This is a genomic window from uncultured Thalassolituus sp., from assembly GCF_950066645.1.
In the GTDB taxonomy this organism is placed as follows: domain Bacteria; phylum Pseudomonadota; class Gammaproteobacteria; order Pseudomonadales; family Oceanobacteraceae; genus Thalassolituus.
In genome coordinates, this window is the sequence record NZ_CATMFB010000001.1 from 115,344 (window position 1) to 346,029 (window position 230,686).

The 230,686-nt window shown below is 54.3% G+C and carries 211 protein-coding genes and 2 riboswitches (2 of these 213 only partly in view); of the genes, 117 read left to right on the forward strand and 94 right to left on the reverse strand.

Translation table 11 applies throughout. The features are described 5' to 3' along the window. From parC to Q1L85_RS00550, 7 genes are all read right to left on the reverse strand, one after another. Positions 1-1,567, reverse strand: the 5' portion of a protein-coding gene (gene parC / locus Q1L85_RS00520; protein WP_300428063.1) for a DNA topoisomerase IV subunit A. Its footprint begins 692 nt before the window's first position; only the first 1,567 of its 2,259 coding nucleotides appear in the window; it begins with the start codon at positions 1,565-1,567; its stop codon lies beyond the left edge, outside the window. Between the two features lie 10 nt (positions 1,568-1,577). Next, positions 1,578-3,485, reverse strand: a complete 1,908-nt coding sequence (locus Q1L85_RS00525) for a bifunctional diguanylate cyclase/phosphodiesterase (protein WP_300431969.1) — start codon at positions 3,483-3,485, stop codon at positions 1,578-1,580. After that, entirely contained in the window at positions 3,482-5,371 is a 1,890-nt protein-coding gene (parE, locus tag Q1L85_RS00530; RefSeq protein WP_300425830.1) for a DNA topoisomerase IV subunit B, read from the reverse strand. The genes Q1L85_RS00525 and parE overlap by 4 nt, the downstream gene beginning before the upstream one ends. Positions 5,372-5,458: 87 nt before the next feature. Beyond that, positions 5,459-6,067, reverse strand: coding sequence for a YqiA/YcfP family alpha/beta fold hydrolase (locus tag Q1L85_RS00535; RefSeq protein ID WP_300425832.1), 609 nt, complete (start codon positions 6,065-6,067; stop codon positions 5,459-5,461). A 1-nt stretch (position 6,068) separates the two neighbouring features. Next, a complete protein-coding gene (gene cpdA, locus Q1L85_RS00540; RefSeq protein WP_300425833.1) occupies positions 6,069-6,875 on the reverse strand; it encodes a 3',5'-cyclic-AMP phosphodiesterase in 807 nt (268 codons plus the stop codon). A gap of 106 nt (positions 6,876-6,981) precedes the next feature. Next, a complete protein-coding gene (locus Q1L85_RS00545; protein WP_300425835.1) occupies positions 6,982-7,437 on the reverse strand; it encodes a DUF1249 domain-containing protein in 456 nt (151 codons plus the stop codon). A gap of 101 nt (positions 7,438-7,538) precedes the next feature. Beyond that, positions 7,539-8,132 carry an NUDIX domain-containing protein gene (locus tag Q1L85_RS00550; protein ID WP_300425836.1) on the reverse strand — a complete coding sequence of 198 codons (594 nt, stop codon included), beginning with the start codon at positions 8,130-8,132 and terminating at the stop codon, positions 7,539-7,541. A gap of 179 nt (positions 8,133-8,311) precedes the next feature. Here Q1L85_RS00550 and Q1L85_RS00555 point away from each other — a divergent pair, with 179 nt between their 5' ends. Next, entirely contained in the window at positions 8,312-9,616 is a 1,305-nt protein-coding gene (locus Q1L85_RS00555) for a TolC family outer membrane protein (RefSeq protein WP_300425838.1), read from the forward strand. 54 nt (positions 9,617-9,670) lie between these two features. Here Q1L85_RS00555 and waaA read toward each other — a convergent pair whose 3' ends face one another. Next, the gene (waaA, locus tag Q1L85_RS00560; protein ID WP_300425840.1) at positions 9,671-10,972 is read right to left on the reverse strand and encodes a lipid IV(A) 3-deoxy-D-manno-octulosonic acid transferase; all 1,302 of its coding nucleotides are present in this window, start codon (positions 10,970-10,972) and stop codon (positions 9,671-9,673) included. A 66-nt stretch (positions 10,973-11,038) separates the two neighbouring features. Between waaA and hldE the strand changes: the two genes are divergently transcribed. The 8 genes from hldE (at position 11,039) to Q1L85_RS00600 (ending at position 19,080) form a co-directional block, all read left to right on the forward strand. Then, positions 11,039-12,469, forward strand: coding sequence for a bifunctional D-glycero-beta-D-manno-heptose-7-phosphate kinase/D-glycero-beta-D-manno-heptose 1-phosphate adenylyltransferase HldE (gene hldE / locus Q1L85_RS00565; protein WP_300425872.1), 1,431 nt, complete (start codon positions 11,039-11,041; stop codon positions 12,467-12,469). Beyond that, positions 12,466-13,437 (forward strand): ADP-glyceromanno-heptose 6-epimerase, encoded by a 972-nt coding sequence (gene rfaD, locus Q1L85_RS00570; protein ID WP_300425842.1) that lies wholly within the window; start codon positions 12,466-12,468, stop codon positions 13,435-13,437. The genes hldE and rfaD overlap by 4 nt, the downstream gene beginning before the upstream one ends. After that, positions 13,430-14,341: an LpxL/LpxP family Kdo(2)-lipid IV(A) lauroyl/palmitoleoyl acyltransferase gene (gene lpxL / locus Q1L85_RS00575; protein ID WP_300425844.1), complete on the forward strand. Its 912-nt coding sequence runs from the start codon at positions 13,430-13,432 to the stop codon at positions 14,339-14,341. Before rfaD ends, lpxL begins: the two co-directional genes overlap by 8 nt. Before the next feature lie 102 nt (positions 14,342-14,443). Further along, entirely contained in the window at positions 14,444-15,664 is a 1,221-nt protein-coding gene (locus Q1L85_RS00580) for an acyl-CoA dehydrogenase family protein (RefSeq protein WP_300425845.1), read from the forward strand. Between the two features lie 16 nt (positions 15,665-15,680). Beyond that, on the forward strand, positions 15,681-16,502 hold the full coding sequence (locus Q1L85_RS00585; RefSeq protein ID WP_300431974.1) for an SDR family oxidoreductase: 822 nt from the start codon (positions 15,681-15,683) through the stop codon (positions 16,500-16,502). Next, positions 16,499-17,593 (forward strand): phosphotransferase family protein, encoded by a 1,095-nt coding sequence (locus Q1L85_RS00590; protein WP_300425848.1) that lies wholly within the window; start codon positions 16,499-16,501, stop codon positions 17,591-17,593. Before Q1L85_RS00585 ends, Q1L85_RS00590 begins: the two co-directional genes overlap by 4 nt. After that, entirely contained in the window at positions 17,593-18,285 is a 693-nt protein-coding gene (locus tag Q1L85_RS00595; protein ID WP_300425850.1) for a histidine phosphatase family protein, read from the forward strand. Before Q1L85_RS00590 ends, Q1L85_RS00595 begins: the two co-directional genes overlap by 1 nt. A 24-nt stretch (positions 18,286-18,309) precedes the next feature. After that, positions 18,310-19,080: an SDR family oxidoreductase gene (locus Q1L85_RS00600; protein ID WP_300425852.1), complete on the forward strand. Its 771-nt coding sequence runs from the start codon at positions 18,310-18,312 to the stop codon at positions 19,078-19,080. Positions 19,081-19,126: 46 nt separating this feature from the next. Here Q1L85_RS00600 and Q1L85_RS00605 read toward each other — a convergent pair whose 3' ends face one another. Next, the gene (locus Q1L85_RS00605; protein WP_300425854.1) at positions 19,127-21,922 is read right to left on the reverse strand and encodes a S8 family serine peptidase; all 2,796 of its coding nucleotides are present in this window, start codon (positions 21,920-21,922) and stop codon (positions 19,127-19,129) included. Between the two features lie 158 nt (positions 21,923-22,080). Between Q1L85_RS00605 and Q1L85_RS00610 the strand changes: the two genes are divergently transcribed. Both Q1L85_RS00610 and Q1L85_RS00615 read left to right on the forward strand, forming a co-directional pair. Further along, positions 22,081-23,595, forward strand: a complete 1,515-nt coding sequence (locus tag Q1L85_RS00610) for a YifB family Mg chelatase-like AAA ATPase (protein WP_300425856.1) — start codon at positions 22,081-22,083, stop codon at positions 23,593-23,595. 59 nt (positions 23,596-23,654) lie between these two features. Further along, positions 23,655-23,834, forward strand: a complete 180-nt coding sequence (locus Q1L85_RS00615) for a hypothetical protein (protein ID WP_300425857.1) — start codon at positions 23,655-23,657, stop codon at positions 23,832-23,834. Between the two features lie 123 nt (positions 23,835-23,957). Here Q1L85_RS00615 and Q1L85_RS00620 read toward each other — a convergent pair whose 3' ends face one another. Beyond that, positions 23,958-25,577, reverse strand: a complete 1,620-nt coding sequence (locus Q1L85_RS00620) for an EAL domain-containing protein (protein WP_300425859.1) — start codon at positions 25,575-25,577, stop codon at positions 23,958-23,960. A 209-nt stretch (positions 25,578-25,786) separates the two neighbouring features. Here Q1L85_RS00620 and rep point away from each other — a divergent pair, with 209 nt between their 5' ends. From rep to Q1L85_RS00635, 3 genes are all read left to right on the forward strand, one after another. Then, a complete protein-coding gene (gene rep / locus Q1L85_RS00625) occupies positions 25,787-27,814 on the forward strand; it encodes a DNA helicase Rep (protein ID WP_300425861.1) in 2,028 nt (675 codons plus the stop codon). A gap of 120 nt (positions 27,815-27,934) precedes the next feature. Next, on the forward strand, positions 27,935-28,264 hold the full coding sequence (locus Q1L85_RS00630) for a hypothetical protein (protein WP_300425863.1): 330 nt from the start codon (positions 27,935-27,937) through the stop codon (positions 28,262-28,264). 20 nt (positions 28,265-28,284) lie between these two features. Next, positions 28,285-29,664 carry a class II fumarate hydratase gene (locus tag Q1L85_RS00635; protein WP_300425865.1) on the forward strand — a complete coding sequence of 460 codons (1,380 nt, stop codon included), beginning with the start codon at positions 28,285-28,287 and terminating at the stop codon, positions 29,662-29,664. A gap of 204 nt (positions 29,665-29,868) precedes the next feature. Here Q1L85_RS00635 and Q1L85_RS00640 read toward each other — a convergent pair whose 3' ends face one another. The 5 genes from Q1L85_RS00640 to Q1L85_RS00660 all read right to left on the reverse strand — a co-directional run bounded on the left by Q1L85_RS00640 (position 29,869) and on the right by Q1L85_RS00660 (position 38,282). Next, positions 29,869-32,178 (reverse strand): hypothetical protein, encoded by a 2,310-nt coding sequence (locus Q1L85_RS00640; protein WP_300425867.1) that lies wholly within the window; start codon positions 32,176-32,178, stop codon positions 29,869-29,871. Positions 32,179-32,311: 133 nt separating this feature from the next. Then, complete coding sequence (locus Q1L85_RS00645; RefSeq protein WP_300425868.1) at positions 32,312-33,427, reverse strand: ABC transporter permease; 1,116 nt, start codon at positions 33,425-33,427, stop codon at positions 32,312-32,314. 4 nt (positions 33,428-33,431) lie between these two features. After that, positions 33,432-36,158: a ribosome-associated ATPase/putative transporter RbbA gene (gene rbbA, locus Q1L85_RS00650; RefSeq protein WP_300425869.1), complete on the reverse strand. Its 2,727-nt coding sequence runs from the start codon at positions 36,156-36,158 to the stop codon at positions 33,432-33,434. Continuing rightward, positions 36,151-37,236, reverse strand: coding sequence for an HlyD family secretion protein (locus Q1L85_RS00655; RefSeq protein WP_300431980.1), 1,086 nt, complete (start codon positions 37,234-37,236; stop codon positions 36,151-36,153). Before Q1L85_RS00655 ends, rbbA begins: the two co-directional genes overlap by 8 nt. A 146-nt stretch (positions 37,237-37,382) precedes the next feature. Then, entirely contained in the window at positions 37,383-38,282 is a 900-nt protein-coding gene (locus tag Q1L85_RS00660; RefSeq protein ID WP_300427568.1) for a hypothetical protein, read from the reverse strand. A gap of 146 nt (positions 38,283-38,428) precedes the next feature. Here Q1L85_RS00660 and Q1L85_RS00665 point away from each other — a divergent pair, with 146 nt between their 5' ends. From Q1L85_RS00665 to Q1L85_RS00675, 3 genes are read left to right on the forward strand one after another with little or no spacing between them, the layout of a single operon-like run. Continuing rightward, the gene (locus Q1L85_RS00665; protein WP_300427570.1) at positions 38,429-38,743 is read left to right on the forward strand and encodes a hypothetical protein; all 315 of its coding nucleotides are present in this window, start codon (positions 38,429-38,431) and stop codon (positions 38,741-38,743) included. Beyond that, complete coding sequence (locus Q1L85_RS00670; RefSeq protein ID WP_300431983.1) at positions 38,740-40,320, forward strand: PepSY-associated TM helix domain-containing protein; 1,581 nt, start codon at positions 38,740-38,742, stop codon at positions 40,318-40,320. Before Q1L85_RS00665 ends, Q1L85_RS00670 begins: the two co-directional genes overlap by 4 nt. Continuing rightward, the gene (locus Q1L85_RS00675) at positions 40,313-40,585 is read left to right on the forward strand and encodes a hypothetical protein (RefSeq protein WP_300427572.1); all 273 of its coding nucleotides are present in this window, start codon (positions 40,313-40,315) and stop codon (positions 40,583-40,585) included. Before Q1L85_RS00670 ends, Q1L85_RS00675 begins: the two co-directional genes overlap by 8 nt. Position 40,586: 1 nt before the next feature. On the opposite strand, the gene dmeF is transcribed toward Q1L85_RS00675, so the two are convergent. After that, positions 40,587-41,546 (reverse strand): CDF family Co(II)/Ni(II) efflux transporter DmeF, encoded by a 960-nt coding sequence (dmeF, locus tag Q1L85_RS00680; RefSeq protein ID WP_300427573.1) that lies wholly within the window; start codon positions 41,544-41,546, stop codon positions 40,587-40,589. Between the two features lie 65 nt (positions 41,547-41,611). Here dmeF and Q1L85_RS00685 point away from each other — a divergent pair, with 65 nt between their 5' ends. Continuing rightward, positions 41,612-41,887, forward strand: a complete 276-nt coding sequence (locus Q1L85_RS00685) for a metal/formaldehyde-sensitive transcriptional repressor (RefSeq protein ID WP_300427575.1) — start codon at positions 41,612-41,614, stop codon at positions 41,885-41,887. A gap of 4 nt (positions 41,888-41,891) precedes the next feature. On the opposite strand, the gene Q1L85_RS00690 is transcribed toward Q1L85_RS00685, so the two are convergent. After that, positions 41,892-42,518 (reverse strand): hypothetical protein, encoded by a 627-nt coding sequence (locus Q1L85_RS00690; protein ID WP_300427576.1) that lies wholly within the window; start codon positions 42,516-42,518, stop codon positions 41,892-41,894. 15 nt (positions 42,519-42,533) lie between these two features. Further along, a complete protein-coding gene (locus Q1L85_RS00695) occupies positions 42,534-43,022 on the reverse strand; it encodes an RNA polymerase sigma factor (protein ID WP_300427578.1) in 489 nt (162 codons plus the stop codon). A 102-nt stretch (positions 43,023-43,124) separates the two neighbouring features. On the opposite strand from Q1L85_RS00695, the gene Q1L85_RS00700 reads away from it, so the two are divergent. From Q1L85_RS00700 to Q1L85_RS00710, 3 genes are all read left to right on the forward strand, one after another. After that, positions 43,125-44,519, forward strand: coding sequence for a S8 family serine peptidase (locus tag Q1L85_RS00700; RefSeq protein WP_300427580.1), 1,395 nt, complete (start codon positions 43,125-43,127; stop codon positions 44,517-44,519). A 74-nt stretch (positions 44,520-44,593) separates the two neighbouring features. Next, positions 44,594-45,976: a DUF5666 domain-containing protein gene (locus Q1L85_RS00705; RefSeq protein ID WP_300427581.1), complete on the forward strand. Its 1,383-nt coding sequence runs from the start codon at positions 44,594-44,596 to the stop codon at positions 45,974-45,976. Between the two features lie 30 nt (positions 45,977-46,006). Beyond that, positions 46,007-46,894, forward strand: a complete 888-nt coding sequence (locus tag Q1L85_RS00710) for a hypothetical protein (protein WP_300427582.1) — start codon at positions 46,007-46,009, stop codon at positions 46,892-46,894. 1 nt (position 46,895) lies between these two features. On the opposite strand, the gene Q1L85_RS00715 is transcribed toward Q1L85_RS00710, so the two are convergent. After that, positions 46,896-48,206 (reverse strand): MFS transporter, encoded by a 1,311-nt coding sequence (locus tag Q1L85_RS00715; RefSeq protein WP_300427584.1) that lies wholly within the window; start codon positions 48,204-48,206, stop codon positions 46,896-46,898. A 94-nt stretch (positions 48,207-48,300) separates the two neighbouring features. Here Q1L85_RS00715 and Q1L85_RS00720 point away from each other — a divergent pair, with 94 nt between their 5' ends. From Q1L85_RS00720 to Q1L85_RS00755, 8 genes are read left to right on the forward strand one after another with little or no spacing between them, the layout of a single operon-like run. After that, complete coding sequence (locus Q1L85_RS00720; RefSeq protein WP_300427585.1) at positions 48,301-48,690, forward strand: BlaI/MecI/CopY family transcriptional regulator; 390 nt, start codon at positions 48,301-48,303, stop codon at positions 48,688-48,690. Then, entirely contained in the window at positions 48,687-49,646 is a 960-nt protein-coding gene (locus Q1L85_RS00725; protein ID WP_300427587.1) for a M56 family metallopeptidase, read from the forward strand. Before Q1L85_RS00720 ends, Q1L85_RS00725 begins: the two co-directional genes overlap by 4 nt. A gap of 27 nt (positions 49,647-49,673) precedes the next feature. Further along, the gene (locus tag Q1L85_RS00730) at positions 49,674-50,942 is read left to right on the forward strand and encodes a TolC family protein (RefSeq protein ID WP_300427588.1); all 1,269 of its coding nucleotides are present in this window, start codon (positions 49,674-49,676) and stop codon (positions 50,940-50,942) included. A gap of 10 nt (positions 50,943-50,952) precedes the next feature. Next, positions 50,953-52,242 (forward strand): efflux RND transporter periplasmic adaptor subunit, encoded by a 1,290-nt coding sequence (locus Q1L85_RS00735; RefSeq protein ID WP_300427589.1) that lies wholly within the window; start codon positions 50,953-50,955, stop codon positions 52,240-52,242. A gap of 14 nt (positions 52,243-52,256) precedes the next feature. Beyond that, complete coding sequence (locus Q1L85_RS00740) at positions 52,257-55,385, forward strand: efflux RND transporter permease subunit (protein WP_300431988.1); 3,129 nt, start codon at positions 52,257-52,259, stop codon at positions 55,383-55,385. Positions 55,386-55,393: 8 nt separating this feature from the next. Further along, on the forward strand, positions 55,394-56,080 hold the full coding sequence (locus Q1L85_RS00745) for a HupE/UreJ family protein (protein ID WP_300432102.1): 687 nt from the start codon (positions 55,394-55,396) through the stop codon (positions 56,078-56,080). 12 nt (positions 56,081-56,092) lie between these two features. After that, complete coding sequence (locus Q1L85_RS00750) at positions 56,093-56,632, forward strand: hypothetical protein (RefSeq protein ID WP_300427048.1); 540 nt, start codon at positions 56,093-56,095, stop codon at positions 56,630-56,632. Between the two features lie 28 nt (positions 56,633-56,660). Continuing rightward, entirely contained in the window at positions 56,661-56,993 is a 333-nt protein-coding gene (locus tag Q1L85_RS00755) for a DUF6488 family protein (RefSeq protein ID WP_300427049.1), read from the forward strand. A 60-nt stretch (positions 56,994-57,053) separates the two neighbouring features. Here the strand turns inward: Q1L85_RS00755 and chrA are convergent, their stop codons facing one another. The 7 genes from chrA to Q1L85_RS00790 all read right to left on the reverse strand — a co-directional run bounded on the left by chrA (position 57,054) and on the right by Q1L85_RS00790 (position 64,680). Then, positions 57,054-58,418, reverse strand: coding sequence for a chromate efflux transporter (gene chrA, locus Q1L85_RS00760; protein ID WP_373914356.1), 1,365 nt, complete (start codon positions 58,416-58,418; stop codon positions 57,054-57,056). 72 nt (positions 58,419-58,490) lie between these two features. Further along, complete coding sequence (gene glmS, locus Q1L85_RS00765; protein WP_300427051.1) at positions 58,491-60,311, reverse strand: glutamine--fructose-6-phosphate transaminase (isomerizing); 1,821 nt, start codon at positions 60,309-60,311, stop codon at positions 58,491-58,493. A 94-nt stretch (positions 60,312-60,405) separates the two neighbouring features. Beyond that, complete coding sequence (locus Q1L85_RS00770) at positions 60,406-62,100, reverse strand: GGDEF domain-containing protein (RefSeq protein ID WP_300427052.1); 1,695 nt, start codon at positions 62,098-62,100, stop codon at positions 60,406-60,408. Between the two features lie 73 nt (positions 62,101-62,173). Then, complete coding sequence (locus tag Q1L85_RS00775; RefSeq protein ID WP_300427053.1) at positions 62,174-62,953, reverse strand: endonuclease/exonuclease/phosphatase family protein; 780 nt, start codon at positions 62,951-62,953, stop codon at positions 62,174-62,176. Positions 62,954-62,957: 4 nt separating this feature from the next. Next, complete coding sequence (locus Q1L85_RS00780; RefSeq protein ID WP_300427055.1) at positions 62,958-63,593, reverse strand: thiol:disulfide interchange protein DsbA/DsbL; 636 nt, start codon at positions 63,591-63,593, stop codon at positions 62,958-62,960. Between the two features lie 146 nt (positions 63,594-63,739). Continuing rightward, entirely contained in the window at positions 63,740-64,351 is a 612-nt protein-coding gene (locus Q1L85_RS00785; RefSeq protein WP_300431993.1) for a cytochrome c, read from the reverse strand. Between the two features lie 32 nt (positions 64,352-64,383). Next, a complete protein-coding gene (locus Q1L85_RS00790) occupies positions 64,384-64,680 on the reverse strand; it encodes a cytochrome c5 family protein (protein WP_300427059.1) in 297 nt (98 codons plus the stop codon). A 144-nt stretch (positions 64,681-64,824) separates the two neighbouring features. Between Q1L85_RS00790 and yihA the strand changes: the two genes are divergently transcribed. Continuing rightward, positions 64,825-65,478 carry a ribosome biogenesis GTP-binding protein YihA/YsxC gene (gene yihA / locus Q1L85_RS00795; protein ID WP_300427060.1) on the forward strand — a complete coding sequence of 218 codons (654 nt, stop codon included), beginning with the start codon at positions 64,825-64,827 and terminating at the stop codon, positions 65,476-65,478. Positions 65,479-65,540: 62 nt separating this feature from the next. On the opposite strand, the gene Q1L85_RS00800 is transcribed toward yihA, so the two are convergent. After that, positions 65,541-67,400, reverse strand: coding sequence for a hypothetical protein (locus tag Q1L85_RS00800; RefSeq protein WP_300427062.1), 1,860 nt, complete (start codon positions 67,398-67,400; stop codon positions 65,541-65,543). A 513-nt stretch (positions 67,401-67,913) separates the two neighbouring features. Here Q1L85_RS00800 and Q1L85_RS00805 point away from each other — a divergent pair. Beyond that, positions 67,914-69,461 carry a GMC oxidoreductase gene (locus Q1L85_RS00805; protein ID WP_300427064.1) on the forward strand — a complete coding sequence of 516 codons (1,548 nt, stop codon included), beginning with the start codon at positions 67,914-67,916 and terminating at the stop codon, positions 69,459-69,461. 79 nt (positions 69,462-69,540) lie between these two features. Here Q1L85_RS00805 and Q1L85_RS16710 read toward each other — a convergent pair whose 3' ends face one another. After that, positions 69,541-69,843: a type II toxin-antitoxin system RelE/ParE family toxin gene (locus Q1L85_RS16710; protein WP_373914289.1), complete on the reverse strand. Its 303-nt coding sequence runs from the start codon at positions 69,841-69,843 to the stop codon at positions 69,541-69,543. Positions 69,844-69,859: 16 nt separating this feature from the next. After that, entirely contained in the window at positions 69,860-70,114 is a 255-nt protein-coding gene (locus Q1L85_RS00810; protein ID WP_300427065.1) for a type II toxin-antitoxin system Phd/YefM family antitoxin, read from the reverse strand. 117 nt (positions 70,115-70,231) lie between these two features. Between Q1L85_RS00810 and Q1L85_RS00815 the strand changes: the two genes are divergently transcribed. From Q1L85_RS00815 to Q1L85_RS00825, 3 genes are read left to right on the forward strand one after another with little or no spacing between them, the layout of a single operon-like run. Next, on the forward strand, positions 70,232-70,528 hold the full coding sequence (locus tag Q1L85_RS00815) for a type II toxin-antitoxin system ParD family antitoxin (protein WP_300427067.1): 297 nt from the start codon (positions 70,232-70,234) through the stop codon (positions 70,526-70,528). Continuing rightward, complete coding sequence (locus tag Q1L85_RS00820) at positions 70,461-70,820, forward strand: type II toxin-antitoxin system RelE/ParE family toxin (protein ID WP_300427069.1); 360 nt, start codon at positions 70,461-70,463, stop codon at positions 70,818-70,820. The genes Q1L85_RS00815 and Q1L85_RS00820 overlap by 68 nt, the downstream gene beginning before the upstream one ends. A gap of 39 nt (positions 70,821-70,859) precedes the next feature. Then, a complete protein-coding gene (locus tag Q1L85_RS00825; protein WP_300427070.1) occupies positions 70,860-71,102 on the forward strand; it encodes a type II toxin-antitoxin system Phd/YefM family antitoxin in 243 nt (80 codons plus the stop codon). 46 nt (positions 71,103-71,148) lie between these two features. Here the strand turns inward: Q1L85_RS00825 and Q1L85_RS00830 are convergent, their stop codons facing one another. From Q1L85_RS00830 to polA, 3 genes are all read right to left on the reverse strand, one after another. After that, entirely contained in the window at positions 71,149-71,721 is a 573-nt protein-coding gene (locus Q1L85_RS00830; RefSeq protein WP_300427073.1) for a hypothetical protein, read from the reverse strand. A gap of 2 nt (positions 71,722-71,723) precedes the next feature. Next, positions 71,724-72,587: a hypothetical protein gene (locus tag Q1L85_RS00835; protein ID WP_300427075.1), complete on the reverse strand. Its 864-nt coding sequence runs from the start codon at positions 72,585-72,587 to the stop codon at positions 71,724-71,726. A 73-nt stretch (positions 72,588-72,660) separates the two neighbouring features. Beyond that, complete coding sequence (polA, locus tag Q1L85_RS00840; RefSeq protein WP_300431998.1) at positions 72,661-75,474, reverse strand: DNA polymerase I; 2,814 nt, start codon at positions 75,472-75,474, stop codon at positions 72,661-72,663. Between the two features lie 109 nt (positions 75,475-75,583). Here polA and Q1L85_RS00845 point away from each other — a divergent pair, with 109 nt between their 5' ends. Then, the gene (locus Q1L85_RS00845) at positions 75,584-75,862 is read left to right on the forward strand and encodes a DUF2782 domain-containing protein (RefSeq protein ID WP_300432000.1); all 279 of its coding nucleotides are present in this window, start codon (positions 75,584-75,586) and stop codon (positions 75,860-75,862) included. A gap of 15 nt (positions 75,863-75,877) precedes the next feature. Further along, positions 75,878-76,816, forward strand: a complete 939-nt coding sequence (locus Q1L85_RS00850) for a homoserine kinase (RefSeq protein WP_300432002.1) — start codon at positions 75,878-75,880, stop codon at positions 76,814-76,816. 5 nt (positions 76,817-76,821) lie between these two features. Here Q1L85_RS00850 and Q1L85_RS00855 read toward each other — a convergent pair whose 3' ends face one another. From Q1L85_RS00855 to Q1L85_RS00875, 5 genes are all read right to left on the reverse strand, one after another. Next, a complete protein-coding gene (locus Q1L85_RS00855) occupies positions 76,822-77,274 on the reverse strand; it encodes a hypothetical protein (protein ID WP_300432004.1) in 453 nt (150 codons plus the stop codon). Positions 77,275-77,381: 107 nt separating this feature from the next. Continuing rightward, positions 77,382-78,149 carry a choline/ethanolamine kinase family protein gene (locus tag Q1L85_RS00860; protein ID WP_300432006.1) on the reverse strand — a complete coding sequence of 256 codons (768 nt, stop codon included), beginning with the start codon at positions 78,147-78,149 and terminating at the stop codon, positions 77,382-77,384. After that, a complete protein-coding gene (gene pnuC, locus Q1L85_RS00865; protein WP_300426341.1) occupies positions 78,146-78,775 on the reverse strand; it encodes a nicotinamide riboside transporter PnuC in 630 nt (209 codons plus the stop codon). Before pnuC ends, Q1L85_RS00860 begins: the two co-directional genes overlap by 4 nt. An 87-nt stretch (positions 78,776-78,862) precedes the next feature. Then, positions 78,863-79,129, reverse strand: coding sequence for a YkoF family thiamine/hydroxymethylpyrimidine-binding protein (locus tag Q1L85_RS00870; protein ID WP_300426342.1), 267 nt, complete (start codon positions 79,127-79,129; stop codon positions 78,863-78,865). 94 nt (positions 79,130-79,223) lie between these two features. Beyond that, a complete protein-coding gene (locus tag Q1L85_RS00875) occupies positions 79,224-81,302 on the reverse strand; it encodes a TonB-dependent receptor (RefSeq protein ID WP_300426343.1) in 2,079 nt (692 codons plus the stop codon). Positions 81,303-81,399: 97 nt separating this feature from the next. Then, a riboswitch (TPP riboswitch) is annotated at positions 81,400-81,509 on the reverse strand. Between the two features lie 123 nt (positions 81,510-81,632). Between Q1L85_RS00875 and htpX the strand changes: the two genes are divergently transcribed. Continuing rightward, complete coding sequence (gene htpX, locus Q1L85_RS00880; protein WP_300426344.1) at positions 81,633-82,520, forward strand: protease HtpX; 888 nt, start codon at positions 81,633-81,635, stop codon at positions 82,518-82,520. A 30-nt stretch (positions 82,521-82,550) separates the two neighbouring features. Here the strand turns inward: htpX and Q1L85_RS00885 are convergent, their stop codons facing one another. Both Q1L85_RS00885 and Q1L85_RS00890 read right to left on the reverse strand, forming a co-directional pair. Next, complete coding sequence (locus tag Q1L85_RS00885; protein WP_300432009.1) at positions 82,551-83,558, reverse strand: hypothetical protein; 1,008 nt, start codon at positions 83,556-83,558, stop codon at positions 82,551-82,553. Between the two features lie 141 nt (positions 83,559-83,699). Continuing rightward, positions 83,700-84,674, reverse strand: coding sequence for a hypothetical protein (locus tag Q1L85_RS00890; RefSeq protein WP_300426348.1), 975 nt, complete (start codon positions 84,672-84,674; stop codon positions 83,700-83,702). A 205-nt stretch (positions 84,675-84,879) separates the two neighbouring features. Here Q1L85_RS00890 and Q1L85_RS00895 point away from each other — a divergent pair, with 205 nt between their 5' ends. Together Q1L85_RS00895 and Q1L85_RS00900 are read left to right on the forward strand one after the other, a co-directional pair. Beyond that, the gene (locus tag Q1L85_RS00895; RefSeq protein WP_300426349.1) at positions 84,880-87,594 is read left to right on the forward strand and encodes a CHASE domain-containing protein; all 2,715 of its coding nucleotides are present in this window, start codon (positions 84,880-84,882) and stop codon (positions 87,592-87,594) included. Positions 87,595-87,603: 9 nt separating this feature from the next. Then, positions 87,604-88,125 carry a hypothetical protein gene (locus tag Q1L85_RS00900; RefSeq protein ID WP_307726787.1) on the forward strand — a complete coding sequence of 174 codons (522 nt, stop codon included), beginning with the start codon at positions 87,604-87,606 and terminating at the stop codon, positions 88,123-88,125. 1 nt (position 88,126) lies between these two features. Here the strand turns inward: Q1L85_RS00900 and Q1L85_RS00905 are convergent, their stop codons facing one another. From Q1L85_RS00905 to Q1L85_RS00915, 3 genes are all read right to left on the reverse strand, one after another. After that, a complete protein-coding gene (locus Q1L85_RS00905) occupies positions 88,127-89,188 on the reverse strand; it encodes an LPP20 family lipoprotein (protein ID WP_300426351.1) in 1,062 nt (353 codons plus the stop codon). A 159-nt stretch (positions 89,189-89,347) separates the two neighbouring features. After that, the gene (locus Q1L85_RS00910) at positions 89,348-89,950 is read right to left on the reverse strand and encodes a penicillin-binding protein activator LpoB (RefSeq protein ID WP_300426353.1); all 603 of its coding nucleotides are present in this window, start codon (positions 89,948-89,950) and stop codon (positions 89,348-89,350) included. A gap of 3 nt (positions 89,951-89,953) precedes the next feature. Beyond that, entirely contained in the window at positions 89,954-91,717 is a 1,764-nt protein-coding gene (locus Q1L85_RS00915; RefSeq protein WP_300426354.1) for a hypothetical protein, read from the reverse strand. Between the two features lie 255 nt (positions 91,718-91,972). On the opposite strand from Q1L85_RS00915, the gene Q1L85_RS00920 reads away from it, so the two are divergent. Then, complete coding sequence (locus Q1L85_RS00920) at positions 91,973-92,746, forward strand: alpha/beta hydrolase (RefSeq protein ID WP_300426356.1); 774 nt, start codon at positions 91,973-91,975, stop codon at positions 92,744-92,746. 162 nt (positions 92,747-92,908) lie between these two features. Here the strand turns inward: Q1L85_RS00920 and Q1L85_RS00925 are convergent, their stop codons facing one another. From Q1L85_RS00925 to prlC, 4 genes are all read right to left on the reverse strand, one after another. After that, entirely contained in the window at positions 92,909-93,721 is an 813-nt protein-coding gene (locus tag Q1L85_RS00925) for a hypothetical protein (RefSeq protein WP_300426357.1), read from the reverse strand. A 10-nt stretch (positions 93,722-93,731) separates the two neighbouring features. Continuing rightward, positions 93,732-94,622 (reverse strand): hypothetical protein, encoded by an 891-nt coding sequence (locus Q1L85_RS00930; protein WP_300426359.1) that lies wholly within the window; start codon positions 94,620-94,622, stop codon positions 93,732-93,734. 104 nt (positions 94,623-94,726) lie between these two features. Further along, positions 94,727-95,026 carry a YheV family putative zinc ribbon protein gene (locus tag Q1L85_RS00935; protein ID WP_300426360.1) on the reverse strand — a complete coding sequence of 100 codons (300 nt, stop codon included), beginning with the start codon at positions 95,024-95,026 and terminating at the stop codon, positions 94,727-94,729. Then, positions 95,023-97,083, reverse strand: coding sequence for an oligopeptidase A (gene prlC, locus Q1L85_RS00940; RefSeq protein WP_300426361.1), 2,061 nt, complete (start codon positions 97,081-97,083; stop codon positions 95,023-95,025). The genes Q1L85_RS00935 and prlC overlap by 4 nt, the downstream gene beginning before the upstream one ends. Before the next feature lie 167 nt (positions 97,084-97,250). On the opposite strand from prlC, the gene Q1L85_RS00945 reads away from it, so the two are divergent. From Q1L85_RS00945 to Q1L85_RS00955, 3 genes are read left to right on the forward strand one after another with little or no spacing between them, the layout of a single operon-like run. Beyond that, positions 97,251-97,532, forward strand: a complete 282-nt coding sequence (locus Q1L85_RS00945; protein WP_300426362.1) for a type II toxin-antitoxin system ParD family antitoxin — start codon at positions 97,251-97,253, stop codon at positions 97,530-97,532. Next, positions 97,495-97,779 carry a type II toxin-antitoxin system RelE/ParE family toxin gene (locus Q1L85_RS00950; RefSeq protein ID WP_300426363.1) on the forward strand — a complete coding sequence of 95 codons (285 nt, stop codon included), beginning with the start codon at positions 97,495-97,497 and terminating at the stop codon, positions 97,777-97,779. Before Q1L85_RS00945 ends, Q1L85_RS00950 begins: the two co-directional genes overlap by 38 nt. A 25-nt stretch (positions 97,780-97,804) precedes the next feature. Continuing rightward, positions 97,805-98,365 carry a gamma carbonic anhydrase family protein gene (locus Q1L85_RS00955; RefSeq protein ID WP_300426364.1) on the forward strand — a complete coding sequence of 187 codons (561 nt, stop codon included), beginning with the start codon at positions 97,805-97,807 and terminating at the stop codon, positions 98,363-98,365. An 8-nt stretch (positions 98,366-98,373) separates the two neighbouring features. Here the strand turns inward: Q1L85_RS00955 and Q1L85_RS00960 are convergent, their stop codons facing one another. Next, positions 98,374-98,718 carry an EF-hand domain-containing protein gene (locus Q1L85_RS00960; protein WP_300426366.1) on the reverse strand — a complete coding sequence of 115 codons (345 nt, stop codon included), beginning with the start codon at positions 98,716-98,718 and terminating at the stop codon, positions 98,374-98,376. Positions 98,719-98,880: 162 nt separating this feature from the next. Next, a complete protein-coding gene (locus Q1L85_RS00965) occupies positions 98,881-99,606 on the reverse strand; it encodes an ion transporter (protein ID WP_300426367.1) in 726 nt (241 codons plus the stop codon). A 380-nt stretch (positions 99,607-99,986) separates the two neighbouring features. Between Q1L85_RS00965 and Q1L85_RS00970 the strand changes: the two genes are divergently transcribed. Continuing rightward, positions 99,987-101,501: a vanadium-dependent haloperoxidase gene (locus Q1L85_RS00970; RefSeq protein WP_300426369.1), complete on the forward strand. Its 1,515-nt coding sequence runs from the start codon at positions 99,987-99,989 to the stop codon at positions 101,499-101,501. An 87-nt stretch (positions 101,502-101,588) separates the two neighbouring features. Here the strand turns inward: Q1L85_RS00970 and Q1L85_RS00975 are convergent, their stop codons facing one another. Together Q1L85_RS00975 and Q1L85_RS00980 are read right to left on the reverse strand one after the other, a co-directional pair. Then, positions 101,589-106,187 (reverse strand): hypothetical protein, encoded by a 4,599-nt coding sequence (locus Q1L85_RS00975; RefSeq protein ID WP_300432015.1) that lies wholly within the window; start codon positions 106,185-106,187, stop codon positions 101,589-101,591. Then, positions 106,145-108,262, reverse strand: a complete 2,118-nt coding sequence (locus tag Q1L85_RS00980) for an ATP-binding protein (RefSeq protein ID WP_300432017.1) — start codon at positions 108,260-108,262, stop codon at positions 106,145-106,147. The genes Q1L85_RS00975 and Q1L85_RS00980 overlap by 43 nt, the downstream gene beginning before the upstream one ends. Before the next feature lie 125 nt (positions 108,263-108,387). Here Q1L85_RS00980 and Q1L85_RS00985 point away from each other — a divergent pair, with 125 nt between their 5' ends. From Q1L85_RS00985 to Q1L85_RS01005, 5 genes are all read left to right on the forward strand, one after another. Beyond that, complete coding sequence (locus Q1L85_RS00985) at positions 108,388-109,041, forward strand: response regulator transcription factor (protein WP_300432019.1); 654 nt, start codon at positions 108,388-108,390, stop codon at positions 109,039-109,041. 73 nt (positions 109,042-109,114) lie between these two features. Beyond that, positions 109,115-110,128: a hypothetical protein gene (locus Q1L85_RS00990; protein WP_300432021.1), complete on the forward strand. Its 1,014-nt coding sequence runs from the start codon at positions 109,115-109,117 to the stop codon at positions 110,126-110,128. A 61-nt stretch (positions 110,129-110,189) separates the two neighbouring features. Further along, a complete protein-coding gene (locus tag Q1L85_RS00995) occupies positions 110,190-110,909 on the forward strand; it encodes a tRNA-uridine aminocarboxypropyltransferase (RefSeq protein ID WP_300432023.1) in 720 nt (239 codons plus the stop codon). 60 nt (positions 110,910-110,969) lie between these two features. Beyond that, the gene (locus Q1L85_RS01000; RefSeq protein ID WP_300428279.1) at positions 110,970-111,689 is read left to right on the forward strand and encodes a YebC/PmpR family DNA-binding transcriptional regulator; all 720 of its coding nucleotides are present in this window, start codon (positions 110,970-110,972) and stop codon (positions 111,687-111,689) included. Between the two features lie 141 nt (positions 111,690-111,830). Further along, positions 111,831-113,660: a choice-of-anchor I family protein gene (locus Q1L85_RS01005; RefSeq protein ID WP_300428280.1), complete on the forward strand. Its 1,830-nt coding sequence runs from the start codon at positions 111,831-111,833 to the stop codon at positions 113,658-113,660. Between the two features lie 52 nt (positions 113,661-113,712). Here the strand turns inward: Q1L85_RS01005 and Q1L85_RS01010 are convergent, their stop codons facing one another. The 6 genes from Q1L85_RS01010 to Q1L85_RS01035 are packed head-to-tail and all read right to left on the reverse strand — an operon-like array spanning position 113,713 to position 118,686. Further along, positions 113,713-115,092: an ATP-binding protein gene (locus Q1L85_RS01010; protein ID WP_300428281.1), complete on the reverse strand. Its 1,380-nt coding sequence runs from the start codon at positions 115,090-115,092 to the stop codon at positions 113,713-113,715. After that, positions 115,089-115,760 carry a response regulator transcription factor gene (locus tag Q1L85_RS01015; RefSeq protein WP_300428282.1) on the reverse strand — a complete coding sequence of 224 codons (672 nt, stop codon included), beginning with the start codon at positions 115,758-115,760 and terminating at the stop codon, positions 115,089-115,091. The genes Q1L85_RS01010 and Q1L85_RS01015 overlap by 4 nt, the downstream gene beginning before the upstream one ends. Continuing rightward, complete coding sequence (locus Q1L85_RS01020; protein WP_300428283.1) at positions 115,760-116,647, reverse strand: FAD:protein FMN transferase; 888 nt, start codon at positions 116,645-116,647, stop codon at positions 115,760-115,762. The genes Q1L85_RS01015 and Q1L85_RS01020 overlap by 1 nt, the downstream gene beginning before the upstream one ends. Positions 116,648-116,666: 19 nt before the next feature. Continuing rightward, positions 116,667-118,052: a DUF3570 domain-containing protein gene (locus Q1L85_RS01025; protein ID WP_300428284.1), complete on the reverse strand. Its 1,386-nt coding sequence runs from the start codon at positions 118,050-118,052 to the stop codon at positions 116,667-116,669. After that, entirely contained in the window at positions 118,043-118,255 is a 213-nt protein-coding gene (locus Q1L85_RS01030) for a DUF4266 domain-containing protein (RefSeq protein WP_300428285.1), read from the reverse strand. Before Q1L85_RS01030 ends, Q1L85_RS01025 begins: the two co-directional genes overlap by 10 nt. After that, a complete protein-coding gene (locus tag Q1L85_RS01035; RefSeq protein WP_300428286.1) occupies positions 118,252-118,686 on the reverse strand; it encodes a TlpA disulfide reductase family protein in 435 nt (144 codons plus the stop codon). Before Q1L85_RS01035 ends, Q1L85_RS01030 begins: the two co-directional genes overlap by 4 nt. A gap of 131 nt (positions 118,687-118,817) precedes the next feature. On the opposite strand from Q1L85_RS01035, the gene dsbD reads away from it, so the two are divergent. Continuing rightward, the gene (gene dsbD, locus Q1L85_RS01040) at positions 118,818-120,539 is read left to right on the forward strand and encodes a protein-disulfide reductase DsbD (protein ID WP_300432028.1); all 1,722 of its coding nucleotides are present in this window, start codon (positions 118,818-118,820) and stop codon (positions 120,537-120,539) included. A 9-nt stretch (positions 120,540-120,548) separates the two neighbouring features. Here dsbD and aroE read toward each other — a convergent pair whose 3' ends face one another. Genes aroE through Q1L85_RS01055 form a run of 3 tightly spaced genes read right to left on the reverse strand, consistent with a single transcriptional unit; the run spans position 120,549 to position 122,889 of the window. Further along, positions 120,549-121,373: a shikimate dehydrogenase gene (aroE, locus tag Q1L85_RS01045; RefSeq protein ID WP_300427565.1), complete on the reverse strand. Its 825-nt coding sequence runs from the start codon at positions 121,371-121,373 to the stop codon at positions 120,549-120,551. A 9-nt stretch (positions 121,374-121,382) separates the two neighbouring features. Then, a complete protein-coding gene (hemF, locus tag Q1L85_RS01050) occupies positions 121,383-122,324 on the reverse strand; it encodes an oxygen-dependent coproporphyrinogen oxidase (RefSeq protein ID WP_300427563.1) in 942 nt (313 codons plus the stop codon). A gap of 19 nt (positions 122,325-122,343) precedes the next feature. Continuing rightward, on the reverse strand, positions 122,344-122,889 hold the full coding sequence (locus Q1L85_RS01055; RefSeq protein ID WP_300427561.1) for an L-threonylcarbamoyladenylate synthase: 546 nt from the start codon (positions 122,887-122,889) through the stop codon (positions 122,344-122,346). A 106-nt stretch (positions 122,890-122,995) separates the two neighbouring features. On the opposite strand from Q1L85_RS01055, the gene Q1L85_RS01060 reads away from it, so the two are divergent. Beyond that, the gene (locus Q1L85_RS01060) at positions 122,996-123,277 is read left to right on the forward strand and encodes a hypothetical protein (RefSeq protein WP_300427559.1); all 282 of its coding nucleotides are present in this window, start codon (positions 122,996-122,998) and stop codon (positions 123,275-123,277) included. On the opposite strand, the gene Q1L85_RS01065 is transcribed toward Q1L85_RS01060, so the two are convergent. After that, positions 123,272-123,673 carry a BLUF domain-containing protein gene (locus tag Q1L85_RS01065; RefSeq protein WP_300427557.1) on the reverse strand — a complete coding sequence of 134 codons (402 nt, stop codon included), beginning with the start codon at positions 123,671-123,673 and terminating at the stop codon, positions 123,272-123,274. The two genes, Q1L85_RS01060 and Q1L85_RS01065, sit on opposite strands and share 6 nt — an antisense overlap. Before the next feature lie 106 nt (positions 123,674-123,779). On the opposite strand from Q1L85_RS01065, the gene Q1L85_RS01070 reads away from it, so the two are divergent. Beyond that, positions 123,780-125,549, forward strand: a complete 1,770-nt coding sequence (locus tag Q1L85_RS01070; protein WP_300432031.1) for a sensor histidine kinase — start codon at positions 123,780-123,782, stop codon at positions 125,547-125,549. Here the strand turns inward: Q1L85_RS01070 and Q1L85_RS01075 are convergent. The 3 genes from Q1L85_RS01075 to Q1L85_RS01085 are packed head-to-tail and all read right to left on the reverse strand — an operon-like array spanning position 125,491 to position 128,549. Further along, positions 125,491-126,327: a CZB domain-containing protein gene (locus Q1L85_RS01075; protein ID WP_300427552.1), complete on the reverse strand. Its 837-nt coding sequence runs from the start codon at positions 126,325-126,327 to the stop codon at positions 125,491-125,493. The genes Q1L85_RS01070 and Q1L85_RS01075 overlap by 59 nt on opposite strands. A 55-nt stretch (positions 126,328-126,382) precedes the next feature. Beyond that, positions 126,383-127,471, reverse strand: coding sequence for a DNA-processing protein DprA (gene dprA / locus Q1L85_RS01080; RefSeq protein ID WP_300427551.1), 1,089 nt, complete (start codon positions 127,469-127,471; stop codon positions 126,383-126,385). Between the two features lie 16 nt (positions 127,472-127,487). Next, positions 127,488-128,549 carry a LysM peptidoglycan-binding domain-containing protein gene (locus tag Q1L85_RS01085; protein ID WP_300427550.1) on the reverse strand — a complete coding sequence of 354 codons (1,062 nt, stop codon included), beginning with the start codon at positions 128,547-128,549 and terminating at the stop codon, positions 127,488-127,490. A 107-nt stretch (positions 128,550-128,656) separates the two neighbouring features. On the opposite strand from Q1L85_RS01085, the gene def reads away from it, so the two are divergent. The 21 genes from def to Q1L85_RS01180 all read left to right on the forward strand — a co-directional run bounded on the left by def (position 128,657) and on the right by Q1L85_RS01180 (position 147,834). Continuing rightward, positions 128,657-129,178: a peptide deformylase gene (def, locus tag Q1L85_RS01090; protein WP_300427549.1), complete on the forward strand. Its 522-nt coding sequence runs from the start codon at positions 128,657-128,659 to the stop codon at positions 129,176-129,178. Positions 129,179-129,181: 3 nt separating this feature from the next. Beyond that, complete coding sequence (gene fmt, locus Q1L85_RS01095) at positions 129,182-130,132, forward strand: methionyl-tRNA formyltransferase (protein WP_300427548.1); 951 nt, start codon at positions 129,182-129,184, stop codon at positions 130,130-130,132. 2 nt (positions 130,133-130,134) lie between these two features. Continuing rightward, positions 130,135-131,463, forward strand: coding sequence for a 16S rRNA (cytosine(967)-C(5))-methyltransferase RsmB (gene rsmB, locus Q1L85_RS01100; protein WP_300427547.1), 1,329 nt, complete (start codon positions 130,135-130,137; stop codon positions 131,461-131,463). Between the two features lie 34 nt (positions 131,464-131,497). Beyond that, positions 131,498-132,871 (forward strand): Trk system potassium transporter TrkA, encoded by a 1,374-nt coding sequence (gene trkA, locus Q1L85_RS01105; protein ID WP_300427545.1) that lies wholly within the window; start codon positions 131,498-131,500, stop codon positions 132,869-132,871. A gap of 1 nt (position 132,872) precedes the next feature. Further along, complete coding sequence (locus tag Q1L85_RS01110; RefSeq protein ID WP_300427543.1) at positions 132,873-134,321, forward strand: TrkH family potassium uptake protein; 1,449 nt, start codon at positions 132,873-132,875, stop codon at positions 134,319-134,321. A 211-nt stretch (positions 134,322-134,532) separates the two neighbouring features. Then, positions 134,533-134,760: a hypothetical protein gene (locus Q1L85_RS01115; protein WP_300427541.1), complete on the forward strand. Its 228-nt coding sequence runs from the start codon at positions 134,533-134,535 to the stop codon at positions 134,758-134,760. Between the two features lie 68 nt (positions 134,761-134,828). After that, the gene (locus tag Q1L85_RS01120; RefSeq protein ID WP_300427540.1) at positions 134,829-135,719 is read left to right on the forward strand and encodes a hypothetical protein; all 891 of its coding nucleotides are present in this window, start codon (positions 134,829-134,831) and stop codon (positions 135,717-135,719) included. Between the two features lie 147 nt (positions 135,720-135,866). Next, entirely contained in the window at positions 135,867-136,862 is a 996-nt protein-coding gene (locus Q1L85_RS01125) for a transposase (RefSeq protein WP_300432037.1), read from the forward strand. 550 nt (positions 136,863-137,412) lie between these two features. Next, positions 137,413-138,234, forward strand: a complete 822-nt coding sequence (locus Q1L85_RS01130; protein ID WP_300432039.1) for a hypothetical protein — start codon at positions 137,413-137,415, stop codon at positions 138,232-138,234. A gap of 85 nt (positions 138,235-138,319) precedes the next feature. Further along, positions 138,320-139,819 carry an AAA family ATPase gene (locus tag Q1L85_RS01135; protein ID WP_300432041.1) on the forward strand — a complete coding sequence of 500 codons (1,500 nt, stop codon included), beginning with the start codon at positions 138,320-138,322 and terminating at the stop codon, positions 139,817-139,819. A 64-nt stretch (positions 139,820-139,883) separates the two neighbouring features. Next, the gene (locus Q1L85_RS01140) at positions 139,884-140,144 is read left to right on the forward strand and encodes a transposase (RefSeq protein ID WP_300432043.1); all 261 of its coding nucleotides are present in this window, start codon (positions 139,884-139,886) and stop codon (positions 140,142-140,144) included. Positions 140,145-140,285: 141 nt separating this feature from the next. After that, positions 140,286-140,906, forward strand: coding sequence for an IS3 family transposase (locus Q1L85_RS16715; RefSeq protein ID WP_373914358.1), 621 nt, complete (start codon positions 140,286-140,288; stop codon positions 140,904-140,906). Between the two features lie 26 nt (positions 140,907-140,932). Beyond that, positions 140,933-141,142: an IS3 family transposase gene (locus Q1L85_RS16720; protein ID WP_373914360.1), complete on the forward strand. Its 210-nt coding sequence runs from the start codon at positions 140,933-140,935 to the stop codon at positions 141,140-141,142. After that, entirely contained in the window at positions 141,105-142,070 is a 966-nt protein-coding gene (locus Q1L85_RS01145) for a bacteriophage abortive infection AbiH family protein (RefSeq protein WP_300432045.1), read from the forward strand. Before Q1L85_RS16720 ends, Q1L85_RS01145 begins: the two co-directional genes overlap by 38 nt. A 412-nt stretch (positions 142,071-142,482) precedes the next feature. Beyond that, positions 142,483-142,704, forward strand: a complete 222-nt coding sequence (locus Q1L85_RS01150; RefSeq protein WP_300432047.1) for a hypothetical protein — start codon at positions 142,483-142,485, stop codon at positions 142,702-142,704. Between the two features lie 282 nt (positions 142,705-142,986). After that, positions 142,987-143,826 (forward strand): DUF6160 family protein, encoded by an 840-nt coding sequence (locus Q1L85_RS01155; RefSeq protein WP_300432049.1) that lies wholly within the window; start codon positions 142,987-142,989, stop codon positions 143,824-143,826. 141 nt (positions 143,827-143,967) lie between these two features. Next, positions 143,968-145,455 carry a SulP family inorganic anion transporter gene (locus tag Q1L85_RS01160; RefSeq protein WP_300432051.1) on the forward strand — a complete coding sequence of 496 codons (1,488 nt, stop codon included), beginning with the start codon at positions 143,968-143,970 and terminating at the stop codon, positions 145,453-145,455. Positions 145,456-145,469: 14 nt separating this feature from the next. Beyond that, on the forward strand, positions 145,470-146,321 hold the full coding sequence (locus tag Q1L85_RS01165) for a universal stress protein (RefSeq protein ID WP_300427910.1): 852 nt from the start codon (positions 145,470-145,472) through the stop codon (positions 146,319-146,321). A 51-nt stretch (positions 146,322-146,372) separates the two neighbouring features. After that, complete coding sequence (locus tag Q1L85_RS01170; protein WP_300427912.1) at positions 146,373-146,954, forward strand: sigma-70 family RNA polymerase sigma factor; 582 nt, start codon at positions 146,373-146,375, stop codon at positions 146,952-146,954. Then, positions 146,951-147,145, forward strand: a complete 195-nt coding sequence (locus Q1L85_RS01175) for a zf-HC2 domain-containing protein (protein ID WP_300427913.1) — start codon at positions 146,951-146,953, stop codon at positions 147,143-147,145. The genes Q1L85_RS01170 and Q1L85_RS01175 overlap by 4 nt, the downstream gene beginning before the upstream one ends. 80 nt (positions 147,146-147,225) lie before the next feature. Further along, entirely contained in the window at positions 147,226-147,834 is a 609-nt protein-coding gene (locus Q1L85_RS01180) for a DoxX family protein (RefSeq protein WP_300427914.1), read from the forward strand. Here Q1L85_RS01180 and Q1L85_RS01185 read toward each other — a convergent pair. Continuing rightward, entirely contained in the window at positions 147,810-148,715 is a 906-nt protein-coding gene (locus tag Q1L85_RS01185) for a lysophospholipid acyltransferase family protein (protein ID WP_300427916.1), read from the reverse strand. The genes Q1L85_RS01180 and Q1L85_RS01185 overlap by 25 nt on opposite strands. 123 nt (positions 148,716-148,838) lie before the next feature. Between Q1L85_RS01185 and Q1L85_RS01190 the strand changes: the two genes are divergently transcribed. Both Q1L85_RS01190 and Q1L85_RS01195 read left to right on the forward strand, forming a co-directional pair. Continuing rightward, positions 148,839-150,473, forward strand: coding sequence for a tetratricopeptide repeat-containing response regulator (locus Q1L85_RS01190; protein ID WP_300427918.1), 1,635 nt, complete (start codon positions 148,839-148,841; stop codon positions 150,471-150,473). Positions 150,474-150,492: 19 nt separating this feature from the next. After that, positions 150,493-151,122 carry a HAMP domain-containing sensor histidine kinase gene (locus Q1L85_RS01195; protein WP_300427920.1) on the forward strand — a complete coding sequence of 210 codons (630 nt, stop codon included), beginning with the start codon at positions 150,493-150,495 and terminating at the stop codon, positions 151,120-151,122. On the opposite strand, the gene rsmD is transcribed toward Q1L85_RS01195, so the two are convergent. Continuing rightward, complete coding sequence (rsmD, locus tag Q1L85_RS01200) at positions 151,103-151,675, reverse strand: 16S rRNA (guanine(966)-N(2))-methyltransferase RsmD (protein WP_300427921.1); 573 nt, start codon at positions 151,673-151,675, stop codon at positions 151,103-151,105. The genes Q1L85_RS01195 and rsmD overlap by 20 nt on opposite strands. After that, on the reverse strand, positions 151,672-152,421 hold the full coding sequence (locus Q1L85_RS01205; protein WP_300427922.1) for a hypothetical protein: 750 nt from the start codon (positions 152,419-152,421) through the stop codon (positions 151,672-151,674). Before Q1L85_RS01205 ends, rsmD begins: the two co-directional genes overlap by 4 nt. 123 nt (positions 152,422-152,544) lie before the next feature. Between Q1L85_RS01205 and ftsY the strand changes: the two genes are divergently transcribed. From ftsY to ppk1, 6 genes are all read left to right on the forward strand, one after another. Then, positions 152,545-153,858: a signal recognition particle-docking protein FtsY gene (gene ftsY / locus Q1L85_RS01210; protein WP_300427924.1), complete on the forward strand. Its 1,314-nt coding sequence runs from the start codon at positions 152,545-152,547 to the stop codon at positions 153,856-153,858. Between the two features lie 11 nt (positions 153,859-153,869). Continuing rightward, complete coding sequence (gene ftsE, locus Q1L85_RS01215; RefSeq protein ID WP_300427925.1) at positions 153,870-154,547, forward strand: cell division ATP-binding protein FtsE; 678 nt, start codon at positions 153,870-153,872, stop codon at positions 154,545-154,547. After that, a complete protein-coding gene (ftsX, locus tag Q1L85_RS01220) occupies positions 154,522-155,502 on the forward strand; it encodes a permease-like cell division protein FtsX (protein WP_300427926.1) in 981 nt (326 codons plus the stop codon). Before ftsE ends, ftsX begins: the two co-directional genes overlap by 26 nt. A 178-nt stretch (positions 155,503-155,680) precedes the next feature. After that, positions 155,681-156,550, forward strand: coding sequence for an RNA polymerase sigma factor RpoH (rpoH, locus tag Q1L85_RS01225; RefSeq protein WP_300427927.1), 870 nt, complete (start codon positions 155,681-155,683; stop codon positions 156,548-156,550). Between the two features lie 201 nt (positions 156,551-156,751). Further along, positions 156,752-157,762, forward strand: a complete 1,011-nt coding sequence (gene hemB, locus Q1L85_RS01230; protein ID WP_300427928.1) for a porphobilinogen synthase — start codon at positions 156,752-156,754, stop codon at positions 157,760-157,762. A gap of 38 nt (positions 157,763-157,800) precedes the next feature. Beyond that, entirely contained in the window at positions 157,801-159,915 is a 2,115-nt protein-coding gene (gene ppk1, locus Q1L85_RS01235) for a polyphosphate kinase 1 (protein ID WP_300432057.1), read from the forward strand. Here the strand turns inward: ppk1 and ppx are convergent, their stop codons facing one another. Beyond that, positions 159,916-161,424 carry an exopolyphosphatase gene (ppx, locus tag Q1L85_RS01240; RefSeq protein ID WP_300428380.1) on the reverse strand — a complete coding sequence of 503 codons (1,509 nt, stop codon included), beginning with the start codon at positions 161,422-161,424 and terminating at the stop codon, positions 159,916-159,918. A gap of 149 nt (positions 161,425-161,573) precedes the next feature. On the opposite strand from ppx, the gene trxA reads away from it, so the two are divergent. Together trxA and rho are read left to right on the forward strand one after the other, a co-directional pair. Further along, complete coding sequence (gene trxA / locus Q1L85_RS01245) at positions 161,574-161,900, forward strand: thioredoxin TrxA (protein WP_300428381.1); 327 nt, start codon at positions 161,574-161,576, stop codon at positions 161,898-161,900. A 219-nt stretch (positions 161,901-162,119) separates the two neighbouring features. Next, positions 162,120-163,382 carry a transcription termination factor Rho gene (gene rho / locus Q1L85_RS01250; RefSeq protein WP_300428382.1) on the forward strand — a complete coding sequence of 421 codons (1,263 nt, stop codon included), beginning with the start codon at positions 162,120-162,122 and terminating at the stop codon, positions 163,380-163,382. 72 nt (positions 163,383-163,454) lie between these two features. On the opposite strand, the gene Q1L85_RS01255 is transcribed toward rho, so the two are convergent. After that, positions 163,455-166,154 (reverse strand): YdbH domain-containing protein, encoded by a 2,700-nt coding sequence (locus tag Q1L85_RS01255; protein WP_300432060.1) that lies wholly within the window; start codon positions 166,152-166,154, stop codon positions 163,455-163,457. Between the two features lie 2 nt (positions 166,155-166,156). Beyond that, a complete protein-coding gene (rpiA, locus tag Q1L85_RS01260) occupies positions 166,157-166,828 on the reverse strand; it encodes a ribose-5-phosphate isomerase RpiA (RefSeq protein ID WP_300432062.1) in 672 nt (223 codons plus the stop codon). A gap of 120 nt (positions 166,829-166,948) precedes the next feature. On the opposite strand from rpiA, the gene ilvA reads away from it, so the two are divergent. Continuing rightward, positions 166,949-168,466 carry a threonine ammonia-lyase, biosynthetic gene (gene ilvA / locus Q1L85_RS01265; RefSeq protein WP_300428052.1) on the forward strand — a complete coding sequence of 506 codons (1,518 nt, stop codon included), beginning with the start codon at positions 166,949-166,951 and terminating at the stop codon, positions 168,464-168,466. Positions 168,467-168,547: 81 nt separating this feature from the next. Beyond that, positions 168,548-169,255: a 1-acyl-sn-glycerol-3-phosphate acyltransferase gene (locus tag Q1L85_RS01270; RefSeq protein ID WP_300428051.1), complete on the forward strand. Its 708-nt coding sequence runs from the start codon at positions 168,548-168,550 to the stop codon at positions 169,253-169,255. On the opposite strand, the gene smrA is transcribed toward Q1L85_RS01270, so the two are convergent. Beyond that, on the reverse strand, positions 169,252-169,833 hold the full coding sequence (smrA, locus tag Q1L85_RS01275) for a DNA endonuclease SmrA (protein ID WP_300428050.1): 582 nt from the start codon (positions 169,831-169,833) through the stop codon (positions 169,252-169,254). The two genes, Q1L85_RS01270 and smrA, sit on opposite strands and share 4 nt — an antisense overlap. Positions 169,834-169,956: 123 nt before the next feature. On the opposite strand from smrA, the gene Q1L85_RS01280 reads away from it, so the two are divergent. After that, positions 169,957-170,634: a hypothetical protein gene (locus tag Q1L85_RS01280; protein ID WP_300428049.1), complete on the forward strand. Its 678-nt coding sequence runs from the start codon at positions 169,957-169,959 to the stop codon at positions 170,632-170,634. A gap of 17 nt (positions 170,635-170,651) precedes the next feature. Here the strand turns inward: Q1L85_RS01280 and Q1L85_RS01285 are convergent, their stop codons facing one another. The 3 genes from Q1L85_RS01285 to Q1L85_RS01295 form a co-directional block, all read right to left on the reverse strand. Beyond that, the gene (locus tag Q1L85_RS01285; protein ID WP_300428048.1) at positions 170,652-171,365 is read right to left on the reverse strand and encodes a DUF481 domain-containing protein; all 714 of its coding nucleotides are present in this window, start codon (positions 171,363-171,365) and stop codon (positions 170,652-170,654) included. A 92-nt stretch (positions 171,366-171,457) separates the two neighbouring features. Then, positions 171,458-172,267, reverse strand: coding sequence for an ABC transporter substrate-binding protein (locus Q1L85_RS01290; protein ID WP_300428047.1), 810 nt, complete (start codon positions 172,265-172,267; stop codon positions 171,458-171,460). Positions 172,268-172,349: 82 nt separating this feature from the next. After that, positions 172,350-172,691 (reverse strand): DUF962 domain-containing protein, encoded by a 342-nt coding sequence (locus Q1L85_RS01295; RefSeq protein ID WP_300428046.1) that lies wholly within the window; start codon positions 172,689-172,691, stop codon positions 172,350-172,352. A 319-nt stretch (positions 172,692-173,010) separates the two neighbouring features. Between Q1L85_RS01295 and Q1L85_RS01300 the strand changes: the two genes are divergently transcribed. Both Q1L85_RS01300 and Q1L85_RS01305 read left to right on the forward strand, forming a co-directional pair. Next, complete coding sequence (locus tag Q1L85_RS01300) at positions 173,011-174,231, forward strand: polyhydroxyalkanoate depolymerase (protein ID WP_300428045.1); 1,221 nt, start codon at positions 173,011-173,013, stop codon at positions 174,229-174,231. A 71-nt stretch (positions 174,232-174,302) separates the two neighbouring features. Continuing rightward, positions 174,303-175,619, forward strand: coding sequence for an MFS transporter (locus tag Q1L85_RS01305; RefSeq protein ID WP_300428044.1), 1,317 nt, complete (start codon positions 174,303-174,305; stop codon positions 175,617-175,619). 1 nt (position 175,620) lies between these two features. On the opposite strand, the gene Q1L85_RS01310 is transcribed toward Q1L85_RS01305, so the two are convergent. Further along, a complete protein-coding gene (locus tag Q1L85_RS01310) occupies positions 175,621-177,273 on the reverse strand; it encodes a long-chain-fatty-acid--CoA ligase (RefSeq protein WP_300428043.1) in 1,653 nt (550 codons plus the stop codon). Between the two features lie 203 nt (positions 177,274-177,476). Here Q1L85_RS01310 and Q1L85_RS01315 point away from each other — a divergent pair, with 203 nt between their 5' ends. Beyond that, positions 177,477-178,043 (forward strand): NnrU family protein, encoded by a 567-nt coding sequence (locus tag Q1L85_RS01315; RefSeq protein ID WP_300428042.1) that lies wholly within the window; start codon positions 177,477-177,479, stop codon positions 178,041-178,043. 121 nt (positions 178,044-178,164) lie between these two features. Beyond that, on the forward strand, positions 178,165-178,683 hold the full coding sequence (locus tag Q1L85_RS01320) for a cysteine peptidase family C39 domain-containing protein (protein ID WP_300432066.1): 519 nt from the start codon (positions 178,165-178,167) through the stop codon (positions 178,681-178,683). Between the two features lie 5 nt (positions 178,684-178,688). On the opposite strand, the gene Q1L85_RS01325 is transcribed toward Q1L85_RS01320, so the two are convergent. Further along, positions 178,689-179,867 carry an acetyl-CoA C-acetyltransferase gene (locus tag Q1L85_RS01325; protein ID WP_300424359.1) on the reverse strand — a complete coding sequence of 393 codons (1,179 nt, stop codon included), beginning with the start codon at positions 179,865-179,867 and terminating at the stop codon, positions 178,689-178,691. 53 nt (positions 179,868-179,920) lie between these two features. Next, positions 179,921-180,412, reverse strand: a complete 492-nt coding sequence (locus Q1L85_RS01330; protein ID WP_307726788.1) for a MarR family winged helix-turn-helix transcriptional regulator — start codon at positions 180,410-180,412, stop codon at positions 179,921-179,923. 343 nt (positions 180,413-180,755) lie between these two features. On the opposite strand from Q1L85_RS01330, the gene ectA reads away from it, so the two are divergent. The 6 genes from ectA to Q1L85_RS01360 all read left to right on the forward strand — a co-directional run bounded on the left by ectA (position 180,756) and on the right by Q1L85_RS01360 (position 186,474). Further along, positions 180,756-181,283, forward strand: coding sequence for a diaminobutyrate acetyltransferase (ectA, locus tag Q1L85_RS01335; protein ID WP_300424361.1), 528 nt, complete (start codon positions 180,756-180,758; stop codon positions 181,281-181,283). A 64-nt stretch (positions 181,284-181,347) separates the two neighbouring features. Further along, positions 181,348-182,613: a diaminobutyrate--2-oxoglutarate transaminase gene (gene ectB / locus Q1L85_RS01340; RefSeq protein ID WP_300424362.1), complete on the forward strand. Its 1,266-nt coding sequence runs from the start codon at positions 181,348-181,350 to the stop codon at positions 182,611-182,613. Positions 182,614-182,659: 46 nt separating this feature from the next. After that, positions 182,660-183,058: an ectoine synthase gene (locus Q1L85_RS01345; protein ID WP_300424363.1), complete on the forward strand. Its 399-nt coding sequence runs from the start codon at positions 182,660-182,662 to the stop codon at positions 183,056-183,058. 47 nt (positions 183,059-183,105) lie between these two features. After that, positions 183,106-184,563, forward strand: a complete 1,458-nt coding sequence (locus tag Q1L85_RS01350) for an aspartate kinase (RefSeq protein ID WP_300424364.1) — start codon at positions 183,106-183,108, stop codon at positions 184,561-184,563. After that, positions 184,560-185,453, forward strand: a complete 894-nt coding sequence (locus tag Q1L85_RS01355) for a hypothetical protein (protein ID WP_300432069.1) — start codon at positions 184,560-184,562, stop codon at positions 185,451-185,453. The genes Q1L85_RS01350 and Q1L85_RS01355 overlap by 4 nt, the downstream gene beginning before the upstream one ends. A gap of 172 nt (positions 185,454-185,625) precedes the next feature. Beyond that, positions 185,626-186,474, forward strand: a complete 849-nt coding sequence (locus Q1L85_RS01360) for a patatin family protein (protein ID WP_300424367.1) — start codon at positions 185,626-185,628, stop codon at positions 186,472-186,474. On the opposite strand, the gene hemW is transcribed toward Q1L85_RS01360, so the two are convergent. From hemW to Q1L85_RS01405, 9 genes are all read right to left on the reverse strand, one after another. Then, complete coding sequence (hemW, locus tag Q1L85_RS01365) at positions 186,475-187,629, reverse strand: radical SAM family heme chaperone HemW (protein ID WP_300424369.1); 1,155 nt, start codon at positions 187,627-187,629, stop codon at positions 186,475-186,477. A 7-nt stretch (positions 187,630-187,636) separates the two neighbouring features. Further along, positions 187,637-187,921, reverse strand: coding sequence for a hypothetical protein (locus tag Q1L85_RS01370; protein ID WP_300424371.1), 285 nt, complete (start codon positions 187,919-187,921; stop codon positions 187,637-187,639). Positions 187,922-187,940: 19 nt separating this feature from the next. Then, on the reverse strand, positions 187,941-188,537 hold the full coding sequence (gene rdgB / locus Q1L85_RS01375) for an RdgB/HAM1 family non-canonical purine NTP pyrophosphatase (RefSeq protein WP_300424372.1): 597 nt from the start codon (positions 188,535-188,537) through the stop codon (positions 187,941-187,943). A 2-nt stretch (positions 188,538-188,539) separates the two neighbouring features. Then, a complete protein-coding gene (locus tag Q1L85_RS01380) occupies positions 188,540-189,007 on the reverse strand; it encodes a DUF4426 domain-containing protein (protein ID WP_300424373.1) in 468 nt (155 codons plus the stop codon). Positions 189,008-189,009: 2 nt separating this feature from the next. Then, positions 189,010-189,603, reverse strand: a complete 594-nt coding sequence (gene metW / locus Q1L85_RS01385; RefSeq protein ID WP_300424454.1) for a methionine biosynthesis protein MetW — start codon at positions 189,601-189,603, stop codon at positions 189,010-189,012. A gap of 8 nt (positions 189,604-189,611) precedes the next feature. Continuing rightward, entirely contained in the window at positions 189,612-190,775 is a 1,164-nt protein-coding gene (locus Q1L85_RS01390; protein ID WP_300424375.1) for a homoserine O-acetyltransferase, read from the reverse strand. Positions 190,776-190,869: 94 nt separating this feature from the next. Then, complete coding sequence (locus Q1L85_RS01395; protein ID WP_300424376.1) at positions 190,870-191,463, reverse strand: YggT family protein; 594 nt, start codon at positions 191,461-191,463, stop codon at positions 190,870-190,872. Between the two features lie 90 nt (positions 191,464-191,553). Beyond that, positions 191,554-192,375 carry a pyrroline-5-carboxylate reductase gene (gene proC, locus Q1L85_RS01400; protein WP_300424378.1) on the reverse strand — a complete coding sequence of 274 codons (822 nt, stop codon included), beginning with the start codon at positions 192,373-192,375 and terminating at the stop codon, positions 191,554-191,556. A 21-nt stretch (positions 192,376-192,396) separates the two neighbouring features. Next, a complete protein-coding gene (locus Q1L85_RS01405) occupies positions 192,397-193,083 on the reverse strand; it encodes a YggS family pyridoxal phosphate-dependent enzyme (RefSeq protein ID WP_300424379.1) in 687 nt (228 codons plus the stop codon). A gap of 161 nt (positions 193,084-193,244) precedes the next feature. On the opposite strand from Q1L85_RS01405, the gene Q1L85_RS01410 reads away from it, so the two are divergent. Together Q1L85_RS01410 and Q1L85_RS01415 are read left to right on the forward strand one after the other, a co-directional pair. Continuing rightward, positions 193,245-194,279, forward strand: coding sequence for a type IV pilus twitching motility protein PilT (locus tag Q1L85_RS01410; protein WP_300424456.1), 1,035 nt, complete (start codon positions 193,245-193,247; stop codon positions 194,277-194,279). 11 nt (positions 194,280-194,290) lie between these two features. Further along, positions 194,291-195,406: a PilT/PilU family type 4a pilus ATPase gene (locus tag Q1L85_RS01415; RefSeq protein ID WP_300424381.1), complete on the forward strand. Its 1,116-nt coding sequence runs from the start codon at positions 194,291-194,293 to the stop codon at positions 195,404-195,406. Here Q1L85_RS01415 and moaE read toward each other — a convergent pair. The 7 genes from moaE to Q1L85_RS01450 form a co-directional block, all read right to left on the reverse strand. Continuing rightward, positions 195,403-195,903 (reverse strand): molybdopterin synthase catalytic subunit MoaE, encoded by a 501-nt coding sequence (moaE, locus tag Q1L85_RS01420; RefSeq protein ID WP_300424383.1) that lies wholly within the window; start codon positions 195,901-195,903, stop codon positions 195,403-195,405. The genes Q1L85_RS01415 and moaE overlap by 4 nt on opposite strands. Continuing rightward, entirely contained in the window at positions 195,904-196,152 is a 249-nt protein-coding gene (locus Q1L85_RS01425) for a MoaD/ThiS family protein (protein ID WP_300424385.1), read from the reverse strand. It abuts the gene before it with no gap. A 1-nt stretch (position 196,153) separates the two neighbouring features. Beyond that, positions 196,154-196,627 carry a cyclic pyranopterin monophosphate synthase MoaC gene (gene moaC / locus Q1L85_RS01430; RefSeq protein ID WP_300424386.1) on the reverse strand — a complete coding sequence of 158 codons (474 nt, stop codon included), beginning with the start codon at positions 196,625-196,627 and terminating at the stop codon, positions 196,154-196,156. After that, positions 196,620-197,153 (reverse strand): molybdenum cofactor biosynthesis protein B, encoded by a 534-nt coding sequence (gene moaB, locus Q1L85_RS01435; RefSeq protein WP_300424387.1) that lies wholly within the window; start codon positions 197,151-197,153, stop codon positions 196,620-196,622. The genes moaC and moaB overlap by 8 nt, the downstream gene beginning before the upstream one ends. Before the next feature lie 27 nt (positions 197,154-197,180). Then, positions 197,181-197,738: a molybdenum cofactor guanylyltransferase gene (locus Q1L85_RS01440; protein WP_300424388.1), complete on the reverse strand. Its 558-nt coding sequence runs from the start codon at positions 197,736-197,738 to the stop codon at positions 197,181-197,183. A 1-nt stretch (position 197,739) separates the two neighbouring features. After that, positions 197,740-198,714: a GTP 3',8-cyclase MoaA gene (gene moaA, locus Q1L85_RS01445; RefSeq protein WP_300424389.1), complete on the reverse strand. Its 975-nt coding sequence runs from the start codon at positions 198,712-198,714 to the stop codon at positions 197,740-197,742. Further along, positions 198,704-198,858: riboswitch (molybdenum cofactor riboswitch) on the reverse strand. It overlaps the preceding gene by 11 nt. Positions 198,859-198,899: 41 nt before the next feature. Next, positions 198,900-199,667 carry a CLCA_X family protein gene (locus tag Q1L85_RS01450; RefSeq protein ID WP_300424391.1) on the reverse strand — a complete coding sequence of 256 codons (768 nt, stop codon included), beginning with the start codon at positions 199,665-199,667 and terminating at the stop codon, positions 198,900-198,902. A 169-nt stretch (positions 199,668-199,836) separates the two neighbouring features. Here Q1L85_RS01450 and Q1L85_RS01455 point away from each other — a divergent pair, with 169 nt between their 5' ends. Together Q1L85_RS01455 and Q1L85_RS01460 are read left to right on the forward strand one after the other, a co-directional pair. Further along, on the forward strand, positions 199,837-202,395 hold the full coding sequence (locus Q1L85_RS01455; protein ID WP_300424392.1) for an EAL domain-containing protein: 2,559 nt from the start codon (positions 199,837-199,839) through the stop codon (positions 202,393-202,395). A gap of 53 nt (positions 202,396-202,448) precedes the next feature. Then, positions 202,449-205,511 (forward strand): chemotaxis protein CheB, encoded by a 3,063-nt coding sequence (locus Q1L85_RS01460; protein WP_300424393.1) that lies wholly within the window; start codon positions 202,449-202,451, stop codon positions 205,509-205,511. Here Q1L85_RS01460 and Q1L85_RS01465 read toward each other — a convergent pair whose 3' ends face one another. Continuing rightward, on the reverse strand, positions 205,512-207,062 hold the full coding sequence (locus Q1L85_RS01465; RefSeq protein WP_300424395.1) for a PAS domain-containing protein: 1,551 nt from the start codon (positions 207,060-207,062) through the stop codon (positions 205,512-205,514). 116 nt (positions 207,063-207,178) lie between these two features. Between Q1L85_RS01465 and Q1L85_RS01470 the strand changes: the two genes are divergently transcribed. The 3 genes from Q1L85_RS01470 to Q1L85_RS01480 all read left to right on the forward strand — a co-directional run bounded on the left by Q1L85_RS01470 (position 207,179) and on the right by Q1L85_RS01480 (position 208,654). Beyond that, entirely contained in the window at positions 207,179-207,595 is a 417-nt protein-coding gene (locus Q1L85_RS01470; RefSeq protein ID WP_300424396.1) for a response regulator, read from the forward strand. A 124-nt stretch (positions 207,596-207,719) separates the two neighbouring features. Then, positions 207,720-208,388 carry an endonuclease gene (locus Q1L85_RS01475; protein ID WP_300424397.1) on the forward strand — a complete coding sequence of 223 codons (669 nt, stop codon included), beginning with the start codon at positions 207,720-207,722 and terminating at the stop codon, positions 208,386-208,388. A gap of 14 nt (positions 208,389-208,402) precedes the next feature. Beyond that, positions 208,403-208,654 carry a TIGR03643 family protein gene (locus Q1L85_RS01480; RefSeq protein WP_300424398.1) on the forward strand — a complete coding sequence of 84 codons (252 nt, stop codon included), beginning with the start codon at positions 208,403-208,405 and terminating at the stop codon, positions 208,652-208,654. Between the two features lie 3 nt (positions 208,655-208,657). Here Q1L85_RS01480 and Q1L85_RS01485 read toward each other — a convergent pair whose 3' ends face one another. Beyond that, positions 208,658-211,201, reverse strand: a complete 2,544-nt coding sequence (locus Q1L85_RS01485) for a protein kinase (RefSeq protein ID WP_300424400.1) — start codon at positions 211,199-211,201, stop codon at positions 208,658-208,660. Between the two features lie 254 nt (positions 211,202-211,455). Here Q1L85_RS01485 and tagH point away from each other — a divergent pair, with 254 nt between their 5' ends. The 14 genes from tagH to tssH form a co-directional block, all read left to right on the forward strand. After that, positions 211,456-213,045 carry a type VI secretion system-associated FHA domain protein TagH gene (gene tagH / locus Q1L85_RS01490; protein ID WP_300424402.1) on the forward strand — a complete coding sequence of 530 codons (1,590 nt, stop codon included), beginning with the start codon at positions 211,456-211,458 and terminating at the stop codon, positions 213,043-213,045. Positions 213,046-213,069: 24 nt separating this feature from the next. After that, on the forward strand, positions 213,070-213,609 hold the full coding sequence (tssJ, locus tag Q1L85_RS01495) for a type VI secretion system lipoprotein TssJ (RefSeq protein ID WP_300424403.1): 540 nt from the start codon (positions 213,070-213,072) through the stop codon (positions 213,607-213,609). A 51-nt stretch (positions 213,610-213,660) separates the two neighbouring features. Then, complete coding sequence (gene tssK / locus Q1L85_RS01500) at positions 213,661-214,995, forward strand: type VI secretion system baseplate subunit TssK (protein WP_300424404.1); 1,335 nt, start codon at positions 213,661-213,663, stop codon at positions 214,993-214,995. 4 nt (positions 214,996-214,999) lie between these two features. Continuing rightward, positions 215,000-215,911 carry a type IVB secretion system protein IcmH/DotU gene (gene icmH, locus Q1L85_RS01505; protein WP_300424406.1) on the forward strand — a complete coding sequence of 304 codons (912 nt, stop codon included), beginning with the start codon at positions 215,000-215,002 and terminating at the stop codon, positions 215,909-215,911. A gap of 69 nt (positions 215,912-215,980) precedes the next feature. Further along, positions 215,981-219,484, forward strand: coding sequence for a type VI secretion system membrane subunit TssM (gene tssM / locus Q1L85_RS01510; protein ID WP_300424408.1), 3,504 nt, complete (start codon positions 215,981-215,983; stop codon positions 219,482-219,484). Between the two features lie 12 nt (positions 219,485-219,496). Beyond that, positions 219,497-220,156, forward strand: coding sequence for a type VI secretion system-associated protein TagF (gene tagF, locus Q1L85_RS01515; RefSeq protein WP_300424410.1), 660 nt, complete (start codon positions 219,497-219,499; stop codon positions 220,154-220,156). 111 nt (positions 220,157-220,267) lie between these two features. Continuing rightward, positions 220,268-221,551, forward strand: coding sequence for a type VI secretion system protein TssA (gene tssA / locus Q1L85_RS01520; RefSeq protein ID WP_300424411.1), 1,284 nt, complete (start codon positions 220,268-220,270; stop codon positions 221,549-221,551). A 59-nt stretch (positions 221,552-221,610) separates the two neighbouring features. Beyond that, the gene (tssB, locus tag Q1L85_RS01525; RefSeq protein ID WP_300424412.1) at positions 221,611-222,129 is read left to right on the forward strand and encodes a type VI secretion system contractile sheath small subunit; all 519 of its coding nucleotides are present in this window, start codon (positions 221,611-221,613) and stop codon (positions 222,127-222,129) included. Continuing rightward, the gene (gene tssC, locus Q1L85_RS01530; RefSeq protein ID WP_300424414.1) at positions 222,129-223,613 is read left to right on the forward strand and encodes a type VI secretion system contractile sheath large subunit; all 1,485 of its coding nucleotides are present in this window, start codon (positions 222,129-222,131) and stop codon (positions 223,611-223,613) included. Before tssB ends, tssC (Q1L85_RS01530) begins: the two co-directional genes overlap by 1 nt. Positions 223,614-223,669: 56 nt before the next feature. Then, positions 223,670-225,184, forward strand: a complete 1,515-nt coding sequence (tssC, locus tag Q1L85_RS01535; RefSeq protein ID WP_300432081.1) for a type VI secretion system contractile sheath large subunit — start codon at positions 223,670-223,672, stop codon at positions 225,182-225,184. Position 225,185: 1 nt separating this feature from the next. Continuing rightward, positions 225,186-225,665: a type VI secretion system baseplate subunit TssE gene (gene tssE, locus Q1L85_RS01540; RefSeq protein WP_300424418.1), complete on the forward strand. Its 480-nt coding sequence runs from the start codon at positions 225,186-225,188 to the stop codon at positions 225,663-225,665. Positions 225,666-225,667: 2 nt separating this feature from the next. Further along, positions 225,668-227,497 carry a type VI secretion system baseplate subunit TssF gene (gene tssF, locus Q1L85_RS01545; protein ID WP_300424420.1) on the forward strand — a complete coding sequence of 610 codons (1,830 nt, stop codon included), beginning with the start codon at positions 225,668-225,670 and terminating at the stop codon, positions 227,495-227,497. Then, positions 227,461-228,603: a type VI secretion system baseplate subunit TssG gene (gene tssG / locus Q1L85_RS01550; protein ID WP_300424423.1), complete on the forward strand. Its 1,143-nt coding sequence runs from the start codon at positions 227,461-227,463 to the stop codon at positions 228,601-228,603. The genes tssF and tssG overlap by 37 nt, the downstream gene beginning before the upstream one ends. A 52-nt stretch (positions 228,604-228,655) precedes the next feature. After that, positions 228,656-230,686: the 5' portion of a type VI secretion system ATPase TssH gene (tssH, locus tag Q1L85_RS01555; protein ID WP_300424426.1), read on the forward strand. 630 nt of this gene lie beyond the right edge of the window; 2,031 of the gene's 2,661 nt are visible here — the first part of the coding sequence; its start codon is at positions 228,656-228,658; its stop codon lies off the right edge, out of view.

Genomic DNA, 230,686 nt, shown 5'->3' on the forward strand with positions numbered 1-230,686 from the left:
GGCCTTTGGCGGCACGCACCCAGCCTTTATCAGACAGCACAATCGTAACGGCTTCTGCTGAGACCAGCTCGGTTTCGCTGAATGCTTTCGCCTCGCCACGTACCACCACTGGAGAACGGCGGTCATCACCGTATTTTTCGGCATCGGCAGTGAGTTCTTTCTTGATCAGGGTCTTCATGCGGCGCTCCGAGCCGAGCGTCTTCTCCAGCATGTCGCGCTCTTTCTCCAGCTCATCCTGCTCGCCACGGATCTTCATTTCTTCCAGCTTGGCAAGGTGGCGGAGTTTCAGCTCAAGGATCGCCTCGGCCTGGATGTCAGAAATGCCGAACCGTTCCATCAGCACCTCTTTAGGCTGATCTTCTGTCCGGATAATTTCGATGACTTCATCAATATTGAGGAAAGCAACCAACAGGCCTTCGAGGATATGCAGGCGCGCCAGCACTTTGTCGAGACGGAACTGCAGGCGACGACGGACGGTTTCGGTGCGGTAGGTCAGCCATTCGGTGAGCATGGTTTTCAGGTCTTTGACCTGTGGCCGACCATCAAGGCCGATCACGTTCATGTTCACGCGGTAGTTTTTCTCGAGGTCTGTTGTGGCAAACAGGTGAGCCATTACGGCCTCGGTGTCGACCCGGTTCGACTTAGGCACAATCACCAGGCGGGTCGGGTTTTCATGGTCTGATTCGTCGCGCAGATCGGTCACCAGTGGCAGCTTCTTGGCGTTCATCTGGGCTGCGATCTGTTCAAGAATTTTGGCACCGGAGACCTGATGCGGCAGGGCAGTGATGACGATTTCACTGTCTTCCACCGAATACACCGCGCGCATTTTTACTGAGCCGCGGCCATCACGATAGATCTTACGCAGTTCGGCACGGGGGGTGATGATTTCGGCATCGGTCGGGAAGTCCGGGGCGATCACATGCTCGCAAAGGGCGTCGATATCCGCGCCGGGCTCGTCGAGTAACCGGATACAGGCACTGGTCACTTCGCGGGCGTTGTGCGGTGGAATATCGGTCGCCATACCGACGGCAATCCCGGTGGTGCCGTTCAGCAGTACGTTTGGCAGTCGCGCTGGCAGCGTGCACGGCTCGTCCAGGGTGCCATCGAAGTTTGGCTGCCATTCGACGGTGCCCTGACCGAGTTCACTCAGCAGGACATCAGCAAACGGCGACAGCTTGGCTTCGGTGTATCGCATAGCGGCGAAAGACTTCGGGTCATCCGGTGCCCCCCAGTTCCCCTGACCATCGATCAGTGGGTAACGATAGGAGAAGGGCTGAGCCATCAGCACCATGGCCTCGTAACAGGCGCTGTCGCCGTGCGGGTGGTATTTACCCAGTACGTCACCCACGGTACGGGCAGACTTCTTGTACTTAGCGGTGGACTTAAGGCCCAGCTCGCTCATGGCGTAAACAATGCGGCGCTGAACGGGTTTGAGGCCGTCACCCACGTGAGGCAGGGCGCGGTCGAGAATGACGTACATGGAGTAATTCAGGTACGCGCTCTCGGTGTACTGTTTCAGTGACTGGCGTTCCACGCCGTCGTCGGTATAGCTGATCTGATCCGTCATAGTCTCAGGTTCATTCTGGAGAAGATTCCGGTGCTGAACGTCCGCCACAGTCACGGAGGAAGTCATCACCACTCATCGGGCTGCCGTAAAAATACCCCTGCAACCAGTCGCAGCCAAGGTTCTGCAGGGTTTGTTCCTGTTCTTTGTTCTCAACGCCTTCGGCGACCACCGCCAGATTAAGGCTTCGCGCCATCATAATAATGGCGCGGGCAATTTCGTAGTCGTTTGCCTGTTCGTGAATATTACGCACGAAAGACTGGTCGATTTTAAGCACGCTGACGGGCATAGATTTCAGCTTGCTCAGTGACGAGTAGCCCGTGCCGAAATCATCAATGGAGAACTCAACACCCATCTCCCGCAGCGTGTGAATCTGCTGGTTCACCTCTGTCATGCCGGACATCATCAGAGACTCTGTCACTTCCAGCTCAAGCCAGTGTGGGTCACATCCGAGTTCGTCGAGGATGTCAGCTACCGTGGCAGCAAAGCGGGCATTGATCTGCATGGCGGAAACGTTGACGGCAATTTTTTCAATCGGAAGCCCCGCGGCACGCCATTCGAGCAACTGAGAACAGGCGGTACGCAACACCCAGAGCCCCAGCTCCATAATCAGACCGCTGGTTTCAGCCAGAGGAATAAATTCATGTGGAGACACCAGCCCACGGAACTCATGTGGCCAGCGCAGCAGAGCTTCCGCTCTGAACACTGCGCCATCCGTGCTGCGACGCTGCGGCTGATACACCAGCTGGAACTGCTGTTCGGCCAGGGCTCTGCGCAGGTCCTGTTCGAGTGATAACTGGTTGTGCTGATTGATGGTCAGCTCGGGGGTATACACGCAGCTGCAGTTACGCCCCTGGGCCTTTGCCCGGTGCAATGCCGCATCAGCATGCACCAGAAGAATATCAGTATTGTCACCATGCCCTGGCGCAATAGCGATGCCGGCACTGGCATAAATGGTCAGCAGGTGTCCCTGCAGTTGATAAGGCCGGGCGATCTCGGCGAGCAGCTGATCACACTTATCCTGAATATGTTCAGCATCCGTCTGAGTCAGCACCACGACAAACTCATCGCCGCTGAGGCGGGCGCAGATATCGCTGTCGCGCAGATTTGAGCGCAACCGGTGGGCAACATCGCGCAGTAGCAGATCGCCGATGTTGTGGCCGATGGTGTCGTTGATGTCTTTAAAGCGGTCGAGGTCGATAAAAATAACCGCAACGGGTTCTTCGTTGCGTTTTGCCATCTGCAGGGCGAAGGTCAGCTGCTCCTGCAGTAGATAGCGGTTGGCCAGCCCTGTCAGGGTGTCGTGGCGGGCCAGATATTCGAGGTCCTGCTGGGCCTGCTTACTCTCGGTAATGTCCCGGCACACGATCAGAACACCACTGCAGTCGCCCTGTTCGTTGAATACTGGCTGGCGTCGGGTATCCAGCAGCACGGCTTTGCCGGTGGCGTCTGTCAGCCACTCTTCATGCTGTGTCCGTGTCGCGCGGCGGATCGCCTCGGCGTCATGTTGAGACAGCAGTGACGCGGTATTGTGATCAAAGATTTCTTTGTCCGTCCGGCCCTGAATATCTTCCAGATCGCGGCCGAGAAAACGACTGCCGAGATCATTACACAGCCGGTAGATACCGCGTCTGTCTTTGAAGAAAACCATCTCGGGCAATGACGATACGACGTTGGCGAGCAGGTCTGCATTCTCGTGCGCCTGCTGGTCGCTGAGGTGACGGAGTTTTCGTTGTTGTATCAGCAGAGCGACGCTGAGCAGTGACAGCAGGGCGAGCAGGATGAGCGGCAGAACCAGTTCGCCGTAGGCATCGTTGTTACCGTTGGCACTGGCTGCGGCAACCGGACCTGTCAGGCTGAAAGCCGCGCCAGACTGCAGAAAGCGCCACAGGCGCTTTCTCAGCGCATCCGCTGATCTCAAAGAATCTCGACCTCGTTACCTTTGTTTTCGAGCCAGGACTTACGGTCACTGGCGCGTTTCTTCGCCAGCAACATGTCCATCATCTCATTAGTGCCGTCACCCGGCTCCAGAGTCAGCTGCACCAGTCGGCGGGTGTTCGGGTCCATGGTGGTTTCACGCAATTGCATCGGGTTCATTTCACCCAGACCTTTAAAGCGCTGCACGTTGATTTTGCCGCGTTTCTTTTCGGCTTCGATCCGTTCAAGCACCCCCTGTTTTTCCGCCTCATCGAGGGCGTAAAACACGTCTTTGCCAATATCGATGCGGTACAGCGGTGGCATGGCGACGTACACGTGCCCCTCACTGACCAGCTTACGGAAGTGACGAACGAACAGTGCACAGAGCAGAGTCGCAATGTGGAGACCATCGGAGTCCGCATCGGCGAGAATGCAGATCTTGCCGTAGCGGAGGCCGCTGAGGTCATCAACGCCGGGGTCAATCCCCAGAGCAACGGCAATGTTGTGGACTTCTTCGGAACTCAGAACCTCGCCGGATTCGACTTCCCAGGTATTCAGAATCTTACCGCGCAGCGGCATGATCGCCTGAAACTCCCGGTCGCGAGCCTGTTTCGCAGAGCCTCCGGCTGAGTCACCTTCTACCAGAAAGAGTTCAGTCCGTTCGCTGTCCTGACCGGTACAGTCGGCCAGCTTGCCCGGGAGTGCGGGGCCTTGAGTGATTTTTTTTCGGGCGACTTTTTTGGCTTTGCGCAGACGGCTCTGGGCACTCGAAATGGCCATCTCGGCGAGGCGCTCGGCTTCGGCGGTGTTTTCGTTCAGCCACAGAGCAAACGCGTCTTTCACCACGCCGGAAATGAATGCTGAAGCCTCGCGTGAGGAGAGGCGTTCTTTGGTCTGACCAGCAAACTGAGGATCGGCGAGCTTGGCAGAGAGGACGTAAGAGCAGCGCTCCCAGAGGTCATCCGGTGTCAGCTTGATGCCACGAGGCAACAGGTTGCGGAACTCACAGAACTCACGCAAAGCGTCGAGCAGGCCGGAGCGGAAGCCATTTACATGGGTACCGCCCTGAGCCGTCGGAATCAGGTTGACGTAGCTTTCCTGCAGCAGCTCGCCACCTTCAGGGAGCCAGTGAACAGCCCAGTCGACACCTTCGGTTGTGCCCGTCATCGAGCCCGTAAAAGGATCGGCAGGGATCGGCTCCCAGCCTGTTGCGCTGACCTTCAGATAATCTTTGAGGCCATCTTCGTAATACCATTCGGCGCTGTCAGCGGCATCCGGGGCGGTAAACTTTATACGCAGACCGGGGCACAGAACGGCCTTGGCACGCAGCAGGTGTTTAAGGCGTGCGACGGAAAATTTCGGGCTGTCGAAATACTGTGGGTCGGGCAGGAAGCGGACGCTCGTGCCGGTTTTCTTTTTTCCACAGGTATCGACGACCTGCAGTTCGATGGCTTTGTAGCCATCCTTAAAGCCGATGCGCTGAACTTCGCCGCCCCGCCAGATGGTCACTTCCAGTACTTTCGACAGTGCGTTAACGACCGAGACGCCAACACCGTGCAGACCGCCGGAGAACTGGTAGTTGTCATTCGAGAACTTACCCCCCGCGTGAAGCTGCGTCAGGATCAGCTCGACCCCTGAGATACCGTGTTCCGGGTGAATATCAGTCGGCATACCGCGGCCGTCATCGAGCACGGTCATGGAGCCGTCCCCGTGAAGGGTAACGTCAATGGTGGTGGCGTGGCCTGCGAGGGCTTCATCCACGGAGTTATCGATTACTTCCTGCGCCAGATGGTTCGGACGGGTGGTGTCGGTGTACATGCCCGGACGTTTACGTACCGGGTCCAGTCCGCTGAGAACTTCGATGGAGGCGGCGGTGTATTGCTTAGACATTCATTCCCCTGTCATAGCAGATGTGGCAATGAACCGGAGTATACCCACGCGCGGTGTGAAGTACACTCCGGGGCCATGATAACGGCCTCAGAGGTTGCGACTGACGTGTCCCAGTATCTGAGGCATACGCTCAATAAAATGGTCAAAGCTGTGGGTGCCGCCACCTTCCAGCCAGCCAGGGCTGTGGCGGTACAGCTCCGCTGCATGGCGATAGTCGAGGGTCTCATCGCCGGTCTGCAGGAGCAGCAGCAGTTTTTCTGGCGCTTTGATCGTGTCGCAGGTCAGTGTGGTCAGTTGCTCCAGGTGCCAGGACTCCAACAGAAACGTCTCGCCGGTATGGTAGTGCGTGTGCTCGCCCAGGTAATGCCGGAACAGTTCGCCCGGTCGGACGGCAGGGTTAATGAGTGCGGCGGGAACGCCAGCCTGCTCTGCCAGCCAGGTGGCGTAAAATCCACCCAGTGAACTGCCGATGATCCAGACATGCTCATGCTTGTTCTGCAGCCGGGTCAATTCGTTGCGGGCAATGTCGATGGCCTCAGCGGGAGCAAAATGCAGAAACGGCGCACTGAGGCTGCCCAGCTGTGGATGGTCTCTGAAGAACTGCATCACCTGCTGTGCTTTCTCCGACGCGGGAGAGCTGAGAAATCCGTGAAGGTAAAGGCAGCCGCTGTCGCGCAGGCTCGCCGGGATGTGCATATCAGTATCCTGTCTGGGTCCGGTCAACCTCAAAGGATACATGGTGCAGGCGTTCGATGCCTGTGTCGATACGACCGTTAGGGTGCAGCTCCAGCCAACGGAAACCCGGAGCGGCCGTGTCCAGACTGAAATCGCTGGTCTGAGGTTCAAACTGAATGCAGGTCGAAGGCGTTGCCATCAGACGGATGCCGTTTATGAATCCGTCGCAGCTCTGGTGCACATGCCCCCAGATGACACCCCGCGCATTGTCATGGCGGGACAGTATCTGCATAAATTCATGGCGGTTTTTCAGGCCGATGTTGTCCATCCAGTCACTGTTCATCGGAATTGGATGATGGTGCATGCATATCAGTGTGTGATGGTCCGGCGCGTCGGCGAGCGTTTTATCGAGAAACGCCAGCTCATCTTCATCGAGCCGTCCGAACACGGCGCCTTCCACCTGTGAGTCGAGCATGATGATCTGCCAGTGCTCTGAGCGGATCACTTTGTGGAGGTGGTCGCACTCGCGACCGACCCGGGCCAGATTCCGCGGTTCATCGTGATTGCCAGGCAACCAGAACACAGGTTGGTTAAAGGGGGACAGAGCCTCGTGAAGCAGCCGGTACGACTGCTCCGAACCATCCTGACTCAGGTCGCCAGTCACCAGAATCGCATCGCTCGGAAAGTTAAAATCATGTAACTGATTCAGTACAGCCTGCATGCTTTCACAGGTAGGCACCCTGAGCAGTTTCCCGCCCGGGTCAGCGAACAGGTGAGTGTCTGTCACCTGAACGATTCTGAGTGTGTCTGCACTGGTTAACTGAAACACGTCCTGCTCCGACGCTGACTGTAAGTTAATCAATAGTAGCAGCGCCTCAGAAGTCCGACCGGAATAGCATCACAGTTTGGTCGTCAGGGCAGGTGTGGCGGCAATGTCAGAAGGTCGGGATAAAGCTGAATGGCATTTCTGTGTGGCCATGTTTCAGGCAGTGTTCAAGCCAGTCGGCCAGAAAGCGGTTGAGCTGAACTTTTTCGTCGGGCAGACGCATCTGTGGGTTCGGATACTGATAGCGCCCCTCAAACCTGTGCTGGTTCTGGTAGCTGAGTACTTCAGCCATGCTGGCATCGTGATACAGGCGTACCTGCATCGAGGGCGGCTGAATCCATTCCGGGCACAGGCCTTCCTGCGTTACGGTGAGCATAGTGGTATAAGGATGAACTTCTTCAACCCGCATTCTGACCCGCGCATTCTGCTCGGGTGAGCCGCTGATGGCGAACACGCGCTCCGTCCCGGCACTGGCGTCGGGCAACAGCTTCAGAAAGCGCAGGTAGTTTGACTCGGCGAGCGATGCCATCTCCTGCAGGTCAGGTACATAGCGTTTAGGACGCAACCTTTTCTCCTGTGATGATGAATCAGACGCAACACCTTAGCAGGCGTTGCCGGGGTTTTCCCAGAGATGCCGGCCGGGATCTGCCTGTCAGGCCTGCCGGGTCAGCGCTGGAAAACTTCCTTCTGATGAATTGTAAGCCATTGCAGCGCAATGATGGTGGCCGCATTGTTAATCACGCCGGACTCAAGTGCTTTCAGAGCATCGCTGAAGGGAAGGGTAATGACGCGGATGTCTTCATGTTCTTCTTCCAGGCCATGAATCCCGCCCATGTCAGCGCTGTTGACGCTGGCGCAGTAAATGGCGACCCGCTCATTAGTGCCACCGGGGGACACCCAGTATGTGGTGATATGGCGCAGCGCGGCGGGGGTGCAGCCAGCTTCTTCCTGGCACTCGCGAACGGCCACCTCTTCATAGGTCTCACCAGGCTCGACCATGCCGGCGACCAGCTCAAGCAGCCAGGGCGAGCGCTCATCTTCAAGGGCACCGATGCGGAACTGTTCGGTAAGCACAATCGCTTCGCGCACGGGATCAACCAGCAGGACACAAACGGCCTCGCCCCGTTCAAACAGCTCCCTGTGGAAGGGGCCGATCCACTCGCCGTTAAAACGGCGGTGACGCAGAGTCACTTTGTTCATCCGGAAGAAACCCTGATACACAGTTTCGCGGGACTCTTCGACCACATCATCCTTTGACATAGGCTCTGGAATACCTGGCATGCTTGACCTATCTATATTGCTATATGAGAATATTTGGATTATCTGGGCAGCACGAAGTGTTCGCGTTTCCGCAACAATTCAGCCCCAGACAGGCTGATTTTTTCTGATAGACTTCAGGAACATCTGATTCTGACCCTTCTGCTGAGAAAGGCAACTTTATGAAGAAATTGCTCACCCTGACCTCTGCATTGCTGCTTCCGGGCGCTGTATTTGCTGCAGACCTCAGCTCTATTTACAACATGGCAGCGTCCAGCGACCCTGAAATTGAAGCGGCGCGGGCGGCACGTGAAGCCAGTTCGTACAATGTCATGATCGCGCGGGGTGCGCTCCTGCCACAGGCACAGGTCAGTTACACCCATACGCATCTCGAGTATGAGATCAAAGACTCGGCTCTGGACATTCCCGAATACGATCTGGGCTCACTCGAAGTGTCGGCGGGCATGTCGATCTTTGATCTGAATAAGTGGTACAGCTACAAAGCGGCGCGTTCAGGTAATGATAATGGTAACTTCGAACTGCAGATGTCTGAACAACAGCTGCTTATGCGTACCGCCGAGGCATACTTCAACGCGCTGCGCGCAGAAGATAATCTGTCGACCGCGAATGCCGAGCTTAAAGCCGTGCAGCGCGCGCTTGAGCAGACCAAGCAGCGCTATGACGTGGGTCTGATTGCGATCACAGAGGTGCATGAGGCTCAGGCTGCATATGACCTCAGTTACGCCAGTCTGCTGGGCCAGAGAGCTAACCGTGAAGTGCAGTATGAGATTCTTGCTCAACTCACCGGCGAGAAAATTTCCGGAGTCAGTGCCCTGAAATCTTCGGTCGCTATGAGTGACCCGCAGCCTCAGGACGCCGAAGAGTGGGTGGCCTCGGGTCTGGAGAAATTTCCTGGACTCCTGATGGTTCAGTCGCAGGTAGAAGCGGCGCGTCTGCAACGCAACGCTACCCGCTCACAGCACATGCCGACGGTAGAATTGTTTGCTTCATATACCGACGGTGACCAGGCGTATGGCTTTGAAGACCCGCTGGATGCAAGTGCGACCAGTTATGGCGTCAAAGTGACTGTGCCACTGCTGGCGGGTGGTTCTCTGTATGCAGCCAGTAAGCAGGCCGCGCTGAACTATGCATCTGCGGATTATCAGTTGGAAAAAACCCGTCGCGATGTAAAACAGAACATCCGTAGTCTGTATCTTCAGGTACGTACCGATGTGCTGAATATCAATGCCCGCTCACAGGCGATTCGCTCTGCGCGCAGTGCACTGGACGCGACCCAGACGGGCTACAAAGTCGGTACCCGAAACATTGTGGAAGTACTGGATGCCCAGAAGAAGGTGTATCAGGCAGAGCGTGACTATGCCAATGCGCGTTATGACTACATTCTCAACCTGCTGAGCCTGAAATTCTACGCAGGGACACTGAATGAAGCGGACATTGAGATGCTTAACGGTTGGCTGGAAAGCTGAGTGTTTGAATAAGTAAAAAAGGGGCCGACAGCCCCTTTTTTATTGGCAGATATTTCAGTGCTTGAGCAGAGGATCTATCAGATCAACGAGCCGCTGCACTGCACCGCGGTTATTATCAACCGTGGCTTGTGCCCGTTCACCCATGAGCTGACGGGCTTCAGTATCATTCAGAAAATACGCCAGACGGGTAGCCAACTGGTTCAGATCAGAGACGACCTCAAGCGCGTGGTCTTCTGCCATCGCATCGACAATGGCGGCGAAATTCACGTAGTTCGGGCCTATCAGCGTCGCCTTCCCCAGAGCCGCGGGTTCAATCGGATTGTGGCCTCCGAGTTCGACCAGGCTGCCACCCATCAGTACAACATCGGCTGCAGCGAGAAGCGTCAGCATTTCACCCATGGTATCTGCCACATAGACCTGAGTAGCTTCTGAAGCCTGGCCCTGCGAGCGACGCTGTATCTTCAGCTGACGACTGCGAGCGGCGTTACCAACCGCTTCAAAACGTTCAGGATGGCGAGGGATAAGCAGCAACAGCAGTTCGGGTACTGCTTTGTGAAGTTCTGGCCAGAGGTCGAGAACCTGTTCATCCTCGCCCGGATGACTTGATGCCAGCGCCAGGACAGGACGTTCGCGGCCCCACTGCTGACGCAGTTCTGCACCTTTATCGTTGAGGCCCTCTGCGACCGTCAGATCAAACTTCACGCTGCCTGTCACCGCGAGACGCTCAGGGGGCAGACCCAGTGCCAGAAAGCGGTCGGCATCACTCTGGTGCTGAGCGGCGACCACGCTCAGGCGCTGCAACATCGGTTGAGTCAGTGCGCTGAATTTTGCGTAGCCGCGCGCGGATTTCTCAGACAGACGGGCGTTTGCCAGGATTACCGGGATATGACGCTGTTCGCAGCAGGCCATGAGGTTAGGCCAGAGTTCGGTTTCCATAACCACGAGCGCGGCGGGGCGGATGGTACGGAGAAAACGATGAATAAAAACCGGCAGGTCGTAGGGCAGGTACATGTGAAATACCCGGCCGCCAAAGAGGCGCTTTACCTGTTCGGAACCCGTAGGCGTGGTGGTGGTGATGATCAGTGGCGTGTCCGGGTTCTGCTCAAGGAAACGCTTTACCAGTGGTGCGGCCGCCAGAGTCTCCCCGACAGACACAGCATGAACCCACAGACCGCCAGCGCGAGGGTGGTGTGGCAGGTAGCCAAACCGCTCGGCAATGCGCTGCCGGTAAGCAGGGTTAGCGCGTCCGCGCCACCACAGGCGGGCGACGATTAACGGCATCAGCAGCGTGTACAGCAGGGTATAAGCAAAGCGGGCCACAGAGTTCCAGACCTGAGTCACATAACGGTCGCGCATAGTAGCACAACTGCAGCGGCCATTATGCTAGACTGCGCGCTTTCTGAACCGCATGCGAACAAGCTGATGGACGTTACCATTCCTGATTTTCACAAAGCCCGTGTACTGGTCTTTGGCGATGTGATGCTCGACCGCTACTGGGGCGGTCCGACCTCCCGTATATCACCCGAAGCACCGGTGCCTGTAGTGAAAATTCAGGATACCGAAAACCGTGCTGGCGGCGCGGGTAACGTCGCACTGAATATCGCGACTCTGGGTAGCCAGGTGGATCTGCTGGGCATTACCGGTAATGACGATAATGCCTCGATTCTTGAGCAGCTGCTTGATGAGTCGGGCGTTGGTTGTGCCTTCCAGAAACATCCACTGAATCCAACCATCACTAAATTACGCATCATCAGTCGTCAGCAGCAGTTGATTCGTCTGGATTTCGAAGAAGCGTTTGACGCAACGGATCTGACCACGCTTTATCAGACCTTCGAAGAGCGTGTCGCACAGGCGGGTGTGGTGATTCTGTCGGACTACGGCAAAGGTGCGCTGGCGAACCCTCAGCATCTGATTCAGGCGGCACGTCGTCAGAACGTTCCCGTGATGATCGATCCGAAGGGCACAGACTTTGAAAAATACCGTGGGGCCACGCTGATCACACCGAATCTGAGTGAGTTTGAAGCCGTGGTCGGACGCAGTGACACCGATGAGGTACTGGTCGCGAAAGCCCGGACCCTGATTCAGGATTACGATCTCGATGCGGTGCTGGTGACGCGCAGTGAAAAAGGTATGACCCTGGTGCAGAAGAATGCTGAGCCATTCCATCTGCCGACCCGGGCCCGGGAAGTGTATGACGTGACCGGCGCCGGCGATACCGTGATCAGTGTGCTGGCCACATCGCTGGCCGCGGGCTGCAGCATGGAGCAGGCAACGTTTCTGGCTAACACTGCTGCAGGTATCGTTGTCGGTAAGCTGGGCACTGCAACCGCGTCAACAGAGGAGCTGCGTCGTGAACTGCGCCTCGAAAGCCAGCAGGGGGCAGGCCTGTTCGACGAAGAATCGCTGATGTTGCTGGTCGAAGAGGCGCGTAGCCGGGGCGAAACGCTGGTGATGACTAACGGGTGTTTCGACATCATTCATCCCGGCCACGTTCAGTATCTGAAAGAAGCGAAAGCATTGGGCGATCGTCTGCTGGTGGCGGTGAACTCAGACGATTCAGTCTCGCGCCTGAAAGGTCCGACCCGCCCGGTGAACCCACTGGATCATCGGATGGCAGTGTTGTCCGGCCTTGAGAGTGTCGACTGGGTCGTCCCGTTCCAGGAAGACACGCCCGAACGTTTAATCTGTCGGGTTTTACCAGACGTTCTGGTGAAAGGCGGAGATTATCGGGTCGAAGATATTGCCGGTGGGCAGTGTGTACAGAACAACGGCGGTGAAGTGATTGTCCTGAGCTTTAAGGACAACTGCTCTACCTCTGCAATTGTGAAAAGAATTCAGGAGACTGAAGCATGATTATTGTCACTGGTGGTGCCGGCTTTATCGGCAGCAATATCGTAAAAACACTGAATGGCATGGGACGTACCGACATTATCGTTGTCGATGATCTGACCGACGGCCGTCAGTTTTACAATATCAGTGACTGTGACATCACTGACTATCTGGATAAAAATGATTTTATTCAGCGCGTACAGTTGGACGATGGTCTGCTGGATGATGTTGAAGTAATTTTTCATGAAGGCGCCTGCTCATCCACAACGGAGTGGGACGGCAAATTTATGATGGAGAATAATTACGAATATTCGAAAATTATTCTTCATGCCTGCCTCGAAAAAGGCATTCCATTTCTGTACGCATCCAGTGCTTCTGTATACGGTGGCAGTGACGTGTTTAAAGAAGAGCGTCGTCATGAAAAGCCGCTGAATGTATACGGCTATTCAAAGTGGCAGTTCGATCAGTATGTTCGCCAGCTGCAGCATACCTATCCGAATGATACCTTCCCGAGCCAGGTTGTGGGCTTCCGTTACTTTAATGTGTATGGCCCCCGTGAGCAGCATAAAGGCTCGATGTCGTCGGTCGCTTTCCATTTTAATAACCAGATAAAAGATCAGGGACTGTGCAAACTGTTTGGTGAAACCGAGGGGTATGCCGCTGGAGAACAGCGTCGTGATTTTGTCTACGTTGGTGACGTTGTTAAGGTCAATCTCTGGTTCTGGAAACATTCTGATAAAAGCGGAATTTTTAATCTGGGTACCGGTCAATGTCAGAGCTTTAATGACGTCGCTGATGCCGTCATTGCCTGGCACTCTGCTCGCGGCACGGAAGGTAAAAAAGAATACATCCCTTTCCCTGAACATCTGAAAGGTGCGTATCAGAGCTTCACTGAAGCTGATATCTCGGCGCTTCGCGCTGCTGGCTATGCTGATGCCTTCGCGACCGTCGAGGAGGGTGTGACGGAATACATGGACTGGCTGAATGGCTGACCGCTCACTGGCTCACCCGAAATACTGGCCGTCCTGGCTGGGGGTGGGGCTGTTGATTGGTCTGACCCGGCTGCCTTATTCGTGGCAAATTTCTATCGGCCGTTCGATGGGGCTGCTTCTGCATAAAGTAGCGCGTAGCCGCCGCCATATTGCAGAGGTCAACGTCAGACTCTGTTATCCGGAGCTGTCCGCTCGGGATCAGGCGGCGCTTGTCCGCCAGATATTTATAGATAATGGGATCGGGCTGACCGAAACCTTTATCGCCTGGTTCCGCGACCCCTCCTGGTTACAGGACCGCACTGAATACCGGGGCTTCGATAAAGTCCGCGAGGCGACGGCTGGTGGACAGGGGGTGATGCTGCTGGGAGCGCATTATTCAATGCTGGATCTGGCAGGAGCCCTGATTACCAATGAGCTACGGGTAAGCGTCAGCTACCGGCCACAGGACAATCCTGTGATGAATTATATTATGGAGCGTAACCGCGCCCGCCTGTATGACGAATGTCTGACCCGTAAAGATATCCGTGCCTTTATCCGGACACTGAAGAAAGGCAATGTGCTCTGGTATGCGCAGGACCAGGATTTCGGTCGTAAAAACAGTGTTTTTGTGAACTTCTTTGGCCACCCAGCGGCCACTATCACGGCCACATCACGTATCGCCAAAGCCGGGAATGCCCTGGTGTTACCCATCACGTATTTCCGCAAAGACGATAACAGTGGGTATGTCATTGAAGTGCATGATCCGCTGCCGATTCCAAGCGGAGATGACGTTCAGGACGCCCAGGTCGCCAATGATTTCCTCGAAGTGCAGTTACGGGAACATCCTTCCCAGTACCTCTGGCTGCATAAGCGTTTTAAAACTCCTGCCGACAGCTCACAGAAGAAAGGGCTGTTGTATAAATAATAATATTAATTCGGTGAATGTTTCTGGATTCTTATTATTCATTTTATAGATTCTTAGGGTGCCGGTTAGACTGAGAGCAACTCAGATCAACCGGAGCCTGTTATGGACTTCCAACACTCGGCCAAAGCCCAGGAATACATCCGCAAAGTCACCGCCTTTATGAGGGAGGAGATTGAGCCTGTCGAAGAGGCGTACCTGCGAGAACTTCACAGCCTGGATAATAAGTGGGTCGTACTGCCCGTAATCAACGAGCTGAAGGCTAAAGCGAAGGCCGCTGGGCTGTGGAATCTTTTCTTCCCGGATGATGAGCACGGCGTCGGTCTGTCGAACGTTGAGTATGCCCCCCTTGCTGAGATTATGGGGCGCTCATTCATTGCTCCAGAAATTTTCAACTGTAATGCGCCCGATACCGGCAACATGGAAGTGCTGGAGAAATACGGTACGGAAGCGCAGAAAGAGCGTTGGCTGAAACCACTGATGGCAGGGGATATCCGTTCTGTGTTCTGTATGACAGAGCCGGATGTGGCCTCCTCCGACGCAACCAATATGGAAGCGACCGCCATTGTTGAGGGTGACGAGGTCGTGCTGAATGGCCGTAAATGGTGGAGCACAGGAATTGGGCACCCTGACTGTAAAGTCGGGATTTTTATGGCCCTGACGGATCCTCAGGCGCACCGTCATCAACAGCACTCGATGGTCCTGTTCGACCTGGATACACCGGGAGTAAAGATCGAACGTATGCTGCCGGTATTCGGTCATTACGATGAACCCTACGGGCATGGTGAAGTCAGCTTCAACAATGTCCGGGTGCCTGTGAGTAATATCATTGCCGGCCCAGGCCGGGGTTTTGAAATCGCTCAGGGGCGTCTTGGCCCCGGGCGTATTCATCACTGTATGAGACTGATCGGCAGTGCCGAGCGCGCGCTGGAATTAATGTGCCATCGAGCGGTCACCCGTGAGGCGTTCGGTAAACCACTCGCGAATCTGGGCGGCAACCGCGACATCATTGCCAATGCGCGTATGAGTATTGAGCAGGCACGGCTGTTGGTTCTTAAAGCCGCATGGATGATTGATAAAGTCGGCGCCGCAGGCGCCATGAGTGAAATTTCGCAGATTAAAGTCATTGCGCCGAATGTTGCACAGCAGGTCTGCGATGCAGCTATGCAGATGTACGGTGGTGCCGGATTGTCCGATGACTTCCCGCTTACAGGCATTTATGCTGCTGCACGGGCATTGCGACTGGCGGACGGTCCGGATGAAGTTCACCGCGGGCTGATCGCTAAGTTCGAGCTCCTGAAATACAAAAAATTCATGAAGTCATAAGAATAAAAGGCAGAGTATGAAACGGGTACTTATCACCGGCGCAGCCAGCGGTCTGGGTCGTGCACTGGCGTTACGGTTTGCGCAGGACGGTGCAGACATCTGTATCGCAGATATAAATCGCGAAGGGTCGGAAGAAACGCTGAAACTCATCGGTGAGGCCGGCGGTAGCGGCTGGATTGCTCACCTTGATGTGCGCGTACCCGAACAATGGGAAGCGTTGCGCAACGATGTTGAAGAGCGCTGGCAGGGGCTGGATGTTCTGGTAAACAACGCCGGTGTGGCCACCGGTGACCGTGTCGACGCCGGTGAGTGGGACTGGTGGGAATGGATTATCGACATCAACCTGAAAGGCGTAGCGCTGGGCTGTCGTACTTTTACGCCGCTGATGAAAAAGCAGAACAGCGGCTACATCATGAATACCGCATCACTGGCGGGTCTGATGATTCTGCCTTCTATGGCGTCGTATAACGTCACAAAAGCCGGTGTAATTGCGCTGTCTGAAACCATGTATTACGAATTGCATGCGTACAACATTAAAGTGACGGCACTGTGTCCGGGCTTCTTCCGCACCAACCTGAATAAGACGATGAAAACCTCCGATCCATCGATGCTTAAGTTCGTTGATAAAGTATTCGAAAAATCGGAACTGGATGCCAGTGAAGTTGCAGACGCGGCGTATAAATCGCTGATGAAAGGCGAGATGATCTGTAACCCTCATCCTATCGGGCGTAAGGCCGTATTTGTTAAGAAATATCTTGGCTGGTTGTTCCGCTGGAAAGTGAAGCAGGCGTCGTTTGATCTGCGTCGTCGAGAGGAAGAGGCGAAAAAACGCGCATGAGCAAAGAATATATCGATCAGGCAAAAGACCTGCGCGACAGCGACAGCTTTGATATTGGTTCTCTGAATTCCTGGTTACAACAGGCCGTGCCCGGTTTACAGGGCGTGCCTGATGTAAAACAGTTCTCGGGCGGGGCATCGAATCTTACCTATCTGCTCAGCTATCCTGCGCAGGCTGATGGTCAGCCGGTCGAATATATTCTGCGTCGCCCACCTCCAGGGCATAAAGCGGCCAGTGCGCATGATATGAAACGCGAATACCATGTAATGAAATCTTTGCGTCCGGTCTTTCCATACGTACCGGAAATGATTGCGATCTGTGATGATGCTGCGGTCATTGGTGGAGATTTTTACGTTATGGAGCGTCTCACGGGCATTATTCCCCGTGGTAATCTGCCGCGGGGGATGTCGTTGAGTCGCTCACAGGCCCGCGATCTGTGCCTGTCGACGTTTGATAAACTGATTGACTTACATAAGGTCGATTATCAGGCCGCCGGCTTAAGCGATCTGGGAAAAGGGCAGGGGTACGTCCGTCGTCAGGTCGAAGGCTGGAGCAGCCGCTATGAAAAATCCCATACCTGGAATGTGCCTAAATTTAAAAAAGTTATTAAATGGCTGAAAGAAAATCAGCCAGAAGATATTGCTACCTGCATTATTCATAATGATTTCCGTCTCGATAATGTCGTACTGAATGCCGAAAACCCAGGCGAAATTATTGGCGTTCTTGATTGGGAAATGTGCACGCTAGGCGATCCGCTGATGGATCTTGGCGGTGCTCTCGCTTACTGGGTGGAGGCGCGGGACGACTTTCTGATGCGCGCAGTGCGGCGCCAGCCAAGTCATCTTCCCGGCATGCTGACACGCAAACAGATCGTCAGTTATTACTGTGACAAAATGGGCTTTGATAAATCTCAATGGCCGTTCTACGAAGTCTTTGGGCTGTTCCGTCTCGCGGTGATTGCGCAACAGATTTATTACCGTTACCACCATAAGCAGACGGATAATCCAGCATTTAAAAATTTCTGGATTATTGTGAATTATCTGAATCTGCGTTGCCGGCGGATTATCCGTCAGCAGAAGAAACATCACTGATGGCCGCCATTTATCTGGTCCGTCATGGACAGGCTGGGTTCGGGAAACTCAACTACGATCAGCTGTCGGATCTGGGAAAACAACAGGGCGAACTGGTCGGGCAGGCACTGCATGCCCGCCGCACTGAGGCCCGTCAGGTCGTCTGCGGAGCGATGCGCCGTCATCGGGAAACCATGCAGGCCGCACAGCAGCACTGGCATAGCTGGGGGCCGGTGACTGAAATGGCGGGTTTTAATGAATTCGATAGCGATGAAGTGATTGCCCGTGCACATCCGCAGTTCAGTAATAAACTGGCACTGGGTGCCTGGCTGATGACGCAGGATAACCGTGCACGTGCTTTTCAGACGTTATTCTCTGGTGCAGTGAATCGTTGGATTTCTGGTGAATATGATGGTGATTATCAGGAATCCTGGCCGGCCTTTACTGCACGTATTGAATCCGCCTTAGCGCAGGTTATTCATCAGAGTAGTGGAGGCGATATCGTTATTTTTACTTCTGGTGGGCCGGTGACGGCGATCGCCCGTCAGTGCCTCGGGCTGAGTAACGCGCACGCGTTTGAGCTTAACTGGACGCTATTCAATGGTGGAATTACCCAATTACTTTATAACCGCAGCGGCAAAGTCAGCCTGGCTGCGGTGAATGAACATCAACATCTGGCGGCTGCCGGAAAACAGTTTCTGACGTATCGCTGAGCGTCAGATAATCAGGAGATAAAAATGAATCCATCCAGTCTGTTTGATCTGTCCGGTCGTGTTGCTCTGGTGACGGGAGCAAGCCGGGGTATTGGTGAAGCGGTTGCAAAGCTGCTGGCGTCAGCCGGAGCGCACGTCATTGTCTCCAGCCGGAAAATTGAAGGCTGTCAGGCGGTTGCAGATGCGATTAACAATGACGGTGGCAGTGCCGAAGCGATGGCGTGTCATATCGGCGAAATGGAGCAGATTTCTGCGACGTTTGCACAGATCGAAGCCAGTCACGGTAAGCTGGATATTCTGGTTAATAATGCCGCCACCAACCCTTATTTCGGCCACATTCTGGATACAGACCCAGCCGCCTTCAGTAAAACGGTTGATGTGAATGTCCGTGGATATTTCTTCATGTGTAGCCTGGGCGGCAAACTTATGAAAAAAAATGGTGGGGGCAGCATCATCAATGTGGCATCGGTGAATGGTGTGGTGCCGGGTGATTTTCAGGGCATTTATTCCATCACCAAATCATCGGTCATTGCGATGACCAAGGCCTTTGCCAAAGAGTGCGCGCAGATGGGTATTCGCGTAAATGCGCTCCTGCCGGGTCTGACTGATACAAAATTCGCCAGTGCGCTGACCAGCAATCAGGCCATCCTGAAGCAGGCGATGATGCATATCCCGATGAAACGCGTGGCGATGCCGGAAGAAATGGCGGGTACCGTGTTGTACCTAGCGTCAGATGCGTCCAGCTACACCACAGGTACCTGCATTAATGTCGATGGCGGTTATCTGTTGGTCTGATCGCTAACACGGGCTCCTGTGGTCAGCAGGTGCCCGTATCGCTCCGTTATTCGACGGTAGAGCGTTTAACCGGGGTGGTTGATGTGTCTGAGCTTTCTGGCTCCTGCTTTACCACAGGCACGCTGCGTTGCGCCTGAATGGAAGCGGCACCGCTGCCCAGGCCAGAAACGATACTGACGATAAAATCGATGCCCGTTACGTCCGCTGAGACTGCAATGACCTCTTCTGAGATGGAATCAGGGTAACCGCCACAGGTCTCGCCGTTCTGGCAGATGTAGTAATCCACATCAATATCTGAACCACCGGTTACGCGATAGCTGCCTGCCGGTACGCCTTCCACCGTGTAGGTGCCATCGGCATTTACCAGCGCTTCTGCCGCGACTTCGCCCGTAATGTCGTCAATCACCAGAACGTACTGCGGTGCAGAATCTCCCAGGTCAACGATTTCACCAACCAACATAGAAACACGGACTTCGAGCGGATTGCCATCGTCCGGCGTGAACAGAATCAGCCCTTCATAAATACCATCAAGAAGGTCTGTGCGGTCAATGTTCAGAGTGTACTCACCCAGTCCGTCAGTAGTGAGGCTGGCATCGAGTGACATCCAGTCTTCACTGACTTCTGCCGTGACGGCGGGGTCGTCGGCATTGTCGTTGATATTGCTCAGCGTAAATGAAATAGCGCTGCTGCTGCCCATGGAGAGGGCGTCCGGGTCCGCTTCCAGGACTGGAACCGGCGTAATAGCGCCGCCGCCTGCCAGATCATTTGCTGCATTCACGGCTTTATAAGCATTGATCAGTCCGTGTCCGAAGTCGTTATCGCGGCCTGTGCTGCCGATATCGTCGGTCAGGCTGCCATTGGCGAGCAGATCATCTACATTCTGTGGCGTCAGTTCTGGATACACCGCCTTCATCAAAGCAATCACACCGGCGACATGAGGTGACGCCATGGATGTGCCCTGCTGCAGGTTATAGTCCTCGGCGCGGGTGCCTGTGCTGTCATCGACGGAGGTACTGACGACACCATCGCTCTGAAGGTCGCCGTTGGTGTCATATCGCAGGTCGCCACCCGGTGCTGCGACATCAATTTTACTGCCGTAGTTTGAATAATAGGCGCGGGAGTTGTTGGGGGCGGTGGCACTGACTGAAATAACCCCATCGTAAGACGCAGGGTAAAACGCTTGGGAAGAGTCTTCATTACCCGCCGCGGCGACAATAATCACGCCCTGGTTCCGGGCCGCGGTGATGGCTTCCTGTTCGGCGTCACTACTGAACTCGCTACCCAGAGAGAGATTGATAATGTCGGCTTTTTTCGTAGGCAATGTATTGCTGTCGTTACTGAGACGGGCGGCAAAACGAATGCACTGAATAATATCGTACGACGTGCCTTCACCGTTCAGGCCAAGTGCTCTGAGAGGCATCACCTTAGTATCGCCGCCCACACCGGCACCGCCGCGGTTATTGCCAGTAATCGCAGCCACTGTGCCACTGACGTGGGTCCCATGCCAACTGCTGGCCCCCTGCTGATTGCTGTCGCCAGGGTCGTCCGGGTTATTGTCTATGCCATTGCCATCACGGCTGACTGCCGCATTAGAGATAAAGTCATAACCGCTCACCAGCTTGCCGGAGAGGTCCGGATGATTGAGAAATACCCCGGTATCAATAACTGCGACGGTGACATCTGATGAACCACTGGTCAGATCCCAGGCCTGCGGCAGTTTGATATCGTTGTAGTGATATTGATAGCGGTACAGCGGATCGTTTGGTGTGAGAACGGCCTTCCGCACATAGTTAGGTTCGGCATATTCAACATCATCACGTGCATTCAGCGCTTTGATCGTGTTGAGCGTCTCTCGGTGATTGAATGCCCCGGGCATTTTCTGTGCAAACTTTGACTTCTGTTGCTGGGTCTGGAGTGTCAGAGGCGCACTGATAGTCGCTCTTACAGGATAATCACTGGCGCTGCTCAGTGCGGTGACCTGATGCCCATAGGCCATAACGCTGTTGCCTGTCGCTTTGATCGAGCTCGCACTGTCTTTCCAGCGGATCAGAGCTTCACCGGGAACAAAGTCAGTAGATAGCGGGGACGTGTTACCAGTACTGACGATGCTGGTTTCGGCAGCGGTAAGCTGCAGAACATATTTTGAAATTCCTGAATACGCACTGACCAGCAGCAGATACTCACCATCTGCCGGAACAGTAATTTCTTCTGTCGCCTCGGTACCGTTAGATGTGCTGATCGGCAGGCCCGTCAGGGAATCGGGATCATAAAGGTAGAGATCAAGGTCGCCCTGGTATATTCCTTCCGTTGTATTGCCATCATCATCAACAACGTTCAGCGTGATGACCTGACCGCGCTGCAGAGAGACGCTGTAAAAATCGTCCTCATCGTAGTTGCTCGCGAAACGCTCCAACGATCCATTCTGACTGGCCTGTGCACCGGTGCCGGTTTTCGAGGCAAAGCCCTGAACGGTAACAATGTTGGGAAGGGGTTGAGGGTTATCAGGATCATTATTGCTGATAAACGACGCGTTAATATCGTTCAGATCTGAGTCGATGACCAGGTTAGACGAGGTATACAGCTGGCCACTGACGTTATAGGTCGGTTCACTGCCTCCACCACCTCCGGTGCAGGCGCTTATGACAGATGTCGCCAGAAGGGTGCTTGCGAGGCGGCTGGCTGTTGAATAACTCTGAGTGCTGTTGCAGTTATCTGGGTTAGGACGCGGCATAGATGGGATCTCGTTTTCCTCAATCTCAGATGTAGAGCCACTGCTCTGAAGCAGGCAGCCTGACATCATCATAACGGATGTGATCATGGCCGGCAGAAACAGGATTCTCATATCTTCCCTGAAAGTAATGGTCAATCATGCCCAGAGTATCAGGCACGGCGCGCCAGGGCCAATGGGGTTCCTCGCATATCGCCCCATGATTCTGACTGATAGGCCCAGACCTATGCCTGAGGTACTCTGCGGATTCAGTCGACAGGCATGGAGGCCATATGTCACTCGCACGGATTTATACGCGGGCTCAGCTGGGAATAGAAGCCCCTTTGGTACAGGTGGAAGTGCATCTTTCCGGTGGTCTGCCGTCGCTCAGTCTGGTCGGGATGCCAGAAACTGCGGTCAAAGAATCGAAAGATCGGGTCCGCAGTGCCATTCTCAACAGCCATTTTGAGTTTCCAGCGAAACGTATCACGATCAATCTTTCCCCGGCCGACCTGCCGAAAGAGGGTGGGCGTTATGATCTGGCAATTGCGCTTGGCATTCTGGCGGCGTCAGAGCAGATACCCGCTCAGCGCCTGGAGGAGTTTGAGTTTGTCGGAGAACTCGCGCTCAGCGGTGCGTTGCAGCCAGTATCCGGGATTCTGCCAACGACCCTGCGGGCGAGCCGCCAGGGACACGGATTGGTGATTCCACAGGCCAATGCAGAAGAGGCGTCGTTATGCCGCGATGCCCGCTGCCTGGCAGCATCAAGTCTCAGTGAAGTGACAGCCTGGCTGCATGGCCAGGATGCTCTGGCGCTGGTCGAGCCCTTTGCCGGACAAGCCCGTGAGCAGGTCCGGCAGGGCGACCTGACCGATGTGAAGGGACAGCCTGGCGCACGCCGGGCATTGGAAATAGCGGCAGCAGGCAAGCATAACCTGTTGTTTATCGGCCCACCGGGCACGGGCAAAACCATGCTGGCCAGCCGTCTGCCGGGGATACTCCCGCCAATGAGTGAAGACGAAGCACTTGAATCAGCCTCGGTGTCGTCAGTCAGCCATCAATCCGGAGACTGGCGCCAGCGCTGGGGGCAGCGACCTTTTCGCGCGCCGCATCACACGGCGTCTGGCGTCGCGCTGGTTGGCGGGGGAGGAAACCCTAAGCCCGGGGAGATATCGCTGGCACACGGCGGTGTACTGTTTCTGGATGAACTACCGGAGTACAGCCGGAAAGTGCTGGATGTACTGCGTGAACCCCTCGAAAGTGGTGAGATTGTCATCAGCCGCGCCAACCGCTCGGTGACTTACCCCAGTCGTTTTCAGCTGATAGCTGCAATGAATCCGTGCCCCTGCGGTTATTTTGGCGACAGCTCAGGGCGTTGTCAGTGTTCACCGGATCAGGTGCGTCGCTATCAGGGGCAGACATCGGGGCCGCTCCTTGACCGGATTGACCTGCACGTTGATGTTCCGCCGGTCTCACCGGGGCTATTACAGCAGGCGCCGCCGTCGGAGGCTTCGATACAGGTGCAGAACCGGGTTGTGGCTGCGCGGGAGCGGCAGCTGACACGGCAGGGCTGCGCTAATGGAGAGCTTGCCGGCAGCCTGCGCGACCGGGTCTGCAGGCTCAGTAACGAAGATCAGGTGTGGTTTCTCGACATGATTGAGCGGCTGAACCTTTCGGCACGTTCATTTCATCGATTGCTGACGGTAGCACGTACGATTGCTGATCTGGCAGCGCAGGACGACATCGGCCGGATGCACCTGATGGAGGCTGTTGGCTTCCGCGCACTGGATCGCTATCGCAGTCACTGAGTGGCAACTCAGTGATAATCAGCCACACTGAAGAAAAGCGCCGGGCATAAGGAGTGACGGTGGAACGTCGTCTGATCGTTTTTCTGCTGTGGATAGCTGTCGCTGTTGCTCTGCTGACCTGGTATCACGTTAAGAGAGTGAGCCCCTTCGAAAAGTCGGCGGTGTTTGCGCCTTATATCGATGAACAACAGGAGTCGCAGTCGCCGGATGGCAGGCCGGAGGCAAAAGTGCGGAAGTAGCGTATGAAGCACAAAGATCTTTTTGTATTTCTGGCGGTGATCGGACTGATTATCGGTGGACTGACCTGGTACCACCTGGCGACGCCCAGCCCTTACACCAGTGAAGTTTTTTTCGGACAATAGTCAGAACAGGCTTTGCTGACCTGAGTAATCGCACAGCACCGCTTCGTGCACACTGGCGCGTTCAACCAGCTTGTCCATAGACATCGGCTGGGCATAGAAATACCCCTGCACCCGATCACACCCAAGTGAATTGATCACATCCAGACAACGCTGATCTTCCACCCCTTCGGCGGTAGTCTCCAGTCCCAGACGCCGCGCGAGATCCAGCATTGCCGAGACAATATGAAGTTGCGGTAATGACTCATCGCTGCCGGACAGCGGAGTAACAAACGCGCGGTCCAGCTTGATGCCTGTGATCGGCAGGTCGCTGAGATGTGAGAGCGAAGAAAAGCCAGTGCCGAAATCGTCGAGCACAATATGAACGCCTGCCTGTTTCAGTGTCTGAAGGTTATACAGAGACACACTGGCATCCAGCATCATCGCGGTTTCTGTCAGTTCAAGTTCCAGGCAGCGGGCCGGGACACGATATTCTTCAAGCAGACTGAGAACTTTTTCAGCGTAGTCCGGATCTGCCACCTCCGGAAAGGATACGTTCACTGACATGCGCAGGGTCACGCCCTGTTCGCTCAGCCGGTGCCAGGCCTGCAGCGTCTCGCGCATAGCCCAGGTGCCCAGTGTCCGGATCAGTCCGGCCATTTCTGCATCGCGGATAAAAGTAGTGGGAGGCACGACGCCCAGATTCGGGTGCAGCCAGCGCAGCAGAGCCTCTGCGCCAGTCATGCGCCCAGTGTGGGTATCGAACTGCGGCTGAAACTCGAGATAAAACTCTTTGCTGCGCATCGCGCGGATCAGGTCATGAACGACCAGCGATTCGGTGGTGCTGAGTGCGCGTGATCCGAGGCCGCTCTGTAACATGCGGATGCGCTCGACCTGACGGACACACTTCTGCAGGGCACCGCCCAGATCATCGTAGTTGCTGATCGGCGCGGGACCGCTGAGAAAGGCGGTCCAAAGGTAATTGATGTCGTCTTCGAAGGACTTCATCCACTTCTTGGACAGGGCTTCAGCATCCCGGCTTATAACAACAAACTGGTCATCGAGAAGTTTGCCCAGCAGGGCATCGTCCGGGGCCTGAGCGCGCAGCTGATGTTCAAACGATTGCTGTGTAGCAAGGCGAAGTTCTGCACTGTCACCGGCGGCCGCAGGGCGCCACCGACAGCTTACCAGCTGAATAAAAAGGCCGTCTTCGCATTCTGTGCGGGCACGGAACTGGCGAATCCAGGTGTGTCGGGGAAGAAGCGGCCGGAGCTGTCCCTGAACGCAGGCGAACAGATCGTGCAGTCCATGGCGTAAGGCCTGGGGCGACATCTGGTGCTCATCCAGCCAGGTGCAGGCGTCGGGGTAATAGGCGCGTTCTTCCGGGCGACCGATGATCAGGGTGGGAATATGCAGACTCAGCTCCTGTACGCGGTCCCGCAGGCCCGGGTCCCGGTGTGGAGCAACCACAATAGCCATATGTCCACTGGGGACCGGCAGAAATGCATCCAGCATGCCGGTGCGCATGGTTATTTCTGATTCTTCTGCCTCACGGTCAAGCCAGTTAATCAGCAGATCCGGGAGAGCTCTCTCCGTGCCCAGTACCAGCAGCGGTGGTAGACGATTTGCCGTCTGTTGGTTCATTCCCTGTGTGTCCCCATAAAAGTCGGAAGCCCCAGATACATATAGGCGACATTTGCAGAATTTGCGAAAAATTGACGTAAATAGCTCCTTCGGGCGCAACCCACCGCTCAACCTGACTCATAGCGAAATCTCAGTGACAGAAGTTACCGGGGGCGATTTCATATGCGGGCAATGCTGGTAGAATCTGCGCTCGAAACAGAGGTGTTCAAGTGGTCGATTTAAGTCAGCTCAATCCACGTCAGCGTGAAGCTGCCAAGTATATTGATGGTCCCCTGCTGGTACTGGCTGGTGCTGGCTCAGGGAAGACCAGTGTGATCACCCGTAAAATCGCCTACCTGATTGATGCATGCGGCATCAAACCGCACCATATCGCAGCCGTGACCTTTACCAATAAGGCCGCGCGGGAGATGAAAGAGCGTGTGATGCAACTGGTTGGCCGGGGTGGTGCGCGCGGGCTGACGGTCTCTACGTTCCACAACCTCGGGCTGAATATTGTCCGTCACGAGTTGCAGGCCGCTGGTTACAAACAGGGGTTCTCTATCCTCGATCAGGATGACTGCAAGGGCATCATCCGCGATGTGATGCACCGTGAACACGGTGATGATGGCGATATGATCGATATGATTCAGAACACCATTTCCAACCTGAAAAATGACCTTATCTCTCCCGAAGACGCAATCCGCACCGCGGCAAGCCCACAGGAGCAGCTGATTGCCCAGACATACAGCGTTTATCAACGCATGCTCAGGGCGTACAACGCCGTCGACTTTGACGATCTGATTATGGTGCCCACGGTGCTCTTCCGGGATAACCCAGAGGTACTGACGCGCTGGCAGAAGAAAATCCGCTACCTGCTGGTGGATGAGTATCAGGACACCAACACCTCTCAGTACGAGCTGGTAAAACTATTGGTGGGTCACCGCAATGGTCTGACTGTGGTAGGGGATGATGACCAGTCGATCTATGCCTGGCGGGGCGCTAAGCCCGAAAACCTGGCATTGCTGAAGAAGGACTTCCCGTCGCTGAAACTGGTGAAGCTTGAGCAGAACTACCGTTCTACCGGATTGATTCTGAACGCCGCCAACGTCGTGATTGATAACAACCCGCACGAATTCGATAAGAAGCTCTGGTCTGATAAGGGGTACGGCGACCCGATCAAGATTCTTAAATGTAAAAACGATGAGGTGGAAGCGGAGCGCATCGCGACAGAGATTGTTGAACGGCGCCTGCGCTATGGCTGTGGTTACCGCGATTTCGCCGTGCTTTACCGGGGCAATCACCAGTCGCGTATGATTGAAATGAAGCTGCAGGCGTATCAGGTGCCTTACAAGCTCAGCGGTGGTCAGTCTTTCTTCGGTCGTAACGAAATCAAAGACATCATGGCGTATCTGCGTCTGCTGATTAACCCGACCGACGATGCCGCGTTTCTGCGGGTCGTGAATACCCCTCGCCGTGAGATCGGCCCAAGCACGATTGAGAAGCTCAGTGAATACGCTGCGATGCGGAACACCAGCATGATTGCAGCCACGACCGAAATGGGGCTGGAGCAGTTCCTGATGCCAAAAGCTCTGGATCGACTGCGGCGTTTCGGACACTGGCTCGAGCGCATCACCCGCAATGCCTATACCGACGACGCTGTAGCTGCGATTAAAGAAATGATCGCTGACATTGATTATGAAGGCTATCTGTTTCAGAACTCAGGGACACCTCATCAGGCCGAACGGCGTATGAAAAACGTCTGGTTTCTGGTCGATCAGATCCAGAAAATGATCGATAAGGCTGATGAGATGGGCGACGAATGCACCATTGAAGACGCAGTTGGCAAGCTGATCCTGCGCGATATGCTGGAGCAACAGGGCGATGAGGATGATGCCGATCAGGTTCAGCTGATGACCTTGCACGCCTCTAAGGGTCTGGAGTATCCCCATGTGTATATCATGGGGATGGAAGAAGAGCTGATGCCGCATCGCAACAGCATTGAAGCCGACACCATCGAAGAAGAGCGGCGACTGATGTACGTGGGGATCACGCGGGCGAAACGTACGCTGACTCTTACGTACGCAGGCAAGCGTCGGCAGTTTGGTGAAGCCATGGACACAACACACTCACGTTTTCTGGATGAATTACCCCCGGACGACATCGTCTGGGAGGGTCGCACCGAAGTATCTGCTGAAGAAGCCAAACAGCGTGGCCAGGAAACGCTGAGTAGCCTGAAGAACATGTTGGCTGATTTCTGATCTTCTTCAAATAATAATGATTCGCACTTGTATCTAATCCGGATGTGCGTATCTTAGATGCGTCCGCGGTGGCGAGCACCCCGTCATCGCGGACACTCTGAGATTCACGAAGGAACAGGTATGTCTCCCCGCGAACAGCAGCGACGGATTTTTGAGCGAAAGATCCGCTGGGCCGAAGCGCCTGACACCCCTCAGCTTATCCACGACTGGCTGCTACTGTGCGGTCAGGATTCCTGGCAGTCTAACGAAGATCAGTTCTGCCTGCTTATGGAGACCGCCTTCGATGAGTTGCTTCCCCGTCAGTGGCGTATCGCTTGTCTCGACAATATCTGCTGGCCATTGAGGGAACTCAGTCGTCTGGCACGAACCGAACCTCAGAAGCGCCGTTTGCGCGCACTCACCTATGAATTGTCTGTTGGCGGACAATATTTTACCGCTGGCCTCAGATAGCCTGAACAGGAGAAAACCGCATGAGCCGTACCCGCATTGAAAAAGACAGCATGGGCGAACTCAACGTACCGGAAGATGCACTTTATGGAGCCCAGACTCAGCGGGCGATAAAAAATTTTCCGGTCAGTGGGCAACCCATGCCAGAAGCATTTATCCGTGCTCTGATCAGCCTTAAGAAAGCGGCGGCGGTAGCCAACCAGCAGCTGCAGCAGATCGATGCAGATACAGGCGCAGCAATCGTACAGGCGGCGGACGAACTGCTCGGAAGCCCGGAGTTGATGCAGCATTTTCCGGTAGATATCTTCCAGACGGGCTCTGGTACCAGCACTAACATGAATGCCAACGAAGTTCTGGCGACCCTGGCAAGTCGTTACGCGGGAGTAAGTGTCAGCCCAAATGATCATATTAATTATGGGCAAAGTAGTAACGATGTAATTCCTTCGGTTATCCACATCAGTGCTGCCGCTGAAATCCGTCATTCACTGTTGCCTGCGTTGCAGCATCTTGCCGGCACGATACGTAAAAAAGCAGAAGAGGTTGATGGTTTCGTTAAAACGGGCCGTACGCATCTGATGGACGCCATGCCCGTGCGTATGAGTCAGTCTCTGGGGAGCTGGGCGACGCAGACAGAAGAAAATATTCAGAGGCTGGAACAGCAGCTTCCGGCATTACAGGCGCTGGCTCTTGGAGGTACGGCTGTGGGTACCGGTATTAATGCTCACCCTGATTTTTCTACACTATGTTGTCGCGTATTAAGTGAAGAGCAAGGCATTGATTTTCGTCCTGCAGATGATTATTTCTCACGTATTGCCGCGCAGGATACAGCAGTGGCTATTTCGGGCACATTGAAGACCCAGGCGGTTGCGATGATGAAGATTGCCAACGATCTTCGTTGGATGAATTCAGGCCCGTTAGCGGGGCTTGGAGAAATCGAGTTGGAAGCGCTTCAGCCCGGTTCGTCGATCATGCCCGGAAAAGTGAACCCAGTAATTCCGGAAGCTGCAGCGATGGTTGCTGCACAGGTTATGGGAAATGACGCATGTATCGCTGTTGCGGGTCAGTCCGGTAATTTCGAGCTGAACGTGATGCTCCCTGTGGTGGCACAGAATCTCTTGCACAGTATCTCTCTGTTAGCGAATGTCTCACTTCTTCTGGCAGATAAAGCCATTGCGGGATTCACCGTAAAAGAAGAAAAGCTGCAGGAGGCATTGGGGCGCAATCCGGTTCTGGTTACTGCCTTGAACCCTGTGATCGGATATCTGAAAGCCGCGGAAATAGCGAAGCAGGCGTACCGGGAAGGACGTCCGATTATTGATGTGGCTGATGAACAGACAGATCACGGAAAAGCAGAGCTGGAACGTCTGCTGAATCCCGAGAAGCTGACACATGGTGGTCTGTAAAGTACCGGGGTAAGTGCAACATTCATCCGAGCCAGTGTAAGCCTGAGCGGGGACTGATCTTCAGAATAACTTTTCTTGATATCTGTCCCCTGTCCAGGATGCCGATTGCAGTCTCGGGGGTGCTGACAGAGACATTATCATTAAAGAGTCAGCCGGGTTTTGCAAAAAAAGGCCCCGGAAGGGGCCTTTCGCAGGGGAGTTAACTCAGCGGAATTCCCAGTGCTCCGCCCGGAGTTCACCGGAGGCACCTTCGGCATCAAGTGCGGCTGAGCTGGATTCTTCCTGAGAGAAGGTGACCAGGCTGAGCGCCCTTGCATTGCCTTGAACCAGGCCAACGGTCAGTCGCAGGAAAAGCGCTGCGCCGGCGTCATCCGTGGTCTGTGCATTAATGACCAGTGCGTTGCTTTCTGCAGGGTTAGACCAGCTGAAGCTCAGGGTGCCATAGCTGTCGTTTACCCGTCCTGTGTATTCACCTGCACCACCCGAAGAGAAGGAGAAGACACCGTCTTCAATTTTCAGCTTCTTATCAATGAGGTCGAGTGCGCCCATCGTCTCTTCTGTGCCGCAGTTGCTCATTGCAGTAGTAAAGTCGGTCAGCGTAGCCTCTTCATTGTCAGCACTTTCACACAGGCCCAGTGGATACTGCAGTGATTCATCAAAGGCATTTTTAATGGCAGTAGCCGCCGCATCGTTGAATACCCACTGGTCATCATTGGCTGCACCAGCCATCAGTACTTCACCGCCACGGACGTACCCATCAACGACCGCAAGCAGGAAAGCCGCATCGTCGCGATCGATGTCACCCTGACCACGCAGATCCTGTGGAATTTCTGCCCGGATTACGGTCACACCGCCGATCTCACGATAGCTCCAGGTGGATACCGAAGCGCGCTCTACCACTGTTGTGCCCAGGTCATTGTTGTAGTCTTCTTTCCAGTAGCTGACGATTCCGCCACTGACCAGTTCAGCGCGGAAGCGGCTATCGTGGCCGTAGACATCGAAGCCAATAATGTCATTCACGCTGGCAGGCTCACTGGCGGCGGATGACGTAACCAGCTGTGCAAGAGACGTCGCGGCCATACCGTGGCTTTCTGACCCCTGATCCCAGCTCATAAAGACGTTGTTACACCAGGCGTCGGTATTGGTCCATGGTTCAGTCGTGCTGAAGGCCGATTCGCCGCAATAGGTTTCTGCGTTCTCTTTCCACAGGCGATACTGTTCATTCGTGCGGGTGAATGTGAGTTTATAGCCTTTGGCACCTTCACCGAACACGGCGCCGGGGGTCAGTGCCAGAGGGTACGCAGAATCGCGCAGGTACGCCGATACGCTGCGGCCGTTCAGGTTTGCCTCGACACCAGAGATAAATTCTTCCGTGACCGCCAGATCACTGCGCAGAATGCGGATGCGATTTCCATCGACGGTAATTGTCTCAGCGTCCTCACTGACACAGACCCAGTTGCTTCCGGTCAGGTAGCAGTCCTGCTCTGTTGATTCAGAATCGTCGAGTACCCATGAGCCGCCGCCAAGACCGTTCTCCCACATGTAATTGTCGACACCGATATTACCGCTTTCGGAATCGACAGATACGTGGCCGTAGAAAAACTCGGCAACGTCGCTGTATTCATCGCTTTCAAAGAAGTACAGGCCATCGCCACCTGTGATCAGTGCGCCCAGATTGGCTGCAACGGCTTCGCGATTATCACGGCGTTGCTGAATATCGTTCTCTACTTCGGACGGATCGAGACGGGTGCCGGCCAGCTCGTCGCTGCCTGCCAGATCATCCGCATCAAACCCATCGCCCGCGCCGTCTACTGCGTTTTTGATATCATCCAGCGCGTCCAGTACCTGATTAATAATCAACGCCATCAGGTCGTCTTCAGTGACACCTGTTTCGCCGACTACTTCGTTCACCAGCTCGCGGTTCTGCTGCATCACCGCGCGCGTTACCTGAGCCACCTTGTGGAGGCGCGCATACTCATCGGCGTTTGCTTCGTCGCTGGCTCCCGCGACATAGTCTGCCGATGGGTCTACGTCTGTGCCCAGGCGTGCCTTAATACTGGCTTTCGCTTCGTCAGGTGACATGCCTTTTTCTTTGATTTCATTCTGAACCATGGTGGTCAGGGGGCTGACGAACGCAGATCCGGCCGGAGCTGACAGAGTGTAGGTTTTGCTGATCGCTACTCCGGGCTCGTCCTCGTCGACGGTCTCACCGACAATGATTTCCACCACAATCGGAGATGACTCCAGTTGCTCCTGTGTGACACCTTCCAGAGTAAATGCACCACCCGAGGCCGAGACTGTGCTTGGTTCGCCGTCATCACAGGCATTGTTGCTGTTCAGATCCAGACACACACGGGCGCCGGCAAGATAACCGTCAGCGACTTTCCCGGAAAACTCTGTCCCGGTTGTCGACGAACCGGAATCGTCGTCGCGTGAGTCTGAATTAGAAGAGCAGCCGGTGGCTGCGAGAATGGCGGCCAGCAGGGCCGTCTTGGTGCTGTAATGACGTTGCATAGGATCATGTCTCATAACGGGGAAGGTCTGATCAGTAAAGCAGCGTCGTCGGGTATTTCCGCCCAGAGGGAGCTGACAGAAGTGACTCTGATTCCACTCAGGCCAGAGTGGCTGGATAAGTGTGATCTGTGTCTCAGGCCATGTTGACGATAGCCTGACGGAACCTGCGCAGCGATAACAGAAAAAGAACACTACCGATGATGATCAGTGCCAGAAACTGTGGCCAGACAATCCCGAGTCCGGCACCGCGGAACAGAATTGCTTGCCCGAGTTCAACAAAGTGCGTCGTTGGTGCCAGCAGCATAATGTCTGCGACGGCCGAAGGCATGCTTTCACGCGGGGTCATACCGCCAGACAGCATCTGCAGAGGCAGCATGGTCAGAACGATCAGCAGTCCGAACTGAGGCATGCTACGCGCCAGAGTTGCCAGATAAATCCCCATTGAGGTGGTCGCAAACAGGTGGATGGCGGTGCCGGCGAAGAAGAGCGTCAGTGAGCCTTCAATCGGCACCTGCAATGCGCCCTGAACGATAAATTTCATCGACAGAAAGGCGGCGCCCAGTACCACCAGGCCCATTGACCAGATTTTGGCCACCATAATCTGTCCGGGAGTCACCGGCATCACTAACAGGTGTTCGACAGTGCCGTGTTCGCGCTCTCGTATCAGTGCTGCCCCGGTGAGAATAATCGACAGCAGAGTGATCTGCGTGATGAGTTCGGTCAGTGCGCCAAACCAGCCTTTGTCGAGCGCAGGGTTAAAGCGTGCACGGACAACCAGCGATACCGGTAATGTTGTTTCAGCACGATAGCCGCGCAGAAACTCGGCGACTTCATACTGGATGATCTGCTCGACGTAGCCGGTGCCGGAAAATGCCTGGCTCATGCGCGTTGCATCGACATTCAGTTGGATCGACGCTTCACGTCCTGCTAACAGGTCGGCTTGCAGGCCGGGGGGAATGTTGACCACAAACGTATAACGCCCGGTGTCCATTCCGGGGTCGATGTCGCTCAGGCTGATACGCTCCGGGTGCTGAAACTGCGGGGGGGAGAAAGCACTGCGTATACGCAACGACAGCGGTGAATCATCTTCGTCGACGATGGCTATCGCGGCGTGGTTCAGTGCTTCGGGAATGGCGCTGGCGGCGCTGTAAATGGCAACGCTGAAGGTGAAAATAATCAGCACCAGCATCATGGGGTCGCGCCATAAACTCCAGAGTTCTTTAATACCAAGTCGGAAGATATTCATCATGGTTTCAGCGCTCCTGCTTCCGTAACAGAAGGACGGCGACCAGCATGATCACTAACGCCGCGATAATCATCGGCATAAAGGACCCCTGGAGATCTGTGAAGGTCAGTGCTTTGTTGAAAACGCCACGACTGATCATGACCATGTGGGTGGCCGGGTAAACATCACCGATATATCGGGCCGTCCCTTCCAGTGAGCTGACTGGATTGGTCAGCCCGGAATACTGCACCGCCGGAATCAGAGTGCCGATCATGGCGAAAAATATGGCAGCGATCTGGCTTTTCGTGACGGCGGAGACCAGCAGTCCCATGCCCGTTGCGACCAGACAGTAGATCAGCGAGGCCAGTGACAGGGTCAGAAAATCTCCGGTTACAGGCACTCCAAACAGGGTCACGGCCAGCAGGCACATTAAGAGAAAATTCAGCATCGCCAGTGCCACATAAGGTAGCTGTTTCCCGACCAGAAACTCGGTACGGGTGACAGGCGTGACGTATAGGTTGACGATCGATCCCAGCTCTTTTTCACGCACGACTGATAAGGCTGTCAGCATGGCAGGCATCATCAGCAGCAGAATGGGGATAATGGCCGGCACGATAGCGGGCAGACTTTTTACCTCTGGGTTATAGCGATAGCGGGTTTCGACGGTAACGGCCTGAGTGAGCAGGTCTCCCATGCCGCTGGCACGGGCGGTATCGGCAAGCCATTGATAATGGATGCCTTGCATATATCCCATCACCATTTCTCCGCGGGTCGGCATCGCGCCATTGACCCAGGCACCGATTTCAACCTGATTTCCTGCTTTCAGATCCCGGCCAAACCCAGGGGGGATTTCTATCGCTGCGGTCAGCTCTCCGGATTGCAGACGTTGTTCCATATCCCGTCCACTGATCAGTGGTGCCGCACCGTAAAAGTAAGGCGAGCCTTCGAGGCTGAGCTGGTAGCTCTCGCTGACCGACGTCTGGTCGTAATCAAGTACCGCATAGCTGAGATCGTTAACGTCGAGGCTGATGCCATAGCCCATCACCAGCATCAGGATGAGCGATCCGACCAGCGCCAGAGTGGCACGGATCGGGTCTCGTTGTAGTTCCAGGCTTTCCCGCCAGAGGTAGCTCCAGAGGCGCAGCGGTGAAAATACAGCGGGGCGGGCATGCGTTCTGTGCTCGGTGGAGGGTGAAGTTTCAGCTGGCTGCGCAGACTGAGCCGTCCCTGTAGCTTCGACCAGATAACGGATAAAAGCCTCTTCGAGTGTCTGTGCGCCACGTTTTTCTGTCAGCGCCTGAGGCGTGTCACTGTCGAGAATCCGTCCGGCATGCATCATCGACATGCGGTCACAGCGCTCGGCTTCGTTCATAAAGTGCGTGGAGATAAAAATAGTCACCCGATCCCGGCGCGATAATTCGCCAAGTAGCTGCCAGAACTGGTCTCGGGCCACCGGGTCTACGCCGGAGGTGGGCTCATCGAGGATCAGCAACTCGGGCTTGTGCACCATCGCCACCGCCAGCGACAGGCGCTGACGCAGACCCATGGGCAGATTGCCCGGCAGACTGTGGCGCACCCCGGTAAGACCAAATCGTTGCAGCATTTCTTCACAGCGGGCCTCGACCTGCGTTTCCGGTACACTGAACAGCCGGGCATGCAGTGCCAGATTCTGCGCGACGCTTAATTCGCTATAAAGCGAAAAGGATTGCGACATATACCCCACGCGGCGGCGGGTGGCGATGTCGCGGGCTTCGACTTTGTGCCCGAACAGTTTTGCTTCGCCGCTGGTCGCGGGCAGAAGCCCTGTGAGCATTTTCATGGTCGTGGTTTTTCCGCAGCCATTGGAGCCGAGAAAACCGAAGATTTCGCCCCGGCGGATTCGCAGGCTGACCTTATCGACCGCAGTAAAGTCACCGAAGCGCATGGTCAGTTCTTCGGCTTCAATCGCGTAGTCCGCATCGTCAGACACCTGCAGCGGTGGTATCTCTACGGTCTGATGGCCCCGTTTCTGATCGTCAGGGAGCAGGCGGATAAAGGCTTGTTCGAGTGTGCTGGCTCCGGTCTGATGTAACAGCTCTTGGGGTGTTCCGGTGGCGAGAACCTGACCGTCATTCATCACCACCAGATCGTCAAAGCGCCGGGCTTCATCCATATACGCCGTTGCCACCACCACGCTCATGTCTGGTCGCTGCTGTCGGATGCTGGCGATCAATTGCCAGAACTGCGCCCGGGCAAGCGGATCAACCCCGGTGGTAGGCTCATCGAGAATCAGCAGTTCAGGGTCATGGATCAGCGCGCAGCATAACCCGAGCTTCTGCTTCATTCCACCGGAAAGCTTACCGGCGGGGCGTTGCAGAAAGTCGTGCAGCCCGGTCTGACGGGTAAGGCTATCGATCCGCCGGCGGCGTTCGGCTTTGTTGTGCCCGAACAGCCGCGCGAAAAACTGCAGGTTTTCCTCGACGGATAATGTCGGGTAGAGATTCCGGCCGAGCCCCTGAGGCATATAGGCGATACCCGGGCAGATCTGGTTGCGATGGCTGCGGCTCGCCATATCGCCGCCCAGTACGTCTATTTTTCCTGTCTGCAGGGCTCGGGCACCCGACAGCAGGGATAGCAGGCTGCTTTTGCCGACACCGTCCGGGCCGATCAGTCCGACCATCTTCCCCGCCGGAATCTCCAGAGAAATATCCCGCAACGCGTCGGTCTTGCCGTAACTGAGGCTGACGCCCTTGAGCGATGCCGCGATATTACTCACCGGCGTTGTCCGCGCGGACGTTTACCTGCAACGACGGAGGCCAGGTGGCATCGGCTTCTGTTTTCAGCCAGGCGACGCCGGGCAATCCGGTTTTCACCTGAGTGATATGGGCTTTCAGTAGTTCAGGAGCAATGCGTGCACGAACGCGGAACATCAGCTTCTGGCGTTCGCTCTCGGTTTCCACTGTTTTAGGCGTGAACTGCGCGGTAGAGGCGACAAAGGATACTTCCGCCGGGATGACGTATCCGGGAGCCGCATCGAGCACCAGCCGCACGTCGCTGCCGAGTGCAATCCGCCCGGCAACGGTTTCAGGCAGAAAGAAGGTCATATACACGTCGGTCAGGTCGACCATGTTCAGCACCTTGCCCCCGGCACCCAGGACCTCGCCCGGTTGCGTCACCATAAACTGCACCCGGCCATCACGCGGCGCGATCAGCTGGCTGTCGGCAATTTCGTGGTCGATACGATCGAGGGTCGCAGACAGGGCGGAGACTGCGGCCTCCGCGCCTTTTACCTGCGCCAGCGCTGCGGTGATGGCGGCATCGCCGGCGCGGATCTGTGCGAGGGCGGCTTTTAACGCGGCTTCTGCACTGCGAACGGCGGCCTGACTGTCTTCAAGGAGTTGGTGTGAAAGCGAGCCTTCATTGGCGAGTTTTTCGGAACGGCGCAGGCGGTTGCGGGCGGTGTCGAGATCGGTCTGACGTTGTACTTTTACTGCGTTCAGCGTGGCGACATCGCTCCTGCGCATGGCGACCTGGGCTTCTGCACTGGCAACCGCGGCCTGCGCCTGCGCCTGTTGTGCCAGAACTTCATTACGCTGTGCTTCGAGGGTTGATATCTGCATCCTGGCCAGTGGCTGGCCACGGGTGACGAAGTCTCCTTCTTTCACCAGCACGTCATCCAGACGTCCAGCCAGCTTAGTCGCAATATCGATTTCCGTGGCTTCGATACGTCCGTTGCCGGATATCAGCCCCTGCGTTGCCGGGTCTTCGCGGCCATCGTGCCATTGGTAAACCGCCGCAGCAGCTGCCAGGGCGACAATGACAGGGAGGGCAAGGGTGCGCGCAGAAAGATTCATAGGCCGGGTCCGTCAGGAGGTGAGCTGAGCGCTCAGTGTAGGGGGCGCCTGAACGGACAATCAATCACTCTGTCAGTAGAAATCAGTGAACACTGACAGAGGTCAATTTTGCGGCCTGAATTGTTACATTTTGAGTTGGGGAAGCGTCAGTGCCATTTCGGCAGCCAGACTTTATTACTCAGCCCTGTCAGCTCATCGTTCATGATGACTGTCGTGGCTGGTAACTGTTTATCGCCTACGGCATAACGGGCGGTTACTGTATAGTTGAAGCGCTGGCTCTCACCGGGGGCGAGCGCGTCGATGTTTGCCTGCCATACCAGTTCAATATCGTCTTCGCTTGCAGCGAAGCGGCTGAAGGCCTCCCCTTCGCCGCCGAAATCTGAGTTGCTCAGTGCATCTCTTAAAGTCAGGTTCTGCGCTGTTTCGCTGCCGTTATTAGTGACTTCAATGCTGATTTCAACGGGGCCGGATTCCACCGGGATCGGATAGACGGTTTTACGCACCGTCAGATTAACTGGTCCCGGGTTGTAGGTCAGCGTCAGCGGCTGGGTCTGTTGCCCCAGTGCGTAATACTCATACTGCGCCTGATTGTCCCGTCCGTTATCCATCACCGGAGGTTCCGCCCGGACAAGGGGGTAGGCTGCAGCGGGGATAATGATATCGATGTCGGTTTTGGCGACGGCGGGCGCCTCCATACCATCGATCTCAAGGGCCAGATCAATTTCTGTTTTCTGTAACAGGTCTGTTTTGCCAGCATGGCGCACAGAAGGACTGAGGCTCAGAGTTGTCGATTCACCGCCTGCCAGGCTGACATCCAGTTCATCACCGTCATGAAAGCGGACCTTCCCCTGATAGAGCGCTTCAGAGGGGTTGCTGACGCTCAGCTCCAGAAGAGTGAGTGGCGCTTCACCGTTACGCAGTTCTATGTTTCCTGTCAGCGCATCGAAGCTGAGGGTCGGCTCAGTAGCGACTGAGGACTCTTCACTGTGTACGGAAGCGGTGAACAGGGGAATAAACAGCAGCGGTAAAAGACGGAATCGGATCATGAACAATTTCCTTATTTTGTGAGCATTGTTACCTGATGACTGGCGGATAACAACCACAATCCCCACCACCTGCAATCTCTTGTATTGATAATGATTTGCATTTATGTGTAAGATCCGCAGCCAGTCGTCCGAGGAGTGATCAGGCTATGGCAGTATCCCACCGAAAAGTGACGGGCAACCGGTTCCGTTACCTGTACTCACTCAGATTCTGGCTGGCGACGTTCGTAACACTGCTTCTCTCAGTCACGCTGATGGCATCGATGTCGTTATGGCTTCCTCCGGGTGCCGCAGGCATCAATCATCTGGTCATTCCGCTGGTTATTTTTCCTCTGATCTGGGCAGTGTGCTTTTTCTACGCTGTGCTGGAGACCCATGTGATCAGAGCATTGTGCGTCATGCTGAGCTTATTGCTGTTAAACGGTGGACTGGTCGCTGCCTCCGTGATGGGAGCCCTCTCATGATTCGGGTATCAAAGTCTGCGACCGGGCGCCTGATTGATATCCATGGCTGGACGGCAGTACTGTTCGGGCTCGCGCTCTATGTCGTGGTTCTGACTGGTGCGCTTGCCGTATTTTCACACGAGATCGGCGCCTGGTCGGTTGGCGGCCATGGAATTGATGACGCTCTGGCTGGCCCTCTTGACCACCGACTCTCAGAGCTTACCCGTGAGGTTCCGGAGAAATATCATGAGGAGCTGACGGTGTCTCAGAATGCCGCAGGCTACCTGGTGGCGTTCTTCCATACCCATGAGGCTCAGGCGGGAGGTGGTCTGCCTGAAGACGTAGGTGTGCGGTTTGTGATTGATCCTGCAAATATGCAGGTCGTCAGCCGGGAGGAGGGGTTTGCCGATGATCTGCCGGATGTCTCCAGCAGTTTTCTGCATGATTTTCTCGTCGATCTTCACGTACGGTTATATACCCCTGATCCTGTAGGTCTGTATCTGACGGGCTTGCTGGGTCTGATACTGCTGGTTTCTGCGGTCTCCGGTTTTATTCTGCACCGCCATCTGATTATGGACATGTTTCTTTCTCCACGTCAGAAGCTACGGGAACTTCGGGCTCGTGACCGCCATACTCTTGCGGGCACCTGGAGCCTGCTATTTGCCGTTATCGTCGCGTTCACTGGGGCTTTCTTCAGCTTCGCCACGACACTGGGGCTTCCGGTTATTGCAATGACGGCGTTTGAGGGGGATCAGCAGAAAGCGATTGAGGTCGTGATCGGAGTACCGGAGGAAGAGGACCCGACTCCGGCATCGTTCATCGGGCTGGAGCCTGTTATCCGGCATGTACAGACATCTGAGGCTGCGGGCAGCCTGCCGGTATTTGTGCTGGTGGAGCATATGGGGCGTGCAGATGCCCGGATTACCACATTTCACGACCCTTCCGACGGCGCATTATTTACGGGCAGTCACGTCTATAGCGGTGTTGACGGAAGTTATCGCGGAGAAAAGCCAGCGCTGGGAAAATCGCCCTCACTGGGCAGTGATCTTGTCAGCCTGATGGGAGTGCTTCACTTCGGGCTGTTTGCTGGTTTTATGTCCAAAGTTATCTGGCTGGCTCTGGGGCTGGCTACCTGCTACCTGACTTACAGCGGGCTGAACCTCTGGTGTATCCGTCGGGAAAAATCGACGGGCTGGCGATTGATGAGTCGCCTGAATGATGCGACAGCATACGGCACTGCCTTCGCCCTGACTGTGGCGTCGGCCGGATTCTTACTGAGTTATGGCCGGGTGCCTGAAAAGGTAGTCGCCTGGACGCTCAATGGATTTGTATCGGGTGTGATTGTCAGTCTGGTTTTAGCGCTGCTCCTGCCGTCAGGATGGCGCACGCAGCAGATGTTTCAACGAGTGCTGGGCCTGAGTCTGATTGCTTTGCCTGTGCTACGTCTGGCGATGAGCCCCGGGCCATTTGCAGTTCACGGCCTGGATCTCACGCTGCTGATCAGTGGTTTGCTGTCACTGATTGCAGCCCGGCGTAGCGGTGCCGACCGCCTCCGGGCCACAGAGAGAGTGATCCGCCAGGAGGTCCGACATGGTTGAGTGGCTGGCGTCCGCAGCACTCCTGATGAGTCTGGTCGGTTTTTCTTATCTGAAGTTTACTGATCCACGCACTCGTCGCGTGGCGCGATTGCCTGCATTTACAGGCTCCCGTCGTGCCGGTCTGGCATGGGGGCTGGCCCTGCTTCCCGGGCCAGTGCTTCTGATGACAGGTCAGGGCGCTGCCTTTGTCATCTGGCTGGGTGGGGCTCCAATGCTTGGCTGGTGTATCGCGGCATTGCCGCCAGTGGCTTATCGCAGCAAGTGAGTCAGACTGGCTGGGGGTTTAATTCCACCGACACGTGAACCAGCTGGTGGAAGTCATGTAGCCAATGTTTTACATCGTCTGCCTGAATACCGGGGCCTGCATCTGCGGCAATGACACATGAATAGTGTTGTTTGCCTACGCGCCAGATGTGCAGATCAGTCAGGATGATCTCTGAACGGGATTCCAGGCAGCTGCGCACTTTATCCACCAAAGGGGTATCCATTTCTGCATCCAGCAGCACACTGCTGGTTTCACGGATCAGGCCGACGGCCCATACCGCAACGACAACCGAGCCCACGATTCCCATGACGGGGTCCAGCCAGGCGGCTCCCCAGATTTTGCCGCTGACCAGTGCCACAATCGCAAACAGTGACGTCATCGCGTCGGTCAGAACGTGCAGATACGCTGCGCGCAGGTTCAGGTCGTGGTGGTGCTCGTGATGGTCATGACTGTGATCATGGTCGTCATGATGATGATCGTGGTGATGATGCGAATGGCCGTGGTGATGGTGATGATGGTCGTCTTTCAGTAACCAGGCACAGGCCAGGTTAACGAGCAGCCCCAGTACAGCAACGAGTATTGCCTGGTCGTACTGTATATCCTCTGGCGAGATCAGGCGCTCCACCGATTGAACCAGCATCAGGCCCGCGATAGCGATCAGAAAAATCGCACTGGTGTAGCCACCTAATACTTCAATCTTCCAGGTGCCGAAGGCAAATCGGGGATGATCCGACAGTCGTCGCGCCGCGGCATATGCGGCGACTGCCAGGCCAAGAGCCAGCGCATGTGAACTCATATGCCAGCCATCGGCGAGCAGGGCCATCGAGTTGTAAATGAGGCCACCTGCAATTTCTGCGACCATCATGACGACAGTCAGTAATACCGCCCAGCGGGTGTTCCGCTCTGCCAGTGGATTACCTTCATCAAAAACGTGGGAATGCTTTCTGTCTGCGCTGCTCATGGGCTAGTGTCCGGGGGCGTGTTTATATACTATACCCCAGTATACTTTATTGATTGGAGCTGGCAATGGCACACGTTGCAAATCAACGGGACAAACTCCTGCTGCGGATCAGAAAAATCCGTGGTCAGGCAGATGGACTGGAAAAACTACTGAACAGCGATACCGATTGCATGAAGGTACTGCAGCAGATTGCTGCATTACGAGGGGCAGTGAACGGACTGATGGGCGAGGTGCTCGAAGGGCACATCCGTGATCACCTGGGAGCCGATGACCTCAGCCCGGAAGACCGGGCCGAAGAGGTCGACGACGTGGTTAAGCTGCTGCGTTCCTACATGAAGTAGGTATTCAGTGACCGTTGAGCCACTGACGTTCCTCCTCTGGCAGAAGCTGGCGATTGGCCTCTTCCGGACCGGAAGCCGTGTGGTAAGCGTTATCACTGTTGTTGATCTGCCAGTGCCAGTCACCAGGGCTGCCACAGGCACGTAAGGTGATGCTTTCCTCAGGCGTGTGCTGAATAATTTCACGACAACGTTCGCTTTGGGCGTTTTCATAGCTGCTGGCAATTTCTGCGCGCCAGCCATCCCCTTCAAGGATTTCACCGGTGCGGGCAGTATCGGCAAACTGCTGAATCTGGGGTGAGACAGGTTCAGGCTGCTGCATATAAAGGGTAATTCCGAGTACCACGCTGGCGGCCAGCCCCCATGCTGGCAGAGGAATTCTGCGCGGGAGCGGTACCACTCTGGCTGGCTCCATCGGTTTATCCAGAATGAGTTGTTCCAGCCCGGCAGGGAGTGGCTCATCGTCACCTTGGGTAAACCAGCTTCTGGCAGCACTGTCGACGCTTTGTAGTTGTTGCAGGCGTTGCTGAAGTTCCGGATCAGTGGCCAGAGCTGCCGCGACCGCGTGCGCCTCATCCGTTGGCAGCTCGCCATCGGAGTATGCTGACAGCGTAGTGTCGTCGATTGGTTTCATCGTCATCTCCTTCATTCAATCCGCTGCAATCAGTTGGGCGCGTGCCCGCGCCAGGCGACTCATCACTGTGCCCGTCGGAATTTCAAGAATATCTGCGGCTTCCTGATAGCTGCATCCCTCAACCGCCACCAGATATAACACCATACGCAGACCTTCACTGAGAGAGGATATTTTAGCCTGCACCTGTTGCAGAGCCATTTGTGAAATCACCTGCTGTTCCGTATCGGAAGCGTTTATCTGACTCATCGTTTCCTCCTCGAATTCCTCGTTATCGGCCTGTGTCCGGATGGTGTCGATCCAGTGGTTGCGGCACAAGCGGTACATCCAGCGTTCGAAATGGGTTCCGGGCTGGTACTGTTGCCAGCGGGCGAGCGCTTTCTCTACCGAAGCCTGAAGCAGGTCATCGGCGTTGTGGCTGTCATTGGTCAGTGCTCTGCAATAGCGCCGCAAAGCGGGCAGCATATCGATCAGAGCCTGCCGGAATACCTGTTGCTGAGTGTTCATATTGCCTTTAACGATCCGCGGTGGGATTTATTCCCTCAGATGAAATAAAAAATCAGAATCTTCGTTATAGTGAAGACAGCACTTTATAAAGGTACAAGTTAAATGGCACCGCGTTTTCTTCTGATGTTACTGCTGAGCGGAGCGCTTTCCACGTCGCTGGTGGTACAGGCCAGCTCGGATGACGACGATGATTTCGAGTTGCCTCAAGTATCTGAGCGTGACGAAGACGATATCGAAGATGAGCTCGAAGATGAGCTCGAAGACCGCCTGGAAGAGCGCCTCGAAGCGGCAGAAGAGCGCGAAGAAGAGCTGGAAGACCGCATTGAGGAGATGCTCGAAGCACGTGAGGATCTGGAAGACGAACTCGAGGATGAGTTGGAAGAGCGTCTGGAAAAGAATCTGGAACGCCTGGAGCGTATCAGTGACGAGCGCATCGAGCGTGAGACGGAGCGTTATCATCAGTTGTGGGAAATCGAAGCCCGCGTAGAAGATCTCGAAGCATTTTCTGTGGCTGACGAATACATAGCGTTGTTGTCTGAAGAGGAGTTGGAAGCCGCACTGGCTAAAGGAACTCAAATAAAAACCACGGAGCGCCTTGAGGGGTTGGGTGGCTATCTTGTTACTTTCCCCGATGAGGTTGAACTTGAGCAAACGGAACGGAACCATATTTATACGTTGGATTCCGCAACCGTAAGTATCGGTGGTGACAGCGTTATCGCGCTTGCCTCAATGGCAGGGTTAACCGTGCCAGAGTCTACGTCAGCCGTGATCGGCATGATGGACTCATCCATTGATGAGACGCACCCCTGTCTTGGCTCTGTGACACTTGAGCAACAGGCGTTTTACCCTGCGGGCGCGCAGCCTGATACCCAGCACGGCACCGCCATCGCGTCGGTCATTGGTGGAGCCTGCGGTGTGTTATCCGAGGTTCGTCTGGCCAATGCCGCGGTCTTCGGGCGCGGACCGGAAGGACTGGTGGTTGCCTCGGCGAAGTCGCTGATTGAAGGCTTGAACTGGCTGGTAGAAAAGCAGGCCAGCGTGATCAACCTTTCGTTATCTGGCCCTCGCAACCGGGTACTGGAGCAAGCGGTCCGCCAGGTGGCTGCACGCAATATCCTCCTGGTTGCTTCCAGTGGAAACGAAGGTGCGGCTGCGTTCCCCCGCTATCCTGCGGCCAGCCCGGAAGTGATTGCCGTGACCGCGGTTGATCACTCCATGCAGGTCTATCCCCGAGCTGTTCGAGGCCCTCATATTGAATTCGCTGCGCCCGGTGTCGGAGTGCAGGTGGCCGGGCCACACCACGGCAAAATGACGATGGATGGGACGTCAGTGGCCGCGGCATTCGCGACATCTCTTCTCGTTATCGCGATCAGCTCGGGAGACTCTGTCGATAGCCTTGCTAAACAAGCAAAAGACCTTGGGGAACCTGGTCGGGACAATACCTACGGCTATGGCTTACTGACTGTTGACAAAAAAAAGGCATCTCCCGCGGAATAAAATCTGCTGGCCCTCGTTTAACCGGATAACAGGACGCGAAGCTCCTGATCCTATGTCAGAACGAGGTGATCATTATGCACAACACAATCAGAACGACTCTCGCAGCACTTTCTTCCGCCATCCTGCTGGCAGGATGCAGTGCGGATTCATCAGAATCCTCATCGTCAGAAGCCGAAGCGCGCACTGTTCAGGGGACAGTGGATGGTTTCGGCAGTGTTATTGTTAATGGCGTCCATTACGTCAGCTCAGGCGCAGAATTTAATATCGATGATCGCGCGGGCGTAGAAAGTGACCTGCGTGTGGGTCAGGTAGTGACTATTACCGGCTCTGACGATGGTGCAGAAGGTACTGCCACCCGCATTGTGTACGATGTGGGTGTGGAAGGTCCGGCAAGTTCTGTAGATGTCGCGGCAGGAACCTTCGTGGTTTTGGGTCAGGCCATAATTACCGATGCCATGACGGTGTTTGAAGGTGTGACACTTGAAACCATGATGGATGGACAGGGCATTGAGGTCAGCGGCTATGTCGACAGTAACGGTCAGCTACATGCAACTTATGTGGCGGCGGATGATAGCGGCGAAGCAGAAGTGCGTGGTCGTATCATGGCATTGGATGAAGGGGCGATGACGTTTGAAATCCGTGGGCAACTGGTCAGTTATGCCACGGTTGAAACGCTGGAGCTGGATGATGGTGCACTGACCAATGGCTTGCTGGTGGAAGTGGAAGGCGCTATGGATAGCGGCGTACTGGTGGCTTCTAAGATTGAGCAGGAAGACGGCCATGACTTCAGCAGCCATGACGGACTGGTAAAACTCTATGGTTATGTCACTGAAGTGACGGATACCACGATTACGATTGGTGAGAACGAAATTCTGATTACTGCCTCAACTGAGATTGAGCACGGTGGTACTGTCGATCTGACGCTCAATGCATTCGTTAAGGTTGAAGCAACCGTTAATGAAGATGGCGTACTGGTGGCAACAGAAATTGAGTTTGAAGCGCAGGTGAAAGTCGAGCTTGAAGGCCCGGTGACCGCCGTATCTGAGAACAGCGTGACCGTGATGGGAGTGACCGCGCTGGTGGATACCCGTACCCGGATTCGTGATGAGCGCGATGACATCAACTACTTCAGTCTGGCGAATCTGAGTGCCGGTGATTACGTTGAATTGCGCCTGGCGGAACAGGCTGACGGCAGTTTCCGTGCGCTTCGTCTTGAACGCGATGATGCTGAGGCACGTATTAAGATTACAGCGCCTGTCAGCAGTGTTGATACCGCCGCTTCCAGCATCACTATGCTGGGTATTACGGTGGACATGTCGGCGATAGTATCAATCAACCTGTCTACACTAGTGACAGGGGGTTACCTGGAAGTCAAAGGAACCTTCAATGGTAGTGTTGTGACCGCTATCGAGGTTGAAGACGATGATCGGTATGAAGATCATGATGATGAACACTAAGATGATTGATCAGAACTGGGAGATACTCTGTTGAAGAGAACCCTGTCAGTGCTCAAGGCTGCCGCGTTTGCGGCGGCCTTTTCTGCTTCTGCGGCCGCCGCGGAATTTCAGGCGGGGGTGTCCCTGTTGGCGGAGTATGACAGCAATGTCTTACCCGACCCAGATTCCGAAACAGATTCTGTCGCCGCCTGGGGAGCGCGCCAGTCTGCCTATTTCGGACTAGAGGGTCACTGGCCACAGCGTGTCGAATGGCAGGGGCGATACGACGTCAGCCAGTCCGTTTGGCAGGATGTTGAGGGATTTAACAGCCTGATGCAGAGTGGTTATCTGCGTGTCAGCAGAGATGCTGCATTCAGTCCGGAGCTGGCCATACTGGCGGCAGATGTCAGCGTCGATAATGTCGATTTTATGCAGTTGATGCGGATAACACCGGCGCTCAGTACCTTGGTCGGATCGACATGGTATTTTCGTGGGCAGCTTGATCTTAGCCAGAAAACATTCGTGGACTACCCCGAGCGCGATGCTCAGCAGGTATATGGGCGTGTTCTCGCCTACTGGCTGTTCGATAAAACCCGTCGTTATCTCAGTATGCAACTGGGGGCTAAGCGGGAAGAGGCAGAGCAGGACCTTTATAGCTACTGGGGTTCGGTCGCCGGGCTTAAGTGGCGGCAAAAAATGAAGTCGCTGCAGTGGACGCTGGTGCTGAAGAGCGAGCAGCGGGACTATGACGAAATTCGCAGTAGTCTCGGAGAGCCGCGACAGGACAGACGTGTGCGTATAAGTAGCGGTCTCGAATGGACGCTGGGAGCTGGGTTCTCCGTTGCCGCTGAAATCGGCTATGATCATTATCAATCCAACCTCGACGTCGCAGACTATGCGCAGAATCGGGCCGAGATTGGACTGAGTTGGGATTACTGACTTACCTCGGCCACTTCGAATGCAACGCATCGAGCACATGGGGATGACTGTGCTGATCGCCATGACCATAGTGTTTCAGGTGCTCGTGGTCATCAGCCAGATCATCATGCCGATGGGACTTGGGCGCTTCGTCACTGGCTGGCCAGAGTATCGACGTGAGTATGACGCCGGTTGTGGATACAACGGCGAGCACAATAAACGCACTGTACGCATCCATCGCCGTCATTAACCAACCTGCTACCGGGTAGGCCAGCATCCATCCTGCATGAGACAGCGAAAAGTGCGCAGCGAATAAGGCTGGGCGTTCACTCGCGGTAGCTGAGCGCACAAGAATTTTGCTGGTTGGGGTCTGTACCAGAGAATATCCCGCGCCCATCACCAGCCATATCAGCAGAAGCGCGTAATAGCCTTGGGCAAACATGGCACCAGTGATTTGCCCCACGATAAGAACGACCAATCCGCTGAGCATGACCCGGCGCTCACTGAAGTGCTCAAGTATTTGAGGCAGACGTAACGCAACCAGCATAGAGCCAAAACCGAAGGCGGCCAGAGCGATGGCAGTGTCCTGCCCGGTGAGTCCAAACTGGCCCTGAACCAAGACGACGGTATTCACAAATACCATGGCCCCGCCGAAGGCCGTGGCAATGTTCAGAACCAGTAGCCCTCGCAGTCTGGGCGTACCAAAATAGATACGCGTGCCTCGTGTCAGGCGCTCGGTCCAGGTGCTGGTCTGAGTTTGCTTAAGGGCGGGTAGACTGACGGACAGCACCAGAATTCCTGAGGCAATAAACCCGAGAACCGTGCCGAAAAACAACCCGTGCCATGATGTGACCAACAACAAGGCGGCCGCCAGCATGGGGCTGATCAGACTTTCCATATCGTAAGCGAGACGGGACAGCGACAGAGCCTTGGTGTATTCGCGCTCATCAGTAAGCACATCAGGAATCGTCGCCTGAAACAGTGGAGTGAAACCGGCAGAGCTGCTTTGCAGAATGAAAATGACAATATAGATGTGCCAGACTTCACTGAGAAATGGCAAAGACAACGCCGTCAGCGCACGTATTATATCGAGAGAAACCAACACCGGGCGTCGCGCCACTCCATGAAATGCCGCCGCTAATACCGGTGAAACGAACACATAGGCCAGCATTTTTATCGTCAGAGCTGTGGCCAGCACTGCCCCGGCATTGTCACCGGCTAGTTCAAACGCCATCAGACTCAGGGCGACGGTCGCCAACCCGGTACCCAGCAGAGAAATTACCTGAGCAGCGAACAGATGCCGATAGACTCGATGGTGTAATACTTCCAGCATAGGATCCTCTCGATGCAGCAAACTGACGAAAAACCGATTGATGATCGGTTTTTACTGTGGCAGTGTATTCCTCAGTTTCAATATTGGAAAGTCTATGATTCTCGGCGAGCTTGAAAAACAGGTACTGAACCAGCTCTGGTCGGTTGGCGAAGCGGATGCCAAGCAGATTCATGCCATTGTAGGTGATGAGCGCGGCTGCTCACTGAATACCATCCAGAGTACGCTCGACCGCCTCTATAAAAAGCAGCTGCTTTCCCGCGAAAAACAGGGACATGCCTTTATTTACCGGGCGCGGGTCGATCGTGAAGATCTGATTGCCCGCCTGATCCGTGATATCACCAGTGATTTTGTCAGTAACTGTAGCGACTCGCTGATGGCGGCGTTTGTGTCTCTGTCTGCTGATCTTGGCGACAGTGAACTGGATCGTCTTGAGACCATGATCCGCGAACATCGCAGCAAAGAGCAGGATACCGATCAGTCATGATCTACGGCGACTGGGCATACGGGCTGAACCTACTCAGTATGACGGCCATGCTGGTGGCGGTGACCCTGGTTATTCAGGCGGTTGCAGTAAGACCCTTTCTGGACTTGTGTCAGAGGCTGGCCCCGGTACAGCAGAAATGGCTGATTCTTAGCTGGGCCGCTTTACCTTTTGCGCTGATGTTTATGACATTTATGCAGGGACTGTCATCGCAACCTACCCATCACGATACGCTTTCAGGCCCATTGGGGTTAATTCACTGGCACCATGCAGATCTGTTTATGGTTGGCGGCTGGCACAGCTGGCTGTTGCTGACTATTTCTCTTTGGTTCGCTCTGCGATTGACTGTCTTCGCTTCACGTCAGTGGCAGCGTAACCAACGCATTGCCTCACTGGATAAACAGACAGATGCGGCTGAGCGATTTTCTTTGCTGCCTACCCGTGATGTAATTGCCATGACAGTTGGGTATCTAACCCCTCGAATTTATCTTTCTCAAGGGTTGCTGAAACAGGCAACAAAAGACCAGTTGGATATTGTTCTAGCGCATGAAAATGCTCACCTGAAGCACAGAGATAATCTGTCTCGATGGCTCCTAGAGCTACTTACCTGTGTATTGCCAAGCACAGTATGCAAGCCTTTATTACAACGGTTTATTCTGGTGACAGAACAGATAGCAGATAAACGCGCAGCAGCTATGTCTGATGCGCGTGACGTGGCCGATACGCTTGTAGCTATTGCCCGCATACAGTTACAGACACAGCGTACGATGTCGGCTCAAGCTCACTTGATTTCAACAGATCAGCTCAGTGATCGTGTGCAGGAGTTACTGGTTCCGTCAACGCCAGCCTATCTGCGCCAGTGGGCTTTGCTGTCTGTTCTGCTGACGTTAGCGGCAGGCATGCTGATGGCTGTCGATGGCCTGCACCATCTGTTCGATATTTTTCTGATTCATTCTTAATTTTTATTTCTTACGAGGGGCTTGCCGATGACGCATGCTGAACTAACAAGCAAAAAACCGATTGCCGGTCGGTTTCTTTCGGCGGCGGCGCTGGTATCGCTCCTGACTGTTGCTGGCCACACCAGTGCGCAGGAAACCGTCCGCATGCAGGACGCCATCGAGCGCACGTTAGAGAGCCATCCGGAGCTCGCCCTCTGGTCATACCGCCAGCAGGACATACAGGCGCTGTCCGATGCCGCCAGCCAGCGTCAGCCTGCGCAATTGTCGTTAAGTGTTGATGATGCGATTGGCACTGGTCAGTACGAAGGGGTCGGTGCCATGCAGACGACCCTCAGTGCGCGTTGGTTGCTCGAAGGTAAGCAGGTTCAGGCGCGGACAGATCATGCCAGCGCGCAGAAGCAGGTTTTGTCTGCGCGCCAGCGTCTGCAACTGGCAGAGACAACAGCAGAAACCGCAACGCTGTTTGTTGTTCTGCTTGCCGATCAGGAGCGCTTAACTCTTGCCCGTGAGGCTCTTGAAGATGAGCGCGAGCTGCTCCGCATAGTTGAGCGTCGTGTTGACGCCGGACGCGCCCCCGCCACCGATTTGGTGCTGGCGCGCACCCGACTGACCGAGCGCGAATTGGCGCTGGAAGAGTACAGTCATCGCCTGCAGGCTGCCGCGCTACGGTTATCCGCCCAGTGGGGGGCGGTTAATGATCAGCTGGTAGCCTCTGGCAATATCCATCAGGCCCCGACGCTGGATCAGCAGGCGGTTCTTACGCAACTGAATGATGCGCCGGTGCTTGGCGTCACGCTCGCCGAAGCTGATCTGTTCACGGCCGAAGGGCGTTTGTCCCGTGCAGAGGCCGTTACTCCCTGGGCGGTCGCCGCTGGCGTGCGTCGCTTTGAAGTGGGTGGTGACTACGCATTGGTTGCCGAACTGAGCATTCCTCTCGGTGGTGGTGCCCGCAACGCGGCATTAAATCGTTCGCTGCAGGCCCGCGAGCAGCAGAGCGACGTATCTGCACAGGCGCGTCTGAAACAATTAGAGGTCGAGGTTCGTACGCTCCTGTTGGAGCTGGAGCACAGCCAGCATGTGATCGAGACCCTGAATCAGACCATTCTTCCGGCATTGGGCAGTGGCCGCGAACAGGCTCTGCAGGCCTATGAGCGTGGCCAGCTGGACTATCTGCAATGGGACAACGCCCGCCAGCAATGGCTGAGTGCGCGCGAGCGCCTGCTTGATGAAGCAGAAGCCCTGCAACTGCAGTGGATCGAATTACAGCGCCTGACCGGCCAGACCACCTATTTCTGAGGACATGATAATGAAACCCCTGACATTGATTCCTGACCTGGCTCTGGCAAAGTTGCCGCGGCTAACCATGCTGACGGCCCTGCCCCTGATGGCGGCACTGGCCCTGATGACCGGTTCTGTACTGCAAAGTCCTGTTGTTCATGCTCAGGCCGCCGCCGAGGCCGCTGAAGCTGAACCAGAGAAAGGGCCGCATCGTGGCCGTATGCTGCGTGACGGTGATTTCGCTTTAGAGCTGGCTATCTTCGAAACCGGCGTACCGCCTGAGTTCCGCGTCTGGACAACGCTCGCGGGCAATGCGATTGCTCCGCAGGACCTGCAACTGACGGTGCGTCTGATCCGCCTCGGCGATGGCACGGATACTATTAACTTCCGCGCTGAAGGTGATTATTTGCGTGGCGATATGGAAATCTACGAGCCGCACTCCTTTGTCGTGGATATTCAGGCTGAACACGCCGGTAAACAGTACCACTGGAGTTACGACAACTTCGAAGGCCGCACTCAGATCGCTGATCCGGTGGCCGAGGCCATGGGCATTGCCACCGAAACCGCAGGCCCCGCGACACTGCATATTCAGACTCCGGCATGGGGTACTTTGACCGCTGTTCCGGGCAGTGAACGTAACATCAGTGCGCGGTTTGACGGTGAAATCCGTACTGTGCATGTGCGTGAAGGGCAGGCCGTACAGGCGGGCACCGAGTTGCTGACCATCGAAAGCAACGAAAGCTTGAAAACGTATGTCGTGCGCGCGCCGTCGGCGGGCACCGTCAGTCATGTGAACAGTGCCGCCGGTGAACAGACAGCAGGCCGGACGCTGCTGACCCTGCAGGACAACAGTTCGCTTCAGGCTGAGCTGGCGGTGTATCCAAAAGACTGGAGCGCAGTAAAACGCGGTGCGCCGGTGTCTATTCATGTGCCGGGTACAGATCTTGAAACAAGCACCACTCTGACTGCCGCCTACCCAGAAGTACAGGCTGATCAGTCGCGCCTTTGGCGTGCTACGGTCGACAATCGCAACGGTCAGTTCGCACCGGGAATGCGCATCAATGCAAATATAGAAACCGAGACCCGTAACGTTGAGTTAGCGGTCAAGCGTTCGGGTCTACAGGCGTTCCGTGACTTTACCGTGGTGTACGCCAAAGTCGGCGATCAGTACGAAGTCCGTATGCTGGAACTGGGTCAGGCCGCAGGCGAGTGGATTGAAGTGCTGGGTGGTCTGACTCTAGGCACCGAATACGTCACTGAAAACAGCTTCATTATCAAAGCCGACATTGAAAAGTCCGGCGCTTCACACGATCACTGAGACGGGACTCCGCCATGTTGGATGCATTGATAAAACTGGCCATTGCCCGTCGCGGACTGGTGATGGCCATTGTCGCCGCAGTCGCTGTGCTGGGGTTATGGAACTTTAACCGCCTGCCGATTGATGCCGTACCTGACATCACCAATGTGCAGGTGATGATCAATACCGAGGCTTCCGGCTTTACCCCGCTCGAAGTCGAGCAGCGCATTACCTATCCGCTGGAAACCGCGCTGGCGGGCCTGCCGGGTCTGGAATACACCCGCTCGGTGTCGCGTTATGGTCTGTCGCAGGTGATCGCGATATTCAGCGACGACACCGATGTCTATTTTGCCCGCCAACTGGTCAACGAACGCATGACATCCGCCTCTGGTCGTCTGCCTGCGGGTCTGCAACCGGAGCTTGGCCCGATAGCCACAGGCCTGGGTGAAATCTTTATGTTCACCGTCGATGCCGAACCGGGTGCTCTGAATGCCGATGGCACTGCAGTGACGCCGATGGATCTGCGCAGTGTGCACGACTGGATCATCCGCCCGCAGCTGATGCAGGTGAAGGGCGTGGTCGAGGTCAACCCGATTGGTGGTTACGAGCGTGAAGTCGTGGTGCAGATGCAACCGCAACGCATGCTGGCCATGGGCATCAGCAGCAGCGATATTGTCGACGCCATCCGCGCCAACAATGATAACCGCGGTGCCGGATTTGTTGAGCGCAACGGTGCTCAGTGGTTGATGCGTATTCCGGGGCAGGCGCAACAGGCACAGGATATTGCCAATATCGTCGTCACTGCCGACGCCGGTAAAACGGTGCTGGTCAGTGACGTGGCCGATGTCACTATCGGTCACGGGCTGCGCACGGGTGCCGCGACCCAGAACGGCCGCGAAGTCGTGATGAGTACGGTGTTTATGCTGGTCGGCGAAAACAGCCGCACCGTCGCCAGTGCCGTCGGTGAAAAACTCGCCGATATCAATGCCTCTTTGCCTGAGGGGATCGTCGCCAGCGCCGCCTACGACCGCACCGGACTGGTCGAGAAAACGCTGGATACCGTCACCATGAACCTCACCGAAGGTGCGTTGCTGGTGATCGTGATTCTGTTCCTGATGCTGGGCAATATCCGCGCTGCGATTCTGACGGCGCTGGTGATTCCGCTGGCGATGCTGATGACGTTCACCGGCATGGTGCAGACACGGGTCAGTGCCAACCTGATGAGTCTGGGGGCGCTGGATTTCGGCCTGCTGGTCGATGGTGCCATCATTATTGTCGAGAACTGCCTGCGTCGGCTGAGCCAGCACTCGGAGAAGAATTCTGGCGTACTGCCGTTAAAAGAACGCCTCAATCTGGTGTTCGAAGCCACGCGGGAGGTCATCCGCCCGGCGCTGTTCGGCGTGTTCATTATCACCGCCGTGTACGCGCCGATTTTTGCCCTCGAAGGGGTCGAAGGCAAGATGTTCCACCCGATGGCCATAACCGTGGTCATCGCGCTGCTGAGTGCCATTCTGCTGTCGGTGACCTTTGTGCCGGCGGCGGTCGCGCTACTGTTCCGTGGCCCGGTACAGGAAAAACATAACCCTGTCGTGTCCGGGCTGAGCCGGGTCTACCAGCCACTGCTGCGCGGCGTATTGAAAGTGCGCCAGTGGGTGGTGCTGATCGCCGTCGTGCTGGTGACCCTCAGCGTCTGGCAGGCAACCCGCTTGGGTAGCGAATTCGCCCCTAACCTGGACGAAGGTGATATCGCCATGCACGCCCTGCGCATACCAGGCACATCACTGAGTCAGGCGATTGCTCTGCAGGAAACCCTAGAAGCGCGAATCAAAGAATTGCCTGAAGTTGAGCGTGTGTTCGCTAAAATCGGCACCGCTGACGTTGCTACCGATGCCGTGCCACCGAGTGTGGCGGATAACTTTATTATCCTTAAACCGCGCGACCAGTGGCCTGATCCGGACAAAACCAAGCAACAGGTGGTGGCCGAGCTGGAAGCCTTGGTGACGACCATTCCCGGAAACCGCTATGAGTTTCTGCAACCCATTCAGATGCGCTTTAACGAGCTGTTAGCGGGTGTGCGTGCTGAAGTCGCGATCAAAATCTTCGGCGATGATCTGGAGACGCTTGCCGCGCTGGGCGAATCGCTTGAAGGCATTGTTGCCGGGGTCGATGGCGCGGTAGACATCCAGATGGAACAGGTCACGGGCCTGCCCCTGCTGGAGTTTATTCCGGATGACGCGGCGTTGCGTCGTCACGGCATCAGCCGTCAGCAACTGCAGGATCAGTTGGCTACAGCGTTGGGTGGTGAGGTCGCTGGCACCCTATTTGAAGGCGACCGTCGTGCAGATATCGTGGTGCGTCTGCCGGAGTCAGAGCGTACAGACATTGATGGCCTGAAGCATCTGCCGGTAACGGTCGGTGGAGACGAAGACAGCCGCGTCGTTCCATTGCAGGAGCTGGTCACCCTGAGCGAAAACATGGGTGTGAATCAGGTTAACCGCGAAAACGGCAAGCGCCGTTTAGTGGTTACCGCCAACGTCAGGGGGCGAGATCTCGGCAGTTTTGTTGATGATGTGCGCGCCGCCGTTGGTGAAGACCTCGACGTACCTGCTGGCTACTGGATCGAATACGGCGGTACCTATCAGAAGCTGCAATCGGCCTCAGAGCGCCTGATGATTGTGGTGCCGCTGACGCTGGTGATGATCGTTGGCTTGTTGATTCTGGCACTGGGCTCAGTGCGTGATGCGCTGGTGATCTTTGCCGGGGTGCCGCTGGCACTGACGGGGGGCGTACTGGCGCTGACGCTGCGGGATATTCCGTTTTCCATTTCGGCGGCGGTTGGCTTTATCGCGTTGTCGGGTATCGCTATTCTTAATGCGTTAGTGATGGTGTCCTTTATCCGCGAACTGCAACGTGCGGGCACTGGGCTGGAAAAGGCTATCATTGAAGGGGCACTGACCCGTCTGCGCCCGGTCATTACCACGGCGCTGGTGGCATCCCTTGGTTTTGTGCCGATGGCGCTCAACACCGGCATTGGTTCAGAAGTGCAACGGCCACTGGCAACAGTGGTGATTGGCGGGGTGATCTCATCGACCCTGCTGACGCTGTTTGTGATTCCGGCGCTTTACCGCCTGGTGCATCGTAACGACAACAAAGGACGCGTATGAGCACGCTAATGAACACCCGGATCGCTCGCTGCTCTATCGCGCTGCTTCTTGCTTTCGCCAGTACGCTGGCACTGGCACACGGCGTTGACGACAACACCCGCACCTTCTTACAGCAGAATACCGGTGTACAGTTCGTGCCGTTTCTGTACATCGGTGCCAAGCACATGATCACAGGGTACGATCACCTGCTGTTTCTGGTCGGGGTAATTTTCTTTCTCTATCGTAGTCGCGAAGTACTGCTGTACGTCAGCCTGTTTACGCTGGGGCACAGCATTACGCTGATGTCCGGGGTGTTGGCCAATATTCAGGTGAATGCCTATCTGATTGACGCCATTATCGGCTTGTCGGTGCTGTATAAAGGTTTTGATAACCTGGGTGGCTTCAAACGTCTGTTGGGTTTTCAGCCGGATACCCGTCTGGCGGTGCTGATTTTCGGCCTGTTTCATGGATTTGGTCTGGCGACGAAGCTGCAGGAATTCCATATTCCGGAAGATGGCCTGCTCACCAACCTGATCGCCTTTAATATCGGCGTCGAGCTGGGCCAGTTTGCGGCACTGGGGCTGATCCTGATCCTAATATCCGCGTGGCGGCACTCTGCGACGTTCAGCCGATTCGCCGTGCTGACAAACACGCTTTTAATGGCCAGCGGGGTGATGCTGACGGGGTATCAGCTCACGGGTTATTTTTCTTCCTGAGGACGCAACTATATGACAAGTCAAAGCTCTCAAAACCAGACGCCCGCTAAACAACTATGGCTGGCGACAGCCGCCGCCCTGGTAGCGGGTTTAGTCACATTGGTACTGGTGATTATGCCAGCCGAGTACAATATTGATCCGACAGGCGTCGGCGCAGCGCTGGGTTTAACCGCATTGTCGCCAGAAAAACTGGCTGAAGCTGAAGCGGATGCTGCAAAAGCATCATCTGCGGCAATGGACGGCATGGCGTCGGTGGTTTTACCGGCCGCCAGCGGTAAAGAATTTAAACTGGAAATGACCGCCGGTGAGCGGGTCGATTTCGAATGGATCACTGACGGCGAAGCCGTGTATGTAGACATGCATGGCGAACCATTTGATGATCCGACCGGCTATTTTAAAAGCTATGCTGTGACCACCACAAATGAAATGAAAGGGAGTTTCACCGCCGTCTTTGAAGGCACACATGGTTGGTATTTCCGGAACGACAGTAACGCTGAAGTCACAGTGCAGCTGTTTTATGAAGGCCAGTATAAAAATCCGAAAATGATGTAAATAACTTTAAAAATCAGGAGAACTCAGTATGAAATCATTGTTACTCACAGCGTCTTTGTTGATCGCCGCTTTTTCTGGTCAGGCATATGCTCATGGTGATCATGGAGCAGTAAGTGATCGTGGTGCTAAAAGTATTGCAGCGCGAGCGGTCCAGAAAATGACGGTACGGGACTTCGGCTATAAAGCCGGCCAGCTGGATGAAAGCTGGAAAGTCATTTCTCAGGATAAGGTAACAGTCAAAGAATCTGGCGCAGGATTTTATGTGATTGAAGTAGGTAACGCTGCCAGTGATGAGAAGGTTTACGTGAAAGTTCTTGAAAGTGGCGTTATTGAAGATGCCGCGAAGAATTATCCGTTCTGACCTGTTACATATAGCTGCCGCCTGATTCTGGCGGCAGCTATCTATAGAGCGCTACGTCACTTACAGCAATGTTTTGATAAGTAGCCCAGCGACGCCCGCACCGGCAATCACCTGAATGACGCCACGTTTAAAGCGGAACAGGGCAATGCCTGCTGCTGCAGCGATCGCTACAGACCACCAGTCAATCGCACCTCCCCAACCCTCTGGCATTACAACGTGGTAGCCAAAAAACAGCGCCAGATTGAGGATCACTCCAACCACTGCTGCAGTAATGCCAGTCAGAGCGGCGGTAAACTTCAGTTCGTTGTGGGTGCTTTCAACCAATGGGCCGCCTGCCAGAATAAACAGGAACGAGGGCAGGAAGGTAAACCAGGTAACTAGCACCGCAGCGGTTGCGCCTGCCAGAAATTGCTGTTCAGGGCCAAATACGGCATGCACATAGCCCCCGATAAAACCGACAAACGCCACCACCATAATCAATGGACCGGGAGTGGTTTCACCCAGAGCCAGGCCATCAATCATCTGTGTCGGTGTCAGCCAGGCGTAATGACCAACGGCACCCTGATAGACATAAGGAAGCACAGCATACGCACCACCAAAAGTGAGCAGGGCGGCTTTGGTGAAAAACCACGCCATCTGCGTCAGGGTGTGCTCCCAACTCAGTGTCAGCGTCAGAAAACTCATTGGCACGAGCCACAACAGCAGGCCAACCACAACAACCAGCAGCAGGCGCGGCCAGCGGAAGCTGGCATGATCAGGTGTTGGTGTGTGGTCGTCAATGATGGTACTGCCCGCTGAGGTTGAGCCCGAACTGTGTGCGGCTTTGACGCTGAAGGCATCCGGGCGGATGCGTCCACCGATATAACCAATCAGCGCGGCCGCGATGACAATCACCGGGAACGGAATCCCTGCAGCAAAAATAGCGACAAACGACGCCGCTGCGATGCCCCACAGCCAGTTGTTCTTCAGTGCTTTCGAACCAATACGATGGCAGGCCTGGACGACAATCGCCGCAACGGCAGGTTTAATACCGTAAAACAGGCCCGAGATCAGCGGTGTATCGCCATAGGCAATGTACACCCAGGACAGCACAATCAGTAACACCAGTGATGGCAGGACGAACAGGCCCCCGGCAATAATGCCACCCCAGGTGCGGTGCATCAGCCAGCCAATATAGGTAGCCAGCTGCTGGGCTTCAGGCCCAGGCAATACCATGCAGTAGTTAAGGGCATGGAGAAAGCGTCGCTCGGAAATCCAGCGTCGTTTTTCCACCAGCTCATGGTGCATGATGGCAATCTGGCCGGCGGGTCCGCCAAAACTGATAAAGCCGAGTTTCAGCCAGAACAGCAGCGCCTGAAAAAAGGGGATAGTTTGCACCGGCGCAGATGCGTCCGGACTCGTGCTTTGAGTGCTTGTGTTCAAGATAGTCTGCCCCGCCTGGGACTGGAGTCGAAAGAGTTAAAGGGCCGGTACCAGAACAGTACCGGCGCGTTATTATTACTCTACGGTTACTGACTTCGCAAGGTTACGCGGCTGGTCGACGTCGGTGCCTTTGATGAGAGCGACGTGGTAGCTCAGCAGCTGCAGTGGCAGTGTGTACAGAATCGGCGCCACGATACCGTCGCAGTGCGGGACTTCCATCACCTTCATATTGCTTTCCGGGCGGATCTTCGCCGCTTCATCAGCAAAGACGAACAGCTCGCCACCACGGGCACGCACTTCTTCGATGTTGGATTTCAGCTTTTCGACCAGATCGTTGTTGGGCGCGACGACGATAATGGGCATTTCTGAATCAATCAGCGCCAGCGGGCCGTGTTTCAGTTCACCAGCGGCGTATGCTTCGGCGTGAATGTAGGAGATCTCCTTCAGCTTCAGCGCGCCTTCCATCGCAATCGGGTACTGATCGCCACGGCCAAGGAACAGGGCATGATTCTTTTCTGCGAAGTGCTCGGCTAACGATTCGATAGCGCTGTTCATGGTCAGTGCTTTATCGATCAGGCCCGGCAGTTGAGTCAGGGCATCAGCGACCTTCTGCTCAGTATCCTTTGTCATTCCGCGGCCACGGCCAAGCGCGACGGTCAGCAATAACAGTGCGACCAGTTGAGTGGTAAAGGCTTTGGTCGAAGCCACACCAATTTCGGCACCGGCGCGGGTCAGCAGCGCCATGTCGGATTCGCGCACCAGCGATGAGCCGGGGACATTACAGATGGTCAGGCTGCGGGCAAAACCGAGTTCTTTGGCCAGACGCAGGGCCGCCAGGGTATCGGCGGTTTCGCCACTCTGGGAGATAGTAACCAGCAGACTATTCGGGCGAACGACAGATTTGCGGTAGCGGAATTCTGAGGCAATTTCGATGTTGCATGCGACTCCGGCCAGCTCTTCGATCCAGTAGCGGGCGGTCATACCTGCATGGTAAGAGGTGCCACAAGCAATAATCTGTACCTGATCAATGTCGGACAGGTCGCCGAGTGCTTCAAGGTTGAGGCGTCCGCCGATCAGGCGACCTTCCAGGGTGTTGGCAATGGCCTGCGGCTGCTCGTGTATTTCCTTCATCATGTAGTGACGGAAGGCGCCTTTGTCGCCGGCATCATGCTCGACGTCGGTCTCCGTCGCCGGACGTTCGGCGGGCTCGTTACCCGCGTCAAATACCCGGATGCTGGTGCGCGTGATTTCAGCGACATCGCCTTCCTCAAGGTAGGCAAATCTGCGTGTCACAGGGAGCAGAGCCAGTACGTCAGAGGCCACAAAGTTTTCGCCAATACCGCAACCTATCACCAGCGGGCTGCCTGAGCGCGCGACGATCATACGTTCGGGATCATTACGGTTGATGACTACCATACCGTAGGCGCCTTCGAGCTGCGTGCGGGCTGCCATTACGGCCTTCAGGAGATCATTATTGCCCTGGTCGCGCAGTTCACGCTCGACCAGATGAGCAATGACTTCGGTGTCAGTCTGTGAGGTAAAGGCATAGCCCTGTGCTTTCAGGCTGTCGCGGAGCGTTTCGTGGTTCTCGATAATACCGTTGTGAACCACGGCGATATCACCTGAGACATGAGGATGTGCGTTTGTTTCTGAGGGTTCACCATGCGTTGCCCAGCGGGTGTGCGCAATGCCGGTGCCACCGGGTACCTGAGAGTCAGCGACGGCGTCCGCCAATGACTTTACTTTCCCCAGACGGCGCAGGCGCTGCATCTGTCCGTCGTTTGCAATAACAGCGACACCAGCGGAGTCGTAGCCACGGTATTCAAGACGACGCAGACCTTCCAGCAGAATTTCTACGATATCACGCTGCGCTACTGCACCAACGATTCCACACATGACTAACGCTACCTCCAGAGTTCTGACCGCGCACTATATCTGATGCGCGATACTCTGGCAAAGTTGCAGGCGGGGTGGTCCGGGGCCGGCTGCGTCAGGCTTTTACGCAGCAGTTACGGCCAGATTCTTTCGCTTTGTAGAGGGCCTTGTCAGTCCGTTCAAATACGGTTTCAGGGGCTTCAAGTGTCCGGTATTCGCTGATCCCGAATGACATAGTGATGGTCACGCGCTCACCCCGGAAGTTAAATGGACAAGCCTGAACCCGTTCACGGAGTTTCTCTGCCACCATCAGCGCGTCGTCTGCGGTAGCGCCGGGCAACAATGCGACAAATTCCTCACCACCGTAACGTGCGATAAAGTCGCCGTTCCGCAGGTGTTTTCGCAATGTCGAGGCGAGCAGTTGCAGCACTTTGTCTCCCGCCAGATGCCCGTAGGTATCGTTGATCTTTTTAAAATGATCGACGTCACAGACAATGACGGAGAGCGAACCCCCGGTGCGGCTTTTCTTGAGTAGTTCTTCGTTCAGGCGAATGTCGTACGCAGCCCGGTTTGGCAGACCAGTCAGATGGTCCTGTGTGGCGCGGGTACGCTGGTCTTCGATGATCTGGCGTGCCTGTGACGCCTCGGCTTCCATTTCGTTGAGTCGTGCCTGCAGTACCTGAAGCTGTTCAGCGAGGCGCGCCTCGCGTTCATTCTCGACTTTCTGATACTGCTCCATGGCTTTAACGATCAGGGCGAGGTGGTCGCGGATGCTGGAGCCCAGCTCTCCTAAGTCGCCCAGCCCATTGACGACCGAACGGATGTCGGCAATCTGATCCCGCACCATATTTTCAAGATCGACACGGGCGCGTTCGCGATCGGATGCTCCGGTATTGGCATCGGCGACCAGCACCTGAATCGCCTGAAGGCGTTTATCCAGGCTGCTGAGAAAGCGCTCGAATTCTTCCTGTCCGCTGCCAAGGCAATCCAGAAGAAACTGAGAGGTATCCTCCAGCAGTGCCACAAATTCGTACCAGTGCACGCCGTTTGCGAGACGCTCCTGCAGAGTCTCCGCGGTAGATTCCATGCGCTCGGGGATCACCAGGCGGGAGATCAGTGCGCCAATGGTGTCAGCCACTTCTTTAGCGATGCGGGAAAAACCGGGCTCTGTTTCTTTGTCTCCGGCCTCTACCGGGTCCTGAGACGGGTTCTCAACGCGCTCCTGAACTGAACTCTGGGTTTCAGGCAGTTCAGGCGCATCGGGTAGCGTTTCAGTGCTCTGCTCACTACGGAACCAGCGCGACAACCAGCCACCGCTTTGTTTACTGTCCGCACCATCAAGGGCGGCGATATTGTTCAGTACACCGGCCCAGCCATTGAGTTGTGTGACATAACCGCCCCAGCTCTGGAGGTCTTTTGAGGCAGATTTCCGTAGTTCGCGGATCTGAGTGATCAGGTCTTTGGGTAATGGGCACTGACAGAGCTTTTCTGCCATGGCAACCAGATGGGTGACCAGCTCGCCAGACTGCTGATCGTAATGACCGTCGAACTTGCGGATCATGGCATCGAGCTGATTGATGGCGTTGCTGAAAGAGAGTGTCGTGCCCTTCATGGAGTCGCGCATACCACTGAGCGCTCCATCGAGGTCATCGGCCTGGCCTTCTGCCAGTAGCGATACCATTACGAGCCCGCGGCGTAACTGCTCATTGCGGTCACCGAGTGCTGTTTTCAGACTTTTGTGCTCTTCGTGCAGGGCGAGATATTTATCGCGCCACTGCTTTTCAGCAGAGGATGCAGCCTTGTCGGCCATACTAATCCCTCAGATTTCGTGGTGTTATTAAAGATCCTGTCAGTATAGGAAATATTTCTGATTCTGCTGTGGATCAGAGGCCGATTTCTGCCGCAACCGGGAGATGATCCGATTGGGGGTGGTCAATCACGGCAATGCGATGCAGATCTATGTTGTCGCTGACCAGAATATGATCGATACCACGGTTGGGCTGCCAGCTTGGATAGGTGGGTAATTCATCGGCAATCGGATGGAGATTCAGACGACGCAGACCGGACTGCTGCAGTAACCACTCACCTTCCTGGTTCAGGTCGCCCATAATCACCACTCGCTGTGTGCTTTCAAGGCAGTCGGCAAGATAGTCGAGCTGGGCAAACTGTGTGCGCCGACTTAATGCCAGGTGAGTCGCGACAATGACCAGCTGGTTATCTCCAGTGCCGAATCTGACAAGCATCATCCCCCGGCCCGGCAGGCCCGGTAGTGGATGTTTTTCGATCGAACTCGCCCGCGTGTGACACAAGAGGCCATTGCTGTGTCTTGCCAGCTTTCCGAGGTTGCGGTTGACCTGATGGTGCCAGTGATCAAAACCCGCCAGACGGGCGATCGTTTCTACCTGGTTTTCATGACCGCTGCGCCAGCTGCCGCCGTCGGCTTCCTGCAGCGCCACGATATCGAAAGGGCTGACCAGTTCAGCAATGGCTTCAAGAGAGGCTTCACGGGCGCGGAACGGCATCAGATGTTGCCAGCCGCGTAACAGATAATGGTGGTAGCCACCGGTGCGGATGCCGACCTGCATGTTGAAGGTCAGCAGTCGCAGGCGGTCAGGACTCCTGGGGATATCCGTGAACGCCTGCAGAGAAGTCAGGGACGTCATAGCCTCAGAGGCCGTTGCGTTCCTTGTTGATCAGGAAGTCAGCCACGTCGAGCATCTGCTGCTGTCCGCCGGCAGAGGTCGCGTCGACCACATATTTGCCATTCACGATCAGTGTCGGTACGCCGGTGATCTGGAACGCACGTACGCGCTTATCGCCACGGGTCATGCGGGATTTAACACCGAACGAGCTGTACGCCTTGTCGAACTCTTCGGCCGTTACGTCGGTGTTGTCGACAACAAACTGACGCTGGTCTTCAGGGCTGAGCAGACGCTGCTTCTGCAGGTGAATGGAGTTGAACACTTTGCTGTGCAGCTGATCAAGAACCTTCAGCTGATCCATGGTGTAGTACAACTGTGCGTGCAGAATCCAGTTACGGCTGAACATGGCTGGAACGCGCTGGAAATCAACATCAGCCGCCAGCTGATCTTTCCATGGCTCAATGATGGACTCCAGATGGAAGCAGTGAGAACAGCCGTACCAGAAGGCTTCTTCCACATGAACTTTGCCATCCATCAGGACCGGCACAGGCTCTTCAAGTACTTTGTAGTGCGTCCCGGCGATATAGTCCGCCGCCATTGATACCGAACTTGCGGCCATTAACGCAGCGGCAGCCATCCATTTCTTAAACTGAGAAAGCATCTGTTTTACCTTTCTTATCATTGCTATGCAGGAATTCTTACACAGAATCAGAGTAGCGAACCACCGCAGCAGTGCAAAGCTCTGTCAATCTGTGGCCTGCGGACATAAAAAAAGGTGGCCGTAGCCACCTTCTTTCAGAGTTACGATTAACGCAGGCCCTGAATATACGAAGACACCGCTTCGATTTCTTTTTCATGCAGACGGTACGCAATATCGCGCATCATCTTGCTGTCGCCGTCGTTGGTACGCTCGCCGTTGCTGAAGTGTTTCAGCTGAGCTGCAGTGTACGCATCGTGCTGGCCAGCAAGGCGTGGGAAGCCTGCAGCATCAACACCTGCACCGGATGGACCGTGACATGCCAGACATGCTGGCACGTTTTTACTGGCGATACCGCCGCGGTAGATGCTTTCACCCAGTTCAACCAGCTCTTCTTTTGCACCGCCCGCAGTCGGAGCCTGTGCGGCGAAGTAAGCGGCCAGGTCAGCGATGTCTTCATCGCTCAGACCAGTAACGAAAGGCATCATGCTGGCGACCTGACCAGAAGTACGGTTGCCATCGCGGATATCCTTGATCTGCTTGATCAGGTAACGCTCGCCCTGGCCCGCAATTTTCGGGAAGGTCGGAGCCATGCTGTTGCCGTCAGCGCCGTGACATGCTGCACAGGTGGCGGACTTGGCTTTACCAGCTTCTGCATCACCCGCGTGAGCAACGGTCACAAGGCCGGCAGAAAGAATCAGGCTAATCAACAGGTTTTTCATTATCAGATCCAGTATCGGTTATAAATTCACGGTTACTTCGGCGTTGCCATATAGGTAATCAACGCCTTGTACTGGTCGGCCGTACAGTCCATGCAAAGACCGCGCGGAGGCATAGCGTTCAGGCCGTTGGTTACGCTGGTGACCAGTGTATCCATGCCTTTGGCCAGACGAGGTTCCCAGGCTGCTTTATCGAAAGCCTTGGGGGCGCCAGCGACTGCCATCGTGTGACATGCTGAACAGGTCTGGTTAAATTTAGCCTCTACGTCGAACGCCTGTACATTAGTACTCATTACAGCGGCAACTGCCGCAAGAACAGCCAGTTTTTTCATAGTGTGAGTCTCTCTCATGGTTAAGCCTGTTGTTCCGGACAAGGGCCCCCTCATGACTCATCCCACTATGATAGAATGGGACCAGCGCTAACAAGGGCGATCATTATATACCATTATTTTCCGGACGGTCATTACCAATACCCTATGTCAGAACAGGATTCCTTGATCTATACCAACGCCGTCTTCGATAAGAGTGCGGCAAAACTGAGCCAATGCCCGACGGATATCATCCGTGAGGTCGCGTTTGCCGGGCGCTCGAACGCCGGCAAATCGAGTGCTCTTAACACACTGACCGGACAGAAAAAGCTGGCGAGAACCAGTAAAACGCCCGGCCGCACCCAGCTCATCAACTTTTTCCGCCTGGGTGAATCCAAGCTGGCACTGGTCGATCTGCCGGGATATGGCTTTGCAAAGGTCCCGGTCAAACTGAAAAACGAGTGGCAGAAAGAGCTTGAGACCTACCTTAACCGCCGTCAGGCACTGTGCGGGCTGGTGCTGTTGATGGATATCCGTCATCCGCTGAAAGAGTTCGATAACGCCATGCTCGACTGGGCTCTGGAAGCTGGCATGCCGATTCATCTGCTGTTAACCAAGTCAGATAAACTCAAGCGTGGACCTGCTCAGTCGACCTTGCTCAAGGTAAGGAAGGCGGTGAAAGACCTGGGTGGACTGGTCAGTGTGCAGACATTCTCGTCCCACAATGGCGAAGGCCTGCGGGAGCTGGAGAAACGCCTCAACAGTTGGTTGACGGCTCCACTGCTGGCGGAAGACACACCAGCGCCGGACGATCAGGTCTGATTACTGATCAGAAAAGAAAAAAGGAGGCGAATGCCTCCTTTTTTCTTGTTTTAGATTTCAGATCAGTCTTTGAAGATAAAGCGCTGAATGAAGTCCTGCTGATCTGCGCGGTCAGATGCCCGCATAAAGATCAGGTGAGCTGAAGCATCGGATGCAGCTTCGGCAAAAGCGCCGTCCCAGATCAGTGGTACAGTGCCCACGACTGGCTTGTAGTGGCGGATACCATAGCCTTCTTCATCAAAGTCAGCCTGCACACGAACGTTCGGCATATCAAACAGCGGCTCGCCAACAATCGGCAGATCAGCCAGATTAGCTGCGGCTACGCTGCTCGCGTTTGGAACGATCGTATCGCCAGCACCATTGGTCAGCATCAGAGGACGCGCTTCGCGGCCCAGCTCCGGGTGACGGAACATATCGATGTAGTTGATGGAGTCGCCATGATCGAGGGCCTGCTGGATGGCCCCACGCAGCATGATGGCTTCAGCGCCATTCGCTTCCGACGGTACCAGGTTAGAGAACATAGGTACCCACAGGATGGAGTTCGCCAGAATGCTGGTTACGCCAACGCCGGTCACGTGATAAACACCACCTTTGATGTCCGGGCTGATTGCACCATAGGTTGAACCAAGTACACCACCGAGTGATGTGCCCTGCATCATGACCTGTGTTGCGTCGATATCGCTGACACCGTCTGGCTTGTTGCCAGCCCAGCTGCGCCAGGATTTACGACCAACCACATCGATGTCAGCCAGAGTCGTCTGCAGAGCGCGATGCGCTGAAGCAAAGTCGATGGCGTTCTGGTTGATCATACCGACAGGCACGCCGAGTTTATCGGTGCTGACGTTAGAAAGAACGTAACCACCATCCGCTTCGGTACGGTCTCCGTGGTTAGGGAAGCCAATAGCATAAGTGGCGACACCGATTTCGGCGTTCATGCCAGATACGATGGTATCGGTTTCTTTATTGGCGCCCAGCCCGTGAGCGTACATAGCCACCGGCACTGAGCCCTCGCGTGCCGCGGCTGGCAATGTCAGGCGAAATTCCACCCACTGCTCCATTGGCTCAGCGCTGTAATCAACGTTGCTGGTGCCGTTATTTATACGGTAGTTATAGATAAGTACCTCGCCATCTACCCGGGCAGCGATATCACGGTCGGTGTAGTTGTATTTCACATCCAGGTTGCGAACCGGGTGCTCACGACTACGGACGTCATCAATGGCGGCCATGACAGGGCCCGTCACTTCATCACGATCACGTACTACAAAGCGGGTCGCATTGCGGACTGACAGCGGGTTTACACCGTTAGCCGTCAGCGTTGCGACCAGATCCTGAGTGTAAGCACGCTGATTGGCTGAACCAGAAAGTACTTTAGTAATCAGGCCGGCTTCAGGCGCTTCGAGGTCCAGATCGGTAGTGATGGCGACCAGAATCTCATGGCCGTATTCCCAGCGTGACTGAGGATATACCTCAACAACATGGGCTGTGCCGTTAACTTTACCCGACTGGGCATAGTCGCTGATCAGGGCACGGACAGAGATTCGCTCACCGCTTGTCAGGTCGATTGCTACAACAGCGTCACCACCATTTTCTGGCAGAGTGTCTGCGAGGGGCGCGCTGCCAAATTCAAACACGGCCGCGCTTGCCGCAGAAAAGCCGCTATCGCCATTGAACAGACCTTCCGGTGAAAAACCTTCATCAACAGGAAGCTGTGCAATGATCTCAGGGCGCACCATGGCGTTAGAGACCTGGATGGTTTTACCTGTCGGGCTCATAGCATCGTCCTGCATCCAGTAGGTCGACGGGAACGGCAGAGCACAGGTAGCTATAGAGGTTGGGTTACAGTTGTCATCGGCATAAGCCGAAGACGCGAATCCTGCTACGGCGACAGCGAGTGCTGCGCGCAGAGAGAGATTTGATTTCATTTTTTCGCACCGTATTTATTTTTATTCGGGGGTGTTCGGCGAGTTTCACACTTTTATTGCACGCCTGTCTGCGACTTAACAGGACAGCTTCAGGAGTAAATTGAGCATTCCAGTAATCTTCGTCCGTATTTGACCGGGGCGGCCATAAAGGACAGTGTTGGAGCGGGCTATATAGGATTTTGGAATGTCAGAATGCGCTTTTGATGCCAAATCCGTTTAAAAAAAATCCTGCAGCACAGGCAAAAGCTGATTCAGGGTCTATATTGAAAATATCCCAAGGGGTTGAACGTAATTGAGGTCGTACGACTCCTACGGTAGTTCTTTTTCCTTCGGTACTTCCCCCAAATGATCCGAAGTTGGCCCGACAGTTTCCCCCCAATGGCTGTCGGGCCTTTTTTTGTCTTTTCATCCCCTCTGCAGCAATTTGCGCCGATATGACACATTCGTATTGATTAAAACGTCATCAGACTTCAGCATGAATTGCTAAAAAACAGTGCCGGAGAAAAATAACAAATGGCAAAGCTCAACAGACGTAAGTTCCTTAAGGGTTCTGCGGCTGCCAGTGTCGCTGCTGCAGCCTCTGCAACACCAGCCGCTAATGCGGGCTGGTTCCGCAAAACCACCCGCTCACAAACCAAAGCGTTGGTGATTGGCTCGGGCTTTGGTGGCTCAGTTGCCACATTGCGTCTGGCCGAAGCGGGCATTCAGACCATGCTGCTCGAGCGTGGTAAGCACTGGAAGTACGAAGGGGAAGGCAGCTATCCAACGCTGGCCGAAACCGGTTCCACACTGAAAATTAATGACACCGTACTCTGGACTAACCCAAGTTCACTGGTACCGGGTTCCATGGGCATGGTGGAATACTTTGTCGATTCATCCATCGCCGTGGGCTGTGGTGCCTGCTTAGGTGGCGGCTCTGTCGTATACGGTGGTGTATTGCTGCAGCCAAAGCGCGAAGCCTTTGAAGATGCGCTGCCCATGTTGTCCTACACCGATATGGATCAGGTCTATTACCCGCGTGTGCTCGATCGCATCAGTGGTGGCCCGATTCCGGACGACGTACTGAATCACCCGAACTACACCGCCAAGCGTGAATTCATTAAGAGTGCTGAAGATGCGGGTCTGGAAGTTGTACGCAGCCATGTGAGCTTCGACTGGGACGTCATCCGCGAAGAGCTGAACGGCACTAAGCCCCAGTATGCCTCAGTCGGCGAGTACGTCTTCGGCTGTAACAGCGGTGCGAAAAACACCCTCGATCGTAACTATCTGGCCGATGCTGAAGCCACCGGTAACGTCACTATTAATACTCAGCACCTTGTTACTGATATCCACGCTAACAGCGGCGGCGGTTACCGAGTGACCTGCGAAATGTTGGATGAAGACGGCAAAATCACCGGCAAGCACGTGATTGAGTGCGACTATCTCTTTATGGGCGCTGGCTCATTGCACACCACACGCCTGCTGCTGCGAGCCAAAGAACGTGGCGATATTCCGGGCCTGAACGATCAGGTCGGCGCTGAGTGGGGCACCAACGGTGACGAATTGATGGGCCGTAATGACATCAATACTTCGACTGCGCCGATTCAGGGTGGACCGCCGTCGATCGCGGCATTCGATACAGAAAACCCGTACAAACTGACGGGCTATATGCACTCGCCGACATCCGTTGTAAAAGAGTTCACTCAGTTGCAGATGGGCATGGTGGTACCGGATCAGAACTCCCGCGTCACCTACAACCGCTGGACGGACAAGATCAAACTCAACTGGGATCGCGACGCCAACGAAAACTCCCACAATGCCCTCGTACACACCATGGAAAAAATGGTGCAGAGCGGTGGCGGCAAGATCAACGAAGCAGGCTGGTTCGGCACCTGGCATCCGCTTGGTGGTGTTGCCATGGGCAGTGCCTGTGACCTCAGCGGTAAAGTTTACGGCGTAGAAGGTTTGTACGTGGTCGACGGCGCAGCGATTCCTGGCTCCAGTGGTTCGGCTAACCCAGCTCTGACCATTGCTGCCAACGCAGAGCGCATGATGGAAGAAATTATTCCGCAGATCAGCTGATCAATATTGGGCGCTTCTCTTGAGGGGCGCCCAGTTCAGAAGCATCAATTCGCACCGCCTCTCGTAGATTCCGCAGACCTCAGATTTCAGACCTCAGATGTTTTTCGGGCACCATCCGTTTGTGCAACACCGCAAATATCGTGATCCCAGTATCTTCGTTCATGTAATAAATCACATGGCTACGAAACGGAAAACTGTAGCTTGAAGCGCTAACCTCCGGGCGGTGTTTGCCTATGTTGGGGTTGTCTGCGAGCGTCTGCAAGCCGGTGCGCAACGCCATTAGATACTCGCGCGTATGACGCACTCCCCAGCGCTCATCTGAGTAAACTTTGAGTTGGCGTAAGTCTGCCTGAGCAGCCTGCGTAAGCGAGTGATGGGTCATAGCGTTGCAGAAGGGGTCAATCCTGTTGTGTTAACTCACTCAGAAAGGCATCGCCATCGGTCGTCAGGCCAGACGCTTCGTCTTTTTCAGCTTGCGCTGCTCTCAACTGCAGTAGCTGCAGTTTCAATTCTTCATTCGAGGCGTAATCTTCCGCCGACAGCACCACTGCTGCTGGCTTGCCATTCTTGGTGATCTGCACCGGCTCCCGCTGAGTCTGCAGCAGTAGCTCACCGAAATGCGTTTTTGCCTGATTGGCAGTCATCTTGTTCATATCGTTCAAACCATGCGAATCGTTCGATTTGGTTAGTTTGCAGCCAATTGACCTGCTGATCAAGTCACCGCTATTATCCTACTAAGTAGTATAAAAGAGCATTGGAGTAACCTTTTCATGGCCATGGTCAAAAAGAGCATTACGGTCACCGATCAGCAGGACGCCTGGCTTAAAGCCCAGATCAGCGCCGGACACTACGGCAACGAAAGCGAAGTGCTGCGCGAGTTGATTCGTGAGCGTCAGCTCAAGGAACAGGAAGCCCAACGGGAAGTTGAGTGGATTCGGGCGCGTCTCATAGAAGGAGAAGAGAGCGTAGCAACGCAGGGATACAGCGGGAAATCATTGGATGAAATCTGGGAAGTCGCCAAAGAAGAATACAACGCCAAGCGAAACGCCAAGCCCAGTAAAGGCTGAGTTAAGGCTCGCACCGGCAGCCGAGCAAGACCTGACCAATATCGCGCTTTACGGCATGGAGCAGTTTGGCATTGAACAGTCAGAGCAGTATCGCGACAAACTGAAACAGCGCTTCCTAGAATTAACGGAAGCATCGCTGATGTATCCCGCGGTTGATGATATTCGTCAAGGGTACCGACGTAGTGTTTGCGGAGTACATTCGATCTACTACCGTATTCATGTCGACCACGTTGAGATTATACGAGTGCTGGGTAGGCAGAACACGACGAGTGAGATACCGACAGAGCACTAAAAGAGTAGCGCAAATGATTAACCGATCAGCGGAGGGCCTATGAAAACAATCTCTTTTACCGAAGCGCGGGATAATCTTAATAAAGTACTGGATCAGGTTGTTAACGACGCGGAGCCCATCGTCATCAATCGCTCTAGGGAAGGCGACGTGGTGATGATGTCTCTCCATGATTACAGCAGTCTGATGGAAACAGTACATCTGCTGCGTTCATCAAAAAACTCCGCGCACTTAGGTCGTTCGATTGCGCAGTACAGTGAGAGGAAGTCTACCCAAGGGCGTTGATGATACAAATCGCCTTGTCTGGTTGACGACGTGGGCTGTCATACAGTTAGGATAATATTTCATCCGTTTCGCTCACCGCCAACCAACGCTCTATCTGTTCGTCGGCCTTTTTTAAGAGATGCTCTTCATCGCCCGCAAACATAGCGGTTTCCCACTCGGGTGTGGTGAACTGACGTTCGAAGTCTTCGATGGGCTGGTCGCGTTCGTGGTCGTCGTAGAAGCGGGTAACGTAGACGGTTTTAGTGGTGGCCTCAGGCGCTGTACGATCAAACTGCATCACCTGCCAGTTAATCTCGCCTCCTGCGTTGATGCAGATCACCGTGGTGCCTGTCACAGCCTTCAGGCGTTCTGGCCAGTCGTTGGGAATGTCGGCGTCATATTCTCCGCCATCGCATACCCAGCGCAGGCCGGTGCTGCCGATGGTTTTTATGGTTAGAGGAAATACGCAGTCATCGACGGCTTCGAAGATGGCTTCCTCGTCTGCGGAACAGTCATCAAGGCAATCATCACCCCATTCTGGCCGGGTGTCTTCGGCCAGATAGTGAGCAGCGCGGTCACGCTCGGCGGGGCTGTTAAACTCGGCCTGAAATAGCACCAGGCGGTAGTCGATGACTGACATCTTCAGACAGAGACCTTGCCGTCACGTACATCGGCCCAGATTTTACGCAGCCACTGGGGCGTGCCTTCGTCTTCGAGGATTTCTATCATCAAACGATTCGCCTTGATGTTATTCGGGTGATATAGCTCTTCAGCATCATCCCGAAGGCCGTTTTTGATATCACAACAGTTATAAACAGCGTCTGATTCACTGTCCTTATCCGATAACAAATCATACGAAAAAGTCGATACCAGCAGGCCATGCAGCCATTGGTATGGAACAAACCCGCAGGGGTTCGATTTATTGGGCGTTAGTTTCGACATATAAAAAAATATCTGGAGAAAGGTCTCTTGCGGGCTTTTCCAGGGGATTTTGCGGTATTCGTCCCGGCCTAGTGTGATCATGTCATCGGTATAGACATCGCTCTGTACAAAATAGGGCAGCATACGCTGCTCCAGGCCACCAAAAATGCCAAAAGCCAATGATTCCTCAGACTGACCGATGTAGGTGTTGTATTTGATAAACATGTCGCGGCTAAAATTGTAGTTACAACCGTATTTAACGCAACGTTCCCAGATGTTAGCCCAGGCCGCTTCGCTCTGATCTGAGCACAAGAGCAATGTCAGCCATAGTCCCCCATCCCACTGATGGGGGTGGTACTCAGCCGATATTTCTGAATACGCCCATTTAGAATACTCAGCGTCGAAATTGGGAGACTCCAGAAGAAAGTATTCTTTCTTAATCTGCGGAATTGATAACTTTAAAGCGGACGAGCGGCACTCCTCGATGATATTTTTAATAAACTTCCACTGTTTCTTCCGGATTTTCTGCCAGTCTTTGACATGATTTCCCGGAAATACCGGCTCGATCTTTTCATATTCGAACATTTCACTTCCTTATGAACTATTAGTTTCCCGGAAATTTACCGGCGAATAATTCAATAAATAGAAAAACAGGCGCTTAATGCGCCTGTTCCCAGTTATCCCCAATACCCACATCCACGATTAACGGCACGTCCAACGCGGCCGCGCATTGCATCTGGGTTTTCAGTTCTACCGCAAAGGTTTCGGCTTGGTCTTCGCGTACTTCAAGTATCAGTTCATCGTGTACCTGCATCAGCAGTTTGGCGTCGTAGCCTGACGCTGGCAGCCATTCATGCACACGAATCATGGCCCGTTTAATGATGTCGGCGGCGGTGCCTTGCATAGGGGCGTTGATCGCGGTGCGTTCGGCATGCTGGCGGCGCTGGCCGTTGGATGAACGGATATCCGGCAGGTACAGGCGGCGGCCGTAGAGGGTTTCAACGTAGCCTTGTTCTTTTGCCTGTTCGCGGGTGTTGTCCATGTATTCACGCACGCCCGGATAGCGCTCGAAGTATTTATTCACGTAGTCCTGGGCTTCGCCACGGGCAATGCCGAGCTGCTTCGCAAGACCAAAGGCTGACATGCCGTAAATCAGACCGAAGTTAATGGCTTTGGCGCTGCGGCGCTGGTTGTCGGTGACGTCGGCTTCGGTTTCACCAAAAACCTCGGCGGCAGTCGCACGGTGTACGTCGCGGTCTTCCGAGAAGGCGCTGACCAGGCCTTGGTCGCCCGACAGGTGCGCCATGATACGCAGTTCAATCTGGCTGTAGTCGGCCGCGACCAGTTTGTAGCCTGCCGGCGCAATAAACGCCTGACGGATCTTACGGCCTTCTTCCGAGCGGATCGGAATATTCTGCAAATTCGGGTCAGTCGACGATAAACGACCAGTAGCTGCAACGGCCTGATGGTAAGACGTATGCACGCGACCGGTTTTACCGTTCACCATTAATGGCAGCTTATCGGTGTAGGTGCTTTTTAATTTCGCCAGACCACGGTTTTCCAAAATCAGGCGCGGCAGTTCATATTCTTCGGCCAGTTCCTGAAGCACTTCTTCTGCCGTTGATGGTGCGCCTTTCGGCGTCTTTTTGATGACAGGTAAACCCTGCTTTTCAAACAGGATTTCAGCCAGTTGTTTTGGCGAACCGAGGTTGAATACCTGACCGGCGCTGTCGTGGGCAGCTCGCTCCAGCTCCTGCAGGCGTTGTTCAATCTGTGCGCTTTGCTCGTGCAGCATATCGGCGTCGATCAAGGCACCGTTTTCTTCCATTTCAAACAGCACGGGCATGACGGGCATTTCGATGTCTTTAAAGACTTTCGCCTGTGCTTTGCGTGCTTCAAGTTGCGGCCACAGCATCTGGTGCAGACGCAGGGTGATGTCTGCGTCTTCAGCGGCGTATGGGCCTGCTTCGTCAATGCCGATCTGATTAAAGGTCAGCTGCTTTGCGCCTTTGCCAGCGATGTCTTCAAACCCAATGGTTTTATGGCCGAGGTATTTGAGCGACAGGCTGTCCATGTCGTGCTTGGTCGCGACGGAATCAAGTACGTAGGATTCGAGCATAGTATCGAATTCCACGCCTTTTAATTGAATACCGTAATTCGCCAGAACGTGCGCATCGTATTTCATATGCTGGCCGACTTTTTTCAGATCTTTGTCTTCTAAAAGTGGCTTTAATCGCTGGAGCACGGCGTCGCGGTCGAGCTGTTCAGGTGCGCCAGCATAGTCATGCGCTAATGGTACGTAGGCGGCTTTGCCGGCTTCAGTACAAAAAGACACGCCGACGATTTCGGCGTCTTTATAATTCAGCGATGTAGTCTCGGTATCGAAGGCGAATAATTCACTGGCTTTTAATTGTTCGATCCAGCGATCAAGCTCGGCTTGTTCAAAAATAATTTCGTATTCACCTTTGCCGGTGAATACTTCTGGCGTTGGAATATTTTCTTCGTCGCCATTTTCAGACGCTGTTGCCATCGAAGCATTAGAAGAAGAGCTTGACGCGTTGGCTGCAACTTTAGCGGCGACGTCGTCACCCACTTCATCTGACAGCTCTGCAATCCAGGCTTTAAATTCCATATCGCGGAAAAGGGTGAGCAGAGTTTCCTGATCCGGCTCGGTGCTTTTGATTTCGGTCAGGCCTTGCTCAAGTTCAACATCGCATTTAATGGTCGCGAGTTCTTTCGACAGGAAAGCCTGATCTTTGTGTTCTTCGAGTTTTGGCGCGAGGGTCTTTGCGCCACGGAAGCTCAGCTCTTTGACCTTATCCAGGTTGGCGTAGATATCTTCGAGGGAGCCTAAACCGGCAACCAGGCCAACGGCGGTTTTTTCACCGACTTTAGGTACACCCGGAATGTTATCGACTTTGTCGCCCATCAGTGCGAGGTAGTCGATGATGTGCTCCGGCGGTACGCCGAATTTTTCTTTTACGCCCTCTACATCCATAAACACGTCGTTCATGGTGTTAATCAGCGATACGTGTTCGTTCACCAGCTGGGCCATGTCTTTATCGCCGGTGGATACGATTACATCCTGTTTGTGCTCTAACGCCTGTGCGGCGAGGGTGCCGATCACGTCGTCGGCTTCAACGCCGTCGATAATTAACAGCGGCAGGCCCATGGCGCGGATGATGTTATGAATCGGTTCGATCTGTTCGCGCAGCTCGTCGGGCATCGGTGGGCGGTGCGCTTTGTATTCCGGGTAGATGTCGTTGCGGAAGGTTTTGCCTTTGGCATCGAAAATCACGATGACCTGAGATTCTGGGTAATCTTTGCCCAGACGTTTCACCATGCTGATCACGCCCTTGATAGCGTTGGTGTGCAGACCTTTGGAGTTAGTCAGCATCGGAATCGCATGAAACGCACGGAACAGGTACGATGACCCGTCAACGAGAATCACAGGTTTTGTTGTCTCAGACATCTTGTTTGGCCCTGAAGTCAAAGGAACACTTATTAACGGAATACTGACGTTCGCAGTGCCCCTCAGGTACACTGGCCATAACGACGTAAAACTGGACGGGAAGTCTACCATGAAGATGGCTAAAACTCTGGCCGCAGGCCTGCTCTCTGTTGTATTCAGCGCCAGCGTGATGGCAGATGATCCTGCCGGTGAAACGGTGACCATCCGCAATGATGGCGACAATACCTACTACGAATTCCGTGTGAATGGCGAAATCGTGGAGATTAAAGTTCAGCCCAAGGTTGGCCCTGCTTATTACCTGACCCCGACACAGACGGAAGATCAGGAGTTTGAGCGTACCGATGCTCCGAACATGCGCGTCCCTAAGTGGGTGCTTTTCCGCTGGTAATACGTAGATAGAGACATGGCTGTTTATACGCTACTTTCCAGGGACGATATCGCTGAGCTTCTGGCTCTGTATGATGTAGGTGGGCTGCAGGCCTTCTCGGCCATCAGTGCGGGGATCGAAAATTCAAACTACGCCATTACAACGGATGATGGCGAGTTTGTTTTGACAATATTTGAGCATCATGCCCCGGACGAAGTGCGAAGCTTCGTGCGCCTCGGCCGTCACCTGGGGACCAGAAATCTCCGTGTTCCCAGCCCGATTGAAGATCAGGCAGGCTGTTGGCTGCATACACTCAAACACAAACCGGCCATTCTTTGTCAGCGCTTTCCCGGACGCCATCCTGAGATGGTCACTGAGCAGCATTGCGCTGCGATCGGGCGTGAACTCGCTGAGTTTCATCTGGCCTCGGCTGATCTGACGGATCCACGACAGGATGAGCGGGGTTACGATTGGTGGCAGTCGGTTGCGCCTGATCTGTCTGCGGACCTCAGCCCCGACGACCAGCAACTGCTGAACGATGAACTGTTGTTTCAGCGACACCAGCGCCAGCGTTGGCTGGCGCTGCCTCATGGCTGGATTCATGCGGATCTGTTTCATGATAATGCACTGTTTGATGGAACCGACCTGACCGCGATTCTTGATCTCTACAATGCCTGTGAAGGCGCCTGGTTATATGACCTGGCGATTGTTGCGAACGATTGGTGCGTCGCCACAGATGGCGTGACTCTGGATGATGCCAGGGTCAGTGCCCTGACATCGGCGTATCGCGCGGTGCGGAATATTGATGCGGAAGAGTGGGGTATGTGGACGGTGGTGCTGCGTGGTGCGGCGTTACGTTTCTGGCTGAGCCGGTTATTGGCCGCGCGTCTCGCCAGAAGTCGCTGTGAAGAGCTTCCTGCACATAAGCAACCGGTTGAATACAGGAACCGGCTGCTCAGTCACAGAGCAGGCTGAACAGATCAGTCTGCCGCGGCCATTTTACTGAACAGCTCGTACCCGTCGGACATCTTCTTGCGGAAATCTGCCACCGTCACACTGTCGAGCTGGGTGATCATCCAGCGGCAGTAATGGCCGGCATCCGATACCTTAAGGCGATTAATCTTCTGTTGTGCCTGGGCCATCAGTGAGCTGCGCAGCGCTGTCAGCTCGGCTTCTGGTCTGTGTGCGCTGGTGTCTTTGCGTACTTCTTCAATCAGAGGAGCCAGGGCCTCGTCTACTTTGGCGCCATATCGTTCGAACGATGCTTCGAGGGCGTCTTTAAGCTCAGGTTGATGCAGGGCGCAGTAATCTATCAGAGGGCGCGTGGTGTCTCTCTGAGCAGCGGCGATCACATCCATTGTGGTTTTCGGGGCGTCGGCGAGGGCGAATAAGCTCAGCGTGCTGAGTGCCAGCGCCATACTGAATCTGCGCATATCGGATTATCCTGAGTGTTCTTTTTATGGTTCGGACAGACAGATAGTAACGCTATCCGTGATGAACACAAAATAAACAGGGCAGAATGGCCCGCTGGGACTGGTGGTCAGCGTTCGGGCTGAGCAAATCCCGCTTTGTACCAGAGGGTTTCCAGTAACTGCAGCTGCTGTAGAGCGGCTTGCCAGTCGGTTTCTGAATGAGGGGGCAGACAGCGTCGCCAGTGCGCGGTCAGATGGTGAGGGATATGCAGTGCCACCGCCGCGTAGTCGAGCAGGGGGTGACCTGAGGCTGCGTACTCCCAATCGATCAGCCAGAGCTTCCCTGCGGTGTCCCTGATCCAGTTCGCGGGCAGGGGGTCCATGTGACATAACGTCGGAGCGCTTAGAGTGACTCCCGTGACTTCGTTGATCTGCTGCGTAAGAGCGGCCTGTTCTGCTTCCGGGCAGTGTTTCAGGTAATGCTGAGCTTTTGCTGCGACATTCATGGGCGGAACGCCAGCAATAATCAGTTGATGACAGGTTTTCAGGGTGTCGGCCATCATGCTCAGGTCGTCGGCATCCAGAGCGCTGATGTCCAGACTTTCTCCCGGAATGTAATCGCGTAGCCAGTAGTGCCCATCTGCAGAGATGACCCGTACGCGCGGGCTGATGCCCGCGTCGGCAGCGGCCTGATGAATAGCTCGTTCGTAGTCCCGGTGAACATCAAGCGCTTCCGGTTGCTGGTGATTCAACCGCAGCACGAAGGTGCCCAGGCTTCCCCTCAGCAGGTAGTTGCGGTTTGTCAGGCCCCCACAGAGGCGCTCAGGAGGCTGGGCCTGATCACCCACAACCTCTTTGATCAGAGGGTCCTGCAGTGCCCGCGCAAGATCTTTCATGCCATGGCTTCAGCGTCTTGCTGCTGGGTTCGCATTGCGTTCAGCCACATGAAGTAGCCCGCAACGGCCAGAACCACATACAGTGCCATCAGGACTGCTGTGAGATACAGCCCCCGGTCGATATACAGATAAATGGCAACGGCATCGATGACGACCCAGTAGAGCCAGTTTTCCAGCACTTTGCGGGTGACCATCCAGGTGGTCAGAATCGCCCCCCAGGTGGTGAATGAATCGAGGTAAGGCAGAGCCGCTGAGGTGTTATTGGTCAGCAGCCAGCCACTGAGCAGGCTGATCAGGATCACACTCCCGATGGCGATGCCGTGTTGGCTCAGATTCCAGCGCTGTACCGGCAGATCGGGTTGATCACCCGCGCCATTCCGCCAGGCAAGCCATCCGTACACCGCCATTGCCAGATAATAGACGTTAAGGGCCGACTCCATCACCAGGGACACATCGAAGAACAGCCAGCTGAAAATAGCCGTGCTGCCAAACGCGGCGTACCAACACCATTGGCTCTGGCGCATCGCCAGCACCAGATAAGCCACGCCGAGAATGACAGCGGTGGTTTCCCAGTGGCTCATAGTCTGCGCGTATTCGATGGCGCCTGAAATAATGGTGTCGAGCATGGTGGCTCCCGGTGTTCGTAATTGATCTCAGTAAATAGTGCGCAGTGCGCACCCTACATGCCGGTAGGACGGGCATCGCCCGCCAGATTAACCGTGCGGTTTCAGCGCCGGATCAAGATTCACGCCGATAAACTTACAGGCAAAAATCGCTTTGCCGTATGTTTCCCAACTCAGCTTCATTTCGTCACGCAGAGTGTTCATCACCAGATCGTGATCACCGAATACCTGAGTACTCATCGTGTTGGTGACGACGGTCAGTCCGTCGATGGTGTTAAGGCGGTCGATAAAGCTTTTGATCGCCGGGATATAGTCATCGGCAAGCGGGTATTTGCTGATTTCTACCGAGATTTCCATGAAGTTCTCCGGATGAAAGGTAGACGTCGTTACAGGTGCGCGGTGCGCACCTTTAATGCTGGTAGGGTGGGCATTGCCCACCGCTTTGTCAGTGTCAGAAGTAGAATTTACCTTCCACACCGTACGTCAGAGGCTCACCGTACTGGTAGTGACCATACGACGAGTAACCATCGCGAGGGTCGTTACCAAAACCGAAACCACGAACCTCGTAGTCACGATCGGTCAGGTTGCGACCATACAGGGCGACTTCGTACGCCGGCTGAGCATAAGCAACACGGGCGTGCCAGAGAACGTAGGCTTCCGATTTAAGGTCGTGACTGTCTGAAAAGTAGTACTCGTCTTTCGCTTCCGTTTCCAGGCGAACAGACAGTGCATCCGTCAGGCCATAGGTCAGTGCGGTTGCTGCACTGTACTGAGGAGCGTGAGCCTGCTGGCGACCATCCTGAACGAAGACACCGTAGTATTCAGACTCATAGGTGTATTCGCCAATTTCAGTGATCAGATAGCCGTAGCTCAGTGCCCAGTTCAGGCGCTCTGTGATGTCCCAGTCTGATTCCAGCTCGAAACCGTAGTTTTTACCGTTTTTGGTGTTGCCGATGTAGTCCTTAAACTGAGGCGCCCCATCTTCCATATAGGTAAACGAGTTCTTGATCTGCTGGTCTTTCCGGTCAATATAGAAGGCGGCGATACGGGTTTTCAGCGAGTTTTCCAGCATGGATGATTTGAGGCCCACTTCGATGCTGTGATTGATTTCTGCATCAAAAGTGCGCAAAGCAGAGTCCAGTGCAGGCTCACTGTTTACTCCCCCGGCTTTATAGCCACGGGCGAGAGACAGGTAGGCCAGGTGGTCGTAGGTGATCAGTGCTTCAGCAGTAAGCTTGGCAGCCACCAAGGTTTCGTCTGTCTTATCATCCAGACCGTTACTATCGCTGAACTCATTGGTCCAGTTCTCAACGCGGGTCCCGGCGATAAACCGGAGCATCTCGCCAAGGTTCAGAGATAATTCGCCGTACGCTGCAAATGACGCAGCATCAAGTTCGCTTTGGTATTGTGCTTTGCCCGTTTTGTTACGTGTCAGATCTTCACTACGCTGCATGGCGTACAGGCCAACGACCCAGTCAGTGCTGTTGCCGAACAATCGACCGTCGGTGCCTGACAGCAGGCGGATGTCTGCGGTGTTACGCTCGTATTCACGCAGGTACTGGTCGAAAACGCTGTACTCCCAACCCGGTGCTATTCCAACGTAAGACCAGTCTTCATCGTAGCTGTATTCAATGTCTGAGCGACTGCTGGTGATCTCGCTCTGCAGTACCGCTGCGCTGTTGAGCTGAGTATCCAGAGACAGAGCAAGCGCATGGGTTTCCTGAGCGTCAGTACCCGGATCGTCAGACAGCGTCTCCCGCGTGTTATCCAGACTGAACGCATCGTAGCCGTTGTCGATATCGGCGTAGAGGTAAGTCAGGCCGATGTCTGTGTCGTCACTGACCTGAAACGCCAGCTTACCGCGGGCGACGATTTCGTCGATGTTGTTGGTGTCATCGCGGTCCAGGAAGGTGTTATCGATATAACCGTCTGACTGATATCCGTGAACGGCAATCCGGCCTTGTGCTGTATCGCTGAGGCTACCTGACACTGCCCCACCCAGGCCGTAGCTGTCATAGTTACCGGCGCGCGCTGACAGATAGCCTTCGGTTTCTTTGGTTGGATTATTCGAACGGATATTGATCATACCGGCCAGTGCATTGGCACCGAAACGTGTCCCTTGCGGGCCACGGAGAACTTCCACCTGTTTGATGTCGAAGAGTGTGGCAGCGCCGCCCAGACCCGTCATATCGATGCCATCAATAACGAGACCGACGGAAGGGTTGACCGGATCGATAAACTGACTGCGCTCACCAATGCCGCGAATCTGATAAAAACGACCGCGTGAGGCACCCGATGAGTAATTCACATTCGGCGCGAAGCTCAGTACCTGTTCGAGGTGTTCGGCGCTGCGGGCGCTGATGTCATCGCTGCCGACAACGGTGACGGCCTCGGGGATCTGCTGTACGTCAGTCTGGCGGAAATCGGCCTCTACCGTCACGGGAGTCAGTGCCACCTCATCAGCATGGCTGAGGGTGCTGGCAGCGAAAACAGCCAGCGCGAGCGGCGAGCGGAGCAGTCTTGATGTCATGGGTCTTCCTGTAAACCTTAAAACTGGTGGTTAACAAAGACCCGGCGTATGCGTAGGTGTGCTGAGCACTACATCCGAATTGTCATGCAGAGGTCACAGGCCCCTGCTATCCCATTCCTACGCCGGTACTAACCGGATCAGGTTCCGGGGTTTAAGCTCTGAGGCTAATCTCAGGCTGCTCGGCGGCAACCTCCCCCTGGGTAGGGGCATGATACCCATGTCTGAGGGTGTCATCACGTTTTTTTACACTGACCGGCAATTGAATTCAGGGAGAAAAACCCCCACTTCAGGCATCATAGGTAACAGAGTTTAATAACGGAGAGCACAGAGATGCTTCGCATATTTTTGTTTTTGGCAACCAACTTAGCTGTGATCGCAGTCGCCAGCATAACGCTGAGCCTTCTGGGTGTGGATAGCTATTTTCAACAGAACGGTTCGGGTCTCGACCTGAAATCGCTGATGATTTTCTGTCTGGTGTTCGGCATGGCCGGCTCTCTGGTGTCGTTGTTCATTTCTAAGTGGATGGCGAAGAAAGGTATGCGCGTCCAGATCATTGATCAGCCGCATAACTCCGGCGAGCAGTGGTTGGTCAGCACAGTAAAAGAACTGGCCGATAAAGCGGGCATAGGTATGCCTGAGGTTGGTATCTTCCAGTCTGACGCGCCGAACGCGTTTGCGACTGGCTGGAATAAGAATGATGCGCTGGTGGCTGTGTCTACGGGACTGCTGCAGCGTATGAGCAAAGAAGAAGTGAAAGCGGTACTCGGTCACGAGATAGGCCACGTGGCCAATGGTGACATGGTGACGCTGGCTCTCATTCAGGGGGTTGTGAACGCGTTTGTTATGTTCTTTGCCCGTATCATCGGTAACTTCGTGGATAAGGCGATTCTTAAGAACGAAAACGGCCCGGGGATTGGCTTCTTTGTGGCGACCATAGTGTCGGAGATTATTCTGGGTATTCTGGCATCGACCATTGTCGCCTGGTTCAGCCGTCGTCGTGAGTATCGCGCCGATCAGGCCGGTGCCGAACTGGTCAGTCCGGCGGCGATGGCGTCTGCCCTGATGCGTCTGAAAGAAACCTACGAGCAGCCAAGCGAGCTGCAGGGTGAGTTAGTCGCCTTTGGTATCCGCGGTGAAGGTAAGTTTTCGGCCTTGTTTGCCACTCACCCTCCGCTGGATGACCGGATCCGTGCGCTGCAGGAGCGCTACGGCAAGTAAGAAAAAAGAGCCCGCATCCGCGGGCTTTTTTTATGCCTTAGCCCGGGTGGCTCCGGCGCTGGTCAGTTGGCCGGTCTCCCGCAGCACTTCGTTTTTCCAGGCGTCGGCCAGTGACTGCACCATCGCCTGATCGCGGCAGATGGTTGGGTGCAGTTTCAGTGTCAGGGCGATCGCGCCGTACCACTCGATCATACTGCTCGACACAGGATAATTCGCCGTCCCCGGGGCAGCGCCGACAAGATAGCGGCCATCGTCCGGATTGGGTGGGTTGTTCTCGTGAGGCAGCGGCCAGCTTCCGAGGTTGCTGCAGTTTCCAGCGTAGAAATGTTTACCGCTGGTCATTCGATACACGAGTGCGGTACCGGTTTCTCCGAGATATCTCGACAGGCAGGCCTGCTTCCACATGGCCCAGTGTTCCCTGGCCTTCATTCGCTGACGCATCTGATCCTGCCACTCGTTCGCGGTTGTGGCGGGTGTTACGCGGATATTGACACCGGATACCTGATTGAAGCTTTCAGTCTGAATACCGGTGGCGCCGCGGACATTCACGGGGAAGAACCAGTAGAAAGGTTGATCGCCACTGACCAGCTCCCGCGCAACCACACGGCTGAGTGCAGCAAAAATCAGATTGCCATAGCTGACGCGGATCTCTTTGCAGTGTGCTTTTACCTGATCAGATTCGTCTTTTGACAGGGTAGTAACCTCAGGCCTGAACAGCGTGCCGTCTGGGTGGGTGTACTTATGGCGCCAGTGGACGATTTTTTCGGATTCTTCCGTCGGATACTCCGCCTTTGCTGCCCGGATGCTCTTCCAATCGGGTACTTCTGTTTCATTGCAGACGGGGAGAGGCGTCGATGGGTAGCCAAGCTTACGCATTTCTATGGCCAGCCCCGCGAGGCCGTCGGCATCTGCATGACGCCAGGACTTCCAGTCGATGGTGCGGGTTTCAGGGTAATACCAACCCCAGTAAATGGTATCGCTGATACCGTAACGACGGCGCGCATTGAACCACATGGCAATGTAATCTTTTTCAGCCACCGGGGTGCTCCAGAAAGAGGGAAGTAATGTGTTAAGCGTAGGAGCAGCCCGCAGAGCGGTGCAGGAAAAAGTCACTAAAGGCGTGAAAGTGCGGAGGCTGATTGGCCCGAGTTGAACGCTCAGACCAATCAGACAGGAGGATCAGCGGATATAACCCATTAATGCTTCGTACCAGGCGTCTGCAAGCTCTGCGATCAGCTCCTGGCTATCACAAACGTAGGGGTGCATTTTGAAGGTCAGAGTTAACTGCCCATACCATTCCAGGGTTGTGCCTGAAATTGGGTAGTTGGCCGTGCCGGGAGCTACTGCCGCCAGAACCCTGTGATCAGGGCGGGGCGGATTGTCTTGGCCGGGAAGTGGCCATTCACCGAGATTAGAGCAGTTGCCGGCGTAGAACTGTTTGCCGCTGGTCAGTTTATAGATCAGCGCGACACCCCGCTCACCGACGTACTTACCGATATTTGCGAGCTTCCAGTTTTTCCATTGCTCCTTCGATTTCAGGCGCAGGCGCATCTGTGCCTGCCAGTCCTGAGGTTCGGAATTCTTATTCACTTCGATGTAGATACCGGAGGCCTGATTAAAAGACTCCGTTTTAATACCCGTGGCGCCACGCACATTGACCGGAAAGAACCAGCTGAAGGGCTCACCGCCTTCGATCATACGGGCTGAGACCACTTTACTCATGGTGGCGTACACCAGATTTCCGAAGCTGACCTTGTTCTCTTTGCACCAGGCTTTGAGCTTCTGGGTATCTTCTTCAGAGAAGCTGCGAACTTCGGGCATAAAAGTGTCGTTGGGGGAGTAGACGCAGGGGTAGGTCTGTTTCCACTTTACCTGATTCGCGGCTGGTGGCTGGCCGAACTCTTTCTGAGCTTTGCGTATTTCGCGCCAGCTTGGGACGGATGTCTCGTTACAGACGGGAAGTGGATAGCAGGGGTAGCCCATCGGACGAAGAATGTTGGTGAATCCAATCATGCCGTCCGCATCGGCGTGTTGCCATGTCTTCCAGTCGATGTCTTTGGTGGCGGGGTCATACCAACCCCAATAAACGGTATCACTGATGCCGTAAGGCTTACGGACATTGAACCACATGGCAATGTAATCTTTCTCTGCCATTGGGTGCTCCTGTTAATCATTATCGTTATGCGAAGCAGTAGCGGTATGGCGACCGACTACGAAAATAGTTGTATATGGTAACAGCCTGACCAGGTGCTGGCATCCTTTGATTTATCGCACTGCTGCAGGCAAAGTGATAACGGCCCGTAGTGACTCAGCTTTCCGTCGGGCGTCTATACTGTGACTGGGTTGTAATTAACTGGATATGTCATTGCACAGGATCTTAATAGTCCCCGGCGTTGCTCTACTGTACTTCGTGGGGGCAATGTTGGGTCATCTGCTGGCGATACCGCCGAATTTTGCCGCACCTGTGTGGCCCGCGGCAGGATTCGCTCTGGCAGCGATTATGCTGATTCCGGGAATACTGCCAGTGATAGGCATTTTTCTCGGTGCGGTGGCAGCGAATTCGATCAATCTGGCTTATGAAGCCTTCCCTTCCTTCGACGCTCTTGCTCCCGGACTATTTATCAGTCTTGGCTCTACCGTTCAGGCGGTGATTCAGGGAATGGTGTACCGCCGTTTCATCGGTGAAGACAGTCGTTGGGGCGATCCCGGTGTGCTGGTGCGCTTTACACTGATGATTGCCATTGCCTGCAGCACAGTGGCTGCAACGGTCGGGGTGATCACCCTTTACAGTGCAGGCGTGGTGACGGATACCTATGTGGCCTTCACCTGGGTGACCTGGTTGATTGGTGATGCAGTGGGGGTGCTGCTGGTGGCCCCCGTAGCGAATGTTGTCTTCAGCAACCCCGACTTTAAACGACGCCAGAAGATCCGCTCTCTGATCCCCTTTGCCGCAATTCTGGCCATGGTGTATCTGTTGTTCCTCAAGTCACTGGGGGATGCTGAAGAAAAACGCTACCAGACGCTGCAGGCGGAAGCAGATCACCTCGCCAATACGATCCAAACGCGTCTTGAGATATCCGAAAATAAGCTGTCGGCGTACGCGGCCCTGTTTGTTGCCAGTGATTATGTGTCACGGGAAGAATTTAATCATTTTTCCGATCTGATCATGAAAGAAGACAGCGTATTTCATGGCATCGGCTGGACTGAGGCGGTAGACCACGCAGGCCGTCTTAAGTGGGAAGAGTATTTCCGTACCCATGGTTTCCCTGACTATGTTTTCACTGAGTTCGCTGAGGACGGTTCATTGCAGCCCGCTGCTGAGCGGGACCTCTATTACCCTGTGCTTTATATCTACCCCTTTGAGTTAAATAAGCGGGCGTTCGGTCTGAACCTGGCTGCCAATGAAGCACGCAGGACTGCTCTGGTGAATGCCGCAAAACTGGGCAAGCCCGTTGCAACAGCGCCGATTGTACTGGCTCAGGAAACGCAGCAGCAGAAGGCCATCATCGTCTACAAACCCGTGTTCAATCCGGTAGATAAATCCCTCGTGGGCTATGCCAGTGGGGTGATGCGTCTTGAAGGCATTCTTGGGGACAGTTTTGAACGGGCCCGTCAGGCGAACTTAAGCTTCAACCTGACTGATATTACCGATGGCGGTAAGCGTCTGTATGAGGCCGAGAGTCGCAATCAGAATCACCTGGTTGATTTTGTTTACTACCGCGACTTTGGTACCCGCAATTACGAGATCGAGATTTTTCCTTCGGCAGATTACACCTACGAGGCTGACGACTGGTCGAGTTACGTCATTCTCACCGGGGGCTTTATCATCGCGGCGTTGTTCCTGGCTTTTACTATGACGACAGCGGGCACCATTGAGTCCATCAGTCTGAAGGTACGCGAGAAGACGAGCGAGCTTGAAATTGCCGCCCAGCAGGCCAACGCCGCCAGCCTGGCGAAATCTTCGTTTCTTGCCAACATCAGTCATGAACTCAGAACACCCATGAACGCCATCATCGGCTTCCTGCATCTGGTGCTGAGAACCCCCCTGACCCCGGAACAGAAGCGGTATCTGAAAAATGCTCAGCTGGCGTCGGATACCTTGCTGGCACTGATTAATCAGACGCTGGACTATGCCAAGATCGAGGCCGGGAAAATGGAGCTCGAAGTGTCGGTCGTGGATATCCGTCTGATTGCTGAGAAAATGCAGGCACTGTTCGGACAGGTCGCTCAGGATAAGCGACTTGATTTCAGTATTGATATACAGGAGTCCGTTCCTGAGCAGCTGGAGGGCGACTATCTGCGTACGGAGCAGATCGTACTCAATCTGCTCAGCAATGCCTTCCGCTTTACTTCTGTCGGTAGTGTCAGTCTCAGTTTTGCTTATATGGCGGCAACTCACACCCTGCAGATCCGGGTGCGTGATACCGGTATCGGGATTCCGAAAGAAAAGCTGGATCATATTTTTACCGCGTTCGGGCAGGTAGACGTCACCACCAGTCGCGAATACGGTGGTACAGGGCTGGGGCTGAGCATCTGTAAGCGAATCGCCTCTCTGATGGACGGTGACATTCTTGTCCGCAGCACAGAAGGTATGGGCAGTGAGTTCTGTGCCAATCTCTCGCTCAAGGAAATCAGCCAGCCGCTACCGGTGCGTCGTCCGATAGAAAGCATCGGGCTGGAAGAAGAAGACCTTCCGCTCACCGGGTGTCGTATTCTGGTGGTCGAAGACGTAGCCATGAATCAGATCATCACCAGAGAACTGCTGGCGGGCTTTGGTGCTGCTTCCGATATCGCTGAAAATGGCCTGGAAGCATTGCATCAGCTGCGCGATGGGATGGAATACGATGCCGTGCTGATGGACATTCAGATGCCAGTGATGGATGGATATCAGGCCACAAGAAGAATACGGGACGATATCAGTACGTCGTTACCCGTCATCGGTATGACCGCGAATGCGATGGATTCGGACATCGAGCAGTGCCTTGCCGCAGGTATGAATGCACACGTGGCCAAGCCTGTTGATCCGCAGCGGCTGCTGGAGGTTCTGATATCGGTCTGTCGTGTGCGTCAGTAGAGGTGAGTAGTGGCTGATCTTTCTTCCAGTGACATGGAGAAAATCCAGTTAGAGCATCAGGCTGCCAAGTTGTTTATGCGTGCGTATGAGCGTGAAACAGGACGTGAAATCCGTCACCTCTGGCACAACCAGCCGGTCCGCCCGGATGTCTCCTGCATGCTCGAAGGGAGCAAGCTGGATATCGAAGTCGCACACCTCTATGGCAGTGAAGAAGAGGCGATGAATATTCTCCGGCGCCCACTCAGTGAGGAGACGAGAGCCGCCCTCGAAGAACAATCCCGCGAGCAGAACACCAACCACCGGTTGCTGTCTGCACTGAATCGCATTCTGGCTCAGAAGGCGACCAAATCGTATAAAAGTCAGCGTGTCTGGCTGTTGATCCGCAATGCCCATCCACAGTGGAATGCACACGCCATCAGGCACCTGCGGCGGCACATCTGTGTGCCGCGCCATCATCCGTTCGAGCAGATCTGGATACTGGGAGATTTCGAGGGTAAATCCGGGATTGTGCGTCTGGATACTGACGCCTGAGTTACTGGAGTCGTTCCGTCAGAGTCTCAGCCAATGTCCCGGAGAGCTTCTGCGCCAGTGCTTCTGACGCCTTATGCAACGCGGTCTGCTGCATGCCTGATATGCCACGCGATGTGTCAGAGAAGGAGCTCAGAACCCGCCCCTGCGGGTCTCTCAGATTAACCCGGGCATTCGCGAACACGTAATAGTTACCTTCCTGCTGACGGCTATCCAGAACCGCGCTGACTTCAAAGGTCAGGTCCGGGACGCCAACGGTACTGAGGCGCAGGCCCTGCGCTGTCAGGGTTTCTGTTAAACCACCCCGCATGATTTTGGCACCGTCATCCATCAATACGAGACGGACGTTCAGATCTTTGACCGCTGCCAGAATACTGCGACGAAAATCCTGCATCTCTGTGCTGACCTGAGGGGTACGTCGGCTGATGGCGATCAGAGCGTACTGTTGGGCCAGCTTGTCGTGGCGTGCAAACAGCGTCAGTGCCGGCAGTTGCTGTTGCAGTCGCTCCAGCTTGCCTGTGCCGCTGACGGGTTGCTGAGACATCGTCTGCAGCTGGCTTTCGATGTCCTGCATCTGTGTCTGCAGTCGCGAGGTGGCAGCGACACGATCCAGGGATGCCAGCGCATAGGCATAACGGTTATCGACGTATGTATCGCGGATTTCCACCTCGTCGAGGGTAACGGTGGGAATACGGCTGCTGACGGCCTGCGATACGCTTTTCTGCAGGCTGGTTTCGCCGTTCAGGCTGTACTCGCTGGTGGTACTGCTGGTTTCTGCAGAAACCGTGACCTTAAGGCGGCTGACAAGATCGGCCCGGGCGAAATCGGAAGCCCGCTTCAGCGCCTGATCGGGATTACCATAAATTTCCATTGAGCCTACGCCGTAGGCCATTTTCTTATCATCCGGTGTGTCCGTGACCCAGCCGGGTAGTGCGGATGCCTGAATACGGTCGTCCGGAATAATCTCAGAATCATCAGAGGGCGTGGTGGCGAGGCCAGAACAGCCTGCCAGTAATACGGCAGAGCAGGAAGCAATTAAAAAGTTACAGCGGAAATGTCGGATCATCGGTGCCTTCCGGTCTGAATCGTCCTTTGCAGTGGCGAAAACAGCCACCCCGTGTTAATCAGAGGCGGCCTAGTGTACATGCATTACAACCCGGGTATCAGGTTAATAATGTGACAATCCGTAGCCTGAAGAATTCAGCCCGGAAGTGTGGCCCGGGTCTCAGAAACCGAACGAATCGCGCTTCTGATACTTCTGAATTTTCTTCTGGCCATTCCATACTTCGATGTTCGATTCCATGTCGATCAGCTTCATGTCCACCTGATAGAAGGTCACCCGCTTTTTGCCTTCTTCATCGACGATGCTGTTAATGGAACCAGAGAGTGCAAAATCAGCGGCCTTTTCCTGGCCCATCTGCTTCGCGTCTTTCGCGTTCAGCTCCTGATCACGACGTTCTTCCCGGAGAGAGTCGCGTTCTTCACCACCGGCAACAAAGCTGGCTTTGCCTGAACGGATGATGGCGCGCTTAATGTCGTTAACGAAGGTATCTACGGCAATATGCTCGTGGGACTTGTTACTGATGCGCTGAATGATAACGGTCGGACGACGGTTGTTCTGCAGTTCAAATTCACTTGCCCACGGGAACGACACCATGTCAGTGATCATTTCGTTGGCAACAAGCTCCGAGTCTTTAGCATTCCACTGATCTGACAGCGCGATCTCTTCGCTGGTATCAACGCGGGCCACTTTTGTGGTGCAGCCTGTGGTAATCAGAGCAGCGCCGATCATGGTCAGGGTGGCCAGTCTGGTCATAGTAGTGAGCATGGTTCAGTCCTTGGTTGGCAGTCGTCGGGTCGGTTTTGTCGATTCATCTTCGGTACGGCCTGCATTCTCGTCGTGTCCGGGCGCAGGCGCGGAAATTTCGTCAGGTGCAGCAGTCTGGTTGGCGGCAAGAGTTCGTACCTGCCAGAGTCTGATATCACCGGTCTGCAGCGATAACTCTGTCGTACGGCGGGTGCGCTGCCCGGCCTCCAGCGTCGAGTCCAGTGCCAGTGTGTAGTCTCCCGGATCAAGAAACAAGCGCCTGATGTGGACTTCTGCAGGCAGCAGAAGCCAGCTTCGGGTGTCGGCTGCATCTGTCAGTTGCGCCGCCAGTTTTCCTGCAAACGCCAGAAAACCTGAGCTGTCCCCCTGGCCAATCGCCATAGCTGTCATCGCTTTTACGGCCGACCTTGCCAGGGCGGCACGTATTTCCGGACCCGCCTGTTTCATCTGCTCCTGAATCGCCATCTGTTGTGGGCTCGCCGCGACAGAGAGGGGCAGGGTGACGCCGTTCGCCGTCACACGGCTGGCGCCATACGCCACCGGCTTACCATAATAAGGCACAGTGACGCGCAGAGAGTTCCCTATGGCACTGGTGAGGCCGATGCGTTCTGCCTCATCGTAAAGCGGACCGAGAAACAGGGTTTTACTGAAGAAATCGATACGGAAGTTACGGGTCGCATTGAGATAGTCGGCGACCAGCCCAAACACCATTTTGTCGGCGTAAAGCAGGTAAAACCAGTTCATCTGTTCCTGGCTGTACTCAAAAAAGTAAGGCTGCAACTGCAAGGCCCGAAGGTTGGGGTTGATGGCCAGTGACAGGTTGAGCTCTTTCTTGGGAGGGACCCGGCCCTTATGCTCCATCACCAGCACCTGAGCTTTGCCCCGGACCTGCTGCAACTCCTGCTGGCGTGCCTGCGACAGATGCCTGTCTGCGAAGATCTGCCACTCGCCACTGCTGAATCCACTCAGCTGCATCATCCGTACGGTGTCGAACCAGGCCTGTTCTTCCATTCCTTCGCCCAGGCGGAACTGCTCGGCGTAACCCTTGCCGTAACTTTCGGCCGCTTTCTGATAGCTGATCCGGGCATTGTCGTACTCGCCGTTCATTTCGAAGCTGATGCCCGTCAGATAGTGCGCCAGTGCATCGTCGCGGTAGGTGAGCGCATCCGCATCGACAAGATTCCCCATCAGCGCTGAGAACACATTCATCACCTTACTGAAGGTGCGTTCCTTATCGTCCTGCGCATTGTCGTAAGATCCCTCATTATTCTTCAGAGCCTGGAGGCGCAACAGCAGGCGACGGGATTCAATACGGGCGCCCTCGATGGCGTCCTGACGGGCATTGCCGGCAGGAAGGTTTCCGGCGATTGCGAGGTAATTCAGAGCTTTGTAGTAGTAGATAAGTACCCGCTCGTGCTCGTTGCCGGCGTAAGCGGCATTGCGGGGGTTGCTCATCAGAGACACCAGCGAGTCACTGATGCTGGTGGTCTGCAGACTTTCAACGATACGGGATGCGCGCTCAAGTAGCGTATTACTTGTGGCGTAATCGCCTTCGAGGTGGCGGATAACGCCGAGTTCGAGGTGATACAGGAGGCGGTCGCTGCCTTCCGGAGTCAGGCTTGCTTCAATTCTGCGTGCGGCCTCCGGGTAGTTTCCCTGCTCCACGCTGGTCAGCGCCTGTTCGATACCACTGCCATAAGTGGCACAACCACTCAGCTGCAGTAGCCCGGTCATCAGCAGAAAGAATGTCAGTATGCGTGGCTTCAAAACAGGTCTCCGTGACATACCCGGAGTGTAACCCAGATTAGGGGCGCTGCCATTGCTGAGCTGGAAGATTCAGATAAACAAACGGACAGGCTGGCTTCCTGCCAGACCTGTCCGCCGACGTCAGGTGCTGTGTTGATCGCTGTTTTCTGCAGTCTAGGTACAGTGTCGCGATATAACAAGACGATTTTTCGTAAAACGTGACCTGTTTATCCTGTATTTGTTAACGTAGCCACTCACTTTCAGAGGACGCGACGCATGTCTGGACAAAAAGCCCCCATCGTTCTGGTTGCCGGAACTTACTGCTACCCCGAAGTCTGGGACGATATGAAAGCCGAGTTCGAAGCCCGGGGGCATACGGTGTATGCGCCACCGCTGCGTCACCATGACCTCCCGCTTCTCGAGGGGGCATTGGCCATGAAAGACACCAGCCTGCTGGACTACCGCGATGATTTCATTGAACTGATCCGGACTCTGGAGCAGCCGCCTATCATTGTTGGTTGGTCGATGGGCGGCCTGATTGCCCAGCTGATTGCTCAGGAAGTGGAGCATGCGGGCCTGATGCTGCTCTCTCCTGCACCGGCAGCAGGCATGTTTGCCATGTATCCGACGATGTTAGCGACCTTTCAGCACCACTTTGCCCGTTGGGGATTCTGGCGCAAGCCGCTTATGCCCGAGTGGGAAACATTCCGCTGGAGTACCTGCCAGTTGCAGGATGAAGAGAAAATGCGTGACGCTTTCGTGCAGCTGAAGGCCGAGTCTGGCAAAGCCTACTTTGAAATGGCGCTCTGGTTTCTTGATAAAAAACGGGCCAGCAAAGTGTATCCAGAGCGGATCAAATCCCCTGTTCTTGTGGTCTCAGGTACCCAGGACCGCATTGTCCGTACACCGATAGGCCGTGCCACTGCCGACCGGTATGCTCAGGGTAAGTTTGTCGAGCTGTACAATATGGATCATATGCTGGTCACTGGCACGGGCCTGCCTCGGGTGATGCCAGAGTTTGACCGTTGGGTTGATGATCGTGGGCTCTGAGATCTGAAACAGAGGCTGGCATGGTGGCGGGTGTAGTAGCGGGCATAGTGGCGTCCTGTCACTACCGCCCGCTTAGTGCGGGTGCTGCGGGTACTGTAGCTAAGACAACAGTACCCTCAGAAGTTCATGATTATTTAGTGCTGGCCTTGTAACCAGGTACTATCACTGGATCCTGATCTGACTCAAGGGATAAGGGTCATTCTCGGAAGGAGACAGTTTCTGATAGGGGTGATCTCGATAAAGGTTGTAGCGATTCTCTACTGAAAGAGTGAATAAATAATATTCTGTTTCTGGGTATGGTAGGTCGCCCGTCCTTAGGTGATCAAGGAAACCATAGGCATTAAAAAGCTCTTCATAAACTTCAGGCGAGTTTCCGGTAAACAGATTGGGGAATGGCGTCGAATGAGCAACTGACTCTCCAGCTGGTGCCATGATGTAATCGGTAATAAATGGAATATTGGCTATCAGTCCTGATTCTGTAGTCTCAATTTCCACGTTCACCATGATTCTCTCATCGGCCCTGAAAAAGATAACAAAAGGGGATAGAGGCTCACTGTCAGATGTGTCCTCTCTGTACTTATAGTCCGTTGAATAAACACCGTTTGTACGTGAACTGTCAGTCATCACTGTGCTTAAAGATATAGTGTCTTCCTTTAAGTTCTCTCCGGTTATTTTTGCGCTGTAACTGACGAGCGGCAATTCTGTATTTATATTGCACTTTTCCTGAACCGGGGCAGATATCGTTAAAGTGATTTCTTCGGAGCTCTCCATCGTCAGTAGATCGTAGTAGCACCACTCGTTTCCTTCGACATCATAGAAATGTATGGTACGTCCGTAGGTGCCGTAGTCGGTAAAAACGCTTTTACTGTTGAAGTCCGGGTTCGTTGGGGTTGTCGAATTCGGGTGGTCACAACCAGACAGGCAGGCAGAAGACGCTACCGCAGTAAAAGCCAGTGCCAGTGATAATTTAGTCATAGTGCAGACCTTACTTCAGGATCAGTTGATAAATTTCTGTTCTTTCCTGTTCTACTGAGGATATTTCGGCGTAAAAGTCGTAAATATCGAAGTAGGGCGGATTGACTATCTCTTCATTCGGGCCTGCCCAGTCGTCGGGCAATATTCTGGTTGTTACCGTGTTGTCGTTGTTTTTGGTTGTTGTTTGTTTAAACGCTCCGAAGCATGAGACGCTGATTTCTGTATCCAGGTCGTCGTTGTCCGAAATGGACGCGGTATTACTGATTTTTATGCCTTGAAAACGTAGCGAATGCGCGATCAGATTGTCGGCATTGAAGCGCCCTTTGAAGCCTGCAGGATGTTGAAGAAATGCTCCGTGCCCGGACAGTTCTGCACCGTTAATATCGACTGTGAGTTTGCCGGTTTCGGTCTCAGTATCAGTGATGGGGTTGTAGTAGTAATTAATTCTTTCGTAACTCTCCGACCAGTCGTCCGGAGCCGTTGGTATGCCATCCTCTCTATCAAACGGGAGGCAGCTCAGGTCCAGAGGTATTGGTCGGGAATGGTCGTAGGTTGTGGTGTCCGTTTCGGAGTTATACTCGCTTGATGGCTCTATAACTGAATAGATCCGGCCAACAGTACTGACGGTGGTTTTGGTGGTATGGCCGTCGTAATCTACGGATTCATAGAAAGCATCGTCTTTGAAACTGAGTAGCCATACGCCGGTGTGGCGGTGGGTCTCAATACCTTCCGGCACGGGAGGCAGTGCGGCATCAAAGTCTTCGGAGTAGATGGGGTCAGCGATAGCTGCGTTGTACGCAATAGAGGTAAGACTGACCAGCGTGGCGGACACGATGCAGCGCAATGCCGAGATATGTGATTTATAGATACGTCTTGCAGAACAGGGCTTAGATAACTTCACAGGCGTCCATGTCTTGAGTCTGAGTTACCGGAAGGGTATCAGATTCCCTCCGGTAACATCAGTGCTCTCAAGAGCCAGGCTGAGCATTAACCTGCAGGGAAGTTTTAACTCTTAGGATCGTCCAGTCCCAGAATCTTCAGCGGTTTTACATCTTCATCTAACAACGCTTTGCCATTCACTGGTGTCACGCGGGTGGTCAGTTCAGTCGCCAGGCCGTCAGCCTGGGCAACTTCCGCTGCCTGCTCTGTGCTCGTCTGGCTGTAACCACAGCTTATGCATTCGCGGACTTCGTCGCCGTCGTCGTTGGAGTACATCACTGTGCGGTCCATTTCTGAGCACTTAGGGCAGACCGCGCCGGCAATAAAGCGGCGCGGGCGTTTTGGGGATGCTGGGGTGTCACTCATGCGACCTCCGGGATTTCAATGCCGGAATGACGCAGCAGCGGTTCTACCGATGGCTTGCGGCCACGGAAGGCTTCAAACAGTTCAGCAGCTTCACGGGAACCGCCCTGAGAGAGGATTTCTTTCAGGAAGCTTTCGCCGGTGGTTTTGTTGAAGATGCCTTCTTCTTCAAAGCGTGAATACGCATCGGCGCTCAGTACCTCGGCCCATTTATAGCTGTAGTAACCGGCCGCATATCCACCCGCGAAGATGTGGGTAAAGCCATGCTGGAAGCGGTTGAAATCCACGGTTGGTACCACGGTCACTTTTTCGCGCACTTCGCTCAGGATCTGGGCGGCTGTAACTGGGTTGCTGTCGCTGTATTCGCGGTGTAGGCGGAAGTCGAACAGGGCGAATTCGAGTTGGCGCATGGTCATCATGGCGCTCTGGAAGTTTTTCGCCGCGAGCAGCTTATCCAGCAGCTCCTGTGGCAGTGGTTCGCCGGTTTCATAGTGTCCCGACAGGAAGGCCAGCGCTTCCGGCTCGTAGCACCAGTTTTCCATAAACTGACTTGGCAGCTCGACCGCATCCCAGGCTACACCGTTAATACCGCTGACGGCGCTGACGTCGATCTCGGTCATCATATGGTGCAGGCCGTGACCAAACTCGTGGAACAGGGTGGTCATTTCGTCGTGGGTCAGCAGGGCAGGCGTATCTTCCACCGCCGGGCTGAAGTTACAGACCAGATAGGCAACCGGTAGCTGCACGCCGTCTTTGGTGGAGCGACGCACGCGGCAGTCGTCCATCCAGGCGCCGCCACGTTTTTTCGAGCGGGCGTATAAATCGAGATAGAAGGCCGCGATTTGTTTGCCGTCTTTGGTGACGTGGAAGAAGCGTGCATCCGGGTGGTAAGTATCGAACTCGTTCTGCTCTTCAAATTCAACGCCGTACAGGCGAGAGACCACTTCGAACATGCCTTTGATGACGGTATCAACCGGCAGATACGGGCGGATGTCTTCCTGAGAAATGCTGTAGCGTGCCTGACGCAGTTTTTCTGCGGCGAAGGTCACGTCCCAGGGTTTCAGGTCGGTCATGCCCAGTTCGTCGGCAGCGTAGGCTTTCAGCTCGCCAAATTCACGCTCAGCCTGTGGTTTGGCTTTGGCCGCCAGATCATTGAGGAAGTCGATGACCTCCTGGCCAGATTCCGCCATCTTGGTCGCCACTGAGTATTCTGCGTAGTTGTCGAAGCCCAGCAGAGTGGCGAGTTCATAGCGAAGCGCCAGAATGTCTTTCATGTTCTGGCTGTTATCGAATTCGCCGGCGTTCGGGCCGGTGTCTGAGGCGCGGGTGACGAAGGCGGTGTACAGTTCTTCGCGCAATTCGCGGTTGGTGCAGTAGCTCATGATCGGCATGTACGACGGGAAGTCGAGGGTGATCACGTAGCCTTCGAGTTCGCGTTGTTTGGCTTGTTGCGCAAGCAGACCTAAGCCCGACTCCGGTACGCCGTCGAGTTCTGAAACGTCGGTGATGTGCTTGGTCCATGCGGCGGTAGCATCCAGAACGTTCTCACTGAACTTACTGGTCAGGGCTGACAGCTTCTGCTGGATTTCGGCGTAACGCGCTTTTTTATCGGCGGGCAGATCAATGCCGGATAAACGGAAGTCACGCAGCGCATTATTGATCGCCGTCTTCTGAGGCACGCTCAGATTGTCGAATTCCGGACTGTTCTTCAGCGCGTCGTAGGCTTTGAACAGGTCTTCGTTCTGGCCGAACTCCGTCCAGTACTGGCTCAGCAACGGCAGACAGGCGTTGTAGGCTTCACGCAGCTCATCACTGTTAAGCACGCCATTGAGGTGGCCGACTGGCGACCAGGCTTTGCTCAGCTCATCGTGCCATTCGTCCATGGGCTCGATTAACGACTCCCATGTTGGTGTCGCTTCACCACTGGCGAACTTACCCAACAGCTCGCTGATGCGGGTGCGGTTGGTGTTCAGGTGCTCTTCCACCGCCGGCAGTACGTGCTCGGCGTTAATGTCAGAAAAAGGAGGTAGGGCGTGTTTCTGCAGAAGCGGGTTGGACATAAACAGCGGCTCCGTGAGCGGGGGAATTTCGTTAACGATGCTGTAAGTATTGGGGTTTGGGGGGGGATTTCAAGCGCGACCGTATGGGTTGTCTGTTGTTATTTCTTTCTACAATGCACTATGATGCATCAATAGTATGATTATTGGTGCGAAGCATCGGAGCTGGTATGTCGACGATCCGTAAAACCATTACCGTCACCGCGCCGCAGAGTGAGTGGATTAAGTCCCGCATCGCCAGCGGTGATTTTACGAATGACAGTGAGTACATCCGTGATCTGATCCGCCGTGATCAGGAGAGACTGGATGAAGTCGAGCGTGTGCGCAGGGCATTGGCTGAAGGTGAACGCTCGGGGCTCTCGGAAAAGAGCTTTGACGACATTTTAAACGCTGCCAGGGATAAGGTTGCCATTCATGAGAACGCTGCGGTTTACCAATCAGGCAGAGAGTGATCTTACTGACATCTATGAGTATGGAGTAAGGCAATTCGGCGTTCGCGCTGCTGAATCATACATGCAGATGTTGGGCGACAAGTTCGCGCAGATGACGGAGCTTCCAGAGCTGCTTCCTGTATTTAAGGGCATTGAATCAGATTACCGCAAAGCCGTCGTGCAGAAGCATGTCATCTGTTTCCGCAGCGGGCCTGACGAGGTTGTGGTTGTGCGCGTTATCGGACGGCAGACGACAGAGCAACTTTAAATACTATTTATGAGAGACCTTTCCAATGACCAGTAATCACCAGGATATTCGTACCTATCAGGGCATCACTCCGACATTGGGCGAACGGGTATTTGTAGATCGCACCGCGGTTGTCATCGGTGATGTTCATCTGGGAGAAGACTGTTCGGTCTGGCCCTTAGCAGTCATCCGTGGCGATATGCACCATATACGTATCGGTGCGCGCACTTCGGTTCAGGACGGGGCCGTATTGCATATCACTCATGCCTCCGACTACAACCCCGGCGGTTATCCGCTGATCATAGGAGACGATGTGACCATCGGCCATCAGGCGATGCTGCATGGCTGCACCATAGGAAGTCGCGTACTGATCGGTATGAAGTCGATGATTATGGACGGTGCCGTGGTAGAAGACGAAGTTATTGTCGCGGCGGGTGCGACAGTTTCTCCAGGCAAAGTACTTGAAAGTGGTTTTGTATATATGGGAACGCCTGCAAAAAAAGTGCGCCCTGTTACCGATAAAGAGCGCAGCTTTTTTACGTACGGAGCCGGCAACTATGTGCGTTTAAAAGATAAGCACATTGCCGAAGGTTATGATGCTAAATAATGTTTTATTTATTCAGCGTCCTTTTTTTTATTCTTGTCTTTGCCGCGGTGACTGAATTTCTTACTGGAGAATTCTTCTTCAGAAATTACGCCATCTGAGTTGGTGTCCATCTCGGCGAAAGAACCCAGGCCGCGCATGCCGCGCTTTTTCTTATCGTCGTCGTTCTGCTTTTCTGCACGTGCAGCCATCACTTCGTTCAATTCAATTTCGGTGATGCCGCCATCACCGTTCAGATCGAATTTTTCGAACGCAGACGATTTTCTGTCTTTATGATCGTCTGATGCCTGAGCCGGGAGCGCCACTGTTGCGGCCAGTGCGAGAGCAACACATCCTGTTTTTACGAAGGTTTTCATTGGTTAGATCCTTTTTACATGGGGTTATCTGAGAGCTGCAGTATATAGGGTGCGTGCAGCTCCGATAGTGAGGGTTGACCAATTCAAAGCCTTGCTGACGAATCTGAACAATCGCTGCCAATACGTGGCGTTATCAGCCCCGGGCGGGGCTGCGGACTGGGATCAGACGTTGTAATCGTCGTTTTTTGTTTCTTCGGCGAGGCGCTCTCTGACGGTATGCAGTGATGCCGCAATAATAGCCGTTGGGACGGCAATTAAACCTAACCCGGTGAGTAACACACCAAACGTAAACAGGCGCCCTGCGTGCGTTATCGGAACCATATCGCCGTAGCCAACTGTGGTCAGCGTCACGATGGCCCACCAGAGGGCATCGAACAATGACCTGTAGACCTCAGGCTGAGCTTCGTGTTCAAAATGATAAATTCCCACCGCCGCGAGGAAAATCATCACCATACTGGCAGCAAAAAAGAGCGTCAGTTCTTCCCAGGCGTCAGCCAGCGCCAGATAAAAGCGCCTCATGGCCGTCAGGTAGCGGGTGAGTTTAAGAATGCGCACGAGGCGGAACAGTGACAGAAGCCTCAGAGGTTGCAGGCCAAAGAGCATGACCAGGTAATAAGGCAGGATGGCGAGCAGGTCGATAACACCGTAGAAGCTGAATATATATTGTGTTTTCTTTTCTGCCCGGATCAACCGGATAAGGTACTCAAGGGTAAATACGGAGACAAATACGTGCTCTGACAGGTTCAGTATCCACAGCGTCGTCTCGTCTGGAGACGGCAGTGTGCCGACCGCGAAAGCGATCACAGAAGTAATAATTGCCAGAGCGATAATGAATTCAAACGGCTTGCTGAATCCGGGTGAGTTAAAGAAGGCCTGCAGCGAAGTCATATCCCTGTCCGTTATAAGGTCTTTCACAGTATAGTGAACTTTTGCCGCACTGAACGGGTTGAAACTGGGTTCCCTGGTCAGTGAGCTTTTTTTGCTTAACGGCCATAAAAACCGCTACTTATGTGTCAATTCCGGACACAAATTGATGATCTGGCGCTTGTGGTGTTATTGGTCGAGTGAAAAAATCGTAGTTAAGTGCACTGTTAACGACAAAATTATCAATAAGGCGTGCTTGTTCATCAACCTGACTATTTGTTATGTCAAATTACGACAAATGCAATGATTCAGTAAGGAAAAAGGCGCATATTCTTATCTGCCGCTAGTTATGTCTTCAGCGGTTTTGGGTGCAAAACTCTAATCAATCAGATAAGGAAAATCTTATGAAACTCCCTCTCCTCAAGGGCCGCCCTCTGGCTCTGGCGACATCTGCTCTGCTGACGGTTGCAGCTTCTCAGGCGTCTGCTTATGACTTCCAGAACGGCAATGCTCCGGTGGAACTGGTGATCTCTAATGTTGCTCCGGCGATCTTCCAGGATGTTTCTACTTCAGGTGGTGATGCGACGCTGGTTCTGCGTATTACTGCGCAGATCACGAATGCCTGGTTTGATGCTGCAGCGCCGTATCATCCAACGGCTGTTGGTGTGTATTCGCGTATCCCTAACCGCCCTGCGTCAGAGAGCGTTGATAACGAAAACATCAACATCGCGACTGTCTACGCTTCTTACCAGGTTCTGAAAACTCTGCTGCCACACCGCCTGAACGAGTGGCGTCAGATTCTCATCGATGCTGGCCTCGATCCAGACGACAACAGCACTGACCTGACGACGCCAGTCGGTATCGGTAACGTTGCCGGTGCGGCCGTGGTTGAAGGTCGTCTTAACGATGGTATGAACCAGGCCGGTTGGGTGAACCAGGATGTGCATCCGCAGCCGTACGCTGATTACACCGGTTACGAGCCAAAGAATACCGCCTATGAGCTGAAGCGTCCTTCCAAGTGGCAGCCAGATGTTCAGCGTAAGGGTGTTGGTCTGTACAAAGTTCAGCAGTTTGTGACTCCGCAATACTCCAACGTTGAACCTTATGCCTACGACGATCCACAGCAGTTCAGCGTGCCATGGCCGGCAAACAGCTTTGCACCCTTCAAGCACCTGTATAAGCAGCAGGCCGATGAAGTACTGGCAGCTTCTGCCAACCTGACTGAAGATCAGAAACTGAAAGCAGAGCTGTTCGACAACAAGATTCTGTCGCTGGGCTTCTCTGCAGTATTTGCGGCACAGTCCCGTGGTCTGTCACTGATGGAATTCATCCAGCTCGACTTCCTGACCAATATGGCGGCGTTTGATGCCGGTATCTTCGTATGGCAGGAAAAAATCGAATACGATGCCGTTCGTCCCTTCTCTGCAATTCGGCATATCTATGGCGACCAGCCAGTTGAAGGTTGGGGCGGCCCGGGTGCTGGCACAGTGACGATGCCTGCCAACCAATGGCGTGCATACATGGAAGAGGCGGATCACCCAGAGTATCCATCAGCGTCTTCCTGTTTCTGTGCGGCGCACTCTCAGTCTGCGCGGGTATTCCTGGGTGATGATCAGCTGGGCTTCCCGGTTGAGTATCCAGCAGGTTCGTCACGCATCGAGTCTGGCCTGACACCGGCAGCAGACACAACGATCGTGTTCGATACCTGGAGTGACTTCGAGCAGGATTGTGGTCAGAGCCGTGTATGGGCGGGCGTACACTTCCAGGCGGCGGTTGATGAGTCTCTGGCCTACTGTGGTGTCTTCGGTGACATGGCCTACAACTACATGCAGTCTCTGATTGATGGTACGGCACCGGTCCGTGGACCGAGCTCGCCACTGAAAGACCCATCAACGTTCGAGAAAAAGTGGTGGAAATAATCCGCGACAGATTTTGAACGTGAAGTAAGAAAACGGGGCCACTGGCCCCGTTTTTTGTTGCTGTGTTTTCAATTCGGCGAACAGTACTTAACGCATCAGCTCAGGTGCGAGCGCCTCCAGCGTGCTGGTTCGCATCAGCTCGGTGGCGATGCTGTCGTCGATATCATGAAGATCGACGACTCCCATCACTTCGTCGTAATCCATGTCGATGAATGCCGTCGTCTCCAGCATAAGTGAGTACTGACTGTCTGGTAGCACCGCATCGGTGATGCCGGCAGGCAGTGAGGGCAGAGTCACTGAAGTTTCGCCTGCAGGCAGGTGGATCGCCCAGGCCGTCTGGTAGCCGGCACTTGCCTGAGAGGTTTTCAATCGCAGTGTCGTCAGGTCGCTGTAGCCATTAATACGGTCACGCACCGGCGTCCAGCTGATTGTCGGGTTGTCACTGCTGTCGTTCTGGCTTTCCATGATTGGACGATAGGCAATGCCGCTCGCCACGGAAAATTCAGCAATGTCACCGCTGCGGTCAAGCACATCACCGGGCTGCCAGTACTCCCAGGTTTCGGTATATGCCACGCTTGCCAGTCGGGTTTCTGGCAGGTCTATGTCTGCACCGGGCAGTTGCACAGGCGAGCCCAGTGTCAGGAAACCACCCAGGTTGACCAGCCCATTGCCGGATACTGCGACCGTCACCAGATCGGTCGCGGTGAAGCTGATGGACAGCTGTTCGCGATCAGCGACGATCGGATTTTCGCCTGAAGGAATGGTGGTGAAGGTCTGGCTACCCAGATCTTCTGCGCTGGTCACCACGCCGCTCTCGACTTTGAAAGCCCACAGATTTCCAGTGACTTCCGTGCCAACCGGAACATCGAAGTAGAGATCTTCGTAGTAATAGTTGGCTTCGTAGGAGGTCAGGAAGAAGCGATCAACCTCGTGCACAGGCCGATGGTTATCGTCGAGCAGCGCCAGTACATAGCTTTCGCCGGTATCGTTATAGAAAGGTACGTAAGAGCGATCCGCTGCTACGCCAAGCTGGTCAAGCTCAGAGTACAGTGTGACATCCTGCCCCGGAGCAACGCAGTAGAAGCTCTCGTAACCGTAGCCGTCATTGAATACGTGCACATTCTGAGTGCCCGACAGCCCCGTGAATGAAGCCATGCCAGACGCATCCGTTGTGAGCGTGGCGTCATTGTCGTTCAGCATTACGATAGCCCCTGCGATTGCTGCGCCATTGGCGTCGCGCACCATCACAGAGATATCTCCGCTACCAGCAACGACATCCGCACATGTGGCCGGGATAAAGCCTGCGTTTGATGCCAGCAGCTCAGTGCCATAATCGAGAAGATAGATTGCACTGACGATGTAGCGGTCGTCTGTCGTATTCCAGATGCCATCACTGCCCCAGTATTCACTGGCGGACATCACCAGCTCGCCGGCCGCGTTGTACTCACTGAGCGAGTAATAACTGAAATCATCGTCCGTTTTCCAGATACCGTCTGCGCCGGGGCTGTAGGCGCTGCTTTCGCGCACAATCAGGCCGTCAGAATTCCGCTCTGTGTAGGCGACATTGGTGATCTCTCCCGCAGCATCGAACCCGGTGGTAAACAGCGGGTTGCCGTAAGCGTCTTCTTCTATCTCACGATAGCCCGTCAGGTCGAAGGTGCCTGCGTCATTCCGCTGGAAGTCTTCCAGACGGTACGATGTTGGCGAGAGCTCACTGTATTGGGTGTAAAACAGCAGGGTATCGCTGGTGTCGTAACGCTCATATACGGTGAGGCGGCTGCCGCTGAAGGTCTCAACGATGTAACCACTGAGCACATCGTCATCCGTAAACCATTCGGCATCCGGCCCCGGCTGGTTGTACTGGTTATAGCCTGTGTCTGTGGCTGTCGAATATGGCCATGGCAGAGTGTCATCTGCGGTCAGAGGTACGCCGTCAGTGCCAAAGTCAGCGGCATACAGTCCCAGGCTGTTTGAGAAGTCTGCCGAGTACACGGTATAGCGATAGATCTGGCTGTCACTGAATGCAGGATCGTTAGGAGCTCGCGCGGGGTCATAGTAAAACTGCTTGAGAACCCGCCCTTCGGCATCGCGCTCGTACTTCCAGTAGTTGTAGGAGGCCGTCGGCAGATCGTCCGACGTAAACCACAGGCCGTCCGTTCCTTTGCTGCTGAAATCCGCACGCTCAAGCTCGTTGTTGGCGTCGTCATACATCCGGTAGCTGTAACCATAGATATTGTCGTCGCCGCTCAGCCATTTACCATCCGGCCCCATGCCGTTCACCCGTGCGCTGATGCTGACGATGCCGGCATCGGTGTCTGAGGTGAATGACAGGGTGCCGCTGGCGAAATCGTCAGCGGTGAACCACTCGCCATCCAGGCCGATGCCGGTATGGTTGGCGATGATCAGCAGGTCGCCGTCGTCGTTATAACCGTAGTAGCCATAGCCACTGACGTTGTCGTCGCTGGTAAACCACACGCTGTCGCTGCCGGCCAGGTTATATGTCGCTGAGTACAGCGGCTGATAGTTGTCTCCCAGGCGTTGCTGTACGTGGGTCTGTACCCGGTCGTCAGCGGTAAACCATTCGCCGTCCGCGCCTTCGCCATTAAAGACCGCCGTGACCGTCTGAGGAATACTCACATCGGTGGAGATCAGGGTGTAGTTGTCAACGGCATCGTCGCTGGTAAACCAGAGGTTATCCGGGCCACTACTGTCGTAGGTAACGACCTGCCCCCGGTTCCCCTCGCCATCGATCACCATGACCTGATAACCCATGCGACAGCCCGGGTAGTCGTCTGCGGTAAAGGCGATGCCGTCGTCACCAGGGTTCAGACACGGCAACACCAGAACAGCGCCTTCGCTGGCCCCTTCAAATTCCAGTAACGCGTTTTGCGGAATCATCACGGCACCGCCATTGCCTGCGGCAACGTCGTCCTCGGTGTACCACTGACCATCCGCGCCGGGGTGATCAAAGCCGTACGAGACGCCCAGGTAGCCGAATGGCGAAATGCTGTAGCTGATGATGTAGTCATCGTGAGTGTCAGCGACGCCGTCGATTCCCATGCTCACTTGGGTGATTCTTACCCAGTCATGCGTCGGGGTTGCTTCCGTGATGTCATAGCTGGTGCCAGTAGAAATACTGGTCACCGTGCTGGTGAGCCCGGCAGGCACAGGTGCAAATATCGCGTCCTGTTGTTGTGCCGCCAGCTGAGCGTACAGGCTGGCGATATTGCTGGATGGATCAAGAGGAGAAACGTCCGGGGCGATAGGGGTAAAGCCAGCGGGCAACTCAGGGTCCAGATTCAGCGTTGAGAAGTCGTAAAGCGCTTCACCCGGTGCCGGTGGTGGTGTGACCACCTCGTCCTCACAGGTGATAGATACGTTGCTGACGTCCGCGTTGAGCGTGCCGCTGCCGTTGCTCACGCTGCAGGTCTGGACCGTTGGTGATGAGTTGATGCTGACAGCCCAGGTACTGCCACTGACCATCGCGCCGGTAAAGGTCACCGCTCCATTGGTTGCGCTACCGTCGTTATGGAAGGCGCCGTCTTTGCGTAGCTCCCAGGTCACCGGGCCTGATGCCCCTGCCACTGTCCCACTGATGCTGTAATTGGTGGGGCCGACGACAATATCTGCACAGGTAATAGCCACGTTATCGACATCAGCCGACAGTGTGCCATTGCCGTCCGTAACCAGGCAGGTCTGACCCGCGGGCGCGGTGTTGATGACGACGCTCCAGTTGCTGCCTTCCCCGATGCCAGCAGCGGGCGAAAAGACGACGGTGCCGTTGCTGTCACCACCATCGCGGACGATGCTGCCGGCAACGCGGGTTTCCCAGATCACAGTGCCGGTCGCCCCTGAAATCGTCCCTGAAATACTGAACATTTCAGCCGGTGGCGGTGCGGGCAGATTCGCCAGATTGCCGTCTCTGATCAGAGTGACCAGAGCGTCGTAACCGTCGATGGCCGGATCATTGTCAATGGCGTCACCGATGTCGTCGAGTAGCCCGTCCCAGCCGGTACCATCGGCAACGAACGGTGTGGTCATAGGATTGCCGGCTGCCGGAATATCGAAGCCTTTGGCGGCGAACGAATTCAACAGACTGGTTGAAGCTGTGCTGGTGTCCACGGGCGTGCCATCAAAATTCGCGAACCAGTCCGCCGGTGTCTGCCCCGTTGCCGACGCCATAATCATATCGGTGAGCGGAGTGATATTCACCGTCCCTGCGGTGGTGGCGTAACTGTGCAGCGTCACGGGAGGATTGCCGCCAGTCACCTGTAACGCACAGGGCATCGCCCCGTTTGTGACTTCGCCCGACCAGTTACCGTTGGCATCCGTGGTGACCGCTTCCGTGAAGCCCGTTCCATCAGAACATATTGCCGTGACAGTGCCATCGGTAATGGCAGCGCCGATCGCCGCGGTACCCGAGAGTGACTCGGTCGTGGCAGGTGCCTGAGGTGTGGGTGTGACCGGTGTGGGCTCATCCGAGCCTGAACCAGAAGAACCGCTGCAGCCTGCCAGCAGGAAGGTTCCGAACAGCGTGCCGAGCAGCAGGCGATGCCTGAAGTGAGTATCCATATTGCGCCCCGGGAGTTTAGTGATTGTCCCGGGCACGATAGAGAGTCGGTGCTTGCGCGAGTACCCCGTATTTAAGGGGTTACCGCCAGTGGAGTGGTCAGAATGACCGACCATTCGTAACCCTGGCTTGTTTTGTCACAGGATACGTCAGCAGTGCCGCCCGTGCGTTGCATCCTCTCCTGCAGGTTACGCAACCCCATGCCTTGTCCGGCAGAGCGCTCAAGGGCACCTTCTTCGCACAGGTTGGTGATCCTGAGCTGCAGCTGGTCGCCTTCCTCTTTCACTGTGACAGACACAGGGCCACCACTGCGATACCGGATGGCGTTACTGAGGGCCTCCCTCAGGGCCATACTGACCTGCGATACGGCGACCGCGCTCAGCTCACCGTCACTGGCGGCAGAGTGCCAGGTCAGCGGGATGTTATGGTCCTGGCAGCGCAGGTCCGCTTCAGCCTGCCACTGATGCAGAACACGGGACACCGGGCTACCGGAAGTCGCATTGTTCTGAAGCAAAGTGCGCAGGTCCTGAATTGCTTCTTTGACCAGCGGTCGGTCATCGGGTTGGGCACGGTGCAGAAGACGCAGTAATTTGGCGCCCAGATCATCGTGCAGGTCCTGTCGGATGCGGGCCCGCTCTTCCTGCGCGCCTTCGGCCCGGGCGGCGAGACTTCGCTGCACCAGCTCGTTCAGAGCCAGCACCAGTTCCCCGATACGCAGGTCGGATTCGCGGAAGGTGCGCCGCCCCTCAGCCGGGTGGCTGAGAACAAAGGCCTGACCTTTGCCATTCGCGAGGCGCAGGGTGTTATTGCCTGCCTCCAGAGTGTGGAGGTCGGAATCGTGAGCCTGAAGCTCGACCGAAAGTGGAGAAAAGACAGCTTTCAGGGCGTTGATCACGCTCGTGCTTCTGGTCACGCCATCCGCAGACTGGTGCGCACGCAGCAGCTCAGGTAGCGAGCGGGTCAGCCAGTCCTGCAGCTGATCATCACGACGCATAAAAAAGCGCCGCCAGAGCATCTGCCTGACCGGGAAATACAACCAGCCGATGACGGCAAGTGAAACGGCCAGTGTTGTTGTCTGCGACAGGCCGATCGCCGAGGCTATCGCAACGTCCGCCAGCAGGACGGCCATGCCGCCCAGAAACCAACCCCAGAGTTTGTAAGACCAGCGCTCGATGTCGAACATCTGATGACGGGTGACGGCGATCATCATGCCGGCGTAAACAAACACAAAACTGGCGATCATGACGCTTTGCGGCACGTCCGTGTAGAGCTTTAACACCGCAGGGATGGTTGTGGCGGTCATAAACAGCAGAATCCAGCGCAGCGCCGCCCGGTTCTTCGGGTTGTCGGCGTTGTTTCTGAATTGCTGCACCATGCCGAAAACAGCGATGGCAAGAATGCAGGTGAAGGGCAGATAAACACTCAGTGCCAGCTCGTCAAACACCTGGAAGACAGCGAGCTGACTCGTCAGCAGTGGCAGGACTAACAGCAGATAACTGGTGCGGACCGACACCAGCGCTTTGGGATAATTCCACAAGAGCACGCTCAGTCCGCCCATAAACAGATTGGTTCCGAGCAGATTGACCAGAGACAGGGGCTGAAACAGGTCGCTGGCAATAAACAGATTGCGGGAACTGTAAATACCCGCGCTGGTGGCCAGCAGGAAATACCCGACGCCGGTCAGGATAAAGCCTGCTTTCGCAAGGGTGACCTGGCCGGGCAGCCAGACCAGTGTGCACAACAACAGACCGACAAAGGCCGCACTGACCTGAATCCAGAAGTCGGTCGGCAGATCACTCAGCGTCCTGCTTCTGGCCGTCAGGCGATAACTTGCTGTCGTAGTTTCTGCCGTAGTTTCTGTCGTGGTTTCAACCACCAGGACATCAGCCGTCAGCGCCTGAGTCAGTAGCTGGATATCAGCGAACAGCCGGTTCAGCTCGGGGTAAGTTTCGATGACATCCGGCTCGTCGATGGCAAGCTCGGGATAAGCTTTCAGATAGCCGAGCGGCCAGTGAAACGCGACGACCTCAACGGCTGGTCCATTATTGTCAGGTTCGACCAGCAGAGACTCGGGAGTGTGGATAAAGCGCGCATCCGTGGTCGGAAGCGACAGAGCAATGCCGAAAATTAACAGGGTCATCAATACCGGTACGGCAATACCAATAAAAATACGTGACCTGACTGAGTTCATTGGTCTCCTTACCTGACGCTTATGGCAGCCAGACCCCCATTTCGTGGGGGTTAATCTGTCTGGGGCTCTGTGGCATTGTGGGATTGGAATTAACGGCTGGCAATAGGGCGAAACGGGACGACATCATGAAAACCATGCTGATCATTGAGGATATTCCGGAAGTCGGAGACTGGCTTCAGCAGCAGTCGGGCCGGGTGTTCCCTCAAGCTGTCCAGCATCGGGCGGCCTCTGTTGCTGAAGCCTGTGCCCGTCTCTCGTATCTGTCTCCCGACCTGGCGCTGATTGATCTTGGCTTGCCCGACGGCGACGGGCTGAGTGTGCTGCGAACACTGAAACGCGATCACCCTCAGACCTGTTGTGTGGTGACCACCATTTTTGATGATGCCGGGCACCTGTTCCCGGCACTGCGGGCGGGTGCAGACGGCTACCTGCTGAAAGACGATGACGAGCAGGAGTTCACCGCGGCACTGTCCGGAATCGTGGATGGCCGGCCTCCCTTGTCACCCTCCATCGCCAACATGATGCTCCGGCATTTTCAGCAGACCGCACAGCAGATGGCGCAACAGGAAATCACCCTCACCAGTCGGGAAGAAGACATGCTGGTGCTGGTTGCCAATGGCTACAGTGTGAAAAATGCCGCAGAGTCACTCGGGATTTCCGTGCATACGGCTTCCGGGTATCTGAAAAACCTGTACCAGAAACTTCAGGTGACAAATCGGGCAGAGGCCGCGCTGAAGGCCGTCAATCTTGGTCTTATTAATCCCGCCGATACGCTCTGACCCCCTGTTTGCGGGGTATCCGTCAGACCATTTCCGCCAGAGACTGTGCTCCTGATTTATTAAGGAGCTGATCATGAAGAAAACTCTTGCCTCTGTGTGTACTGCCGTCTTTCTGATTGCCGGTGCGGGTGCCCTGACAGGGTGCGCCTCGCTGATGGGAGGTGGTGAAAAAGAAGTCCGCCTGTGGACTAAAAACGAAGATTCACTCGCCGGTAAAAAAGATGTCTATGTCGGACACGTGGCCGTGGTCTTTCAGACCGAAGACAAAGGGTCAGCCAAGGCTGAGAGCCCTATGTTCAGCCGCCATAACCGTGGCGACTACGCCAATATGACTGTGGTCGCGAAACTGAATGGCGTGCCCGAGTCCACCATGCAGGAAATCGCCGACAATGCCCGCGCGCAACTGGTCGCGCAGCTGCAAGCCCGCGGTTTTAATGTGCTGAATTACAGTGATCTGACCCGGCACAATAAGTGGGATGACGGTGCCGTTGAGTCGCCTTATCGCCCATCAGGTATCGGCAGTTTTCTGCGTAACGAAGACAGCAGCAGCCTGATGTTTGCGCCGACGGGCATGCAGCTGTTTGCGGGTGGTCAGACCAAACTCTGGCATCTGAACAATATTGCGGACGATCTGGAAGTCCCGGTGATCACCGCTGAATACACCATTCATTTCGCTTACTTCGGCAGCGAGGCCGATCGTACGGTCGATTACATGACGCCGACCCTGTCAGGGCGTCCGACTCAGACACTGACTGCCAGCGTTGAAATGGGGCAGGGGATTTCAGTCGCGCCATATTCGGGGATTTCATACTCCCTCGATGCGGCGGGTTCTTTCAGTGATAATGGCTCGATCAAACTGCGCGATCCTGTCGTGGTGGCCGGCACATACGGTACGAACGAAGACACCACCTCCGGTGGCCGCAAAGCGGCGAATGCGTTGAGTTCTTTTCTTGGTATGTTCAGCGGTAAATCGAGCAAGGTGACCGAATTCACCATTAATGCGAACCCCGACCATTACAAAGCGGGCGCTGAGATGGCCATCGAAGCTGCAAACGAAAAACTCTTCGCGGCGCTCGAACTGAACTGATCTTCCTGATCATCTTGCTCTGAGGCAGAATACGCGCCTGTGTATTCTGCCCGGAGCCACTGTGTCCCGACCCGCCCCGATCCATGCTGTCAAAGCGCTGCGCCTGCAGGAGCTGGCACAGTCACGTCGCGAGTTTCTTGCCCGGGGGTGTCGTGTCAGTCGCTGCGAGGATTGTCTGCTCGCCCAACCTCAGTGTATCTGTTCCGAACGTCCTCAGGCCCGTCAGGGGCTCGGAGTGTGCCTGCTGTATTACAAAGGTGAAGTGTACAAGCCCAGCAATACCGGGCGCCTGATGGCTGATGTGGTGGAGAATACACACGCTTTTCTCTGGAACCGCACTCAGCCGGACGCCGCCATGCTGACGCTGATCCGCGATCCCGGATACGCTCCGTTACTGGTGTTCCCGTACGAATACGCCGAGCACACCCGGCATATGCGCAGTGACGATGTGCTGAATGCATACCTTGGTGGCCGAACGCCTCTGCTGATTTTTCTCGATGGTACCTGGCGCGAAGCCCGGAAAATGTTCCGCAGTCACTGGCTGGCCGATATTCCGGTCATTGCCGTAGAGCCTCAGCAGGCGTCGCAGTATCAGCTCCGCGAGGCCGCGCACGATCATCAGCTCGGCACGGCCGAAGTGGCTGTACCTCTTTTGCAGCGGCTTGGTCAGCCGGAAATGGCTGGGGCTCTGGACGCGTGGTTTGCGCTTTTCCGCGAGCGGTATCTTGCCGGAAAAGCCAGACACTATCCGCAGACAGACAGCGCGCAGGGCGAAGACTGACAAGCGCCGCGCCTGCGGGTACAATCGCTTTTTTTCAACCAGCCACAAGAAGCAATTCCTATGGGCCGCGCGTATCAGAACCGTAAAGAATCCATGGCCAAAACGGCCGCTGCAAAAACCAAGGTCTACTCCAAGTATGGCCGTGAGATCTATGTAAGTGCCAAGGCCGGTGGTACCGATCCGGCCGGTAACCTGGCTCTGCGCTCGCTGATCGACCGTGCAAAGAAGGATCAGGTGCCTTCTCACGTGATCGAGAAAGCCATTGATAAGGCTGCTGGTGGTGCTGGTGAAGACTTCGTACCGGCCCTGTATGAAGGTATTGGCCCTGGCGGTGCGATGGTGCTGATCAGCGCTCTGACCGATAACAGTAACCGTACCTTCGGCGAAATCCGTGGTGTGTTCTCTAAGTGCAAAGCGAAACTGGGCTCACAGGGTTCTGTGTCGCACATGTTCGACCACCGCGCTATGTTCGTATTTGCCGGTGACGACGAAGAACAGGCGCTGGAAGCACTGATGATGGCGGACGTTGATGTGTCTGACATCGAATGCGAAGACGGCATGATCACCGTACTCGTACCGCCAACAGAATTCTTCAAAACCAAAACCGCACTGCAGGAAATGAACCCTGAGATCGATTTTGAAGTGGAAGAAATCACCTACCTGCCAACCATGGAGCACCCGCTGTCTGGTGATGATGCCGAGCAGTTCGAACGCTTCGCTGCGTTGATGAATGACCTCGACGACGTGCAGGAAATCTACCACAACGGCGTATTCGAATAAGATGCGCAGTCTGTGGTGACGATAACGGGAGCTTCGGCTCCCGTTTTTATTTGCCATCTCATGCCATCAGTCGCGTTGTCACGCTTCTGAAATAATTATCAGTCAGTCTGCGCCACCAGAATCTAACAACTGGTGATCACAATGAAAAAGACTCTGCTGGTTTCTGCCATCTCCGCCGCGACTCTGGTGGGCTGCGGTGGTGACGACAATAAAGACCGTCCATACAAAGCACTGCGGGATCTCGATCTGGCGTGCGTTGCTGTCACTCGTGCTGAAGACGAGAATTACACAGGGGCTCTGACGCTGTCTGTGGTAGATACCTACGTTTCAGGGAATGATTTCGACACGGCTTCGGCAGAAATCGTATCGTACGACGCCTGTTCCGATCGTCTGTATGTGGTAAACGCCGAAGATCAGACCGTAGATGTACTTGCGCTGGCTACGACGACCAGTGCGCCTACGAAAGAAAGCACCATCGACCTCGCCGCTGCCGCCTCGGCGGCGGGCATTGAGATTGGCGCTGCTAACAGTGTGTCAGCACGACAGGGCCTGGTGGCCGTCGCGATTGAAGCGGCTACGAAACAGGACGCGGGTCTCATTGCTCTCTATCGCTCAGACACTCTTGAACTCTTGGGCACTTACACTGCCGGTGCTCTGCCAGACATGGTGGCCCTCTCTGATGATGCCCGTTATATCCTCAGCGCGAACGAAGGCGAACCAAACGGCGATTACAGCCGCGACCCGGAAGGCTCGGTCACTATCGTTGACCTGAAAAAAGGCTTTGGCGCAGATGACGCCGTGGTCTCACAGGTCACCTTCACTGATTTCAATACCGATGGCAGCCGTGCGGCAGAGATGCCCGCCGGTGTCCGCCTGGCAGGCCCTGAAGGCACCACAGTCGCACAGGACCTTGAGCCAGAATATCTGACGCTCGATAAGGATGCGGACACTGCCTGGGTCGCGCTGCAGGAGAACAACGCCTTCGCGATTATTGATGTGAAAAACGCGCAGGTAACTTCCTTTGTTGCCCTGGGGACTAAATCATGGGCAGAAGCAGAGCTGGATGCTTCTAACAAAGATGACCTCGCGGGTAACTTCGCCAGCTACAGCCAGCTGGTCGGACTCTACATGCCAGACACGATCGCCAGCATCGAGATCGATGGTGAGACCTACATCCTCTCTGCAAACGAGGGCGATGGCCGCGAATATATCTACGAAACCACTCAACAGGCTTGTGATAACGCAGGCCACACCTGGGATGGCGACGACTTCGCACCGGGCGGGGACGACGAAGACGCAGACGCTTACGCTAATGAAGAAGATGACTGCATCTCGTTTACTGACGAAACTCGCGGCGGCAAAATTTACGACCTGGTGGATGCTGCTCACCCATTGAAAGACGCTTTGGATGATGACGGCCAGCTGAAACGCCTCAAAGTCATCAATGACTTCGACAGTTACGCCGCGGATGCACCTGTAATCAGTTACGGTGCCCGTTCGTTCTCTGTCTGGAATGCTCAGGGCCAGCTGGTGTCAGACAGTGGCGATACGATCGCTGAGAAAGTGTACGAGGCCGACGCCGATAACTTTAACTCCACCAACGACGAAAACGGTTCGGCGGATGACCGCTCTGATGATAAAGGTACTGAGCCCGAAGCCATCGAGGTTGCTCAGATCGGCGACCGTTACTTCGCTTTCGTCGGTCTGGAGCGCCAGGGTGGTGTGATGGTGTTCGATATCACTGACCCGGCTGCGCCTGTCTATCAGAGCTACCTGAATAACCGCGATTTCGCTGCCGGTGTGTGCGAGACAGTGGATGGTACCGAATGTGATGACGATACCTACAACACGGCTGCGGGAGACCTGGGGCCAGAATCCATCGATTACTTCACCCGCGAAGGCGCGCACTTTATCGCCGTGGGCAATGAAGTCAGTGGTACGACTACGGTTTATCGCATCAACTTCGAATAATCTCCCCCGGGGTTATTCGTGTGTTGTGCAGCCCGGCTTTGGCCGGGCTTTTTTATGGCTGGCGGAATACCAGCGTTGCACGGAAGCCACCTTCCTCCCGGTTTTCCAGCAGGAGTTCTGCTCCCATGTGAGCACAGACGCGCTGGACAATCGACAGCCCCAGACCGGAACCGGGTACTTCCTGTCCGGCGAGACGGAAAAAGCGCTCATGCAACTGTGACAGCGCGTCGGCGCGGACGCCCGGCCCCTGATCTTCTACAGTGATCCGTATCGTGTGGTCGTCGCTGATCAGCGTCACCGTTATTTCGCTGTGTGCGGGACTGTATCGAATCGCGTTTTCCACCAGATTCCGCAGGGCAACATCAAGCAGGACAGGATGAAACACCCACTCCGTTACCTGCTCAGTACCACAAACAACCAGCTCAATATGCTTACGGGCTGCTTCGGGCCAGACTTCCGCCAGTGTCAGACGGATCTGTTCGCAGATGTCCTGTGGCTCAAGCTCTTCAGTTGGTCGCTGATTCTGATCCAGCGACGCCAGCATCAGTAATTGTTCAACAACCCGGTGACTGCGTGACACACTGGCCTCCAGCGCTTTCAGCTCTTGTCGGGTGTTATCGTCGTGAGGCTGATCAAGCAAGGTTTGCGTGCGCAGCTTCATCACCGCCAGTGGTGTGCGCAGCTCGTGTGCTGCGTCAGCAACGAAGCGTTTTTCCCGTGCCAGACCATCTTCAATCTTAATAAATAACAGATTGATACTGTTAACGACGGCAGCCAGCTCACGGGTCTGGCCGGGTAGCTCCAGTGGCGCAAGATTGTTGGCATCTCGATGTTTCAGTAGCTGACGAAGCCTGGCCAGAGGTGCCAGCCCGAAATTGATCGATGAAATCGCAAGAATTGAAGCAATAATCAGTGCCAGTGCACCTGAGGCAATAAATACGGCAACCAGTGATTGGCTTAACTCATCGCGTGCAGTGGGAATTTCGCCAACCAACAGCCAGGCATCAGCTTCATGCAGGGCGGTGACATAGACAATCCACTCACTACCGGCCTGCTCGTGGTAATAAAAGCCCTGACGTAGCGGAGCCAGGGCGAAATCGGGTGCCTGGGACGAGCGGAAAAGCATATCGTCACCATGATGGTCCCACACCTGGAGAAGAATTTTCTTTTCGTAAGTCTGTAGTTCAGAAGGCATTTCTTCGTTGTCGCGAAGCGTTTCTTCCAATGCCTGGCCAATGCGCCCGGCGTCTTCGACCAGACTTTTCTGATTGAGAAGACCCTTAATGATTCGGGCCGTCGACAGCAGTTCGGCATCGAAAACCTCATCAACTTCGTGGCGGGCGACGAAATGAGCCAACAGGCTGTTGAAACTCAGGGCCGCCAGTAGCGTCAACAGCAGACTCCATAACAGGCGACGTCGGATGGAGATCACAACTCTTCCTCTGCGCTCAGAAGATAACCGATTCCCCGCACGGTACGGATAAGCTGATTACTGAACTTTTTGCGCAGGTGATGAATGTGGACTTCGAGAGCATTACTGCCAACGTCGTCATCCCAGCCGTAAACTGCCTGCTCCAGTTGTTGCCGGGTAAACACCTGGCCCGGGCGCGCCAGCATAGTTTCGAGCAGCGCAAATTCACGCCGGGCAAGCGGGACTGCCTGTCCGTGAAACCAGGCCTGATGACTGTCCGGTTCCAGCGTAATGCCGGCATAAGTAAGGGTTTTTAATGCTGGTGCGCGCTGTTGGCGTCGCAGTAATGCCCGCAGGCGAGCCAGGAGTTCATGAAGGTCGAAGGGTTTGAGCAGATAATCGTCGGCACCGGCATCCAGCCCGCAAACTTTATCCTCTGACGCACTTCGGGCGGTCAGAATCAGCAGTGGAATACTGATACCGGCCCGGCGACTCTGTTCGATGACCTGAATGCCGTTCAACCGCGGCAGACCGACGTCGATGATTGCAAGATCAAACGGCTCGTCTTTCAGGGCGGCCAGCGCGTGCTCGCCATCCTTTACCCAGTCGGTCACGTAACCCGCTGCGCGCAGAGCATCGCGTAGCGATTCCCCCAGCATCAGATCATCCTCGGCCAGTAACAGACGCATTAGCGCTCGCTCCAGTAGCGGACTTTCTGTTGATCAAGGAAGGTTTCGGCCTCTGCTCCCATCAGCATGGCGAGCGAGCTGAGCATACCCGCTTGCAGGCACGTGGGGGCCATTACTGAAACGGACCGCGGAGCATTTTTGACCGGCCAGCCACTGCGTGGATCGAGTATGTGGCTATAACGGATGCCATCTTTGAGCAGGAAGCGGCGGGCATCTCCACTGGTGGCCAGCGCGCCCTGGGTCAGGCTGACGACCTGGTCGGAAGCTGCACCGGAAGCCTTCTCGATACCAATCTGCCAGCTACGCCCATCTGTTCGTGGGCCCTGGGCGCGCAGATCACCACCAAAATTGACCAGACAGGCACCGTGCCAGCGGCTCTGGATGATGGCAAAAACCTTATCAACCGCATATTCCTTACCAACGCCTCCCAGATCAATCTGCATGCCAGCCGGTAGAGTCAGAGCTGGCTTTTGCCAGGATACCTTGTGCCAGCCGATGTGCGGCAGCACAGACGCAACGTCGGCCTGAGCCGGAATCTTGTCGGAGCCATCAAAGGTCCACACTTTGCGTAAGACGCCGGAAGTAATATCAAAACGTCCTTCTGACATCTGCCAGAGCGAATGCGAAAAATCGATCAGTGCAGCGGTTTCTTCGTCCAGAGAAACGGTCTGCCCGTTGCTCTGATTGATTTCCCAGACTGGGTTACCTTCGCGGTAGCGGCTGTACTTGTGTTCGATTCTCAGAGCCTCTGCACGGGCGGCCTGTCCGAGCGTCAGGGCAAGAGAAAGATCGGTGGTATCAAGTAACACTTCACAGGTACTCGCCATTGCCGGGAAAGTTACCCGGCAATGGTCGTGCTGAAGCGTTAATTGAAACTGCGGAGGCATAGACTTATCCGGACTCAGGTTACCAACGGAAAGAATACCCGACCTGAATCCAGTTTGCTGACAGTTCCGCAAACTGATCCTGGCCATCAAGATCGCTTCCTGCGGCGGTTTCCCGGTAGCTGTTTTTATCCTGCTGTTGGTAGGCTTCGTAACTCAGGCTCAGTTCATGGCTACGGAACAAAGGGACGCCCACTTTCATACCGTACGTTGTTGCTGAGAAGGCCCCCAGGCGAGGATCTGCCGATGCGTAATCCACCAGAGCATTGATCTCTGTACCCGACATGCTGACATCAGTGCCGAGTTCCAGAAAGGGGGTGTAGAAGTCGGCAGCCGTCTGTTCGTAGTAACGGAAGTGCGGTTCAAGATAGAACTGCCCAGCGACATCAAGATGATAAGTCAGATCGAATGTATTGGAATCAATCCCCCAGTCATCCGTCATGTAACGGTAACTGATATCAACAGCGTCATTACTGAATACCGCAACCTTGTTCTGAAGGTACAGACTGATCTTCTGTCGGTCTTCCGGGCGATGCTCGTACAGATAGAGGTAAGTCGTGACGCCATCCAGGCCATTGTCGTTCGGGTCTTCAATCAGGTTGCCCTGATCAGCAACCGTGAGGAACTTATAGGGGTCATCATGGTGGCCCGACGACTGGCTGAGAGACAGATTGAGTTGCGTGACCCAGCGCCTGGTCATGACCTGTGTGATCCCAAACACAAGGTCGGTGACCTGTTTGGTATCGGTGTTGCTGGCCGTGTCGGCAGCGATAATGGAGGTCAGAGGCTGTGGGATGCCGGAATCCGGTGCCACTTCATCAAACTCCAGATTGACCCCAAGGGAGAGCGTTGTATTGTTCTGCGCCAGGTCTTTAGATAACGCAGTATTAATGCTGTATGAAGTAAAGTCGCCTTCGGTCGAATAAGCGCCACCGAGGTTCAGTTTAAAACCGTTGTCCAGTGGGCGCAGCCAGGAGAGAGACAAGGTCGTGCGGTTGTCCTCGAAGTTCTCGTCGTACGGTGTGTCACCAGCCTGGGTCACGTAATAGGCACGGTCTCCATATTCTTCGATTTCATCATCGTCATCATCATCTTCGGCCTTCTGTAAGCGAGCGATACCAGAGGCTGAGGTAAATGTCTGCGGAATCGCCGCGACCGCCGCACCGTTTGGAGAAGCACCCGACAGACTATCGAGCGTGAGGCGCGCACTGACGCTGCTTTCATCGGCGAAATTGCGGGTGACGCTAATGACAGGCTCAGTCGCTGATACGCGGCTGTCTGATTCGCTGTAGATTAACAGCCCGGTATCGACCTGCCAGTCTTCTGCGGCCGCAGCAGTCTGGTTCAGCAGGGCTGAGGTGGCCAGTGCCAGACTGACGGCCACCGGCTTTCTCTTATTTAATTGCATCCGCAGCCACCTCCGCCAAAGCCCCGACCACCGCTGGAGGCTTCTTTACTGAAATAAATATGGTCATTAAAGGCACTACGCAGGGGATCACTGTCGAGTGCCATGTGTTCTTTCGCCAGCAGGTCTCTCTGCCAGGGTTTGACGTTGGCGCAGCCGCTGAATAGCAGGGCAGCGACCATCAGTGGAATCAGAGTTTTCATCATTCCTCTCCCAGAAGTGTCTGAATTTCCTGCTCATAAGCAGCGCGTTTTTTATCGTGGAAGCCGAGGTGCCTGACGCGTATTTCGCCATCCCGTCCGATCAGGTAGCTGGTGGGCATGGCGGATACGCCGAATTTACCGGCCAGCTCGCCTTCGGAGTCATATTCGATGCGGAATTCCGGCCCCATTTCTGCGATAAATTCTTCGGCAAGCTCAGGTTCCTGATCGAGATTCACGGCGACGACTACCAGGCCGTCTTTTTCGTATTTGTTCTGCATGCTGTTCATCCAGGGAAACGATGAGCGACAGGGGCCACACCAGGAGGCCCAGAAGTCGAGATAGACGACCTTGCCTTTCAGCGGTTCAAGGTTGAGCTCGGCATGAGTAAAACCGGATAGGACAAATCCGGCCATAAGAATCAGCAGTTGGCGCATGAACAAACCTCTATTAGTGGGGACAGCGTCACACTCAATAAAGTAACCCGTCAGTCTTAACGGAGTCTTAAGGCTCACTTAAGTAAAGGCTGCTAGTCTCTGCCTACCAATTATCCAATGGTGTTATTGTCATGACATTGATCCGAAGTTTGTTTGTCTCGCTTCTGCTGTTGTCCGGACTCTGGTCTCCGGGAGTGTTTGCAGCATCGGGTGAGGAGGAAGAATTCCTGCGCGCCGAAGAGGCATTCCAGCCCGTGGTAGAACGCACTGGCAGTGGCTGGCACGTGCGTTTTGATATCGCCGATCACTACTATCTGTATCAGTCACGGATAAAGCTGAAGAAGCCACTCGAAGGAGATCAGGTCAGCTTCCGTCAGACCGCCGAACTGAAGAATGACCCGAATTTCGGTGAAGTTCTGATTTACCATAATGTCGTGGATGTCGATGTCACTGTGACCGCTGAAGGCGACCGGGTGCTGAGCTACCAGGGGTGTGCGGAAGCGGGGCTCTGCTATCCGCCGCAGAAACTGACGCTGAGTGCGGCTCTCGCTGTCACCGAAGCAGCACCGGCTTCTGCTTCAGCACCTGCAGCTGAAAGTGAACTGGGCGGTGAGAGCCTGTTCTGGGTAGTTCTGAGTTTTCTTGGGTTAGGGATTGGCCTGTCTCTGACGCCTTGTGTGTTCCCTATGATTCCGATTCTTTCCTCTATTATCGTGGGGCAGTCGGGTGCTATCTCTGCGCGGCGTGGTTTTACGCTCGCACTCTCGTATGTGGTGGGTATGGCCTCGTCCTACGCCATGATCGGGATTCTCGTCGCGGCCTTTGGTGCGCAACTCAACATTGGCGCATTAACGCAGACGCCAGCCGTCATCATTGGTGCTACGCTGTTGTTTATTTTTCTGTCGTTGCCGATGTTCGGACTGTTCGAGCTGCAATTACCGGCCGCTATCCGCAATCGTCTCAATGACATGCAGTCCCGCCAGAAGGGTGGTGCACTGCTCAGCACATTCGTCATGGGCTTTTTCGCAGCGCTGGTGGTCTCTCCGTGTGTCAGTGCGCCGCTGGCGGGAGCCCTGGTCTATCTGTCCAGTACCGGAGATGTACTGACCGGCGGATCAGCACTCTTTGCGATGGGGCTTGGTATGGGTGGTCCGCTGCTGTTGATCGGACTCAGTGGTGGCAAACTGCTGCCCAAAGCGGGCACCTGGATGTTACTGATTAAGGGCGCGTTTGGTGTGGGCCTGCTGGCCGTTGCGATCAGTCTGCTTGATCGTATTCTGCCGGGACAGATCATTCTCCTGCTCAGCGGTGCGCTGGCGATTGGCTGTGGTGTGTATCTGGGAGCCCTGGAAAGTAGTGCGGACAACAAGGCCCGGCTGGCGAGAATTATTGGAATACTGTCGCTCTTAACCGGTGCGGGCTGGTGGCTCGGCGCAGGCATGGGGAATGACAGCCTGCTGCGTCCGCTGGCGATAAGTGCCGGCCCAGCGGTGGTGAGCGCCCATGCGGGCGCAGATCATGTCGTTGTCGACAGTCGCGCCACCCTTGAAAAAGCCATTGCCGCGTCTGCGGCGCAAGGGCGTAAAGTCTTGGTCGATGTGTATGCCGACTGGTGCACCAGTTGCCGGGATGTGGATCGCCTGTTGGCGCAGCCTGCAGTGGTGACTGCGCTCTCGGGCTACGATGTTATCCGTTTTGATATTACCGAAGGCAGTGACGATCAGACGTCGGTGCTGGCCGACTGGCAGGTGTTTGGCCCGCCGGCCCTGCAACGCTTCGATCAGCAGGGCCTGAAGCAGGGGGCTGCGATTCAGGGCGTGCCAGCCGAAACCGAACTGATCGACTGGCTCTGATGGCAGGGCTCAGCGACGACGCTCCCCGCGCAGTTCCAGCATCACCCGCGTGGTATCCGGCCGGACGCCACGCCACAGCGTAAAAGCTTCAGCGGCCTGTTCTACCAGCATACCCAGCCCATCAATGGTTTTCAGCGCACCCTGACGGGTCGCCCAGGCGTTAAACACCGTCGTCTGAGTGCTGTACATCATGTCGTAACAGACCGTCTTAGCGTTCAGCAGTCCTTCCGGCAGGGGAGGCAGCTCGCCGGCGAGGCTGGCGGAGGTACCGTTGATGATGATGTCGAAGACGCCTTCGAGGTCTGCGAAACCCTGACCAGAAAGCTGGCCCAGATCACTGAAGTCGCTGGCAAGGTCTTGGGCTTTGCTGATGGTCCGGTTGGCGATCACGATTTCCGCTGGCTGTTGCTCAAGCAGAGGCTGAAGAACGCCACGCACTGCGCCGCCAGCTCCCAGTAAGAGCACGCGCTTACCTTTGATCGCGACGCCGTTGTTGACGGTCAGGTCGCGTACCAGACCGGCGCCATCGGTGTTGTCGGCGAGCAGGCGACCGTTCTCCAGACGCTTCAGCGTGTTTACAGCACGTGCCCGGCGTGCGCGCGGCGTCAGTTCATCTGCAAGCCGGTAGGCGTTTTCTTTGAAAGGAACAGTGACGTTGAGCCCTTGCCCTCCGTGCGCCATAAAGCGTTTCACTTCTGTATCAAAACCATCAAGCGGCGCCAGAATGGCTTTGTAAAACAGGTCTTCACCGGTCTGTTCGGCGAAGCTGTTATGGATCACAGGCGATTTGCTGTGTCCGATCGGATTTCCGACTACTGCGTAAAGGTCGGTCATAAAATCTCCTTACACCCAGTCACGATGGGGCAGAAAATCGGTATACAGCAGCGCTTCCGGGCTACCGGGCTCCGGGTTCCAGTCGTAGTCCCAGTGCGCTACCGGTGGCATCGACATCAGAATGGATTCAGTACGTCCGCCGGTCTGCAGTCCGAAGATAGTGCCCCGGTCGAAGACCAGATTGAATTCAACGTAACGGCCTCGGCGGTAACACTGAAATTTACGCTCACGTTCGCCCCAGGGGGTAGACTTACGACGCTCGATGACAGGAACGACGGCGTCAATGTAGCCATTACCTACGGCCTGCATAAATGCGAAGCTGCGTTCGAAGTTCAGTTCTCCGTCCCATGTATTCAGATCGTCAAAGAACAGACCTCCGACCCCACGGGTTTCGTTACGGTGCTTCAGGAAAAAGTACTCATCGCACCATTTCTTGTACTTCGGGTACACCTCGTCACCAAAAGGCGCGCACAGATCTTTAGATACCTGATGCCAGTGCACGACGTCTTCTTCAAACGGATAGAAAGGCGTCAGGTCGAAGCCACCACCAAACCACCAGACTGGCGCTTCGCCTTCTTTCTCCGCGACAAAAAAGCGGACGTTGGCATGAGAGGTGGGGATGTATGGATTCTCAGGATGAATCACCAGAGAAACGCCCATAGCCTGAAAGCTGCGACCAGCCAGTTCCGGGCGGTTGGCCGTGGCAGAGGCTGGCAAAGCAGCGCCACGCACGTGAGAGAAATTCACGCCGCCCTTTTCAATGGTACCGCCGGTGATTACGCGGGTACGGCCACCCCCGGTCAGAGCCAGAGGGTTATTGTCTTCGCCACGTTCCCAGGCATCTTCAACAAAGGTGGCTTTTCCATCCGCCTGCTCCAGGGCATGGCAGATGCGATCCTGAAGGTCGAGCAGATAGGCTTTTACTGCCTCAATATTAATAGCAGAGGACATCTGGGGCTCCGTTCGTTGGTCAGCGCAGTTGCTGGCCGGTCAGTGTTCTTATGGTGGATGGCTGGCTGCGGCCACCCAGCGTGCCGGGCAGTATATGATCGACCCCGTGCGGGAAATACTGGCGTACCCGCAGGACAGAGCGGGCAGGCTCTTTCCCGGCAGGGTTGGCGGAGGTCGATACCAGAGGGCCGGTGAGTTCGCAGAGCGCGCGCACCAGAGGGTGATCGGTGATGCGCACAGCGATGCTCTCGTGCTGGCCACGAAGCCAGACCGGAACGTGCGGATAGCAAGGCAGCACCCAGGTCACCGGACCCGGCCACGTCGCCTGCACCTGCTCAAGATCCTTATCAGAGAGAGGCATGATCCAGCCTTCAAACTGCGCCAGCGAGGCGCCGATCAGTATCATACCTTTGTGTTCCGGGCGCTGTTTGATATCCAGTATCCGGTGTACTGCGTCCCGGTTTGCCGGATCACAACCCAATCCCCATACTGCTTCTGTCGGGTAGGCGAGCACGCCTCCGTCGCGTACAGTGCGTACTGCCTGACTGAGATGCCACTGGTTCACAGCTGGTTCCCCTGGTGCCTGAAAAAATAAAGCCGGAACCCTACCTCAAGGGGCTGATGGCGGCAAGATGGTCCCGGGTTCTGACAGGCCACTATGGAGATATGACATGAAGGATGAGGTCTGGATCTGGCTGCGTGTCGCGCTCTCGCTCACGCTGGTGGGTGGTGTGGGTTACGGCATTTACGATCTGGTGCTGACTGGCTTAAGGGCAGAGGTCATTGTGTTGATCATTGTGTGTGCCTCAGGCGCATGGTGGGTCTGGCCACGAGACGCCGAACTGCCTGAATGGCTGCAATGGTGTGAAGATATCCTGTTTATGCCCCTGCGTATCGGGTTTGCTATGGCGCGGTCCCTGATCGGACTGGTGCGCCATGGCGGAGATTTATAAGGCTGCCAATCCAGTGAGAAATGACACTGCCTGCTCAGGCGTCATGTCTGCAGGATTAAAGGTATTCTGACCCAGTTTATTCAGCAGTTGGTAAAACTGGTCAGAGGCGGGTGCGAACCCCATGTCCCAGGAGCCGAAGGTTGTTGCAGGGATGTACTCATAACCGACGATGACCACATCGTCGTGTCGGGGATCTTCAGCAATCTCCAGAAACAGCTCATTTACCTGATCCCGCTCGCCTTCGAGAGTCTGCAGGAAGTAACGTTGGTCGTAGCACAGCATGCCGCAGATGTTGATGCCCTGATTATTCTCCCGTGCGACCTGCAGAATGTCCTGGATATCCTGCAGGCTCATATCGCGGGTCGCCCGGCTCATGTAGGTGAGTCTTACCAGCATGGTTGTTCCTCCGACTGTGGTTCACTGTCTTTTGTGATCTTTGGTTATTCCCTTCGGGACATATTGTCTACTCTGAGTGTAGTCAGTTTTTTTGTCAGGGGAGTTTATGTCACGGATTAACATGGCCAGCGCTGAATGGGGGATTTTGGGTGATATGCCATCGTCTCAGCTCGGTTTTGTGCCGGTTCCACCAGTATCCATATCGCCAGACAAAGCAGGGCAGAAATGGCTGAAGCGGAATCCAGATCATCCGTTACTGGTTGCAGTCATCAATTCAGAGAATTACAGCGCGGCATTGGACACGATCCGGTTCCTGCGTCAGCGGCTGCAGAATCAGCAGATGCGCCTGATCATATTTGCCAGCGACGAGGTCAAAAGTGAGATAGCGGCTCAGCTGAATACCTTGTCGATTCACCGGCTGCAATCATTGGCTGATTGGTCAGATTCATTTCTGCGTGAACTCCTTGAGGCTGAGGGACATGAATTTGCCAGAGTGAAGGCACGGCTCAGACGTCGTGAGTCGGAGATGGCGTTGCTGACCTGGCTGGCGCGCAGTGGGCGTGAAGCGGTCCTTGAAACCCGCCACCTTCGGGAAATTTCCGGTCTTCTCTGCGAACTGGTTGGGGCTCGTGGACTGTTTATCAGCGCTGGTAAGACACTGGCTGAAGTTTATCCGGCCGACTTGCAGAACGTGGCATGGACCCACGTTCTGGAGTCACAGTTTGAGACTCTCGATCTGGCGGAGCAGCCGGTCAGGGTCCAGCTGGACCCTGATGCACCGATGCACAGACAGGCATCTGATCTTCTCCGTATCTCTGTCACCGGCAGCGTTCTTCTGCCGTTTCGCTGCTATCAGGATATCCGGGGATACCTGTTGATGCTGCTGACGCCGGATGAGCTTGCCGCCCTGGATGTTGCAACGGTCAACCTGCTGGAAAAAACAGCTGATCAGCTGCGCGCGCATGCAGAGCGTCAGCAAAGTGAAGCCAGCTTAAAATCTCAGTATGAACGTCTGCAGCAGACACTGGAGCAGCTTTACTCAACTCAGGAGCAACTGTTTCACGCTGAAAAACTATCTTCTTTGGGGCAACTGGCGGCGGGCATCGCGCACGAAATCAACAACCCTGTTTCGTATGTGCTCAGTAATTTTGAACCACTGGACGAGTATATTTCGGGCATGACCGAGCTTATCCGTATGCACGATGAATTTGCCAGAACACTCGATCTTGGTGATGAGGCATTCCGTCAGCAGTTGCAGAACAGCATCCGGGTACGCAGTGAAGCCATTGATCTCGAATTTATGATGGAGGATGTGTTCGCGCTGGTATCGGACTCCCGCAAGGGGCTCTTGCGGGTCTGTGATATCGTTAAAAACCTCAAAAACTTCGCCCATAAAGACGCCATGGAAGACAACGCGTTTGATCTGGCGGAGTGCTTCCGTGACAGCCTGGGTATCCTCCGGCACCAGCTCGGCAACGAGATTGAGCTGTGTGAAGAACTTCAATGTCCGGCAATGGTGCACGGAAACGCCGGTATGATCGGGCAGGTGATCATTAATCTGGTGCAGAACGCATTGCATGCGATGGAGAGTCGGGGTCAGCTCAGAATAAAACTACAGGCGCTGAATGGCGGTTGGGAGCTGGTCATCCATGACTCTGGGCCAGGGGTACCAGAAGATATACTGTCCCGGATTTTTGATCCCTTCTTTACGACCAAGCCCGTTGGTAAAGGAACGGGCCTGGGCCTGTCGACTGTCCACACCATCATGAGTCGCCACAAGGGTTGGGTGAAGGTCAGAAACGACCAGGGAGCGAGGTTCAGTATCTGGCTGCCCGACGCTTCTGCTTCACCAGGCTTGTCGGATCAAGACGGATAAACAGCTCGCCTTCGCTTTTCTGCAGAAAACCGTCGTAGCTTGGATGCTGCAGATCCCTCTCGCGGCCGGGCAACCAGTGCTTGTCCGTAAACTCCATGATCTGATCAATGCTGTCGAGTTCAATCGCATAGGTGTGCTGGTCGGAGCGCAGAATCACCACCACCGGACGCAACAGGTCTTCAAGTCGTGACGTCGCGAGTGCAAACAGGTTCAGCAGATGCTTCAGGGTTGAATGGCGCTCTTCTTCCAGGCGCTTCAGCGCAAGCTCACGGGTCGCTTGATCAGCCGCCTGAGTGAGAAGTGTCTCGGCGAGGGCGTGAATGCGTTTATGGGGGGCATCAAACTGCGTCATGATTTTGCGCAACTCTTCATCCGTCGCCCGGTAGGCGTCGTACCACTGACCAAAAGCACAACGGTGTGGGTCAGTGGCTTTAGAAAATTCGTCGCCGGTACGAAGGCTGTGTTCCAGGGCTTCCATCCAGTCGATGTGGTCCTGGCGACGTTGCTTCAGCAGGCCAATGAGTTTTTCGCATTCTTCGCGCTGTGATGCAGAACCTATCAGGCGACTGAAGTTGTAGAGCGAAATCTGGTTGCCCTGAAACGTAAATACCCGTACCTGCGTGGTATCGCCCTTCGGTACTTCATGAGGCTCTATCGAGTCGAGCGTCGTGATGTACTGGATGCCTGCAACGGGCAGAGCATACTTTGCGTGTGTCAGATGAAATGTCAGATAGCTTCCGGCGACAGGGCGGGTGGAAATAGCAGCGGCGTCAGACATACAAAACCTCCATAACTGATGGAGAGTGTAGTTCAGCCGCTGCAGACGGCCAGTCTCAGCGCTGGCGGCAATAGCCTCCGGGTGACTGAGTGAGCCAGCCCTCAAGCTCGAGCTGGAGCAGCTCCGGCAACAGCTCATGAATCTGCCGTGCCGAACGTATGGCGATCACATCAACCGGTGTCGGGGCGAAGTCGATCATACCGAGCAGTGCCGGAGCCGTAGTCTCTGATGGCGTGGGCACTGCTGCAGCGATGGGTGCTGTCAGGCGGAAATGATTCAGCTCGTCGAGTACGTCGTTTCCATCCCGGATCAGTAAGGCGCCTTCACGGATCAGCTGGTGCGGTCCATGACTCAGTGGATTTGCCAGACTGCCGGGAACGGCGAACACATCCCGGCCCTGTTCTGCTGCCGCGCGGGCGGTAATCATGCTGCCACTGCGCAGACCCGCCTCAGCCACAATGGTCGCCTGACAAAGCCCGCTGATGATGCGGTTGCGAGACGGAAAATGTCGTGACTGAGGTGCGGTGCCGGGTTCGAATTCCGTCAGTAGCAGGCCCTGCCTGCGTATGTCATCGGCAAGACGACGATGGCGCGCAGGGTAGGTGATGTCTGGTCCTGTACCCATCACCGCGATCGTCCGGCCAGATCCGAGCGCGCCTTCGTGCGCGGCGGCATCAATGCCTAACGCCAGACCGCTCACAACCGTGATGCCTGCTGCCGCCAGTGTCGATGCACACTCATGTGTCCACTGCAGGGCTTCGCGACTGGCCCCCCGGCTGCCAACGATAGCGACCATGGGGTGATTCAGGGCGGCGATGTCTCCCCGGTACCAGAGAAACGTCGGAGCGTCGCGCAGACTTGCGAGTGATTCAGGGTAGGGATAACAGCCAGCAAGCAGAACGCCCTGGTCGGCTTCCGACTGCCATGCCTGCAGTTGCTCAAACCCCTGAGACAACGAAGAATCGGTCGTAAACTGCTGAGCCTGCGATTCGCTGCAGCCCAGGCGGATGAGGTCATCGGTGGTGGAATGAATGAGATCTTCCGGATTCAGCAGCTGGCTGCGGATCTCATTGGCGGCAACGGTGCCGATGCCGCGCAGGCGGCGCAATCGCCACCAGGCAAGTAACAGCTCATCCTTGAGCATAATGTCCCCGGTTGTATCAGATCTCCGGCGATTCGAAGTAGTCGCCCACTTTCAGCGGACGTTTTGCCCGCATGATCAGGGCGTACGACATTTTGTCGAATACGCGGAATACCATCATGCTGCCTGCCTCTTCAGACGGCAGACGTACTTTTTCTTTCTCTACGCGGTCGTACACAACAGCGCCCGCTTTCTTAATCAGCATCACATGACCTGGCTCCATACCGTCACGGGTACCGCGGTTCAGTGCGACCACATCGAATTGGCCAACATGAGACACGCCATTGGTAACGGCCAGAATCTGTCCAGCAATCTTCTGTCCAGGTGCCTTCGGAATAAAGCGGGACATCAGGCTGCGGTCTTCGGTTTCGAGCAGACGGTCACCGATAGACACCTGCTGGTTCGTCTTCTCCAGCATCAGGGTCATTACGTCGTTTTCAGTAGCGACGACTTTAGCAACACCGATATCGGTCGCTTCGAGACCAAGAATTTCACCGCTCTGCGGGTCTTTGTAAATCTGGCCCTTGCGGAAGATGCCGTATGCGGCCGCGACGTCCTGATCAAGATCACCACGCGCGTAAACTTTGGTGCCGGCACCCATGAGAACACGGCTGTCATAGCCGCTGATAACGTATGGAGCTTTCTCAAGTTCATCGCCGGTGACGATACGGTGGTTGCGCAGGAAGCCCTGAATAGCATCCATTGGAATGGCAGCAATCGCTGCTTCAATCGGCTCTACGCGGGCGGTGGGTGCCATTTTGACATCGCCCGGGCGCAGTTTAACGGTGCGGCTGGCGTCGCCACGGTTCATGACCGTCAGCTTCTTCTCGCCGTCGACCATAATCAGGCCGATTTCATCACCAGGAAAAATAAGGTGTGGGTTGCGGATCTGGTCGTTCTGGTACCAGATTTCCGGCCATTCCCAGGCGTTGCCTGTGAATCGTTCAGCGATCTCCCAAAGGGTGTCACCCTTCTTAACCAGATAACGCTCAGGGGCGTCAGCTTTCAGCTCCAGTGCGGTTGCACCGGCTGACAGGCACATCAAACCCGTGACAATAAGACGTTTGATGGTTTTGCTCATCCTTTATTCCCTTTATTATTGGCATATTAGGGTGACGTTGATATTCGCTGCCACGCAGCCATCTTAGCAAGTCACCGCCACAAAGTTCTATAAGCACAGCACTTAACATGGCCATACTAGATATTCTGGAATTTCCCGACCCACGTCTGAGAACCGTAGCACAACCTGTGAAGACGGTTGATGACCGCGTCCGCACAATGATCGATGACATGTTTGAAACCATGTACGACGCCCCCGGCATTGGTCTGGCGGCGACTCAGGTCGACATTCATGAACGTATCATTACCATCGATGTCTCGGAAGACAAAAGCGAGCCACTGGTGTTCATCAATCCGGAAATCACCGTTCTTGACGGTGAAATGGAGACCATGCAGGAAGGTTGTCTCTCTGTGCCGGGTTTTTATGAAGACGTGACCCGCATTGAACACTGCCTGGTGAAAGCGACCGACCGCAACGGCGAGGCGTTTGAACTCGAATGTCGTGGCCTGCTTGCTGTCTGCATCCAACACGAAGTGGATCATCTCGATGGCAAACTGATGGTTGATTACATTTCGCCGCTGAAGCGTAAGCGCATCAAAGAGAAACTGGATAAGAAACATAAGCTCGAAGCCCGTCAGGGGAAGCGCTGATCTATGTCTCTGCGAATTATTTTTGCCGGTACGCCGGACTTTGCTGCGGTGCATCTGCAGGCGCTGGTCGACAGTGATCATGAGATCGTTGCTGTGTACAGTCAGCCAGACCGTCCGGCCGGGCGTGGCAAAAAGCTGCAGCCCAGCCCGGTAAAACAGGTCGCACTGGATCACGATATTCCTGTCTATCAGCCACTGAACTTCAAAGACCCTGCGGATGTTGAACAGCTGCGCGCTCTGAACGCCGATGTGATGGTCGTGGTGGCGTACGGTCTGATTCTGCCCAGCAGCGTGCTCGAAGCACCAAAACACGGTTGCCTGAACGTTCATGCGTCGCTGCTGCCACGCTGGCGCGGCGCCGCGCCGATTCAGCGCTGCATTGAAGCGGGCGATATGGTCACCGGCATTACCATCATGCAGATGGATATCGGTCTGGACACCGGCGATATGCTCAGCAAAGTCACTACCGGCATTTCACTGGATGATACTGGTGGATCACTGCATGACCGTCTGGCCTCTATGGGGCCTGCCGCACTGCTGAGCACTTTGGCTGACGTCGAAAGTGGAAGTCTGACGCCTGAGGCTCAGAACGATGCCGCAGCCTGCTACGCGCACAAACTGACGAAAGAAGAAGCACTGATCGACTGGACGCAAGACGCTGATGTGCTGGCGCGACGTATCCGGGCATTTAATCCGTTTCCTATGGCCTACACTCTCCTTGGTGACGAGCGCATCCGAGTTCATCTGGCCGAGCCTGTGGTAAAGGCGACACAGCTGGCACCGGGCACGATCGCGCACGTCGACACTGACGGCATAGAGGTCGCCTGTGGCGAAGGTGTGCTGCGCCTGACGCGCATTCAGCTTGCCGGTAAAAAGCCGATGGCCGTCGCCGATATCATTAACGGGCAACCTAAGCTGTTCCAGCCTTTTTACGTGCTAGCAACTGAGATCTGATCATGGAATCACCTTATGGCCGCGCGCAGACGACTGAACTTAGTCCACGTCATGCCGCGGCAATTGCCCTGTATTCAGTCACCGCAGGGCAATCGTTAAACCAGGTGATTCCCGCGCTGGAGTCACGGGTTGATCCGGACGACAGGTCCTTTTTCCGGGATATGGCGCTTGGTTCCTGCCGCTGGTATTACCGCCTGAACGCCATCGCCAAAATGCTGCTCAAAAATCCGTTTCAGGAAGAAGACCAGGACCTGCACGCGCTGCTGATTATTGGTCTCTACCAGTTGCTGATTCAGGGCAAAGCACCCCACGCAGCGGTGCACGCCACCGTCGATGTGTGTGATGAAATGGGCAAAGGCTACGCAAAAGCCGTCATTAATGCCTGCCTGCGCCGCTACGGCCGCGAGTATGAAGCCCTTCTGCCGCCACTGGATGAAAATCCGGTGACCGCGACGAGCCACCCGAAATGGCTTGTGAAAATGCTCAGTAAGGCATGGCCTGAACAATGGCAGAGCATACTCAACGCAAACAACGAGCGTGCACCTCTCTGTCTGCGCATCAATCGCCGGCAACTGTCGCGTGAAGATTACCTGGTGCTGCTGGCTGAAGCCGGAATCGACGCCCACGCGGGTCGTTATAGCGCCGATGCTGTCTACCTTGAGGAGAGCTGCGACGTTACCAGCCTGCCTGGCTTTGCTGACGGGTACTTCAGTGTTCAGGATGAAGCGGCACAGCTGGCCGCTCAGATACTTAATCCGCAGGACAACGAGCGGGTGCTCGACGCCTGTGCTGCGCCCGGTGGTAAGACCTGCCACCTGCTGGAGTGCGCAGACATCCGCCTGCTGGCTGCCGATGCCGACGATAACCGCCTGCAGCGCGTTAATGAAAACCTGCAACGGCTGGGGTTAGTTGCCGATGTTGTCTGTGCTGATGTCAGTGTGGCGGGCGACTGGTGGGGCGAAGAAAAATTCGATGCCATCCTGCTCGACGTGCCCTGTTCGGCCACGGGCGTGATCCGTCGTCATCCTGATATCCGTATGCTGCGGCGTCGCGAAGACATCGACGCTCTGGCCGCAGTGCAGCAACAGATTCTTGAACAGGCCTGGAGCATGCTCAAGCCTGGCGGGCGTCTGCTGTACGCGACCTGTTCGGTATTGCCGCAGGAAAATACCCTTCAGATTGAACGTTTTGTTGATATGCATCCCGAAGCCAGTGAGGTTTCTCTGGACACTGAGTGGGGAGTGGCCTGTAATGCCGGTCGTCAGCTGTATCCTCAGAACAACAGCCATGACGGTTTTTATTATGCCCTGTTGCAGAAGGCGGCGGTTTAACCGCGCCTGCAGGGCAAACGGAGTCTGAATTGCTATGAAGATCATTATCCTGGGTGCAGGGCAGGTCGGGGGCACCCTGGCTGAAAACCTCTCCAGCGAGAAGAACGACATCACCATCATTGATACCGACACTGTGCGTCTGCGTGAGCTGGCTGACCGTATCGATTGTAAGACGGTCTATGGTCATGGCTCCTTCCCGCACGTGCTGCGTGATGCCGGTGCTGATGACGCCGATATGCTGGTGGCAGTGACCAACTCGGACGAGACCAACATGGTGGCCTGTCAGGTGGCCTATACACTGTTCCGTACGCCCACCAAAATCAGCCGTATCCGCTCCAGTGCCTATCTGAAGCAGACCGAACTCTTTAAGGCGGATGCCTTTCCGATTGATGTTCTTATTTCACCAGAGCAAGTGGTGACCAACTATATCCGTCGCCTGCTGGAACATCCGGGGGCACTGCAGGTGCTCGATTTCGCGGACGGTAAAGTGCAGCTGGTCGCCGTCAAAGCCTACTACGGTGGCCTGCTTGTAGGTCATGCGATTTCGGCCCTGAAAGATCATCTGCCAGACATTGATACCCGCGTAGCGGCGATCTTCCGACGGAACAAAGCGATTGAGCCGACGGGTGATACCGTGATTGAAGCCGACGATGAGGTCTTCTTTGTCGCCGCGACCGAGCATATTCCCAAGGTCATGAGCGAACTGCGCCGGGCCGAAGATTCGTACAAGCGCATCATCATCGCCGGGGGCGGTAACATTGGTTACCGGCTGGCGCGGGCGCTTGAAAAAGACTATCGCATCAAACTGATCGAGCACGGTGAAGAGCGTGCCCGCTACCTGAGCGAAAACCTCAATAAAACCGTAGTACTGCATGGCAGTGCAACGGATAAAACCCTGCTCGAAGAAGAGAATATTGAAAACACCGACGTGTTCTGTGCGCTGACCAACGACGATGAGGTCAATATCATGTCGTCGCTGCTCGCTAAGCGTCACGGGGCGCGTAAATGTATGACGCTGATCAACAAGGCGGCGTACGCCGATCTGGTTCAGGGCGGCATGATCGACGTCGCGATCTCGCCTCAACAGGCCACCATCGGCAGCTTGCTCACACACGTTCGCCGTGGTGACGTTGTGAATGTTCACAGCCTGCGTCGTGGTGCCGCTGAAGCGATTGAAGCGATTGCCCACGGCGATCGTAACTCGTCAAAAGTTGTCGGGCGGGAAGTCAGTGAGATCCGCCTGCCACCGGGCACCAATATTGGTGCGATCGTGCGCGGCGACGAAGTGATTATGGCCCGCTCAGACGTCGTCGTTGAATCTAATGACCACGTTATCCTGTTCGTGATGAACAAGCGCCACATTGCCGATGTGGAACGACTCTTCCAGGTAGGATTAGGCTTCTTCTGATATGCACTTAACTGTGATTGCCCGGGTACTGGGCATCTTTCTAATGCTGTTCAGTCTGACCATGTTGCCACCGATACTGGTGTCTATGTGGTACAACGACGGTGCGACCGAAGCCTTCAGTATCGCGATGTCGCTGATTTTCGGCATAGGGTTTATTTCCTGGTTGCCAGTGCGTGATGTTCGTCAGGACCTGAAAACACGGGACGGATTTATCGTAGCTGCCCTGTTCTGGTTTACCCTCGGTCTGGCCGGCACTCTGCCGTTTATGCTCGCCGACAACCCCGGGCTGAGCTTTGCTGACGCCTTTTTCGAATCGCTCTCAGGCTGGACCACCACCGGGGCGACGGTGATGACAGGTCTGGAATACCTGCCGAAATCCATTCTCTGGTATCGACAGCAGCTGCAGTGGCTTGGTGGTATGGGGATTATCGTACTGGCCGTCGCGATTCTGCCGATGCTCGGCATTGGGGGCATGCAGCTGTTCCGGGCTGAAATGCCTGGCCCCCTGAAAGACTCGAAACTGACACCGCGAATCACAGAAACCGCAAAAGCGCTCTGGTACATCTATCTGTTTCTGACCGTCACCTGTGCCCTGGCCTACTGGCTGGCCGGCATGTCGACCTTCGATGCCATTGCGCACAGCTTTTCGACGGTAGGCATTGGTGGCTTCTCTACCTATGACGCTTCCATGGGGTACTTCGACAGCGCTCTCATCGAAGCCATCGCCATCGTATTTATGCTTGTCGCTGCGCTTAACTTCTCTCTTCACTTCTATGCCTGGCGGCATAAATCGTTGCGGCATTACTTTCTCGATTCTGAGGTGAAATTTTTTCTGTTCATACTGGCAGGGGGCGCAATTCTTACCATCGCAGCGCTCTGGCTGACGGACACCTACGACTTTGGCGGCTCAGTCCGCCACGGCCTGTTTGAGTTAGTTTCTGTTGCGACAACCGCCGGGTTTGGCACCGCAGATTTCTCGGTGTGGCCCGTCTTCCTGCCGGTACTGCTGTTTATGATGGCCTTTATTGGTGGTTGCTCCGGGTCGACTGGCGGTGGCATGAAAGTGATCCGTATTCTGCTGGTATTCAAACAGGGTATCCGCGAAATCCATCGTCTGATTCACCCGAACGCGATTATTCCGGTGAAGCTCGGCAAGCAGCCGGTTTCTGACCGGATTCTTGAATCGGTATGGGGCTTCTTCGCCCTCTATGTGGTGACCTTTATGGTGATGATGCTGGCCCTGATGGCGACAGGTCTTGATCAGGTCACCGCGTTCTCTGCCGTTGGGTCCTGTCTCAATAACCTGGGCCCGGGCCTGGGGGAAGTCGCGGCACATTACGGGAATATCTCTGACACCGCCAAGTGGATACTGGCGCTCACTATGCTGCTGGGACGCCTTGAGATCTTCACTCTGCTGGTGCTTATCAGCCCGAGCTTCTGGCGTAGCTGAGTGCGCTTCTACCCTAAATGTGATTTGTGGCAACTCTGATAGATACATTACTTGACATATTTGAACTAAATGGTGACAGTTGGACACCAACAGGATGTGTATAACAATAAAGTGTTTAAAGTAGTCTAATCTTCCTTTATAATTCGCCGCCCTGTTTAGGGCATAAGATTGATTGCTATCAAACTTAATAACGGCAATAGAGGCCGAAAGTATGGATAACTTAACTACAGATGTGTTCTGGAATACAGACCTTAAAGATTACAGTGCTGGTGATATAAAGCTGGTTAGAGGTCGTACGGACGCTCGTGTTCCAGCACAGGGACACATAAACCTTGAAAGTGCGAAGTATAAAGCCACTCTCGAACCTACCATTATGAGCAAGCTTTTATATAAAGCCGGTCTTAAGACTTTAAGTGCTCGCTTCAGGAAGAAAGCCTGAGGCTCTAGAGTTCGACGCATAGAGATACGTACGCGTCGAGTCTACAGTTCTAACTCCAAGGAAAGTTTGTGGTAAAGGATGCCTCTAATACTGACACGCTGAGTTACGGTGATATTTCAGTAGATCAATTGCTAGAAAAAGCTAGGTTGGTTGCTCTTCAAGCACAAGACCCCTATAAGCAAATCGTAGAGGTTTACTACATAGCCAGATATTTTATGAGTTGGTTCGAGTCTCGAGAGGCGCCTGAAGTGCCTATTCAAGTCTGGAATGAATATCGCATGGCTATGGATCACTTTATGAGGTCTTTAACTTCTGAAGCAGCCGAAAACGAGGCTCAGCTCAGGAGAATGGATGCGCACCTGCAGCGAGCAGCATTAGATGTTCTTAAACTGCTCTTCACTTCAATGTCCGACAGTTGTAGCGAGTTTTTCAAAGGCTATTCTGCTACGGCGATTAACACTTTAGAATCTGGTGAGTTTCGTACCAAATCTAAGAAGCTTCGAGATCGTGCGCAATTACAATACCATGATGCAAAGTTGATGGACTCGGAGTCTAAGGCTAGTGGCAGCTTTGAAGAGTATTCGCTGCAAGATAGGTGTCCAGGTATAGCAGCTTATGCAGAAGCGGTGATGCGGATGTATGAGTGTGAAGGGTACTTAAAAGTTAAAGAAAGACACTTAGCGACCTTAGAGACCGAATTGCAAAGGTCTAAAAGTGAAGGTTTGTTTCGGGGACGTGCAGGTTTTTGGGCTTACAGCTTAGGTTTTACAGTATTTGGAGCGTTTATACCAAGTCTGGTGGGCTCTGTTGTCTCAAGCGTTGAGCGTATTGATACAGTGACTCAAGCTGAAGCTATCGAGACTCTCCCCCCCACCGCCGCGGGGATACGGGTCGAAGCTATTCCAGATATGGATGCCAAATTAGAGTCCATTCCGAATGGCGCCATTACTGAAAAATAAAGGGCTTGTTGAAAATGGGGGTACTTAATAGGACACCTACCTAATAGGATGATTACCTAATAGGACACCCACCTTAGTACCTTCGCCTGATTGTTCGATAATTGACCTATGCTAGGCTGGCGGTTCATTCGTTGAAGGATCAACGCCATGCCTAAGCCTCGAAATCAACAGATCTCCCTGGACGCCACCCCTTACTATCATTGTATTTCCCGTTGTGTCCGGCGGGCCTTCCTGTGCGGTACAGATACAACGACAGGGCAGAGCTACGAACACCGTCGTGGCTGGCTCGAAGAAAAGTTACTGGCTCTTCCACAGACGTTTGCTATCAATATCGCAGCCTATGCGATTATGAGTAACCACTACCATGTCGTTCTGTATATCGACAAAAAGCAGGCTGCTGAATGGACGGATATCGAGGTGGTTGAGCGTTGGCATTCTCTGTTCAAGGGTAATCTCTTTTCTCAGAAATTTCTCAGAGGCGATACTCTCGATTCGGCGCAGCGGGCTCGTTTGCAGATGATCATAGAAGAGTGGCGCTCACGCTTATGCGATATCAGCTGGTTTATGCGGATTCTGAACGAAGCGATTGCCCGTGAAGCGAATCAGGAAGACCAGTGTTCAGGCCGATTCTGGGAAGGTCGTTTTAAGTCTCAAGCTTTGTTGGATGATGCCGCTCTGGCGGCTTGCATGGCCTATGTTGATCTGAATCCAGTGCGCGCTCAAATGGCAGACACGCCTGAGCAGTCGGATCATACGTCCATAAAGAAACGGGCAGAAAAGGCTAAGAGAGCGACGCAGGCAAATCATCCAAACCAACAGGTGAAAGAGCTGCATCCTTTTGTAGGAAATCCTCGCCAGAATTTGCCGAAGGGGATTCAGATGCGTCTGACGGATTATCTGGAATTGGTTGACTGGACCGGGCGGGTTCTCAGAGACGATAAGCGTGGAGCGATTTCACAGAACGCTGAGGATATTCTCACGAGGCTTGGAGTGGATGATTCGCAGTGGCTGACAATGGCATCTGAGTTTGAACAGTGCTTTAAGACGTTCGCAGGAAATGAACAACGACTCCGCAGTGCCTGTGATGCGATGAACTACCAAAGAGCTTCAGGGTTAGGTGACTGCCGTAGGCTGCTTGGATAACTCTTCACATAATTTTCATTTGTGACCAGACCAGCGAATGCTGGCTTTCTTCGTGCCCTGAAGATCATTAACCTCGCTGATTCTCAATAACGAACTATTCAGTTCGTAGAATTTATGACGTTGGAATTGAAGTTATATCGTTTTGGAACTGCTACTGATGTTTTCCCTAGAGTGGGTGTCCGTTTAGTATGTTTTGGAACTGCTACTGAGATATTAGCTAGAGTGCTAGTAGCTAGGGTGGGTGTCCATGTAGTACACCAAAGAGCTTCAGGGTTAGGTGACTGCCGTAAACTGCTTGGATAACTCTTCACACAATTGTTACTTGTGACCAGGCCAGCGGATGCTGGCTTTCTCCGTACCCGAACCTTCATCAATTCCGCTGATTCTCAATGACGAACTATTCAGTTCGTAGAATTTATGGCGTTGGAATTGAAGTTATATCGTTTTGGAACTGCTACTAATGTTTTCCCTAGAGTGGGTGTCCGTTTAGTATCCGCTAGAGTGGGTGTCCGTTTAGTATCCGTTTAGTAGGTATACGTAAAGGCAAGGTATGGAAACAGATATCAAAAAAGTGTGGCGGGCATTGAGGCCAACGGTCAAAGATGGTTTTACCTTCAATGAAACAAAGGATGTAATAGCGGCGGCTGCATTGCCAGTGGAAGAGTTAGCGCATCTACAGCAGAAATCGTTGCCCGCAAAAGGAGCCTCAAAGGGAGAACTCCTTGATGCACTTGATGGATTAATTGCTAGAGAACCTGATTCAGGGAAGGCAATACAGAGCCTTATAGCCGCAATGCTTGAGCAGAAAAGCCATCTTGAATCCCGTATATCTGATTGTGCAGAAAGGTTTGGATGGAAAGTAGTTGATGGACAGCTTCGACCTTTGGACTTTCAAGTGGAGGGCGCTGTCCACGATTTTTCTGAAGAGGTGAAGGTTCTGCTGAAGAATGCATATCGGAGGTTTGGCGAAGGTGACTATTCAGGAGCAATGACGGCCATATGCAGTGCACTTGATACTGTAACAAACCACCTCTATGCAGTTCACAATCTTGGAAATCCTCATGATGACTCATATCAGCAAAGGGTATCTCGTTCTTTCTCGGTATTAGAGGATGTATATCGCCAGAGATTCAGCCAGGTGACGGATGATAGCGCTGAAGTTAATAAGCTATGGCAAAACTATCGAGGTTCTATTAATCAAGCTGCTTACGTTATGGGATCGTTTCGAAGAAATGCGAGTGATGTACATGGTGTCGCTGAATGTCCTCCAGAGTTGATTAGACATGCCATTGATAGTGGTACTTTTATTATTAGAAGTATAACGTCAGAAACTACGAAGAACGTACAACAAGAAGATCCACTCGATTTTTAAACGCTGGCGCGTTAAAAGCGAGTGACCTTGACGTTATGCAAGTGGCAGTAATACAGGTCGTATAGGATAAATAAGAAGATTTGATATGGCAGTCTCACAGCAAGTAATACATTCGATGAAAGTTCAAAATTTAAAGAATCTTATCGATCTAGAAATTTCTTTTGATTCTTCACCAATAACTGCGATTCTTGGGCCAAATGGAAATGGAAAATCCACGATATTACATGCTTTAGCATGCGCGTTTTCACCCAGTCAAGAAGGTGAGAACTATAAGTTTAGTTCGTTCTTTTTGCCAAACACAGATGCGCTATGGAATGGCAGTGAGCTGAGTATCGTACACAGTTATAGGGATGGTCAAAACGAACATACGAACGTCACAAGAGAATATAAAAAGACTGAGGTTCGGTGGACACCTAGATACGCGAACAGGCCTCTTAGAGATGTATTCTATATTGGAATTGACAAGTGTGTACCAATGATTGAGGCAGAGAAAAAGCAGGCAAAGATCAACTACTCTACTCAAGTTGTAAATGAAGAAATTATAAATACTATTCTAGAAAAAGCATCAATCGTCCTGAATAGAAGATATGCCAAATATCATGTTCATGAAGCTTCCGGCAAGAAGTTTATCGGTGTTGAGGTGGATGGGCTTCGTTACTCTGCATTGAGTATGAGTGCGGGCGAACAAAAAGTGTTCTATATACTCGAAAAAGTCTTTAGAGCAAAAAAGTACTCACTGATTCTCATTGATGAGCTTGATCTACTTCTCCATGACCAAGCAATGAAGAAACTGATCGAGGTTGCTCTTGAAAGAGCTGCGGATAAAAATTTACAAGTGATATTTACAACACACAGAGAAAGTGTTTTAGAGCTAGAAGATAAAATCAACATTAGACATATAGTTTGTCGGCCTGGGAAAACCCTATGTTTCAATGAAACGAAACCCGACGCTATAAATAGATTAACAGGCGTCCAGCCTCGTCCTATAGAGGTCTTTGTCGAAGACGACTTGGCTTCAACTATAGTAAAAAAAGTTGCTTCTCGGCTTAGGCTTGCTAAATATGTCACTACAAGCAGGTATGGGGCCGCTATAAATTGTTTCACAGCTGTTAGCGGGCTATTGCTGGGTGGTGAGCCGTGTGAAAACTCTCTCTTCATGTTAGATGGTGATGTGTATCGATCTGACGATGAAAAAAGAACATCAATTAATAGAGTCCTGACTGGGCACGATGATAATGTTATTGCCGCACGAGCAACTGCACTGTCGGCAATTAAACAATTTTCCCTGCCTGTAGATACCAAGCCTGAGAAATATCTTCACTCTCTAATTATTGCTATTGATGAGACAGAAGATGAAGAAAAAAACGAGATCATTGAAGCTGCTAAGGAAATAGTTGTTGTTGATGAAGATCATAAATATATAAATGACCTAATACATAGGTTGGGCTGGGAGCGAGCAACTGGTCTTTCAAAAATAATTGATTTAGTTGCTTCGACAGATGAGTGGCCTGGCTATACAAATGACTTGAGTGAATGGCTTGAATCAAAATCAGATGCTCTACGTGAAGATAGTCAAGTTGCATAACAAACGCATGTTGTCGGACTGGTTTTCCGCTGCGCTCCAAACCAGCTGATCTGTAACCACTTTTATGGACAGTTTTTTCTGTTCATTAAAAAGGTTCAGTGTGGGACAAACAAAAAAGAGAAACTATGATAGCTATACGTTAGCTTTTAAACTTCAAGCCGTTAAGTTAGCGAATCACCCTGAAGTTAGGTCGAAGGATGTCGCTGAGTCTTTAGGCATACATCCAGTGATGCTATACCGTTGGAAAATGGAACATCGGCGCGGTGAATTCAAAGAAAATAAGCATATAAAAAAAGAAGTTCCATCGCCTAAACGATCGCCCTGATCGTACTGATCCTGTCAAAGAGGCAGAGGAGAAGTTGGCTGCGGCGGAAAGGCGCATCAAGAAGCTCGAACGCGAACTCGAGAATCGTAATGACGAGATCGAACTTCTAAAAAAGGCCGAACGGTTCTTCCAGCGAAAAAAATAGATTTATACGAGCTTTTTGAGAAGAACCGTAAGGGACGTGACGTACGGCAGTTGTGTAAGCTGCTTGGCGTTTCGAGAAGCGGATTCTACGCCTGGTGTTCCCGAGGTGATAGCGAACGGCAGCGATACGATGGTGAGCTGAAAGAAGCCATTGTAGAGCTGCATCAAGGCTTCAGAAGAGCTTACGGAGCCCGTCGGATACACCAGCAATTACGTCGTAATGGCTTTGATTGTAGTGTCCGTAGAGTGACACGACTAATGAAAGAAGTGGGTGTAGAGGCCTCCAGTAAAGGGCTTTATACTTGGAATCCGGGACGGCATGAGTTCTATAGCTCAACTGGTAACCTACTGGCAGAGGATGATCGCGCAACGTCTGAGGGGCAACAATGGGCCGGGGACTTCACCTATATACGTATAGGCTCAGGATGGCTCAATCACGCTATCGTTGTCGATCTCTTTAGTCGGCGAGTGGTAGGCTGGTCATTCAGTCGTAAGCGGAACAGTGAGCTTACGAAAAGCGCTTTGAGAATGGCCCTATCACGTGAAAGACCATCTGTTGGATGTATCTTTCATTCGGACCAGGAATTGAATATGCAGCTCATGAATATCGTGATTTAGTTGAGTCTGCGAATATGCGACGAAGTATGAGCCGGAAGGCGACGCCATTGGATAATGCAATCGTTGAATCCTTCTTTCATACTCCCAAAACTGAGCTGGTTCATCAGCAGAAGTTTGAAAGTGATATAGAAGCTGGTGCAAGAGTGGTGGAGTTTATCGAGTATTATAACCGTGAGAGACTTCAATCTGGAATCGGGTGTGAAAGCCCTGAAAATTATTCAAGGGCGTGTGCCTGAAGTGTCCACGAAAGTGGTAGCAGATCACGGTGGTCGGATGACAACGTTATACATAGTAGGCAACGGGTTCGATCTATGGCACGGGTTGCCCACTAGCTATGGCGAGTTCAATGCGTTTGCAGAAGAAGCGTTGAGTGAATTCGAGAGTTACTACTCATCCGATTTTTCTGTTCAAGGCCCCTGGTGTGATTTCGAGAACACGCTTGGTAAGTTTGATTGGAAAGCTTTTTATGATGATCACAACCACATCGATGTGTCTTCAGGGAGTTTCAGGCCTAGCTTCATTTACTGCTTAGAAGACGACTTGGCCGAACAAACCAACCAACATGTCGAAAGGATTAGGGAATGCTTTCAAGAGTGGGTGTCGGAGATTGACGTCTCACTAGCTGAAAGGAAGTTGGTGTTTGCCGAGAACGCTAAATTCCTTACTTTCAACTACACCTCCACCCTCGAAATCGTATACGCCGTTCCAGATGGACAGGTTTTGCATATCCACGGGAAGGCCGACACGTATGAAGAGCTGATCTTTGGCCACGCCGAGACAATCGAAGAAGAACCTGAATTTGACGAGTACGGTGAGAGCACGCGCACGCCATTTTCGGATGCCGAGGGAGCAGCTAGGTATCCCTTCTATGCTTTGCAAAAGCCTGTTGAAGCAATTCTGAAAAATCATAAGGCTTTTTTCGATGCTTTAGAGCACGTGGATAAGATCATTGTGGTTGGTCATTCCCTCAATAAAGTTGACCTGCCATACTTCAAACAAGTCGCCGAGAAGGCGCCAACGGCGAGCTGGACTGTTTGTTCTTTCAAGTCTGAGGAAGGAGTTAATCATGCTCAAGCATTGCTCCAGTGTGGTGTCACTCCGGCACAAATTCGTCTCTGTGGTTATCCCGAACTTGAAGGCGGGCTTAGTCGCAGGCGCACCTAACAACACGTTGCAGGCGACGTTTGACCCGCTGCCCATTTATTCTGTCGCAAAAGCGGCCATCGCCTCAAACGCACCTGAACGTGGGCGTTATGAGTTTTGGGCATGCAGATAATGTTTTCTGAAACTGGTTGCGATTTTTGCCGAAAGTATTGGACCCATCCGTTCTTGGAAAATCGAGAGAAAATACTGAAGCTATTAGTAGACCGCAATAGTGAAAGGCAGGCGAGCCTCTATCAATGCAATAAGTGCCGTGCATACTGGGAAGATCCGAACGGGGCATATCCGATGGTGCTAACGAATGAAGAAGTTGAGAAATGCTATGGGATCAAGAACTCATAACAATCCGCTGAATTCGTTGTGGCCACAAGAAAAGCGGGGCCCTGAGGGTCAGTAAAAAAAAGAGGAATTATCTATGGAATGTGCATGTAACTGTGGTGGAACTACCGCGGGTGGCGATTTTCTTCCTGGTCATGATCAGCGGCTAAGAGCTGATCTGGAGCGGCGTGTTGGTGGCATCATTAACTTGCGTATGCTGGTCGAGGCAGCAGAACACTTCGTAGAGGGCAGTGTTGGTAGTTATCAGTTTAACGGCATGGTTAAAGAGCTATTAAGAGAGCCCAACCGCCGGCCATAAACGAGAGCCGGCGAGCGCTCAGCAAATAGCAAACTCGAACTACCACGGTGCTACTTGAACGGTATCCGGTCTGAGCGAATGTATTCGCCAGACACGAGTCTGGTATCTCGCTTGTTTTTTGAACTCCGCAGGCCATTCTGAAACTCCTGATTATCTTATTGGGCCATATTGTCCTCTTTGCTGGAAATCCCTGATCTTGCTGGCTAGCTTGGTGGAGTAGTTATACACGCCAGCAGGATGCAGTACTGGCCGCTTCAGTCGATTACCGCAGGGATGGCAATAATGATAATAAGACCTTCCGTCGCAGTTCTGGCACTGTGTCTGCCAGCAGCCACTCTGGCTGAGTTGCGCTCTCTTGATGAATCTACCCTCAGTTCTGTGTCAGGTCAGGCGGGCATCACCGTCGAGTTTGAAGGGCAGCTTGATATTGGCAATATCACCTACACCGATGAAGGTTCGCTGTCGGTGAATGAGTTTAAGCTGGGCGGTGCAGGTCGCGATGATCTGTTCGTCGAGGGCTATATGGCAGCCAATGGCGGCAACCCCTTTATTCAGAACATCTCCGACAAGATTGATGATCTTAAGATCGATATTGATGTCGCCGCTGACGGCGAGATGTCGATACGCTTTTATCCGTTGAATTATGCCGCCCCTGTCGATTTCAGCGTAACCACAGGTGCCTGGGATATCCTGAACGCTGAGGGCGAGCGTCAGTTCACCCTGGTCGATAACTTCTCTCTCGAGGGGATTTTCACTCAGCTCTGGGCCAAAGTCGGCTATGACGATGAGCTGGGGCAGGATCGCCTGAATCTGGAGTTGCGTATCGGTATTGATGATCTTGATTTCGAGATGCCGGCCTTCGGGATCGGTATCCGCGATCTGCGCATGACTGGCCCGGATTACGATACTAACCCGAACCTGCTGTCTGCGAACGCGGAAATTGAAGCGAACATCTACAACGGTACGCGTCGTGATGGCGGAGGTGCGCTGGCACTCGATATCGTGAATATGGATGCGGATATCACGGTGGGCGGCATCGATATTGGCGGCCAGTCTATTGGTTCTGTCAAAATCGACAATATGAATCTGACCAACCACAGCATGCGTATCTACGGTCACTGACCGGCGCGCTGGCCGATGTTCCAAACCTGACCTTCAGGGCCGCAGCCGGGTGCTGCGGTTGCCCCCTCTTGTCACCCCTGTACAATGCCGCTCTTTCCGTCCGGACATTCCGGGTGATGATGTCTCTCAAGTGAGTTCTGTATGCTGAAGAAAATTCAACGGGAGTGGTTCTCCAATATCCGTGGAGATCTGCTGGCTGGTACCGTCGTGGCGCTGGCGCTGATTCCGGAAGCAATCGCCTTTTCTATTATTGCCGGTGTCGACCCTAAGGTCGGCCTGTACGCCTCCTTCTGTATTGCCGTCATTATTGCCTTCGTGGGCGGTCGTCCGGGCATGATCTCGGCGGCGACCGGGGCGATGTCTCTCCTTATGGTGACGCTGGTCAAAGAGCATGGCCTGGAATATCTGCTGGCGGCGTCTTTGTTGACCGGTGTCATTCAGATTGTGGCTGGTTATCTTAAACTCGGAGACCTGATGCGGTTTGTTTCGAGGTCGGTGGTGACCGGCTTCGTGAATGCGCTGGCGATTCTGATTTTTATGGCGCAGCTGCCAGAGCTGACGAATGTGACCTGGCATGTGTATGCCATGACCGCGGCGGGCCTGGGGATTATCTATCTGTTCCCGTATGTGCCTAAGGTGGGTAGCTGGCTGCCGTCACCGCTGGTGTGCATTCTGACGATCACGGCGGTGGCTATGATCTGGGGCATTGACGTGCGTACGGTGGCTGACATGGGTGAACTGCCGGATACGCTGCCTGTGTTCCTCTGGCCGGACGTTCCGCTGACGCTGGAAACACTGTGGATTATTCTGCCCTATTCGGTAGCACTGGCGGCCGTGGGTCTGCTGGAATCCATGATGACGTCGACCATCGTCGATGAACTGACGGACACGGAAAGTGATAAAAACCGCGAGTGTAAGGGCCAGGGCATTGCCAATATCGGTTCCTCTCTGCTGGGCGGTATGGCAGGCTGTGCCATGATCGGTCAGTCGATCATTAACGTGAAGTCGGGTGGCCGTGGCCGGTTATCGACCTTTATCGCGGGCTTCTTTCTGCTCATCATGGTGGTGTTCCTCGATGACTGGATCGGGCAGATCCCGATGGCTGCGCTGGTCGCTGTGATGATTATGGTGTCGATTGGTACCTTCTCATGGGAATCTGTGGTGAACCTGAAGAAGCATCCACTGTCGACCAATATTGTGATGCTCGCCACGGTTTCTGTGGTTGTTGCTACCCATAACTTAGCCCTTGGGGTATTGGTGGGTGTGCTGCTGGCAGCGCTCTTTTTTGCGAACAAAATCGGCCGCTTCATGGTGGTTAAGACCGATTCGCCGAACAAAGGCGAGCGCGTCTATCGCGTGGTAGGTCAGGTATTTTTTGCATCCTCGGATGCGTTCGGGAAATCGTTTGATTTCCGTGAGGCAGTGTCGAAAGTGACGATCGATCTGACTCAGGCGCACTTCTGGGATATCACTTCTGTATCGGCGCTCGATAAAGTGGTGATCCGCTTCCGTCGCGAAGGTGCGGAAGTGGAACTGATTGGTATGAACGACGCGACCTCAACCATCGTTGACCGGTTTGGCGTCCACGATAAGCCGGAGGAAGTCGAGAAGCTGCTCTCCGGACACTGATAATAAGGAACCCTATGAAACAGATTACTGCCTGTATTGACGGATCTCACGGCGCGGAAGCCGTTTGCCATGCTTCCGCCTGGCTCAGCGCGCGGTTACAGATGCCTCTGGCGTTGATGCACGTGCTGGAAAAACCGGAATCTCCGGATACCAATATGTCAGGCAGTATCGGGTTGGGGAGCCGCGAGCACCTGTTGCAGCAGCTGACCGAGCTGGACGAACAGCGCAGTAAACTGGCTCTGCAGCATGGCAGCCTGATGCTCGAAGCCGCGAAAGAGCTGGTTGAAGGTCGCGGAGCGGTCGACGTATCGACGGTTCAGCGTCATGGTCGTCTGCCAGATGCGGTTCTTGAAGTACAGGAAGCCACCAGTGTGCTGGTCATGGGCCGCCAGGGTGAAGACCACAACGACCCTGAGGTTGCGAGTGTCGGCACTAACTTCGAGACCGTACTCCGTTCTGTTTCCTGCCCTGTACTGGTGACGCCGGGCACCTTCCCTGAACCAAAGAGCTTTATGATCGCTTACGACGGCAGTGAAGCGGCTGAGCGGATTATGGATGTGTATCCGAAAAGCCCGTTACTGAAGGGCCTGCAGTGTCATCTGATTATGGTGAACGCTGACAGTCCTCAGCGCGTGAAGCTGCACAGCGCCGGTGACCGTCTGCGTGAGGCTGGCTTCCGTGTGCATGAGGAGCATCTGGAGGGGACAGATGTCCGTACAACGCTGATGCGTTATCAGGCCCAGCATAAGATTGATCTGATTGTGATGGGGGCCTACGGTCACTCGCGTATGCGCAGTTTCTTCCTGGGTTCTCACACCCGTGACATGGTGGCCCACACTCCGATTCCCCTCCTGCTGTTGCGTTAAGCCTCTGTGTGTCTGTTATAGTCCGGAAATATCGTTTTCCGGACTACGGACATGTCTGCTGAACCTGTTAATCCTCTCGCCGATACTGATATCGAAAAACTTCGTCAGGAAATGCTGGCGTTTGCCCGTCTGCAACTCAACGATGCCCACCTGGCAGAAGATGCCGTTCAGGAAGCGCTGGCGGGGGCGCTGAAAAACTCTTCGTCTTTCTCGCGTAAAGCGACGCTGAAAACCTGGGTGTTCTCTATTCTGCGTTACAAAATCGCGGATGTACTGCGTGGCCGCTACCGCGAGCCGGTTCAGCAGGAGTGTAAGGATTGCAGCACCGATGACGACTCATATTTTGACAGTGCCGGACACTGGCAGACGGGCAGCGCGCCCAGAGCGTGGGGCAATACCGATCAGCTGGTCACTGACGAGCATTTCTGGCGGGTGTTCGATGCCTGTCTGGAGGTCTTGCCGGGCGAGCAGGCGCGGGTATTTATGATGCGTGAGTTTGTCGAGCTGGATACGCACGAAATCTGCGATGCGCTGGAAATTAAACCGGCGAACCTGCATGTGTTGCTGCACCGTGCGCGTCTGCGCCTGCGGGCCTGTCTGAGTTCATCCTGGTTTAACGCGGAGGCGCAATGATGTTGAGTTGTGAACAGGCGAGCAAGCTTCTTTCTGAGGCACAGGAACGTCCGTTGAAGCTCACGGAGCGGGCTGGGCTGACAATGCATCTGGCGATGTGCCAGGGCTGTCGTGAGTTCGGACGCCAGGTCAGCTCACTGCGCGATCTTATCCGTCGCTCTGAAGATCACGACGACACTCAGGGTAAGTAATTCACAGAATGCGGTGTCAGGTTGTAAGAACCCGCGTTCTGGCGCGACTTATCTGCACACTCTGACATAAGGAAGCCCACATGATCTCCAGACTCAGCCAACTGATGACCAGCACGACGGAGCGTCTGCAACTTGCCGATGGGCTGGCGCCCCTGCTGATCCGTCTGTATCTCGCCCCCATTATGATGCAGGCAGGATGGACCAAGTTTCAGTCATTCGACAGCACGGTGGCCTGGTTCGGAAATGCCGAGTGGGGTCTTGGATTACCTTTCCCTGAGCTGATGGTCACGCTCGCCGCAGGGACCGAACTGATCGGCGGCCTGCTGCTGATTCCGGGCATTGCCGTGCGCTGGCTCAGTATTCCACTGCTGTTTACCATGCTGGTCGCTATGTTGACGGTTCACTGGGAAAACGGCTGGCTGGCGATCGCCGACAGCAGTAGCTGGTTGGCTAACGAGCGGGTGATGGAGGCCTCAGAGAGGCTGGAGCGGGTACGCGCCATTCTGCAGGAGCATGGTCATTACGAGTGGCTGACCGGACGAGGGTCTGTCGTCATCCTCAACAATGGCATCGAGTTCGCTGCCACCTACGCGATCATGCTGCTGTCGCTGATATTTACCGGCGGCGGCCGCTTTACCAGCGTCGATGACGTTATCCGGCGTCGTTATGGCACCCCGGCAGCACGATAAGGATTGCGGGCGCCATCCGGGCGTCGTTTGAAGCGCTTATAGGTCCATTGATACTGCGCCGGACACTGGCTGACGCAGGTTTCGATGGCGCGGTTCATGGCCGTTGCGGCTTCCAGTGGGTCGGTGCTGTACTGACCCTCTTCGGCGGCCACGAAGTGAATATCGAATCCCTCTGCATCGGGAAGACGCTCGCTGAACGCGAAAATCACGTTGCAACCTGTCTTCTGAATCATCTGGTGTGGCAGCACGGGAGTCAGGGTCGGAATACCCATAAACGGGGCAAAAATCCCGTTCTTTTTTCTGGGCTCCTGATCAGGCAGAAAACCGATCACTTCTTTATCCATCAGGCCGGTAAACAGGCGTTTCACCCCACCACCTGTCGTCGGTACCATCTTCGCCCCGACGGCTTCCCGGCGGCGGACCATCCAGTCGCTGAAGCTGCGGATTTTGGCCGGGCGGTACATGGCGGTAATGCTGCATTTGCGGGCGGCATAGGTGCTGATGATCTCCCAGTTACCGAGATGGGGCACCATCAGCAGCAGGCCTTTGTCTTCTGCCAGCAGGCGGTCGAACAGAGCTTCGTTGTGAACCTGGCGGATCATGCCGGAAATTTTGTCCGGTTCGTATCCCCACATCGGCCCCATCTCGGCGCCGGTCATTCCGTTCTGAAAGAGGGTGTCGCGCAGAAGCTGAGTGCGCTCGGCATCGCTCAGTTGTGGATAACAGAGATCGAGATTTACCCGTGCGACCTCGCGGGAGCGGGTTCTGCGCATCCACATCAGCCGGCCTACGATGCGACCAAGGCGCTGTGCGTCAGCGAGAGAAATGTACCCAAGGGTCTTAATCAGACCGATCATCAGATAGCCAACCAGATTTTTCACGCAGTCACCCCATAAAGCGAAGACCGAAGTGTACGTGAAGAACTCAGCGACGCAAGATGCGCCAGTCCGGGAGCTTGTCAGAACCTCTGCTACACTCAAAAGACCTTTGGCATGGGGCCCGGTATGAACAGCGAATCACACCTCCAGGGAAAACGGATACTGATTGTCGACGATCTGGTGGAGGCCAGAAGTGCACTGAAAAGCATGTTAACCATGCTGGGTGCCGATCAGGTGGACAGTGCGACCGACGGACGTGAAGCCATGGGCTTCATTATGGAACACGACTATGACGTGATCTTTTCCGACTATAACCTCGGAAAAGGCAAAGACGGGCAACAGATTCTCGAAGAAGCCCGCTACACCAACCGCCTGAAGGCAGCGTCGTCTTTTGTGATGGTCACGGGCGAGAATGCCGTCGACCGGGTGATGGGGGCGCTGGAATACGATCCGGATGCTTATATCACTAAGCCGTTTACGCTCAGCATTCTGCGCGAGCGTCTGGGCCGCCTCTGGCAGATCAAAGACATTCTGCATCCTGTGAATCAGGCCATCGATCTTGGTGAAACAGACTGGGCGATTGAGTTGTCGCAGCAAGTGCTTGCTAACCAGCCAAGGCTGCTTCTGCCTATTTCCCGACTGATTGGCAAACTGTGTCTGCGTCAGGAGCGTTTTGACGATGCGCTGGCTGCCTATGAGCGCGTTCTGGAGAGTCGTCCGGCGTCATGGGCCAGACTGGGGCAGGCGGTATGTCTGTATCACAAGGGTGAGCCTGACCGAGCGAAAGAGCTGATCGAAGCCACGTTACGGGATCATCCCATGTATGTGCAGTGTTACGACTGGCTGGCGCGCATCATGATGGACAAAGGTCAGCCAGAAGAGGCACAACAGCACTTGCAGTCTGCCGTTAAAATTTCTCCCAGAGCTGTACTCAGACAGATGGAACTGGGCAGGCTTGCACTCGAAAACGACGATATCGACACTGCGCGAATCGCGTTTGAGCAGGCGGTTCGTCTGGGACGTTACTCCTGCTATAAATCCTCTGACACCTATCTGAAATTTGTTCAGGTCGCGCAGTCTTCGTTAGATGGTGAAAACTCCAAAGAAAACCGCTTGCTCTGCTCGAAAGCCCTGCGCGCTATTGATGAAATGCGTCAGGAGTACGTGGGTCAGCTGTCGGTTATTTTCCAGGCCAACATTGCTGAGAGCCACACGCACAAGCTGGTAAAAGACGATTCTAAGGCACGCACGTCGGCCGACAAGGCTGAAAGCACCCTGGCGCGCATCAAGGAACCCACCGGCGAGCAGCGGGTGATTATGACCGAGACCTACGTGGATACCGGCCAGCATGAAAAAGCCCGTGACATGATCGACGTGCTCAGAACCACCGGCCTTGCGGGGGATCTGCTGGCACGTCTGGATGCCCTTGATGACCAGATGAACGATATGAACATGCGCGAACGCTCTGCCGAGCTGAACGCTGAGGGTGTTAAGCACTACGAAGCCGGGCGGCTGGAGGAGGCGATTGCAGCCTTTGATCAGGCAACGCGCTATGACGAGGCGGGCATCAGTGTCCTGCTGAATTCTATTCAGGCGAAGGTCAGTTACATCGAACGTAACGAGCTGGACGTTCCACAGCTGAAAGACTGCTACCGGCTGCTGCGCCGGATCGGCAGTATCGGACGTCTGGATGAGCGTTACGACCGTTATGACCGATTGAAAACCACCTGCGAACGTTTGCGTCGCAGTGCCGGACTTTAACAGGCAGCCAGGAGATCAGATGAACTTTGAAGCGTTGGCCGGAGCCATTATTCATGACCTGAAAAACCAGCTGCAGTCGGTCGTCGGAGAAGGGGAGCGGATGCTGGATGCCGTGCCTGCGGAATATCACGATCAGATACGGCCATTCCTGAGCCGAACGCGCCGGGTCCATCAGGATGCGATGCAGCTGGTGACACTTTACCGCCTGACGCAGCGGGGCAATTTTTCGTCGGATGATGCCTGGCCAGCGGATACCGCCAACCATGCGTCTGAGTGCGTCGCCGTGCACTATCCGGACGTTCGTATCATGAACAACATAGATGCCGACTGTCAGGGGTTTTATAACGACTTCCTGTTGCAGATGGCTCTGACGAACCTGATCAATAACAGTGCTCAGGCGGGCGCCAGTGAAATCTATCTGAGTGCTGAAGAGTCGGGAGCGGATCTGATTATCCGGGTGGAAGACAACGGGCCGGGCTTCAGCGAAGCACAGCTCAGCGGCGAATTCTCAGATGACAGCCGCTCGGGAATGGGGCTGTACTTCAATAAGCTGATTATTAAGCACCATTCTCGCCCTGGCCGGGCAGCATCGATGGAACTCAGCAACCGCCCGGAAGGCGGAGCCTGCGTTACTCTGACGCTTCCGTAGCGGCTTCACCCACCGTAAACAGGCGGAAGCAGAACTCTTTTGTGCTTTTGCAGCGATATTCATCCCAGTGGGCAGGAAATACTGGGGTCAGATTGCTTTCGTGTTCCACGTACACCAGTGCGCCGGGTAACAGCGTCAGCCGGTCGAGAGCCGGTTGCAGAAGCTCTTTGCCAAAGGGCGGATCAAGAAATACCAGATCGTAAGGCTCCGGGTTCTGATCTAACCAGACCAGAGCATCGCCTGCCCAGACCTGCGCATTGCCTGCCCCAAGCGTCTGCAGATTTTCTTTTAACTGTATGGCCGCCTTGGGATTCTTCTCCAGAAAAATAACTTCTCTGGCACCGCGTGACAGTGCCTCGAACCCGAGGGCGCCGCTTCCAGCAAAAGCGTCGAGCACGCGGGCACCTTCAATATCGTGCTGCAGCCAGTTGAAGAGAGTCTCCCTGACGCGGTCGAGCGTCGGGCGCAGGCCATCAATGGCAGGAAAACGCAGGCGCCGGGAGCGCCACTCGCCACCGATAATGCGCAGCTGGTGATGTGACTGTTTGCTCAATGTGCTATCCGTCCGGTAACTGAATGAATGCAGGCTGCGTAGAGTGCAGCAGAGTCAGGCTGAGCCGAGCCAAGATCCTGATACAGGGCCTGGAGGTAATTTTCGGGCCAGCGATGGTAGGCAAGTTCACTCTGAATGTCGATGCTGCGCGTCGGTGACAGCCAGTCTTTGCGCAGCGAGCGCGTCGCCGCTTCGCGGAAGCCTGCCCACTGTGCGTTATCAGGCAGCGCGGCGCCGTTCACCGGCGCCGGAGTGCCCCAGCTGGCATTTGTCTGATCGTTGAACCAGTAAGCCCCCGCCGGATAACTGAGCTGACATTGTTGTCCGGCCCGGCTGAGTGGCGCTTTCAGTTGCAGGTGATGGATCAGCCAGGCAGCAGAGCTGCGCATATCTTCGTCGCTGAGTGGCCCCTGCAATGCGATACCCGCTGCGCGGGCGGCGGGCAGGGACGGTGCGGCGTCTTTTAGTGCAGAGGCCCAGTTTTCTGCCGGAATGCTCAGATGTAAGCGATAGCCTTCGGCGCCGCTGATCGCGATGGTGAGGGTGTCGCTGCGCAGGGTCTGCCAGCGCAGAGGAACACCCTCTGAGCTGTCCCAGAGTTGCCATTGCTGCGCCGGTAACGGCGCCAGTGTCAGGGGTTCGAGGGTGGCGTCTTCACCGCTATTGCGCAGGTTGATCCAGACAATCAGCAGCATCGAGCCAATGATGATGACATTCAGAGAACGGCGACTGAGGCCATTGAGCATTGGCGTTTTACTCCCTGTGAAATACAGAACCTGTGGGGGATTTAATGATACGATACCCGCCCAAGTTTAGACTGGCAGGCTTGCTCCTGCCTATCCTGACCGTGATGGACACTGAGAATCCCCATGTTTGATTTCTTTAAGCGTAAGAAAAACAAGCCTGAAAGCCCAGCACCCGACGCTGTATCTGAGGTCGCTGAAGAGCAACAGACCGACACCGGTGTTGCTGCCGAACCCCTTCCCGAAACCGCTGAAGCGCCGGTTGCCACTCCCGGGCCGGTCGAGCCGGTCAGTGCATTGGTGACTGACACGGTGGCCGATGAGGTGGTGTCTGAAACCGAAGCTGTACTGCAGCAGGCTGCAGCACAGATTGAGGAGTCTGCGGAAGAAGCCGTTGTTGATGCCGCTGCCGCAGAAGAGCCTGAGGTTGAAGAGCCTGCAGCAGAGGACACCGCGTCAGCCAATGATGTGATGGTTCCGGTTGCGCAGCGCCCGGTCGAAGAGAAGAAAGGTTTCTTCGGTCGTATGCGCGCTGGTTTAAGTAAAACCCGCTCCAACTTTACCGATGGTCTCTCCAGTCTGTTGCTGGGCAAAAAAGAGATCGATGACGACCTGATGGAAGAGCTGGAAACCCAGCTGATCATGGCAGATGTGGGCGTCGAGGCGACCACAGAAATCATTGGCCGTCTGACCAAACGGGTATCGCGCAAAGAGCTGAAAGATTCAGAAGCGCTTTACGAGGCCCTGATTGAAGAGCTTCAGGACATGCTGGCCGTTTCGCAGAAACCTCTGGTGATCGACAGCACCAAAAAGCCTTATGTGATTCTGATGGTTGGTATCAATGGCGTTGGTAAAACCACCACCATTGGTAAGCTGGCCAAGCAGTTTCAGAACCGCGGAAAGAGCGTCATGCTGGCGGCGGGGGATACCTTCCGTGCCGCTGCGGTGGAGCAGCTTCAGGTCTGGGGCGAGCGGAATAATGTGCCGGTCGTTGCGCAGCATACCGGGGCCGACTCGGCGTCGGTTCTGTTTGATGCTGTCCAGGCGGCGACGTCGCGCAAAACCGATATTCTGATTGCAGATACCGCCGGGCGTCTGCATACCAAAGACAACCTGATGCAGGAACTGGAAAAGGTTGTCCGGGTCATGAAAAAAATTGATGACACAGCGCCGCATGAAGTCATGCTGGTTCTCGATGCGGGCACCGGCCAGAATGCCGTTAACCAGACCAAGCAGTTCCTGCAGTCGGTGGGCGTTACGGGTCTGACCCTGACTAAGCTCGACGGTACTGCGAAGGGCGGTATTATTTTCGCACTGGCGAAGCAGTTTGGGCTGCCAGTACGCTACATCGGTGTCGGGGAAGGGATTGATGATCTGCGTCCATTCAACGCGGATGATTTCACCCGTGCCCTGTTCCGCCACGACGAGAAGGACAGCTGACGGAGTCTCTCATGAGCATGGTGCGCTTCGAGGGTGTTGGTAAACGCTACGCCGGTGGTAAAGACGCGCTGAGTAATATCAGCTTTGAACTGGCGAAAGGTGAGTTTGCCTTTCTGACAGGGCACAGTGGTGCAGGTAAAAGTACCCTGCTGAAACTGATGACTCTGATGGAGCGTCCCAGCCGTGGCACGGTCTACGTCGATGGTCAGGATCTTGGCCGTATGCGTTCGTCGCAGGTGCCGTATCTGCGCCGCCGCATTGGTACCGTATTTCAGAATCACCAGCTGCTTTTCGACCGTACTGTGTTTGATAACGTGGCCTTGCCGCTTCTGGTTTCGGGATTTCAGCCCGCGGAAACCGCACGCCGGGTGCGCGCTGCACTCGATTCGGTAGGGTTGCTTGGCTATGAAGGTCGAAATCCGATCGAGTTGTCCGGTGGGGAGCAGCAGCGGGTCGGTATTGCCCGTGCGGTGGTCAACAAACCTAAGCTGCTACTGGCCGATGAACCGACCGGTAACCTGGACCCCGAACTCTCCGAAGAAATCATGAATCTCTTTCTGCGTTTTCAGCAGGTAGGAGTCACCGTACTGATTGCGACGCACGATATTTCCCTGATTGAACGCATGGGGCATCGCCGCCTGATTCTCGATCACGGTTCACTCTATGAGCGGGTGGAATATGGCCTCTAAGGGATCTCCGGGCGCATCCGCCCGCACCATCGGTATTCAGGACCGCCTTCGTGCATGGGGACAGCAGCACCAGCTGGTGGCGGTTGAAACCCTGATGCGCCTTCTGTCGCGTCCGTTTGGCAGCATCATGACCTGGCTGGTGATCGCTATCGCACTCACTCTTCCGGGGGCGATGTGGATGACGCTGGATAACCTCGCGCAGCTGAGCAGCCGGTTCCAGGCGTCAGGCAGTATCAGTGTCTATCTCAAGCCCGCTACAGCGGATCGTGCCGGTCAGGCGTTATCAGAGCGCATTAAAGGGTTTGATCATGTTGCAGGCGTTATCTATATCAGTGCTGATCAGGCACTGAAAGAATTCCGTGCAGGCAGTGGGCTGGGTGACGCACTCGATCTGCTGCCTGAGAATCCGCTGCCGGGCGTCATCGTGGTTGAGCCGTCTCTGACGGCGGGCCGGGACGATGTTCTGGCACTGGGAACCCGCCTCGAAAAAGAATCACTGGTTGATCTGGTCGATCTGGACACCGCCTGGCTGGATCGCCTGCATGCGCTGCTGGCGCTCAGTGAACGCATTATCTGGGTGTTGGGCAGTCTGCTCGCTCTCGCCATTGTGCTGGTGGTGGGTAACACCATCCGCCTGTCGATCGCTAACAGGGTTGATGAGATCCGGGTGACTAAGCTGGTGGGCGGCACCAACGCCTGGGTGCGTCGTCCTTTCCTTTATATGGGACTCTGGTTCGGTATGGTCGGTGGGCTGATGTCCTGGATACTGCTGGTGATTGGCTGGTTGCTGGTCAGCGGACCGGTGGAGCAGCTGGCCCAGTTGTATGGTTCAGAATACGAACTTCAGCCACTGTCAGCGGGCGCGGCGCTGGTCTTGTTAGGTGGCGCCATGTTGCTTGGCTGGGTGGGTGCCTGGTGGTCTGTGTTCCGTCATCTGCACCAGATTGAGCCCTGACGTGGATCAGTGAATCCCGACGTTTTTATACACTCGGGGCCCATGGATACTGATATTCTGAGATTGAGAGGTACGCCCGGCCGGAACAAATGCGGTCATTGGCGGTCTCATTGAGTCGGTGCTACACTGATTCGCGCACAAAACGCCCGTATACGGGCATATCCAACAGGAGTGTGAGATGAACACTGGTTTGCAAGCCGTTTATGCCATGTCGCCAGGTGCCAACCTGGACGCCTACATTACTACGGTTAATGCGATTCCTATGCTCTCGCCAGACGAAGAGAAAGAGCTGGCCGAGCGCTTTCATTACCATGAGGACCTGGAAGCAGCCCGTCAGCTGGTTCTGTCCCACATGCGCTTTGTCGTACATATTGCCCGCAGTTATTCCGGTTACGGACTCAACCAGGGCGACCTGATTCAGGAAGGCAACGTAGGCCTGATGAAAGCCGTTAAGCGCTTTGATCCTCAGGTTGGCGTTCGTCTGGTGTCCTTCGCGGTGCACTGGATCAAAGCTGAGATCCACGAATTTATCCTGAAGAACTGGCGCATTGTGAAAGTGGCTACCACGAAAGCACAACGTAAGCTGTTCTTTAATCTGCGTAGCCAGAAGAAAAAACTGGGTTGGCTGACTCAGGCCGAAGCCGAGTCAATCGCTGAAGATCTGGGCGTAGAAACCAAAACTGTGTTCGAGATGGAAGGTCGTCTCAATGCGCATGATGCCGCGTTTGATGCGGGTGCGGATGAAGATGATGATACCGCGTGGCAGGCACCTGCCCATTATCTCGAAGACCATAGCTATGACCCTGCCCGCGTCGTTGAACGCGACAACTTCGAGCAGGACTCAAATGATCGTCTGCATCAGGCATTGAGTGATCTTGATGAGCGTAGCCGCACCATTCTTCAGCAGCGTTGGCTGACGGAAGAGAAAGCCACTCTGCACGAGTTGGCCGCGGTCTATAACGTTTCCGCTGAGCGTATCCGCCAGCTTGAAAAGAACGCGATGAAGAAACTCAAAGAGGCCATAGGCACCGAGCTTATGGTGGTCTGACGACCGATTCGAAAGCCGCTCCGACGAGCGGCTTTTTTGTGTCTGTCACACGATCAGGTGGGCGGGCATGATGTCTGTCATAAAATTTTCACATTAAGGTCACATACTGCGCCGCACGGACAAATCCATGCAGAGCCGGCGCGGTATTCAGGCTACAATCACGCCTGTCCGAATTACCCGCCACCTCAGGAGAATACCGTCATGGCTTTTAATGATGCTCAACGTTTCTTTCCGGAAACCCGCCTGCGCCGCATGCGTCGCGATGATTTTTCACGTCGTCTGATGCGCGAGACTCAGTTGACCGTCGACAGCCTGATTTACCCGGTATTTGTGCTTGAAGGCCATCAGGAGCGCGAAGCCATTGCGTCAATGCCTGGCATCGAGCGTCTGTCGGTGGATCTGCTGGTAGCAGAAGCCAAGCACCTTTATAAGCTGGGTGTACCAGCGATGGCGCTGTTTCCGGTCACGCCTGCGGATGCTAAATCCGAACTGGCGGAAGAAGCATTTAATCCGAATGGTCTGGCGCAGCGCGCGGTCCGGGCGATTAAGGATGCGGTGCCTGATATGGGCGTGATCACTGATGTGGCGCTGGATCCGTTCACGACACACGGTCAGGACGGCATCATTGATAAAAACGGTTACGTTCTCAATGACCGCACCGTCGATACGCTGGTGCAGCAGGCGTTGTCTCATGCTGAAGCTGGGGCCGATATCGTGGCTCCGTCTGACATGATGGATGGCCGTATCGGTGAAGTCCGTGCGGCACTGGAAGAAGACGGGTTCGTGAATACCCGCATCATGGCGTACTCCGCCAAGTATGCATCGGCTTACTACGGTCCTTTCCGTGACGCGGTGGGCTCAGCGGCGAATCTGGGCAAGGCGGATAAAAAGACTTATCAGATGGACCCGGCGAATACCGACGAAGCCCTGCACGAAGTGGCACTGGATCTGTCTGAGGGCGCAGATATGGTGATGGTTAAGCCAGGTATGCCGTATCTGGATATCGTGCGCAGGGTGAAAGAAGAATTTAAAGCCCCGACCTTTGTTTATCAGGTCAGTGGCGAATACGCGATGCACAAAGCGGCGGCTGCCAATGGCTGGTTGGATGACAATGCCGTCATGCTTGAGTCGCTGATGTGCATTAAACGCGCAGGCGCGGATGGAATTCTGACGTACTACGCAAAACAATTTGCTGAGTTAAACGATAATTAATGAGTCCAGGGGAAATAGTACCGATTCAGGAGCCGGGTATGGCGACGTCCGACACTGCACCAGATCTGACCAGCAGCGAGTTGTATATCAACCGTGAACTGAGTCATCTGCAGTTTAATATCCGCGTGCTTGCTCAGGCATTGGATGAAACTCATCCATTGCTGGATCGCCTGTTTTTCCTCTGCATTTTCAGTAAGAATCTCGACGAATTCTATGAAGTCCGGGTGGCGGATTTAGCTCACCAGCTGACATTCGCCCGGGAGCAGGCTGGTATCGATGGCCTGCACCCAGCTCAGGTACTTAACGAAATCTATGCCCTGTGCAGTATTAACGTTGCCCGTCAGTACGAGATTCTTAACGACACTCTGCTGCCTGCACTGAAGCAGGAAAATATCCATTTTCTGCGCCGTGCCGAATGGACCGAAGATCAGCGTCAGTGGATACGTGAGTACTTCGACGAAAATGTTCAGCCGCTGGTCAGTCCGATCGGACTGGACCCCTCACACCCGTTCCCGCGTCTGGTAAATAAGAGCCTGAACTTTATCGTCGCTCTGGAAGGAAAAGACGCCTTTGGCCGTGAAACCGGCCTCGCGATTATTCCTGCTCCGCGTTCTCTGCCCCGGACCGTTCGCCTGCCCGACGAATTGACCGAAGGAGGGGATCACTTTGTCTTCCTGTCGTCGATTATTCACGAATATGCCGATGAGCTTTTCCCTGGGATGTCGGTGAAAGGTTGCTATCAGTTCCGGGTGACCCGAAACGCTGACCTGGATATCGATCATGAAGAAACGTCTGATCTGGCTTCTGCACTCGAAGATGAACTGCACTCGCGTAACTTCGGTGAAGAGATGCGTCTGGAAGTCGCAGATAATTGCCCGGACGAGCTGATCGCATTTCTGCTGCGTCAGTTTAATCTGGAAGAAACCGATCTGTATAAAGTAAATGGACCGGTTAACCTTGGACGACTGATTGAAGTCATTGATCAGATTAACCGCCCGGACCTCCGCTACGCGCCATTTACTCCGGGGCTGCCCAAAAATGTGAACTTTAAGAAGAGCATTTTTGAAAGTATCCGGTCGAAAGACACTCTGTTGTTACACCCTTATGAGTCTTTTACCCCGGTGGTCGATTTACTGCGGGAAGCGGCAAAAGATCCGGGTGTCCGCGCGATTAAGCAGACGCTTTACCGCACCGGTGCTAAGTCAGAAATCGTTAATGCACTGGTGGATGCGGCCCGCAACGGTAAAGAAGTGACGGTTGTCATCGAGCTGCGTGCCCGCTTCGATGAAGAAGAAAACCTCTATCTCGCAAACCGCCTTCAGGAAGCCGGAGCGGTGGTTGTTTACGGCGTGGTGGGTTACAAAACGCACGCAAAAATGATGCTGATCGTACGCAAAGAAGGCGCGATTTATCGTCGCTATGTGCACCTTGGCACCGGCAACTACCATGCGGGGAATGCGCGCGCTTATACCGATTACAGCTTTATGACCTGTGACGACTCCATCTGTGAAGACGTTCATAAGGTATTTCAGCAGTTGACGGGTATGGGTGAAGTCATGCGGGTGAAGAAGCTGTTTCATGCACCTTTTACCCTGCATAAGCGACTCATTCAGATGATAGATCGGGAACGCGAGGTTGCAGAGGCGGGGCGCCCGGCACTGATCCGGATGAAAGCCAATGGTCTCACAGAGCCCAAGGTGATCCGCGCACTTTATCGCGCATCGCAGGCGGGCGTTAAAATCGAATTAATCATTCGTGGCATGTGTAGCCTGCGTCCGGGCATTGCGGGTGTGTCTGAGAATATTGAGGTCCGTTCTATTATCGGGCGCTTTCTTGAGCACACGCGGGTGTTCTATTTCCTGAACGACGGCAAAGACGAGATCTACGCGGCCAGCGCCGATCTGATGGAGCGGAATCTGCTGCGTCGCGTCGAGACAGCGTTTCCGATTGAGAGTAATAAACTCAAAGAGCGGATGAAAGAAGAGCTGGAAATCTGCATGAAGGACAACACCCAGGCCTGGATTCTTCAGTCAGATGGCAGCTATGTCCGTCAGCAGCCGGCCGAAGGTGAAGAACCGCTGTCTGCTCAGAACTGGCTTCTGGACCGGCTTGCCGCCAGCAGCGGCGCTGCCACAGCGCCGCCTGCCAGTTGATCAGCTGAGCGCAACTTCCAGCCCTGCCTGTTTCTGCAGGGCTATTTCTTCTTCCAGATCTCGTGCGGTCAGCGAGTGATTATCCAGCCAACCTTCTGGCATCCGGATCGACAGGTTATCTCCCTCCACAGACAGAGAGGGGACCGGCACGTCATACGCTTCGCGACTGTGATTGAGGACAACGGCTAACCGCAGAATCCTGATTAACCAGAGGGCCTGAGTCTGTTGGCGTTTAGGCAACATCTGTAATTCTTCAGGGTGAATTTTACGTCTGTGATTGCGCACAAGAATGGCCAGCAGCAATTGCCCCTGTCGGGTAAAACCGAGCATGTCTGAGTGCTGTAGCAGATACGCGCCGTGTTTGTGAAAGCCACTGTGCGCGATGCTTAAGCCGATTTCGTGGACGCCGGCGGCCCAGCCGAGCCAGGCCTGAGCGTCTTTCGGCAGTGAAATATCCTTACGGATCTGGCGCAACAGTTCCTGTGCCGTCAGTTCTACCCGTTCAGCCTGTTGGGCATCCACATAAAAGCGCTCTTTCATCGACTGAATGGTACGCCCCCGGACATCTTCGTGATCGGAACGGCCAACCAGATCCCACAGTGCCCCTTCACGCAGCGCACCGTCGGAATAGCGCATGTGAGAGAGTTTAAAGGTGCGGAACACCGCCGCGAGAATCGCCAGGCCACCGATAAATACCTGACGGCGGTCGGGTTTGACGCCCGAGATGGTCAGTTCAGTGGTTTTATTAAAACTCAGGCAGTGATCAATTACCTTAGCGAGGCCGTCTTCGGTGATCCCTTCGTCGCCCCATTGATTGGCAATGATGGCCTGCTCAACGGCCCGGATAGTGCCTGAAGAACCAATTTCGCTTTCCCAGCCGATGCTGCGGTACTGCGCACGGATATTCAGCAATTCCTGTTCGGCGGCGGCAACCGCGTCTTTGAAATGCTTACGGTTGATTTCGCCATCCGGAAAAAAGCGGCGGGTAAACGAAACACAGCCCATGTGCAGGCTTTCCAGAGCCCGGGTTTCGAAACGTTCGCCAATGATAAATTCGGTGCTGCCCCCGCCGATATCGACCACCAGACGGCGGCCACCGTCATCGGCCTGGGTGTGGGCTACCCCAAGATAAATCAAACGGGCTTCTTCCCGGCCGGAGATTACCTCTACCGGATACCCCAGAACCTCTTCTGCCCGGTCAATAAATTCGCGCCGGTTACGGGCGGCTCGCAGAGCATTGGTTGCGAATACGACGACCCGCGATGGGTCCATATTCTGTAGTCTTTGTCCGAATTCGCTCAGGCAGGAGATGCCGCGCTGGATCGCTTCTTCGGAAAGATTGCCATTTTTGTCCAGTCCAGCGGCCAGCTGAACTTTCTGTCCGCGGCGTTCCAGGGTCCGTAATTCTCCCTGAAACTCTTCTGCCACCATCATATGGAAGCTGTTTGATCCCAGATCGACTGCTGCGAGACGCTGTGTTTCAGCGGAAATTCCCGGAGTATTGCTCATGTCCTTGAAATCCAAACCTTTTAGCCCGATATAGTAGAAATATGCAATGCCGGTTAGGTATGTGTCCAGCGGATAATCCAATTGATTCCCGGGCGCGGCGGCGTACAATAACCCGGCTTTCTACGATATCCGTCCTACAGGGGAAACACATGAGCGACAACATTCTGACCGTAACTGACGATTCTTTTGACACCGACGTACTTGGCTCTGACGTGCCAGTGCTGGTGGATTTCTGGGCAGAGTGGTGTGGCCCATGCAAAATGATCGCTCCGGTTCTGGAAGAGATCGCTGACGACTACGCTGGCAAGCTGAAGATCGCCAAGCTGAACATCGACCAGAACGAAGCTACTGCGCCTAAGTTCGGTATCCGCAGCATTCCAACGCTGATTCTGTTCAAGAACGGCAATGCTGAAGCCACCAAGATCGGTGCAATGAGCAAATCTGAGCTGTCTGCTTTCATCGAACAGGCACTCTGATTACCCGGTATCCGGGAAAATCGCTGCAAATGGGACGAAATGTCCCTTGCAGCGCTGGACATACCCCCACGATCTGTCTATATTTAAATCCGCACCGCTGATTTGCAGGCTTTGCCCTGAGTTAATCCTTCAATGATGCCCCGCCTGGCTTATCTGCCACGGTTTCTGTGTTGTCTCACATCCTGAACCAAATTCAAATAACATAACCGACCTGCACATATGAATCTTTCAGACCTGAAACTTAAATCTGTTCCCGAGCTTCTGGCTGTCGCCAGCGAAATGAACCTTGAGAACGTCAGCCGTACCCGTAAACAGGACATCATCTTCGCAATTCTGAAACATCACGCGAAGAGTGGTGAAGACATTTACGGTGATGGTGTACTGGAGATTCTGCAGGACGGCTTCGGCTTTCTCCGTAGTGCGAACAGCTCCTACCTGGCAGGCCCTGATGATATTTACGTATCACCCAGCCAGATCCGTCGTTTTAACCTGCGTAAGGGTGACAAGATCTCCGGTAAGATCCGCCCGCCAAAGGACAACGAACGTTACTTCGCGCTGCTGAAAGTAAACGAAATTAACGACGACAAGCCTGAGAACGCTAAAAACAAGGTTCTGTTCGAGAACCTGACCCCTCTCTTTCCGACCGAGCGTCTGGTACTTGAAGTGGGTAACGGCTCAACCGAAGACCTCTCTTCCCGTGTACTTGATCTGGTTGCGCCAATTGGTAAAGGTCAGCGTGGTCTGATCGTTGCACCGCCGAAGGCCGGTAAGACCATGCTGCTGCAGACGACTGCTCAGGCCATTACCCGCAACAACCCTGAGTGTGAAGTCATCGTTCTGCTGATTGACGAACGTCCGGAAGAAGTGACCGAAATGAAGCGCTCTGTGCGTGGTGAAGTGGTTGCGTCGACCTTTGACGAGCCGCCAGCGCGTCACGTTCAGGTTGCTGAAATGGTGATCGAAAAAGCGAAGCGTCTGGTTGAGCACAAGCGTGACGTAGTGATTCTGCTGGACTCGATTACCCGTCTGGCGCGGGCATACAACACCGTTATTCCTTCCTCCGGTAAAGTACTGACCGGTGGTGTTGATGCTAACGCACTGGAAAAACCAAAGCGTTTCTTTGGTGCTGCGCGTAATGTAGAAGAAGGTGGCTCACTGACCATTATCGCGACTGCGCTGGTAGATACTGGTTCGAAAATGGACGAAGTAATCTACGAAGAATTTAAAGGTACGGGTAACCAGGAACTGCACCTCGACCGCAAAATTGCAGAGAAGCGCATTTACCCGGCGATCAATATCCGTCGTTCAGGTACCCGTCGTGAAGATATGCTGTTCAATGAAGCAGATCTTCAGCGTCTGTGGATTCTGCGTCGCCTGCTGGCTGAGATGGAAGATGTTCCTGGCATCGAATTCCTGCTGGATAAGCTGCGCCAGACCAAGACCAATGATGAGTTCTTCGACTCGATGCGCGGCGGTAAGTAAGCTTACCGACGCACACACAGAAACGCCCGGCACTGCCGGGCGTTTTTGTTTCTGCTGCTTGCCCGGGCTGTGTTACTGATATTTCTGCTCGATGGTTTCTATTACTTCGTTGCTGATGCGCAGGCTTTCCAGCAGATCGAGAAGGTTGTAATCAAGATTCACATTCAGGTGGGTTGCCTGACCGCCGAAGAAATCGGGGTTTTTTCCCTGAAACTGCAACGACAGATTAAGCTGCCCGTCGGGCTGATACTGCACGCCAGACTGGAGCTGGTCGTACTCAAAATTCTGCAGCAGTTTCATCGCCATGCCGACGCTCTGGTCGCTCTGCGCGAGTGCATCGGCACTGTCGCCCTGGTAGCGGATAACGCCTCCGGGGTCGCGCGCAAACAGATTCCCGCCGGGCACCATAGGCCCCTCTTTGGTCAGAACCACAGGCAACATTCCGTCGAGCAGGCCAGTGGCTTTGACCCCGGCGCTTTCTTCAATGGCGGCTATCTGACTCAGTTGAAGATGGTCGAGGCGGACGCCAAAGGCGTTTACCTCTTTGCGGCTGTCATAGCGGATAAGCGGGGTATACACCCGGCCGCCGAGCAGGTCGGTGTGCATTTCGTGGACTGACAGATCAAAATAACTGAAATCTGCAGGTATCCGTGTCTGGCTGCGGGCCAGAATATTGGTGAGCGGAATACCGCTGTCGAGCTTACTGCCAGACACCTGCGCATCAAGCAGATAATCGCCCTGTGCAGGGCGGCGCAGAGCGATCATGGCATTCCAGTCTTCCAGCGTAATGGTGTTGTCGTAAATTGCGCTGACTCCGTCCGCCCGTAGCATCAGGTCTGGCGTCAGTGTCCATTCCTCACCTTCAGCATACCAGTCAATCCATCCCTGTCCGGACAGATGACCACTGAGCAGCTGGACGCTGGTCAGCGAGGCCATTCGGAGCAGCCCAAGTGCCTGCCAGTCGAGGCGGGCATCCGTCAGGTGCCATTGCAGGCTGCCTTTGCTGGTCTGCAGGTCGTGTTCGAAGCGGGTACGCAGGCGGATTTCCTGATTGGCAGCCGTCAGGCCAAGTGAGGCGCTGATGCGCTGGCGCAGGTCATCATAAGTAATTGCCAGAGGCCCCGAGAGCTGCACATCAGGGACGGGCCATAACCCCCATTGTGAATCCCGTAAAGCGAGTTCAAGACTGCAGTTGCCGAGCAGGGTGTCAGTTGGACTCGCCAGGCTGATCGTACCCGGGTCACATTCCGCTTTACTGCGGGCAAAACCGAGATTGATGTCTTTTGCCATGACATTAAAGGGGGCGAGATTAATGACCAGAGGCGCGGCCGTGACACTGCGGTCATCACCGATATCCCCCTGAATGTTAAGGCCAGCGAGCAGAGTGCCCTGTAACCGGTCAATGCTCCATCCCTGCCAGGGCAGGAAGGTGGCTGTCGTTTCCAGGCCGGTACTGGTCAGTTGCCACAGGCCGTCCTGAGACAGGGTGCCGGTTAATGTCCCCTGAGAAGAGGCTGTCCAGCCCGGTAAATCGGCAGTCGCGGGTTGCTGGTAGGTCATTTCTACAGGCAGTTCGATACGACTCTGTCCGTCTGACAGCCAGCTTAGCGAAGGGGTGATCTTCACTGATGACGTGGTTGGCCCCCGCAGCTGAGTACTGATCTGTCCACTGGCGGTACATTCTGTTATCCGGGCATTGCAGTCGGAGGTGAGCTGCTGCGAAGGCAGTTCGGCCACCCAGCGGGTATCTTCCAGCAGCATGTCCAATGTAGCTGCCCCGGTGGTCAGGGTTGTCTTCCAGCCAGATTGCTTGTCGCTGTGTTGTGCCGACAGACTGAGCGAGAGCGGCGATAAGGTCATCCCGTCGGCAAGAGTGGAGGTGGCGCTGGTTAACTCTGCAGTCACCTGCCCGCTGAGATCCTGAGGCCAGAGCGCGTCATCCGGGCTGCTCAGGCGGCCACTCAGAGTCAGCGACTGTATCTGCACTGGCTGGTCATTCAACACAGGTAGCGACTGGCGCAGGCGGGCCAGGTCGCTGTTCAGGCGCAGGTCTGCCTGCGTTTCGCCATCTTTCTGCTGGAGACCACTCCAGAGCTGAGCCAGCAGCGTCTGTCGGTCTGAGAGCATAATCAGCAGGTCTGCCCGGTCGTCTCCACGCTGCAGCTGCGCTTCGAGTTGTACAGGTTCTGGAATGTGCGGAAGGTGCGCATCTCCGCGCAGCCACCATAACTGTGGCGTGAGTTCAGCATGAATGTTCAGGCTGAGGTCGGGCGTATGCAGACTGAAGCTGTCTACGTTGATGTTATTCACGGGCAGGGACATCAGTTGCGCGATCTGAGGCAGTGATACTTCCGTCTCTGTGGTGGCTGGAGAGCCAGGCGATACCGTCGAGGAGTCAGCAGCGTCATCTGCGCTGATCACTACAGTGACCGAGGCGGCACTCAGTCGCTCAGCTTCGCCCTGCAGAATCCCTGCTATCTGATAGTCCAGGCGGGCATTGCGTATCTGAATGTTGATGCCGGGCGCCGGCGTGAGATCGAGGGATTCAACTTCCAGGTAGTCGCGTGTGAGATGGGATATCCGCAGATGACTGCCGGGGGCGACGAAGTAATCGAGTACCGGTGGCAGCCAGCGGTTGAGCAACGGAACAACCGACCAGAAAAGTATGGCCAGGGTGGCCAGCAGGATTGTCAGGGCAATCAGAATGCCCTGCACCCAGCCCCGGCGCAGCCATCCCTGCTTTGCTGCTGGTGAATCCTCCGGCCTGGTCATCGTCAGCGGGTCTGGGTTTTGACCCCGTCCTGCGTGCCCAGCAACAGAACATCGGCGCCGCGCAGAGCGAACAGGCCGTTGGTAATGACGCCGGTGATCTGGTTGATTTCACTTTCCAGAGCCATTGGCGACTGGATTTTCATATTGTGAACGTCGAGGATCTGACCACCATTGTCGGTGATTACGCCCTCGCGCCAGACCGGATCTCCACCGAGTTTAACCAGTTCACGTGCTACGTGAGAACGGGCCATCGGGATCACTTCAACCGGCAGCGGGAAGTTGCCCAGCATGGGAACGACTTTGCTTTCGTCCGCAACACAGATGAATTTGCGCGCCACCGCCGCAACGATTTTCTCACGGGTGAGGGCAGCACCACCGCCTTTGATCATATCCAGCTGATCGTTAATTTCATCTGCGCCATCAATATAAAACTCGATGCCATCGACGCCATTCAGGTCGTATACCGGAATGCCGTGCCCGCGCAGACGTTCGGCCGAGGCTTCAGAGCTGGCGACGGCACCGTCGAACAGGTGTTTTATCCCCGCCAGAGCATCGATAAAACAGTTCGCTGTTGAGCCTGTCCCTACCCCGATAATGCTGTCGTCATCGAGGTGAGGCTTGATGTAATCAACCGCGGCCTGGCCAACGGCTCGTTTCAGTTCATCCTGGTTCATGGAATCAGTTGTCCGGTAGAAGCTTTCGGGGAATTATATGCGTTCATGCGCTACAATGCGCGTCCGCCCGGGATTTTTTCATTGACCGGGCACCGTGATTCACCGCTTTGGAACACCGCTATGCTGAACGAATATCTGAAGAAGATTCTTGCCGCCCGCGTTTATGACGTGGCGATTGAATCTCCGCTGCACACGGCCACTTTTCTGAGTGAGCGTCTGGGCAACCAGATCTGGTTCAAGCGTGAAGACAAGCAGCCGGTGTATTCGTTCAAAATCCGCGGCGCCTACAACAAAGTGGTCCAGCTTTCTGAAGAAGAGAAAGCAAAAGGGGTGATTGCTGCATCGGCCGGTAACCACGCCCAGGGGCTGGCGCTGGCAGCGAAAGAGCTGGGCATCCGCGCGGTGATTGTGATGCCCCGCACGACTCCTGAAATTAAAGTGATGTCAGTACGCGCGCGCGGTGCTCGTGTTGTATTGCATGGCGATTCGTTTGACGAAGCTTTTAAGCATTCGCAGAAGCTGGTCGAAGACAAAGGCTACACCTACGTTCACCCTTATGATGATCCGGACACGATTGCGGGTCAGGGGACGATTGGTATGGAAATTCTCCGTCAGCTGAAACACAGTCCCGACGCGATTTTCGTTCCTGTCGGCGGCGGTGGTCTGGCGGCGGGTGTGGCTGCGTACGTTAAAGCGCTGGCGCCTGAGGTTAAAGTGATTGCCGTCGAAAGTACCGAATCTGCCTGTCTTGCCGCAGCAAAAGAAGCGGGCAGCCGGGTGATTCTGCCTGAGGTGGGCATTTTTGCTGACGGCGTGGCAGTGGCACAGATCGGCGAAAACACCTGGGAAATCTGCAAAGACTACATCGACGAAGTGATCACCTGTACGCCTGATGAAATTTGCGCAGCAATCAAAGATACGTTTGACGATACCCGGGCGGTACTGGAGCCGGCGGGTGCGCTGTCTGTCGCTGGCTTAAAGAAATACGTCGAGCGGGAACAGTGCAGCGACCAGAATCTGGTGGCTATCCTCAGCGGTGCCAACGTGAATTTTGATCGCCTGCGTTACATCTCTGAGGTCGCTGAAATCGGTGAGGGGCGTGAAGTCATTCTTGCTGTGACGATTCCTGAGCAGCCGGGCAGTTTTCAGCGCTTCTGCAGTCTGCTGGGGCGACGTCCGATCACCGAGTTTAATTATCGCTACGGCGATGATAACGAGGCGCAGATCTACGTCGGGGTTAAGGTAGATGCGGAACCCGGAAGTCGCGCTGCGCTGGTCGATGAGTTGCGTGAAGACGGGTATCCGGTGCTCGATATTTCTGATGACGAAATCGCCAAGTATCATATCCGCCATATGGTAGGCGGGCATGCGCCGGCGCACGTCAGTGATGAGCGTGTTTACCGTTTTGAATTTCCTGAGCGTCCGGGCGCTCTGCTTAACTTCCTGAAGAAGCTGGGTAAACGTTTTAACATTTCGTTATTCCATTACCGCAACCATGGTGCGGCTTATGGACGTGTACTGGTGGGGCTGCAGATTGATGATGATAAGCGTGAGCAGCTGCACGGTTATCTTGAGGAATTAGGCTATCGTTACTGGGATGAGACCGAGAATCCGGCTTACCAGTTATTTCTGCGCTGATATACCTGCACGCTGACCGTTGTGCACCTTGCCTGAACGGGGTCGGATCATAAAAATAGCGGCCCCGTTGAGGTATTTATTATGTTGTTAGTTCTGCGCTCTGTTTATCTGATTTTCCATTTTATCGTGGGCTGTCTTCTCGGCCTGATGATCTGTCTCGTGCGTCCTTTCCACAAAGACAACAGCCATTACTGCGCTCGGGTGTTTGGCTGGGCGAGGTTCGTCCTTGGGGTTCGCTTTATTGCGAAAAATGAATGTCCGACCGGACGGGGGCAGGCGATCTATGTCTGTAACCATCAGGATTCGCTCGACATGTTTCTGTACCCTCCGATGCTTCCGTATAACCTCGCATTACTCGGAAAACACAGCCTGATGTATATCCCGCTGTTTGGGGTGCTGTTCTGGTTGGCTGGCAATATTTTTATTAACCGCAGTGATAAAAGCAAAGCCCGCGATGCCATGGCCGAAGCCGCTCAGGCCGTACACAGGAAAAAGTGTGCAGTGTTTATTTTTCCGGAGGGCACCCGCAGTCGTGGACGAGGTCTGCTGCCGTTTAAGCACGGTGCCTTTACTCTGGCGATCGAAGCGGGTCTGCCGATCGTGCCTTTGTGCTTCAGCAGTACTCATAAAAACGTCGATCTGCGGCGCTGGAAGGCCGGTGAGTGTATTGGTGAATTTCTGCCCCCGGTCTCCACAGAGGGGCTGACCAGAGCGGATGCTAAAGCACTGGCCGCTCAGGTGCAGGAGCAGATGGCAGAGCATATAGCGCGGTTAGATGCCCGCGCCTAGATACGTCCTTTGCTGAACTGTTCGCGTGCCTGCTGCTTTTTACGCTCGCTTTTACGCAACAGAACGTAAAATGCCCCCGTGCCGCCGTGGTGTGGCTGAGCGGTGTGAAAGGCCTGGACCTGTTCCAGTTCTTCGAGCCAGAACACGAGATAGCTTTTCAGGACGCCCGGATCTTTAATATTGCGGTCGCCTTTGCCTGGCATAATCAGCACACTGCGCAGGTCGGCTTCCATGCAGTCGCGGACAAAGCGGTACACTTCGCGACGGGCTTCCTCAATAGTACGCCGGTGCAGATCCAGCCGGGCTTCTGTTTCATATTTGCCGAGCCGCAGTTTGCGGTAGACGCCATCCTGAATTCCGGGACGCTTAAAACCCAGAACATCATGGGGGCCAACACGAGGAACTTCGCTGGCCCGTAAATGGTTCGGGTCTGTGTTTGCCTGCTCAACGACCGCGTTGTTGCGGCGGACGGCGACGTTGCCCTGAGGTGTGTCTTTGCGGAGAGTAACCTTCTCCGGAGTTTTCAGTCGTTTAACGCCCTGCATTTCCTGCAGGAACAGGTCATCTTCATCGCTCATATTCTGTGCCTGTCAGTGGCCCGGCAGGTGTGACAAATCTTTGCAATGCCGGACACAAATTTCACGCCATCCGGCTAGTATAACCTCTGAACCATATAACTGGCGTCGCCAGAGGATGTAAAGATGAAATTACCGGCTTCACTCTCCCGCTTCAGTCATGTTCTGGGCGCGGTTGCCTGCGGCGTGTTGATGACTACCGCTCAGGCCTGGGGTTTTGATGATCGCCAGGGGCGGATGGACTGGGAAGGTTCGCTGAATCTGACAGAAGAACAGGAAAAGCAGATTGACGATATCGAAGACCGTTATCGCAAAAGTTTCCGTGAACTGCGCGCCAGTGAAAAAGAGTCCCGTGGTGATGTCGACGAGCGCCAGGCGCTTTATCTGCAGATGCGCGAAGAGATGCGTAACGTTCTGACCGAAGAGCAGCAGGCGCTTGCGGAAGAGCAGATCAGCGAGCGTAAGAAAGACCGACACGAGCGTGAGTTGCACCGTCTGGCCAAGGCTCTGAAGCTGACCGATGAACAGAAAGCGACGATCGCGACGCGGCTATCCAAACATGAGCCGTCCGACTGGCCTGTGGATAAAGAGCAGCGGGACGCAGACCGCGAATATTTTGATGAATGCATCTCAGATGTCCTGACGGAAGAACAGCAGGCCAAGTGGAATAAGCTGCGCAAGAAAAATCGCGATAAGTGGCGTAACCACAAAGAAGAGCGCTACGAAGAAGGCCGTGGTGACCGGGATGAGAAGTCCGAGCGCCGCAGGAAAGACAAAGATGATGAGGAAGAAGGTGACCAGTAAGGTCACCTTGCTGCCAATCAGAAGCTGTACACCAGTGTGACACCGAATTCGCGATCGGTGTTTTCAGTTTCTTCAGGCACTTCTTCGACGTACTTGATTTTGTACGTGATTTTAGTCGCGAGATTGCCCTGAAGCTGGCTCTGCAGGCCGGTTTCAGATTTGTAGACAGAGTTGTCGCTACCAATTTCAGCGGTCATCAGTTCGATGAACTTAGTGCCTTCGCTGATGGTCCAGCTGTAATCCAGAGCCAGACGGCCGATGGCCTCTTCCTGAATCTCATCGCTTTCTTTCAGTTTGTCACGACGATAACCTGGACCCACCTCAAGATCGAGCTTCATGTCGTCCTGATTGATGGCGCGATAACCGTAGTTGACTGACACAGTGCTCTGATAGACATAGCCGCTGAAGCGCGCACGCTCCTGCTGAGCAACGATGGCTGCGTATGAGTGTTCGGTGAAGTTACGGTCCAGCTGTCCGAGAATGCTGTATTTCTCTTTGGACGTGACGTCGTCTTCTTTACTGGTCAGAGCGTCCAGACGGATGGTCTGCTCCCAGTCACCACCTTTATGATTCGCAGAAAAACTGCCGTTCAGGCTCTGGGTATCAGTATTACCTGACGTCACGATGGATCCCAGTTCAGCGGAGCCAGTCCAGGCTGGGTTATCTTCGGCAGCAAGAGCGCTGACCGGAGTAAGAATCAGGGCAGTAAGCAGGGAAGTGCGTTTCAGCATAGTGTCCTCTCAGTCCTTATTAATGGTTGCCAGCCAACGCTGACGGAACGCTGACAGAGGGTACTATGATAACGGTTACAGTAAGAAGTTCTTTATTCGCTGAACAGCGGTTGGCTCATCTGCCAGTCTCTGAGGTTATAGAGATCAAGCAGGTTGGCCAGTTCACCGCTCATGCGCATCCGTACAATCCCGTCGTTCAGCTGACGAACGTAGGTTGCTGCCATCGGGTTAGATGGGCTGCAGGCGATATAAAGAGGGGTAACGGAGCCAATGCGACCCGCAACACGAACTTCTGGCCGGGGGCTGAGTTGTTGCAGGCGGGCATGCATCACCATCGGTGATTCCACCAGAGCATCGATGCGTCGTGACAGCAGTTTCTGCAGGTTCTGATCCAATGCGTTGTTGCCCTTCATTACCTGAACTGTAGGGGCACCGGTCTGTGAAGCAACGTATTCGTCGAATTCTCCATCATCGTAGGAATACCCGCCGACAACGCCAATCCGGATTTCCGACAGAGAGCCAATGCCCGTGTATTGCCAGTCGTTATCTTTGAGGACAAAGATATAGCTTTCGTCCATGCCAAGGGGCTGATCGGGAAAGAGAAAATCCGGAGCTTCGTCCAGGGTAGTCCCGACAATGCAGTCGAGAGAACCCGCCCGGGCTTCATCGATCGCACGCTCCCACGGCAATACCTGATAGTCGACGGTGTGCCCGGCCTGCTTCCAGACCGCACTGGCCAGCTCAATCATATAACCCGGTCGAGGACTGTCTGGTTCGCCATTGAATGGATACCAGACGTCGGCACCAAGGCGGATATGTTCTGCCTGTGCCGGTGCACAGAGGCCAGATGCCAGCACAAGTGCTGCAAGCATCTGTTTAAGGTACGAGAGTCTGAACAACATCCATCAGGTCCTGCATTTTTTCAGAGAGGCGTCAGGTTAACTTATCCGGCCACGGGTTCAACCCCGGGAACAGGTCGTCCTGTCAGCGCGGCATCTTGTCATTGATCCGGCCAAGCAGGAAATCTTTGAGCATCACCCAGTCAGCCAGAAAGCTCCATAAAGGATAGCGGAAGGTGGCGGGTTTGTTGTGCTCATAAAAGAAGTGACCGACCCATGCGAAGGCATAACCACTGACGAACGCAGCAGGGATGACGGTGTAGTTACCGCTGGTCAGTGCGTACAGCAGAATACCCAGCGCCATCGCAGAGCCGACATAATGCAGGTAGCGGCAGGTGGAGTTGCGGTGTTCTGAAAGGTAGTAAGGGTAGAATTCAGAAAAGCTGCTGAATCCCTCTGTCTTTAACGATTGCTTGCCTGCGGCCATTGTCCACCTCTCATTATGATTGTTATCGGCGGTCCATCGCTCCCTAGCGGGTGACTTAATAGACTCAGTCACTCAGTGTAATTCAAATGCTTCCCATGCCCCACTGTCAGAGCAGGACCGGAAGCGCCATTTATGCTCTTTGCGGCCGTAGATCTGACTTTTTGGGCCATTATACGCCCTGTGGCCCTGAAGGAAAACAATCGTCCTGATCGTCGCTTTCGTTTGATTCTGCTCATCGGAATCAGCAGGCAAGGCCGGAACGCTGAGCTAAGCTGGTTGTCTACACATCCCACCGGTGCAGACGAGAAGGTAGAGCAACATGTTATACGCGATCAATGCCCAGATTATGAATGCCATGCGCCCGGTCCACGTGGCCGCGCGATTCTCCAGGCAGATGCTGTACCTGCCCTGGCACCCCGCCAACTACAGCTGGTCCATGCGGACAGCCCGCGCCTCGCTGGAGTTGATGGAACGCCTCACCGATTTTTACGAAAAGCCGGAGTGGATGCTCGACACCACAGAAATAGATGGCCGGCAGGTGGGAATCGAATACGTCGATGTGATCGAAAAGCCTTATTGCAACCTTGTTCATTTCCGGCGCCGCAAGCGTGGACTGGAGCAGCCTAAGGTGTTGATTGTTGCGCCCTTGTCGGGGCACTTTTCAACTCTGCTGCGGGGGACTGTGCGGGAGTTTCTGCCGGACCATGAGGTGTACATTACCGATTGGCTGAATGCCCGCGATGTGCCTATGTCGAAGGGAGAGTTCAGCTTTAATAATTACGTCGACTACCTGCTTGAATTTATGGAATTTCTCGGCCCGGATACGCATGTAATGGCGGTGTGTCAGCCCTGTGTTCCGGCGCTGGTCGCAGCGTCTTATATCGCTCAGAATAAACTCGACTTTATGCCCAGAAGCATGACCCTGATGGGCGGGCCGATTGATGTGCGTATCAGCCCGACCGAGGTGAATGATTATGCTACGGGCAAAGATCTCGAATGGTTCCAGGACAACGTGATCTGTCACGTGCCGGATGGTTTTCCCGGTCGCGGCCAGTTGGTCTATCCGGGCTTCATCCAGTTGTCTGGCTTTATGTCGATGAACATGGACACCCATGTGAACAAGCACTTCAAATTCTTTGCTGATCTGATCAGGGGGGATGGTGACAGTGCTGAGGCACACCGTGAGTTTTATAACGAATACCTAGCGGTTATGGATATGCCGGCGCGCTATTATCTCGATACTATCCGTCGGGTATTCCTTGAATATCAGCTGCCTCGCGGCGAAATGAAATATCGGGGTGAGAAGGTTGATCTGAAAGCCATTGAAAGCATGGCGCTGATGACGATTGAAGGTGAGCTGGATGATATTACCGGTCGTGGGCAGACGTCCTGTGCACTGGATCTCTGCAGTGGTATTCCGAAGAGTCGCAAGCAGCATCTGGAAGAACCGGAAGTCGGGCATTACGGCATCTTTAATGGACGTAAATTCCGCGAGAGTATTGCGCCCCAGATCAAAGACTTTATGAAGAAAATGTCCTGACCCCGCAGGAAGGCTGCGCACTGCAGCCTTCCCTGCTACCATCGCTCCGATATCTCTGATCCTGCCTTTTTATGTCGAAGCAAACTCTTACCGAAGACATCTACGAAAAACTGGTCAACACCGAGGATGCGCGCGCCTGTAAGGCGATTCCGGAAGAGGCCTGTCGCGAAGTTCCCGGGAATTTTCTGCGTACCCTGATCAGCTCGTTTCTGTCGAAGCTGGGAGATGCGCTGGTTAACCCTAAAATCACTTTGCCCTGGCTCATGCAATCGCTGGGGGCGCCATTATGGATGCTTGGCTGGTTAGTGCCCATCCGTGAGTCGGGCTCTATGTTGCCGCAGCTGGCGATTGCCAGTGCAGTGCGGCGGCTGGCCATCCGTAAATGGGTCTGGGTGCTGGGCAGTGTCCTGCAGGCTGTTGCGATCGCTTTCATTGCTGTGGTGGCCTATACCCTTGACGGGAGCAGTGCTGGGTGGGCAATTCTTGGGCTGCTGGTTGTCTTCAGCCTTGCCCGGGGGCTCAGCTCTGTCTCATCTAAGGATGTGCTGGGTAAAACCATCCCGAAACAACGGCGTGGGTCACTGAATGGCTGGGCGGAGAGTGGCGCTGGCTTGATCACTCTGGTGGTGGCCGCATTGTTGATGTCAGGATTGAGTACCGAAGGCAGTCGCGATCTCTACGCCGCGGGCTTTGGTCTGGCCGCCCTTTGCTGGTTACTGGCGGGGGGAATTTTCTCAGGTATTAAGGAGTTTCCGGGTGAAACCGACGGAGGGCGCAATGGCCTGAAGGAGGCATTGGGGCGTGTGGGCTTACTCAGAACGGATGCGGCGTTCCGCCACTTTCTGCTGACCCGCGCGCTTATGCTGTGCTCTGCGCTGGCGGCTCCGTTTATGGTGGTACTGGCACAACAGGAAATGGAGGCAGCTCTCAGTCTTCTGGCCCTGTTTATGGCGGCCAGTGGTCTGGCCAGTCTCGTTTCGGGGCGCTTCTGGGGACGCTTTGCAGATACCTCCAGTCGCCGGGTGATGGTGTCGTCAGGCCTGATGACCGCAGGGACCGGCCTTCTCGTCTGTCTGATTACCTGGTTTGCCCGTGACTGGCTGTCCGTGATCTGGGTATTACCTGTACTGTATTTTCTGCTCAGTATTGCGCATCAGGGGGTGCGTCTCGGGCGTAAAACTTACGTCGTCAATATGGCCGAGGGCAATCGCCGTACCGATTACGTCTCGGTGGGCAATACTCTGATTGGTGTGATTCTTCTGCTGATGGGCTTTATCAGTGCGCTGGAGCCCTGGATCGGTATCAGCGGTGTGATTCTGGTGTTGTCCCTGATGGGCCTGGCAGGCAGCCTGATGGCGAGCCGCCTGCCAGAGGTCGAGCAGGACTGATTCAGTCTTTGATCAGGTAGTTGATGTATTCATCGCGCAGGGTGCGTTTCTGAAGTTTGCCGGTTGCTGTGTGGGGGAGATCATCAACGATAAGAATGTCGTCGGGCATCCACCACTTAGCGATCTTGCCCTCCAGGTAACCGTAAACACTCTCTTTGGAGACTTCCTTACCCGCCACCGGAACGACGAACAGCAGCGGGCGCTCGTCCCATTTCGGATGCTTCACCCCAATCACACAGGCTTCCGCCAGGTCAGGGTGACCTACGGCGGCATTTTCGAGGTCAATGGACGAAATCCATTCACCGCCGGACTTCACCACGTCTTTTGCCCGGTCGACAATCTGCAGGTAACTGCCGGGATCGATCACGGCAATATCGCCGGTATCAAACCACTGACGCCCCTCTGAGTCGGTGAAAAAGGCATCGGGCTTATCGGTTTTGTAGTAACCGCTCAGTACCCAGGGCCCGCGGACTCTGAGATAGCCCCGGCTGGTGCCATCGTGTGGTAATGCCTTGCCGTCGTCGTCAAAAATTTCCAGCTCGATGCCGAACATGGGCTTTCCGGCGGTGGTCTGTATGCGATAGCGTTCTTCGTCACTCATACCGCTCATCGCTTTGGTGGGAGCGCCGAGCGTGGCAAGTGGTGACGTTTCGGTCATCCCCCAGATGGGTAGCAGGTAAATACCGAAATCCTTGTCGAGGGTCTCGACCAGTGAGCGGGGCGACGCAGAACCGCCGACGCCGACGGTTTTTACGGAAGGAATTCTCAGGTCATTGGCCTTCAGATAATCCACGAGGCGCAACCACACCGTAGGAACTCCCAACATAAGATCCACCTGTGCGAGGTCAATCAGTTCGTACAGATCCGGGCCATCCATCCCATCGCCAGGCAGAACCAGACTGGCCCCCGACATCGGGGCGATGTACGGCATCCCCCAGGCACAGACGTGATACATGGGCACAACGGGCATCACGACGCTGTCCTGTCCGACACTGAGCGCATCCGGATTGCGGCTGGCGTAGGCGTGCAGCACAGTCGACGCATGAGAGTAGAGTACGCCTTTCGGATTTCCTGTGGTTCCCGAGGTGTAACACAGGCAGGCAGCTGTATCAGCCGGAAACTCAGGCCAGTCGAAGATATCTGGCTGTGCTGCCAGCAGCGTTTCGTAATTGTGGACGTTGGGCAGACTGGTGTCGGGCATCTGCTCCGGGGCGATCATCACGATAAAGCCTTTTACCGAGGTCAGCCTGTCGGCTACCGGTTCAAGCAGCGGAACAAAACACGCGTCGACGAACACGTAGCAGTCTTCCGCATGGTTGATGATGTATTCCACCTGTTCGGCATAGAGGCGGGGGTTCACCGTGTGGCAGATGGCGCCGATCCCTGAAATCCCGTAATAACACTCAAAATGGCGATAGCCGTTCCAGGCCAGAGTCGCGACCCGGTCGCCCGGCTGGACACCCAGAGAGATCAGACAGTGAGCCAGTTGCTTGCTGCGGCGCAGAGCTTCGCGGTAGGTGTATCTGTGAATATCGCCTTCCAGCCGGCGGCTGATTATTTCTGCATTGCCGTGGTGGGCGGCCGCGTACTCAAGCAGGTCACTGATCAGCAGAGGCTGCGTCATCATCTGTCCGTTCATCACGCTGGTCGTCATGGCCGTCATCCTTCACAAAGTGGTCGGTTCAGATTAAGAGCAGTTTTGACAGTCCGCCACTGCAAACGTGCAGTTTGTTAGGCAATTTCATCAGACTGGTATTTCCTCAGGCGTACGGCTAAGGTTCACTCTTCTCAGGATGATCTGAATGGCGCTGGTTGACCGTACAGAGAATCGTCAGATTGAATTACCGGGACCCCTGCATGAATTACCTGATTTCAGGTCTGCTTCTGTTCGTTGTGCTTCACTCTCTTCGGATCGTTGTACCCTCATTTCGCGACCGGCTGATCGCAGGGCTTGGCAAACCGCTCTGGTTCAGTATTCACGGTGTATTGTCACTGGTCAGTCTCTGGTTAATTGCTGCAGGTTACGGGGAAAGCCGCCAGTCTCCGTTGTGGATATGGTTTCCACCGCTGTGGCTGAATCACGTCACGCTTCTGCTGATGCTTGTTTCATTTGTCTATTTAGTCGGAGGGCTGGTGCCAGGCTCTCATATACGGCGTTTTGTCCGCGCGCCGGTTACCTTCGGGGTGATTCTCTGGAGTACGGCTCATCTGCTGAGTAATCCCACAACTGCGGACATGTTGCTGTTCGGGACGTTCTTTGTCTGGGCACTGCTGCTGCAGCGCCACGTGCTCAGCCGGCCACACGAGCCAGCGTCAGCGACTCTTTCGCGCACTCTGCTTGCGTTGGCAGGCGCATTGGCAGCCTATCTTCTGGTGTTGTTCTGGCTTCATTCCGCCCTCATCGGTGTCAGTCCTTTGTCGTGATTGCATAGATCCGGCCACCAATAGGACACTTCAGGACAGAATAGTGACGCGGAATCACCTGTTATCAGACAGGTGTACAGTTATTATTCCGGCCTTAACAGACAACAGGCCAGATGTTCCGATGAAATGGATTTACTCCTTACTGCTGGTGGTCAGCATGACCGTGATGACCGCTTCTGCTGATAATGCTGAGCTGGAGTCCTCGGGGTGTGCGCATATGTTGGCGACTCTGCTGAACGAGCGGGCCGGTCAGGCGCTGACCGAGGCGGATGCGTTCTGGCTGTTACTGTTAAACGGTGACGTGCAGAAAATTGCTGAAAGTAATGGCTTCAGCCTGATGGATATCCGCCTGGCGGCGAAGGCCGTGGGGGTTGAAGCACGTGCTTACCGTTCTGATGATTTGCTGCTGGATCTGGCCGAGCGTACCCGTGTTCAGAATGATGGTCCGTACCTGTTATTGCAGGACCGTACCGACGGAGCTGACCGGTTTATGCTGTACGACGGTGAAGAGGACGGTTATGTCTGGCTGCGGGACCCGTTTGCCGGAAAGGTGAGAGTGCCAGCGAGTGAATTTAACGGTCTCTTTGTGCCGTATGTCGTCATTATTGAAGAGCAGAGCCCGGGATTCTCCGGGCTCTGACGCCATCAGCGCTCGACTGCGAGCGCGACGCCCATGCCACCACCGATACAGAGTGTGGCCAGTCCCTTCGAGACATCCCGTTTTGCCATTTCGTGCAGGAGTGTGACCAGAATACGGCAGCCAGACGCGCCAATCGGGTGACCGAGCGCGATGGCTCCACCGTTGACGTTGATTCTGTCGGCGTCCCATTCGAGCCCTTTGTTGACCGACAGGGCCTGAACGGCAAAGGCTTCGTTTGCTTCTATCAGATCCAGATCGGCGACCGACCAGCCTGCTTTGGCCAGACATTTCTTCGTTGCCGGAATTGGGCCTGTGCCCATTATCCGTGGCTCGACCCCTGCGTTTGCATAGCCCCGGATGGTAGCCATGACCGGCAGGCCAAGCTCATCCGCTTTGGTTTTGCTCATCAGCATCACAGCCGCCGCGCCGTCATTCAGAGATGACGCATTGCCGGCGGTGACGCTGCCGTCTTTCTTGAACGCCGGGCGCATACCGGCGAGCTTCTCAGCGGTGGTGCCTGCGCGGGGATTTTCATCGGTGACAAAGATCAGTGGATCGCCTTTGCGCTGCGGGATTTCCACGGGGGTGATTTCATCTGTGAAGCGCCCACTTTCAATGGCACTGATGGCTTTGCTCTGTGAAGCGGCGGCAAATGCATCCTGAGCTTCGCGGCTGATGTCGTAATCGCAGGCGATATTTTCGGCAGTGATGCCCATGTGGTAATCATTGAAGGCATCCCAGAGACCGTCGACGATCATTGTGTCGACCATAGTGATCGGTCCCATGCGCTGCCCGTTACGGGAACCCGGCATCGCGTGCGGTGCATTCGACATTGATTCCTGACCGCCTGCGATAACGACATCCGCGTCGCCACAGGCAATTGCCTGAGCTGCGAGGTGAACGGCTTTCAGGCCGGAGCCACATACTTTGTTAATGGTCATCGCAGGAACACTCGCTGGCAGCCCTGCTTTGATGGCCGCCTGACGCGCCGGGTTCTGCCCGCTCGCGGCCGTAAGTACCTGCCCCATCAACACTTCACCGACCAATGCGGGGTCTATGCCGGTTTTTTTCAGCAGAGAATTGATAACAACAGAGCCCAGCTCGACAGCAGAAAGCGGGGCAAGTGAACCCCCGAAGCTGCCGATGGCAGTCCGGGTCGCAGCAACAATAACGACGTCAGTCATGGAGGTCTCCAGTCTTTTCAGGTTATGACGTTCAGATTGACCGGCAGCTGCCCTCACGCATCAGGTGCGTGACGGTCAAGCTGGCCAAGATCAAGAACAGGTGATGCATCAATATGCTGAGCATCCATCATATAGGCCACCCGCTCCAGGGATGCGAGAATCATACTCTGTTCCCAGTCACGGAGGTCCTGAAACTGCTGTACGAAGCTGTCCTGAAGTGGCTTCGGAGCATCAAGCAGGGCCTGATGCGCGTCGTCGGTCAGGTATACGTATACCTTGCGTTTGTCTGTGCTGCCACGTTCGCGCTTAACAAAGTTACGTTTCTCCAGTCTGTCGATGATGGTGGTCACCGTTGCCTGGGAAAGGCTCACTTTTGTCGCGATCTCACCAACCGTGAGTTCTTCATGGCGTTGCAGTGTCTGCAATACCAGAAGTTGCGGAGACGTCAGCCCGGCGGTCTTGCTTAACTGGCGGGAGTGCAGATCTGTTGCACGGATAATCCGGCGCAGGGCAATCAGCACTTCTTCATAGCGATTAATACTCATTCTCTGTCTGCTGTCAGTCTTTTTGGGTAACTCCGTTATTTTACCTCTTTCCTGATATTTAGAGTACGAAATATTCATCGGGCCTCATTCTGGGGCTGCCCCCAAGGTTGTTGTGCGGATTATCATTTAGATCTCTATATATATTTCACACACATTCTGGACAATATGTAAACAAATTGTTCGATTGATGCTCATAACCCAGCGGATTGTTAGACTTTGGTAGCAGTGAATTATTTAGGGTTGTAAATAAATTGCTTCGAACTATAATATTTAGAGTTCAAACTAATTGACTACAGAGACGTAATGGCAATCGTTTTGTCGGTACGCGTACTCTGACGGAGAAATGAATCAGATTCTGGCGCAGGCAGCGCCCAATGATACTGACCAGTCACAACGCATCCTTACTCTTCGCAAGCCCAATCCGGAAGACGGTGCGGGTGTTCACGCTCTGATTGAGCGTTGTAAGCCTCTCGATACCAACTCAATGTACTGCAACCTGCTGCAGTGCTCGCACTTCCGCAACACGTCTGTTCTGGCGGAAGAGAAGGGCAATCTGGTTGGGTTTATTTCTGGATACCTGCTCCCTGAGCAGCCAGATACTTTATTCGTCTGGCAAGTGGCGGTGAGTGAAGAGGCTCGCGGACTTGGACTGGCCAGTCGCATGCTGAAAGAACTGGTTCAACGTCTTGCTCCAGGTGTCAGACACCTGCACACCAGTATCACTCCAGGCAATGAGGCGTCGTGGAACACGTTCCGCCGACTGGCCCGTGACCTGGAGGCCCCTCTGAATGAAAGGGTTATGTTCGATAAAGAACAACACTTCGATAGCCAGCACGACACAGAAATGCTGGTTCACATCGGTCCTTTCTGATTTCTGCCACAGCACCCGGCAAACACACACACATATTTAAAAACGACAACCGAGGAACATTAACATGGGCATTTTTAAAGACCTTGAATCTAACGTACGAGGTTACTGTCGTTCATTTCCGGTAACTTTTACCAAAGCACAGAATGCAACCCTGACCGACAGCGAAGGCAATCAGTACATCGATTTTCTGGGTGGTGCTGGCACACTGAACTACGGTCACAACAACCCGGCTTTCAAAGACGCGCTGATCGATTACATTCAGTCAGACGGCATGACGCACGGCCTGGACATGCACACGGAAGCTAAGGCGGCATTCCTTGAGACCTTCCGCGATCTGATTCTGGCGCCGCGTAACATGGACTATAAGGTTCAGTTCACAGGCCCGACTGGGACTAACGCGGTTGAAGCAGCACTGAAAATCGCCCGTAAAAATACCGGTCGTCAGACCATTGTGTCTTTCACCAACGGGTTCCACGGTGTAACACAGGGCTCTGCAGCTGTTACTGCCAACGGGTATTACAAGAAGGCGAGTGGCCTGCCAACGACGGGTGTGCACTTTATGCCATTCGATGGTTACCTGGGTGACTTTAATACCCTGACGTATTTCGAAAAAGCGCTGAAGGACAAGTCATCTGGTCTGGGTCATCCAGCGGCGGTGATTGTTGAGTGTATCCAGGGCGAGGGCGGTCTGAATGTCGCTTCAAAAGAATGGATGCAGGGCCTTCAGGAACTGTGCAAACGCTACGACATGCTGCTGATTGTCGACGATATTCAGGCAGGTTGTGGTCGTTCAGGTACTTTCTTCAGCTTTGAAGAATTTGGTATCGAGCCAGATGTTATTACGCTGTCAAAATCGCTGAGTGGTTACGGTCTGCCGATGGCCATCGTGCTGCTGAAAGAAGAACTGGATATCTGGCAGCCAGGCGAACACAACGGGACATTCCGTGGTAACAACCACGCGTTCGTGACGTCGCGAAAAGCCCTTGAAACTTACTGGTCAGATTATCGTTTTGCTGAAGAAGTTCAGCACAAAGCCAGTGTTATCCGTCGTCGTCTGAAAGAAATTCAGGCCGAGAATGGCGGCCAGATGAAACACAAAGGTCGTGGCATTATGCAAGGCCTTGAATTCGCTAACGGTGAGATTGCCGGTGCGATTACTGAGCGGGCTTTCGATAAAGGTCTGGTGATTGAAACCAGTGGTTCTGACGGCCAGGTTGTGAAGATTCTCGCGCCTCTGACCATTGAAGAAAGCACCCTGAACGCCGGTCTCGATATTCTTGAGAAGGTGATCGGTGAAGTAATGGCAGAGCAGGTATCAAAGGCGTCCTGAATCCGGACGCCACAGACCGACATTAACGAATTCAGGAAAAAACAGAATGATTGTAAGAACACTGGAAGAATGTAAGAACAGCGAACGTGCCGTAAATGGTGGTAACTGGGAAAGCGTTCGTATGTTGTTGAAAGACGACAATATGGGCTTCTCTTTCCACATCACCACAATTTTTGCAGGTACTGAAACTCCGATTCACTATCAGAATCATCTGGAGTCTGTGTATTGCATGTCAGGCTCAGGCGAGATTGAAACCTGTGATGACGGTAAGGTATATCAGATTCGTCCGGGAACGCTTTATATTCTGGACAAGCACGATAAACACCTGCTGCGGGCAACAGAAGATATGCATATGGCGTGTGTATTTAATCCGCCGCTGAATGGTAAAGAAGTGCATGATGAAAATGGCGTCTATGCACTGGAAGCTGACGCAATTACTGACTGAGTCATCTCTCTGAAAGTCGAAAACTAAAACAAATAAGAGAGGAAAGTATGACGGTCAGTCACAGCGTAGAGAAAATTGGCGGCACTTCAATGAGTCGCTACGATGAAGTTCTGAATAATATCTGGAAGCGCCCTCAGTTGCCGAACGGTGGTGAACAGGAAACCATTTACCAGCGTGTATTTGTTGTTTCTGCTTATGCGGGTATGACCAACGGTTTGTTGGAGCATAAAAAGACCGGTGAGTCCGGTGTATATGCGTTATTTGCTGAGATGGATGATAAGCGCCCGTGGCAGCAGAAACTGTACGAAGTGCAGGCGGCCATGCTGGCAATGAATGCCGAGATGTTTGAAGGGCAGGACATTGTCCGCAAGCGTGCGGACCAGTTTATCAGCGGTCGCATTGATGACGTTCTGCAATGTCTTGAGCACCTTGAGAACGTCTGTAATTTCGGACACTTCCAGCTGGATGATCACCTGCACCGTGTTCGCGAAATGCTCAGTGCCCTGGGTGAAGCGCACAGTGCCTACAACTCAGTCCAGCTGCTGCAGCTGCATGATATTAATGCGCGCTTTGTTGATCTGACCAACTGGCGTTCTGATCAGCAGCATAGCCTGGACGATCACATTCAACGTGCATTCGACGGTATCGATCTGGCGAAAGAAATGCCGATTGTGACGGGTTATACCCAGTGCCGCGAAGGCCTGATGAAAACGTATGATCGTGGTTACAGCGAGATGACCTTCTCGCGGGTTGCTACTGTGACGGGTGCTGCCGAAGCGATTATTCATAAGGAATATCACCTGAGTACCGCTGATCCTATGATGGTCGGTGCTGAAAATGTTCACCCGATCGGGCTGACAAATTACGATGTCGCTGATCAGCTGGCGAACCTGGGGATGGAAGCGATTCACCCACGGGCTGCTGCAGGTCTGCGTAAGCGTAATATTGTGTTGCGTGTAAAAAATACGTTCGAGCCTGAGCATCAGGGCACAGAAATCCGTGCTGACTACAGCAGCGATACGCCTAAGGTAGAAATCATTGCCGGAACCCGGAATGTCTGGGCACTGGAAATGTTCGATCAGGATATGGTTGGCGATGCGACCTACGGTCAGAAAATGAATGATCTGGTGTTCGAGTCGGGTGTGAGAGTCCTGACCAAAGACTTTAATGCGAACACAGTGACTTTTTATCTGAAGGGCAATAAGCGTCGGATCAACTGGTTGATGGATCGCCTGCAGGCGACCTACACCACCGCTGACGTCCGTGTTGAAAAACTGGCGATGGTCAGTGCTATCGGTAGCGACATGAAGGTCCCGGGTCTGCTGACGTCTGCCGCAGGCGCGTTGTCAGATGCGGGTGTTAACGTGTTGTCCGTTCACCAGGCGATGCGTCAGGTCGATATGATGTTTATCGTTGCCGATCAGGATTACGCCCCGGCTGTAAAAGCCTTGCACACCAGTCTGATTGAGAAAAGCGACGTCTGGAAACAGGCCCATACTGCATGATACGAACCATGATGCATGTTTTTCTGTCGATGCTGTTATTTGTGTCGGCGCTCATGGTATTGCCCGACCGAGTACATGCAGATGAAGCATCCGCTGATGAAAAAGCGGAACAGACAATTGAGGCGCTGAACGCGCCTCTTTATTCTGCATTTACCGAACGCTATCTGTTGGATGAGGTGAAAAATCTTCGTCAGATGCTGGCAGACACCCGGGTCGAATTTACCGAAAAACTCACCGACCGTGAGCTGAGTGTGGCCGACAAGGCTCTCACTTATGCGACGGATACCGTCACTTATTTTTTCTATCTGATTGCCGGTGCTTCCACTTTACTGGTACTGGTTGGCTGGAATTCACTGCGCGAAATTAAAGACCGCGCGAGTGCACTGGCTAACGAAGAAATTAAGCGTATTACTGCGTCTTATGAGAACAGACTGGAAACACTGGAGCGCGAGCTGCACCATAAATCGCGTCATATTGCCCGGACTCAGGAAGAGATTGAGCTGACCAACGAAGTTCACTCGCTCTGGCTGAAGGCCTCTCAGGAGTCTGTGCCTCAGAATAAAATCGCGATTTACGATCAGATTCTGGCGCTGCGACCGGACGATGTTGAAGCGCTGACTTATAAAGCAGATGCTGCGCTTCTGATGGGGCAGACACAGTGGGCGAACAGCCTCGCCAATCGAGCGCTTACCATTGATCCTGACAACAGCCATGCGCTGTATCAGCGTGCCTGTGCTCATGCCGAGAGTGGATACCATGAGGAGGCCCTCAGGGATCTCGCAGATGCCATTGAAAAGTCTGAAGCACTTCGCGAGCAGGCTGAACTGGATCAGAGTTTTGAGAAACTCCGTTCCAATGACGACTTCATTCAACTCCTCCGCCGCAGTTAATGCGCATTTTTGGCGGCTTTGTCCTGCGTAGACAGGCCGCCACTCGTGATTTTTTCTATCAAGCCGATTAAAACAAACAAATACTCCGGAACCCCGGACTCTCATACGCTTCACACATAAGACGCTGCAGATCTGTCTGCGTCGTATTGTTGAATTCAGAGGGGGAAGCTTGATGGCTGATTCCAGTAAAGCGTTGATCGTCGAAGGTGGTGCCATGCGCGGCATCTTTGCCAGTGGTGTACTCGATACCTTTATGGCATCGGGTTACAGTCCTTTTGATCTTGCGATTGGCGTATCTGCAGGGGCAACGAATCTGACCGGCTATGCGGCGAGGCAACCGGGACGAAGTCGGCAGGCGATCATGGAATATGCGGTCCAGAAAGATTTCTTCAGTCCGGTGCGCTTTTTCCGGGGCGGACATATGACGGACGTCAGCTGGCTCTGGCACTACGCTCAGAAACGTCTGCCACTGGAAACGCTGGACGGCCCGATGGCTTTTTATGCAACCCTCACTCACGTAGAAACCGGTGCGGCCCATTACATGCGGGTCTCGGACCTGAATGTGCATGATCTGATGGTGGCGACCTGTGCTATCCCGTATCTCTATCGTGATCAGCCACTGATTAATGGCGAGTATTACGTCGACGGCGGAGTCGCTGACTCTATTCCTGTCCGTCGGGCGTACGAGATGGGCGCGAGAGATATAACCGTCGTGTTGTCGCGGCCACTCGGGTATCGCAAGAAGCCGGTCAACCAGTCATGGTTGTTGGAAAAGGCGTTCGGATCTCATGCGCAGCTGCTGAATGCCATGCTGTTCCGCTCGGATGACTACAACGCAAGTCTGGAGTTTATTGCGAATCCACCGCCTGACTGTCGCGTGCATGTCATTGCGCCACCACCGGAGTTTGCTGTGTCGCGGCTGACGATGAATCAACAGCGACTTGCTGATGGCTATCGGATGGGAGTGACCGAAGGTGAGCGCTATCTGCAGCTTCACGCGCCGGTTGCGCGTGTTGCCTGATTACTCCTCGGGAAGAAACAGGGCGAGCAGTTCATTAAGGTACTGCTGGCCTTTATCTGTTGCGCGGAACCATTCACCGGCTTCCATCAGCCCCGCCTGACAAGCCTTATCAATCGTCGGTGCGATCTGAGCGGGTTGCAGGCCAGTGCGCGCAATAAAATCGTCGCGGCGGATACCCTCTCTCAGGCGCAGCGCATTCATCAGGCACTCCAGGCCCGTGTCGGTCTCAGGGATTTTCTCTGTCCCCGCGAGAAACGTTTTTTCAGGGTTAAGATAATCTTTCGGCAACCGGGTTTTCCAGCTACGCAGAATCTGCAGTGAATTATTTCCGGGGGTTGGCACGGTAATTTTTCCGTGGGCTCCGGCACCGATGCCCAGATAATCACCGAAGGTCCAGTAATTCAGATTATGGCGCGCTGCCCGACCGGGTTGCGAGAAGGCCGAAATTTCGTAGTGCTCATATCCTTTCCCTGCCAGTAATGCGAAGCCGGCTTCCTGAATATCCCAGAGCGTGTCATCTTCGGGCAGGCGCGGAGGATACTTATAAAATTCGGTATTGGGTTCAATGGTCAACTGATACCAGGACAGATGCGGCGGCGCAAAGCTGAGAGCCGTGTTAAGGTCATCCAGCGCCTGCTCAAGGGTCTGCCCCGGTAAACCGTGCATCAGGTCGAGGTTAAAGTTATCGAAGCCTGCATCACGCGCCTGCGCAATCGCAGTGAGAGCCTGGTCGCGGTCATGGACGCGGCCCAGTGCACTCAGGTGCTGCGGCTGAAAGCTCTGAATACCCATCGACAGGCGATTGATTCCCAGGCGTCTGTAATCAGCAAATTTTTCTGCTTCGAAGGTTCCGGGGTTCGCTTCCAGAGTAATTTCGATGTCGGGGATAAAGGTCAGGTGCTGACGCAGGCCTGAAAAAAGACGTGAGTAGGCATCTGCGGAGAGCAGACTGGGTGTGCCGCCTCCGAAGAAAATGGTACTGACCGGACGCCCCTGAACCCAGTGGAGATCCTGTTTCAGGTCTTCCAGCAGGGCATCAATGTAGGCGTCTTCGGGCAGATCTGCTGCGGCCTGATGTGAATTGAAATCACAGTAAGGACATTTGCGTATACACCAGGGAACGTGGATGTACAGGCTCAGTGGCGGCAGCATCATGGGACTTTCAGGCCGGCTCGCACTGCTCAATGAGTTCCATCAGAGCCGAGACTTTGACTTCCCATTCGCTTTTTTCCTGCGCGAGTCGGGTATTTTCTTTCTTTGCCGCTTCGTACTGTTGCTGCAGTGCAGTAATGGCAGTGTCACGGTGCTGCAGACGCTCTTCTGTGGTGGCGAGCTGCTGCTTCAGTGCTTCTATCTGGTCTTCCAGAGTGCGGCGTTGCTGACGTGCGTCTTCCAGGGCACTGACGGTGCCCAGAACTTTATGTTCAAGTTGTTCGAGAATGTCCAAAGGAGTTCCTGCGGGTGTTTTACGGATGCCAGCGCTTCAGCAGTTGCTGAATGGCCTGTCCGCGATGGGAGATAAGGTTTTTACGTTCTTTGCTCAGTTCAGCGGCGCTGACGCCCTCTGCTGGCACATAAAAGAGTGGGTCGTACCCAAAGCCGCCATCACCAGCGGGAGAGGTCAGAATGCGGCCTTCCCATGCGCCCTGAAATACCTGAGGCGTGGGATCTTTGGCATGGCGCATATACACCAGCACACACTGGAATCGCGCCGTACGTTTTTCTTCCGGTACGTCCGCCAGTTCGCGCAACAGCTTGTCGTTGTTGCTCTGATCACCGGCGCCGGAATAACGGGCACTGTAGATTCCCGGAGCACCATCAAGGGCGTCGACTTCAATACCTGAGTCATCGGCGAGGGCAGGCAGGCCAGTGACTTCGCAGGCATGACGGGCTTTTAAAATAGCGTTTTCGACAAAGCTCAGGCCGGTTTCATCGGCGTCGCTGACGCCCAGTTCGGTCTGCGGAATCAGGGTCACGCCCGAATCGGCAAAATGCTCGCGGAACATGGCGGAAAACTCGCGCAGTTTACCCTGGTTGCCACTGGCTAAAACGATCCGGGTCATGTTTATTCCTGATAAAACTGCTGGCTGAAATTCACGTCGAACGTTCGCGTCTGTCCGCTGGGTGTGACATCCAGGCTGATGCGGTACACGTCGTTTTTATCGAAGGGGAACGTCGATACGTAGTACACCGCATTGGTTTCTTTGATTTCGCGGAATTCGATGGTGCGGCTCTGGCCAATCAGATTTTTAACCGTGCCGGTCAGCGTAGCCGTGACAGGCAGAGGGAGGTCACCTTCGTCCGTTTTCAGGACTGAGATGCTCAGATAGGCCAGTGAGCGCGAGCGGGGAATGTCGTACGCCTCTGCGGCCTGCTCCGGAATAAAGCTGGAATTCAGCCCGATGTAATGGACTTCATAGTTGCCGAATACCTGTTTCTTTTCACCACGGTCGTTTGCCAGGGCGTTCTGAGCACCGAACGCGGTGGCGAGCAGAATGACAGAAGCAATCGCAGAGCGGAAAAGTGAGCGCATACTTATTTCCTCGTTACGTGATAAACGGCAATTTCCCCCAGCATGGCAGGCCAGAGGCGGATACTCCAGTGTTCCTGGTGATTATCATCCATTACGGTCTTATTCAGAATCCGGATGTTTTTCTCATGACACAGTATTTCAAAGTCACGGAAGGTACACATATGAATGTTGGGTGTGTCGTACCAGTTGTATGGCAGAGTTTCCGACATCGGCATGCGCCCTTTTAACAGCAGATAGAAGCGCGTTTTCCAGAAACCGAAGTTCGGGAAGGTCACAATGGCTTCTTTACCGATGCGCAGCATTTCTTCGAGGAGTTCATCCGGGCGACGGACCACCTGCAGCGCCTGCGTCATGATGACGGTATCCATGCTGTCATCGGCAAAGTTACTCAGGCCATCGTCCAGATTCTGTTCCAGTACGTTCACACCATTACGGATACAGGCGGTGATTTTATCCGGGTTAATTTCCAGACCGTAGCCGTTCACCTGTTTGTTGGCCTGAAGATAGCTGAGCAGCTGGCCTTCACCACAACCGAGGTCGAGCACCTGGCTGGAGGGTTTAACCCACTGCTGAATAATGCGCAGATCATCGCGCAGAACGTGATTCATGAGCGCTCTCCCTTGACCTGACAGCGGGTGGCAACACCGTCCATGTAAGCGCTGAAAATATCCAGATAACGGGGAATCGGCATCAGGAACGCGTCGTGCCCGCTTTCTGATTCAATGCAGGCGTAGGCGACATCTTTTTTGGCGTGTACCAGTGCATTAACGATCTCTTCCGAGCGGGCAGGCGCGAAGCGCCAGTCGGTAGTGAAGGACACCACCAGAAAACGACATTGCGCCTGACTCAGACACGCCTGCAGGTCATTATTGTAATCCGCTGCGGGGTCGAAATAATCCAGCGCTTTGGTCATCAGCATATAGGTGTTGGCGTCAAAGCGGGTGCTGAATTTTTCACCCTGATAATGCAGGTAGCTTTCGACCTGAAACTCAGGTGCGAAGCTATAGTTCAGTTTCCCTTCGCGCAGTTCACGACCGAACTTCTGACGCATTGCATCATCGGACAGGTAGGTCAGATGCCCAAGCATACGGGCCTGCATCAGCCCAGCCTTAGGAATCGTCTCTTTTTCGGTATACCAGCCATCATGGAAATCGGGGTCTTTGGCGATGGCCTGGCGGGCAACTTCGTTAAACGCGATGTTCTGTGCCGAGAGTTTAGGCGCCGAAGCAATCACGACTGCGTGTTTAAGTCGCTCGGGGTACTGGATTGACCAGCGCAGTACCTGCATGCCCCCCAGTGATCCGCCAACAACCGCTGCCCAGCACTCAATACCCAGTACGTCGGCCAGGCGGGCCTGACTCTGTACCCAGTCACGCACAGCAACAATCGGAAAGTCCGGGCCATATACTTTGCCTGTTTCCGGGTTAATGCTGGTCGGGCCAGTGGAACCGGAGCAGCCGCCGAGGTTGTTCAGCGAAACGACAAAAAAACGATTGGTGTCGATGGCTTTGCCGGGGCCAATGCAGGTGTCCCACCATCCGGGCTTTTTGTCGTCCATGCTGTGATAGCCAGCGGCATGATGATCGCCACTCAGTGCGTGACAGATCAGAATGGCGTTTGAACGAGACTCGTTCAGTTTACCGTAGGTTTCGTACACCAGATCGTATTCGTTAAGCACCCGCCCGCTACGCAGGGTCAGAGGCTCGCTGAAGTGTTGGGTTTTCGGGGTCACCAGACCGACTGAATCGACAGGAATAACTTCCGGCATCAGGGGTGGGTATCCATAACAAATGAAATTGCGCGCAGTGTAACAGGCCGGGCGGGCTGACAACAGCGGCCCGGCGGAGTGCGCAATGGAGGAATCAGAGGCCGAGGATCAGGCCGCCAGGCACGCTCAGTGCAACCGCCATTGGGTTGATCAGCAGAACTTCCAGTACCTGCAGACCAAGGATCAGCACTAAGGGTGACAGGTCCAGTCCGCCCATATCCGGCATCACGTTGCGGATGGGTCTCATCAGTGGATCAAGCAGCTGATTGATCAGAATCAGTGCCGGGTTATAGGAGTTCGGCGCAACCCATGAGGCGATCACCATAATGATCATGCCCCAGAAGTAGATATTAAAGATGAGTTTGACCAGGCCCAGCAGCGCCCAGCCGAGCATGGCCACCCATGGCAGAGCCGCGGTGCCGTAGGCAACCATGGCTATCAGAGTGATCAGCAGATACTGAGCAATGAAGGCCAGCACCAGAGATGCGATATCCAGACCGCCAAAGCCCGGAATGATCCTGCGTAACGGAATCAGCATAGGGTTGGTGAATTTCACAATCATCTGCGACAGCGGGTTGTAAAAGTCTGCGCGTACCAGCTGCAGCAGAAAGCGCAGTACGATGATCAGCAGGATCAGGCTGCCGATGGAGTTGATCAGTAGCAGGCCGGCCTGGCTCAGTGGGGACATGGTATCTCCGTTGAAGTAGTCGAACGATAATTCAGTCTATGGGGGCAGAACCAGGATGTTTCACCCCTGCTGCCCCGGCATTTTTTACGCTCAGTCTTTTCCCAGCATGTCGCTGAGTTCGCCAGCGCGTTTCGCAGCAGCATCCATAGCGGCCTTAACGATGTCGCGCAGGTGAGCGCCCTCAAATGTTGCAATGGCTTTTTCTGTTGTGCCTCCGGGTGAGGTCACGCGGCGACGTAGCTCATCCGGGCCCACGTCTGAGTGGCTGGCCATATGTCCGGCCCCCAGCGCAGTCTGCAGCGTCAGGCGGCGCGCAGTGTCTTCACTCAGGCCCAGCGACTGGCCTGCCGCGAGCATGGCTTCCATCAGCAGGAAGTAGTAAGCCGGGCCGCTGCCAGACAGAGCAGTAACGGCGTCTATCTCTGCGTCAGATTTCACCCAGACGGTGATCCCGGTACCGGCGAGCAGACGGTCGGTAATATTCTGCTGATCAAGCGAGACCCCTTCACTGGCGTACAGACCTGTCGCACCGAAACCATGCAATGACGGCGTATTAGGCATAGCGCGGACAACGGCTTTACAACCGGTCCAGGATTCGAGTGTCGGCAGGCTGATGCCCGCAGCAATAGAGATGATGAGTGGCTGGCGGGTGCTCAGCGTTTCTTTGAGTGGTTGCAGAACATCACGCATGACCTGAGGCTTCACGGCCAGAATAACCACTGACGCACCGTTGATCGCGTCGAGATTATCCTCGTGAGTCTGCACTGAAAACTGCTGCTGCAGACGTTCGCGTTGTTCTGTACCCGGGTCGCTGACGTGAATCAGGTCCGCGCTGATGCCACCCTCGCGGACCAGTCCGCCGATGATGCTGGTGGCCATGTTGCCACCACCGATGAAAGCAATCTGGGTCATTTCGTTTCCTTAGTATTCGGTTTAGCCACGGGCGCCAAAAATATCTGTTCCGATCCGTACCTGAGTGGCGCCGCATTCAATGGCCAGTTCCAGGTCTCCTGACATTCCCATCGAGAGCGTATCTGCGTCCGGATGAATGCCGCGGAGACTCGTCCACAGGGCGTGCATCTCGTTAAACTGAGCGCGCAGGCGCGCTTCGTCGTCGGTGTCTTCGGGGATGCACATAAGACCACGCACCTTCAGTCTAGGCAAGGATGCTACAGTCTGCGCAAACTCCGTCAGTGCTTCCGGCAGAATGCCGCTTTTCTGCGGTTCGCGACTGATGTTTATCTGGATCAGAACACAGAGGTCGGGCAGAGACTGGGGGCGTTGTTCACTCAGGCGCCGGGCAATCTTTTCGCGGTCCAGGGTCTCCAGCCAATCGAAGTGCTCTGCAACCTGTCGGGTCTTGTTCGACTGCAGCGGGCCGATAAAGTGCCATTCGAGTCCGCGGAGGTGCGACAACGCAGAGATCTTGTCAGATGCGTCCTGCAGGTAATTTTCACCGAAGGCCCGCTGGCCGAGGTGATAACACTCTTCTACCATTTCAGCAGGCTTGGTTTTACTGACGGCCAGCAGGCTCACACTGCCGGCTTCCCGGCCGCTGCTTTCACAGGCCCGGCGCAGGCGATCACAGACCTGAGAGTAGTTGCTTGCGACTATAGACATTGTTGGCTGTTTGTTTAGGATGTGGAAATCAGTGACACGGTTCAACGAATCGTTCGCCAGAGCATGATACACCATATCTCCGCGGCGCAGATGCCTCTGTGACCGATGAACATCCCGGCCTGTTCTTTACTCTGGCGCATACCGACCAACTAGGAAACGCAATGGACATTACCGAATTACTCGCATTCAGTGCCAAACAGGGCGCATCAGATCTGCACCTCTCTGCTGATATGCCACCAATGATCCGTGTTGATGGCGACGTACGTCGTATTAATCTGCCATCCCTGAGTCACAAAGAAGTGCATGCGCTTGTGTATGACATCATGAATGACAAGCAGCGTAAGGACTTCGAAGAGTTTCTTGAAACTGACTTCTCATTTGAAGTGCCGGGTGTGGCTCGCTTCCGTGTTAACGCCTTTAACCATAACCGCGGTGCGGGTGCGGTATTCCGGACCATTCCCTCAAAAGTGCTGACGATGGATCAGCTGGGCATGGGGCAGGTGTTCAAGGATCTGGCGGCAATTTCACGAGGGATTGTTCTGGTGACGGGGCCGACCGGGTCGGGTAAATCCACGACGCTGGCAGCCATGATTGACCATATTAATGAATCACGCTACGACCACATTCTGACTGTGGAAGACCCGATTGAATTTGTTCACGAATCGAAAAAATCCCTGGTTAACCAGCGTGAAGTGCATCGAGACACCTTAGGTTTTAACGAAGCGCTCCGTTCTGCCTTGCGTGAAGACCCGGATGTGATTCTGGTGGGTGAGATGCGGGATCTGGAGACCATCCGTCTGGCGCTGACGGCCGCAGAAACCGGTCACGTGGTGTTTGGTACTCTGCACACCAGTTCGGCCGCGAAGACCATTGACCGTATTGTTGATGTATTTCCTGCGGAAGAAAAGTCGATGGTGCGCTCAATGCTGTCGGAGTCACTGCAGGGCGTTATTTCTCAGTCTCTGCTGAAAAAGAACGGCGGTGGCAGGATTGCTGCGCACGAAATTATGATCGGTACCCCCGCGATCCGTAACCTGATCCGCGAAGACAAAGTGGCACAGATGTACTCGTCGATACAGACTGGCGCATCGCATGGTATGCAGACGATGGATCAGTGCTTGCAAAATCTGGTCAGTAAGGGGTTAATTACCCGTGAAGTGGCACGCGAAAAAGCGAAAATGCCTGAGAATTTCTGAGGAAACTGACAGTGTCGATGGATAAATTTCTGCGGTTGATGGTTGAGAAAACCGCATCGGACCTTTTTATTACTGCCGGCGTGCCACCGTCAATGAAGGTTCATGGAAAACTGGTTCCGCTGAATAAAACTGTACTCAGTGCGGAGCAGGCCAAAGACATTGTGTACGGTCTGATGAATGACCGCCAGCAGCGCGAGTTTGAAGAGAAAAAAGAGCTCAACTTTGCGATCAATGCGTCGGGTATCGGTCGTTTCCGTGCCAGTGCTTTTTATCAGCGTAACGTTGCCGGCATGGTACTGCGCCGGATTGAGACCCGCATCCCCGGCGTCGATCAGCTGGGCCTGCCAGAAATTATTAAAGACCTGTCGATGGCAAAGCGCGGTCTGGTGTTGTTTGTCGGTGCAACGGGGGCGGGTAAATCGACTTCGCTGGCAGCGATGATTGGTCACCGGAACCGCAACAGCAAAGGGCATATTCTCAGCATTGAAGATCCGATTGAATTTATTCACCAGCATGAAAGCTGCATTATTACGCAGCGGGAAGTGGGGCTGGATACTGAGACCTATGAGGTGGCGCTGAAGAACTGTCTGCGTCAGGCGCCGGATGTCATTATGATCGGTGAGGTGCGCTCTGCCGACACTATGGAGCACGCCATTACCTTCTCCGAAACGGGTCACCTTTGTCTGGCGACACTGCACGGTAATAATGCGAACCAGGCGCTGGACCGCATCATTCATTTCTTCCCGCCGGAACGGCATTCGCAGATCTGGATGGACTTATCCCTGAACCTGAAAGCCATCGTTGCTCAACAGTTAATTCCAACACCGGACGGTCGCGGCCGCCGCGCGGTCGTCGAAGTTCTGCTTAATACACCGCTGGTGTCTGACCTGATCCGTAAAGGTGAGATTCATGAGCTGAAAGGCCTGATGGCCCGTTCTACTGAGCTGGGCATGCAAACGTTCGATCAGGCGCTTTATGCGCTCTACGATCAGAGTGAGATTACCTACGAAGATGCGATTGCGCATGCCGACTCTCCGAATGATCTGCGTCTGATGATCAAACTGGGTAACGAAACCAACGCAGATATGCTGGAAGGTGCAACGCGCAACCTCCGCCTGCAGGATTAACTCTCGCTATCGCTGCTTTTTATCTCCGGATTCCTGTTCTCAGGAGTCCACTTTTGTCGGGCATCCTGGTCTTTCTGGCGGGCTTCTACCCAGACTTCTCCCGTCTCCGTCAGTTCTTTTTTCCAGAAGGGGGCTTCTGTTTTCAGGTAGTCCATCAGAAACCGACAGGCGTCAAACGCGGCGTCTCTGTGTGCACTGCTGACACCGGCAAAAACGATCTGCTCTTCTGTTTTTAAAATGCCGGTGCGGTGGATCAGAGTGACGCGTTGCAATGGCCAGCGCTGACGTGCTTCAGCGATGATTTTTTTCAATGCCTTTTCAGTCATCCCGGGGTAATGCTCCAGGATCATGCCGGTAACACCGCTCTGCTCACTGAATTCACGGACCAGCCCACTGAAACACACCACGGCCCCAGTGGCTGGGTTGTGCCGGCGCAGCGCTTCATATTCGTCATGAACGTCGAAGTCCTGGGTCTGTACGACAACTCGGTCAGTCATTCAGCCTCCGGTGACTGGTGGGAAGAAAGCGATTTCATCAGTCGCGTTCACCAGGGTGTTGTCGTCAGTGATCATCTCCTGATTGACGGCAACCAGTGCATAACTGTCAGAAAATAAGTCAGCGTGCTCCGGAAAGCGACCCTGCATGGCAGTGCGGATGGCTGCTACGGGAGAAGGATTGTTGATGTCTAATGTGACTGTGGCGCAGTTGCAGACATCTCTTAATCGGGCAAACAGGAGTATCTGCATATCAGGCCTCCCAGTGACCGGTTTTGCCACCTTTTTTCTCAAGCACACGGATGCCTTCGATGACCATACCCGGATCAACTGCTTTGCACATATCAAAGAGCGTCAGGGTGGCGACAGAGACCGCGGTAAGTGCCTCCATTTCTACACCGGTCTGACCGGTAAGCTTGCATAATGCGTGTACCCGGATCCGTGATCCGGCCTGATCAATATCGAAATCCACAGCGACTTTACTCAGCATCAGGGGATGGCAAAGCGGAATCAGAAGGCTGGTCTGTTTCGCTGCCTGAATTCCTGCAATGCGAGCAACACCGAACACATCCCCTTTGTGATGATTGCCATCGATGATCGCCTGCAACGTGTCGGGCTCCATCCGCACATAGCCTTCTGCTCTGGCTTCCCGTACTGTCGCGTCTTTGCTCGAAACATCGACCATGGACGCTTCGCCGCGTTCATTTACATGCGAAAATTCAGCCATTCTGCGAGCTCACTTTTTTAAGTCGGGCAGCGAAGTTACAGGGACGATGGCGGCTGTCGAGTTGTGACTGAATGATTTCATTCCAGGCCTGTCGACAGGCATTGGTGGAGCCGGGAATACAGAAAATCAGCGTGTCATTCGCGAGGCCGGCGACGGCACGGCTCTGTATGGTTGAGGTGCCAATGGTGGCGAAAGACACCTGGCGGAAGAGCTCTCCGAACCCGTCGATGGTGGTATCAAAGAGAGGGATCATAGCTTCAGGCGTGGAATCCCGTTCGGTAAACCCGGTTCCTCCGGTAATAATAATGACCTGCGTTATTTCGTCTGCTATCCAACGCGATGTAATTTCACGAATTTTATAAATGTCGTCGATCACAATACGTTTTTCTGTATTTTTATGGCCGCTGTCGGTGAGTTCCGTCACTAATAACTGACCGCTGGTATCTGTCTCTTCGGTTCGCGAATCTGACACCGTCAGAACGGCGATATTAAGCGGTAAAAAATCGTCATTAAATAATTTTGCCATGTCTGGGTCCTGTCATTTCTATAGCGTTTACTGCGGCAGAATTTTTGTCAGTTGTTGCCATTGCTCTGGATTGTTGGCGCTCTGTAGCTGCAGTTCATCGCGGGTTGTAATCCGGTGGGCCCGGACGCTGTTCAGCAACGCTTTAACAGAGCGCTGATTACCGCTGCCCGTCAATGCGTTGAGAACATAATTGCGAAGATCCTCGGTCACAGTCAGGCTGCAGGGTAGCCAGTGGTCTTCATAGACCGCCGGGCAGTGATTCAGAAGAGGCTCCAGCAGGTCTCCGGTCAGCAGAGGCATATCACAGGGCAGCACCAGCAGGCAGTCGCCGTTTATCGCCAATGACAGGGCGCTTTCGATCCCGGCCAGTGGTCCGCAGTCTTTATGCCGGTCCGGCAGTTCATGAGTACCTTTGATGTTTCGCGGAATGTTGGTACTGACGAGTACGAGGTCGGGGGCTGTCATGCTGGCCAGGTCGACCGTGTGTTGTAGCTGTGTACGACCATCCGGACGCAGCAGCGCCGCTTTGTCCTGCCCCATCCGGCTCGATTCGCCACCGGCAAGTATGAGTACGAGAGTCCGCATCTCAGCCTCCTATCTGGGCAAAGTGAGCCGTTGCGCCACTTTTACCTTCGTGCAGAAAATGCGTTGCTTTTTTATCCGTCAGACACTCAATCAGAAAGTTTTCTGCCTGCGTCAGAGATCCTGCCTGTAAGTACGGGCGCAGGTCGTAGCCCTGCTCTCCAAATAAACACAGATGCAGCTTACCGAGTGACGATATTCTGAGTCGGTTGCAGCTGCTGCAGAAGTCTTTGCTGTACGGCATTATGAGGCCGATACGTCCGGCGTAATCCGGGTGCCAGAATTCCTGAGCCGGACCATCATGAGCCTTTCGCAATACTGGCTCCCAACCGTCACTCAGAAGGTCTGTCCGTATTGATTCTCCGGAAATATGGTTTCGATCAAAAAAACCGCCGTTGTCGCCCGTCTGCATTAACTCGATAAATCGTAATGTGACCGGGGTGGTACGTAACCATTCCAGGAACCGTGGCAGCTGATCACCGTTGTGTTCTTTCATCAGTACTGCATTGACCTTGATCCGGTCGAAGCTGAGTGACTGCGCCAGCGCCAGTCCCTGCAGAAGATCCTGCAGACGGTCATGCCCTGTGATCGCGGCGAATTGTCTGGGATCCAGGCTATCAATGCTGACGTTAAGCTGTGTGAGGCCGGCATCAATCCACTCAGGCAGGAACTGCGGAAGCTTCCAGCCGTTGGTGGTCAGTGCAACCTCTTCGATTCCCGGGATGTTTGCAACGGTGCGGATGATGTCCGGCAAATCACGGCGCACAGAAGGTTCTCCGCCAGTGATCCGGATTTTTCGGGTGCCGTTGCGAGCGAACAGCGTGGCTATCTGATGAATTTCTTCAAGGGTCAGTGGCTGCTCCTTCTCACTGCACTGATAGCCATCGGGCAGACAGTAATTACAGCGGAAGTTACAGACGTCAGTGACCGACAGGCGCAGGTAGCTGAAGCGCCGGCCAAAATTGTCCTGCAATGTCATGGTTACACCTTTCCAAGCGCGGGAGGCCCGGCAGTTTCCTGCAGAACCCGGCGATGCATCAGCCTGGGGCTGGTCGCGGCCCGGCCTCCGTATCAGGCAATCTTCGCTGACTTAGGGGGCCGGGCTTCGGCGTACGTTAAACCACTAGTGTATGCGGACTGACCTCTGGCGGCAATTGCAGACTGTCAGCGGGTGCGTGTCAGACTGGCCCCCAGACGCCTGAAATAGGCCTCAAAGGCCGTTGCGCAGCGTTTACGGTCGTCTCCCTGCGGATATAGCCCCAGCTTAGCTTCAGGACTCTGCCGGGTGCCTTTGACCAGGTAGTGATTGGTGATGGCAGCATCCTGGACCCAGGCTTCGAAGGCGCGGGCGCACATCTCTTCCGGGCGCGAGTAATACAGAGTTCCGAGCCGTTTGTCCTGAGCCGCTGAGGCCAGAAACATGTCACTCGGGCTTTCACCGTCTGGCGCAAGCAGTACTGCGCGAAAGCAATTAAAAAGCAGGTCATTGAGTGGGTGCGGGACGGGTGTTGCTTCACTCAGCCAGGCGGGTGAGGCGAAGGCAGAGGAGGGCTGATCACTGAACGCCCGGCTGGCAATGTAGTGATCAAAGGCGTGAAACCATTCATGGGCGATACTTCCGGGTCCGGCATTCTTGGCCAGCGCAAAAATATGCTCAGAGGGCGAGTAATGTGCGTCCACTCCGGGGCGACCGCCGGTGCCATAGTGCAGACCCAGAGTGCCGCGCAGCGAAATGACTGTCTCAGGTACCCGGAGTATCTCCATGAGATCACACAACGCATCGTAAAACTGGACTGCCGCGGCTTCCTGTTCTGAATCCGAGACCCAGCGGCCAATCTTAATTGTGTAAAAATCGAACCTGTCCCGTACCTCTCTGAAAGAAATGTATTCATCAGCGGAACGATGGACAGGGCCATTACGGAACATGGTCATATAAATGGGATGTACTGGTTCATTGGTCGGGAGGTTCCGACTTTTGTATCAATCGGTCAACTTCATGACTATAGCCACTGGATATTCAACTATACTGGCCTCATGGGAAAATCATCTTCAGGCCAGGAATATACAGGCCTGCCCCTAATTTCAACAGGGTAGACAAGGAATGAACAGACGATCTGACCATGCATTGCGCCAGACGATTTCTAATATTGAAGCGCTGATGCTGGCACCGGCCCCCTATGAACTGGTCCTTACCCGATCCTTAGAAGAGCTGATGGGCCTGCTTGGTGCAGGGTACGGCTATGTATTCAGTGTACCTGGGTATGGCGAGGAGTTCTGGCATCTGCATGCCTGTTACTCTGGCAAAGAAGAGCCCAACACCGTGTCTGGGATGTCAACCAGCAGCAAAATACCCACCGAGCTGCGACCAGGGTTGAGAAGCGGACGTTGCATGTTGGGTGAGGGGGCACCCCCGGGGCCACACCCTCTGCCGGCCGGGCATCCTGATATCGACAATTACCTCTGCATTCCCCTGCGGGATGCAAATCGACTCTACGCGGTACTATACCTGTGTAATTCTCAGGCGGGCTTCAGTGCTGATTTGCCTGAGCGTCTGCGACCCCTGGTAGCTGCGATCTGTTGCCTTCTCCGGCTCGGGTCGAACGAGAAAAAGAAGGCGGAGCAGGATCGCGTCAGCGAGATGTCGATGGACCTGTTAAGTATTCTCGATGCAATGTTTAACGGCGTTGTCCTGCTGGACGAGTTCGACAGAATTGTTTTGTGCAACAAAGCCGCAGCAGCACTGTTTGGGTTGTCCCGGCGCGATCTGGTTGGAGAGAATTTATCAAGGTTTCTGAGAAAAGGTTCAGAAAATCGTTATCTGTCAGCTGAGATGGATGGAGAAAGCAAGTCATCCGTGTGGCGAGGGGTACCTGTCCGGGCGGCAGACGGAAGTAAGCGTCTTGTGGATATTACCTCCGTTAAGCTGACCCTGGCAGGTAAGACCCGGAGTGGTCTGGTGATGGAAGATATTTCCGAACGTATGAAATCAGCCGCGGCCTACCAGAACGCAATACAACGGTTTCACGCACTGACAGCACTGGCGCCGGTTGGCATGCTGCAGCTGAACCGAAACTGGGAGTGCCACTATGTGAATGACACATGGTGTGACTACGTCAAACTTTCCCCAGATGAGATTACAGGCGTGGGCTGGCTGAACAGTATTCACCACGCGGATGTGGATTCATTTCTTGATGATATGCGTCGCGAAACGCAGGGGACAGGCCAATACGCAGGTGAGTTACGCTTCCAGAGTCCTTTGGGTCAGACCTCCTGGGCCAAGGTCAATGCCTGTGCACTCTACAATGAGTCTGGTGATCTAGATGGCCTGATTGTGACTCTGAATGATATTACCGACCATCTCAGAACAGAACAGAAGCTTCGTGAGGCGGCTGAAGTAGACCAGCTCACGGGTCTGACGAACCGTAGTTATTTTAATGGTAGGCTGGATGCCGCACTTGAGAGTGCAGAACGCTATGGTCTGGTGGCGCTTATGTTTATCGATCTGGATAACTTTAAGCATATTAACGACACCTTTGGTCATGATGCCGGGGATAGCTTGCTTGCTCAGGTGGCAGAGCGATTGAGGGAGTGTCTGCGAAAAGTTGATACGATTTCGCGTATTGGTGGTGATGAATTTACCGTCATTATTACTCATTTAAGCAACGCCGGCGCCGTTAAAATGGTGGCTGAAAAATTAGTAAAAGCCTTGGGGGAACCCTTTTCTCTGAACGGCCGGACGGTTTATGTCACCTGCAGTATTGGTATCTCTGTTTATAGCCAGGACATGAACAAAGAAAAGTTACTGAAACAAGCTGACATCGCGCTCTATAAAGCCAAAGACAGCGGTCGCAACCAGTTCAGATTTTTCACTTCAGAGCTGAATAAAGATGCTGGCTTGCTGGTCAGTCTCCGGGAAAGCATCAAAGAGCGTATTACCGAAGATTTCAGACTGGTCTACCAGCCACAGATTGATGCAGAGTCCGGCAGGATCGTTGGTGTTGAGGCCCTCGCCCGGTGGACCCATCCTGAGGCCGGCGTGGTCGGCCCAGATATCTTTATCAAACTGATTGAACAATCCGGCCTGATGGGAGAGTTCTCAGTCTGGCTATTTGCCGAGGCCTTCCGTCAGGCATCAGAATGGCGACAGTATCTTCAGAACGGGATGCAGGTGTCGATCAATCTGTCGGCCAAGCAGTTCCGGGGTATTGACCTGGTGTATTCTGTCGGTAAGTTATGTACTGACTATGATGTTAACCCACGTCATATTGTGCTTGAAGTGACAGAAACGGCGTTAATTCAGGATACCGACCTGGCGACAGAAACCCTGTCCCGTCTTCACAATCTGGGGTTCAGTATTTCGCTTGATGACTTTGGTACTGGGTATTCGTCATTGCTTTATCTGCGTCAGATGCCGCTCGATAGCGTAAAAATAGATCGTTCTTTTACCAAGGACGTGATTGTTGATGATGAAGATGCCAAAATCGTTTCGGGAATATTGTCGCTGGCTGAAGCACTTGATCTGAAAGTGGTCGCGGAAGGTGTGGAGACAGAAGAGGTCAGGTCCTGGCTGCAGGCTCACGGATGCAATCTTCATCAGGGGTATTATTACCATCGCCCACTGGAAGTGCCAGATATCACGAGTCTGCTGCAGAAAAATTAATTCACTACGCTAATTCAGGGGATGTGCCGGCAGGAATCCGGTATCAGAATCTTATGACAGATAATCACGAGGAAATGACAGAGGTTCCCAGTCACTATGTTGGGATTGGAGCCTCTGCAGGTGGCCTGGAGGCCTTACAGGAGTTCTTTGGGCATATTCCGTCAGATACCGGAGCCGTTTTTATTGTGGCTCAGCACCTGTCACCTGATTATAAAAGCATGATGCCAGAACTGCTTAGCAGGTATACGAAAATGCCGATTGCTCAGGCGTCGGATGGTGTAGAGCTTCTCGCAAATCATGTTTACCTGATGCCTCCACGAAAAAACATGATGCTCGGTGAAGGGCGGTTGCTGTTGTCGGACCAGGTGCCTGATACCCAGCCGCAGATGCCGATTGATTTCTTTCTTCGCTCCCTCGCTGAAAATTACCAGCATAAAGCCGTTGGTGTCGTTCTCTCGGGGACCGGCAGCGATGGAACGCGTGGAATTAAAGCCATGAAGGAAGCTGGCGGTCTTGTAATGATACAGGAGCCCGCGTCGGCTAAATTCGACGGCATGCCAATGAGTGCGTATAGCACAGGCCTTGCAGATTTATTACTTCCCCCTGATGAAATGGGAGACAGCCTGGTCAGTTATTTCCGTCACCCGTTTATTTCAGGCAAAAAGCCGCTGATGGATAATACGTCTGATGAAGAAACCAGTACGCTTGAGAATATTTTTCAATTACTCCGTAATCAATCAGCAATCAACTTCTCTCATTATAAGGCCTCTACCGTCGCCCGCCGGATTGAACGTCGATTGGGTATTAATCAGCTAGCAACGCTTAATGCATATCATCGATTACTTGTCGATTCTCCACGAGAGTTGCAGACACTGGGTAAAGAGTTGCTGATCGGTGTCACCCGTTTTTTCCGTGACGAAAAAATATGCGATCGCATTGAAAAAGAAGTGGTTCCAACGATTGTCAGTCGGGCAATTAAAAAGAACGAGCCTGTCAGAATCTGGGTTGCCGGTTGCTCTACCGGGGAGGAGGCCTACTCTCTGGCGATGATGTTTAACGATTACATCGCTGAGAATAAATTAGTTTGTCGGGTACATATATTTGCCACAGATGTCGATGCAGAAGCGATTGCTGAAGCGAGTTCAGGGCGGTACCCCCTGGATATAGAACATGACATGAACGAAGACAGGCTGAGAAAGTATTTTGTCAGAAAAGAAGGCGCATATGTGGTATCTCCCAGACTGCGGGAGATGGTGATATTTGCCACGCATAATATGCTTGAGGACCCGCCATTCTCTCATATTGATCTGGTCAGTTGTCGTAATGTATTGATCTATTTCCAACATATTGCTCAGAAGAAAGTGCTGGCGTCTTTGTTTTTTGCGTTGCGCCAACATGGCGTACTCTGGCTTGGGCCCTCTGAATCGCTGGGAGATCTGCAGACGCACTTCGAGGTCGTTGATGAGCGTCGTAAGATCTTCCGTAAAGTCAGTAACCAGCGGGTTCCTATCGGAGCTACCCCACCGGGCCTGTCTGCGAATGGACGCTTTCCAGTGAATCAGGTGATGCCTGTTATGAGCAGTACAAGCCGACCGGCAAAGACTAACGGTGTACCGGGAATGGATACCGTAACCGAGCGTATTATCGAAGAATATGCACCTGACAGTATTATCCTTAACGCACAGTTTGACGCAGTACACGTCTACGGAGATGTGGGTGATTACGTTAAGCCCTTCAGACCCGGAAAAGTAACAAACAACATTAAAGACATTGTTGTGGATGATCTGGCGGTTGCCGTATCGACAGCACTTTATCGTTGCGAGAAGAACTCTGAGGACGTTTTTTACGAAGATGTATCTGTCAGTGCTCGCGATGGAAAGGACTATCTGATCGATCTGTCAGTCCTGTATGTGAATGATAAAGATATTGTTGGCTCACCTGTGTTTTATGCCGTTCAGTTCCTGAATAAAAATCAGGAGCTGACAAAAAAGGAAAAAGAGAAAATATCCTTTAATGCCAGTGAACACTCCCGTCAGCGGATCCGTGACCTGGAACTTGAACTGGTGAAAAAGCAGGAGCACCTGCAGGTAACCATTGAAGAACTGGAAACAACTAATGAAGAGCTGCAGTCTGCTAACGAAGAGCTGATGTCTGCCAACGAAGAGCTGCAGAGTACGAATGAAGAACTTCAGTCTGTTAACGAAGAACTGTACACGGTAAACAGTGAGTATCAGGAAAAAATAGCTGAGCTGACTGAGGCAAATGATGATCTGGACAGCGTGATCAACGCGACCAATATCGGGATTGTTTTTCTCGACCGGACGCTGTCGATCCGGAAGTTCACTCCGGTATCAACTAACTATATTCATCTTCGCGACAATGACGTCGGGCGTCCATTTCATCACATCTCTCACGAGCTGAAGTACCCTGACATCATGACTGATATTGCACATGTCAGTAAAGAAGGTGTGACGATAGAGAAGTCGATATCCAGCAATGCTGATCATGCTCTCCTGATCCGTATTCTACCTTACCGTTATAGCGGATCGGGAGCCCAGTCTGGCGTTGTTCTGACGCTCACAAATATATCACGACAACGTTTTGTTGAAGGGGCGCTGGAACGCGCTCAGGAAAGTCTCAGAAGTAGTTTGCTGGATGATGAGAGCGAGCCTGCTACCCTTCCGGAAGCTCCTGTTCGCGTGTTGGTCCTCGAAGACGATGACGTTGACCGTCGACGGGTAGTGCGCATGCTTCGGATGATTCCGGACCGGCAATACAGAGTGTCGGATTTCTCCCGGATCGATGAAGCGATTGGTGCGGCTTCCTCGGAAGAGTTCGATGTGCTTCTCGTGGATTTTCAACTGGCCGAAGGCACGGCACAGAACTTCTCCGATGCTATTCGTGAGAAGAATATCAGCACGCCGATTATTCTGATGTCAGGCTATGATGAAGCGGCGCTGGATAGTCGTTTTCTCGATGCCGATATCTTCGACTTTCTCAATAAAGATGAACTGACCACGCAACTGCTTGTGCGTAGTCTTGATTATGTTATGGAGAAAAAGGCGCGTCAGGCAGAGGATGAAAAACAGACCGAATCATCCGGAACTGGAGACTGATTACGCCCTGGGCCAGGTAAAAATAAATTCATTGCCTGTCGGAACATCGTCAGTTTCGTCGGTATGAGTGATTACCCGTATTTTCCCGCCACGTTCGTGCAGAATGCGGCGGGTGATCGCGAGTCCCATACCGCTGCCTTCTACTTCGTCTCTTGGTCGTAGCGTCTGAAACATTTCAAAGATTTTCAGATGATATTCTTCTGCAATCGGGGTGTTGGTATCTGCGACATGAAATTCATAGTGTGTTGGATTATCTTCGGCCCAGACTCTTATCTGACCACCGGCTTCCGTTCTGTGTTTAATGGCGTTGCCCAGTAAATTGATCAGAACTTGTTCAAACAGCGGTTTTTCTACCGTAATGGCTTCGAATGAACCCTGAATCGTCAGTGTCACTTCGTCGGGTGGGGTCAGAATCTCAAAGACATCCCGGAGAATAACCTCAGGTGACACCACCTCCTTCTGATATCGGTCGCCCGCCTGGCTGGCACGGGAGTACGCCAGAAGGTCGTCTAGCAAAGATTCCAGGCGCTCAATCCTGCCCTGCATCAGTTCGATGTGCTCATTTACCTCTGCAGGTGGGTCCGGAAGGTCCTCCCTGATCCAGCTGGCGAGCTGACGTATGCCACGCAGGGGCGCTTTCAGGTCATGTGAGGCAACGTAGGCGAAGGTCGACAGATCGCGGTTTGAGCGCTCCAACTCTGCTTCGCGCAGTTTTTCTTCGGTGATGTCCCAGTTGGCACCGCGCATACGGACCGGCTTGCCGGCATCGTCGTAGTACACGTCGGCGGCGGCTTTGATAAAACGCAGTGAGCCATCTGGCAGAAGTGCGCGGAAGGTCGTGCGATAAGGTGCACCCTTATGTATTGCTGCTTCCAGTTTCGCTTTCAGGCTGTCGGCATCTTCCGGGTGGATACGACTCCACCAGTCATTAATATTCAGCCCATCGTCTGATGGTTCTATCTGGTACATATCGTAGAGCGCCTGATCCCAGACCAGAGCATCGTCATTCAGATCCCACCGCCATAACCCAATCTGAGAGGTGGACAGCGCCAGTCGGTTGATTTCGCTCAGCTCTTCGGTGGTGCGTTCGAGCTGACGTGAAGTACGCTCCTGCTGTTGCCGGCTTTCCATCAGTGAGGTCAGGTCGGTATGAGCGCCAAGCATCCGGCTGGGCTCTCCATGTTCGTCTCGGATAATCAGCCCACGACAACGTACCCATATCGTTTTCCCATCTTTGTGCCGATAACGCACGATCTGATCGTATGGGTGTGATGGGTCGGCTTTGTGTTTTTCGAAGTTATCAAGAACGCCGGGAAGGTCTTCGGGGAATATATGCTCCTGCCACCAGGCTGAGGTGTGAGGAATTTCATCTTCACGATAGCCGAAGATTGCTTTAAAGCGGGGGCTCAGCCACTCGTGTTCCGGATTAGTCAGATCCCAGTACCACATGCCATCCGTGGCGCCTTCTTCGAACCAGGCGAACAGGCTTTCATCGCTCTGCAGGCGTTCGTACAGCTCGGTGTAAAGGTAGTGCTTGTTGTCGCTGGTCATACGTCGTCCCTGTAAAGCCTGCTGGTCACCACTGCTGACTTCAGGTTAAAGTGACTGAACGTTTTTTACCAGCAGGGTTTTCCTGTGGTTGTGTATTTCTTCATGGATGGATTTGTATGAACGCCGGCGGCCAGATACTGCTGATTGATGATGATGTGATCGACATACGGAGCTTTGAGCGTGGCCTTTCGCGCGCAGGCTTGGGGCACCGTCTGGTGTCGCTCACTAATGGTCATGAGGCGCTTTCCGGGCTACAGACCGGCAACGTACCTATTCCGGATGTGATCGTTCTTGATCTGAACATGCCGGGAATGAGCGGTTTCGAATTTCTGTCGGCCCTGCGTCAGGACGAGCGGCTGTGCTTTCTGCCGGTATGGGTACTGTCGACCTCCTCAGACCCGGACGACATCCGCCGGGCTTATGACCTGAATGCGGCCGGCTATATGGTAAAGCAGGAGATGGGCGATAACTTTGCGGAAGTCATTAAACTGATTAACCATTATCTGTCGGTGATTCAGTTACCGGGCGCCTGAAGCAGGCACCTCTCTGGGCTATACTGAAGGACAAGCCGCTGGTGCAGTACGCCAGCCTGCGGGTAAAGGAGCCCGCTTAAAAAAATTCAACGGAATGAACAGTTAAGTAGTCGGATTGTTGTTCATGAAGTGGTTTTTTTGTCTGCTGGCGCTTGTTGTCAGCAGTTCTGTTGTGGCGGGGCCTCCATCCTCTTTTTCACAGGCTAAACGTCTTGCTGCCGGTATCTATCAGGATCGGGCAGTCACTTTCTATTGCGACTGCCGCTTTGAGGCAAAGACTGTTGATCCAACCGCCTGTGGCTACCAACCCCGTAAACAACCAAAGCGTGGAGCACGCGTCGAATGGGAGCACGTCGTGCCTGCATGGGAGCTGGGGCATCAGCGCCAGTGCTGGCAGAAGGGTGGGCGCAAGAACTGCAACCGGACGGACCCGGTCTTTGTCACCATGACGTCGGATCTGCACAATCTCGTACCTGCTGTGGGCGAGCTGAACGGGGATCGCTCTAACTATCGCTTTGGTATGCTCGAGGGTGAAGTGCGCCATTATGGTCGGTGTGATTTCGAGGTCGATTTCAAGCTGCGTCGTGCTGAGCCTCCGGAGCACCGCCGTGGCGATGTTGCGCGGATCTATTTCTACATGCGTGACACGTACGGCCTGCGCATCAGTCGGCAGCAGGAGCAGCTGTTCAGCGCCTGGCACCGGATGGACCCTCCAGACGAGGCGGAGCGTCAACGGGATGCGCGCATCGTTAAGGTTCAGGGCAACAGCAATTGCTACGTCAGCGGGTGCTGAGAGGAGTGAAGGTAATGCAGAAATTTACAGATGCTGATCTGTCGCGAATCATTGAAATGGCGTGGGAAGACCGCACGCCCTTTGAGGCGATTGAAGCTTTGTATGGACTGAATGAAACGGCGGTTATTGCACTGATGCGCCGCGAGATGAAAGCTTCTTCGTTCCGGATGTGGCGGCGGCGGGTGAGTGGCAGGGCGACCAAGCACATTGCTCTGCGCAGCCCTGAAGTGAGCCGGGCGTACTGCCCGACCCAGTATAAGCGCTGATGCTTAGCGCAGTAATTCGCGGACCAGGCGGAAGCCGGTAAATTCGTCGGCCGTACCATCGTGGGCCACGCTGGTGGTAAAGCGACACTCATTCAGCGGCGTCTGGCGGGAGCCGCCTACTGCGACAAGTTGGTTGCCCTCATAAGCCCATTCCTGAACATTACCTACGTGGGACGCCAGGCCGAAAGAGTTTGGCTTGCCGTTCGTCGTTTTCTGCAGCTCCAGGCCTTTTTCGATAGCCCCATACTTCAGGAAGCAGTTGCGGTCCGGTGATTCCGGTGTACCGTCAGCTGTGGCCGCCAGCTGCCACTCTTCGTGAGACGGCAGGCGGTAATAGTGCCCCGTCACTGCACTCAGCCAGCCGGCGAAGTTTTCTGCAAATTCGATATCAATATTGTGAATCGGCAGGAAGTTATTAGCGTACGTTTCGGCATCACACAGCTGAGTCACAGTGCAGTAGTCGGCGACATCGTCGTAAGTGATTTCGTACTGGCTGATGGCAATAGCTTTGCCTTCTTCAGGCGCAGGCACGACGACCATCTGCGGGCCTTTAGCATCACGCGGCAGCGGATCAGCGCAGGTATAGCGACGACCTTTTGAGCCCGTACCAGCATCCAGATGCGAGCAGTAGTCGACTTTCAGTGGGTTCAGCACGCCCTGCGCGGGCAAGAGTGCCCGGGCATCCGACAGCATGATATCGGCGGCAAACGGACTGACTTTCGACAGTCGGTTAAAACAGCTCACCAGCGAGTCAGCGACGACGCGACGCAGCTGCTCTGAACGTTTTGGATCAAGGTTTTCGAGAATTCGCAGGTGGTCTGCGACATCGCCGGCGACATCAATCTGGTTAGGACAGCGCAGAGATTTTTCGAGAGCAGTGACCTCCTGACGGATCTGAATCTGGCGTGCTTCTTCGAGTTCTTTTTCGCGTTTTTCCTGCTCCAGACGCAGCAGTTCGGCTTCTTTCTGAGCTTCAGCCAGGCGGGCATTTTCTTCACGCAGGCGGTCGGCTTCCTGCTGGGTAATGACCTGGTTCGTCAGCAGTGAAATATCATCCGCCGGAGCATCCCAGCGCGCAGCATACTGAAGCAGTGTCAGCACATCACCGAGGGAGTTTTCGGCGATCCGGCGTTTGGATTCAGCGATATAGGCATCAACCACACGTACACGGACGCTCTCATTGAGTTCAGTCGGGTCGTCGACCATATTACGGTAGCTGAGCAGTTCGCGGCGCAGCTCCATATCCCACTTGGGCGTGAGTGCCGAGATCTGAACCAGCTGCTCAATTTTCTGAATCTGGTTGTTCCGCTCTGTCAGCTCAAGTTTCTCGGCCAGCTCTTCTGCCATCTGAGCTTTCAGTTGTTCCTGCTGAACCAGCTGCTCCTGATACTGCTGGTAATACACACCGCCACCGATGGCAAATGCAACCAGAGACGCGGCCAGAGCCCAGCCGAGCAGGCGGGCACGACCAAAGAAGGCCCGATAAAATTCATCGACGGTTTCGGTACGTTTCTCGCGCTTCAGTTCCAGAGCGCCGGAGAGTGCATTCCACTGGCGACGGCTCAGACCTTTCAGGCGCTTGGGCTTGAGCTTTTTCTCAAATGCCTGGTCGGCCGGCACTTTGCCGTATGGGTGTTTGCCTGAAAAAAGTTCGTACGCAACGCAGCCAAGCGCATAGAGATCGTCGGACTGAGCCGGTTCGCCACCTTTCAGCATTTCGTAGCTGGCGTAGGCCGGAGTCAGTGCGCCGAGTGTCCCCGCATCGAAAATGGTTTTCTCGCCGGCACCATGAGCGGCGCTGCTGCCTTCTGACACGGCGCGCGCGATACCAAAGTCAAATACCTTCGAGCCTTTGGATTTAGTGACGTAAATGTTGCCCGGCTTAAAGTCCGAGTGAACAATGTTGTGCGAGTGTGCATAAATCAGCGCGTTGGATATATCGCGCAGAATGCTGTTGGCCTGATCCTGTGGAAGGCCCTGGGGGAATTCGCGCAGAAGTTCATCAAGAGGCGACCCCTCCAGGAACTCCATGGTCATAAATACCGTGTCGCGGTCCCGGTCAAAGTCGTACACCGTTACGATGTTCGGGTGTGCAAGTGTCTGGGATTTACGTGATTCACGCTGCAGCGAAATAAAGGCATCCGGGTGCTGGCGGAAATCGTCATTCAACAGCTTGACGGCAACGTAAGGGTCGGAGTCGCTGGCCTCAACTTTACGGCGGTCGAGTGCTTTGTATACGGCTCCCATGCCACCGGCACCCAACATGCTGACAAGCTCGAAGCGACCTTTGATTACCTTGTTATTAACCGCCGAGACGGTCGGCGTCGCACCTTGGTCATCGCCGTTTCGCTGGCTGACAGGGCTGCTCAGTGGTGTGCGGGAGGTAATCAGTGTGGCGTCGGCGGGACGTGGTGGAACAGCACCAGAGCCAGCAAAGACAGTGGCGTCGTCTTTGGCGTCGTGATCCGGCTTCTCGTTGGCTTTGCTTTTGTTGGTTCCCTGCCCGGTGGTGACGAGGCGGGTTTTGTCGTCCCTGTTATCAGTCATAGTGCGCCTGTTAAATCTGTCGCGGTGACGTATTAAGTCTGCTGCGAGCCTTCGTCTCCTTACGGCCCGCTTTTCCGTCAGCTTGAACTCGGAAAGTGGCGCCGATATTATAGGATCTGCTCTCACGGCTCAAGGCAGAACTCTGTCTTCTCCAGTCTGTATGCAGTATGGCAGCGTCTCCGACGGGTACCCGATTCCGTCCATTTGCGGTAGTCTCCCACACTGCTGACTTCCAGGAACCTGATGGTGAATAAATGGATTTGATTCTGACTGTGGTCGAATGTCCACCCCACGCTAATATGCTGAACCACACGAAAGTTTTCCGCAGTGCGGGCGGCGTAATCGGTCGTGCAGATTCGAATGACTGGGTGCTGCCAGACACTGAGCGTATTCTCTCGTCCCGACACCTGGAAGTCGTCTTTGATAACGGTCAGTTTACTCTGCTGGATCACAGTACCAACGGTACTTTTGTGAACGATAGTCAGGCACCTTTGGGAGCGGGTAATGTGCACCCGATCAAGGCCGGAGATGTCTTTATCTGTGGTGAGTATCAACTTAAAGCGACTCTGAAAGCACCGCCTCAGGAAGCTGCAATCCCGGCGGGGCTGGGCGCGGTCGATTTTCTCGACAGCAGTGACCGCACTACCTTCAACCACGCTACGGCCGCGAAACAGCAGGCCGCCAGCAGTGCTAAAGATCTGGATTCCTGGTTGGAGCCTTCAGCGTCTGCGCCCGCAAAAGAGGGGCAGGACTGGGGAGCGGTTGTCTCCCGGTCGGCGGACAATGCGCCTGCATCTGATCCGTGGGGAAGCAGTGCGGATTCTTCTCCTTCTCCCTTCGCTGATGTTCAGGACAGTTCCGACCCATTGGCGGCTCTGAGTCAGCCAAAACAGTCCCCGGCATCGCCCGGGCTTTCGGACTGGGATGACAATGACGACTGGTGGAAGTCGGGCAGTCAGTCGGATCACGCTCCTGCCGATCAGCATCAGTTCCGGGTGCCAACCCCTCAGGGGGCGGTGCCAGAGCCGGCACCTGTCGCGCCGCCTGTGCCACCGATTGCCCCGGCTGCTGATCCATTCGCGGCTTCTGTAGCCAGTGTCGAAGGTGAAAGCATTGACAGTCTGTTCGGTGTGCCTGCTGGTGATGTGGCACCTGCGCCAGCACCGGACCCGTACACGCCTCCTGTGCCTGAGCCGCAGATTCCTCCACCGCCAGTTGTGCCTGCGCCTGCTGCTCCGGTCGCGTCGTCAGCCAGTGTGACTGACCTTAAAACTCTGGCGTCGCAGCTTGGTGTGCCGAATCTTAGCGATGACCAGTTGACGGCTCTGTTGCCCGAAGTGTCCGGGATTGTGAATGAAGCGGTGACCCGGCTGATTGATCTGCTGCGTGCCCGTACCGCCATCAAAAACGAACTTCGTGTGCAGCACACCATGATCCAGACGGTGGATAATAATCCGCTGAAGTTCTCAGCAAATGCCGCAGACGCACTGAAGATGATGTTTGCTAATGATGCTTCTGCGTTTATGAAGCCACAGGAAGCCATCCGGGACAGCTTCGATGACCTTTCTGATCATCAGGTGGCCGTTCTGAAAGGCATGCACGCGGCTTATGAAAGTATGCTCAGGCATTTTGACCCTGAAAATCTTAAGCGCTATATCAATGCCCGGGATTCACTGCTCGGTAACAAGGACGCAAAGCAGTGGGTGGGCTTTGAGCAGTATTACAAGTCGCTGAAGGGTGATTACGAGACGACGTACAATCAGCTGTTTGGTGAAGAATTTGCCCGTGCTTATGAAAAGCAGCTGGCGGAACTTAAAAATGCCCGGGCGCTGAACCGGCAGTAACCTGTTTTCAGATAAGGATATGTGATGTTGTACAGAAAAATTGCAGGGTGTGTCCTGCTCACGTTGGCTCTGGTGTCTGTGTCCGGGTGCCAGTCTGCGCGTAAAGCACTGAATATGGATACTTCCGTGGTGGTGCGCCTGACGGCAACCGATGCGGTAAACCCGGACTCTGATGGCCGGCCGTCGCCTGTGGTATTGCATGTTTTTCAGTTGGCGGATGATCGTCAGTTCAGCCGGGAAGACTTTCTCAGTCTTTATGAAGGGGCCGCGGCGCGTCTGGGTAAGGATCTGATTGATTCTGTCGCCCTGAAAGAAGTGACTCCCGGGGAGACCCGTAGTGAAACGCTGCCTCTGACACCTGAGGTGAAATATATCGGTCTGATGGCAGAATTTATTCAGTATCGCGATGCGGAGGCACTGCTTGTGGTCCCTGTGCTGGAGCATAACCAGACCGTGGTCAGTGTCAGCCTTGATGACAACCGCATTGCGATTGTTGAAGAAACCAGAGACGATAGCGGCGCCACACCACACAAACAATTACGTAATGACCGCTCTTCCCAATAAGAGACGGTTTACTCAGCCATGCGTCAGTGTGGCCTATGCAAGGGATGACAGATGTCTTCGAAGAACAAGGTAATCTGGTCGGAAGGGATGTTCCTTCGTCCGCAGCACTTTCAGCAGCAGGATCGCTTCATTGAACGCCTTGTTGATGTTCGTACAGGCGCCATTGGCAGTTACTTCTGGGGTATTCAGGAGCTGACGATCGATGTCGAAGCCCTGGGGCTTGGCAAAGTTTCTCTGTCGTCCGTGCGCGGTGTTTTTCCCGACGGTACACCGATTCTGGCGCCGGAGGCGGAAGAGCTTCCCGACATTATTGAGGTTCCGGAAAATACCCGCGATGAGATTGTATATCTCTGTGTACCGATGAGACGACCGGGTGCGCAGGAGTCGGTCCGGGACGCTGAGGAGTTTCCGCAGGCGCGATATCACACCTTTAATTTTGATGCCCGCGACAGCTCATCTGCGTCGGGGCAATCAGCACGCATTCAGATAGGCAAACTTGCGACTTGCTTCAAGCTGGGGTCAGAAGACCTCGGTGGATACGCTGCCATCGGTGTCGCGCGTATTGTTGAGCGCCTCCCGGGGAATCCGGTCAAACTGGATCGTACTTTTATTCCCCCTGTACTGGATTGTTCGGTCAGTGGCGAAATCAAAGCCTACATCGAAGAAGTGACCGGCCTGCTGAAACAGCGTGGCGAAGCGCTGAGTCATCGCCTCAGTGACTCCGGTCGCGCAGGCTCGGCAGAAATTGCCGATTATCTGCTGCTACAGGTCATTAACCGTAACGAGCCTATGATCCGTCATCTGTCGCGGCTCAGCAGCCTGCATCCGCTGACGCTGTATACCGAGTTACTGCAGCTTGCGGGTGAACTTGCGACCTTCACGGCAAATGATAAGCGCCCGCCTGAGATGCCTCCGTACAATCACGAGAATCTGCAGCAGACATTTGCTGGGGTGTTTGCGGTGTTGCGCCAGTCGCTGAGCATGGTACTTGAGTCCTCTGCTGTCGCGATGGACCTTGTCGAACGTAAGTACGGTATTCACGTGGCGCCGATCACCGATCCGTCACTGACGCGCAGTGCGTCCTTCGTGATTGCAGTTAAGGCGGATATGCCGACCGAGATGCTGCGCACACGATTCCCGGCGCAGGCGAAAATTGCACCGGTAGAAACCATCCGTGAACTGATCACCACGCAATTGCCGGGTCTGCGCACGCGCCCATTGCCGGTTGCGCCGCGTCAGATTCCGTATCATGCCGGGTTTACCTATTTTGAAATTGAGAACACCGGCGAGCTGTGGAATTCGATGCAGCAGTCAGGTGGTTTTGCTGTACATCTTGGGGCGGAATATCCGGGCCTGACGATGGAACTCTGGGCAATCAGGAGCTGAGATCATGAGCGGAAATGACCGACCTATGCCGGGAGCGAGCGATCGCACTGTCATGATTCCAACTCCCGGTGCAGCGCGGGGCGCAACCCCAGGAGCAGCACCGCAGGCAACTCCTGCCGGTGCGGCGCCGTCCCCCGGACCTGCCGCGGTCAGTGGCGAAAGAATCCAGGTGCGTGAAGGGCTTAATCCGCTCGTCAGCTCTGCTGCCACCCTGCTTGCTCTGGTGAGTAAACTGCGTATGACGGCACAGCACGGTAACGTGCCTGATCTGCACAAGCGACTGACAGAAGAAATTAAAACGTTCGAGCGCGTAACCCGTAACGCCGGCTTAAGCGGTGACAGCGTGCTCGCCGCGCGCTATCTGCTCTGTTCAGTAATGGATGAAGTGGTACTTAACACGCCCTGGGGGGCTGGGAGTGGCTGGAGTCAGCGCACACTGCTGAGCCTCTTTCACCAGGAAACGTCGGGCGGGGAAAAATCGTTTCTGATTCTGCAGCGCCTTCTCGAAACACCGGGCACGCATCTGGATCTGCTGGAGTTGTATTATCTTTGCCTCAGTCTCGGTTTTCAGGGCAAATACCGGGTGATGCCGCGTGGGGCAGAGCAGCTGGAGCAGATCCGCGAAAATCTCTACAGCACCATCGAAAGCCATCGCCCGGGCTGGGAGCGCGAGTTGTCTCCGCATTGGGAAGGCACGGTAAAACCGCAGGAATACCTGAAAAATTATATTCCACTCTGGGTCTTTGCCAGCGTTGTGCTCGCCGTGCTGGTGCTGACTTACTCCGGATTCCGCTATTGGCTGTATCAGGAAACGGCTCCCGTGGCCGAACATATTCTCAGTGATGTGGCCGGGACTCCGGAGACCGGAGCGCCGGACGTTCCGACGATTGCGCCGCCGGGCAAACGCTTCTATTGAATTACGCTGAATAAAAAAAGATACCGACAGGGAGGCCGGTCTGCCACCTGACGTGTACACGGAGAACACATGAAAAAGCTGGTGGCTTTTCTGCAGAATAAATGGGTCATGGGGATCATCGGACTGACAGCACTGTCGTTGCTGATCTGGTTCGGTGCTGAGTTTATTAAATTCGGTGCAGACAATGTCACCCTCAGCACGACAACCCGTTTTATTATTATCGGTATTTTCTGGGCGCTCTGGCTGACCTGGAACCTGAGTCAGTGGTTGCTTGAGCGCCGCCAGAACCGTGAGTTGCTCGGCGAAATTGAAGCGTCGCAGGAACCCGCAGCCAACCCCGATGAAGAGCGTAGCCAGGAAGAACTGGCCGCCATGGCGCAGCGTTTCCGCGATGCCCTGATGACGCTGAAAAATGCCCGCTTCCGTTCCCGTCGTGGCAAGCGCAGCCTCTATCAACTGCCCTGGTACATCATTATTGGTCCACCGGGGTCGGGTAAGACCACCGCACTGGTTAATTCCGGATTAGAATTCCCTCTGGCAGAGTCCCATGGCAAACAGGCCTTGGGTGGGGTAGGTGGTACCCGCAACTGTGATTGGTGGTTTACCAACGACGCTGTGTTAATTGATACTGCGGGGCGCTACACCACGCAGGACAGTCACCGTGTGGTCGACAATAATGCGTGGCGCGCATTTCTGACACTGCTGAAAAAATATCGCCGCCGCCGGCCGATTAATGGTGCACTGGTCGCCATTTCTCTGCAGGATCTGATGGTTCAGACCCGCGAACAGCGTGAACTGCAGGCGAAAACAATCCGCACCCGTATCAGTGAGCTTCAGGACGAATTAGGCATCCGTTTTCCTGTGTATCTTACGTTCACTAAGTGTGACCTGGTGGCTGGCTTCGCTGAGTATTTCGGTAATCTGTCGCAGGCTGAACGTGAACAGGTGTGGGGCGTCAGTTTCCCTGAAGAGCAGAGCGCTGACGCCGGTGCTGATCTCAGCCTGTTCCGGGGTGAGTTCGCACAGTTACTTCGTCGCCTCAATGAGCGCCTGCTCTGGCGTGTGCAGAACGAACGCAATATTGATAAGCGGGTTTCGATCCAGAGCTTCCCTGCGCATATGGAAAGCCTCGGAGCCATTCTGGAAGAATTTCTGCAACAGACGTTCGCGCCTCATAATTACGGCTCTGTGCCCATGTTGCGTGGCGTCTACTTTACCAGTGCAACCCAGGAAGGTAGCCCGATTGACCGCATGATGGCGCAAGTGAGTGCTAACTTTGGTCTTGAGCGCAATATGGGTAAGCAGCAGCACAACAGCGGCAAAAGCTTCTTTATTACCCGGTTGTTTGATGACGTTATTTTCCCTGAATCTGAGCTGGTGGGGGTTAATAAGAAAATTGAAAACCTGCTGCGCTGGATGCGCAGGGGCGCTTTCGCGTCACTGCTGTTGGTGTTTGCCGGCAGCGTTGCGTTGTGGACCGGTGGACTGACGCAGAACAAAGCCTATATGGCCGACGTGGATGCGCTTTACGACGAGTATCGTCAGTTGCGTAAGAACCTTCGCCCAGAACAGGCGGACACCCGCGAAGCACTTGAGGTGTTGGCGCCACTGTATAAGGCAACGCTGGTGTACGATCAGGAAGCCCATCCCTTTATATCTTCGCTTGGGCTCTATGATGGGCGTGTTGATGACGCGGTCGATCGTGTTTATCAGCAGGAGCTTGCAGAGCTGTTTCAACCTGCGCTGGCGAATATGATGGAGCGTCATCTGGGATCCCTCGGTGCGGATGACACCGCCTTGTTGCCGGTATTCCGTGTATATCTGATGCTGTTCGATCAGGAGCACAGAAACACTGACGAAATTCGCGCCTATGCACAGACCCGCTGGGAAGACCTGCTTCCGGGAGAGGCTGGCAAGCAGTCACAGCTGATGACGCATCTTGATAACCTGATCGCGCAGGGCTTAAGTGAGCAGTACGACGCCGATAAGTATGTCGTACAGCGCTCACGGGACTATCTGCGCCGGATTCCGGTGGCTCAACGTCTGTTCGCCCAGCTGCAGAAAGTAGGCAACAACGGCGCCATGGTTGATCTGTATCGCGAGATCGGTGGAAACCCGCAGCAGACGTTTGGTCTGAGTGAGAACGATGCCGTATTCAGTATGCCGTATCTCTTTACCAAAGCCGGTTACGACAATGCCGATTACGGTCCGGATTCCGAAATGATGAAGCAGATCGCTGCTGATCGCTGGATCTACGGAGGCGATGGCGCCAGCGATGATTACACCAAGGCAGATCTGCAGAAGCTTTCCGATGAGGTTGAAAAGCTCTACCTGACGGAATACGCACGTCGCTGGCAGGCCTTTTATGCCCGCTTCTCTCTGCAACCTCTGCCTGGCGGTAGTCAGTCTGTGACAACGCTGCTGCAGTTTGCCGATCAGCTATCATCGCCGCTCCTGCAGGTGTCGGAACTGGTGGCTAAAAATACCCGTCTGACGAAAGAAATCGAATTGCCAACCGCCGCCGGAGCCACCAACGCCGGCAAGCTGGCCGGTAAGCTCGCGGATATGACCTACGACCCAACACTGGTTGATCTGCGCTTCCGCGATATTCAGCGCATGCTCGATGCCGAGAAAGGCACACCATCCAAATTTCAGGGTTATCTTGATGCCATCAGTGGTCTGGCTCAGTACTTAGGTCAGATTGATGGCGCGCCGGATTCCAATGCGGCAGCGTTTGAAGCGGCGAAAAAACGTTTTACCGGTGGCGGTGCAGACGCCATTCAGCAGCTTAAAAACCTGGCGGCGACAGCCCCCGAGCAGCCCGCAGAATGGCTGAACGATCTTGCTGATGGCTCCTGGCAGATTGTGATGGCGAAGGCCAAGGTGCATCTGGATACTGTGTGGCGTTATCAGGTATACGAAACCTATCGCAACACCCTTAACGACCGCTTCCCGATGTCGGCGGGTCGTCAGACCGAGGCGTCTGTTGTGGCGTTTAACGACTTCTTTAAGCCGGGCGGCATTCAGCAGGCGTTTGTTGATGAATATGTCGCGCCGTTTGTGGATACCTATCGCTGGAAGCTGAAGAGCTATGGTGGTGTCTCAATCGGACTGCGTTCAGACACGCTTGCGCAGTTCCGACGCGCAGATAATATCCGTCGCGCCTGGTTCTCCAAGGGTGAAACCGCAGGTGTCGATTTCCGCCTCATACCAGACAAACTGAATTCCAACGTACGTCTTTTCACGCTGGAGATTGGTGAGCAGCGCATCAGCTATTCTCACGGCCCAAGAATTGAAAAGCCAGTCAGTTGGACGGCAGGTGAAAGCGGACGTTCACGCTTAATCTTCGAAGACCTGGGTGAGCGTGTCAGCAGTCAGCAGTACGACGGTGACTGGTCTTTGATTCATCTGCTCGACGGAGCGAGCCTGCGCTCAGCAGTTAATCCTGCCGAGAAAATGATGACCCTCATGGTCGAGGGTTACGACGTCCGGTACCGTTTGACTGCGCTTACAAACACGAATCCTTTTGATCTTGGATTGCTGCGCAATTTCAGTTGCCCGCAATCGCTGTAACAGGAGGGGCTGATGGCTGGACTGTTCGGTAAGCTTCCTGCGCACGGTGATTTTATCAGTCGTCAGTTGCCGCAGGGTTTTATTCAGGTGTGGGATGAATGGCTGCAGTGTGTTGTTGCCGGATCCCGCAACCAGCTCGGTGATTCGTGGCTCGATTACTACCTGACCAGTCCGGTCTGGCGATTTGCTCTGCGCCCTGGAGTCGTCGATGAGAGTGCCTGGGCTGGGGTTCTGGTACCGAGTGTAGACAGCGTGGGCCGTTATTTTCCTTTGACGCTGGCGGAGCAGTTGCCGGGTCAGAGAGATCTTTTTACCTTTCTGGCTGAGGACACTGACTGGTTTGCCGCCATTGAAGCGGTTGCGCTGGCATCGTTGCAGCAGGGTCTGACTGCCGATGAAGTTCTGGAGCAGCTTGAGCAGTGTCAGCTTGCCCCTCAGAAAACGACATCGAAAGTCTCGGGGCGGGGGACTGTGGTGCTCAGTGGTAACCGCAACTCCCTGTTTTCCGGTGCCTTACCGCTGGTTCTGCAGGAACGTTCTCCTTACAGTCTCTGGGCTTCGATGGAAAATGAGAATGCGCCAGCTATGTCTGTCGTTTCGACAGGCCTGCCGACTCCGGATGAATACAGTTCGATGATCTCAGGTGACTGGCAGGAGACGACAGTCTGGTGATGAAGATTCTGGCCTGACTGCCATTTTCACTGGGTGTTCAATTCGGGTTCAGGGGTGTAGTATTGGGCTTCGCTGAGTTGGTTCGCATATTTATTGAAAGGATTCTCTCCAATGTCATTTGGTCATGTAGTTGATATTGAAACTTTGGTCGCCCCGATCAGTGAGGACCTGCCTCAGGGCAGTGATATCCGCGAAGACCGCTCACCCACCTCTGATTTTTACACCATCAAAGACGCCCGTAATGCTGCCCGTGCAGCCGAACGTTCTGCGGTATTCGGTGATGACGACAGTGTCGATACGATCGGCCCCTGGGAGACGGTAGCCAGTGTTGCCGAACGCGTTCTGTCTTCGACATCCAAAGATCTTGAAGTGGCCGCCTGGTACCTCGAAAGCCTTATCCGGCTTAAAGGGCTTTCCGGGCTGCGCGATGGTCTGGTGATTATCGAGCGCCTGGTGACAGATTTCTGGGATGGGCTATACCCGCTGCCGGATGAAGACGGCATCGAGACCCGGGTCGCGCCATTAACCGGTCTCAACGGTGATGGCGGTGAAGGCACTCTTCTGGCCCCGCTGCGCAACCTCGAAATTACCAATTATGGTGACAAAGGTGCGTTCAGTTACTGGCAGTATCTTCAGGCGCGTGATGCGGATCGTATTGATGATGACGATAAGAAAGCTGAGCGGTTGGCCACCCTTGGCTACAGCCTTGAAGACTTCAAAGACACTATTAACGACACGGATCTGACGGCATGTCAGAACTTCGTGAGCACACTTGAAGAGTGTGTGGCGTCGTACAAGAACATCAGTTCTGAACTGCGCACTAAGTGCGGCGGTGAAGCTCCTCCCTCGACCAAAATTTCAGAACTTCTGGATGAAATTCTGCGCACTACGCGTTTCGCATATAAAGAACGTCTGGATGCCGCAGAGGCTGCCGCAGCAGAGGCAGAGGCCGTTGCTGAAGTCGAAGCCGAAGCGGTTGAGGGTGTTACAGAGACAGCACAGGGGGCACGGGTGGTACATCTCGTCAGTGGAACTCAGGGGCCGATCACAAATCGTGAAGAAGCACTGAAACGTCTTGAAGAAGTAGCAAAATATTTCCGTCAGTATGAGCCTCATACTCCGATTGCTCCCGGCCTCGAACGTCTGATTTCCTGGGGGCGGATGACAGTGGCCGAGCTGATGATGGAGCTGATTCCGGATGGTAATGCCCGCAGTCTGTTCTCCCAGTACACGGGTGTGAAAATGGACGGCAGTGACGAGCATACGTACGTTGCGCCTCCTGTAGCGACGGCGGCGCCTCAACCTGCGGCTCAGACAGAAAGCGCAGCTGCACCTGCTGAGGCGCCAGCGGCAGCACCTGAACCAGAAACTAACCGCTCTGGAATGAGCTGGTAAAAAAGAATTAAACAGAATTACGGTATAAAAGCCCGTTACTAAAAGAAAAGGAGTTACTTATGTCCGATAGTATCCACAATAAACTGAAGCGGGTCCGTAAGCCTCGCGTACACATCACTTATGATGTAGAAACCAATGGCGCTGAAGTTAAGAAAGAACTGCCTTTCGTAACTGGTGTAATGGGCGACTACTCTGGTGACAATGCTGAGAACCGTAAAGCGCTTAAAGAGCGTAAGTTCGTACAGATTGATCGCGATAACTTCAACGAAGTGATGGGCAAGGTTAATCCTAAGCTGAACCTGCAGGTAGAAAACACGCTGGCAGGCGACGGCAGTAAAATGGCAGTGGATCTCGACTTCCGTAAGATGGATGACTTCTCGCCAGAAGCGATCGTTGATCAGGTTGATCCACTGAAAAAACTGCTGGATGCGCGTAACAAACTGCGCGATCTGCTGAGCAAGGCAGACCGCTCTGAAGAACTGGAAAATGTTCTCGAAGAAATTCTGAAAAATACCGACAACGTTACTGAAATCTCTCAGCAGCTTGGTCTGGGCGAAAGCAAAGAAGGAGCTGAATAATGAGCACCGAATTAGAGAATTCAGTAAGCGCAGAAGCGGAAGAACAATCGGTCAGTCTGCTTGAGCAGGCGATCACTTACACCAAGCAGACAGAGCGTAGCGAAACAGAAGATCTGCTCGCTAACCTGACTGAACAGGTTCTTAAAGGGACTGTGACCTGGGACCGTAACCTGACCAACACCATCAAGCAGGCGATCAGCGCGATTGACGAAGCAATGTCAAAGCAGCTGACAGCGATTCTGCATGAAGAAAAATTCCAGAAGCTGGAAGGCTCCTGGCGCGGTCTGAACCATCTGGTAATGAACAGCGAAACTGGTTCTACTCTGAAAATCCGTATGCTCAACCTGAGCAAGCGTGAACTCTTCCGTGACCTGGATAAGGCGGTAGAATTCGACCAGAGCCAGACCTTCAAGAAAATTTATGAAGAAGAGTTCGGTACCGCAGGTGGTGAGCCTTATGGCTGCATGATTGGTGACTTTGAATTCACGAACCATCCGGAAGATATTGAGCTGCTGAGCAAAATGTCTAACGTTGCTGCCGCGGGCTTCTGTCCGTTCATCTCTGCAGCAGGTTCTGAAATGTTCGGCTTCGATGACTTTACCGAGCTTTCTAAGCCACGTGATCTGGGCAGTATTTTTGAGTCTCAGGAATACATCAAATGGCGCAGCTTCCGTGACAGCGAAGATTCTCGTTTCGTCACTCTGGTTATGCCGCGCGTACTGGCACGTACTCCTTACGGTGCAGCGTCTAAGCCGGTTGAAAGCTTCAATTTTGAAGAGTTCGATCAGGATGAGTCTGGCATGTCTAAAGCCGCAGAACACGATGATTACTGCTGGATGAACGCGTCTTACGTGATGGGTACGACTCTTACCCGTGCGTTCGCTGAAAACTCGTGGTGTACTGCAATCCGTGGTGCGGAAGGTGGTCGCGTAGACAACCTGCCGACTCACATCTTCAAGAGCGACGATGGCGACACTGACCAGAAGTGCCCGACCGAAGTGGGTATTACTGACCGTCGTGAAGCTGAACTCTCGAATCAGGGCTTCCTGCCACTGTGCCACTATAAGAATACTGATTACTCTGTGTTCTTCGGTGCGCAGTCTACTCAGAAGCAGAAGATGTTTGACGACCCGGATGCGACAGCTAACGCCTCTATCTCTGCACGTCTGCCATACCTGATGGCGACTTCGCGTATTGCCCATTACCTGAAAGTGATGGCGCGCGATAAAGTGGGCTCATTTATGCAGGCAGAAAACTGCGAGCGTTGGCTGAACCAGTGGATTGCTCAGTACACCAACGGCAACCCTGATGCCTCTGCTGAAATGAAAGCAAAATACCCACTGGCTGAAGCCCGTGTTGAGGTGAAGGAAATCCCAGGTCAGCCTGGCGCATACAGCGCGGTTGCTTACCTGAAGCCGTGGCTGCAGATGGAAGAGCTGACAACTTCCCTGCGCATGGTTGCAAATATTCCTCAGCCTAAGTAACAGGCTCCGGGGGCGTTATCGCCCCCGGCTTCTTCTTTGCTCTCAAGGGATCAGTCGTGCTGAACACTTCAGCAGGCATGAAGGCAGTACCAGAGAATCAAATACCGGATTCCCGGTCTGATCAACTGCCGCTTACTGGCGTCGCCTCGTTTTTACGTGAGGAGGATGACGTACAGGCATTCCGAATCTGGGCCGATCACCTGGCACCTTCCCGAAATTATGAACACCTGACGGTACGTCGTTGGCTTGATCAGCAGATCGCTGCCATTGACGAATTGATTAACGAACAGATTAACGAAGTACTGCACGACAGTCGTTTTCAGGCGCTGGAAAGTTCCTGGCGCGGAGTCTGGTTTCTCGTTGATGCAGTCGTTAACAATGAAAACACGCACATCCGTTTACTGGACGTGAGTTGGAAAGACCTGTCCCGGGATATGGAACGTGCGCCGGATTTTGATCAGAGCGGTTTGTTTCACCTGATCTACAACGAAGAATTCGGCACCCCGGGTGGTGAACCATTCAGTATTTTGCTTGGCGATTATTATGTCGCTCACAAGCCATACGATGGTCATCGCTTCGACGATGTTTTCACTCTGCAAGGAATCAGCAGGGCGGCCGCTGCGGCTTTCTGCCCCTTTGTCTGCAGTGCAGCTCCGCAGCTTTTTGGACTCGATAATTTCGATACACTTGGTTTGCACATCAATATTGATGAAGTGTTCAGGTCGTCGGAATATGTGCGCTGGCGCTCGATGCGTGAACACGATGACAGTCGTTTTCTTGCGTTGACTATGCCGCAGGTTCTGATGCGCGAGCCTTATAAAGAAAACCGCCGGTCTCGTTCAGGCTTACGCTTTATAGAGCAGGTTGGTGGCCGTGATAACAGTCGTTATCTATGGGGCAACGCCTGTTTCGCCCTTGGCACCGTGCTTATCCGAGAGTTTTCAGAAGTGGGCTGGTTCAGTCATATTCGCGGTGTGCCCCGTGATCACTACGGTGGCGGTTTAGTGACACAGTTTCCGACACCGGCGTACCGCACCGATTCTTCGCGGGCGATGGTGAAAATGTCGACCTCAGTCACGATTACCGATCAACTTGAACGAGAGCTGAGTGATTACGGGCTGATGGCTTTGTGTCACTGTTTTCAGACACCCTATGCGGTCTTTAATAACTGCCCGTCTGTGCAGATACCCAAGGTTTACAGCAGCAAGTCTGCGACTGCTAATGCCCGTATCAGCTCGATGTTGCAGCAGATTCTCTGCGGCTCCCGCGTTGCTCAGTACATCAAAGTGATTGTGCGGGACAAAATCGGGTCGTATACCACCGCCGAATCCTGCGAGCGCTACCTGCAGAACTGGTTGGATCAGTACACTACCGGGCGTGATGATCTGTCCTGGGAAATGATGGCACGGTACCCGCTGCGTGAAGCGCGTGTCGTGGTAGACGAAGAGCCAGGGAAGCCTGGGTATTATTCAAGTCTGGTACATCTTAAGACTCATTATTCGGTCGACCACCTGGTCTCCGAACTCAAGCTGACAACGTCGCTCAGCCAGATAGATATAGGGAAGGTGTAAGATGCCAGAGCGTAAAGAAAAGCCGCTTATTCCTCCCTTGCTTGATCGTTTTCTGGATCAGAATAAGTCGACCGATTTTCGCCAGAGTCATCATATTGTGCGCTGTTTACGAGAGAGTATCCGCCGCGATCTGGAGCATTTGTTTAATACACGTTATTGCTGTATTTCACCGCCGGAAGCTTACGAGCACCTGGACGACTCGGTTCTCAATTATGGCCTGCCGGATCTGTCGACAATCAATATGACCTCCTTCGACAGTCGTAATGATTTCTGTCGCCGTATTGAAAAGGCGGTGCTTAGATTTGAACCTCGTATCCGTTCGGTAAAGGTGAAAACGGATACCAAGCTGGATAACGAAGATCCAACAATCCGGTTCCGGGTTGAGGCTTCACTGAATGTGAACCCACTACAGGAATTAATTATTTTTGAATCTGCATTGAATCCCGTAAATCAGACGGTCAATGTTTCGGAGATTTTCTGATTATGAGTGACAGGCTTCTTTATCATTACGAAAAAGAACTGGCGTTTATCAAACAGTCCGCCAGCGATTTTGCCCGTCAGCACCCCTCAGTTGCTGAAAGCCTGAAGCTGGGTAGTGATTCTGTTGATGATCCGTTGGTTGCTCGTCTGCTCTCGGGTTTTGCCTTTCTGAATGCGCGCATTCAGCAGAAACTGAGCGATGATTTTCCGGAACTGACGGATGCCATGCTGGAGACCTTGTATCCACATTATCTGCGTCCGATTCCTTCCATGTCTGTGGTTCAGTTTTCTCCGCTTGACGATCTCGACGGGCCGGTGGACATTCCTTCGGGTATTCAGATTGATACCGATGCGGGTGATCAGGAATGCCGGTTTACTACGTCGTATCCGGTTGAGCTGTTACCGCTCAGAGTCGACAGTGCGCAGTTGATGCCCCGCCCGTTTGTCGCGCCAGGCAGCTTTGATATCCAGGGCGCTGCAGCGGTGCTTAAAATTTCATTCCGCACCCTGAGTGACGATCTGAACGCCAGTGAGATGGATCTCTCTAAAATACGTTTGTTCCTGAAAGGGCAGGCTCAGCACGTTCATCCGCTCTATGATCTGATACTGACCAAGTGCTTTAAAGTCGTGGTGGCAAACGGTGAGAGTGACGTCAGCCCGGTATTCCTGAACTCAGATTGTCTTGAGCAGGTTGGTTTTGGCATTGATGAAGGTATTCTGCCATACCCGCCGACGGCATTTATGGGCTATCGCCTGCTGACAGAGTTCTTCGCGTTCCAGGAAAAATTCCAGTTTATCGATCTGACTCAACTGGATGTCGCGCTGAATGACTCCTATTCGAACACAGTTAATGTGTACCTGTACCTGCGTGAAAGCGATGCCGAACTTGAGCATCAGGTGAACGCCGGAATGTTTGCGCTCGGTTGTACGCCGGCGGTGAATATTTTTGAGACAACAGCAGACCCGGTGGCGCTGACCCATACAGAGTCCCGATATCCAGTGGTTCCGGATTCACGGCGACGTGAAGGCCTTGAGGTCTACAGCATCACCCAGGTAGGTGCTACCGACAACGATGGTAAGTACACAACCTACCGACCTTTCTATGGCATGAATCACAGCCGGAATAGCGAGAAGCGTCCGGCGTTCTGGCTCACACACCGTCGCGAAGTCATGGAAGGTGATCACAGAAACGAGCTGGCATCAGAAGTTGATGTGAGCCTGGTGGATATGTCATTCAGCCCGTATCAGATCAGTAATCAGACTCTGGAAATGGACCTGCTGTGTACGAACCGGAATTTACCCAGAAAACTTCCAACCGGGCAGGGGCGGCCGTATTTTCAGGTCGTGGATGATGAATATCCGACAGAACGTATTTCCTGTGCGGTGGTCCCTACGGCAACCATACGCCCACCTCTGCGGGAGCGGGGTTACTGGCGCCTGATATCGCATCTTAACCTTAACCATCTGTCGCTCAGTCAGGGCGGTGGCTCTGTTGAGGCTCTGAAAGAAATTCTGCGTCTTTACGATTTTCGCGATTCGGCCAGCACTCGCAATATGATTGATGCGGTGATGGAAATTCATACCAAGCCGGTGACGGCGCCTATTTCTGTGGATGGGATGGTATCGCTGTGTCGTGGTACACAGATTGAACTGGTGCTGGATCCGGTGATGTTGGCGGGCACCAGCCCTCTGATATTTGCCAGCGTCATGGAACGTTTTTTCGGTCTGTACGGGTCGATAAATTCATTTACCAAACTGATTGTCCGCCTGAGCGGAAAAGATGGGGAGTTTAAGCGATGGCCACCGCGCGCCGGCGAAAAAGCCTTAATCTGATCGATCAGTTACAGTCTGAGCCGCAACGTTTCGATTTCTTTCAGGCGGTCAGGTTGTTAGAAACGGCTGCGACCCTGTATCCGGACAGTGATGAGGTGGTCGCAGATGGTCGTCTCGCAGGTCTGGCGCGCCCCGATCAGGAGTCGGTGCACTTCACTGCGCGTACCAGTCTGGCCTTTAACGGCTCAGACGTGACTAAGGTGTCTCAGAAGCGTATTCACAGTCACGACTCGGAAGAAAATCCGGCGCTGCAATGGCAGATGGAAGTCGCCATGATGGGACTGTCAGGTAGTCAGGGGGTAATGCCTTTCTATCTCAGCGAAGTCGTTATCGCCGAGTTACGTCAGAAAAACCGGGCGTTGAAAGACTATCTGGATCTGTTTAATCACCGCACAATTTCCATGTTTTATGAAGCATGGCACAAGTATCAGATGGCGCCCGAGTATGAGCGGGCCCAGCGGGCTGACAGCGAAAAGAAAGATTTATTTACCGATGCGTTGCTTTCGTTATCTGGATTGGGTTTTCCTGAGTTACGTTATCGCAGCAATATGCCGGATGAACCGGTTGCGCAGTTTGCAGGCCATTTCGGCCGCACCATCTGTTCTGCAGAATCACTGCGCAGCAGTATTGCGGGTATGTTCGGCCTTGAGATCGAAATAGAACAGTTTAATGGCTCCTGGTATGACCTGCCTGAAGATGCACGTTGCCGGATGCCAGATGAAGATCATCCTCACGGCGTGAATAACTGCCTGGGTGTTAACACGGTAATGGGTTCTCGCTGTTATCAGGCGCAGAGCAAATTTACCGTGATTGCTATTCCTCATTCTGAGGAAGAATTCCGGGCCCTGGCACCCGGATCGAAAATGCTGGAAGAACTGAAGGCATTTATCCGCATGAGTGCGGGAGCAGAGCAGGATTTCGATCTGGAAATCCGTCTTTGTGATAAGTATTTTTCGATGGACAATATTTTTGATCCGACGAAATCAGAGCCGTTGCTCGGTTGGAATACCTATATGAATCCGGAGTTGATTGACGGTGATGAACTGTCAGTACGACTTTCGCAACATGTTCCTGTGCCTGACGATGCATTGCCGTTAGCACATTAAATTCCGGTACGCCGGACTGAAAAGTATCAGCGATTGAAAAGGAAACTTCCCAATGATTAACATCAATCTGAAATCACTGGTCGACAAAATGTCGCCCTACATGCGTGATTCGCTGGAAGGTGCAGCCGGGCTTTGTCTTGCTCACAGCCAGTACAATGTCGAACTGGAACACTGGCTGCTCAAGCTGCTGGATATCTCTGATACCGACTTTGTCACTCTGTTAGAAAAGCATGATGTGAACCCGGGCAATGTTGCCAAGCAACTGGCGAATACTATTGCCCGTTTCCGTTCTGGCAGCAGCCGTCCAGCGGCACTGGCGCCAACCATTGTAGAAGCGGCTAAGAATGCCTGGATGCTTGCTTCTGTCGATTACGGCCAGCCAGTGGTCAGCTCCGGACACTTGCTTGCGGCTCTGTTGCTGGAAGACAGCACCCGCCGTCAGTTACTTGAAAGCTGCCCGGAATTAAAGAGCATCGCGCCGGAGTCTATCCGTGAAACGGCACGTGCTATTTTCGGCACCACAGGCGAAACCGACTCTCTGATCCGTGGGGATGAGTCAGGTGCCGAGGTTGCAGGCAATGGCCCGGTAACAGCCTCGAAAACACCAGCACTGGATAAGTACACCGTCAACCTCACTGAGCGTGCTCAGAATGGGCAGATTGACCCGGTACTGGGGCGTGACGAAGAGATCCGTCAGTGTATCGATATTCTTACCCGCCGCCGTCAGAATAACCCGATCATGACCGGTGAAGCCGGCGTGGGTAAAACCGCAGTCGTTGAAGGCTTTGCTCTGCGTATCGCTCAGGGCGATGTACCTGACCCTCTGAAAGGCGTCGCGGTTCGTACTCTCGACCTTGGTCTTCTTCAGGCTGGTGCGAGCGTCAAAGGCGAATTCGAAAATCGTCTTAAGTCGGTCATTGAAGAGGTACGTGCCTCTGTAACGCCAATCATCCTGTTTATCGACGAAGCGCACACTATGATCGGTGCCGGTGGTAAAGAAGGTCAGGGCGATGCCGCCAATCTCCTGAAGCCTGCTCTGGCCCGCGGCGAGCTACGTACTATTGCAGCGACTACCTGGGCCGAATATAAAAAATACTTTGAACGTGACCCTGCTCTGACCCGTCGTTTCCAGGTGGTGAAGGTGGAAGAGCCTTCGGAAGACAAAGCCATCGACATGATGCGTGGTATTGCAGAATCGCTGCAGAAACACCACAAAGTACGCATTCTTGATGAAGCTATCGTTGCCTCTGTAAAACTGTCTCACCGATATATTCCAGGCCGTCAGTTGCCAGATAAATCTGTCAGCCTGCTTGATACTGCCTGTGCTCGTGTGGCATTGAGTCAGTCATCCACACCGGGTGCCATCGAAGACGCTCAACGTCGTATTCAACGTGCTGACACCACTATTGGAAAGCTTGAGCGGGAGGCTGCCGCTACCGGCGAGCATACCGAGCGTCTGGAGGCACTGTACGCTGAGAAACAGGAAGCAGAAACACTGCTTACCACGCTGAAAGAACAGTACGAAAAAGAGAGTGCACTGATCAGCCAGATTCGCGAATGCCGCGATAAGATTGATCAGAACTTCCTGGCCGCAGAGGGCGACAAATTGTCTGAAGCAGACAGTGATGCACTGAAAGCTAACCTGAAGGCTCTGACTGCTGAACTGGCTGGCATTCAGGGGGAAAGCCCACTGATGCAGGCTAACGTTGATGAGCAGGCCATTGCGGAAGTCATCGCAAACTGGACGGGTATTCCGGTAGGCAAAATGATGAGTGATCAGATCAGTGCCGTGCAGACACTGGCCGATCGTCTGGGTCAACGCGTGATCGGGCAGCCACATGCGCTTGAAGCCGTGGCACAGGTCATCCGTACTTCCCGTGCAGGCCTGACGGATCCACGCAAGCCGATGGGTGTCTTCCTGTTCTGTGGTACCTCGGGCGTGGGTAAAACCGAAACTGCACTGGCGGTGGCTGATGAGTTATTTGGTGGTGAGCAGAACATCACAACCATCAACATGTCTGAGTTTAAGGAAGAGCACAAAGTCTCCATGCTGCTCGGCTCGCCTCCGGGCTATGTCGGCTAC

Excerpts from the sequence above, each read along its gene's own strand:
- parE (WP_300425830.1), bottom strand. The coding sequence starts at position 5,371 with ATGTCTAAGCAATACACCGCCGCCTCCATCGAAGTTCTCAGCGGACTG.
- Q1L85_RS00535 (WP_300425832.1), bottom strand. The coding sequence starts at position 6,067 with ATGCACATCCCGGCGAGCCTGCGCGACAGCGGCTGCCTTTACCTTCAC.
- Q1L85_RS00550 (WP_300425836.1), bottom strand. The coding sequence starts at position 8,132 with ATGTCAAAGGATGATGTGGTCGAAGAGTCCCGCGAAACTGTGTATCAG.
- Q1L85_RS00555 (WP_300425838.1), top strand. The coding sequence starts at position 8,312 with ATGAAGAAATTGCTCACCCTGACCTCTGCATTGCTGCTTCCGGGCGCT.
- waaA (WP_300425840.1), bottom strand. The coding sequence starts at position 10,972 with ATGCGCGACCGTTATGTGACTCAGGTCTGGAACTCTGTGGCCCGCTTT.
- hldE (WP_300425872.1), top strand. The coding sequence starts at position 11,039 with ATGGACGTTACCATTCCTGATTTTCACAAAGCCCGTGTACTGGTCTTT.
- rfaD (WP_300425842.1), top strand. The coding sequence starts at position 12,466 with ATGATTATTGTCACTGGTGGTGCCGGCTTTATCGGCAGCAATATCGTA.
- lpxL (WP_300425844.1), top strand. The coding sequence starts at position 13,430 with ATGGCTGACCGCTCACTGGCTCACCCGAAATACTGGCCGTCCTGGCTG.
- Q1L85_RS00580 (WP_300425845.1), top strand. The coding sequence starts at position 14,444 with ATGGACTTCCAACACTCGGCCAAAGCCCAGGAATACATCCGCAAAGTC.
- Q1L85_RS00585 (WP_300431974.1), top strand. The coding sequence starts at position 15,681 with ATGAAACGGGTACTTATCACCGGCGCAGCCAGCGGTCTGGGTCGTGCA.
- Q1L85_RS00590 (WP_300425848.1), top strand. The coding sequence starts at position 16,499 with ATGAGCAAAGAATATATCGATCAGGCAAAAGACCTGCGCGACAGCGAC.
- Q1L85_RS00595 (WP_300425850.1), top strand. The coding sequence starts at position 17,593 with ATGGCCGCCATTTATCTGGTCCGTCATGGACAGGCTGGGTTCGGGAAA.
- Q1L85_RS00600 (WP_300425852.1), top strand. The coding sequence starts at position 18,310 with ATGAATCCATCCAGTCTGTTTGATCTGTCCGGTCGTGTTGCTCTGGTG.
- Q1L85_RS00605 (WP_300425854.1), bottom strand. The coding sequence starts at position 21,922 with ATGAGAATCCTGTTTCTGCCGGCCATGATCACATCCGTTATGATGATG.
- Q1L85_RS00610 (WP_300425856.1), top strand. The coding sequence starts at position 22,081 with ATGTCACTCGCACGGATTTATACGCGGGCTCAGCTGGGAATAGAAGCC.
- Q1L85_RS00620 (WP_300425859.1), bottom strand. The coding sequence starts at position 25,577 with ATGAACCAACAGACGGCAAATCGTCTACCACCGCTGCTGGTACTGGGC.
- Q1L85_RS00630 (WP_300425863.1), top strand. The coding sequence starts at position 27,935 with ATGTCTCCCCGCGAACAGCAGCGACGGATTTTTGAGCGAAAGATCCGC.
- Q1L85_RS00635 (WP_300425865.1), top strand. The coding sequence starts at position 28,285 with ATGAGCCGTACCCGCATTGAAAAAGACAGCATGGGCGAACTCAACGTA.
- Q1L85_RS00640 (WP_300425867.1), bottom strand. The coding sequence starts at position 32,178 with ATGCAACGTCATTACAGCACCAAGACGGCCCTGCTGGCCGCCATTCTC.
- Q1L85_RS00645 (WP_300425868.1), bottom strand. The coding sequence starts at position 33,427 with ATGATGAATATCTTCCGACTTGGTATTAAAGAACTCTGGAGTTTATGG.
- Q1L85_RS00655 (WP_300431980.1), bottom strand. The coding sequence starts at position 37,236 with ATGAATCTTTCTGCGCGCACCCTTGCCCTCCCTGTCATTGTCGCCCTG.
- Q1L85_RS00660 (WP_300427568.1), bottom strand. The coding sequence starts at position 38,282 with ATGATCCGATTCCGTCTTTTACCGCTGCTGTTTATTCCCCTGTTCACC.
- Q1L85_RS00665 (WP_300427570.1), top strand. The coding sequence starts at position 38,429 with ATGGCAGTATCCCACCGAAAAGTGACGGGCAACCGGTTCCGTTACCTG.
- Q1L85_RS00670 (WP_300431983.1), top strand. The coding sequence starts at position 38,740 with ATGATTCGGGTATCAAAGTCTGCGACCGGGCGCCTGATTGATATCCAT.
- Q1L85_RS00675 (WP_300427572.1), top strand. The coding sequence starts at position 40,313 with ATGGTTGAGTGGCTGGCGTCCGCAGCACTCCTGATGAGTCTGGTCGGT.
- dmeF (WP_300427573.1), bottom strand. The coding sequence starts at position 41,546 with ATGAGCAGCGCAGACAGAAAGCATTCCCACGTTTTTGATGAAGGTAAT.
- Q1L85_RS00685 (WP_300427575.1), top strand. The coding sequence starts at position 41,612 with ATGGCACACGTTGCAAATCAACGGGACAAACTCCTGCTGCGGATCAGA.
- Q1L85_RS00690 (WP_300427576.1), bottom strand. The coding sequence starts at position 42,518 with ATGAAACCAATCGACGACACTACGCTGTCAGCATACTCCGATGGCGAG.
- Q1L85_RS00695 (WP_300427578.1), bottom strand. The coding sequence starts at position 43,022 with ATGAACACTCAGCAACAGGTATTCCGGCAGGCTCTGATCGATATGCTG.
- Q1L85_RS00700 (WP_300427580.1), top strand. The coding sequence starts at position 43,125 with ATGGCACCGCGTTTTCTTCTGATGTTACTGCTGAGCGGAGCGCTTTCC.
- Q1L85_RS00705 (WP_300427581.1), top strand. The coding sequence starts at position 44,594 with ATGCACAACACAATCAGAACGACTCTCGCAGCACTTTCTTCCGCCATC.
- Q1L85_RS00715 (WP_300427584.1), bottom strand. The coding sequence starts at position 48,206 with ATGCTGGAAGTATTACACCATCGAGTCTATCGGCATCTGTTCGCTGCT.
- Q1L85_RS00720 (WP_300427585.1), top strand. The coding sequence starts at position 48,301 with ATGATTCTCGGCGAGCTTGAAAAACAGGTACTGAACCAGCTCTGGTCG.
- Q1L85_RS00725 (WP_300427587.1), top strand. The coding sequence starts at position 48,687 with ATGATCTACGGCGACTGGGCATACGGGCTGAACCTACTCAGTATGACG.
- Q1L85_RS00730 (WP_300427588.1), top strand. The coding sequence starts at position 49,674 with ATGACGCATGCTGAACTAACAAGCAAAAAACCGATTGCCGGTCGGTTT.
- Q1L85_RS00735 (WP_300427589.1), top strand. The coding sequence starts at position 50,953 with ATGAAACCCCTGACATTGATTCCTGACCTGGCTCTGGCAAAGTTGCCG.
- Q1L85_RS00740 (WP_300431988.1), top strand. The coding sequence starts at position 52,257 with ATGTTGGATGCATTGATAAAACTGGCCATTGCCCGTCGCGGACTGGTG.
- Q1L85_RS00745 (WP_300432102.1), top strand. The coding sequence starts at position 55,394 with ATGAACACCCGGATCGCTCGCTGCTCTATCGCGCTGCTTCTTGCTTTC.
- Q1L85_RS00750 (WP_300427048.1), top strand. The coding sequence starts at position 56,093 with ATGACAAGTCAAAGCTCTCAAAACCAGACGCCCGCTAAACAACTATGG.
- Q1L85_RS00755 (WP_300427049.1), top strand. The coding sequence starts at position 56,661 with ATGAAATCATTGTTACTCACAGCGTCTTTGTTGATCGCCGCTTTTTCT.
- glmS (WP_300427051.1), bottom strand. The coding sequence starts at position 60,311 with ATGTGTGGAATCGTTGGTGCAGTAGCGCAGCGTGATATCGTAGAAATT.
- Q1L85_RS00770 (WP_300427052.1), bottom strand. The coding sequence starts at position 62,100 with ATGGCCGACAAGGCTGCATCCTCTGCTGAAAAGCAGTGGCGCGATAAA.
- Q1L85_RS00775 (WP_300427053.1), bottom strand. The coding sequence starts at position 62,953 with ATGACGTCCCTGACTTCTCTGCAGGCGTTCACGGATATCCCCAGGAGT.
- Q1L85_RS00780 (WP_300427055.1), bottom strand. The coding sequence starts at position 63,593 with ATGCTTTCTCAGTTTAAGAAATGGATGGCTGCCGCTGCGTTAATGGCC.
- Q1L85_RS00785 (WP_300431993.1), bottom strand. The coding sequence starts at position 64,351 with ATGAAAAACCTGTTGATTAGCCTGATTCTTTCTGCCGGCCTTGTGACC.
- Q1L85_RS00790 (WP_300427059.1), bottom strand. The coding sequence starts at position 64,680 with ATGAAAAAACTGGCTGTTCTTGCGGCAGTTGCCGCTGTAATGAGTACT.
- yihA (WP_300427060.1), top strand. The coding sequence starts at position 64,825 with ATGTCAGAACAGGATTCCTTGATCTATACCAACGCCGTCTTCGATAAG.
- Q1L85_RS00800 (WP_300427062.1), bottom strand. The coding sequence starts at position 67,400 with ATGAAATCAAATCTCTCTCTGCGCGCAGCACTCGCTGTCGCCGTAGCA.
- Q1L85_RS00805 (WP_300427064.1), top strand. The coding sequence starts at position 67,914 with ATGGCAAAGCTCAACAGACGTAAGTTCCTTAAGGGTTCTGCGGCTGCC.
- Q1L85_RS16710 (WP_373914289.1), bottom strand. The coding sequence starts at position 69,843 with ATGACCCATCACTCGCTTACGCAGGCTGCTCAGGCAGACTTACGCCAA.
- Q1L85_RS00810 (WP_300427065.1), bottom strand. The coding sequence starts at position 70,114 with ATGAACAAGATGACTGCCAATCAGGCAAAAACGCATTTCGGTGAGCTA.
- Q1L85_RS00815 (WP_300427067.1), top strand. The coding sequence starts at position 70,232 with ATGGCCATGGTCAAAAAGAGCATTACGGTCACCGATCAGCAGGACGCC.
- Q1L85_RS00820 (WP_300427069.1), top strand. The coding sequence starts at position 70,461 with ATGAAATCTGGGAAGTCGCCAAAGAAGAATACAACGCCAAGCGAAACG.
- Q1L85_RS00825 (WP_300427070.1), top strand. The coding sequence starts at position 70,860 with ATGAAAACAATCTCTTTTACCGAAGCGCGGGATAATCTTAATAAAGTA.
- Q1L85_RS00830 (WP_300427073.1), bottom strand. The coding sequence starts at position 71,721 with ATGTCAGTCATCGACTACCGCCTGGTGCTATTTCAGGCCGAGTTTAAC.
- Q1L85_RS00835 (WP_300427075.1), bottom strand. The coding sequence starts at position 72,587 with ATGTTCGAATATGAAAAGATCGAGCCGGTATTTCCGGGAAATCATGTC.
- polA (WP_300431998.1), bottom strand. The coding sequence starts at position 75,474 with ATGTCTGAGACAACAAAACCTGTGATTCTCGTTGACGGGTCATCGTAC.
- Q1L85_RS00845 (WP_300432000.1), top strand. The coding sequence starts at position 75,584 with ATGAAGATGGCTAAAACTCTGGCCGCAGGCCTGCTCTCTGTTGTATTC.
- Q1L85_RS00850 (WP_300432002.1), top strand. The coding sequence starts at position 75,878 with ATGGCTGTTTATACGCTACTTTCCAGGGACGATATCGCTGAGCTTCTG.
- Q1L85_RS00855 (WP_300432004.1), bottom strand. The coding sequence starts at position 77,274 with ATGCGCAGATTCAGTATGGCGCTGGCACTCAGCACGCTGAGCTTATTC.
- Q1L85_RS00860 (WP_300432006.1), bottom strand. The coding sequence starts at position 78,149 with ATGAAAGATCTTGCGCGGGCACTGCAGGACCCTCTGATCAAAGAGGTT.
- pnuC (WP_300426341.1), bottom strand. The coding sequence starts at position 78,775 with ATGCTCGACACCATTATTTCAGGCGCCATCGAATACGCGCAGACTATG.
- Q1L85_RS00870 (WP_300426342.1), bottom strand. The coding sequence starts at position 79,129 with ATGGAAATCTCGGTAGAAATCAGCAAATACCCGCTTGCCGATGACTAT.
- Q1L85_RS00875 (WP_300426343.1), bottom strand. The coding sequence starts at position 81,302 with ATGACATCAAGACTGCTCCGCTCGCCGCTCGCGCTGGCTGTTTTCGCT.
- htpX (WP_300426344.1), top strand. The coding sequence starts at position 81,633 with ATGCTTCGCATATTTTTGTTTTTGGCAACCAACTTAGCTGTGATCGCA.
- Q1L85_RS00890 (WP_300426348.1), bottom strand. The coding sequence starts at position 84,674 with ATGGCAGAGAAAGATTACATTGCCATGTGGTTCAATGTCCGTAAGCCT.
- Q1L85_RS00895 (WP_300426349.1), top strand. The coding sequence starts at position 84,880 with ATGTCATTGCACAGGATCTTAATAGTCCCCGGCGTTGCTCTACTGTAC.
- Q1L85_RS00905 (WP_300426351.1), bottom strand. The coding sequence starts at position 89,188 with ATGATCCGACATTTCCGCTGTAACTTTTTAATTGCTTCCTGCTCTGCC.
- Q1L85_RS00910 (WP_300426353.1), bottom strand. The coding sequence starts at position 89,950 with ATGCTCACTACTATGACCAGACTGGCCACCCTGACCATGATCGGCGCT.
- Q1L85_RS00920 (WP_300426356.1), top strand. The coding sequence starts at position 91,973 with ATGTCTGGACAAAAAGCCCCCATCGTTCTGGTTGCCGGAACTTACTGC.
- Q1L85_RS00925 (WP_300426357.1), bottom strand. The coding sequence starts at position 93,721 with ATGACTAAATTATCACTGGCACTGGCTTTTACTGCGGTAGCGTCTTCT.
- Q1L85_RS00935 (WP_300426360.1), bottom strand. The coding sequence starts at position 95,026 with ATGAGTGACACCCCAGCATCCCCAAAACGCCCGCGCCGCTTTATTGCC.
- prlC (WP_300426361.1), bottom strand. The coding sequence starts at position 97,083 with ATGTCCAACCCGCTTCTGCAGAAACACGCCCTACCTCCTTTTTCTGAC.
- Q1L85_RS00945 (WP_300426362.1), top strand. The coding sequence starts at position 97,251 with ATGTCGACGATCCGTAAAACCATTACCGTCACCGCGCCGCAGAGTGAG.
- Q1L85_RS00950 (WP_300426363.1), top strand. The coding sequence starts at position 97,495 with ATGAGAACGCTGCGGTTTACCAATCAGGCAGAGAGTGATCTTACTGAC.
- Q1L85_RS00955 (WP_300426364.1), top strand. The coding sequence starts at position 97,805 with ATGACCAGTAATCACCAGGATATTCGTACCTATCAGGGCATCACTCCG.
- Q1L85_RS00960 (WP_300426366.1), bottom strand. The coding sequence starts at position 98,718 with ATGAAAACCTTCGTAAAAACAGGATGTGTTGCTCTCGCACTGGCCGCA.
- Q1L85_RS00965 (WP_300426367.1), bottom strand. The coding sequence starts at position 99,606 with ATGACTTCGCTGCAGGCCTTCTTTAACTCACCCGGATTCAGCAAGCCG.
- Q1L85_RS00970 (WP_300426369.1), top strand. The coding sequence starts at position 99,987 with ATGAAACTCCCTCTCCTCAAGGGCCGCCCTCTGGCTCTGGCGACATCT.
- Q1L85_RS00975 (WP_300432015.1), bottom strand. The coding sequence starts at position 106,187 with ATGGTCGGTCATTCTGACCACTCCACTGGCGGTAACCCCTTAAATACG.
- Q1L85_RS00980 (WP_300432017.1), bottom strand. The coding sequence starts at position 108,262 with ATGAACTCAGTCAGGTCACGTATTTTTATTGGTATTGCCGTACCGGTA.
- Q1L85_RS00985 (WP_300432019.1), top strand. The coding sequence starts at position 108,388 with ATGAAAACCATGCTGATCATTGAGGATATTCCGGAAGTCGGAGACTGG.
- Q1L85_RS00990 (WP_300432021.1), top strand. The coding sequence starts at position 109,115 with ATGAAGAAAACTCTTGCCTCTGTGTGTACTGCCGTCTTTCTGATTGCC.
- Q1L85_RS01000 (WP_300428279.1), top strand. The coding sequence starts at position 110,970 with ATGGGCCGCGCGTATCAGAACCGTAAAGAATCCATGGCCAAAACGGCC.
- Q1L85_RS01005 (WP_300428280.1), top strand. The coding sequence starts at position 111,831 with ATGAAAAAGACTCTGCTGGTTTCTGCCATCTCCGCCGCGACTCTGGTG.
- Q1L85_RS01015 (WP_300428282.1), bottom strand. The coding sequence starts at position 115,760 with ATGCGTCTGTTACTGGCCGAGGATGATCTGATGCTGGGGGAATCGCTA.
- Q1L85_RS01020 (WP_300428283.1), bottom strand. The coding sequence starts at position 116,647 with ATGCCTCCGCAGTTTCAATTAACGCTTCAGCACGACCATTGCCGGGTA.
- Q1L85_RS01025 (WP_300428284.1), bottom strand. The coding sequence starts at position 118,052 with ATGCAATTAAATAAGAGAAAGCCGGTGGCCGTCAGTCTGGCACTGGCC.
- Q1L85_RS01030 (WP_300428285.1), bottom strand. The coding sequence starts at position 118,255 with ATGATGAAAACTCTGATTCCACTGATGGTCGCTGCCCTGCTATTCAGC.
- Q1L85_RS01035 (WP_300428286.1), bottom strand. The coding sequence starts at position 118,686 with ATGCGCCAACTGCTGATTCTTATGGCCGGATTTGTCCTATCCGGTTTT.
- dsbD (WP_300432028.1), top strand. The coding sequence starts at position 118,818 with ATGACATTGATCCGAAGTTTGTTTGTCTCGCTTCTGCTGTTGTCCGGA.
- aroE (WP_300427565.1), bottom strand. The coding sequence starts at position 121,373 with ATGACCGACCTTTACGCAGTAGTCGGAAATCCGATCGGACACAGCAAA.
- hemF (WP_300427563.1), bottom strand. The coding sequence starts at position 122,324 with ATGTCCTCTGCTATTAATATTGAGGCAGTAAAAGCCTATCTGCTCGAC.
- Q1L85_RS01060 (WP_300427559.1), top strand. The coding sequence starts at position 122,996 with ATGAAGGATGAGGTCTGGATCTGGCTGCGTGTCGCGCTCTCGCTCACG.
- Q1L85_RS01065 (WP_300427557.1), bottom strand. The coding sequence starts at position 123,673 with ATGCTGGTAAGACTCACCTACATGAGCCGGGCGACCCGCGATATGAGC.
- Q1L85_RS01070 (WP_300432031.1), top strand. The coding sequence starts at position 123,780 with ATGTCACGGATTAACATGGCCAGCGCTGAATGGGGGATTTTGGGTGAT.
- Q1L85_RS01075 (WP_300427552.1), bottom strand. The coding sequence starts at position 126,327 with ATGTCTGACGCCGCTGCTATTTCCACCCGCCCTGTCGCCGGAAGCTAT.
- dprA (WP_300427551.1), bottom strand. The coding sequence starts at position 127,471 with ATGCTCAAGGATGAGCTGTTACTTGCCTGGTGGCGATTGCGCCGCCTG.
- Q1L85_RS01085 (WP_300427550.1), bottom strand. The coding sequence starts at position 128,549 with ATGAGCAAAACCATCAAACGTCTTATTGTCACGGGTTTGATGTGCCTG.
- def (WP_300427549.1), top strand. The coding sequence starts at position 128,657 with ATGGCCATACTAGATATTCTGGAATTTCCCGACCCACGTCTGAGAACC.
- fmt (WP_300427548.1), top strand. The coding sequence starts at position 129,182 with ATGTCTCTGCGAATTATTTTTGCCGGTACGCCGGACTTTGCTGCGGTG.
- rsmB (WP_300427547.1), top strand. The coding sequence starts at position 130,135 with ATGGAATCACCTTATGGCCGCGCGCAGACGACTGAACTTAGTCCACGT.
- trkA (WP_300427545.1), top strand. The coding sequence starts at position 131,498 with ATGAAGATCATTATCCTGGGTGCAGGGCAGGTCGGGGGCACCCTGGCT.
- Q1L85_RS01110 (WP_300427543.1), top strand. The coding sequence starts at position 132,873 with ATGCACTTAACTGTGATTGCCCGGGTACTGGGCATCTTTCTAATGCTG.
- Q1L85_RS01115 (WP_300427541.1), top strand. The coding sequence starts at position 134,533 with ATGGATAACTTAACTACAGATGTGTTCTGGAATACAGACCTTAAAGAT.
- Q1L85_RS01125 (WP_300432037.1), top strand. The coding sequence starts at position 135,867 with ATGCCTAAGCCTCGAAATCAACAGATCTCCCTGGACGCCACCCCTTAC.
- Q1L85_RS01130 (WP_300432039.1), top strand. The coding sequence starts at position 137,413 with ATGGAAACAGATATCAAAAAAGTGTGGCGGGCATTGAGGCCAACGGTC.
- Q1L85_RS01135 (WP_300432041.1), top strand. The coding sequence starts at position 138,320 with ATGGCAGTCTCACAGCAAGTAATACATTCGATGAAAGTTCAAAATTTA.
- Q1L85_RS01140 (WP_300432043.1), top strand. The coding sequence starts at position 139,884 with ATGGACAGTTTTTTCTGTTCATTAAAAAGGTTCAGTGTGGGACAAACA.
- Q1L85_RS16720 (WP_373914360.1), top strand. The coding sequence starts at position 140,933 with ATGAGCCGGAAGGCGACGCCATTGGATAATGCAATCGTTGAATCCTTC.
- Q1L85_RS01150 (WP_300432047.1), top strand. The coding sequence starts at position 142,483 with ATGGAATGTGCATGTAACTGTGGTGGAACTACCGCGGGTGGCGATTTT.
- Q1L85_RS01155 (WP_300432049.1), top strand. The coding sequence starts at position 142,987 with ATGATAATAAGACCTTCCGTCGCAGTTCTGGCACTGTGTCTGCCAGCA.
- Q1L85_RS01160 (WP_300432051.1), top strand. The coding sequence starts at position 143,968 with ATGCTGAAGAAAATTCAACGGGAGTGGTTCTCCAATATCCGTGGAGAT.
- Q1L85_RS01165 (WP_300427910.1), top strand. The coding sequence starts at position 145,470 with ATGAAACAGATTACTGCCTGTATTGACGGATCTCACGGCGCGGAAGCC.
- Q1L85_RS01170 (WP_300427912.1), top strand. The coding sequence starts at position 146,373 with ATGTCTGCTGAACCTGTTAATCCTCTCGCCGATACTGATATCGAAAAA.
- Q1L85_RS01175 (WP_300427913.1), top strand. The coding sequence starts at position 146,951 with ATGATGTTGAGTTGTGAACAGGCGAGCAAGCTTCTTTCTGAGGCACAG.
- Q1L85_RS01180 (WP_300427914.1), top strand. The coding sequence starts at position 147,226 with ATGATCTCCAGACTCAGCCAACTGATGACCAGCACGACGGAGCGTCTG.
- Q1L85_RS01190 (WP_300427918.1), top strand. The coding sequence starts at position 148,839 with ATGAACAGCGAATCACACCTCCAGGGAAAACGGATACTGATTGTCGAC.
- Q1L85_RS01195 (WP_300427920.1), top strand. The coding sequence starts at position 150,493 with ATGAACTTTGAAGCGTTGGCCGGAGCCATTATTCATGACCTGAAAAAC.
- Q1L85_RS01205 (WP_300427922.1), bottom strand. The coding sequence starts at position 152,421 with ATGCTCAATGGCCTCAGTCGCCGTTCTCTGAATGTCATCATCATTGGC.
- ftsY (WP_300427924.1), top strand. The coding sequence starts at position 152,545 with ATGTTTGATTTCTTTAAGCGTAAGAAAAACAAGCCTGAAAGCCCAGCA.
- ftsE (WP_300427925.1), top strand. The coding sequence starts at position 153,870 with ATGAGCATGGTGCGCTTCGAGGGTGTTGGTAAACGCTACGCCGGTGGT.
- ftsX (WP_300427926.1), top strand. The coding sequence starts at position 154,522 with ATGAGCGGGTGGAATATGGCCTCTAAGGGATCTCCGGGCGCATCCGCC.
- rpoH (WP_300427927.1), top strand. The coding sequence starts at position 155,681 with ATGAACACTGGTTTGCAAGCCGTTTATGCCATGTCGCCAGGTGCCAAC.
- hemB (WP_300427928.1), top strand. The coding sequence starts at position 156,752 with ATGGCTTTTAATGATGCTCAACGTTTCTTTCCGGAAACCCGCCTGCGC.
- ppk1 (WP_300432057.1), top strand. The coding sequence starts at position 157,801 with ATGGCGACGTCCGACACTGCACCAGATCTGACCAGCAGCGAGTTGTAT.
- ppx (WP_300428380.1), bottom strand. The coding sequence starts at position 161,424 with ATGAGCAATACTCCGGGAATTTCCGCTGAAACACAGCGTCTCGCAGCA.
- trxA (WP_300428381.1), top strand. The coding sequence starts at position 161,574 with ATGAGCGACAACATTCTGACCGTAACTGACGATTCTTTTGACACCGAC.
- rho (WP_300428382.1), top strand. The coding sequence starts at position 162,120 with ATGAATCTTTCAGACCTGAAACTTAAATCTGTTCCCGAGCTTCTGGCT.
- Q1L85_RS01255 (WP_300432060.1), bottom strand. The coding sequence starts at position 166,154 with ATGACCAGGCCGGAGGATTCACCAGCAGCAAAGCAGGGATGGCTGCGC.
- rpiA (WP_300432062.1), bottom strand. The coding sequence starts at position 166,828 with ATGAACCAGGATGAACTGAAACGAGCCGTTGGCCAGGCCGCGGTTGAT.
- ilvA (WP_300428052.1), top strand. The coding sequence starts at position 166,949 with ATGCTGAACGAATATCTGAAGAAGATTCTTGCCGCCCGCGTTTATGAC.
- Q1L85_RS01270 (WP_300428051.1), top strand. The coding sequence starts at position 168,548 with ATGTTGTTAGTTCTGCGCTCTGTTTATCTGATTTTCCATTTTATCGTG.
- smrA (WP_300428050.1), bottom strand. The coding sequence starts at position 169,833 with ATGAGCGATGAAGATGACCTGTTCCTGCAGGAAATGCAGGGCGTTAAA.
- Q1L85_RS01280 (WP_300428049.1), top strand. The coding sequence starts at position 169,957 with ATGAAATTACCGGCTTCACTCTCCCGCTTCAGTCATGTTCTGGGCGCG.
- Q1L85_RS01285 (WP_300428048.1), bottom strand. The coding sequence starts at position 171,365 with ATGCTGAAACGCACTTCCCTGCTTACTGCCCTGATTCTTACTCCGGTC.
- Q1L85_RS01290 (WP_300428047.1), bottom strand. The coding sequence starts at position 172,267 with ATGTTGTTCAGACTCTCGTACCTTAAACAGATGCTTGCAGCACTTGTG.
- Q1L85_RS01295 (WP_300428046.1), bottom strand. The coding sequence starts at position 172,691 with ATGGCCGCAGGCAAGCAATCGTTAAAGACAGAGGGATTCAGCAGCTTT.
- Q1L85_RS01300 (WP_300428045.1), top strand. The coding sequence starts at position 173,011 with ATGTTATACGCGATCAATGCCCAGATTATGAATGCCATGCGCCCGGTC.
- Q1L85_RS01305 (WP_300428044.1), top strand. The coding sequence starts at position 174,303 with ATGTCGAAGCAAACTCTTACCGAAGACATCTACGAAAAACTGGTCAAC.
- Q1L85_RS01310 (WP_300428043.1), bottom strand. The coding sequence starts at position 177,273 with ATGACGACCAGCGTGATGAACGGACAGATGATGACGCAGCCTCTGCTG.
- Q1L85_RS01315 (WP_300428042.1), top strand. The coding sequence starts at position 177,477 with ATGAATTACCTGATTTCAGGTCTGCTTCTGTTCGTTGTGCTTCACTCT.
- Q1L85_RS01320 (WP_300432066.1), top strand. The coding sequence starts at position 178,165 with ATGAAATGGATTTACTCCTTACTGCTGGTGGTCAGCATGACCGTGATG.
- Q1L85_RS01325 (WP_300424359.1), bottom strand. The coding sequence starts at position 179,867 with ATGACTGACGTCGTTATTGTTGCTGCGACCCGGACTGCCATCGGCAGC.
- Q1L85_RS01330 (WP_307726788.1), bottom strand. The coding sequence starts at position 180,412 with ATGAGTATTAATCGCTATGAAGAAGTGCTGATTGCCCTGCGCCGGATT.
- ectA (WP_300424361.1), top strand. The coding sequence starts at position 180,756 with ATGAATCAGATTCTGGCGCAGGCAGCGCCCAATGATACTGACCAGTCA.
- ectB (WP_300424362.1), top strand. The coding sequence starts at position 181,348 with ATGGGCATTTTTAAAGACCTTGAATCTAACGTACGAGGTTACTGTCGT.
- Q1L85_RS01345 (WP_300424363.1), top strand. The coding sequence starts at position 182,660 with ATGATTGTAAGAACACTGGAAGAATGTAAGAACAGCGAACGTGCCGTA.
- Q1L85_RS01350 (WP_300424364.1), top strand. The coding sequence starts at position 183,106 with ATGACGGTCAGTCACAGCGTAGAGAAAATTGGCGGCACTTCAATGAGT.
- Q1L85_RS01355 (WP_300432069.1), top strand. The coding sequence starts at position 184,560 with ATGATACGAACCATGATGCATGTTTTTCTGTCGATGCTGTTATTTGTG.
- Q1L85_RS01360 (WP_300424367.1), top strand. The coding sequence starts at position 185,626 with ATGGCTGATTCCAGTAAAGCGTTGATCGTCGAAGGTGGTGCCATGCGC.
- hemW (WP_300424369.1), bottom strand. The coding sequence starts at position 187,629 with ATGATGCTGCCGCCACTGAGCCTGTACATCCACGTTCCCTGGTGTATA.
- rdgB (WP_300424372.1), bottom strand. The coding sequence starts at position 188,537 with ATGACCCGGATCGTTTTAGCCAGTGGCAACCAGGGTAAACTGCGCGAG.
- Q1L85_RS01380 (WP_300424373.1), bottom strand. The coding sequence starts at position 189,007 with ATGCGCTCACTTTTCCGCTCTGCGATTGCTTCTGTCATTCTGCTCGCC.
- Q1L85_RS01390 (WP_300424375.1), bottom strand. The coding sequence starts at position 190,775 with ATGCCGGAAGTTATTCCTGTCGATTCAGTCGGTCTGGTGACCCCGAAA.
- Q1L85_RS01395 (WP_300424376.1), bottom strand. The coding sequence starts at position 191,463 with ATGTCCCCACTGAGCCAGGCCGGCCTGCTACTGATCAACTCCATCGGC.
- proC (WP_300424378.1), bottom strand. The coding sequence starts at position 192,375 with ATGACCCAGATTGCTTTCATCGGTGGTGGCAACATGGCCACCAGCATC.
- Q1L85_RS01405 (WP_300424379.1), bottom strand. The coding sequence starts at position 193,083 with ATGTCTATAGTCGCAAGCAACTACTCTCAGGTCTGTGATCGCCTGCGC.
- Q1L85_RS01410 (WP_300424456.1), top strand. The coding sequence starts at position 193,245 with ATGGACATTACCGAATTACTCGCATTCAGTGCCAAACAGGGCGCATCA.
- moaE (WP_300424383.1), bottom strand. The coding sequence starts at position 195,903 with ATGACTGACCGAGTTGTCGTACAGACCCAGGACTTCGACGTTCATGAC.
- Q1L85_RS01425 (WP_300424385.1), bottom strand. The coding sequence starts at position 196,152 with ATGCAGATACTCCTGTTTGCCCGATTAAGAGATGTCTGCAACTGCGCC.
- moaC (WP_300424386.1), bottom strand. The coding sequence starts at position 196,627 with ATGGCTGAATTTTCGCATGTAAATGAACGCGGCGAAGCGTCCATGGTC.
- moaB (WP_300424387.1), bottom strand. The coding sequence starts at position 197,153 with ATGGCAAAATTATTTAATGACGATTTTTTACCGCTTAATATCGCCGTT.
- Q1L85_RS01440 (WP_300424388.1), bottom strand. The coding sequence starts at position 197,738 with ATGCGGACTCTCGTACTCATACTTGCCGGTGGCGAATCGAGCCGGATG.
- moaA (WP_300424389.1), bottom strand. The coding sequence starts at position 198,714 with ATGACATTGCAGGACAATTTTGGCCGGCGCTTCAGCTACCTGCGCCTG.
- Q1L85_RS01450 (WP_300424391.1), bottom strand. The coding sequence starts at position 199,667 with ATGACCATGTTCCGTAATGGCCCTGTCCATCGTTCCGCTGATGAATAC.
- Q1L85_RS01455 (WP_300424392.1), top strand. The coding sequence starts at position 199,837 with ATGAACAGACGATCTGACCATGCATTGCGCCAGACGATTTCTAATATT.
- Q1L85_RS01460 (WP_300424393.1), top strand. The coding sequence starts at position 202,449 with ATGACAGATAATCACGAGGAAATGACAGAGGTTCCCAGTCACTATGTT.
- Q1L85_RS01465 (WP_300424395.1), bottom strand. The coding sequence starts at position 207,062 with ATGACCAGCGACAACAAGCACTACCTTTACACCGAGCTGTACGAACGC.
- Q1L85_RS01470 (WP_300424396.1), top strand. The coding sequence starts at position 207,179 with ATGAACGCCGGCGGCCAGATACTGCTGATTGATGATGATGTGATCGAC.
- Q1L85_RS01475 (WP_300424397.1), top strand. The coding sequence starts at position 207,720 with ATGAAGTGGTTTTTTTGTCTGCTGGCGCTTGTTGTCAGCAGTTCTGTT.
- Q1L85_RS01480 (WP_300424398.1), top strand. The coding sequence starts at position 208,403 with ATGCAGAAATTTACAGATGCTGATCTGTCGCGAATCATTGAAATGGCG.
- Q1L85_RS01485 (WP_300424400.1), bottom strand. The coding sequence starts at position 211,201 with ATGACTGATAACAGGGACGACAAAACCCGCCTCGTCACCACCGGGCAG.
- tagH (WP_300424402.1), top strand. The coding sequence starts at position 211,456 with ATGGATTTGATTCTGACTGTGGTCGAATGTCCACCCCACGCTAATATG.
- tssJ (WP_300424403.1), top strand. The coding sequence starts at position 213,070 with ATGTTGTACAGAAAAATTGCAGGGTGTGTCCTGCTCACGTTGGCTCTG.
- tssK (WP_300424404.1), top strand. The coding sequence starts at position 213,661 with ATGTCTTCGAAGAACAAGGTAATCTGGTCGGAAGGGATGTTCCTTCGT.
- icmH (WP_300424406.1), top strand. The coding sequence starts at position 215,000 with ATGAGCGGAAATGACCGACCTATGCCGGGAGCGAGCGATCGCACTGTC.
- tssM (WP_300424408.1), top strand. The coding sequence starts at position 215,981 with ATGAAAAAGCTGGTGGCTTTTCTGCAGAATAAATGGGTCATGGGGATC.
- tagF (WP_300424410.1), top strand. The coding sequence starts at position 219,497 with ATGGCTGGACTGTTCGGTAAGCTTCCTGCGCACGGTGATTTTATCAGT.
- tssA (WP_300424411.1), top strand. The coding sequence starts at position 220,268 with ATGTCATTTGGTCATGTAGTTGATATTGAAACTTTGGTCGCCCCGATC.
- tssB (WP_300424412.1), top strand. The coding sequence starts at position 221,611 with ATGTCCGATAGTATCCACAATAAACTGAAGCGGGTCCGTAAGCCTCGC.
- tssC (WP_300424414.1), top strand. The coding sequence starts at position 222,129 with ATGAGCACCGAATTAGAGAATTCAGTAAGCGCAGAAGCGGAAGAACAA.
- tssE (WP_300424418.1), top strand. The coding sequence starts at position 225,186 with ATGCCAGAGCGTAAAGAAAAGCCGCTTATTCCTCCCTTGCTTGATCGT.
- tssF (WP_300424420.1), top strand. The coding sequence starts at position 225,668 with ATGAGTGACAGGCTTCTTTATCATTACGAAAAAGAACTGGCGTTTATC.
- tssG (WP_300424423.1), top strand. The coding sequence starts at position 227,461 with ATGGCCACCGCGCGCCGGCGAAAAAGCCTTAATCTGATCGATCAGTTA.